General features: G+C 64.4%; 208 protein-coding genes, 3 tRNA genes and 1 pseudogene (2 of these 212 cut by a window edge). 104 read left to right on the top strand and 108 right to left on the bottom strand.

Annotated features, from left to right (window positions below):
• Window positions 1-377, bottom strand: partial view of a TRAP transporter small permease gene (locus tag AC1RRT_RS17190; protein ID WP_493015036.1) — the 5' portion only. It extends 154 nt beyond the left edge of the window; the window shows 377 of its 531 coding nt (coding positions 1-377); its start codon is at window positions 375-377; its stop codon lies beyond the left edge, outside the window.
• A gap of 58 nt (window positions 378-435) precedes the next feature.
• A complete protein-coding gene (locus AC1RRT_RS17185; RefSeq protein ID WP_493015035.1) occupies window positions 436-1,485 on the bottom strand; it encodes a TRAP transporter substrate-binding protein in 1,050 nt (349 codons plus the stop codon).
• Between the two features lie 212 nt (window positions 1,486-1,697).
• Here AC1RRT_RS17185 and AC1RRT_RS17180 point away from each other — a divergent pair, with 212 nt between their 5' ends.
• The gene (locus AC1RRT_RS17180) at window positions 1,698-2,837 is read left to right on the top strand and encodes a TRAP transporter substrate-binding protein (protein ID WP_493015034.1); all 1,140 of its coding nucleotides are present in this window, start codon (window positions 1,698-1,700) and stop codon (window positions 2,835-2,837) included.
• 7 nt (window positions 2,838-2,844) lie between these two features.
• Here the strand turns inward: AC1RRT_RS17180 and AC1RRT_RS17175 are convergent, their stop codons facing one another.
• Window positions 2,845-3,582 carry a DUF6969 family protein gene (locus AC1RRT_RS17175; protein ID WP_493015033.1) on the bottom strand — a complete coding sequence of 246 codons (738 nt, stop codon included), beginning with the start codon at window positions 3,580-3,582 and terminating at the stop codon, window positions 2,845-2,847.
• Window positions 3,583-3,750: 168 nt separating this feature from the next.
• Here AC1RRT_RS17175 and AC1RRT_RS17170 point away from each other — a divergent pair, with 168 nt between their 5' ends.
• The 10 genes from AC1RRT_RS17170 (at window position 3,751) to AC1RRT_RS17125 (ending at window position 11,680) form a co-directional block, all read left to right on the top strand.
• Window positions 3,751-4,134 (top strand): c-type cytochrome, encoded by a 384-nt coding sequence (locus AC1RRT_RS17170; RefSeq protein ID WP_493015032.1) that lies wholly within the window; start codon window positions 3,751-3,753, stop codon window positions 4,132-4,134.
• Window positions 4,135-4,264: 130 nt separating this feature from the next.
• The gene (locus tag AC1RRT_RS17165; RefSeq protein ID WP_493015031.1) at window positions 4,265-4,861 is read left to right on the top strand and encodes a gamma carbonic anhydrase family protein; all 597 of its coding nucleotides are present in this window, start codon (window positions 4,265-4,267) and stop codon (window positions 4,859-4,861) included.
• 108 nt (window positions 4,862-4,969) lie between these two features.
• Entirely contained in the window at window positions 4,970-5,587 is a 618-nt protein-coding gene (locus AC1RRT_RS17160) for an RNA polymerase sigma factor (RefSeq protein ID WP_493015030.1), read from the top strand.
• Window positions 5,588-5,590: 3 nt separating this feature from the next.
• The gene (locus AC1RRT_RS17155) at window positions 5,591-6,034 is read left to right on the top strand and encodes a hypothetical protein (protein ID WP_493015029.1); all 444 of its coding nucleotides are present in this window, start codon (window positions 5,591-5,593) and stop codon (window positions 6,032-6,034) included.
• Between the two features lie 6 nt (window positions 6,035-6,040).
• Window positions 6,041-6,598 carry a periplasmic heavy metal sensor gene (locus tag AC1RRT_RS17150; protein ID WP_493015028.1) on the top strand — a complete coding sequence of 186 codons (558 nt, stop codon included), beginning with the start codon at window positions 6,041-6,043 and terminating at the stop codon, window positions 6,596-6,598.
• Window positions 6,599-6,717: 119 nt separating this feature from the next.
• The gene (gene denD, locus AC1RRT_RS17145) at window positions 6,718-7,737 is read left to right on the top strand and encodes a D-erythronate dehydrogenase (protein ID WP_493015027.1); all 1,020 of its coding nucleotides are present in this window, start codon (window positions 6,718-6,720) and stop codon (window positions 7,735-7,737) included.
• 123 nt (window positions 7,738-7,860) lie between these two features.
• Window positions 7,861-9,048, top strand: a complete 1,188-nt coding sequence (gene argE, locus AC1RRT_RS17140; RefSeq protein WP_493015026.1) for an acetylornithine deacetylase — start codon at window positions 7,861-7,863, stop codon at window positions 9,046-9,048.
• 1,072 nt (window positions 9,049-10,120) lie between these two features.
• Window positions 10,121-10,540 carry a hypothetical protein gene (locus tag AC1RRT_RS17135; protein ID WP_493015025.1) on the top strand — a complete coding sequence of 140 codons (420 nt, stop codon included), beginning with the start codon at window positions 10,121-10,123 and terminating at the stop codon, window positions 10,538-10,540.
• A 196-nt stretch (window positions 10,541-10,736) separates the two neighbouring features.
• Window positions 10,737-11,177, top strand: a complete 441-nt coding sequence (locus AC1RRT_RS17130; RefSeq protein WP_493015024.1) for a PAS domain-containing protein — start codon at window positions 10,737-10,739, stop codon at window positions 11,175-11,177.
• Complete coding sequence (locus AC1RRT_RS17125) at window positions 11,174-11,680, top strand: PAS domain-containing protein (RefSeq protein ID WP_493015023.1); 507 nt, start codon at window positions 11,174-11,176, stop codon at window positions 11,678-11,680. The genes AC1RRT_RS17130 and AC1RRT_RS17125 overlap by 4 nt, the downstream gene beginning before the upstream one ends.
• On the opposite strand, the gene AC1RRT_RS17120 is transcribed toward AC1RRT_RS17125, so the two are convergent.
• From AC1RRT_RS17120 to AC1RRT_RS17100, 5 genes are all read right to left on the bottom strand, one after another.
• A complete protein-coding gene (locus tag AC1RRT_RS17120) occupies window positions 11,677-14,247 on the bottom strand; it encodes an ATP-binding protein (protein WP_493015022.1) in 2,571 nt (856 codons plus the stop codon). The two genes, AC1RRT_RS17125 and AC1RRT_RS17120, sit on opposite strands and share 4 nt — an antisense overlap.
• 93 nt (window positions 14,248-14,340) lie before the next feature.
• Window positions 14,341-15,687 (bottom strand): zinc-binding metallopeptidase family protein, encoded by a 1,347-nt coding sequence (locus AC1RRT_RS17115; RefSeq protein ID WP_493015021.1) that lies wholly within the window; start codon window positions 15,685-15,687, stop codon window positions 14,341-14,343.
• Window positions 15,688-15,901: 214 nt separating this feature from the next.
• Window positions 15,902-21,592, bottom strand: coding sequence for a cadherin-like domain-containing protein (locus AC1RRT_RS17110; RefSeq protein ID WP_493015020.1), 5,691 nt, complete (start codon window positions 21,590-21,592; stop codon window positions 15,902-15,904).
• Between the two features lie 181 nt (window positions 21,593-21,773).
• Window positions 21,774-23,138, bottom strand: coding sequence for an MATE family efflux transporter (locus tag AC1RRT_RS17105; RefSeq protein ID WP_493015019.1), 1,365 nt, complete (start codon window positions 23,136-23,138; stop codon window positions 21,774-21,776).
• A complete protein-coding gene (locus tag AC1RRT_RS17100; protein ID WP_493015018.1) occupies window positions 23,135-23,764 on the bottom strand; it encodes a TetR/AcrR family transcriptional regulator in 630 nt (209 codons plus the stop codon). Before AC1RRT_RS17100 ends, AC1RRT_RS17105 begins: the two co-directional genes overlap by 4 nt.
• Before the next feature lie 95 nt (window positions 23,765-23,859).
• Between AC1RRT_RS17100 and AC1RRT_RS17095 the strand changes: the two genes are divergently transcribed.
• The 3 genes from AC1RRT_RS17095 to AC1RRT_RS17085 all read left to right on the top strand — a co-directional run bounded on the left by AC1RRT_RS17095 (window position 23,860) and on the right by AC1RRT_RS17085 (window position 25,183).
• Window positions 23,860-24,138: an Rdx family protein gene (locus tag AC1RRT_RS17095; protein ID WP_493015017.1), complete on the top strand. Its 279-nt coding sequence runs from the start codon at window positions 23,860-23,862 to the stop codon at window positions 24,136-24,138.
• A gap of 207 nt (window positions 24,139-24,345) precedes the next feature.
• Complete coding sequence (locus AC1RRT_RS17090; protein WP_493015016.1) at window positions 24,346-24,792, top strand: hypothetical protein; 447 nt, start codon at window positions 24,346-24,348, stop codon at window positions 24,790-24,792.
• 7 nt (window positions 24,793-24,799) lie between these two features.
• Entirely contained in the window at window positions 24,800-25,183 is a 384-nt protein-coding gene (locus AC1RRT_RS17085) for a hypothetical protein (protein WP_493015015.1), read from the top strand.
• Between the two features lie 3 nt (window positions 25,184-25,186).
• Here AC1RRT_RS17085 and AC1RRT_RS17080 read toward each other — a convergent pair whose 3' ends face one another.
• On the bottom strand, window positions 25,187-26,581 hold the full coding sequence (locus AC1RRT_RS17080) for an MFS transporter (protein ID WP_493015014.1): 1,395 nt from the start codon (window positions 26,579-26,581) through the stop codon (window positions 25,187-25,189).
• A gap of 82 nt (window positions 26,582-26,663) precedes the next feature.
• On the opposite strand from AC1RRT_RS17080, the gene AC1RRT_RS17075 reads away from it, so the two are divergent.
• On the top strand, window positions 26,664-27,683 hold the full coding sequence (locus AC1RRT_RS17075) for a LysR substrate-binding domain-containing protein (RefSeq protein ID WP_493015013.1): 1,020 nt from the start codon (window positions 26,664-26,666) through the stop codon (window positions 27,681-27,683).
• Between the two features lie 206 nt (window positions 27,684-27,889).
• Window positions 27,890-29,710 (top strand): translational GTPase TypA, encoded by a 1,821-nt coding sequence (typA, locus tag AC1RRT_RS17070; RefSeq protein WP_493015012.1) that lies wholly within the window; start codon window positions 27,890-27,892, stop codon window positions 29,708-29,710.
• A gap of 71 nt (window positions 29,711-29,781) precedes the next feature.
• Here the strand turns inward: typA and AC1RRT_RS17065 are convergent, their stop codons facing one another.
• Window positions 29,782-30,657 carry a hypothetical protein gene (locus AC1RRT_RS17065; protein WP_493015011.1) on the bottom strand — a complete coding sequence of 292 codons (876 nt, stop codon included), beginning with the start codon at window positions 30,655-30,657 and terminating at the stop codon, window positions 29,782-29,784.
• Between the two features lie 630 nt (window positions 30,658-31,287).
• Between AC1RRT_RS17065 and AC1RRT_RS17060 the strand changes: the two genes are divergently transcribed.
• On the top strand, window positions 31,288-31,509 hold the full coding sequence (locus tag AC1RRT_RS17060; protein ID WP_493015010.1) for an acyl-CoA carboxylase biotin carboxyl carrier protein subunit: 222 nt from the start codon (window positions 31,288-31,290) through the stop codon (window positions 31,507-31,509).
• On the opposite strand, the gene AC1RRT_RS17055 is transcribed toward AC1RRT_RS17060, so the two are convergent.
• A complete protein-coding gene (locus AC1RRT_RS17055) occupies window positions 31,506-33,560 on the bottom strand; it encodes a bifunctional aldolase/short-chain dehydrogenase (RefSeq protein WP_493015009.1) in 2,055 nt (684 codons plus the stop codon). The two genes, AC1RRT_RS17060 and AC1RRT_RS17055, sit on opposite strands and share 4 nt — an antisense overlap.
• Before the next feature lie 19 nt (window positions 33,561-33,579).
• On the bottom strand, window positions 33,580-34,674 hold the full coding sequence (gene mtnA, locus AC1RRT_RS17050) for an S-methyl-5-thioribose-1-phosphate isomerase (protein WP_493015008.1): 1,095 nt from the start codon (window positions 34,672-34,674) through the stop codon (window positions 33,580-33,582).
• A 163-nt stretch (window positions 34,675-34,837) separates the two neighbouring features.
• Here mtnA and AC1RRT_RS17045 point away from each other — a divergent pair, with 163 nt between their 5' ends.
• Both AC1RRT_RS17045 and AC1RRT_RS17040 read left to right on the top strand, forming a co-directional pair.
• Window positions 34,838-35,995, top strand: coding sequence for an MFS transporter (locus AC1RRT_RS17045; protein ID WP_493015007.1), 1,158 nt, complete (start codon window positions 34,838-34,840; stop codon window positions 35,993-35,995).
• Window positions 35,992-36,963: an NADPH:quinone oxidoreductase family protein gene (locus tag AC1RRT_RS17040; RefSeq protein WP_493015006.1), complete on the top strand. Its 972-nt coding sequence runs from the start codon at window positions 35,992-35,994 to the stop codon at window positions 36,961-36,963. The genes AC1RRT_RS17045 and AC1RRT_RS17040 overlap by 4 nt, the downstream gene beginning before the upstream one ends.
• 30 nt (window positions 36,964-36,993) lie before the next feature.
• Here AC1RRT_RS17040 and AC1RRT_RS17035 read toward each other — a convergent pair.
• The 7 genes and pseudogenes from AC1RRT_RS17035 to AC1RRT_RS17005 all read right to left on the bottom strand — a co-directional run.
• Window positions 36,994-38,445, bottom strand: a pseudogene (locus AC1RRT_RS17035) (PAS domain-containing sensor histidine kinase); the annotation flags it as partial.
• A 516-nt stretch (window positions 38,446-38,961) separates the two neighbouring features.
• Window positions 38,962-40,092: a type III PLP-dependent enzyme gene (locus AC1RRT_RS17030; RefSeq protein WP_493015188.1), complete on the bottom strand. Its 1,131-nt coding sequence runs from the start codon at window positions 40,090-40,092 to the stop codon at window positions 38,962-38,964.
• Window positions 40,093-40,575: 483 nt separating this feature from the next.
• Window positions 40,576-41,241: a FecR domain-containing protein gene (locus AC1RRT_RS17025; RefSeq protein WP_493015005.1), complete on the bottom strand. Its 666-nt coding sequence runs from the start codon at window positions 41,239-41,241 to the stop codon at window positions 40,576-40,578.
• Window positions 41,242-41,356: 115 nt separating this feature from the next.
• Window positions 41,357-41,995 (bottom strand): uracil phosphoribosyltransferase, encoded by a 639-nt coding sequence (upp, locus tag AC1RRT_RS17020; protein ID WP_493015004.1) that lies wholly within the window; start codon window positions 41,993-41,995, stop codon window positions 41,357-41,359.
• A 25-nt stretch (window positions 41,996-42,020) separates the two neighbouring features.
• Window positions 42,021-43,256 carry a URC4/urg3 family protein gene (locus tag AC1RRT_RS17015; RefSeq protein ID WP_493015003.1) on the bottom strand — a complete coding sequence of 412 codons (1,236 nt, stop codon included), beginning with the start codon at window positions 43,254-43,256 and terminating at the stop codon, window positions 42,021-42,023.
• A 25-nt stretch (window positions 43,257-43,281) separates the two neighbouring features.
• The gene (locus AC1RRT_RS17010) at window positions 43,282-44,568 is read right to left on the bottom strand and encodes a GTP cyclohydrolase II (protein ID WP_493015002.1); all 1,287 of its coding nucleotides are present in this window, start codon (window positions 44,566-44,568) and stop codon (window positions 43,282-43,284) included.
• Window positions 44,565-46,112 (bottom strand): acyl-CoA carboxylase subunit beta, encoded by a 1,548-nt coding sequence (locus AC1RRT_RS17005; protein WP_493015001.1) that lies wholly within the window; start codon window positions 46,110-46,112, stop codon window positions 44,565-44,567. The genes AC1RRT_RS17010 and AC1RRT_RS17005 overlap by 4 nt, the downstream gene beginning before the upstream one ends.
• 223 nt (window positions 46,113-46,335) lie before the next feature.
• On the opposite strand from AC1RRT_RS17005, the gene AC1RRT_RS17000 reads away from it, so the two are divergent.
• Entirely contained in the window at window positions 46,336-46,788 is a 453-nt protein-coding gene (locus AC1RRT_RS17000; RefSeq protein ID WP_493015000.1) for a carboxymuconolactone decarboxylase family protein, read from the top strand.
• Between the two features lie 3 nt (window positions 46,789-46,791).
• Here the strand turns inward: AC1RRT_RS17000 and AC1RRT_RS16995 are convergent, their stop codons facing one another.
• The 8 genes from AC1RRT_RS16995 to AC1RRT_RS16960 form a co-directional block, all read right to left on the bottom strand.
• Window positions 46,792-47,214, bottom strand: coding sequence for a PaaI family thioesterase (locus AC1RRT_RS16995; protein ID WP_493014999.1), 423 nt, complete (start codon window positions 47,212-47,214; stop codon window positions 46,792-46,794).
• Complete coding sequence (locus tag AC1RRT_RS16990; RefSeq protein ID WP_493014998.1) at window positions 47,211-47,798, bottom strand: TetR/AcrR family transcriptional regulator; 588 nt, start codon at window positions 47,796-47,798, stop codon at window positions 47,211-47,213. Before AC1RRT_RS16990 ends, AC1RRT_RS16995 begins: the two co-directional genes overlap by 4 nt.
• Before the next feature lie 83 nt (window positions 47,799-47,881).
• Window positions 47,882-48,664 carry an SDR family oxidoreductase gene (locus tag AC1RRT_RS16985; protein ID WP_493014997.1) on the bottom strand — a complete coding sequence of 261 codons (783 nt, stop codon included), beginning with the start codon at window positions 48,662-48,664 and terminating at the stop codon, window positions 47,882-47,884.
• A gap of 53 nt (window positions 48,665-48,717) precedes the next feature.
• Window positions 48,718-49,950: a Zn-dependent hydrolase gene (locus AC1RRT_RS16980; RefSeq protein ID WP_493014996.1), complete on the bottom strand. Its 1,233-nt coding sequence runs from the start codon at window positions 49,948-49,950 to the stop codon at window positions 48,718-48,720.
• An 83-nt stretch (window positions 49,951-50,033) separates the two neighbouring features.
• A complete protein-coding gene (locus AC1RRT_RS16975; RefSeq protein WP_493014995.1) occupies window positions 50,034-50,813 on the bottom strand; it encodes an SDR family NAD(P)-dependent oxidoreductase in 780 nt (259 codons plus the stop codon).
• 3 nt (window positions 50,814-50,816) lie between these two features.
• Window positions 50,817-51,929 carry a CaiB/BaiF CoA transferase family protein gene (locus AC1RRT_RS16970; RefSeq protein WP_493014994.1) on the bottom strand — a complete coding sequence of 371 codons (1,113 nt, stop codon included), beginning with the start codon at window positions 51,927-51,929 and terminating at the stop codon, window positions 50,817-50,819.
• On the bottom strand, window positions 51,926-52,318 hold the full coding sequence (locus AC1RRT_RS16965) for a rhodanese-like domain-containing protein (protein WP_493014992.1): 393 nt from the start codon (window positions 52,316-52,318) through the stop codon (window positions 51,926-51,928). Before AC1RRT_RS16965 ends, AC1RRT_RS16970 begins: the two co-directional genes overlap by 4 nt.
• A gap of 30 nt (window positions 52,319-52,348) precedes the next feature.
• Window positions 52,349-53,488 carry a hypothetical protein gene (locus AC1RRT_RS16960; protein WP_493014991.1) on the bottom strand — a complete coding sequence of 380 codons (1,140 nt, stop codon included), beginning with the start codon at window positions 53,486-53,488 and terminating at the stop codon, window positions 52,349-52,351.
• 120 nt (window positions 53,489-53,608) lie between these two features.
• Between AC1RRT_RS16960 and AC1RRT_RS16955 the strand changes: the two genes are divergently transcribed.
• The gene (locus AC1RRT_RS16955; RefSeq protein WP_493014990.1) at window positions 53,609-54,481 is read left to right on the top strand and encodes a transglycosylase SLT domain-containing protein; all 873 of its coding nucleotides are present in this window, start codon (window positions 53,609-53,611) and stop codon (window positions 54,479-54,481) included.
• A gap of 58 nt (window positions 54,482-54,539) precedes the next feature.
• Here AC1RRT_RS16955 and AC1RRT_RS16950 read toward each other — a convergent pair whose 3' ends face one another.
• Complete coding sequence (locus AC1RRT_RS16950; protein ID WP_493014989.1) at window positions 54,540-55,220, bottom strand: GntR family transcriptional regulator; 681 nt, start codon at window positions 55,218-55,220, stop codon at window positions 54,540-54,542.
• Between the two features lie 77 nt (window positions 55,221-55,297).
• Between AC1RRT_RS16950 and AC1RRT_RS16945 the strand changes: the two genes are divergently transcribed.
• The 4 genes from AC1RRT_RS16945 to AC1RRT_RS16930 are packed head-to-tail and all read left to right on the top strand — an operon-like array spanning window position 55,298 to window position 60,246.
• Window positions 55,298-57,019 (top strand): IlvD/Edd family dehydratase, encoded by a 1,722-nt coding sequence (locus tag AC1RRT_RS16945; RefSeq protein ID WP_493014988.1) that lies wholly within the window; start codon window positions 55,298-55,300, stop codon window positions 57,017-57,019.
• Window positions 57,020-57,069: 50 nt separating this feature from the next.
• On the top strand, window positions 57,070-58,350 hold the full coding sequence (locus tag AC1RRT_RS16940) for an MFS transporter (protein WP_493014987.1): 1,281 nt from the start codon (window positions 57,070-57,072) through the stop codon (window positions 58,348-58,350).
• Window positions 58,343-59,233, top strand: coding sequence for an amidohydrolase family protein (locus AC1RRT_RS16935; protein WP_493014986.1), 891 nt, complete (start codon window positions 58,343-58,345; stop codon window positions 59,231-59,233). Before AC1RRT_RS16940 ends, AC1RRT_RS16935 begins: the two co-directional genes overlap by 8 nt.
• A gap of 38 nt (window positions 59,234-59,271) precedes the next feature.
• On the top strand, window positions 59,272-60,246 hold the full coding sequence (locus AC1RRT_RS16930; RefSeq protein WP_493014985.1) for a Bug family tripartite tricarboxylate transporter substrate binding protein: 975 nt from the start codon (window positions 59,272-59,274) through the stop codon (window positions 60,244-60,246).
• Between the two features lie 82 nt (window positions 60,247-60,328).
• On the opposite strand, the gene AC1RRT_RS16925 is transcribed toward AC1RRT_RS16930, so the two are convergent.
• From AC1RRT_RS16925 to AC1RRT_RS16915, 3 genes are all read right to left on the bottom strand, one after another.
• Entirely contained in the window at window positions 60,329-61,267 is a 939-nt protein-coding gene (locus AC1RRT_RS16925) for a 2-hydroxyacid dehydrogenase (protein WP_493014984.1), read from the bottom strand.
• A gap of 105 nt (window positions 61,268-61,372) precedes the next feature.
• Window positions 61,373-62,500: a helix-turn-helix transcriptional regulator gene (locus tag AC1RRT_RS16920; RefSeq protein ID WP_493014983.1), complete on the bottom strand. Its 1,128-nt coding sequence runs from the start codon at window positions 62,498-62,500 to the stop codon at window positions 61,373-61,375.
• Between the two features lie 337 nt (window positions 62,501-62,837).
• On the bottom strand, window positions 62,838-63,890 hold the full coding sequence (locus AC1RRT_RS16915; RefSeq protein ID WP_493014982.1) for a glycosyltransferase family 4 protein: 1,053 nt from the start codon (window positions 63,888-63,890) through the stop codon (window positions 62,838-62,840).
• A gap of 237 nt (window positions 63,891-64,127) precedes the next feature.
• Here AC1RRT_RS16915 and AC1RRT_RS16910 point away from each other — a divergent pair, with 237 nt between their 5' ends.
• From AC1RRT_RS16910 to AC1RRT_RS16895, 4 genes are read left to right on the top strand one after another with little or no spacing between them, the layout of a single operon-like run.
• Window positions 64,128-65,210: a polyamine ABC transporter substrate-binding protein gene (locus AC1RRT_RS16910; protein WP_493014981.1), complete on the top strand. Its 1,083-nt coding sequence runs from the start codon at window positions 64,128-64,130 to the stop codon at window positions 65,208-65,210.
• 4 nt (window positions 65,211-65,214) lie between these two features.
• On the top strand, window positions 65,215-66,279 hold the full coding sequence (locus AC1RRT_RS16905) for an ABC transporter ATP-binding protein (protein WP_493014980.1): 1,065 nt from the start codon (window positions 65,215-65,217) through the stop codon (window positions 66,277-66,279).
• Window positions 66,276-67,148 (top strand): ABC transporter permease, encoded by an 873-nt coding sequence (locus AC1RRT_RS16900; protein ID WP_493014979.1) that lies wholly within the window; start codon window positions 66,276-66,278, stop codon window positions 67,146-67,148. The genes AC1RRT_RS16905 and AC1RRT_RS16900 overlap by 4 nt, the downstream gene beginning before the upstream one ends.
• Window positions 67,148-67,933 (top strand): ABC transporter permease, encoded by a 786-nt coding sequence (locus AC1RRT_RS16895; RefSeq protein ID WP_493014978.1) that lies wholly within the window; start codon window positions 67,148-67,150, stop codon window positions 67,931-67,933. Before AC1RRT_RS16900 ends, AC1RRT_RS16895 begins: the two co-directional genes overlap by 1 nt.
• Here the strand turns inward: AC1RRT_RS16895 and cobD are convergent.
• On the bottom strand, window positions 67,923-68,972 hold the full coding sequence (cobD, locus tag AC1RRT_RS16890) for a threonine-phosphate decarboxylase CobD (protein WP_493014976.1): 1,050 nt from the start codon (window positions 68,970-68,972) through the stop codon (window positions 67,923-67,925). The genes AC1RRT_RS16895 and cobD overlap by 11 nt on opposite strands.
• Before the next feature lie 37 nt (window positions 68,973-69,009).
• Here cobD and cbiB point away from each other — a divergent pair, with 37 nt between their 5' ends.
• On the top strand, window positions 69,010-69,987 hold the full coding sequence (cbiB, locus tag AC1RRT_RS16885) for an adenosylcobinamide-phosphate synthase CbiB (RefSeq protein ID WP_493014975.1): 978 nt from the start codon (window positions 69,010-69,012) through the stop codon (window positions 69,985-69,987).
• On the opposite strand, the gene AC1RRT_RS16880 is transcribed toward cbiB, so the two are convergent.
• From AC1RRT_RS16880 to glmU, 6 genes are read right to left on the bottom strand one after another with little or no spacing between them, the layout of a single operon-like run.
• The gene (locus AC1RRT_RS16880; protein WP_493014974.1) at window positions 69,971-71,431 is read right to left on the bottom strand and encodes a cobyric acid synthase; all 1,461 of its coding nucleotides are present in this window, start codon (window positions 71,429-71,431) and stop codon (window positions 69,971-69,973) included. The genes cbiB and AC1RRT_RS16880 overlap by 17 nt on opposite strands.
• Window positions 71,432-71,438: 7 nt before the next feature.
• On the bottom strand, window positions 71,439-71,966 hold the full coding sequence (gene cobU / locus AC1RRT_RS16875; protein WP_493014973.1) for a bifunctional adenosylcobinamide kinase/adenosylcobinamide-phosphate guanylyltransferase: 528 nt from the start codon (window positions 71,964-71,966) through the stop codon (window positions 71,439-71,441).
• Window positions 71,966-73,321 (bottom strand): glutathione-disulfide reductase, encoded by a 1,356-nt coding sequence (gor, locus tag AC1RRT_RS16870; protein WP_493014972.1) that lies wholly within the window; start codon window positions 73,319-73,321, stop codon window positions 71,966-71,968. Before gor ends, cobU begins: the two co-directional genes overlap by 1 nt.
• Complete coding sequence (locus AC1RRT_RS16865; protein ID WP_493014971.1) at window positions 73,308-73,913, bottom strand: tyrosine phosphatase family protein; 606 nt, start codon at window positions 73,911-73,913, stop codon at window positions 73,308-73,310. Before AC1RRT_RS16865 ends, gor begins: the two co-directional genes overlap by 14 nt.
• 30 nt (window positions 73,914-73,943) lie before the next feature.
• Window positions 73,944-75,770, bottom strand: coding sequence for a glutamine--fructose-6-phosphate transaminase (isomerizing) (gene glmS / locus AC1RRT_RS16860; protein WP_493014970.1), 1,827 nt, complete (start codon window positions 75,768-75,770; stop codon window positions 73,944-73,946).
• A 10-nt stretch (window positions 75,771-75,780) separates the two neighbouring features.
• Window positions 75,781-77,130: a bifunctional UDP-N-acetylglucosamine diphosphorylase/glucosamine-1-phosphate N-acetyltransferase GlmU gene (gene glmU, locus AC1RRT_RS16855; RefSeq protein WP_493014969.1), complete on the bottom strand. Its 1,350-nt coding sequence runs from the start codon at window positions 77,128-77,130 to the stop codon at window positions 75,781-75,783.
• Window positions 77,131-77,277: 147 nt separating this feature from the next.
• On the opposite strand from glmU, the gene gph reads away from it, so the two are divergent.
• Window positions 77,278-77,946: a phosphoglycolate phosphatase gene (gph, locus tag AC1RRT_RS16850; RefSeq protein ID WP_493014968.1), complete on the top strand. Its 669-nt coding sequence runs from the start codon at window positions 77,278-77,280 to the stop codon at window positions 77,944-77,946.
• Between the two features lie 7 nt (window positions 77,947-77,953).
• Here gph and AC1RRT_RS16845 read toward each other — a convergent pair whose 3' ends face one another.
• Genes AC1RRT_RS16845 through maiA form a run of 3 tightly spaced genes read right to left on the bottom strand, consistent with a single transcriptional unit; the run spans window position 77,954 to window position 81,062 of the window.
• Window positions 77,954-79,327 carry a sensor histidine kinase gene (locus AC1RRT_RS16845; RefSeq protein WP_493014967.1) on the bottom strand — a complete coding sequence of 458 codons (1,374 nt, stop codon included), beginning with the start codon at window positions 79,325-79,327 and terminating at the stop codon, window positions 77,954-77,956.
• Window positions 79,328-79,360: 33 nt separating this feature from the next.
• Entirely contained in the window at window positions 79,361-80,431 is a 1,071-nt protein-coding gene (locus AC1RRT_RS16840) for a TAXI family TRAP transporter solute-binding subunit (RefSeq protein ID WP_493014966.1), read from the bottom strand.
• On the bottom strand, window positions 80,421-81,062 hold the full coding sequence (maiA, locus tag AC1RRT_RS16835) for a maleylacetoacetate isomerase (protein WP_493014965.1): 642 nt from the start codon (window positions 81,060-81,062) through the stop codon (window positions 80,421-80,423). Before maiA ends, AC1RRT_RS16840 begins: the two co-directional genes overlap by 11 nt.
• Before the next feature lie 228 nt (window positions 81,063-81,290).
• Between maiA and thiS the strand changes: the two genes are divergently transcribed.
• Both thiS and AC1RRT_RS16825 read left to right on the top strand, forming a co-directional pair.
• The gene (thiS, locus tag AC1RRT_RS16830) at window positions 81,291-82,274 is read left to right on the top strand and encodes a sulfur carrier protein ThiS (RefSeq protein ID WP_493014964.1); all 984 of its coding nucleotides are present in this window, start codon (window positions 81,291-81,293) and stop codon (window positions 82,272-82,274) included.
• 20 nt (window positions 82,275-82,294) lie between these two features.
• Window positions 82,295-82,930, top strand: coding sequence for a DedA family protein (locus tag AC1RRT_RS16825; protein ID WP_493014963.1), 636 nt, complete (start codon window positions 82,295-82,297; stop codon window positions 82,928-82,930).
• Between the two features lie 24 nt (window positions 82,931-82,954).
• On the opposite strand, the gene AC1RRT_RS16820 is transcribed toward AC1RRT_RS16825, so the two are convergent.
• A complete protein-coding gene (locus AC1RRT_RS16820; RefSeq protein WP_493014962.1) occupies window positions 82,955-83,410 on the bottom strand; it encodes a MarR family winged helix-turn-helix transcriptional regulator in 456 nt (151 codons plus the stop codon).
• A 97-nt stretch (window positions 83,411-83,507) separates the two neighbouring features.
• On the opposite strand from AC1RRT_RS16820, the gene hppD reads away from it, so the two are divergent.
• From hppD to AC1RRT_RS16805, 3 genes are read left to right on the top strand one after another with little or no spacing between them, the layout of a single operon-like run.
• Window positions 83,508-84,575 (top strand): 4-hydroxyphenylpyruvate dioxygenase, encoded by a 1,068-nt coding sequence (gene hppD, locus AC1RRT_RS16815; RefSeq protein ID WP_493014961.1) that lies wholly within the window; start codon window positions 83,508-83,510, stop codon window positions 84,573-84,575.
• Between the two features lie 42 nt (window positions 84,576-84,617).
• Window positions 84,618-85,769 carry a homogentisate 1,2-dioxygenase gene (locus tag AC1RRT_RS16810; protein WP_493014960.1) on the top strand — a complete coding sequence of 384 codons (1,152 nt, stop codon included), beginning with the start codon at window positions 84,618-84,620 and terminating at the stop codon, window positions 85,767-85,769.
• A 29-nt stretch (window positions 85,770-85,798) separates the two neighbouring features.
• On the top strand, window positions 85,799-86,788 hold the full coding sequence (locus AC1RRT_RS16805) for a fumarylacetoacetate hydrolase family protein (RefSeq protein WP_493014959.1): 990 nt from the start codon (window positions 85,799-85,801) through the stop codon (window positions 86,786-86,788).
• Here the strand turns inward: AC1RRT_RS16805 and AC1RRT_RS16800 are convergent.
• The 3 genes from AC1RRT_RS16800 to tpiA form a co-directional block, all read right to left on the bottom strand.
• Complete coding sequence (locus tag AC1RRT_RS16800; protein WP_493014958.1) at window positions 86,780-87,448, bottom strand: MBL fold metallo-hydrolase; 669 nt, start codon at window positions 87,446-87,448, stop codon at window positions 86,780-86,782. The genes AC1RRT_RS16805 and AC1RRT_RS16800 overlap by 9 nt on opposite strands.
• A 67-nt stretch (window positions 87,449-87,515) precedes the next feature.
• Window positions 87,516-88,535: a lysine-2,3-aminomutase-like protein gene (locus AC1RRT_RS16795; RefSeq protein ID WP_493014957.1), complete on the bottom strand. Its 1,020-nt coding sequence runs from the start codon at window positions 88,533-88,535 to the stop codon at window positions 87,516-87,518.
• Window positions 88,536-88,540: 5 nt separating this feature from the next.
• Window positions 88,541-89,296, bottom strand: a complete 756-nt coding sequence (gene tpiA, locus AC1RRT_RS16790; RefSeq protein ID WP_493014956.1) for a triose-phosphate isomerase — start codon at window positions 89,294-89,296, stop codon at window positions 88,541-88,543.
• Window positions 89,297-89,475: 179 nt separating this feature from the next.
• Between tpiA and AC1RRT_RS16785 the strand changes: the two genes are divergently transcribed.
• The 4 genes from AC1RRT_RS16785 (at window position 89,476) to AC1RRT_RS16770 (ending at window position 94,647) form a co-directional block, all read left to right on the top strand.
• Window positions 89,476-91,389 (top strand): SurA N-terminal domain-containing protein, encoded by a 1,914-nt coding sequence (locus AC1RRT_RS16785; protein WP_493014955.1) that lies wholly within the window; start codon window positions 89,476-89,478, stop codon window positions 91,387-91,389.
• 9 nt (window positions 91,390-91,398) lie between these two features.
• A complete protein-coding gene (gene trpE / locus AC1RRT_RS16780) occupies window positions 91,399-92,916 on the top strand; it encodes an anthranilate synthase component I (RefSeq protein ID WP_493014954.1) in 1,518 nt (505 codons plus the stop codon).
• 14 nt (window positions 92,917-92,930) lie between these two features.
• Window positions 92,931-93,650, top strand: coding sequence for a DNA-3-methyladenine glycosylase I (locus AC1RRT_RS16775; RefSeq protein WP_493014953.1), 720 nt, complete (start codon window positions 92,931-92,933; stop codon window positions 93,648-93,650).
• A 205-nt stretch (window positions 93,651-93,855) separates the two neighbouring features.
• Window positions 93,856-94,647 carry a class I SAM-dependent DNA methyltransferase gene (locus AC1RRT_RS16770; protein WP_493014952.1) on the top strand — a complete coding sequence of 264 codons (792 nt, stop codon included), beginning with the start codon at window positions 93,856-93,858 and terminating at the stop codon, window positions 94,645-94,647.
• Window positions 94,648-94,654: 7 nt separating this feature from the next.
• Here AC1RRT_RS16770 and AC1RRT_RS16765 read toward each other — a convergent pair whose 3' ends face one another.
• Window positions 94,655-96,073: a divergent polysaccharide deacetylase family protein gene (locus tag AC1RRT_RS16765; protein ID WP_493014951.1), complete on the bottom strand. Its 1,419-nt coding sequence runs from the start codon at window positions 96,071-96,073 to the stop codon at window positions 94,655-94,657.
• A gap of 136 nt (window positions 96,074-96,209) precedes the next feature.
• Here AC1RRT_RS16765 and AC1RRT_RS16760 point away from each other — a divergent pair, with 136 nt between their 5' ends.
• The gene (locus AC1RRT_RS16760) at window positions 96,210-96,725 is read left to right on the top strand and encodes an O-acetyl-ADP-ribose deacetylase (protein ID WP_493014950.1); all 516 of its coding nucleotides are present in this window, start codon (window positions 96,210-96,212) and stop codon (window positions 96,723-96,725) included.
• On the opposite strand, the gene AC1RRT_RS16755 is transcribed toward AC1RRT_RS16760, so the two are convergent.
• A complete protein-coding gene (locus AC1RRT_RS16755; protein ID WP_493014949.1) occupies window positions 96,695-99,031 on the bottom strand; it encodes a methyl-accepting chemotaxis protein in 2,337 nt (778 codons plus the stop codon). The genes AC1RRT_RS16760 and AC1RRT_RS16755 overlap by 31 nt on opposite strands.
• Before the next feature lie 320 nt (window positions 99,032-99,351).
• Between AC1RRT_RS16755 and lexA the strand changes: the two genes are divergently transcribed.
• Complete coding sequence (gene lexA / locus AC1RRT_RS16750) at window positions 99,352-100,104, top strand: transcriptional repressor LexA (RefSeq protein ID WP_492981009.1); 753 nt, start codon at window positions 99,352-99,354, stop codon at window positions 100,102-100,104.
• A 103-nt stretch (window positions 100,105-100,207) separates the two neighbouring features.
• On the opposite strand, the gene AC1RRT_RS16745 is transcribed toward lexA, so the two are convergent.
• On the bottom strand, window positions 100,208-102,418 hold the full coding sequence (locus tag AC1RRT_RS16745) for a ComEC/Rec2 family competence protein (protein WP_493014948.1): 2,211 nt from the start codon (window positions 102,416-102,418) through the stop codon (window positions 100,208-100,210).
• A 118-nt stretch (window positions 102,419-102,536) separates the two neighbouring features.
• On the opposite strand from AC1RRT_RS16745, the gene gltX reads away from it, so the two are divergent.
• Both gltX and AC1RRT_RS16735 read left to right on the top strand, forming a co-directional pair.
• Complete coding sequence (gene gltX, locus AC1RRT_RS16740) at window positions 102,537-103,940, top strand: glutamate--tRNA ligase (protein ID WP_493014947.1); 1,404 nt, start codon at window positions 102,537-102,539, stop codon at window positions 103,938-103,940.
• Window positions 103,937-104,485 carry an RBBP9/YdeN family alpha/beta hydrolase gene (locus AC1RRT_RS16735; RefSeq protein ID WP_493014946.1) on the top strand — a complete coding sequence of 183 codons (549 nt, stop codon included), beginning with the start codon at window positions 103,937-103,939 and terminating at the stop codon, window positions 104,483-104,485. Before gltX ends, AC1RRT_RS16735 begins: the two co-directional genes overlap by 4 nt.
• Window positions 104,486-104,500: 15 nt before the next feature.
• On the opposite strand, the gene AC1RRT_RS16730 is transcribed toward AC1RRT_RS16735, so the two are convergent.
• The 4 genes from AC1RRT_RS16730 to AC1RRT_RS16715 form a co-directional block, all read right to left on the bottom strand.
• Entirely contained in the window at window positions 104,501-105,382 is an 882-nt protein-coding gene (locus AC1RRT_RS16730; protein WP_493014945.1) for a hypothetical protein, read from the bottom strand.
• 160 nt (window positions 105,383-105,542) lie between these two features.
• On the bottom strand, window positions 105,543-105,971 hold the full coding sequence (locus tag AC1RRT_RS16725) for a hypothetical protein (RefSeq protein ID WP_493014944.1): 429 nt from the start codon (window positions 105,969-105,971) through the stop codon (window positions 105,543-105,545).
• Window positions 105,968-106,177, bottom strand: coding sequence for a hypothetical protein (locus AC1RRT_RS16720; protein WP_493014943.1), 210 nt, complete (start codon window positions 106,175-106,177; stop codon window positions 105,968-105,970). Before AC1RRT_RS16720 ends, AC1RRT_RS16725 begins: the two co-directional genes overlap by 4 nt.
• A 65-nt stretch (window positions 106,178-106,242) precedes the next feature.
• The gene (locus tag AC1RRT_RS16715; protein ID WP_493014942.1) at window positions 106,243-106,467 is read right to left on the bottom strand and encodes a sulfurtransferase TusA family protein; all 225 of its coding nucleotides are present in this window, start codon (window positions 106,465-106,467) and stop codon (window positions 106,243-106,245) included.
• Window positions 106,468-106,598: 131 nt separating this feature from the next.
• Here AC1RRT_RS16715 and AC1RRT_RS16710 point away from each other — a divergent pair, with 131 nt between their 5' ends.
• The 12 genes from AC1RRT_RS16710 to AC1RRT_RS16655 all read left to right on the top strand — a co-directional run bounded on the left by AC1RRT_RS16710 (window position 106,599) and on the right by AC1RRT_RS16655 (window position 115,933).
• Complete coding sequence (locus AC1RRT_RS16710; protein WP_493014941.1) at window positions 106,599-107,702, top strand: YeeE/YedE family protein; 1,104 nt, start codon at window positions 106,599-106,601, stop codon at window positions 107,700-107,702.
• Between the two features lie 16 nt (window positions 107,703-107,718).
• Window positions 107,719-108,462, top strand: a complete 744-nt coding sequence (locus AC1RRT_RS16705) for a cytochrome c biogenesis CcdA family protein (protein WP_493014940.1) — start codon at window positions 107,719-107,721, stop codon at window positions 108,460-108,462.
• Window positions 108,463-108,557: 95 nt separating this feature from the next.
• On the top strand, window positions 108,558-109,265 hold the full coding sequence (locus AC1RRT_RS16700) for an ABC transporter permease (protein WP_493014939.1): 708 nt from the start codon (window positions 108,558-108,560) through the stop codon (window positions 109,263-109,265).
• A gap of 4 nt (window positions 109,266-109,269) precedes the next feature.
• Window positions 109,270-110,007: an ATP-binding cassette domain-containing protein gene (locus tag AC1RRT_RS16695; RefSeq protein ID WP_493014938.1), complete on the top strand. Its 738-nt coding sequence runs from the start codon at window positions 109,270-109,272 to the stop codon at window positions 110,005-110,007.
• 22 nt (window positions 110,008-110,029) lie between these two features.
• Window positions 110,030-110,866, top strand: coding sequence for an ABC transporter substrate-binding protein (locus tag AC1RRT_RS16690; RefSeq protein WP_493014937.1), 837 nt, complete (start codon window positions 110,030-110,032; stop codon window positions 110,864-110,866).
• Between the two features lies 1 nt (window position 110,867).
• Complete coding sequence (locus AC1RRT_RS16685; RefSeq protein ID WP_493014936.1) at window positions 110,868-111,665, top strand: molybdate ABC transporter substrate-binding protein; 798 nt, start codon at window positions 110,868-110,870, stop codon at window positions 111,663-111,665.
• 15 nt (window positions 111,666-111,680) lie between these two features.
• Window positions 111,681-111,884, top strand: coding sequence for a TOBE domain-containing protein (locus tag AC1RRT_RS16680; RefSeq protein WP_493014935.1), 204 nt, complete (start codon window positions 111,681-111,683; stop codon window positions 111,882-111,884).
• Window positions 111,884-112,930, top strand: a complete 1,047-nt coding sequence (locus AC1RRT_RS16675) for an iron ABC transporter substrate-binding protein (RefSeq protein WP_493014934.1) — start codon at window positions 111,884-111,886, stop codon at window positions 112,928-112,930. The genes AC1RRT_RS16680 and AC1RRT_RS16675 overlap by 1 nt, the downstream gene beginning before the upstream one ends.
• Window positions 112,927-113,937 carry a FecCD family ABC transporter permease gene (locus AC1RRT_RS16670; protein ID WP_493014933.1) on the top strand — a complete coding sequence of 337 codons (1,011 nt, stop codon included), beginning with the start codon at window positions 112,927-112,929 and terminating at the stop codon, window positions 113,935-113,937. Before AC1RRT_RS16675 ends, AC1RRT_RS16670 begins: the two co-directional genes overlap by 4 nt.
• Window positions 113,937-114,725 (top strand): ABC transporter ATP-binding protein, encoded by a 789-nt coding sequence (locus tag AC1RRT_RS16665; protein ID WP_493014932.1) that lies wholly within the window; start codon window positions 113,937-113,939, stop codon window positions 114,723-114,725. The genes AC1RRT_RS16670 and AC1RRT_RS16665 overlap by 1 nt, the downstream gene beginning before the upstream one ends.
• A 28-nt stretch (window positions 114,726-114,753) precedes the next feature.
• Window positions 114,754-115,221: a nuclear transport factor 2 family protein gene (locus AC1RRT_RS16660; RefSeq protein WP_493014931.1), complete on the top strand. Its 468-nt coding sequence runs from the start codon at window positions 114,754-114,756 to the stop codon at window positions 115,219-115,221.
• 40 nt (window positions 115,222-115,261) lie between these two features.
• The gene (locus tag AC1RRT_RS16655) at window positions 115,262-115,933 is read left to right on the top strand and encodes an SOS response-associated peptidase (protein WP_493014930.1); all 672 of its coding nucleotides are present in this window, start codon (window positions 115,262-115,264) and stop codon (window positions 115,931-115,933) included.
• Here the strand turns inward: AC1RRT_RS16655 and AC1RRT_RS16650 are convergent.
• Window positions 115,930-116,682: an SDR family NAD(P)-dependent oxidoreductase gene (locus AC1RRT_RS16650; protein ID WP_493014929.1), complete on the bottom strand. Its 753-nt coding sequence runs from the start codon at window positions 116,680-116,682 to the stop codon at window positions 115,930-115,932. The genes AC1RRT_RS16655 and AC1RRT_RS16650 overlap by 4 nt on opposite strands.
• A 113-nt stretch (window positions 116,683-116,795) precedes the next feature.
• Here AC1RRT_RS16650 and AC1RRT_RS16645 point away from each other — a divergent pair, with 113 nt between their 5' ends.
• Together AC1RRT_RS16645 and eutC are read left to right on the top strand one after the other, a co-directional pair.
• Window positions 116,796-118,184, top strand: a complete 1,389-nt coding sequence (locus tag AC1RRT_RS16645; protein ID WP_493014928.1) for an ethanolamine ammonia-lyase subunit EutB — start codon at window positions 116,796-116,798, stop codon at window positions 118,182-118,184.
• On the top strand, window positions 118,181-118,921 hold the full coding sequence (eutC, locus tag AC1RRT_RS16640) for an ethanolamine ammonia-lyase subunit EutC (protein ID WP_493014927.1): 741 nt from the start codon (window positions 118,181-118,183) through the stop codon (window positions 118,919-118,921). The genes AC1RRT_RS16645 and eutC overlap by 4 nt, the downstream gene beginning before the upstream one ends.
• On the opposite strand, the gene AC1RRT_RS16635 is transcribed toward eutC, so the two are convergent.
• Window positions 118,911-120,338 carry an FMN-binding glutamate synthase family protein gene (locus AC1RRT_RS16635; RefSeq protein WP_493014926.1) on the bottom strand — a complete coding sequence of 476 codons (1,428 nt, stop codon included), beginning with the start codon at window positions 120,336-120,338 and terminating at the stop codon, window positions 118,911-118,913. The two genes, eutC and AC1RRT_RS16635, sit on opposite strands and share 11 nt — an antisense overlap.
• Before the next feature lie 123 nt (window positions 120,339-120,461).
• Window positions 120,462-121,853: a class II fumarate hydratase gene (locus AC1RRT_RS16630; protein ID WP_493014925.1), complete on the bottom strand. Its 1,392-nt coding sequence runs from the start codon at window positions 121,851-121,853 to the stop codon at window positions 120,462-120,464.
• A gap of 295 nt (window positions 121,854-122,148) precedes the next feature.
• Between AC1RRT_RS16630 and AC1RRT_RS16625 the strand changes: the two genes are divergently transcribed.
• Entirely contained in the window at window positions 122,149-123,198 is a 1,050-nt protein-coding gene (locus tag AC1RRT_RS16625) for a methyl-accepting chemotaxis protein (protein WP_493014924.1), read from the top strand.
• Here the strand turns inward: AC1RRT_RS16625 and AC1RRT_RS16620 are convergent.
• Window positions 123,179-124,267: an SAM-dependent methyltransferase gene (locus AC1RRT_RS16620; RefSeq protein ID WP_493014923.1), complete on the bottom strand. Its 1,089-nt coding sequence runs from the start codon at window positions 124,265-124,267 to the stop codon at window positions 123,179-123,181. The two genes, AC1RRT_RS16625 and AC1RRT_RS16620, sit on opposite strands and share 20 nt — an antisense overlap.
• A 249-nt stretch (window positions 124,268-124,516) precedes the next feature.
• Here AC1RRT_RS16620 and rpsF point away from each other — a divergent pair, with 249 nt between their 5' ends.
• The 7 genes from rpsF (at window position 124,517) to AC1RRT_RS16585 (ending at window position 131,610) form a co-directional block, all read left to right on the top strand.
• Window positions 124,517-125,017 (top strand): 30S ribosomal protein S6, encoded by a 501-nt coding sequence (gene rpsF, locus AC1RRT_RS16615; RefSeq protein WP_493014922.1) that lies wholly within the window; start codon window positions 124,517-124,519, stop codon window positions 125,015-125,017.
• Window positions 125,017-125,307 carry a 30S ribosomal protein S18 gene (rpsR, locus tag AC1RRT_RS16610; protein WP_492970908.1) on the top strand — a complete coding sequence of 97 codons (291 nt, stop codon included), beginning with the start codon at window positions 125,017-125,019 and terminating at the stop codon, window positions 125,305-125,307. The genes rpsF and rpsR overlap by 1 nt, the downstream gene beginning before the upstream one ends.
• Window positions 125,308-125,351: 44 nt before the next feature.
• Window positions 125,352-126,329, top strand: a complete 978-nt coding sequence (locus tag AC1RRT_RS16605) for a DUF2232 domain-containing protein (protein ID WP_493014921.1) — start codon at window positions 125,352-125,354, stop codon at window positions 126,327-126,329.
• Window positions 126,329-126,880 (top strand): 50S ribosomal protein L9, encoded by a 552-nt coding sequence (gene rplI, locus AC1RRT_RS16600; protein WP_493014920.1) that lies wholly within the window; start codon window positions 126,329-126,331, stop codon window positions 126,878-126,880. The genes AC1RRT_RS16605 and rplI overlap by 1 nt, the downstream gene beginning before the upstream one ends.
• A 350-nt stretch (window positions 126,881-127,230) precedes the next feature.
• Window positions 127,231-128,694: a replicative DNA helicase gene (locus AC1RRT_RS16595; protein ID WP_493014919.1), complete on the top strand. Its 1,464-nt coding sequence runs from the start codon at window positions 127,231-127,233 to the stop codon at window positions 128,692-128,694.
• 221 nt (window positions 128,695-128,915) lie between these two features.
• Window positions 128,916-131,135, top strand: coding sequence for a methyl-accepting chemotaxis protein (locus tag AC1RRT_RS16590; RefSeq protein WP_493014918.1), 2,220 nt, complete (start codon window positions 128,916-128,918; stop codon window positions 131,133-131,135).
• A 13-nt stretch (window positions 131,136-131,148) separates the two neighbouring features.
• Window positions 131,149-131,610, top strand: a complete 462-nt coding sequence (locus tag AC1RRT_RS16585; protein WP_493014917.1) for a chemotaxis protein CheW — start codon at window positions 131,149-131,151, stop codon at window positions 131,608-131,610.
• 172 nt (window positions 131,611-131,782) lie between these two features.
• On the opposite strand, the gene AC1RRT_RS16580 is transcribed toward AC1RRT_RS16585, so the two are convergent.
• Window positions 131,783-131,983 carry a hypothetical protein gene (locus AC1RRT_RS16580; protein ID WP_493014916.1) on the bottom strand — a complete coding sequence of 67 codons (201 nt, stop codon included), beginning with the start codon at window positions 131,981-131,983 and terminating at the stop codon, window positions 131,783-131,785.
• A 272-nt stretch (window positions 131,984-132,255) separates the two neighbouring features.
• Between AC1RRT_RS16580 and AC1RRT_RS16575 the strand changes: the two genes are divergently transcribed.
• The 6 genes from AC1RRT_RS16575 (at window position 132,256) to AC1RRT_RS16550 (ending at window position 139,110) form a co-directional block, all read left to right on the top strand.
• A complete protein-coding gene (locus AC1RRT_RS16575) occupies window positions 132,256-134,202 on the top strand; it encodes a methyl-accepting chemotaxis protein (protein ID WP_493014915.1) in 1,947 nt (648 codons plus the stop codon).
• Window positions 134,203-134,216: 14 nt separating this feature from the next.
• The gene (locus AC1RRT_RS16570) at window positions 134,217-134,690 is read left to right on the top strand and encodes a chemotaxis protein CheW (RefSeq protein ID WP_493014914.1); all 474 of its coding nucleotides are present in this window, start codon (window positions 134,217-134,219) and stop codon (window positions 134,688-134,690) included.
• 115 nt (window positions 134,691-134,805) lie between these two features.
• On the top strand, window positions 134,806-135,312 hold the full coding sequence (locus tag AC1RRT_RS16565) for a Spy/CpxP family protein refolding chaperone (RefSeq protein ID WP_493014913.1): 507 nt from the start codon (window positions 134,806-134,808) through the stop codon (window positions 135,310-135,312).
• 104 nt (window positions 135,313-135,416) lie between these two features.
• Window positions 135,417-135,854 (top strand): carboxymuconolactone decarboxylase family protein, encoded by a 438-nt coding sequence (locus AC1RRT_RS16560; protein ID WP_493014912.1) that lies wholly within the window; start codon window positions 135,417-135,419, stop codon window positions 135,852-135,854.
• 63 nt (window positions 135,855-135,917) lie between these two features.
• On the top strand, window positions 135,918-136,721 hold the full coding sequence (locus AC1RRT_RS16555) for a ZIP family metal transporter (protein WP_493014911.1): 804 nt from the start codon (window positions 135,918-135,920) through the stop codon (window positions 136,719-136,721).
• A 148-nt stretch (window positions 136,722-136,869) separates the two neighbouring features.
• Window positions 136,870-139,110 carry a methyl-accepting chemotaxis protein gene (locus AC1RRT_RS16550; protein WP_493014910.1) on the top strand — a complete coding sequence of 747 codons (2,241 nt, stop codon included), beginning with the start codon at window positions 136,870-136,872 and terminating at the stop codon, window positions 139,108-139,110.
• On the opposite strand, the gene AC1RRT_RS16545 is transcribed toward AC1RRT_RS16550, so the two are convergent.
• Window positions 139,097-140,065, bottom strand: a complete 969-nt coding sequence (locus AC1RRT_RS16545) for a DMT family transporter (RefSeq protein ID WP_493014909.1) — start codon at window positions 140,063-140,065, stop codon at window positions 139,097-139,099. The genes AC1RRT_RS16550 and AC1RRT_RS16545 overlap by 14 nt on opposite strands.
• Window positions 140,066-140,230: 165 nt before the next feature.
• Between AC1RRT_RS16545 and alr the strand changes: the two genes are divergently transcribed.
• The 11 genes from alr (at window position 140,231) to AC1RRT_RS16490 (ending at window position 150,647) form a co-directional block, all read left to right on the top strand.
• Window positions 140,231-141,373 carry an alanine racemase gene (gene alr, locus AC1RRT_RS16540; RefSeq protein WP_493014908.1) on the top strand — a complete coding sequence of 381 codons (1,143 nt, stop codon included), beginning with the start codon at window positions 140,231-140,233 and terminating at the stop codon, window positions 141,371-141,373.
• The gene (locus AC1RRT_RS16535; protein ID WP_493014907.1) at window positions 141,370-142,146 is read left to right on the top strand and encodes an MlaE family ABC transporter permease; all 777 of its coding nucleotides are present in this window, start codon (window positions 141,370-141,372) and stop codon (window positions 142,144-142,146) included. The genes alr and AC1RRT_RS16535 overlap by 4 nt, the downstream gene beginning before the upstream one ends.
• Window positions 142,143-142,919, top strand: a complete 777-nt coding sequence (locus tag AC1RRT_RS16530; protein WP_493014906.1) for an ABC transporter ATP-binding protein — start codon at window positions 142,143-142,145, stop codon at window positions 142,917-142,919. The genes AC1RRT_RS16535 and AC1RRT_RS16530 overlap by 4 nt, the downstream gene beginning before the upstream one ends.
• Window positions 142,920-144,374, top strand: a complete 1,455-nt coding sequence (radA, locus tag AC1RRT_RS16525; protein ID WP_493014905.1) for a DNA repair protein RadA — start codon at window positions 142,920-142,922, stop codon at window positions 144,372-144,374.
• A gap of 2 nt (window positions 144,375-144,376) precedes the next feature.
• Window positions 144,377-145,030, top strand: a complete 654-nt coding sequence (locus AC1RRT_RS16520) for a CvpA family protein (protein ID WP_493014904.1) — start codon at window positions 144,377-144,379, stop codon at window positions 145,028-145,030.
• Window positions 145,031-145,088: 58 nt separating this feature from the next.
• On the top strand, window positions 145,089-146,546 hold the full coding sequence (gene purF / locus AC1RRT_RS16515) for an amidophosphoribosyltransferase (RefSeq protein WP_493014903.1): 1,458 nt from the start codon (window positions 145,089-145,091) through the stop codon (window positions 146,544-146,546).
• A 34-nt stretch (window positions 146,547-146,580) separates the two neighbouring features.
• On the top strand, window positions 146,581-147,300 hold the full coding sequence (locus AC1RRT_RS16510; RefSeq protein WP_493014902.1) for an SDR family NAD(P)-dependent oxidoreductase: 720 nt from the start codon (window positions 146,581-146,583) through the stop codon (window positions 147,298-147,300).
• A 3-nt stretch (window positions 147,301-147,303) separates the two neighbouring features.
• Window positions 147,304-148,056 carry a hypothetical protein gene (locus AC1RRT_RS16505; protein WP_493014901.1) on the top strand — a complete coding sequence of 251 codons (753 nt, stop codon included), beginning with the start codon at window positions 147,304-147,306 and terminating at the stop codon, window positions 148,054-148,056.
• Between the two features lie 7 nt (window positions 148,057-148,063).
• On the top strand, window positions 148,064-148,951 hold the full coding sequence (locus AC1RRT_RS16500) for a DMT family transporter (protein WP_493014900.1): 888 nt from the start codon (window positions 148,064-148,066) through the stop codon (window positions 148,949-148,951).
• A gap of 89 nt (window positions 148,952-149,040) precedes the next feature.
• Window positions 149,041-149,349 carry a c-type cytochrome gene (locus AC1RRT_RS16495; protein WP_493014899.1) on the top strand — a complete coding sequence of 103 codons (309 nt, stop codon included), beginning with the start codon at window positions 149,041-149,043 and terminating at the stop codon, window positions 149,347-149,349.
• A gap of 11 nt (window positions 149,350-149,360) precedes the next feature.
• Window positions 149,361-150,647, top strand: coding sequence for an FCSD flavin-binding domain-containing protein (locus AC1RRT_RS16490; RefSeq protein ID WP_493014898.1), 1,287 nt, complete (start codon window positions 149,361-149,363; stop codon window positions 150,645-150,647).
• A 176-nt stretch (window positions 150,648-150,823) separates the two neighbouring features.
• Here the strand turns inward: AC1RRT_RS16490 and AC1RRT_RS16485 are convergent, their stop codons facing one another.
• Window positions 150,824-151,387 carry a hypothetical protein gene (locus AC1RRT_RS16485; RefSeq protein ID WP_493014897.1) on the bottom strand — a complete coding sequence of 188 codons (564 nt, stop codon included), beginning with the start codon at window positions 151,385-151,387 and terminating at the stop codon, window positions 150,824-150,826.
• The gene (locus tag AC1RRT_RS16480; protein ID WP_493014896.1) at window positions 151,380-151,934 is read right to left on the bottom strand and encodes a hypothetical protein; all 555 of its coding nucleotides are present in this window, start codon (window positions 151,932-151,934) and stop codon (window positions 151,380-151,382) included. Before AC1RRT_RS16480 ends, AC1RRT_RS16485 begins: the two co-directional genes overlap by 8 nt.
• A gap of 219 nt (window positions 151,935-152,153) precedes the next feature.
• Here AC1RRT_RS16480 and hemN point away from each other — a divergent pair, with 219 nt between their 5' ends.
• The 8 genes from hemN to AC1RRT_RS16440 all read left to right on the top strand — a co-directional run bounded on the left by hemN (window position 152,154) and on the right by AC1RRT_RS16440 (window position 159,482).
• Complete coding sequence (hemN, locus tag AC1RRT_RS16475; RefSeq protein ID WP_493014895.1) at window positions 152,154-153,539, top strand: oxygen-independent coproporphyrinogen III oxidase; 1,386 nt, start codon at window positions 152,154-152,156, stop codon at window positions 153,537-153,539.
• 78 nt (window positions 153,540-153,617) lie between these two features.
• Window positions 153,618-154,709 carry an alkene reductase gene (locus AC1RRT_RS16470; protein ID WP_493014894.1) on the top strand — a complete coding sequence of 364 codons (1,092 nt, stop codon included), beginning with the start codon at window positions 153,618-153,620 and terminating at the stop codon, window positions 154,707-154,709.
• A gap of 96 nt (window positions 154,710-154,805) precedes the next feature.
• On the top strand, window positions 154,806-155,879 hold the full coding sequence (locus tag AC1RRT_RS16465) for a type III polyketide synthase (RefSeq protein ID WP_493014893.1): 1,074 nt from the start codon (window positions 154,806-154,808) through the stop codon (window positions 155,877-155,879).
• Window positions 155,876-156,394 carry an isoprenylcysteine carboxyl methyltransferase family protein gene (locus AC1RRT_RS16460; RefSeq protein ID WP_493014892.1) on the top strand — a complete coding sequence of 173 codons (519 nt, stop codon included), beginning with the start codon at window positions 155,876-155,878 and terminating at the stop codon, window positions 156,392-156,394. Before AC1RRT_RS16465 ends, AC1RRT_RS16460 begins: the two co-directional genes overlap by 4 nt.
• Before the next feature lie 201 nt (window positions 156,395-156,595).
• Window positions 156,596-157,915, top strand: coding sequence for an MFS family transporter (locus AC1RRT_RS16455; protein WP_493014891.1), 1,320 nt, complete (start codon window positions 156,596-156,598; stop codon window positions 157,913-157,915).
• 86 nt (window positions 157,916-158,001) lie between these two features.
• The gene (locus tag AC1RRT_RS16450; protein ID WP_493014890.1) at window positions 158,002-158,829 is read left to right on the top strand and encodes a helix-turn-helix domain-containing protein; all 828 of its coding nucleotides are present in this window, start codon (window positions 158,002-158,004) and stop codon (window positions 158,827-158,829) included.
• A 36-nt stretch (window positions 158,830-158,865) separates the two neighbouring features.
• On the top strand, window positions 158,866-159,333 hold the full coding sequence (locus tag AC1RRT_RS16445; protein WP_493014889.1) for a nuclear transport factor 2 family protein: 468 nt from the start codon (window positions 158,866-158,868) through the stop codon (window positions 159,331-159,333).
• A 74-nt stretch (window positions 159,334-159,407) separates the two neighbouring features.
• A tRNA-Val gene (locus AC1RRT_RS16440) sits at window positions 159,408-159,482 on the top strand.
• A gap of 10 nt (window positions 159,483-159,492) precedes the next feature.
• On the opposite strand, the gene AC1RRT_RS16435 is transcribed toward AC1RRT_RS16440, so the two are convergent.
• From AC1RRT_RS16435 to AC1RRT_RS16405, 7 genes are all read right to left on the bottom strand, one after another.
• On the bottom strand, window positions 159,493-160,992 hold the full coding sequence (locus AC1RRT_RS16435) for a pyridoxal-phosphate dependent enzyme (protein ID WP_493014888.1): 1,500 nt from the start codon (window positions 160,990-160,992) through the stop codon (window positions 159,493-159,495).
• A gap of 169 nt (window positions 160,993-161,161) precedes the next feature.
• The gene (locus AC1RRT_RS16430) at window positions 161,162-162,106 is read right to left on the bottom strand and encodes a 2-hydroxyacid dehydrogenase (RefSeq protein ID WP_493014887.1); all 945 of its coding nucleotides are present in this window, start codon (window positions 162,104-162,106) and stop codon (window positions 161,162-161,164) included.
• Window positions 162,103-163,719: an ABC transporter ATP-binding protein gene (locus AC1RRT_RS16425; protein WP_493014886.1), complete on the bottom strand. Its 1,617-nt coding sequence runs from the start codon at window positions 163,717-163,719 to the stop codon at window positions 162,103-162,105. The genes AC1RRT_RS16430 and AC1RRT_RS16425 overlap by 4 nt, the downstream gene beginning before the upstream one ends.
• Before the next feature lie 2 nt (window positions 163,720-163,721).
• On the bottom strand, window positions 163,722-164,558 hold the full coding sequence (locus tag AC1RRT_RS16420) for an ABC transporter permease (protein WP_493014885.1): 837 nt from the start codon (window positions 164,556-164,558) through the stop codon (window positions 163,722-163,724).
• Window positions 164,555-165,526: an ABC transporter permease gene (locus AC1RRT_RS16415; RefSeq protein WP_493014884.1), complete on the bottom strand. Its 972-nt coding sequence runs from the start codon at window positions 165,524-165,526 to the stop codon at window positions 164,555-164,557. The genes AC1RRT_RS16420 and AC1RRT_RS16415 overlap by 4 nt, the downstream gene beginning before the upstream one ends.
• 78 nt (window positions 165,527-165,604) lie before the next feature.
• Window positions 165,605-167,149 (bottom strand): ABC transporter substrate-binding protein, encoded by a 1,545-nt coding sequence (locus AC1RRT_RS16410; protein ID WP_493014883.1) that lies wholly within the window; start codon window positions 167,147-167,149, stop codon window positions 165,605-165,607.
• Between the two features lie 63 nt (window positions 167,150-167,212).
• Window positions 167,213-167,989, bottom strand: coding sequence for a class II aldolase/adducin family protein (locus AC1RRT_RS16405; protein ID WP_493014882.1), 777 nt, complete (start codon window positions 167,987-167,989; stop codon window positions 167,213-167,215).
• A 119-nt stretch (window positions 167,990-168,108) separates the two neighbouring features.
• Between AC1RRT_RS16405 and AC1RRT_RS16400 the strand changes: the two genes are divergently transcribed.
• From AC1RRT_RS16400 to AC1RRT_RS16385, 4 genes are all read left to right on the top strand, one after another.
• Window positions 168,109-168,825: a GntR family transcriptional regulator gene (locus AC1RRT_RS16400; RefSeq protein WP_493014881.1), complete on the top strand. Its 717-nt coding sequence runs from the start codon at window positions 168,109-168,111 to the stop codon at window positions 168,823-168,825.
• Complete coding sequence (locus AC1RRT_RS16395; RefSeq protein ID WP_493014880.1) at window positions 168,822-169,850, top strand: histone deacetylase family protein; 1,029 nt, start codon at window positions 168,822-168,824, stop codon at window positions 169,848-169,850. The genes AC1RRT_RS16400 and AC1RRT_RS16395 overlap by 4 nt, the downstream gene beginning before the upstream one ends.
• Window positions 169,851-169,969: 119 nt before the next feature.
• Window positions 169,970-170,443, top strand: coding sequence for a nuclear transport factor 2 family protein (locus AC1RRT_RS16390; protein ID WP_493014879.1), 474 nt, complete (start codon window positions 169,970-169,972; stop codon window positions 170,441-170,443).
• Between the two features lie 68 nt (window positions 170,444-170,511).
• Entirely contained in the window at window positions 170,512-171,360 is an 849-nt protein-coding gene (locus AC1RRT_RS16385; protein WP_493014878.1) for an aldo/keto reductase, read from the top strand.
• Here the strand turns inward: AC1RRT_RS16385 and AC1RRT_RS16380 are convergent.
• A complete protein-coding gene (locus tag AC1RRT_RS16380; protein WP_493014877.1) occupies window positions 171,357-172,313 on the bottom strand; it encodes an MBL fold metallo-hydrolase in 957 nt (318 codons plus the stop codon). The genes AC1RRT_RS16385 and AC1RRT_RS16380 overlap by 4 nt on opposite strands.
• Window positions 172,314-172,380: 67 nt before the next feature.
• Window positions 172,381-173,604 (bottom strand): ABC transporter substrate-binding protein, encoded by a 1,224-nt coding sequence (locus AC1RRT_RS16375; RefSeq protein ID WP_493014876.1) that lies wholly within the window; start codon window positions 173,602-173,604, stop codon window positions 172,381-172,383.
• Window positions 173,605-173,768: 164 nt separating this feature from the next.
• Here AC1RRT_RS16375 and AC1RRT_RS16370 point away from each other — a divergent pair, with 164 nt between their 5' ends.
• The 3 genes from AC1RRT_RS16370 to AC1RRT_RS16360 are packed head-to-tail and all read left to right on the top strand — an operon-like array spanning window position 173,769 to window position 177,101.
• Window positions 173,769-174,527: an SDR family NAD(P)-dependent oxidoreductase gene (locus tag AC1RRT_RS16370; RefSeq protein WP_493014875.1), complete on the top strand. Its 759-nt coding sequence runs from the start codon at window positions 173,769-173,771 to the stop codon at window positions 174,525-174,527.
• A 10-nt stretch (window positions 174,528-174,537) separates the two neighbouring features.
• Window positions 174,538-176,235 (top strand): FAD-dependent oxidoreductase, encoded by a 1,698-nt coding sequence (locus tag AC1RRT_RS16365; RefSeq protein ID WP_493014874.1) that lies wholly within the window; start codon window positions 174,538-174,540, stop codon window positions 176,233-176,235.
• Between the two features lie 14 nt (window positions 176,236-176,249).
• Window positions 176,250-177,101, top strand: coding sequence for an IclR family transcriptional regulator (locus tag AC1RRT_RS16360; protein WP_493014873.1), 852 nt, complete (start codon window positions 176,250-176,252; stop codon window positions 177,099-177,101).
• Here AC1RRT_RS16360 and AC1RRT_RS16355 read toward each other — a convergent pair.
• From AC1RRT_RS16355 to lon, 4 genes are all read right to left on the bottom strand, one after another.
• Window positions 177,098-177,289, bottom strand: coding sequence for a DUF2783 domain-containing protein (locus AC1RRT_RS16355; protein ID WP_493014872.1), 192 nt, complete (start codon window positions 177,287-177,289; stop codon window positions 177,098-177,100). The genes AC1RRT_RS16360 and AC1RRT_RS16355 overlap by 4 nt on opposite strands.
• Window positions 177,286-178,878 carry an FAD-dependent oxidoreductase gene (locus tag AC1RRT_RS16350; RefSeq protein WP_493014871.1) on the bottom strand — a complete coding sequence of 531 codons (1,593 nt, stop codon included), beginning with the start codon at window positions 178,876-178,878 and terminating at the stop codon, window positions 177,286-177,288. The genes AC1RRT_RS16355 and AC1RRT_RS16350 overlap by 4 nt, the downstream gene beginning before the upstream one ends.
• Window positions 178,879-179,024: 146 nt before the next feature.
• Window positions 179,025-179,297: an HU family DNA-binding protein gene (locus tag AC1RRT_RS16345; RefSeq protein ID WP_492980875.1), complete on the bottom strand. Its 273-nt coding sequence runs from the start codon at window positions 179,295-179,297 to the stop codon at window positions 179,025-179,027.
• Window positions 179,298-179,326: 29 nt separating this feature from the next.
• Complete coding sequence (gene lon / locus AC1RRT_RS16340; protein ID WP_493014870.1) at window positions 179,327-181,741, bottom strand: endopeptidase La; 2,415 nt, start codon at window positions 181,739-181,741, stop codon at window positions 179,327-179,329.
• 135 nt (window positions 181,742-181,876) lie between these two features.
• Between lon and AC1RRT_RS16335 the strand changes: the two genes are divergently transcribed.
• Window positions 181,877-182,197, top strand: coding sequence for an antibiotic biosynthesis monooxygenase family protein (locus AC1RRT_RS16335; protein ID WP_493014869.1), 321 nt, complete (start codon window positions 181,877-181,879; stop codon window positions 182,195-182,197).
• 49 nt (window positions 182,198-182,246) lie between these two features.
• On the opposite strand, the gene clpX is transcribed toward AC1RRT_RS16335, so the two are convergent.
• The 6 genes from clpX to AC1RRT_RS16305 all read right to left on the bottom strand — a co-directional run bounded on the left by clpX (window position 182,247) and on the right by AC1RRT_RS16305 (window position 188,046).
• Window positions 182,247-183,509 (bottom strand): ATP-dependent Clp protease ATP-binding subunit ClpX, encoded by a 1,263-nt coding sequence (gene clpX, locus AC1RRT_RS16330; protein ID WP_493014868.1) that lies wholly within the window; start codon window positions 183,507-183,509, stop codon window positions 182,247-182,249.
• 261 nt (window positions 183,510-183,770) lie between these two features.
• Window positions 183,771-184,391 (bottom strand): ATP-dependent Clp endopeptidase proteolytic subunit ClpP, encoded by a 621-nt coding sequence (gene clpP, locus AC1RRT_RS16325; RefSeq protein WP_493015187.1) that lies wholly within the window; start codon window positions 184,389-184,391, stop codon window positions 183,771-183,773.
• Window positions 184,392-184,570: 179 nt separating this feature from the next.
• Window positions 184,571-185,893 (bottom strand): trigger factor, encoded by a 1,323-nt coding sequence (gene tig / locus AC1RRT_RS16320; RefSeq protein ID WP_493014867.1) that lies wholly within the window; start codon window positions 185,891-185,893, stop codon window positions 184,571-184,573.
• A gap of 54 nt (window positions 185,894-185,947) precedes the next feature.
• Window positions 185,948-186,032 (bottom strand) — tRNA-Leu (locus AC1RRT_RS16315).
• 180 nt (window positions 186,033-186,212) lie between these two features.
• The gene (locus AC1RRT_RS16310; RefSeq protein ID WP_493014866.1) at window positions 186,213-187,232 is read right to left on the bottom strand and encodes a calcium-binding protein; all 1,020 of its coding nucleotides are present in this window, start codon (window positions 187,230-187,232) and stop codon (window positions 186,213-186,215) included.
• 106 nt (window positions 187,233-187,338) lie between these two features.
• Window positions 187,339-188,046, bottom strand: a complete 708-nt coding sequence (locus tag AC1RRT_RS16305) for a hypothetical protein (RefSeq protein WP_493014864.1) — start codon at window positions 188,044-188,046, stop codon at window positions 187,339-187,341.
• Window positions 188,047-188,333: 287 nt separating this feature from the next.
• Here AC1RRT_RS16305 and AC1RRT_RS16300 point away from each other — a divergent pair, with 287 nt between their 5' ends.
• Window positions 188,334-189,602 carry a SulP family inorganic anion transporter gene (locus AC1RRT_RS16300; protein WP_493014863.1) on the top strand — a complete coding sequence of 423 codons (1,269 nt, stop codon included), beginning with the start codon at window positions 188,334-188,336 and terminating at the stop codon, window positions 189,600-189,602.
• On the opposite strand, the gene AC1RRT_RS16295 is transcribed toward AC1RRT_RS16300, so the two are convergent.
• From AC1RRT_RS16295 to AC1RRT_RS16280, 4 genes are read right to left on the bottom strand one after another with little or no spacing between them, the layout of a single operon-like run.
• Window positions 189,568-191,034, bottom strand: a complete 1,467-nt coding sequence (locus AC1RRT_RS16295; protein ID WP_493014862.1) for an NAD(P)H-hydrate dehydratase — start codon at window positions 191,032-191,034, stop codon at window positions 189,568-189,570. The two genes, AC1RRT_RS16300 and AC1RRT_RS16295, sit on opposite strands and share 35 nt — an antisense overlap.
• 12 nt (window positions 191,035-191,046) lie before the next feature.
• A complete protein-coding gene (locus tag AC1RRT_RS16290) occupies window positions 191,047-192,450 on the bottom strand; it encodes an amidase (protein ID WP_493014861.1) in 1,404 nt (467 codons plus the stop codon).
• Window positions 192,450-193,844, bottom strand: a complete 1,395-nt coding sequence (locus AC1RRT_RS16285) for a cytochrome P450 (RefSeq protein ID WP_493014860.1) — start codon at window positions 193,842-193,844, stop codon at window positions 192,450-192,452. The genes AC1RRT_RS16290 and AC1RRT_RS16285 overlap by 1 nt, the downstream gene beginning before the upstream one ends.
• 2 nt (window positions 193,845-193,846) lie before the next feature.
• Complete coding sequence (locus AC1RRT_RS16280; RefSeq protein WP_493014859.1) at window positions 193,847-194,617, bottom strand: SDR family oxidoreductase; 771 nt, start codon at window positions 194,615-194,617, stop codon at window positions 193,847-193,849.
• Window positions 194,618-194,724: 107 nt separating this feature from the next.
• Between AC1RRT_RS16280 and AC1RRT_RS16275 the strand changes: the two genes are divergently transcribed.
• Window positions 194,725-195,777 (top strand): alcohol dehydrogenase, encoded by a 1,053-nt coding sequence (locus AC1RRT_RS16275; protein WP_493014858.1) that lies wholly within the window; start codon window positions 194,725-194,727, stop codon window positions 195,775-195,777.
• On the opposite strand, the gene AC1RRT_RS16270 is transcribed toward AC1RRT_RS16275, so the two are convergent.
• Complete coding sequence (locus tag AC1RRT_RS16270; protein ID WP_493014857.1) at window positions 195,768-196,166, bottom strand: bleomycin resistance protein; 399 nt, start codon at window positions 196,164-196,166, stop codon at window positions 195,768-195,770. The two genes, AC1RRT_RS16275 and AC1RRT_RS16270, sit on opposite strands and share 10 nt — an antisense overlap.
• 49 nt (window positions 196,167-196,215) lie before the next feature.
• Window positions 196,216-197,310, bottom strand: coding sequence for an FIST signal transduction protein (locus AC1RRT_RS16265; protein ID WP_493014856.1), 1,095 nt, complete (start codon window positions 197,308-197,310; stop codon window positions 196,216-196,218).
• Window positions 197,311-197,409: 99 nt separating this feature from the next.
• Between AC1RRT_RS16265 and AC1RRT_RS16260 the strand changes: the two genes are divergently transcribed.
• The gene (locus AC1RRT_RS16260; RefSeq protein WP_493014855.1) at window positions 197,410-197,865 is read left to right on the top strand and encodes a DUF2147 domain-containing protein; all 456 of its coding nucleotides are present in this window, start codon (window positions 197,410-197,412) and stop codon (window positions 197,863-197,865) included.
• Here AC1RRT_RS16260 and AC1RRT_RS16255 read toward each other — a convergent pair.
• From AC1RRT_RS16255 to AC1RRT_RS16225, 7 genes are all read right to left on the bottom strand, one after another.
• Window positions 197,862-198,605 (bottom strand): aspartate/glutamate racemase family protein, encoded by a 744-nt coding sequence (locus tag AC1RRT_RS16255; protein ID WP_493014854.1) that lies wholly within the window; start codon window positions 198,603-198,605, stop codon window positions 197,862-197,864. The two genes, AC1RRT_RS16260 and AC1RRT_RS16255, sit on opposite strands and share 4 nt — an antisense overlap.
• The gene (locus AC1RRT_RS16250; RefSeq protein ID WP_493014853.1) at window positions 198,605-199,441 is read right to left on the bottom strand and encodes a GNAT family N-acetyltransferase; all 837 of its coding nucleotides are present in this window, start codon (window positions 199,439-199,441) and stop codon (window positions 198,605-198,607) included. Before AC1RRT_RS16250 ends, AC1RRT_RS16255 begins: the two co-directional genes overlap by 1 nt.
• Window positions 199,431-200,273 carry an ABC transporter permease gene (locus AC1RRT_RS16245; RefSeq protein ID WP_493014852.1) on the bottom strand — a complete coding sequence of 281 codons (843 nt, stop codon included), beginning with the start codon at window positions 200,271-200,273 and terminating at the stop codon, window positions 199,431-199,433. Before AC1RRT_RS16245 ends, AC1RRT_RS16250 begins: the two co-directional genes overlap by 11 nt.
• A gap of 2 nt (window positions 200,274-200,275) precedes the next feature.
• On the bottom strand, window positions 200,276-201,127 hold the full coding sequence (locus tag AC1RRT_RS16240; RefSeq protein WP_493014851.1) for an ABC transporter permease: 852 nt from the start codon (window positions 201,125-201,127) through the stop codon (window positions 200,276-200,278).
• Window positions 201,128-201,181: 54 nt separating this feature from the next.
• Window positions 201,182-202,486 carry an ABC transporter substrate-binding protein gene (locus AC1RRT_RS16235; RefSeq protein WP_493014850.1) on the bottom strand — a complete coding sequence of 435 codons (1,305 nt, stop codon included), beginning with the start codon at window positions 202,484-202,486 and terminating at the stop codon, window positions 201,182-201,184.
• Window positions 202,487-202,524: 38 nt separating this feature from the next.
• Window positions 202,525-203,535, bottom strand: a complete 1,011-nt coding sequence (locus AC1RRT_RS16230; protein WP_493014849.1) for an ABC transporter ATP-binding protein — start codon at window positions 203,533-203,535, stop codon at window positions 202,525-202,527.
• A gap of 275 nt (window positions 203,536-203,810) precedes the next feature.
• A tRNA-His gene (locus AC1RRT_RS16225) sits at window positions 203,811-203,887 on the bottom strand.
• 137 nt (window positions 203,888-204,024) lie between these two features.
• Here AC1RRT_RS16225 and AC1RRT_RS16220 point away from each other — a divergent pair.
• A complete protein-coding gene (locus AC1RRT_RS16220) occupies window positions 204,025-204,519 on the top strand; it encodes a hypothetical protein (RefSeq protein WP_493014848.1) in 495 nt (164 codons plus the stop codon).
• On the opposite strand, the gene AC1RRT_RS16215 is transcribed toward AC1RRT_RS16220, so the two are convergent.
• The 16 genes from AC1RRT_RS16215 to AC1RRT_RS16140 all read right to left on the bottom strand — a co-directional run bounded on the left by AC1RRT_RS16215 (window position 204,509) and on the right by AC1RRT_RS16140 (window position 223,649).
• Window positions 204,509-205,312: a hypothetical protein gene (locus AC1RRT_RS16215; RefSeq protein ID WP_493014847.1), complete on the bottom strand. Its 804-nt coding sequence runs from the start codon at window positions 205,310-205,312 to the stop codon at window positions 204,509-204,511. The two genes, AC1RRT_RS16220 and AC1RRT_RS16215, sit on opposite strands and share 11 nt — an antisense overlap.
• A gap of 2 nt (window positions 205,313-205,314) precedes the next feature.
• Window positions 205,315-207,021: a hydantoinase B/oxoprolinase family protein gene (locus tag AC1RRT_RS16210; protein ID WP_493014846.1), complete on the bottom strand. Its 1,707-nt coding sequence runs from the start codon at window positions 207,019-207,021 to the stop codon at window positions 205,315-205,317.
• Window positions 207,022-207,026: 5 nt separating this feature from the next.
• On the bottom strand, window positions 207,027-209,069 hold the full coding sequence (locus AC1RRT_RS16205) for a hydantoinase/oxoprolinase family protein (protein WP_493014845.1): 2,043 nt from the start codon (window positions 209,067-209,069) through the stop codon (window positions 207,027-207,029).
• Window positions 209,070-209,080: 11 nt separating this feature from the next.
• Window positions 209,081-209,782: an ABC transporter ATP-binding protein gene (locus tag AC1RRT_RS16200; RefSeq protein ID WP_493014844.1), complete on the bottom strand. Its 702-nt coding sequence runs from the start codon at window positions 209,780-209,782 to the stop codon at window positions 209,081-209,083.
• Window positions 209,782-210,546: an ABC transporter ATP-binding protein gene (locus AC1RRT_RS16195; RefSeq protein WP_493014843.1), complete on the bottom strand. Its 765-nt coding sequence runs from the start codon at window positions 210,544-210,546 to the stop codon at window positions 209,782-209,784. The genes AC1RRT_RS16200 and AC1RRT_RS16195 overlap by 1 nt, the downstream gene beginning before the upstream one ends.
• Window positions 210,543-212,423: an ABC transporter permease gene (locus AC1RRT_RS16190; RefSeq protein WP_493014842.1), complete on the bottom strand. Its 1,881-nt coding sequence runs from the start codon at window positions 212,421-212,423 to the stop codon at window positions 210,543-210,545. The genes AC1RRT_RS16195 and AC1RRT_RS16190 overlap by 4 nt, the downstream gene beginning before the upstream one ends.
• Before the next feature lie 117 nt (window positions 212,424-212,540).
• Window positions 212,541-213,752, bottom strand: coding sequence for an ABC transporter substrate-binding protein (locus AC1RRT_RS16185; RefSeq protein WP_493014841.1), 1,212 nt, complete (start codon window positions 213,750-213,752; stop codon window positions 212,541-212,543).
• A gap of 57 nt (window positions 213,753-213,809) precedes the next feature.
• On the bottom strand, window positions 213,810-214,394 hold the full coding sequence (locus AC1RRT_RS16180; RefSeq protein ID WP_493014840.1) for an amino acid synthesis family protein: 585 nt from the start codon (window positions 214,392-214,394) through the stop codon (window positions 213,810-213,812).
• Window positions 214,391-215,272 (bottom strand): UPF0280 family protein, encoded by an 882-nt coding sequence (locus AC1RRT_RS16175; protein ID WP_493014839.1) that lies wholly within the window; start codon window positions 215,270-215,272, stop codon window positions 214,391-214,393. Before AC1RRT_RS16175 ends, AC1RRT_RS16180 begins: the two co-directional genes overlap by 4 nt.
• Entirely contained in the window at window positions 215,269-216,756 is a 1,488-nt protein-coding gene (locus AC1RRT_RS16170; RefSeq protein WP_493014838.1) for a 6-hydroxynicotinate reductase, read from the bottom strand. Before AC1RRT_RS16170 ends, AC1RRT_RS16175 begins: the two co-directional genes overlap by 4 nt.
• A 9-nt stretch (window positions 216,757-216,765) precedes the next feature.
• On the bottom strand, window positions 216,766-219,492 hold the full coding sequence (locus AC1RRT_RS16165; RefSeq protein WP_493014837.1) for a molybdopterin-dependent oxidoreductase: 2,727 nt from the start codon (window positions 219,490-219,492) through the stop codon (window positions 216,766-216,768).
• A 3-nt stretch (window positions 219,493-219,495) separates the two neighbouring features.
• Window positions 219,496-220,341: an FAD binding domain-containing protein gene (locus tag AC1RRT_RS16160; RefSeq protein ID WP_493014836.1), complete on the bottom strand. Its 846-nt coding sequence runs from the start codon at window positions 220,339-220,341 to the stop codon at window positions 219,496-219,498.
• A 184-nt stretch (window positions 220,342-220,525) separates the two neighbouring features.
• The gene (locus tag AC1RRT_RS16155; RefSeq protein WP_493014835.1) at window positions 220,526-220,984 is read right to left on the bottom strand and encodes a MarR family winged helix-turn-helix transcriptional regulator; all 459 of its coding nucleotides are present in this window, start codon (window positions 220,982-220,984) and stop codon (window positions 220,526-220,528) included.
• 85 nt (window positions 220,985-221,069) lie between these two features.
• Window positions 221,070-221,630 carry a histidine phosphatase family protein gene (locus AC1RRT_RS16150; RefSeq protein ID WP_493014834.1) on the bottom strand — a complete coding sequence of 187 codons (561 nt, stop codon included), beginning with the start codon at window positions 221,628-221,630 and terminating at the stop codon, window positions 221,070-221,072.
• Window positions 221,631-221,638: 8 nt separating this feature from the next.
• The gene (locus AC1RRT_RS16145; protein WP_493014833.1) at window positions 221,639-222,463 is read right to left on the bottom strand and encodes an MBL fold metallo-hydrolase; all 825 of its coding nucleotides are present in this window, start codon (window positions 222,461-222,463) and stop codon (window positions 221,639-221,641) included.
• A 16-nt stretch (window positions 222,464-222,479) separates the two neighbouring features.
• Window positions 222,480-223,649, bottom strand: coding sequence for a M20 aminoacylase family protein (locus AC1RRT_RS16140; RefSeq protein WP_493014832.1), 1,170 nt, complete (start codon window positions 223,647-223,649; stop codon window positions 222,480-222,482).
• A 179-nt stretch (window positions 223,650-223,828) separates the two neighbouring features.
• Between AC1RRT_RS16140 and AC1RRT_RS16135 the strand changes: the two genes are divergently transcribed.
• Window positions 223,829-224,487, top strand: the beginning of a protein-coding gene (locus tag AC1RRT_RS16135) for a DEAD/DEAH box helicase (protein ID WP_493014831.1). It continues 967 nt past the right edge of the window; the window shows 659 of its 1,626 coding nt (coding positions 1-659); the start codon lies at window positions 223,829-223,831; the stop codon falls past the right edge of the window.

Genomic DNA, 224,487 nt, shown 5'->3' with positions numbered 1-224,487 from the left:
ATGGTCTGCGACCTGTCGCCCATCATCGCCACCGTGTTGGCCTGCCCGATGCCGTACCAGCCAATCGCCAGCATCAGCAGGCCGCCCAACAGAACGGCAAAGACACGCGCCAGCGCCCGGCCGCGCGGCGGCAGGAAATTCACCGCCACATCGACGGCGACATGGCTGTCGGTCATGAAGCCATAGGGGATGGTGAAGAAAGCGGCGGCGACGATCAGCATCTGGGTGATGTCGACGGTGCCGATGATGCCCTGCCCACCCATGTTGCGGATCACGATATCGAGGCAGGTGACCACACCGGCCAGCAGCGCGCAGCAGGCCCCGACCACGGCAAGCCAGGCGGTGGCGCGATCGGCCAGGCGATATAAAGCGAGCATAAACACGGTCCTGCAGAAACGAACCGCCCCGCACTGGGCGGGGCGGTTGAAAGTTTTCTTAGCGTTTGCCGCCTTCGTATTTGGCGACGCGCTGCTGCATCTCCTTGAAGATGTCGCGAGCATCCTTGACACCCTGCCCTTCCAGGTCGGTGAGCAGCTTTTCGGTGGTGGGCTTCAGCGCCTCGCGCCAACGGGTGCGCTCGGCCTCCGACAGCGAGGTCATCACGTTACCCTTCTTGCTGGCGGCTTCCAGGCCCGGCGCATCCCACTGGTTCCACCAGTCGCCGAAGCGCTCGGTCAGCGCGGTGCCGGTGGTGTCGTCGATGGCTTTCTTCACATCGGCCGGCAGGCTGTCGTATTTGCGCTTGTTGATGATGAAGTAGAAGCTCGCGGTGTAGGAGCGTGCATCGAGGTGATACTTCGTCACTTCAAAGAGGCGGAAGGAATTGATCGGGTCCCAGGGGAACACCGCACCATCAATCACGCCGCGCTGCAGGTTCTCGTAGACATCGCCCGGCGGCAGGCCGACCGGGGTCGCGCCCAGCTGCTGCAGCATGGCGTTGATCTGCGGGCTGGGCGACCGGATGCGCAGGCCCTTCAGGTCGTCCATGGTCTTGACCTGCTTGGCGCCGGTATGGATCAGGCCGGCATTATGGGCATGCAGGCCCAGCACCTTCACCGTGTCGGGGAACTCGGCCGCGAAATGCTTGGGGTACATATCCCACAGCGTGCGGCTGGCGGCATTCGCGGTCTCGACCAGGAAGGGGAATTCGATGATGCCCATGCGGTTGAAGCGGCCAGCCGGCACGCCGCGCAGGCCATGGGCGATGTCGACCACGCCGCTCACCGCCTGCTCCAGCTGGCGGGCCGGATTGCCGAACGCGCTGCCCGCCGGATAGACGGTCAGCTTGACCTTGCCGTTGGTGCGCTTGGCCAGCTCCTCGCCCCAGGGCACGAACCAGTCGCGGTGCATGCCGTGGCCGGGCGGCAGGAAATGGCTCAGCTTGAGCTCGATCTCCTGGGCACTGGCGGACGGCGCCGCCCCACCCCATATGACAGCGGTCAATGCTGCACTGCACAGCAACGTGATGACGCGAGACATTGCCATAGTGTCCTCCCGGGACAGGTCTTCGTTATCGTTTCTCTACCTTGCGGCAGGTTAGTTTCATGTGAAACTAAGGTCAAGCTGACGCCCGATCATCCGTGTATGCGTAGACGGCCGGCCCGGCAGACGCCTATTGTCACACACGATTACAAAGCCCGGCGCTGGTGGGCCCGAACAGGGCGGTGTGCGCAGGCAGGGGAAAAGGTAGTTCTGACATGGCACGCCTGGTCACGGTTGCCGGCCTGGCATTGGTACTTGGTATTCTGATCGGTATCGGCGCCGTTTCGTTGCAGCGGTCGGCCAATACCCCGGAAGCGCGTGCCATCAAGGATCCCGACACTGCCCTGAACGCCAGCGCCCAGGCCGTGACCGAAGCGCCCGGTCGTCCCGTCGTCATCAAGCTGGCCAGCGCCGCGCCGACCTCGGCGCCGCAGATCGGCACCATGGCCGTGGCGATGGTGGAAAAGCTGTCAACCGCATCCGACGGTAATATCGAAATGAAGGTGTTCGAGCCCAACATGCTGGCGCCGAATGCCGAGCTGTTCGCCAAGGTCTCGGACGGCAGCATCGACGCCGTCTGGTCCTCGCCCAATTTCTTCGCCGACCGCGACAGCGTCTTCTGGCTGTTCTCCACTGTGCCGTTTGGCCCGTCGGCCGGCGAGTATCTCGCCTGGCTGTCCTACGGCGGTGGCCAGGACCTGATGGACGAGAGCTTCGCCCGCTTCAACATCAAGCCGATCGTCTGCACCGTGCTGCCGCCGGAATCGGGCGGCTGGTTCCGCCGCGAGATCAACACCGTGGCCGACCTGAACGGCCTGCGCATGCGCTTCATGGGCATCGGTGCCAAGGTGATGCGCCGGCTCGGCGTCGACACAGTGGCGCTGAGCGGCGGCGACACCTTCTACGCCCTGCAGAGCGGCAGCATCGATGCGGCGGAATTCTCCCTGCCCTTCATCGACCTGCGCTACGGCTTCGAGAAGGCGGCGACGCATTACTACTTCCCCGGCTGGCACCAGCAGAGTTCGCTGATCACGCTGCTGATCAACATGAAAGTCTGGGACAGCCTGACGGATGCGCAGCGCGGCCTGATCACCAATGTCTGCGGCGACAATATCCGCGAGAGCCTGGCCGAGGGCGAAGTTCAGCAGGTGAAAGCCCTGCAGGAAATCCGCGCCCGGGGCGTCAACATCCACACCCTGCCCAAGCCGGTGATGGATGCGCTGAAAACCTCGTGGTTCCAGGTGGTGAAGGAAGAAAGCGCCGCCAATCCGGAATTCAAGAAGGTCTGGGAGAGCTATCACAGCTTCCGCAAGGCCTACACGGAATGGCGCAACCTGGGCTATCTGCCCAATTGATGCTGGTTTAGGCCGCTAAGGAGCGGCGCAGCTGGCGCACCCGGCGTTCCACCGAGATATCCAGCGAAGCGGTCACTTCCAGGCTGCGGTCTTCCAGCGCGTCGCCGCGCGGATTGGCGCGGCCGCGGGCTTCCACGGCGGCGTCGCGGCGGCGGATCAGCTCGACGATCTCGGGCTGGAACAGCTGCAGCAGGCCGTTGAGCCAGCGGTTCACCTCCTGCGAGGGCCAGGCATGGCGCAGCTCGAAGCGGCTCAGCATCGCGATCACCTCGCGCGCCGGGAACCAGGTCTCGTCCGTCACCCAGCGGTTGGTGGTGAACAGCCGGATCGGCTGGCCGTAATGATCCATGGCGACGCCGACGATATGGGCCAGCGCCTGCTCGCCGCGCGGCCAATGCTTGCCGATCGTTTCCTCGGGCGAGCAGCGGCCCACGCCCGCCTTCACATAGCGGGCCGGCTCGAACTGCTCGGCCTGCACATGCGGCCGCTGGAAGATATGGAAATGCCCGTGCTCGCGGTCGTCGTTGCGATGGGCATGGTAGTAATACTGCGCGCCGGTCGAGGGATCGAAGACATCGCCGACGGGATAATGCTGCTGCTCGAAGAAATCCTCTTCGCCGCGCAGGAGTTCGGCCACCAGGTTGCTGCGTTTGGCCGCCAGATCGCGCTGGACCAGCAACACATCGTTGCCCGCCGTCAGCATCGCCTGCAGCCGCGCCCGCTCCAGATTGGCCATCATGTTCATACAGCACTTCCCCTGCACTCAGGCGGGGCAGACTACGCAGCGGCGTCTTAAGCACCGGTAAATGCGACACCGCGTCACGCTTCCTTTCCCGAGTCGCTGTGCTACTTTTTTCGCTGTCGGATTATTTTCCTCCAGCGACTCGTACCCTTGATTGAAGGAGCCCCCCATATGTTGCGTCTTTTGCTCGGTATCGCCGCCCTCGGCCTGGTCGGCATTTCTTCCGCCCCCAGCGCTTCTTGGGCGGCCGGAAATCCGGAGGAGGGCAAGAAATCCTTCGCCAAGTGCCGTGCTTGTCACCAGCTGGAAGCCGGCAAGAATGCCGTCGGCCCCAGCCTCGCCGGCGTGTTCGGCCGCAAGTCGGGCAGCATGGACGGCTTCAAGTATTCCGATGCCATGAAGGCCAAGGCCGTGGTGTGGGACGAAAAGACCATCGCTGAATACATCGCCGATCCCAAGGGCTACATCCCCGGCAACAAGATGGTCTTCCCCGGCATCAAGAAGGAAAGCGAGGTCGCCGACCTGATCGCCTTCCTGAAAGACGCCACCAAGTAAGCGCGTCCATATGTGACGGTGACGGGCCTCCCCCATGTGATCCTGGCGGGAGGCCCTTTTCGTCTCCGGGGCACCTTTCTCCCCCTGTCCGCGTTGGATAAGCTGGCCCCAACCAGACGGAGGAAGAAAAATGCCCGCATACGGCCCCGACGTGGTCCTCAACAATCCGGCCTATATCCACGACACCGCGCAGATCTACGGCAAGGTGCGGCTGGAGGAAGGCGCCTCGGTCTGGATCAACGTCGCCATGCGGGCCGAGAATTACGAGATCGTGGTCGGCGCCCATACCAACATCCAGGATTTCTCGATGCTGCATGTGGGCAGCCAGACCGGCACCTATGTGGGCGCCCATGTCTCGATCACCCATCACTGCACCATCCATGGCTGCACGATTGGCGACAACTGCCTGATCGGCATCGGCTCGACCATCATGGACGGCTGCGTGATCGGCGATAACTGCATCATCGGCGGCCACACCTTCCTCAAGGAAGGCACCGTGATCCCCGCCAACTCCGTCGTGGTGGGCAGCCCCGGCAAGGTGATCAAGACCCAGAACAACTATGTGCGCTGCCGCCTGAATGCCTGGATGTATTACCGCAACGCGCTGGCCTACAAACAGCAGCAGTACCGCGACTGGGACGCCCCGGACATCGCCAAGGCGGTGGGCGCCGAGATCGCCCGCCTGACCGAGGAGCTGAAAGCCCTGGAAGCCGCCGGCCAGGCTTGATCTTCGGCCTGATGCCTGCCTGAAAACCGCCCTATTCCGGGCGCAGGAATCCGCCCATGCCCCCGTGTAACCCTCCAGACGATAACGGCATGAGCAGGACTGTTTCCCATGTTCGCTTCCCTCGCCCTGCCGCGCCTGGAAACCAGGCCGGCTGAGCCCATGAGCGATGTCGACGCCGCGCTGATGCAGCGGGTCGCCCGTGGCGACCACGCGGCCTATCGCCTGCTGGTCGACAAATACCTGCGCCATGCCGTCACCATGGCCTACCGCGTGCTGTTCGACCGCGCCGATGCCGAGGAGGTGGCGCAGGAAGCCTTCCTGCGCGTCTGGCAGCATGCCGGCCGCTGGCGCGCCGATGGCGGCGCCAGCTTCAAGACCTGGCTCAACCGCGTGGTGGTGAATCTCAGCATCGACCGCCGGCGCAAGCCGAAGATGGCGGTGCTGGACGACCAGCCCGAACCGATCGACGAACAGACCGCCTCGCCCTATGAAGCGCGGCTGGCGCACGAGACCGGCGACCGCGTCGCCACCGCGCTGCAGAAGCTGCCCGAGCGCCAGCGCGCCGCCATCCTGCTCTGCTTCTGGGAAGGCGAGAGCAACATCGATGCCGCCAAGGCGCTGGATATCAGCGTCGGCGCGCTCGAATCCCTTTTGATCCGCGCCAAGCGTAGCTTGCGCGACGACCTCGCGCCCAGCCTGGGCGGCAACGGTCGGGACAAGGAGTAAGTCATGGATATGGACCGTTTCACCGACCTGCTGGATGCCTGGGGCGCCGATCTCGACCGCTGGCCCAAGGCCGACCGCGAAGCCGCCGACCGGCTGCTGGAGTCTTCGACGCCGGCCCGCGCGCTGCTGCGCGAGGCCGCGCATTTCGATGCCCTGCTGCTGAACGCCGCGCTTCCCTCGGTCGAGCCGAGCGATGCGCTGCGCAGCCGCATCCTGGCGCAGATCGCCGCGCGCCCTGCCGTCAATGCCGGCTGGCGCAGCCAGATCGCCGAGGCGCTGGGCCTGCTGTTCCCCACCGGCCGCGCGGTGCCGCAGTTCGCCGCGCTGGCGCTGGCGCTGGCCATCGGCATCGGCGCGGGCTTCACCAATGTTGCGCTGCTGGATACGCAGAACGATATCGTCACGCTGCAACTGGCTGCGGCGACGCCGGTTTCGCTGGAGGATTGAGTCATCATGGCCGACACCGCCACTTCCCCTGCTGCGCCGAAATCCCGGATGAACCGCTGGCTCGCCGCCGGGCTGATCGTATCCGTCGCGGTCAACCTCGCGCTCATCGGCTTCGCCGGCACGCGCGTCTGGCAGCACCGCAGCATGAACCGCATGCCGGCCAGCCATGTCGAGGAACAGGTGGCGCGCCGCCTGCCCGACCATGCCGCCCAGGCCTTCCGCAAGGCGGTGGAGGAGACCCGCAAGCCGGGCCAGCCGCCCTTCCACCAGATGCGCCGCGAGCTGGCCGAGACCCTGGCCGCCGAGCCTTTCGACCGCGCGAAATTCGCCAGCCTGCTGGCCCAGCATCGCGACCGGCTGGACGATTTCCAGCAAAGCATGCAGGCCGGGCTGCTGGCCGCTGCCGACGCGATGACGCCGGCGGAGCGGCAGGAATATGCCGAGCGCCTGCTGCATATGGGTCCGCCGGGCCTGTCGCCGCGCCGCGCTGAACGACCCGACCGTCCTGATGGGCCGCGCCCCGACCGCCCGGATCGCCGGGACGGCCCGCCGCCCCTGCGTTGATCTGTCGCGCAGGGCTGCTGCACCGCACTCGCCGTACCATGGGCTGTACCACTGCCCTGCGCCTTGTCTGGCCGCGCCGAGGTGATTAGCGTGGGCGCTTCTTTCCGCAAGGAGCGTCCATGATCAATGTCGTCATCACCGGCGGCGCCGGTTTCATCGGACAGAAACTGGTCCAGGAACTGCTGCGCCGCGGCACGCTGGCCGGGCCGGATGGCAAGCCGCAGCCGATCGCGCATATCACCCTGTTCGACACCGTGAAGGCGGCCGGGCCCATCGATCCCAAGGTCACCATTCTGGCCGGCGATATCGGCGATGCCGCCGCGGTGAAAACCCTGATCGGCAGCAACACCAATTCCGTCTTCCATCTCGCCGCCATCGTCTCGGCCGGCGCCGAGGCCGATTTCGAGGGTGGCTATCGCGTCAACTTCGAAGGCACGAGGCATGTGCTGGAAGCCTGCCGCGCGCTCCCTAAGCCAGCCCGCGTGGTCTTTGCCTCTTCCGTGGCCGTCTATGGCGGCGACGACCTGCCGAAAATCGTGCTCGACAGCACGGCGCAGCGGCCGACCACCTCCTACGGCGTGCAGAAGCTGTCGGGCGAGCTGCTGGTCAACGACTACAGCCGCAAGGGCTTCCTCGATGGCCGCAGCATCCGGCTGCCCACCATCATGGTGCGCCCGGGCAAGCCGAACAAAGCCGCCAGCACCTGGGCCAGCTCGATCATCCGCGAACCGCTCTCGGGCGTCGATGCGATCTGCCCCGTGCGGCCGGACAGCCCGATGGCCTGCCTCTCTCCTCGCCGCGTGGTCGATGCCTTCATCCGCGCCCATGACCTGCCGGCGGAAAAATTCGGCAAGGACCGTGCGCTGCTGCTGAGCGGCATCCGCGTCACCGCCGGCGAGATGGCGGCCGCCGTGGAGCGCGCGACCCCGGCTCTGAAGGGCGCCAACCGCAAGGTCGGCACCATCCACTGGACGCCCGATGCGGCGATCCAGAAGATCGTCGACGGCTGGCCCGGCGCGACCAGCTCGCAGCGCGCCACCGACATGGGCTTCACCGTCGATGCCAGCATCGACGAGATCGTGGAGTCTTTCATCGCCGACGACCTCGACGCCCAAATCAAGAGTCTCCAGTCCAACTAGCGATTTTTGTGTCATGGCCGGGCTTGTCCCGGCCATCCACGCCTTACAAACTGAGCAATCAAAGACGTGGATGCCCGGCGCAAGGCCGGGCATGACACCGTTGGTAAAACAAAGGTACTCCCCATGACCTCCCCCAAGCCCAGTAAAAATGCCCTCGACATGATCACGCAGCTGGTCGAGATGCCGACCGTGAGCCGCGATTCCAACCTCGACCTGATCCACTGGGTGCGCGACCACCTGAAAGGCCTCGGCGTCGACAGCACGCTGGTGCATGACGAGACCGGCAAGAAGGCCAACCTCTATGCCACCATCGGCCCGCAGGACAAGCCGGGCATCGTGCTGTCGGGTCATACCGACGTGGTGCCGATCGATGGCCAGGAATGGGACACCGATCCCTTCAAGATCGTCGAGAAGGACGGCCGGCTGTATGGCCGCGGCACCTCGGACATGAAGAGCTTTGTCGCCATCGCGCTCTCCTATGCGCCGAAATTCCTGGCGCAGAAACTGGAAACCCCGATCCACTACGCCTTCACCTATGACGAGGAAGTCGGCTGCCTCGGCGCCAAGCGCCTGATCGAGACATTGAAGAAAATGCCGGTGCGGCCCAAGGCCTGCATCGTCGGCGAGCCGACCGAGATGCAGGTGATCGCCCAGCACAAGGGCAAGAAAAGCTGGCGCGTCGATGTGCGCGGCTTTGAATGCCATTCCTCGCTGACCCACCAGGGCGCCAATGCCGTGGAAGCCGCCGCCGAGCTGATCGCCTTCATCAAGGCGCTGGCCCGCAAGAAGCGCGACAACGGCCCGTTCGATTCTGAATTCGCCCCGCCCTACACCTCGCTGCATACCGGCGTGGTGAATGGCGGCACGGCGCTGAACATCGTGCCGAAGGACTGCTACTTCCTGTGGGAGATCCGCTACCTGCCGCAGGACGATGTTGACGCGCTGTTCGCCGAGGTGGTGGCCTATGCGAAAAACAAGCTGGAGCCCGAGCTGAAGGCGATCGATCCCAATGCCGGCTTCACCTTCAGCCAGGTGTCGGAATTCCCCGGCCTGTCGACCGACGACCGCGCCGGCGTGATCGAACTGGCCAAAGCGCTAACCGGTGCCAACCGCGTGCAGAAGGTGGCCTTCGGCACCGAGGCCGGGCTGTTCTCCGAGCTGGGCATTCCCACCATCGTCTGCGGGCCCGGCAATATCGAGCAGGCCCACAAGCCCAACGAGTTCATCGCGCTGGAGCAGGTCGCGCTCTGCGAGGCCTTCATGGACCGGCTGCTGGAGCGGGTGCGCACCGGCAACGGGATTCCGGCCTGACGCATCCGGCCCTGCTGAACTGACAGTTATCTCTTCACTCACAGGCGCCGCGCGGCTTTGGCTGCGCGGCGTTTCGTGTGTTTGGGCTTCGTTTGGCTTCGTTTCTAGCGCTGGTGAAATCGGCGCGGGTGGTTGCACAACCGGCGTTGCACATTTCTGCTGACGCCGCGCGCCACAGGCCGCACGCAGACGATCCGTGATCTCGGCCGCCGCCACGGCCTCCTTCTGCTTGATCTCGGCGCTCAGCCAGCCCAGCACATCGGCGGGCAGCGCCGCATCGCCCATGATGCCGCGCCGCAGGGTGGCCGAGACCAGCGCCGGGAACTGCGCGCGCGTCAGCTCGCGCTGCCGCTCCAGCGCCAGGCGGACATAGGTGGCAAACCGCGTGCTCTTGTGCAGATGCGACCAGATGCGCTGCTCAGGGATGTGAAGCGCATCGGCGATGAGCGGAATGCGTTCGCCCTCGGCGATCCGGCGCGCGACGCCGCGCCAGTCGATCAGTTGCGGGCGCTTGCGGGGCGGTTTGGAAACGCGCGCGGGCGGCGGGACCCAGGGCGTTTCGTCAGCCGTACCAAGGGTTTCATCCTTGAACGGGTCATAGGCTTCGCGGCGTGGCGACATGGCTTTTCTCCTGCTGGAAGGCACAGGAAAGACATGATACCGCAGGTTTGCAGGAATAAGAACAAAAAAAGAACATTTTGTTCCAATGGAAAAACAAATAAAATCAGTGATTTAAAGCACTCAACACCACCAACAGGACGGTCAGGGTTCTGATGCCATCGAGGAAAAGCCGAAGCCAGTGATAGAGAGGAGGCATTGCCGCACCTTGCTGTCGTTGAAAGCTGAACTGTATCGCCTGCGGCCAGGCTTGGCATTTGGCCGAATGGACGAATGCACCACATCGTCAGAAGCCGTCGCATCATTAGGCCATAAGGCCGATCTCACCGTTGATGCCCCTGCCCTCCCACGACCGTTTCTATACCAAAGCCCAATGCGGCAACTGTCGGAATCAGGCGTATAATCGCATCCGATACGGCAGACCATCTGCCCGCACGTCCCGCATGAGACGACCATGACGACACCCGAACCGCTCGCCCTCTTCGCCACCATCGTGCTGCTGTTCCCGATGGGCTACCTGCTGCTGGCCTGCCCGGCCTTCCTGCTGGTGCGGCTGTCGCATCCCGCCATCCCGCGCCTGATGCGCGCCATGTTCAGTGGCTATTTCCTGATGCTGATGGTCACCGGCGGCTTTGCCACCTTTGCCTATGCCGCCACCAACCACACGGTCTTCGCCGTCGCCATGTGCCTGCTGGCGGGCGCGGCCTTCATGGGGCGCCGCTGGTTCCTGCAGCGCATCGATGCCGAGATCGTCGCCCGCGATGCCGGCGACACGGGCGCGGTGCGGCGGATGCGCCTGATGCATGTGGGCGGCATGGCGGTCAATGCCCTGATCCTGGCCGTGTTCATCAACCGCATCACCACGATCTTCTAAGCCAGGCGGACCGAAGCCGGAGCTGCCGGCCACATCCGGCATCCACACACCTTTAACCCTACCCTTGCGAGAATAGTCCCGCATTCATACGGGACTATTCACTCTGTCAGACGCAGCGATCCACCCGAACCTCGCCGCCATCACCGCCGCGCTCGATGCGGCGGAGAGTTCGGTCATTGCCGATTTCCTGCGCTACATGCAGCGCATCCACCCGGCCGACCGCCTGCCGGGACGGCGCGACTTCGACCCCATGCATATCCCGGCGCTGCTGGGCCATGTGGTGCTGGCCGAGGTGCATCGCCGTCCCCTGCCCGAGCCGCCGCGCTTCTACATGCGCGTGGTGGGCGAAGTGATCCAGAATGCCGCACCAGTCTCGATGGCCAACCGCTATCTCGACGAGCTGGACGGCAAGCTGCTGGCGCCCGGCCCCGCTGGCGAGCGCAGCAATGTCATCGCCGATGTGCGTCGTCAGGTGGTGGAAAGCGGACGGGCCTATTACTGGCGCGGGCCGCCGCGCATGAAATTCCGCTTCGATTACGACGATCTCGAATACGTGCATTGTCCGCTGGCCGACGACGGCCGTAGAATAGACCGTATCCTTTCGGCCTTTTTCTACCGCGGCGGCGAGCAGGCTTGACGCATCCCAATCTGGCGGCCATCACGGCGGCGCTGGCGGCGACCAGGAGCTCTCTGATCGCCGACTTCCTGCGTTACCTGCAGCGCATCCATCCCGCCGATCGCCTGCCGGCGCGCGCCGCCTTCGATCCGATGATGCTGCGGCATATGCTGGAGCATCTGGTGCTGGTGGAGGTACGGCCGGGAGAGCATGGCGATCTGCGCTTCTTCGTGCGCGTCGCCGGCGAGCTGGTGCTGCGCGCCGCACCCGTACCGCTGATGAACCGCTATCTCGAAACCAGCGTCAATCTCGACAAAAGCAAGCCCGACGACAGCCAGGCCCGCATCCTCGATCCACGCCGGCGCGTGGTGCAGAGCGGCACGGCCGTGCACTGGCGCGGCCGGGTCAACATCCCCTTCCGCTTCAACTTCGCCGATGTGGAATTCGTGCATGCGCCGCTGGCCGAGGATGGCGTCACCGTCGACCGCATCCTCTCGGCCTTCGTCTATCACCTGGGCGATTAGGAAGCGGCGCCCGCCTGCAGTGGCCGGTCGCGCTGCTCCACCTCCGTCAGGGCGTCGTCAATGGCGCGCAGCAGCGCCTCTACGTTCAGCGGCTTGGTCAGGTAGCGGAAAAAACCGCTTTCCAGGCCGCGCTCCACGCTCTGCGGCATCGCATCGGCGCTGAGCGCCAACACCGGGGTGAGCACGGTTTCGGGCTGCAGACGAAGCTGCTGCAGCAGGGCGAAGCCGCTGACATCTGGCAGGTTGATGTCGAGGATGATCAAGTCGGGCCGGGTCTCGCTTGCCATGGCAAGGCCGGCCTGGCCGGTCGTCGCCTCCATCAACGTCACATCCTTCAGCGTGCCGATGATATGGCGCATCAGCGTGCGATTGCCCGGATTGTCCTCGACATAGAGGATCGAATAGCCGGTGCGCTGCGGCGTCGCCGCCATCGTCGCCGCAGGCGCGGCGACGATGGCCTCGGCCATCTCCATCTCGTCGGTGCTGACCGGCAGATCGATCCAGAAGCAGCTTCCCTCGCCCGGACTGCTGGTATAGCCGAGCGTGCCGTCCATCAGCTCGACCAGCTTGCGCGTCAGCGACAGACCGATGCCGGTGCCCTCCACCACCCCGCGTTCGGCGCCGAGCCGGTTGAAGGGCTGAAACAGTTCCCTCTGGCGCTCGAGCGGGATGCCGATCCCGGTGTCGTGCACGCTGATGCGCACATGACCGGCGTCGAGCAGCTCGCAGCCGATGGTCACGCGGCCGTTGGGCCGGTTGTACTTGATCGCATTGGTGCCCAGATTGATGATCGCCTGCGCCAGCCGCACCCTGTCCGCCCGGATTTCGGGCATGCCGAGCCCAGCTTCGCCCGCCGAAAGCGTGATGCCGTATTTGCGCGCATCCCCCTGCAGATTGGCGACCACCGATTTCAGCAGCGGTAGCAGCGCCACCGGCTCGGGCATGATGGTCAGCTTGCCGGCCTCGATCTTGCTGAGCTGCAGGATGTCGTCTATCAGGCCGAGCAGATGCTTGCCGCTGTCGAGGATGGCCTGGACGAATTCGGTCTGGCGCGGCGACAGCGTGCCGAAATGGTTGGTGGAGAGAAGCTGACCGAAGCCGAGGATGCCGTTCATCGGCGTGCGCAGCTCATGGCTCATCGAGGTTAGGAAATCGGACTTGGCCTGATTGGCCCGCTCGGCCTCGGCCCTGGCCTGCTCCATCGCCTCTTCCGCCTGCTTGCGCGCCGAAATGTCGCGCATGGTGCCGAGGATTTCCCGCGGCTCCCCAGTCGCCGAATCACGGATCAGCCGGAAGTTCACCTCGACCCAGACCCAATGACCATCCTTGTGACGGATGCGGTTGACCGAGACGCCGCGGTCCTGCCCACCCGCCATCTGCGCGCTCACCCCCTGCACTACTGGCGCATCCTCGGGATGAATCTGATCGAGGGGATGGATTTTTATCGCCTCTTCGGGCGTGTAGCCGATGATGTCGATGGAGGCCGGCGAGACATAGTGGCGAGTCAGGTCGAGGCCGAGCCGCACGATCATGTCGCGCGATCCGTCGGCAATCTCGCGATAGGCCTCGGCAGCTTGCTGCGCAGCGCGGTCCGCGGTCTGACGCAGGCCGATCTGGCGCGTGAGGTAGAGGCCTAGACCGCCCAGAATCACCGCCAGCAGGATCGAACCCAGGATGAAATTGCCGGCGCTGTCGTACCATTCGGCCAGAATATCGTTCTGCGCCAGCGCCACAGCGACCACCAGCGGATAGGACTCGATCCGGCGATAGCTGTTCAGCCGCACCACGCCGTCGGTGGAGGAACGGATTTCCACGCTGCCGACCGGACTCTTCGGCAGGTGGTCGCGGAAGATGCCGCCCTGGCGCAGGTCGCGACCGATATTGTCGGCGCTGAATGGTCGCCGCACCAGCAGGAAGCCATCGCCCGAAGCGAGTAGGATCGAGCCGTTCGGGCCGATATCAAAATTCTGGTAGAAGGCCTGGAAATAATCGGTCCTGACCGTGGCGACGATGACGCCGGCAAAGCTGCCGTCCAATGCATCGATCCGGCGCGTCACTGGAATGACGAAACCGCCGGTGGCGCGGCTCTGGATCACCTTGTCGAGAAAGGCGCCGGACACCGTCCGGTCGCGATGGACCTGGAAGTAGGTGCGGTCGGCGACGTTAATCGCACCGTCGGTCGCGGTGCTGACCACGACATCGCCGCGTGCATCGATATAGGACAGACCGGCGATCTGCGGCAGCACCGCCATCAGATCGTCGAAGGTCTTGCGTAGTTGGCCCACGCTGCTGGCATCACCCTTGTTGGCCAGGCGCCCGGCCAGGCCGAACAGCACGCCGTCGATGCCGCGAACCGTGTCCTCTGCATGCTGCGCGATCGAGCGGGCCAAATTGTCCGTATTTTGCCGGGCATAGGTGATGGTGGCGTTGCGGTCCTTCCATAGGACCAGGGTGTCGAGACCGACAAGCACCAGACAGACCAGAGCCGTGAAGGCGAAGGTCATGGCGCGCGGCGACAGCCGGATCGTCCGGCGCGCTGCCCGGCTGTCGGCCTTCTGGAGATCCATGCTCCAGCTCCCTCTCCACCGCATCCCAGCGATGCGGCCTGCCCCTGATTCTAAAGCCTCCGGGCAGGGCTGGTATAGCGAAGAAATGATAACCTAGCGGGCCGCGCCCTCGGCCAGTTGTGCCGCGACGGCGATCAGGACTGCGGTCTGCGGTGTCACCGGTTCGTCGGCGAGGCCTTCAGGCAGTGGCGCCAGCGCAGCGGTCGGCGACGCCTGCGGCTGGCGCGCCTGCAGCATCGGCGGCTGGCCGCCGATCTGCTGCTGACCCTGGATGGTGATCTGCGGCAGGCCCTCGCGCGCATGGCGGCAGAGCGCATGGATGAAGCCGAGCTTCTCGATGGCGCGCGGACTGAGCACGAAGGGATAAAGGTCGGGCTGGCCCATCGAACGGTTCAGGCTGTTCACCGCAAAGGTGATCGGCAGGAAGCCCTCGATGAGCTGGTCGATGCTCTCGGCCTGGTAGCTATCGAAATCGATGCGGGTGCCGATCTCCTCGCCGCGGCTGATGCGCGGCTTGACCCGCAGGCCGAAGGCGGCCGCGGTTTCCAGCGTGTCGACGATATGCATGTAATGCGCCCAGGTCTCGGCGAAATCCTCCCAGGGGTGCACGGCGGCATAGGCACTGACGAAACCGTCCTGCCAGCTCGCCGAGGGGCCATCAGCGTAATGGCGCTTCAGCGCCTCGGCGTAATCCTCGCGCTCGTCGCCGAACAGCGCGCGGAAGCCGCTCATGGCTTCCGAGTTGTCGCCGGCGCGGCGCACCAGGCGCTCCCAGTAGTAATGCCCGACCTCGTGGCGGAAATGCCCGAGCAGGGTGCGATAGGGTTCGTGCATGGCGACGCGGATCTTCTCGCGTTTGGCGTCGTCGGCCTCGATCAGGTTGATGGTGATCAGGCCGTTATCGTGGCCGGTGATGATGCGCGGCGCCGAGGGGTCGGGCGGATCGGGCAGGAAGTCGAAGGCCAGGCCTTCCTCCGGGTCCTCGTCGCGGGTCTCGTGCGGCAGGTCGAGCCGCTGGATGCCGTGGAACAGGCGATGCTTGGCGCTCTCGATGCGGCGCCAGTTGTTCAGATGCACCGGGTTGGAGAGATCGGGCACGGTGCGGTTATGGGCGCAGGCCGAACAATAGGCGTCGGGGTTGGGCGGCGCGCCTTTCGGCTCGGCCTCGACCAGCCAGTTGCAGGCATCGTGCTGCGCGTTGATGCAGAAGCGCCAGCGCTTTTCCGGCGCGGCCAGCGCGCGCCAGACGCCATTGGTGGCGCCGGGGTTGGCGGCATTGAGATCGGGTGGCGGGTCCTGCGCCGGCCGATGGTTGGCCGGCTCCAGCGCGCTGAGCACGCCGATATCCGGCAGGTAGCCGAGCCGGCGGCCACAGCTTTCGCAGGAGGTATTCTCGAAATAGACCGGCTGGCCGCAGCCGAGGCATTCAAACAGTTTCATGGTGCCGCACGCCCTCTTCCTAGGCCGGAAATCCGGCACAGGGAGAGGACGACGGGGCTGCGGGAAGGTTCCCCTCGCCTGTCGATATTGCAGTTACGTCACGGCTGGTTACGGGGCAGGCATCCGGTTCCGGCGAGTCGCCGGAACCGGAAGGCCGCATACGGCTTACGCCCAGCCCCCGCTTACGCCCAGGCCCACTTACGCCCAGCCCCACTTACGCCCAGGTGGTGGCGAAGACCGGTGCGAGGTCGTTGGCGACCTGGCTGTCGAGTGTGAACTGACCCGGCGCCGGCGCGCTGAAGCCCGCCATCGCCGTCACCAGCGCCTCGACATTGGCCGACGACAGGCTGTGGCTGCCATCGGCGGTCTCGATCACATCGACGCGGCGGCTGGCATCGGCATACCAGTCCTTCAGCAGCACGCTGCTGCTGCTCTCGCCGATCACGTCGACGCGCAGGTCGTTGCCGACATGGCTGAACCACAGCTGGTCATACGACACACCGCTGAGGAAGCGCAGGGTGTCGGTGGTGCTGGCCGCATCGGTGATGCCCGGCGGCATGCCCGGCGCGCTGCTCTGGTAGATGCTGTCGATGCCATCGCCGCGGCCGACGGCATAGATATCGTTGCCGTTCATGCCGACCATGATGTCGTCGCCGCCCATGCCGGTCAGGATGTTGTCGCCGGTGTTGCCGCCCACCTTGTTGGCGCCGGCATTGCCGGTGACATTGATGTTGGCGCTACCTTCCAGCACGATGCTCTCGATATTGGCATAGTTGGCCAGCGAGGCCGTGATGCTGGAGAACAGGAAGTCCTCGCCGCTGGTGCCGGTTTCCACCACCACATCACCCAGGCTGTCGATCACATAGCGGTCGCCACCCTCGCCGCCTTCCATGTAATCGTCGCCGGTGCCGCCGTTCAGGCTGTCATCGCCGGCGTCGCCATAGAGCGTATCGCTGCCGGCCTCGCCCTGCAGCACGTCCATGCCGTCGCCGCCGACCAGGATATCGTTGCCGTTGCCGGCGAAGATCATGTCGCCGCCACCATGGCCGAAGATAGTGTCGTCGCCGCCGGTGCCGGTGATCGTGTCGTTGCCCGACAGCGGCGCGGCGTAATGCGTCAGCAGATCGCCGCTCACCACGTCGATGGTGCCGGTGCTGGACCCGATCACCAGGTCCTGCTTGCCGTCGCCATCCATGTCGGCCACCGTCACCGCCGAGCCGATGCCCTGGCCGCTGGTGCCGCTGAACGACATGAAGCCGCCGTTGGCGGTGGGCGTCTGCGACAGGTCGATGCTGCGGGCTATGCCGCCCTGCTGACCCCAGATCACCCAGAGCTTGTTGGCGCCGCTGCTGCCGACCACGATATCGTCATAGCCATCGCCGTTCAGGTCGCCCAGCGCCATGCTGCTGATGCCGCCCGAGACGCCGGTGATGCGCATGCCGTTCAGGCCGTTCAAGGTGGCGATATCGACGCTGCCGCCGGCCGCATAGCTGCTGTTGCCATAGAGCACGAAGGCGCCGGTCGGCATGCTGGGATAGGTGCCTGCCCAGCCGACCATATCCTCGATGCCGTCGCCGTTGATATCACCGCCGCCGGCCATATGGCGGGTCAGCAGATCGCCGCCACCCACATTGAAGTTGTTGAGGATCAGGCCGCCGGTATTGCTGCTCAGGTCCGACGCCAGGCTACCCGCGGCATTGCCGAAGGTGATCTTGACCGGACCATACACCGCACTGCCATCATTGCGGGCACCGACAGCGGTGACGATATCGTCGAAGCCATCGTTGTTGATATCGACCGCGCCCATGACATAGGTGACATTGGCGGCGGAAGCCGAACCAATGCCGTTGATGCCGCTATAGGCGGTGGCGGCCGGGCTGCCGCTGATACCGCCCACGCCGCCGAGCCACATCGCCAGCGACGGCGTCGTGGCGCTCGCGCTGCCGTTATAGGCCGAGCTGTTATGCACGCTGAGGAACAGATCAGCGCGCCCGTCCCCGTTAAAGTCGGCGGTAATCGGCATGGCTGACCCGCCGGCATAGCCGATGCCAGAGTTCAGGCTCGTATCGTCGACAGCATCGACACCGGATCCGCCCAGCAACACGCCGAGGGTGGAAACACCGCCATAGCTGCCAATCGCATGCAGGGCGTCCTGGATTCCATCGGCGTTGACGTCTGCAAGACCGACGGCATAGCTGTAGCCGCCGAAGCGGATGACCTGGCTGCCCGTCCCCGAATAGAAGCCACCGCCATTGAGCGCGCTGGTCAGCGATCCGCTCTGGCCGAAGATCACGCCATGGTTGGCCGAGGTATGGTCGGGCGCTTCGGTGCGGACCAGGATATCGACCGCGCCATCGCTATTCACATTGCCCGCCTGCAGGTTCAGAACCGGATACAGGCCGGTCGTTATCCGGTTGCCGACGCTGCTAAGCTGCATCTCGTCGCCCAGCACGGCGACATGGACGGTCCCGACATCGAACTGGTTGCCGCCATCCCAGGCTGTATAGGTGAAGCTGGCCATGCCGGTGAAACCGGCCGTGGGCGTGAAGACGATAGTGCCGGTGCCGAAATCGTAATACGCGTCGCCATTCACGCCGCCATTGGGGAATCCGAACGACATCAGCGTGTCGCCATCGAGCTCGATGTCATTGGCGAACAGGGCCGCCAGGCTGGTATTCACCACCTCGCCCGGCCGGATATAGAAGTAATCGTCCACCGCGATGGGCACATCGTTCGTCGGCAGCACGTTCACGTTGACGGTCGCCGTCGTGGTGCCGCCCAGGCCGTCGCCAATCGTGTAGGTGAAGCTGGCCGGGCCGTTGTAATTGGCGGTCGGCGTGAAGATCACCGAGTTGAAATCGCCCAGCGCCACCGTGCCGTTGACCGCGCCCTGAACCGAAATCATGTTCAGGTAGTGGCCTTCCGGGTTGCTGTCGTTGCCCAGCAGCGTTTCGATGAAGATCATCTCCGAACCATCTTCATACAGCGTCACGCTGTCGTTGACCGCCACCGCCGCATCGGTCACCGGGGTGACGCTCAGGTTCACCGTCGCCGTGCTGGTGCCGCCGTTGCCGTCCGCAATCGTGTAGGTGAAGCTGGCCGCGCCGTTGTAATTGAGGCCGGGCGTGAACACCACGTTGCCCGAACCGTCGAGCGCCACGCTGCCGCCGACCGCGCCCTGCACCGACTGGATGGACAGCGTGTCACCCTCCAGGTCGGTGTCATTGGCCAGCAGGCTGCTGGCGGCGATGGTCACCGGCGTGTCTTCCGCCGTGGTGTAGCCGCTGTTGTTCACCGCCACCGGCGCATCATTCACCGGATTGACCGTCAGGGTCACGGTCGCCGTGCTGGTGCCACCATTGCCGTCCGCGATCGTATAGGTGAAGCCGGCCGCACCGCTGTAGTTGGCGGTCGGCGTGAACACCACGTTGCCCGAGCCGTCAATTGTCACGCTGCCGCCGGTCGCCGCCTGCACCGAGGCGATCGACAGTGTATCGCCATCGGGATCGCTGTCGTTGCCAAGCAGCTGCCCCGGAGTCAGGCTCAGCGCCGTGTCCTCATTGGTGCTGAAGCTGTTGGCCACCGCCACCGGCGCATCCTGCACCGGCGTCACGGTGAGATTGACCGCCGCCGTGCTGGTGCCGCCGTTACCGTCGCTGATCGTGTAGGTGAAACTGGCGACGCCGTTATAGTTGGCCGTCGGCGTGAAGATGACGTTGCCCGAACCGTCGATGGACACGCTGCCGCCGACCGCATCCTGCACCGAGGCAATCGACAGTGTGTCGCCGTCGATATCGCTGTCATTGCCCAGCAGGCTGGCCGGTGCGATGGTCAGCGCCGTGTCCTCGGCCGTGCTGAATCCGCTGTTGGCAACCGCCATCGGTGCGTCATTCACCGGCGTCACAGTCAGCGAAACCGTGGCGGTGCTGGTGCCGCCGTTGCCGTCACTGATCGTGTAGGTGAAACTGGCGGCGCCGTTGTAGTTGGCCGTTGGCGCGAAGACGACATTGCCCGAGCCGTCGATGGACACGCTGCCGCCGACCGCATCCTGTACCGAGGCGATCGACAGCGTGTCTCCGTCGATATCGCTGTCATTGCCCAGCAGGCTGGCCGGCGCGATGGTCAGCGCCGTGTCCTCGGCCGTGCTGAAACCGCTGTTGGCGACCGCCACCGGCGCGTCGTTCACGGGATTGACGGTGAGGCTGACGGTGGCCGTGCTGGTGCCGCCATTGCCGTCGGAAACAGTGTAGGTGAAGCTGGCCGCGCCGTTGTAGTTGGCTGCCGGGATGAAGACGACATTGCCGGAGCCATCGATGGACACGCTGCCGCCGACCGCGCCCTGCACCGACTGGATGCTGAGCGTGTTGCCGTCGATATCCGTGTCGTTGCCCAGCAGCTGTGCCGCCGTCAGGCTGAGCGCGGCATCTTCATTGGTGCTGAAGCTGTTGGCCACCGCCACCGGCGCGTCGTTCACCGGCGTCACGGTGAGGTTGACCGTGGCCGTGCTGGTGCCGCCATTCCCATCCGAAACGGTGTAGGTGAAGCTGGCAGCGCCGTTGTAGTTGGCGGTCGGGGTGAACACCACGTTGCCGTCCTGCAGCGCGACACTGCCGCCCGATGCGGTCTGGACCGACTGGATGGTGAGCGTATTGCCATCGGCGTCGAAGTCATTACCCAGCAGCTGCGCCGGCGCCAGGGTGAGGACGCCATCCTCGGCCATGGTGAAGCTGTCGTTGAGCGCCACGGGCGCGTCATTGGCCGGCGCGACGGTCAGGTTGACCGTGCCGGTGGTGAAACCGCCCTGGCCATCGGAGACGATGTACCTGAACGAGGCCGGACCGTTGTAGTCGGCCGTGGGCGTGAAGGTGACGTTGCCCTGCGCGTCCTTGGAGACCGTGCCGTTCACGGCGGTGCTGACCGCCAGGATCGACAGCGTGCCGCCCTCGATGTCGCTGTCATTGGAGAGCAGCTGCGATGCCGACAGCTGCAGCGGCGTATCCTCGGTCATCGAGAAGGATTCATTGACCACGATCGGCTTGTCATTCACCGCCGCCACATTCAGCACGACCGTGGCATTGGCGAAACCGCCCTGCCCGTCGGAGACCGTGTAGGTGAAGCTGGCCGCGCCGTTGTAGTTGGCGCTCGGGGTGAACACCACATTGCCCTGCGCGTTGAGGACAACAGTGCCGCCGACCGCGTTGGTGACGCCGGCAATCGAGAGCGGATTGCCGTCGACATCGCTGTCATTGCTGAGCAGCTGGCCCGGCGTCAGGGTGATCGCGGTGTCTTCTGTCGCATTGAAGCTGTTGGCCGCCGCCACCGGCGCGTCGTTCACCGGCGTGACCGTCAGGCTGACGGTGGCGCTGGAGAAGCCGCCATGGCCGTCGCTGATCGTGTAGGTGAAGCTGGCCGGGCCGTTGTAGTTGGTGGTCGGGGTGAAGGTGATGTTGCCCGCGCCATCCAGTACCGCGGTGCCGCCGACGGAATTGGCGACGCCGGTGATGCTGATCGCGTCGCCGTTGCTGTCGGTGTCGTTGCTGCGCAGCACCGACCCCGAAATGAACAGCGGGGTGTCCTCGCTGGTGGTGAAGCCGGTATCAGCCGTGGCAACCGGCGCGACGTTGCCGCCGCCGCCATTCACCGTCAGTGAAACGGTGGCGATGGATACCTCGCCCATGTCGTCCATAGCGACGTATTCGAACGAAGCTGCGCCGGTGTAATCCAGCGACGGCGTGAAGATGATATTGCCATTGACGTCGTAGCCGACGGTGCCGCCGATGGCGTTGCCGATATCCAGGATGCTGGTGCCGGCGGGGTCGTTGGCCAGCAGGCTGGCCGTGGTCAGGGTCAGCGGGGTGTCTTCCTGGGTCGAAAAGCCACTATCATTGTTTGCCGGACCTGACATCGCTTCCCCCTAAAGTAGCTATTTGTCGAATCAATAGTCGCAAAACTATATGACGACGCCACTACAGGTGTAACGATGGTATATGAAGGGTGGGAATAGGCCTTTCAGGTTGCAGTTTTATACAACCTGACGGATATCCCATTGATCTATCACGGACCCGTGAGATCAAAGCAGAGACTGCTCAGTCGCCCCAGCGCGTGCCCTTCACCAGCAGGCCGGTGGAAATGCCGTAGACCACCATCGCCGCGCCAGCCAAGGCGAACAGCGTCCAGACCTCGGCGCCACTGACCGTCAGCCACCAGCCGCCGAGCGCGACCATCACCAGGCGGATGGTGCCACCCAGCACCGGGCCGAGCACTTTGCCCGAACCTTGGCTGGCGAAGTATAGGCAGAGTCCGAAGCCGAAGAATGGGAAGCCGAAGCCGGCGGCGGTGAGATACTGCCGCGCGGTGGCGATCACCGCGTCATCCTGCGTGAACAATGTGGTCCAGGCATCGGGCACCACCACCACGATGGCGGCGATGATGGCGAGCGCTGCCGCTGCGATGCTGGCCGCCATCCAGGCGACATGACGCGCGCGCGTGATGTTCTTGGCGCCGATCGCCATGCCGACCATCGGCACGCTGGCGACGCCGACCGAAAACGAAATCGGCACTAGCAGGAATTCCAGCCGCGCGCCGATGCCATAGGCGGCCAGCGCCACGGTGCCGAAACGCGCAACAAGCCCGGTGAAGATCAGGATGGTCAGCACCGTCTGCAACGAGGACAGGCAGGCAAGCGCGCCGACTTTCAGGATATCCACATACAGCGCGCGGTCGGACTTGAAGCCCGCGAAGCTGAGGCGCAGGCGCGCGCGCCCTGAGCGCAGATACCAGAAGAGATACAGCGTGCCGAGCACGAAGGCGATCACCTGGCCGAGGCCGACGCCGATCATGCCGAAGCGCGGCACCGGGCCCAGGCCCAAGCCCAGCGTGCCGCCAATGACGATCTGCAGCGCCACGACAGCGAGCGTGACCGTGGAGGGCACGCCCATGCGGCCGGTGCCGCGCAGCACCGAGGCCAGCGTGTTGAACAGCCACACCCCCATCGCGCCCGCGAAAACCGTGTTGGAATAGAGGATGGCTTCGCTCAAGGCCAACCCGCGACCGCCGAGGAAGGCATAGATCATCGGGCCGAGCAGCCAGAAGAAGGCCGTGAAGACCAGGCCGCCACCGATGGCGATGATGATGGCATGAATGGCCAGCGTATTGGCGCGCGCCAGATCGGCGGCACCCAATGCACGGGCGATGGCAGACGAGACACCGCCGCCCATCGCGCCGGCCGACATCATCTGCATCAGCATGATCATCGGGAAGGCCAGCGCCATGGCGGCGAGCTGCTCGATGCCCAGCACGCCGACATAAGCCGTCTCGGCGATGGCGGCGAGCGCCGTCACCGTCATCGCCAGCGTATTGGGCAATGAGAGCCGGATCAGGGTTGGCAGGATCGGCGCAGACAGCAGGTTGTCGCGCGGTATGGCTATTTTGGGCGGGGCCGCCTGATTCATAGGGTGCTCATGTCATCGATGCGGGCCTTCAGGGCGGCACGCGAGTTTTTCAGAATGCGGTCGGAGAGCTGCGGGTCGCTGACCGCGCGGGCGATGGCGACCGCGCCGGCCATCTCGGCCATCAGCGAACTGGCGGCATCGATGGCATCGGCTTTGTCGGAGGTTTTGTCAGGCAGGTGTTTTGCAATGCGGCTGGCGATACCGCGCACGCCCTCGTCATAGGCCTGGCGCGCCTCGCCTTTCAGGCGCGGCATGTCGGAGATCAGCGCCGCCAGCGCACAGCCGCGGCCGGGATCGTCGCGATGGCTGCGCGAGATGTAGCTCTCGATCCAGCTCTTCAGCGCCGCGGCGCCGATGCTGCTGCCGATGCGCGCCACGTATTTGTCGCGGCCGCCAGCGAACATATGGCGGATGGCGTCGGCCACCAGCGCATCCTTGGATTTGAAATGCGCATAGAAGCCGCCATGGGTGAGACCGGCCTCGCGCATCACCGCGACCACGCTGACGCCATCGGGGCCATGGCGGCGGATGGCGTCGGCGGCGGCATCGAGAATGGCGCGCCGGGTGGCCTCGCCCTTGGTCAGGGCGGCGTCTGGAGCGGCAGCTTTGGTCTTGCGAGTCTTCATGGCGGCAGCAGAGCATAAAATATGATGATCGTCATCATATTTTATAGACGCCCTCTATCCTGCTAATATGGCTGGCCTTTTCCCGGAGCAGCCTCATGACGCCCAAGCCGCGCATCCGCATCACCTACTGCACGCAATGCCACTGGCTGCTGCGCGCCGCCTGGATGGCGCAGGAGCTGCTCTCCACCTTCGTGGATGATGTGGACGAGGTCGCGCTGAAGCCGGGCACCGGTGGCATTTTCGAGATTCATCTCAACGATGATCTGCTCTGGGAGCGCAAACGCGATGGCGGCTTCCCCGATGTGAAGACGCTAAAGCAGCTGGTGCGCGACCGCATCGATCCCGCGCGGGATCTCGGTCATACGGATCGGTGAGCCTCTACCCCGACGTGCAGGAATGATCCGGCAAAAGCTGCTGCGCGCCTGCGGCCAGATGGCAAAAATTTCCGGTTAACCGGGGTTAACCATACTCCGCAGACGGAAGATTCCGCAGTCTTCCGCCATACCCGCTGACATCATCCGGCCTGCAACCTCTGGCATGTGGCTTGCTTCCTCCGTGGGCAGACAACACGGAGGATCATCATGTCGACGATCAACGGAATCGGCTCCAGCCAGCTCACCCAACTGGATCGCCTCTTCGATCTGGAAGAGCTGAAGAAGGCGAAGAAGGCCGGCACCGCCAGCGCCAGCTTCCCCGCCGCGATCCAGGGCGCGCAGGCGCCGAGCGATCCGACCCGCGCCGCCGACTTCTTCTCCGGCGCCGCCAGCGGCGACACCAGCGGCAACGCCAGCACACAGAAGGCCGAGAAATCGGCCGAAGAGAAATTCTTCGACTTCTCCAAGCTCTCGGACACCGAAAAGGTCCGCATGAAGGAGCTGAAGGAAAAAGACCTGACCGAGGAGAAGCTGAACGAGATGGATGCGCAGGCGCGCGCCCGGATCGAGGAAGACATCCGCGAGAAGGTCGCCGAAACCATCATGAAGCAGACCGGCAAGAGCATCGGCGGCATCGCCGACCTGACGGTGTGAGGCAACGATGACCACGATCGGCACCAACTCCGTCAATCCCTATTACGGCGTCAACCAGGCCAACGGCGTGAAGCCGACCGATGCGGCGAAAGCGGCTGAGCAAGCGGCGACGCAGGAGGCTGCCGGTCTCGGCAAGTCTCCGGTCGCCAAGAAAGATGCCGCCCAGGATTTCCTCGACTACGCCAAGCTCTCGATCCCGGAGCGCATCCGCAAGAAGTATCTCGAGGACAACAACCTGAGCGAAGAGGACCTCGCCAGGCTGAGCTCCGAAGAGCGCAAGAAGATCGAGGATGAGATCAAGCTGGCGATCGAGGAAGCCGTCAAGAAGGGCATGCGCGAGGCCGGCACCCCCATCGACAGCATCGGCAGCATCGCCGACATTGTGGCCTGACCCTCAGACAAGCGTTCTCTTCAGCGTGAGCACGGCGGCCAGCGCGCCCAGACAGGCGCCGGCCGCCGACACCGCGAAGACCGGCGTAAAATCCGTACCGCCCAGCGAGACCGCGCCGAGCAGCGCGATACCGATGGCGAAGCCGGCCTGGCGCAAGGTTGTCGCCAGGGCCGAGGCCATGCCGGCGCGATCCGGCGGCGCGGTCGCCACCAACGCGCCCGACACCTGCGAATTGCTGATACCGGCGCCGCTCGCGCCGACCAGCATGGCCAGCAGCACCTGCCACAGCGGCGCAGCCTGCAGCGTGCAGACCACCAGCAGTGTCATGCCGAGGCCGATCAGCATCATGCCGCCGGTGAAATTGGCGCGCCATCCAACTTTTTGCGTGAGCCAGACACCGACCGGCGGCAGCACCAGCATCGGCGCGGTGGCAGCCAGCATGGCAAGGCCTGCTTCGTCCACGCTCAACGAGAACACCGTCTGCAGGTAGAGGGGCAGATAGACCAGCGTCGCCCAGTAGCTCAGCGACAGGCTGAGCAGCAGGCAGCCGATGCCGATCGGCTGCGCCTTGGCGAACAGCATGAGGTCGAGCATCGGCTTGGGCTGCCGGCGCTGCTGCAGCGCCAGCAGGACCGCGAACAGCATCCCGCCGAGCAGGCCCACCCAGCGCCACACCGCTGCGCCCCCCTGTTCATCACTGGCGTGCAGCAGCGCCTGCACCGGCAACGCAATCGCCAGCGTCAGCAGCAGCACGCCGACCATGTCGACCCGGCGGCCTTCGCTATCCTTCGATTCCTGGGCCATGCGTTGCAGGGCATAGTGGCTGGCGATGCAGATCGGCAGGTTGATCAGGAAGACCCAGCGCCAATCGAGCGCCGCCGTGATCAATCCGCCCAGCGTCGGGCCGAGCGCCATCGCCGCGCCGCCGGTGACGCCGATAATGCCGAAGGCGCGCGCGCGGCTCGCTGCATCCGACACCGGATAGGCCAGCGAGATGGAAGCCAGCCCGCCGGTGATGGTGAAGGCGGAGGCCGCGCCCTGCATGGCACGCGCGGCCCAGAGCGTCGGGCCGTCCCAAGCCAGGCCGCAGAGCAGCGAGGCCAGCGCGAAGGCGGTGTTGCCCATGAGAAGAATGCGGCGACGGCCGAAGCGGTCGCCGAGCGCGCCGGCGAAAAACAGCGTGCCGGCGAAGGCCAGGCTATAGGCGTCCATCACCCAGGCGGTGGCGGCGATGCCGAAGCCGAGATCGGCGCGGATGCTCGGCAGCGCCACGACCACGGCGGTGACATCGAACTGCGTGAGGCAGACCGCGAGCGAGAGCACCAGCGCCGGCAGCATGGGATGCCGGGCGAGACCGCCCGGGGAAGCGCCGGGTGCGGAAGAAAGTGTGTCTGTCATGGTGCCTGTCATGCCACGGCCACCCGCGCGAGGCCCAGCGACAACGCTTCACAGGATCATGAATCTAATTCATACTACGGCCATGCCCGCCCGCAAGACCGCCCCCCGCCCGCTGCCGCCCTTCGACTCCCTCGTCGCCTTTCAGGCCGTGTTGCGGCATGGCAGCATGACGGCGGCCGCCGCCGAACTCGGTGTCACGCAGAGCGCGGTGAGCCATCGCCTGCGCCGGCTGGAAAGCTTCATCGGCACGCCGCTGCTGCTGCGCCGCCGTGCCGGGCTGACGCCGACGCCGGCCGGCGCCGCACTGGCCGATGGCCTGAACGCCCTGTTCGACGGTATGGCCGGCCTGCGCGACCGCTGTCGTGCTGCCATGGCCCCTGCCCGTCTGCGCGTCGGCGTCGGCGCGGCGCTGGCGCATCACTGGCTGGTGCGTCGCCTGCCGGCTTTCGCCAAGAAGTATCCCGGCATCGATGTCGAGCTGGTGATCTACAACACCGTAGCGCAGGCCGAAGCGCGCAGCGGCGAGCTCGATATCCGCGTGCGCTGGGTGAAGCCCGAGGATGGCCGCAACTCCAGCACGCAACGCCTGCTGTTCCGTGAGCAGGTCTTCCCCGTCTGCGCGCCGTCCCTGCTCAAGACCGCGCCGCTGAAGACGCCGGCGCAGATCGCCACGCTCCCTCTCCTGCTGAAAAGTGCGGAAGGCGGACAAGGTGAGGAATGGGAATGGAGCACCTGGTTCAAGCGGCTCGGCATCGCAACACGCCCGAAGGCGGCGCTGCGCATGGAGGAATTGGGCACGGCGATCAGTGCGGCGCTGGAAGGCGCCGGCGTGGCGCTGGCACGCTCGCTGATCGTGCATGACGCGCTGGCCGAGGGCCGGCTGGTGCGCGTGCTCGGTCCGCGCTGGGACATGACCTCGGAAAAGGCGCATCTGGCAAGCTGGCCGGCGCGGCTCAGCAACGACACCCGCGTGCACGCCTTCGTCACCTGGCTGGCGGCGGAAGCGGAAAAGACGATTGCGCAGGTTGCAGCCAATCGGCCGGCGATTTCCCCACCCCCAGCCACCCCGGGCCGGCCCCGCCTCGTCCGGGCGTCCCGCTGAGCCGAATCGGGACCATTAACCCGTTGGTCCGGCTTCGTTATCCGCGGGCATGGCAGGGCTGCGTTTCCGTCATTGCGGCGCAACAAATCTATCCTTGTCACAATCCGTCCGGCCCCGTATAAACCCGGCAACTTTAAGCCCGAACCCAAAGGAATCGCGCCTGGCCACCTGCTCTCAGGATGGACCGGGCCTTTTGTGTAAGCCGCATGGATATCCGCAATATCGCCATCATCGCCCACGTCGACCATGGCAAGACCACCCTCGTCGACGCCCTGCTCCGCCAGTCCGGCTCGTTCCGCGAGAACCAGCAGGTCGCCGAGCGCGTCATGGACAGCAACGACCTGGAGCGTGAGCGCGGCATCACCATTCTCGCCAAGTGCACCTCAGTCGAGTGGCATGGCACCCGCGTCAATATCGTCGACACCCCCGGCCACGCCGACTTCGGCGGTGAAGTCGAGCGCATCCTGAGCATGGTCGACGGCGTCGTCCTGCTGGTCGATGCCGCCGAAGGCCCGCTGCCGCAGACCAAGTTCGTGCTGGGCAAGGCGCTCGGCCTGGGCATGCGCCCGATCGTCGTCATCAACAAGGTCGACCGCCAGGACGCCCGTCCGGTGGAAGTGCATTCCGAGGTCTTCGACCTGTTCGCCGCGCTGGACGCCAGCGAAGACCAGCTCGACTTCCCCTGCATGTTCGCCTCGGGCCGCAGCGGCTGGGCCGATGACAGCCTGGAAGGCCCGCGCAAGGACCTCGCCCCGCTGTTCGACCTCGTCGTCCGCCACGTGCCGGCGCCGACCGTCGAGCTGGACGCGCCCTTCAAGATGCTGGTCACCACGCTGGAAGCCGATAACTTCCTCGGCCGCATCCTCACCGGCCGCATCTACTCGGGCAAGCTGAAGGTCAACACCCCGATCCATTCGCTGCGCGCCGATGGCAGCGAGATCGAAGTCGGCCGCGTCACCAAGCTGCTGGCCTTCCGCGGCATCGAGCGCGTGCCGGTGGAAGAAGCCGACGCGGGCGACATCGTCGCCATCGCCGGCCTGACCACCACCACGGTGGCCGACACCATCTGCGAACCCGCCGTCACTGAGCCGGTGCCGGCCAACCCGATCGACCCGCCGACCCTGTCGATGACCTTCTCGGTCAACAACTCGCCGTTCGCCGGCAAGGAAGGCAGCAAGGTGCAGAGCCGCGTGATCCGCGACCGCCTGCTGCGCGAGGCAGAAGGCAACGTCGCCATCCATATCCGCGAGACCGAGGAGAAGGACGCCTTCCAGGTCGCCGGCCGTGGCGAACTGCAGCTCGGCGTGCTGGTCGAAGTGATGCGTCGCGAGGGCTTCGAGCTCTCGATCAGCCGTCCGCGCGTGATCTTCCAGAAGGACGAAGGCGGCAACCTGCTCGAACCGATCGAGGAAGTGCATGTCGACGTCGACGACGCCTATACCGGCGTGGTCGTGGAAAAGATGTCGCTGCGCAAGGCCGAGCTGCGCGACATGCGCCCGTCCGGCGGCGGCAAGACCCGCATCACCTTCCTGGCGCCGTCGCGCGGCCTGATCGGCTATCACGGCGAGTTCCTGACCGATACCCGCGGCACCGGCATCATGAACAAGCTGTTCCACAGCTATGGCCCGCATCGTGGCCCGATCCCGGGCCGCCGCAACGGCGTTCTGATCGCCAACGGCACTGGCGAAACCGTGGCCTATGCGCTGTGGTACATCGAGGAGCGCGGCACCCTGTTCGTCGATCCGGGCACGCCCGTCTATGAGGGCATGATCATCGGCGAGAACAGCCGCGACAACGACCTCGAAGTCAATCCGATGAAGGCCAAGCAGCTGACCAACATGCGCGCCTCGGGCAAGGATGAGGCCGTGCGCCTCACCCCGCCGCGCAAGATGTCGCTGGAGCAGGCGATCAGCTACATCGGCGATGACGAGCTGGTGGAAGTGACGCCCAAGTCGATCCGCATCCGCAAGAAGCTGCTGGATCCGAACGACCGCAAGCGCGCGTCGCGTGCCGCAGACGCCGCGTAAGCAGCGTCACATCGAATACGAAAAAGGCCGGGTCACCCCGGCCTTTTTTATTGCCTGCCATTCAGCATCGGTTACTGGATGCTGGCGCAGTAGCGCGTCGATGAGCGGATCTTGGCGCAGGCGGCATCGGCATCCTTGCGCTCGGCGAAGCCGACCAGCACCAGGCGCGCGAACGGCCCGCGCTGGGTGTCGGTCCATTCCACCAGCGGATCGAACTGGCCATAGAGCGCCGCATTGCCCTTCAGCAGCTCCTGCCATTCGTTGATCGCGGCAGACTCCGTGCGGTGCGAGGCCAGATGCGCCTTCCAGCTGCCGCCCATGGCGCCGGCCACCATCGCGGCATTCTCTTTCATGCTGCCGCTCAGCATCGGCGGCTCGGGCATGGCACCGGCGGCAGCGGCCATCTGCTGCTGATCGGCGGCTGCCGCCGGCTGATCAACGACCGACGCCGAAGGCGTGTAGCCGGCAGGCAGGGTCGGCGGCGGCACCACAACGGGTCCGGGCGCCGGCATAGCCGTCATGGCGGCGGGATTGGGGCCGGCGGCCGGCGCAGGCGCGGCGGCGACAGAAGGCTGCGTGGCCGCACGTGATGGCTGCGACGAGCGCTGCTGGGGTGCGCTGACCGTGGCGGGTGCAGTCTGCGTCGGAGTGACGGCGACCGGCGTCGAGCCCGCTGCACCACTCTGGGCGGCGGGCTGCTCGGGTTCCTTGTAGCCGACCGGCACGGTGTTGCCCTGGCCGCTGTTCTGAAGGGTGGCGGTGCGCTGGGCGGCCCAGCTGGCCTGCGAGATCGTGCCCGGCGGCGGCATCGGCGTCTCGGCGCGCGGCGGATCGGTCGGATACATGCCGAGCCCCCGCTGCACCTCGTAGGACGTGCGCTTGAAATCCTCGCAGCCGGCCAGCAGGCCGGCGGCAAGCATTATGGCCGTGACGCTACGGAAGGACATCGACTCACCTCTCATCGGCGCATTTTAGGCAGACGGGTATACCGGGTCCAAGGTAGAAGTATGGTTAAGACACGGAGGAATCATGCCCAGTATCGTCAACAGGGCGAATTGGGCCTCGAAGTACAGGCACTTAGGCATCCCCTCCAATCCCTGTTACCTCTTCTGTCACCAGCGCCTCTAGTCCAACCACCAATACTCAACGCCTCCACCCAACCAACCGGCATCGTCAACCACGGCAACCAACAGCGATCCCTTTGAATGCACCCAAATGTATTCAAAATGTCGGGCGCCCGGTTTGTGGTTTATGGGCGATGACTGTGGACCTTTCAAATCCTCTCGCCTGATCCCTTTCTCCGCACATCTACGGGAGCAGGCTTTCTCCATTGCCTGAGTTGCAATTCGCTCGGATGACTCAAGGGTTAGATTCTTCGACCACAAATATGCATCAAGCCGAAGCCATGCACAGAGTGCGACCAGAATCAAAGCGGACAGAATCAAAGCATTCCGTCGCGTCAACTTCTCTCGCATCAATCCTGCCTCAAGTAAAAAAACGACTGATTGCGCACCGTATGTGGCGGCCACTACACTTGAGGGATACCGTAGAGATCGAACTATTGACAGGGAAATTCGATGCCCAGTATCGCCATCAAGGCCGACGTCACCGGCAAGGTCTGGAAACTCGAAGCCGCAGCCGGCGCGCAGCTTGGCGCCGGCGACGTCGTCATGATCCTGGAATCGATGAAGATGGAGATCCCGGTCGAGGCCCCGAAAGCCGGCAAGCTGGCCTCCCTCACCGTCGCCGAGGGCGACAGCGTCAAGGAAGGCCAGGTACTGGCCACGCTGGAAGTTTAACGGAGCGCCGCCGCGATATTGCCGCCGTCGACCGTGGCGACCGCCGCCGTGGTCTTGGCGGCCACCGCCAGCTGCACGAAGGCCTGCGCCACGTCGGATGCCTTCACTTCACGCTGCAGCAGGTTACCCGACATATAGTCCTTCTCGCTGAGGCCACGCGCCTTCGAGCGCTTGGCCACCATCTCGTCGGTCAGCAGGCCTGAGCGGATGCGATCGGCATTGACGGCCGAGGAGCGGATTCCTGCAGCGCCGTAATCGAGCGCATACTGGCGCGACAGGAACAGCGTCGCGGCTTTCGGCAAACCATACGGGCCGAAATCGGGGCCGGGATTCACCGCCTGCTTGGAGGCGTTGAACAACAGGCAACCGCCGGTCTTCTGCTGCAGCATGATTTTCGTCGCCGCCTGCGCCACAGACTGGTGGCTGAAGAAGTTCAGCTCGAATGACTGGCGCAGCAGATCGTCGGAGACTTCGCCGATCTTGCCGCCCCAGGCATTGCCGGCATTCGACACCACGATGTCGACGCCGCCGAAATGCTGCACGACCTTGGCAAAGGCCGCCGCCACCGCCGCCGGCTTGGTGACATCGCAGGCGATGCCGATGCCGCCGACCTTCTTCGCCACTTCGGCCGCCTTGGCGCCGTCGAGATCGAAGACCGCCACTTCAGCACCTTCGGCCGCCATCGCCTTGGCGGTGGCGGCGCCGATGGCGCCTGCCCCGCCGGTGATCACCGCAACCTGGCGCGACAGCGGCTTCTCGCCGCCCTTGCCCAGCTTGGCCTGCTCCAGCGACCAGTATTCGACATCGAAGATGTCGCGTTCCCTGATGCTGATGAATGTCCCGATGGCTTCCGCCTTGGTGATGATCGAGACGGCCATCTGGGCGACGTCGCCGGCGATCACCGCATCCTTGCGGGTCTTGCCGACGCCGATCAGGCCCAGGCCGGGCACCAGCAGCGCGCGCGGCATCGGGTCGAGCATGATCTTCTTCGGCTGTGCCTTGGCGTTATGGCGCTCGAAATAGGCCTTGTACTTCTTGATATAGCCATCGACCGCCTTCTGCGCCTCGGCCTTGAAGGCGTCGAGCTTGCCGGCTTCCGGCGCCGGCAACACCAGCGGCCAGGGCTTGGTGCGGATCACATGGTCGGGCGTCACCGTGCCGGCCTGGCTGTAACGCATCACATCCTTGCCGCGTGCAAAGGCCTGGATCTCGGCGCTGTCGCGCAGATTGAAGACCCAGCGCGTCACCGCGCCATCGGCATCCGTAGGGATGCTCAGCAGGCCACGCAGGATCGGCAGCACGTCTTCCGCGGCCGCGATCTTCTTGGGCAGCGCCTTGCCTGGCGTGAAGACGGTCTTCCTGCCCTTGGCCAGATGGGCTTCTGCCTTCGATACGAATTCGATCATCAGGTCGTAGGCTTCCTTCGCCGTCTCGGCAAAGGTGAAGATGCCATGCTTGAGCAGGATCAGGCCCTGCGCCTGCGGGTTGGCTTTGAAAGCAGCGGCAGCCTTCTTGGCCAGGCCGAAGCCCGGCATCTCGTACTCCACCAGCGCGACGCGCTTTCCGTACAGCTTTTCGCAGATGGCGGCGCCGTCGGGCTGGTCGGTGATCGCCAGTACGGCCGAGGCGTGGGTGTGGTCGATGAACTTGTGCGGCAGGAAGGCATGGAACAGCGTCTCGACCGATGGGTTCGGCGAGGTCGAGTCCAGCAGGTTGCAGCGCTGGATGTTGACCATGTCCTCATCGGTCAGTGCCTTCAGCGCGATCAGCTCCTTCAGCGGTTCCAGCTTCACGGCCGGCAAGCCCGGCGGCTCGATCACCGCCATGTCCCAGCCCGAGCCCTTCACGCAGAGCACCTCGACCGGCTTGCCCAGCGGATCGGGCATCGCGGTCTTGACCGAGGTATTGCCGCCGCCATGCTGCACCAGGTCCGGCACGCCGCCGAGCAGGCGCGTGGTATAGGTGCGCAGCGCCAGATCCTTGTTCACGCCCTGCTTGGCATAATGGGCTATCGCGGCCTTGGCGTCGCGGTCAGACCAGAGATTCTTCATGGGACGGTTCCTAAGCTGATCAGGCGAATTCGGGATAGAGCTTGGTGAGGCCGGCTTCCGAGGCGGCGCAGGTGCCGCGTTCGGTGACCAGGCCGGTGACCAGACGCGCCGGCGTCACGTCGAAGCCGAAATTGGTGGCCTTGCTGCCCTCGGGTGTGATGGTGACCGGCACGATCTCGCCGCTGGCCGTGCGCCCGCTCATCACGGTGACCTCTTCCTGCGCGCGTTCCTCGATCGGGATTTCCTTCACGCCATCGCGGATAGTCCAGTCGATGGTGGAATGCGGCAGCGCCACGTAGAAGGGAACGCCGTTGTCATGGGCGGCCAAAGCCTTCAGGTAGGTGCCGATCTTGTTGCAGACATCGCCCTCGCGCGTCGTGCGGTCGGTGCCGACGATGCACATGTCGACCTGGCCATGCTGCATCAGATGGCCGCCGGCATTGTCGACGATCACGGTATGCGGCACGCCATGGCTGTTCAGCTCCCAGGCAGTGAGCGAGGCGCCCTGGTTGCGCGGCCGGGTCTCGTCGACCCAGACATGCACCGGGATGCCCTTGTCATGCGCCTTGTAGATCGGCGCAATCGCCGTGCCCCAGTCCACCGTCGCCAGCCAGCCGGCATTGCAATGGGTGAGGATGTTGATGGTGCGCTTGCGGCCGGCCTTCTCGTAAAGGCCCTCGATGATCTTCAGGCCGTGGTCGCCGATCGCCGAGCAGGTGGCGGCATCGTCATCGGCGATCTCGGCCGCGATTTTATACGCTATCGCGGCGCGCTGCTCGACCGGCTGGTTGTGCAGCGCGTTGCGCACGCGGTCCAGCGCCCATTTCAGGTTGATGGCGGTCGGGCGCGTCTCGTTGATGACGTGATAAGCCTTGTCGAGCATGACGTCAGAGGGATCGGCGCGCATGGCCAGCGCCAGGCCATAGGCGCCGGTGGCGCCGATCAGCGGCGCGCCGCGCACGATCATCGCCTTGATCGCATGCGCCGCCTCGTCCCAGGTCTTCAGCGTGGTGGTGACGAAGGCATGCGGCAGCTTCGTCTGGTCGATGATGCCCACCGACCAACCGTCCTCGTTGACCCAGATCGTGCGGTAGGCTACGCCCTTAACCTTCATGGTCCGTCCTTCGCAAAAAAGCCGGAAAAAAACGCTGCCGGAGGCCATCCCCGGCGCGGCAGCAAAAACCGCGCGGAAGGTAGCCGACAGGGCCCCGCGCGGCAATGCCGAAGGGCCTGCCTTAGCTGCGGTTTCCGCGCTTTTTCATAGGATTGTCGCGTAAATGCTGGTCGCGATTTTCTTCACCACGGTGGTTGATCTGATCGGCTTCGGCCTGATCCTGCCGCTGTTGCCGTTTTACGCGATCCATTACGGCGCCTCGCCCTTCACGGTGGCGCTGCTGGCCGTGGTGTTTTCCATCGCGCAGTTCGCCGCCTCGCCGGTGCTGGGCGGCCTGTCCGACCGCTATGGCCGCAAGCCGGTCTACATCCTCTGCACGGCGCTCAGCGCTCTGGGCTATATCTGGCTCGCTTTCGCCGACACGCTGACTGTGATCTTCCTCGCTCGCGTTCTCTCCGGGATCGGCAGCGGCAAGATTGGCATTGCCCAGGCAATCATCGCCGATGCGACACGACCTGAGCAGCGGGCGCGCGGCATGGGCATGATCGGTGCCGCCTTCGGGCTGGGCATGATCCTGGGGCCGGTGCTGGGCGGGCTGCTGATCGGCCCCGACGAGGCGAACCCGCGTTACGCCTGGCCGGCCTTTGCCGCCGCCGCCGCCTCCAGCATCGCGCTGATGCTGGCGCTGGTGACGCTGCGCGAGACCCATCAGCGCCCTGACGAGCCGGGGAAGCTGTTCCGCAACCCGCTGGCCGGCATCGGCGACCTGAACCGTCAGGCGCTGGGGCTGATCATGGTCAACTTCGCCATCAACTTCGTCTTTGCCCAGCTCGAAACCCTGTTCCCGCTATTCGCTGCCACGCGGCTTGGCTGGCATGCCTACGACGTGGGGCTGGCCTTCACCTTCATCGGCTGCATCGTGCTGACCATGCAGGGTGTGCTGATCGGGCCTCTCACGCGCTGGTTCGGCGAACCATGGGTGCTGAGCACTGGCCTGCTCGTGCTTGCGATTGGCACGGCGATGACCGCGGGTGTGTTCAGCATTCCGCTGATGGTGGTCCAGATTCTGTTTACCGCTGGTGGTTTCGCTACGGTCAACCCGAGCATCAATAGCCTGATCTCGCGCAACGCCGATGCCGGCCGCCAAGGTCTGACCATGGGCGTCAACCAGTCCGTAGCCGCACTCGGCCGCGTCGCGGGGCCGATCTTCGGCGGCCTGTTGTTCGACGAGGTGGGCATCACGCTGCCCTACCTGATCGGCGGCGCCATGCTGCTGCTGACGCTGGCCCTGGGCTGGCGCATCATCCACCGGAAGCCATGACCGCCGGCGACTATCGCGCCATGCTCTGCCGCCGCCTCGGCCCGCCCGAGGTGCTGGAGCTCGCGACGCTGCCGCGCACGGCGCTGAAGCCTGGGCAGGTGCGTGTGGCCGTCCATGCTGCCGGCGTGAACTTCCCCGACCTGCTGCAGGTGGCCGGCGACTACCAGCACAAGCCGCCGCTGCCCTTCGTGCCAGGCTTTGAGGCGTCCGGCGAGATCATCGAAGCGGCCCCGGATGTCAGCCCCTGGAAAACCGGCGATGCCGTGATCCTGCGCGGCCAGGGCTGCTATGCCGAAGAGATCGCGACCGACACGCACAGCCTGCTGCCCAAGCCGGCCGACTGGAGCTGGGACGAGGCCGCCGCCTTCCCCGTGGCCGCAGCCACCGCCTGGATCGCATTGCTGTGGCGCGGCCGGCTGATGGCCGGCGAGACGCTGCTGGTGCTGGGCGCCGGCGGCGGCACCGGGCTGACGGCCGTGACCCTGGGCGCGATGAGCGGCGCGCGGGTGATCGCCGTGGCCTCATCAGAGGAAAAGCGCGCGGCGTCGCAAGCCGCCGGTGCGGCGCTCTGCATCGATCCGGCCATTGAGGGCTGGGAGAAGAGCGTGCAGGCCGATGTGGTGTTCGATCCGGTCGGCGGCGAGATCTTCAGTACCGCCTGGCGCGCGCTGAAGACCGGTGGGCGCTGGCTGGTGATCGGCTTTGCCGGCGGCGGCATCCCCAAGCCGGCTGCCAACCGGCTGCTGCTGAAAGAGGCCGAACTGATCGGCGTGCGCGCCGGCGAACAGGCGCGGCGCGTGCCAGAGGCAGCACAAGCCCTGGAGGCCGGCTTAAAGGACTGGTTAATCGGCGGCGAGCTTGGACGCCCGCGGATCGGCGGCGTCTACCGGCTTGATGAAGCTGCTGCCGCCTTGCGCTGCCTGGGCGAGCGTAAAGCGATCGGTAAACTGGTCCTGCGACCCCGCTAAAGGCCCCGGACGGCTGCGCTCGGGCGGCAGGGTCACCAGCACCGTCGTGCCCTCGCCCACCCGGCTCGCGATATGCAGTTCGCCGCCATGCAGCTCGATCAGACTGCGACAGAGCGACAGGCCCAGCCCCGTACCCTCATGGCTGCGCGACAGCGCATTGGCCACCTGGCTGAACGGCTGCTGCACGCGTTCGATGTCTTCTTCCGCGATGCCGATGCCGGTATCGACCACCGCGATCTCCAGCCGGCCATCGGCCTGCAGCTCGCAACGGATGTCAACGCTGCCGCCCTGCGGCGTGAATTTCACTGCATTGCTGAACAGGTTGATCCAGACCTGGCGCAGACGGCGGGTATCGCCCCAGATCGCCGGCGAGGGATTGGGAATCTGCTTGCGGACCTGGATGCGGTTGTTGGCGGCGCGCTCGCGCACCAGCAGCAGGGCTGCCTCCAGGCTTTCATTGGCGTCCAGCCATTCCTCGTCCAGCGCCATCTTGCCGGACTCGACCTTGGCCATGTCGAGGATGTCGTTAATCAACGCCAGCAGATGCTCGCCGCTCTGCACGATATCGCGACAGTATTCGCGATACTTGGCATTGCCCAGCGGCCCCATCATCTCGTCCATCAGCACCTGGCTGAAGCCGAGGATGGCGTTGAGCGGCGTGCGCAGCTCGTGGCTCATATTGGCGAGGAAGTCGGACTTGGCGCGGCTGGCAGCCTCGGCCTCTTCCTTGGCCATCATCAACTGCTGCTCGTTGCGGCGCTGGGTGCTGACATCGCGGAACATGCCCTCGATCATCACCACATTGCCACCGTCATCGGTGACGCGGCGCAGCGTCTTGGAAATCCAGATGGTGGTGCCGTCGCGGCGGCGCATCTCGGAGCGGAAGTCGCGCGCCAGCCCGTGGCGTTCGAGATGCTTGAGCAGTTCCTTGCGGCGGTCGGCGTTCACATAGAGCTGGTCGCCCGAGCGCGTCACGGTGGCCAGCATCTCTTCCGGTGAAGAGAACCCGAATATTGCGGCACCCGCGCGATTGACCGAAAGCACGCGGCCCTCCGGCGTCACCTGGATGATGCCCTCATGCACGTTGTCAAAAATCTGGCGGTACTTGGCTTCGGCCTGGCGCAGGCGGATCTGCGCGCGCTTGCGCACGGTGATGTCGGTGAAGACCGAGACATAGCCGCCCGGCTTGTCGCCGGTGGCCGGCAGGCGGCGCCAGTCGAAGTTCAGCCAGGTGCCGTCGGTGAGGCGCACCTCCTGCTTGCGGTCGGCCCGCGTCGAGGCGTCGATATAGGCGTTGATCCAGGCCGAGGCTTCCTCGGCGCGGATGGTCAGCGTGCCGCGCGCCACCAGCAGCGCCAGGAAATCGCGCGCCGGCAGGCCGGGCTGCAGCATGGTTTCGGGCACACCGAACAGATCTGGCAGACGGCGGTTGAACTGGACCAGATTGGGACCGGCATCCCAGACAGCAAAGCCCTCGCCCATGGTGTCGAGAGCGGCGTGCAGCAGCGCGGCTTCGGCCTCAGCCGGCGCGGACGGCGTTTCGTCGGCAGCCTCGCGATGTCGCGCGAGCGCAGCCAGGAAGCGGTCCTCGCCGAAGGGTGGTTCCTTCACCGCATTCTCCTTGCCAGCCGCCCGTTGCTGGGTGATGCCGGCCAGCTGACTGCAACCGGCCCCAATTCCCTGTTTCGCGACCCATGCCGTGGAGTCGCATTATTATACGCGTTTTTCGGGCGGCAAATTTGTCACACAGGCGAGACGTGGCCGCAACAGGAAACGGGGTTTTCCCAATAACACATAGATGTTAGGCAAATTGGAGTTGGGTTGTATGCACCCGTCACCCGTCCCCCGGTTGCAGAAAACCGGGGCAGATCGGCAAAAGACCGCAGACGGCCCAAAAACTGAACCTAAAACCTGTTGGCGTCCCCCCAGCAAAAAGGCCGGCCGCTTGCGCGGCCGGCCCTTTCGGAACCCACTCGGTACGTTGGAACCGCTACGCTGTTAGATGCAGTAGCTCTTCAACGGCGGAAAGCCGTTGAAGCCAACCGACGAATAGGTCGTCGTGTAAGCACCGGTGGACAGGATCTGGATCTTGTCCCCCACTTCGAGAGCCAGCGGCATCTGGTATTCCGCCTTCTCGTACAGGATGTCCGCGCTGTCGCAGCTCGGACCGGCAAGCGACACACGGCCGGTCGGGCCGCCGTCATGCGGAGTCACGATGCGATACTTGATCGCCTCGTCCATCGTCTCGGCCAGGCCGGAGAACTTGCCGATGTCGAGGTACACCCAGCGGCGGTCGTCGTCGTAATCCTTCTCCGAGATCAGGACGACCTCGGCCTGGATCACGCCGGCATCGCCCACCAGGCCGCGGCCCGGCTCGATAATCATTTCCGGCAGGTTATTGCCGAAATGATCGGTCATGGCGTTGCTGATCGCCTGGGCATACGCCTCCAGCATCGGGATATCGGTGCGATACCGCGCCGGGAAACCGCCGCCGAGATTGACCATGCGCAGGTCGACATCGTGCTGCTGCAGGACGGTGAACATCTGCGAGACCTGGGCGACAGCCTTGTCCCACTGGTTCAGATCGGTCTGCTGCGAGCCGACATGGAAGGAGATGCCATAGGGGTCCAGACCCAGCTCACGTGCCTTGACCAGCAGGTCGGCAGCCATGCGCGGGGCGCAGCCGAATTTCTTCGACAGCGGCCATTCGGCGCCTTCGCATTCCATCAGCACGCGGCAGAAGACCTGGGACCCGGGCGCGAGCTCGGCCAGCTTCTCCAGCTCGCACAGCGAGTCGAAGGCATAGAGGCGCACGCCCTGCTCGAAGGCCCAGGCGATGTCGCGCTTCTTCTTGATGGTGTTGCCGAACGAGATGCGGTCCGGCGTCACGCCCTGCAGCATGCACTGCTCGATCTCGTTGGCCGAAGCCGTGTCGAAATTCGAGCCGAGCGTGCGCAGGCGGCGCAGAATCTCGGGGGCCGGGTTCGCCTTGATGGCGTAGTACACCTTGGCCAGCGGCAGCAGACGGCGCAGCTCGCGATAGTTCTGCTCGACGATATCGACATCGACGACCAGGAACGGCTCGGTGTCCCGCGCTTCGGCGAGAAACTTCTGCATCTTGGGGGTAATTTGACCCAACTCGATACGCTTCTGCGAATTGCGTCGCAGACGGGTATTGGTGCGGCCAGCGCTGGCTGCAAGCATCGAAACCTCCCTCTCGGACCGGCTTTAAACCGGCACAGCTTTCAAACTGTGCGACCAAAAAGGACGCGTTCGTCGTTGCATAACCTGCCAGGGGCCATCGGCACGTGCGGGTGCGTCGTTGAAAGCGGTATTTACAGCATCGCGCCCCCATTGCAATAGGAAATTGCCCGGTGGGGAAAATTTTTTGCCGGAGCCGTGTTCCCAGCGACACAGCTGCGCTCCGCCACTTCGCCGCCGAGCATGAAAAAAGCCGCATGGTGTGCGGCTTTTCTTCATCTGGAGAGTTGTCGGCGGGAGCGTGGCCAGACGCGGCGGCTGGAGATAAAAATTTCGTAAGCAGGTGTCACATTGCCCCCGCGCGGGCCGCTGCGGCGGCGTCAGCGCGCCGCAGCGAAAACGAGTCGAGCGTCAGAGCGCCCCGCTCTGGTCGTGCGCACCGCCGGCACGCTGGGCGAGCTGGCTGGTCAGTCCGATGAAATCCTGCAGCCGCTGCGGCGGCAGAACCGCCGGCTGGCTCGGGCCGGCCAGGCCGTTCAGGCGCGTCGCGGCGCCGATCTGCTCCAGCTTCACGCTATGGCCGCCGAAACCGGTGACCTCGGCGCGGCCGACGCTCAAGAGCGCGATTTCCGTGGCGTCAGGCCCGATCCGGCCGCCCACGGTGGCGGCCTTCACCGCCACGCTGCCGGCCGGCATGACAACGTACACATTGCCGGGATTGGCGGAGTCCAGCAGGAAGCTGCCGCGCTCCAGCCGCAGCACCACCCGGTCGGCAGCGAACTCGTCGACGCTGATGACGCTGTTGGGGCCGATGATGACGCTGGTGCGGTCGTCCAGGGTGAACTTCACGCCCGAGCCGGGGCCGCTGGCGATCCGGTTGCCCAGAACGATGGGAAGGCCGCGCCGGCTCTCCTGCCCCACCACGCGAGGCTGAGGACTGGTGACGGCGGCCGGCTGGACGCCGAAGCCGGCGACAGGCTGCTCGGCAGCCCAGGCGCTGGCGGCGACGCCAGCCACAGCGGCAGCGGCAAGGGTGAGCGAGACGCGCAGAACGCGATGAAGGAACATGGTGGCCATGACACGGCTCTCCTTTCACAGGAGGACGGGGGACAGGTTTTAAGATTGTCCCGAATATGGCGCGGACCCGGCCCGGTGGCTGTGACCGCCGATACGAAAGGGCGAACCAGGCGCCCTATTTCGTCCCATAGATGCGGTCGCCGGCATCGCCCAGACCCGGGCGGATATAGCCGTGATCGTCGAGCTGGCGGTCGATGGCGCAGGTGAAGACCGGCACGTCCGGGTGGTTGTCCTGCATGACCCGCAAGCCCTCGGGCACGGTGAGCAGGCAAACGAACTTGATCTGGCTGGCGCCGGCCTCCTTCAGGCGGGTGACGGCGGCAGCCGCCGAATGGCCCGTCGCCAGCATCGGATCGACCACGATCACCAGGCGCTCGCGCACATCCTCGGGGAGCTTCAGGTAGTATTCCACCGGCACCAGGGTCTCGGGGTCGCGGTAGAGGCCGACATGGCCGACGCGGGCCGAGGGCACCAGGTCCAGCATGCCGTCCAGGATGCCGTTGCCGGCGCGCAGGATGGAGACGAAGCAGAGCTTCTTGCCCGAGAGCAGCGGCGCCTTCATATGCTCCAGCGGGGTCTCGATATCCACCTTCTCCAGCGGCAGGTCGCGGGTCACCTCGTAGCAGAGCAGCAGGCTCAGCTCGCGCACCAGACGGCGGAATTCGGCCGTGGAGACCTCCTTGCGGCGCAGCAGGGTCAGCTTGTGCTGCACCAGCGGATGCTGGACCACGGTGGCATTGGGAAACGCGTTCATCGTCTACTCTCCCCCGAGCATGAAATCAGAAAACCGTGCCGTCGCTGGCCACGGTCAGCGGCGGGCCGCCATCCGGACGCTTCTCCCGGGCGATCTTGCGCCCGGCCGCCCAGGTGCCGCCCTCCAGAATACGGGCCAGCGGCATCTCGGCCGCCGTCTTGCCCAGACGGGCCCGGACCGGGTCGGCGATGCGGTCGAGCAGCGCCAAAGTCAGCGCACGCCATTCCACCACGGCCTCGTCCTCGACCGGGATCGGGTATCTCAGCAGCGCGTCATGGCGCACGCCCAGCACGCCCAGATCGATGAACAGGCCGCCGTTGCGGTATTCCGGCAGGCCGGTCAGGTCATCCAGATCGGTCACGGCGATCCCGGCATCCTCGAAGATTTCGACCAGGGAATACGTGAGCCACTGCGACAGCTTGTGGAACGGGATCAGCCCGGAGGTGAGATCGCCACTCATCAGGCCGCGATGGCGCCAGACATCGCCCAGATTGACGCCGTCGATGGTCATGCGCGACGGCCAGATCGGGCCCAGCCCTTCCAGCACGGCCGACAGGATGGCGGTGACCGGCAGCTTGCGGTCTTTCACGCGGGCTTTCAGATAATCGTAAAGCCCGCCGATGCGGGCCTGCGGGCCGAACAGGTCCGGCCGGCTTTTCAGCGCCTGCCCCAGATTGCGCAGCAGTGCCGCACGGCCCTCGACCCCGACCAGCGGGTTCCTGTCACTGACCTGAAAAGCATGGGCGATGGCATTGGGGGCGAGCGGTGACAGCCCGGCGGCATCGGCGCGCAGCGGCTGTGCCTTGTCGCCCGAGAACAGCCCAGCCTTGAAGGCGTGCAGGCTGGCAACCGCCAGACCTTCCGAGCGTGCCACCGGGCCATGGCCCTCTTCGGTGTAGCTCCAGCCCGGGCCCGAGCCGGCATCCAGCAGCACGCTGGTGACGCAGAGGTCGAAGCGGATACGCGCGATCTCGTCGGCATCCACGCCGTGCAGCGTGCCGGCAAGCTGGCGCCAGCGGTCGATGCCGTTGGCGGCGAAATGCCGCCAACGCGCATGATAGGGGATGGCCAGCGTGGGATAATTCTCGCGGATCACCTGCGCCACGTAATCGGCGGCAGGCTCCAGCCTGTCCAGATGCAGGCTGAAATTCGGCAGTGCCTCGCGTTCGGCCAGGTTGAACAGCGAATGGCAGCGCTCGCGGATCGCCTGGGGACTGCGCAGCCAGGCCACCGCCTGCGCCGGATCGTTCAGATTACTCACAAGACAACTCCTTACTCTTCCCAGCTTATTCTTCTAAGGCGCGGCCCTTGGCCTTCTTCAACTCATCGGCGTCCGGCACCTTGTCGGTGAAATAGCCGGCCGCCTTCTTGGCGTCCATCTCCACCCGCGCATCGGCGGGGATCAGTTCATCGGGGATCGGCACGCGCTCGACCACCTGGATACCGCTGCTGACGATGGGCTCGAACTTCATGTTGCTCATCGACACCAGCCGGTCGATGCGGCTGATGCCGAGCCAGTGCAGCACGTCCGGCATCAGCTCCTGAAAGCGCATGTCCTGCACGCCGGCCACACACTCCGTGCGCTGGAAATAGGTCTCGGCGCGGTCGCCCGATTCCTGGCGCTTGCGCGCGTTGTAGACCAGGAACTTGGTCACCTCGCCGAGTGCCCGGCCTTCCTTGCGGTTATAGACGATGACGCCGACGCCGCCCTGCTGGGCCTCTTCAATACAAACTTCGATGCCATGGGCAAGGTAGGGCCTGCATGTGCAAATATCCGAGCCGAACACATCCGAGCCGTTGCATTCGTCATGGATGCGGCAAGCGATCCTGGTTGCCGGCTTGCCCAGCTTGGATACATCGCCGAACAGATAGATGGTCATGCCGCCGATCGGCGGCAGGAAGACCTTGAGGTCGGGGCGCGTGACGAGTTCGGGGAACATGCCGCCGGTCTGCTCGAACAGGCCGCGCCGCAGTTCGGTCTCACTGATCTTGAAGCGCTTGGCCACGCCGGGCAGATACCAGACCGGCTCGACCGCCACCTTGGTCACCTTCACGTCGCCATTGGACGCGAGGATATTCCCGTCCGGCTTGATGCGGCCGGCGCGCACGGCGTCGTGCAGCTCGGGCATGTTGATATGCGCCTTGGTGACCGCGATGGTCGGGCGCACGTCCCAGCCGGCATTGATCTGCTCGGCGAAGACCTGACTGGTGATATGGCCCCAAGGATCGAGCGAGACGATCTTCTCCGGATCGGCCCATTGCGGGAAAGGACCCAGCGGCTCGGCCGGCGCAGTGTTGGTGAGATCAGGCTTGTGCTCGGCCTTGAGCTGGCCCGACGCCACGGCAAGCGCGCGATAGAGCGAATAGGCGCCGGAATGCGTGCCGATGGCATTCTTGCCGCCTGGATTCTTGAGCGTCGCCACCAGCGGGCCGCGCTGCTGCGGGTCGGCCGCGCCCCACTCCACCGGCAGCGGCTTGCCGCTGACCGTGGTGCTCGGGTGCGAGGTCAGCACGATGGACTTCGGCGCTGCTTTCTTCTCGTTCGGGATATTGGGAATGTCGGTGGTGCTCATGGTCTGTACCCGAAGCTTGAGGGTCCTGTCTTACGCAAGGGGGCAGCAAGGTTGGCGAATTCGCAAAGCAGCGGCCGCGTGTCGCGCGGATCGATGATCTCCTCGACCAGGAAAGCTTCCGCCGTGCGGAACGGCGAGCGCACCTGGTTCAGTCTCTCTTCGATCTGTTTCAGCAATGCGGCGGGATCATCCGCCTTTTCCAGATCGGCGCGATAGGCCGCCTCGATGCCGCCTTCCAGCGGCAGGCTGCCCCAGTCGCCGGACGGCCATGCATAACGGTAGCGCAGGCGCGTGTGATTGGAATGCCCCGCGCCGGCGACGCCGAAAGCCTTGCGCAGGATGATCGAGCACCAGGGCACGCTGGCCTGGTAGACGGCGGTGAGCGCGCGGGCACCATGGCGGATGGTGCCGCTCTGCTCGGCTTCCGGGCCGATCAGGAAGCCCGGGATGTCGACGAAATGCACCACCGGCAGATGGAAGGTCTCGGCCAGATCGACAAAGCGCGTGATCTTGTGCGCCGCATCAGCGGTCCAGCCGCCACCGTAATGATAGGGATCGCTGGCCAGGATGGCGACCGGCCAGCCGTCGAGGCGCGCCAGACCCGTCACCACCGAGCGGCCATACATCCGGCCCATCTCGAAGAAGCTGCCGTCATCGACGACGGAGTCCAGAATCTCGCGGATCTTGTAGACGCGGCGGCGATCGCGCGGCACGACCGAGAGCAGTTTCTCCTCACGGCGGTTCGCGTCGTCTTTCGGCGGGATACGCGCCGGCAGCTCGTAGACCGACTGCGGCAGATAAGACAGGAAGCGTCGCGCGGCTTCAAAAGCTTCGGCCTCGCTGGCGACCGCCAGATCGACCGCACCGGCGCGCGTGTGGATATCCACGCCGCCGAGCTCTTCCTTGGTCATGGTCACGCCGGTGCGCGCCACCACCGGCGGTCCGGCGATGAACATCTGCGAGATGCCCTCGACCATCACCGAGAAATGGCTGCTGACGGCGCGCGCCGCGCCGAGGCCTGCAACCGAGCCGAGGGCCAATGCCACGACCGGCACGGTGGAGAGGTTGCTGACCAGATGCTCCCAGCCCGGCATCAGCGGCACGTAAGTGCGGCCTTCCATCTCCAGCGACTTGACCGAACCGCCGCCGCCGGTGCCGTCCACCAGCCGGATCATCGGCAGGCGCAGTTCGTTGGCCATCTGCTCGGCATGGACCTGCTTCTGCCAGATTGAGGCATCGGCAGCGCCGCCGCGCACGGTGAAGTCGTCGCCACCGACCACGACCGGCCGGTTGTCGATACGGCCACGGCCGAAGACGAAATTCGTCGGGCTGAACTCCTGGAGATTGCCGTCCGCGTCATAGCGCGCGCGGCCGGCGATGGCGCCGACTTCGTGGAAGGTGCCGGGGTCGAGCAACTGGTCGATGCGTTCGCGCACCGTCAGCTTGCCACCGTCATGCTGGCGCTTGATCTTGTCGGCCCCACCCATCTGGCGGGCCATCTCTTCACGTCGCCGCAGTTCGGCGATCTCGGCTTCCCAGCTCATTATTCAGGCCTCTTGGCACTGGAAAGCGATGGAGTGTAACGCTGAGCCGGAGGGTGCACAACAACCTCGGCGAGGCCAAAAGGCCTGCCCCGACGGCAGGTTACGCCGGGATTGCCCCTAGCATTGATCCGGCCTGCGACAAAACCCTGTCCTGCCCTGTCACAAACGGCGGCCCTGCCCCGTCTATCGGATGTCTACATGACAATGACTGGAGAAAAGACAAATGACTCCCCGACTGAAAGACCACTTCAAGGCCGCCACCCCCGAGATCATGAAGAGCATGCTGGCGCTGTCCGGCGCCGTCGCCAATTGCGGCCTGGAGCACAGCCTGCTGGAACTGGTGAAGCTGCGCGCCTCGCAGATCAACGGCTGCGCCTTCTGCATCCACATGCACGCCACCGACGCCCGCAAGGCCGGCGAGACCGAGATGCGGCTGTACATGCTGAACGCCTGGCGCGAAAGCCCGCTCTACAGCGAGCGCGAGCGTGCGGCGCTGGCCTGGACCGAGGCGCTGACGCTGGTGGCCCAGACCGGCGCGTCGGATGAAGATTACGCGCTGGTGAAGGCGCAGTTCTCCGAGACAGAGCAGGTCAACCTGACCATGGCGATCGGCGTGATCAATACCTGGAACCGGCTGCAGGTCGGCTTCCGCGCCCAGCACCCGGTTGAGAAGTAAGACCTACACCCGCGCGATCGTGGCCAGCGCCGTGGCCACGATCCGCTCCTCGCCATCCTTGACGGCGAAGACATCGGCGCGGGTCACGGCCTGGCGCTTGCCAGCCTTGATCACCGTGCCGACGGCGGTCAGCTTCTCGCCAATCGCCGGCGCCAGCAGGTTGAGCTTGTATTCCGAGGTCACGACATCGCCGACGACGGACGCTGCCGCCCAGGCGCAGACCGTATCGGCCATGTAGCCAAGGATGGCGCCATGGACAAAGCCATGGTGCTGCTTCATCTCGGGCCGCACATCGATCTCCACCTTGACCCGCCCTGGCTCCAGATCGAGCACACGGGTGCCGACCCAGCTGGTGAAGGTGCTGAGCGAGATCACATGCTCCAGCCGGGCGCGGTCGAGCAGCAGGGTCGGCTTGTCGTCACTCATTTGAGACTCCGTTGCATGAGTTTGCCGATGCGGCGCAGCGGCTCGGCCGAATGCTGGGTGCGGGCCAGGATGATCGCGCCTTCCAGCGTGGCGACCGCCCAGAGCGCCAGATCGCTGGCCTCCTTCACCGACTTGCCGTCACGGCGCAACTGGTCGGCGAGCAGGTCGGCCCAGGCCTGGTAGCCGGCCTGACAGGCGAGCCGCAGCGGCTCGACGAAGGCCCCGGTCTCAACCGCGACGATGGTGAGTGGCGAGCCGTCCTTGAAACCTGACTCCTCCATCCAGCCAGCGATGCGGTCGACCAGCACGTGGATGGCGGCGGCGGCCGAGCCGCTCTGCGCGATCTCGGCCTTCAGGGTTTCGAGAAAGCAGTCCGACGCCCAGGTGACGGCGGCGGCGGCCAGCTGTTCCTTGCCTGCGGGGAAATAGTGATAGAGCGAACCTTTCGGCGCGCCGCTTTTCTCGACGATCTCGTTCAGGCCCACACCGGCATAGCCGCGCCGCGACATCAGCTTGGCCGTCATCACGACAAAGCGGTCGCGCGTGGTAATGGGCTTTTTAGCCGCCGAGAGGGTTTTGCTCATGCTGCAATTATATAGACTGGTCTAGTTGGCGCAAGATCAAAAAGAAAGGGGGCGCAATGCCCCCTCTCCCACCATAAACAGCGTTAGAAACTGCCCGGGTAGTTGCCGCCATCCAGCAGCACATTTTGACCCGTCATATACGAGGCCTGCATCGAGCACAGGAAGGCGCAGACCTGGCCGAACTCCTCTGCCGTGCCGAAACGGCCGGTGGGAATGGTGGCGGCCTGCTTGATCAGCTCTTCTTCCAGCTCGGCACCTTCCTTCTTGCTGGCAGCACCGATGGTGGTCTTCAGGCGATCGGTGAGGAAACGGCCCGGCAGCAGGTTGTTGATGGTGATGCCATCCTTGGCCACCTGCTTCGACATGCCGGCGATGAAGCCATGCAGGCCCGAGCGCGCGCCGTTGGACAGGCCGAGCACCGGGATCGGCGCCTTCACCGAGCTGGAGGTGATATTGACAATGCGGCCCCATTTGCGCGCCGCCATCTTGTCGACCACCGCCTTGGCCAGCAGGATCGGCGTGATCATGTTGGCGTCCAGGGCCTTGATCCAATGCTCGCGATCCCAGTCGCGGAAGCTGCCCGGCGGCGGACCGCCGGCGTTGTTGACCAGGATGTCGATCTCGCCGGCGGCCGCCAGCGCTTCGGCGCGGCCGGCATCGGTGGTGATGTCGCCGGCCACCGTCTTCACGGTGACGCCAGGCGCGGCTTCACGGATTTTCTTGGCCGCCGCTTCCAGCGTGTCGGCGCCGCGCGCGGTGATGGTTACGTTCACGCCCTCCTTGGCCAGCGCCAGCGCCGAACCAAAACCGAGGCCCTTGCTCGCCGCGCAGACCAGCGCGTTGCGGCCCTTGATACCGAAATCCATGTTTCACTCCCTATGTCATCAGACGGAATAGAACCGCCCTAGACATAGCGCGCTCAGGCGGCGTGTTCCAGCATCGCGCGCAGCAGCACGTTGCAGCCCGCCGCGAGATCCTCAGGCGTCGCCGTCTCGACCTCGTTATGACTGATGCCGTCGGCGCAGGGCACGAAGACCATGGCGGTCGGCGCCACGCGGTTGATGTAGCCGGCGTCATGCCCGGCGCCGGAAGTAATGTCGCGCCAGGCGTAGCCACAATCCTGCGCCGCCTTGCGCACCGCCGAGATGCAACCCTCGTCATAATGGGTGGCCGGAGAATGCCAGATCTCCTTGCATTCAACCTTGAGCCCGAGCGGCTCACAGACCTCGGCGCAGGCCGCATGTAGCGTCTCGGTCATCTTGGCCAGCACATCATCGAAGGGATGACGCAGGTCGACGCTGAAGAACACCTCACCCGGAATGGTGTTGCGCGAATTCGGCATCACCTTCACCAGACCCACGGTGGTGACCGCCGGCGCGTTATCCAGCGCGATCTGGTGCACGCGTTCGACGATGCGGGCGCATCCCAGCATGGCATCCTTGCGGCGCGGCATCGGCGTGGTGCCGGCATGGCTTTCGCTGCCGGTGATGGTGACCTCGAACCAGCGCATGCCCTGGATACCCTGCACCACGCCGATGGTCTTCACTTCTGCTTCCAGGATCGGGCCCTGTTCGATATGCGCCTCGAAGAAGGCCTTGAACTTGCGACCACCGACCGGGAGATCGCCGAAATAGCCGATGCGCTTCAGCTCATCACCGATGGTCTTGCCATCGAGGTCGGCGCGGCTCAGTCCATACTCTTCGGTGAACACGCCGGCGAAAACGCCAGAGGCCACCATGGCCGGCGCGAAGCGCGAGCCTTCCTCATTGGTCCAGACCGAGACTTCGACCGGCGCTTCGGTCTCGAACTTGTGGTCGTTGAGGGTACGGATCACTTCCAGGCCGGCCAGCACGCCATAGACGCCATCGAACTTGCCGCCAGTCGGCTGCGTGTCGAGATGGCTGCCGGTCACCACCGGCGGCAGGTCGTTATTCTTGCCGGGCCGGCGGGCGAAGATGTTACCCATGCGGTCGACACTGATGGTGCAGCCGGCCTCCTTGCACCAGCGGACGAAGAGATCACGTCCCTGCTTGTCGAGATCGGTCAGCGCAAGGCGCGCGCAGCCGCCCTTGGGCGTGCCGCCGATCTTGGCCATCTCCATCAGGCTGTCCCACAGACGGTCGCGGTTGACCCGGATATTGCTCTCGACCATGACGTCACTCCTTGCTGGCACTGAAAGAGCATAGAAAATGCAAGGAGCATGCCGCAACCGGCCGCTACTGCCTGTCGGGCCGTTTATTGGGCGGTCATGCCGCCATCCACCATCAGTTCGCTGCCGGTGGTGAAGCTCGCGTCATCGCTGGCGAGATAGAGAATGGCCTTCGCAACCTCCTCCACCGTGCCCATGCGGCCAATCGGATGCAGGCGTTCGAGAAACTTGCGGACCTTCTCGGGTTCGCCCATCTGCGCCATGTGTTCCCGCACCAGCGGGGTGTCAACATAGGCAGGGTGCACAGAATTTACGCGGATGTTCCAGCGGCCATAGGCTGCCTCCATGGCCAGCGCCTTGGTGAACAGCGTCACCGCACCCTTGGAGGCGCAATAGGCACTGACATCCGGCGCGCCGGTCTTGCCGAAGACGGAGGCGATATTGACGATGGAGCCGCCACCATCGGGCTTGTTCGCCGCCGGCTGCCGCATCAGCGGGATGGCGTGCTTGCAGCCGAGAAAGACGCCATCGGAATTCACCGCCTGCACGCGACGCCATTCCTCGAGCGTCATCTCGGTCACCTTACGGCTCAGCCCGATGCCGGCATTGTTGACCAGCATATCCAGCCGGCCTTCGTGATCGCCGATATCGGTGATCACCGTCTGCCACTCCGCCTCCAGCGTCACATCCAGCGGCCGGAAGCGGGCATGAGCGCCAAGCGCCGCCGCAGCGGCCATGCCGCCATCGGTATTGCGGTCCGTCAGGATGACGCGCGCGCCCTCGGCGATAAACAGCGCCGCCGTGGCCCTGCCGAAGCCCGAAGCCGCGCCGGTGATCAGCGCAACCTTATTCGCCAGACGCGCCATGCTTCACTCTCCCGTTTTCAGGCCCCAGTCCTTGAGCGCTGCAGCGCCACCCTCGCCGCGCGTGGGCGGCTTGCGGGCAATCTTGCCCGGCGTACGCGAGAAACGCGGCGCCGGCGCGGGCTGCAGCACGTCGTCAGGCGACACAAAGGTCTGTCGCGCCGCCATATGCCTGTGCTTCGGCGCCTCATCCAGGCTCAGCACCGGGGCGAAGCAGATGTCGCTACCTTCCATCAGGGCGCACCAGTCATCGCGCGTCTTCGTCCGGAAGGTCGCGGCGATGGCGGCGCGCAAGGATGACCAGCGCTTGCGGTCATGCTGCTTGGGGAGAACAGCCGGGTCGAGGCCAAGCATCTTGATGAGGTCGGCGTAGAACTTGCCCTCGATGGAACCGATAGCGACGAAGCCGCCATCGCTGCATTCATACGTGTCATACCAGGGCGCGCCGGTATCCAGCATGTTGACGCCGCGTACATCGCTCCACAGCCCCGCGCCCTTCATGCCGTAGAACATGGTCATCAGCGAGGCCGCGCCATCCACCATGGCGGCATCGACAACCTGCCCTTTGCCGGACTGCTGGCGCTCGAACAGCGCAGCGAGAATGCCCATGGCGAGATAGAGCGATCCGCCGCCGAAATCGCCGACCAGATTAAGCGGCGGCACCGGTCTGCCATCCTTGTGGCCAATGGCATGCAGCGCGCCGGTCAGCGCGATGTAGTTGATGTCATGGCCGGCGGCCATGGCCATCGGGCCGTCCTGGCCCCAGCCGGTCATGCGGCCATAGATCAGCCTCGCATTGCGCTGCTGCGCCACATCGGGGGCAAGCCCCAGACGCTCCATCACACCGGGGCGAAAACCCTCGATCACCACATCGGCCTTGCCCATCAGGTCGAGCATCAGCGCGATCGCCTTCGGATCTTTAAGGTCGAGCGCAAGCGAACGCTTGCCGCGTCCGAGCAGTTCGTATTTCGGCTCGATCGGCAGGCCGAGATCAACATCGCCGGTGCGGTCGATGCGCAACACATCGGCGCCGAGATCGGCCAGCAGCATGCCGCAGAAAGGCACCGGACCGATCGCCGGCATCTCGATGACCTTGAGTCCGGCGAGAGGCCCGCTCATTTCTTGGTCCACTCAGTCGTGGGCAGCCCGAGCTTCTTCCACTCGCTGAAGCCGCCATCAATATGGGCGAGCTTCTGGATACCCATGTCCTTGGCGGTCTTGGTGGCCAGCGCCGAACGCAGGCCACCGGCGCAATAGAAGATGAAGGTCTTGTCCTCGGCGAACAGCGTCTTGTGATACGGACTTTCCGGATCGATCCAGAATTCCAGCATGCCACGCGTCGCGTGATAGGAGCCCGGGATCAGGCCATCGCGCTCCAGCTCGCGCGGATCGCGAATGTCGACAAAGACGACATCGGGTTTGCCGAGCTGTGCGGCGGCCTGCTGCGGCGTCAGGGTGACGATCTCGGCCAGCGCTTCGTCGAGCATGGCCTTGTAGCCTTTGGGCATGGGTTCCTCCGTCTATGGAGGAACTATAGGTCAGCCGTCAGAGCGAGGCCATGCCCACTGCAGCCAGCTCAAGTGCAGTCTGGGCGGCGCCGGCCACAACACCGGCTGCCACTCCCAGCCGGCCGCCAGCACGGTATCGCGCACGGCGCGCAGCAGCGGATCGCCGGCCTCGAACAGCAAGGCATTGTTGCGCCAGCGCGCCGGCGGCGGTGGCGGCGCGCCCAGTTGTTCAGGCTCGGCCGTGCGGCCGACCAGTGGCAACGCTTTGACGACGCTGCGTTCGGTATCGATGACCAGGTCCAGCCCGGCGATCCAGTCGCGCCCGGCCAGGAGGCCGAGATCCTTCTGCAGCAGGTCGTCGCTGCGACCCGAGAGGATCAGGCCATCGGGCTTGCGCAGGGCATTCAGTTTCAACCTTCCGCCATCCAGGCCGATCAGGCGCAGGCGCAGCTCGCTAACCGGCACTGGCGCGCCCTCGCCCGGACGCATGGCGGTGCGCTCCAGCCATTCGCTGGCCAAGCCCAGATGCAGACCGATCCACAGGATGGCGATCACCATATGACCGGTGCGGCTGTGCAGCAGGCGCAGCGGACCGGGGAAACGGCGCGCCCGCAGCGCCGGCGTGGCCTGGCGCCGGCGTGACAGCGCGGCGCTATCGGGGCCGTAAAAAGCAAACAGCGTGTCACCGATCACCAGCCACTGGCCACGCAGATAGCCGCCGCTTTTCCCACCGCTTTTCTCAGTGGCGCCGGCGGTCTGGAATGACATGCCCGCATCGGCGTATTCAACACCGGCGGCGGCGAAACTGGCGAAACGCAGCTGGGCGGCACTGGTGGCGGCATCGTCGGTGCGGAAGCGGGCGGCGATGCAGGCGGTGCCATCATGGAAGCGCGCCAGCTCGGCGGCCTGCGCCTCGGGGAACAGCGGCCGCACGTCGCGGTATTCGCCCGCATGGCGGCCGAAGACAGCCCAGGAGTTCATGAAGCCGCCATAGCGGGTGGCCAGCGCAATGGTGTCGATACGCAGGCGCCGCGCCGCCCAGCGGTCGAACAGCGCATAAACCCCCGCCGGCAGCAGCAGGCCACTCAACAGAATCAGCAGCAGGACCAGCCAGGGGCCCTGGGCCGCCCAGTCCACGGTCATCATTGCTGCCGTCCAACGCTCCAGCATCGTTTCTGTTTGCCTGCAAATCTTAGTTGAATCAAGGGGATAGAATATCTCGGAGACATTAACGGAATCTTTGCCGAGGCCCGGTTAAAAGCGAAACTCGCTCTCACTATCTGTTGGTCCATGGCCCCCGTCACGCCGCTCCCGCCCTCTTCCGCTACTCCGCGCGCCGATCATTATCGCGTGGGGGGCCACAAGGTCAGCTACGAACTGCTCAACACCATGAAGCAGGCGAGCAACCGCACGGGCGTGGACTTCGCTTATCTGGTCGCGCAGGCCGGACAGGAAAGTGGTTTCAAGGCCGATGCCCAGGCCAAGACCAGCTCGGCCCGCGGCCTGTTCCAGTTCATCGAAAGCACCTGGCTCGAAACCGTGCGCGACCATGGCGCCAAGCATGGCCTGGCCGCCGAGGCGCAGAAAATTGTCACCGGCACCGACGGCAAGCCGCGCGTCAACGATACCGATGCCCGCCGTGACATCCTCTCCCTGCGCGATGACCCGCGCGTGGCCTCGGTGATGGCGGCGGAATACGCCCGCAGCAACCAGCAGGTGCTGTCGCGCGAATTCGGTGTCGATGTCAGCAAGGTCGATCTCTATCTCGGGCATTTCCTCGGCGCCAACGGCGCGACGAAATTCCTGGCCGGCCTGAAGAGCAACCCGGGGCAGAATGCAGCCGCCCTGTTGCCTGAGGCCGCCGCCGCCAATCAGGGCGTATTCTATACCGCCGAGGGCAAGGCCCGGTCGCTGGGCGATATCTACGCCAGCTTCACCCGCAAGCTGGAAAACAATGCCACCGGCCTCGACACCGTGCCGCTGGACGGCGCGCAGACGGTCGCGCGCGCCGGCGGCGGTTCAGGCGCCGTGCAGGCCCATCTGGATGAGCAGCGCCGCGTCATCGATCACGGCGTCAAAATGATGGCGATGGAACTGCTGCACAAGATCATGAACAACAAGACCCGCCTGATGACCGGCGGCAAGAGCGACACCGACCTCTAAGCGCTCAGGCGCAGACACCCCCCGGCTTTCGCCAGGGCTGTCCACTCTTCAATCCCGATCAGGCTTCAGAAAATCGCCGCCGCAGCGCCGCGATATAGGCATCGCGCGCCGGCCATAGATGCTCGTGGCACAAGCGCACCAGGGTTTCGCGGTCACCAAGCCGCAACGCTTCGATCATCGCCAGATGTTCATCGCGCGAGCGCAGCAGGAAGGCCGGATCGGCGGCGGTGAATGACCGCGCGCCGTGAACTTTCTGCGCAAATGTGCGGATCGCCTCCACCAGATGCGGATTGCCGCAACCGCCGAACAGCGCCTCATGAAACTGCATGTTGGCCCGGAAGGCGCCGCGTGGATTGTTTTCCGCCACGGCCTGGCTGTGATCATCCTGGATTTCGCTCAGCAGACGCAGCAGGTCGGGATCGACGGGCAACGGAATCTGCCGCGCCGCCAGGCTCTCCAGCTCGGCACGCACGGAATAGATCTGCTCGACCTCCACGGCCTGCAGCATCCGCACGACGGCGCCCTTGTTGGGGATGCGTTCGGCCAGGCCGATGCGCTCCAGCTCGAAGATCGCCTCGCGCACGATATGGCGCTTCACGCCGAACCGGGCGGCGAGGTCCTCCTCGACCAGCCGTTCGCGCGGCTGCAGCCAGCCCAGCACGATTTCTTCCTCTATCATGTCGGCCAGCGCCCGCTGCCTTTCGGGGGCAAGCTGCTTCGGTACGACCTGAAGGCTCATCTCAATCTCCGTCACCAGGATTGTTGACAATCTTGTTGGGACTGTCAATCCTGCCCGTCCAAGAGGGAATCCAGCAAATGTCCAAGTCCGATCCTACAGGAATGCGCCGCAATCTCGCCAATTACGGCGATGCCGGCTTCTCGGTTTTCCTGCGCAAGGCCTTCATCAAGGCCATGGGGTATACGGACGAAGCCCTGGACAAGCCGATCATCGGCATTGTCGACACCAACTCCGGCTACAACGCCTGTCATCGCAACGTCCCCGACCTGATCGAGGCGGCCTCGCGTGGCGTCATGCTGGCCGGCGGCATCCCGATCCCCTTCCCGGTGATCTCGATTCAGGAAAGCTTCGCCAACCCAACCAGCATGTATTTCCGCAACCTGATGGCCATGGACACCGAAGAGATGGTGCGCGGCCAGCCGATGGATGCCGTGATCCTGCTCGGCGGCTGCGACAAGACCGTGCCGGCGCTGCTGATGGGTGCCGCCAGCGCCAATGTGCCGGCCATCATGCTTGTGACAGGCCCGATGCTTGCCGGGTCATGGCGCGGGGAGAAGCTCGGCGCCTGCACCGATTGTCGCCGCTTCTGGGCGCGCTATCGCGGCGGCGAAGTGACCGACCAGCAGATCAACGAAGTCAATTCCGAACTCGCCCCCACGATCGGCACCTGCGGCGTGATGGGCACGGCCTCGACCATGGCGCTGACCGTGGAAGCGATGGGCATGATGCTGCCCGGCGGCGCAGCCGTTCCTGCCGTGCATGCCGAGCGCCGGCGTCTTGCTGAACAGACCGGCACACGGGCCGTGAAGATGGCCGAAGAGCGCCTGACTCCCGACAAGATCATGACCCCCGCCGCTTTCCGCAACGCGCTGCGCGTACTGCTGGCCGTCGGCGGCTCGACGAATGCCCTGATTCATCTGACCGCCATGGCCGGCCGCTGCGGCATCAAGGTCGATCTCGAAGGCTATGACAAGATGGGCAACGAGACGCCGGTGCTGGTCGATCTCAAGCCGACCGGCCAGCATTACATGGAAGACCTATACAAGGCGGGTGGGCTTACGCCGATATTGCGTGAACTGGGCGGCCTGATCGAGCGCGACTGCCTCACCGTCACCGGCAAGACCCTGGGCGAGAATATCGATGCCATGCCGCCAGGCTGGCCGCAGGACGTGGTGAAGACCATGCAGACGCCCGTTTACAAGAACGGCGCGATGGCGGTGCTGCGCGGCAATCTCGCCCCTGAAGGCGCGATCATCAAGCAGGCGGCAGCGACACAGACCCTGCTGCAGCATGAAGGCCGCGCCGTGGTGTTCGACAGCCTGCCCGACATGGCGGCGCGCCTCGACAGTCCCGATCTCGACGTGAAGGCCGATGACATCATCGTGCTGCGCCAGGCCGGCCCCAAGGGTGCGCCCGGCATGCCGGAAGCCGGCTATATCCCGATCCCGAAAAAACTGGCGCAGCAAGGCGTGAAAGACATGGTGCGCATTTCCGATGCGCGCATGAGCGGCACGGCCTACGGCACCATCGTGCTGCATATCTCGCCCGAGTCAGCCGCCGGCGGGCCGCTGGCGCTGGTGAAGACCGGCGACCGCATCCGGCTGGATACCGCGGGCCGTCGCATCGACCTGCTGGTGGATGACGCCGAGCTGGCCAAGCGCCGCGCCGCCCTGCCCCCGCTGCCAACCGGCGACGGCCGTCGCGGCTACGAACGCCTTTACTTCGATACCGTCACGCAGGCCGAGAAGGGTTGCGATTTCGACTTCTGCATTCCGGAGATCACCAAGAGCGTACCCTGACAACCGAATAAAAAAAGCCGACCGGAGGTCGGTATCTGGGAGAGGAAACAATGAGCGATACCAGAACGTCCGCAACGGATGACACCAGCCTGACCGCGTTCTTCAAGGACATGACGCCGCCGGAGCGGCGCACCTTCTGGGCCTGCTTCGTCGGCTGGACGCTCGACGCGATGGATTTCATGATCTACCCGCTGGTGATCGGCACGATCATCACGCTGTGGAGCGTGGACCGCGGCACGGCCGGTCTGGCGGTGACCGTGACCCTGCTGGCCTCCGCCGTCGGCGGCTGGCTGGTCGGCTATCTCTCGGACCGCATCGGCCGCGTGCGCGCCCTGCAGTTCACCATCCTGTGGTTCTCCTTCTTCACGCTGCTCTGCGCCTTTGCGCAGAACTACACGCAGCTCTTCATCTTCCGCGCCCTGCTCGGCCTGGGCTTCGGCGGTGAATGGGCCGCCGGCGCCGTGCTGATCGGCGAAACCATCCGCAGCCAGTTCCGCGGCCGCGCCGTCGGCACCGTGCAGTCGGGCTGGGCGCTGGGCTGGGGCCTTGCCGTCATTCTCCAGTTCGTCTGCTACAGCATGCTGCCGCCGGAAGAGGCCTGGCGGTATATGTTCGCTCTGGGCGCCATCCCGGCGGTGCTGATCTTCTTCCTGCGTCGCTATGTCGACGAGCCGGAAGTCTCTGCCAAGGCGCGCAGCATGGATGCCGCCAAGGGCGACCGTCCGGCGCTGTGGGAAATCTTCGCCCCCGGCATCCTGAAGACCACCATGTTCGCCGCCCTTCTCGGCACCGGCGCGCAGGGCGGCTATTACGCCGTCACCACCTGGCTGCCGACCTTCCTGCGCACCGAGCGCGGCCTGAATGTCGTCAGTTCCACCGGCTATCTGGGCGTTCTGATCACCGGCAGCTTCATCGGCTATGTCGCCGGCGCTTGGCTGGCGGACCGCATCGGGCGGCGGAAGCTGTTTATCACCTTCTCGATCCTCGCCTCGCTGCTGGTGGTCGCCTACACGCAGCTACCGATCACCAACGACGTGATGCTCATCCTGGGTTTCCCGCTCGGCTTCTGCGCCTCGGCCTACTTCTCGGGCATCGGCGCCTTCCTGACCGAACTGTTCCCGACCCGCCTGCGCGGCTCTGGCCAGGGCTTTGCCTACAATTTCGGTCGCGGCATCGGCGCCCTGTTCCCCACGCTGGTCGGCTATCTCTCCGCCACGATGCCGCTGTCCACGGCCATCGCCATTTTCGCGGTACTTGCCTACGGCCTGCTGTTCATTGCCGCCGTGGTGCTGCCTGAGACGCGCGGCAAGGAACTGCACGCGCATGGATGATCAGCCTGCCAGTCAGGGTCAGGTCCGGGATTGTCCCGGACCTGCGCCCGATCCGCATGGCCCGACCCGGTTCAGGATGCCGAAGGGCGCGGTGGATACCCATGCCCATGTGATCGGCGGCGGTCAATCGAAATACCCGCTGGTCGCTGATCGCAGCTATACCGCGCCGGAAGCGACCGAACAGCAGTATCTGGCCATGCTGGACGCCACCGGCAGCACCTATGGCGTACTGATCCAGGTCAGCGTGCATGGCTCCGACAACAGCATGATGATCGACACACTGCGCCGGAACCGCGCGCGCCTGCGCGGCGTGGCGGTCGTGGCGCCGTATCTCGATCCGAAAGATTATGCCGCGCTGAAAGCCGACAACGTGGTTGGCCTGCGGATCAACGCGCTGTTTGCCGGCGGGCCGGGCCTGCAGGCCCTGGAGCGCTATGACTCCATCTGCCAGGAGATGGGATGGCACCTCCAGCTCTTGCTGGACGCCCGCGATCTTCCTGGCGAGCTGGGCAAGCGGCTGTCCAAACTCAAGACGCCGCTGGTGATCGATCATATGGGGCATTTCCCGGCCGCCGAAGGCGTGCAGACGCCCGGCTTCCAGACCCTGCTGGGTCTTGTCGGTGACGGCGCCTGGGTCAAGCTCTCCGGTGCCTATCGCCTGTCCGACCATCCCTATCGCGAAACCGCCGCGCTGGCGCAAGCGCTTATGAAGGTCGCACCCGAACGCTGCGTCTGGGGATCCGACTGGCCGCATGTCGCCAACTGGGCGCATATGCCCAATGTCGGCGACCTGCTGGACCTTCTTGCCGACTGGGTGCCGGACGAAGCCGCACGCAACCGCGTGCTGGCCGACAATCCGCAGCGCCTTTACGGATTTTCGTAAACGCCCCCCAACACGAAGCAGGAGAGGAAACACACAAGATGTTACGTCACACGTTGAAAGCCGCCGTTGCGGCGGCTGCGCTGCTGGCGGCCGGGACTGCCGTCGCGCAGACCTATCCAGCCGGCCCGGTCACCATGATCATCCCCTATCCGCCCGGCGGCGCCACCGACATCATCGGCCGCATCATGGGCCAGGGCCTGAACGAAAAGCTCGGCGTGCCCGTGGTGATCGAAAACCGCGCTGGCGCGACCGGCAACATCGGCGCCTATGCGGTCGCCCGCGCCAAGCCGGATGGCTACACCATCCTGATGGGTGCGCTGACCAGCCACTCCATCAGCTCGGTCCTGACACCGGATGTCGCCAAGTACGACCTTGCCAAGGATTTCGCGCCGGTCTCCATCGTCGGCGTCGTGCCGCTGGTGCTGGTGGTCAGCGAAAAGGTTCCGGCAAAAACCGTGGCCGACCTGATCAAGCTGGCCAAGGACAAGCCCAACTCGGTGACCTATGCCTCGTCGGGCAATGGCTCGCCGCAGCATCTGGCAGGTGCGCTGTTCGCGCTGGCGACCAAGACCGATCTGGTCCACGTCCCCTACAAGGGCAGCGGCCCTGCGATGATCGACCTGATCAGCGGCGAAGTGATGATGATGCTTGAAACGGCCCCGGCGGCCACCGGCCATATCAAGTCCGGCAAGCTGCGCGCGCTGATGGCTGCATCCAAGGACCGCATCCCGACCCTGCCGGACGTGCCGACAGCGGCGGAAGCCGGTCTGGCCAGCGTGGACGTCAGCTCGATGTTCGGCATCGCAGCGCCGGCCGGCACGCCGCAGCCGGTGATCGATCGCCTGAACAAGGATATCAGGGACATCATCGCCACGCCGGCGGCGCGGCAGAAACTGGCCGAACAGGGGGTGGTACCGGCCGGCACGACCCCGGCGGAAGCTGCCAAGCGCATTGCCGACGAGCAGGCCAAGTGGGCGCGCGTCATCAAGGACGCCAACGTCAAGCCGGACTGACGCCGCACCGGCATTCAGGGTCGCATAAGCAAACAGCCCCGGCTTCCACCGGGGCTGTTTCATTTCCGATACACCCAGATATTTACACGACTCTGGCGATCACCGGCTTGCCGGCAAAATGCGCCGCCAGATTCTTCAGCACGAGATCGCCCATGGCCTGGCGGGTCTGGTGCGTGGCCGAACCGACATGCGGTGCCAGCGCCACGTTGTCGAGCTTCCACAGTTCCGACGGCACATTGGGTTCGTCGACAAAGACATCAAGACCTGCACCGGCCAGCTTGCCATCCACCAGCGCCTTCACCAGCGCGGGTTCGTCGACCACGCTGCCGCGCGCGATGTTGACGACATAGCCCTTGGTGCCCAGCGCATCGATCACGGCCTGATTGACCAGACCCTGCGTCTCCTTGCCGCCCGGGCAGGCGATCATCAGGATGTCGATGTCCTTCGCCATGGCGACGAGATTGTCATAGTACTTGTACGGGATGTCGGCCTTCTTGCGCGGACCATAATAGGCGATTTCCACGCCGAAGGCCTCGGCGCGCTTGGCAATCGCCTGGCCGATGCGGCCCAGGCCGAGCACGCCCATCAGCTTGCCTCCCAGCTTGTCGGTCAGCGGAAACTTGTCCTTCGGCCACCTGCCCTGACGCACGAACTGGTCGGCCTGCGGAATACGGCGCATCATCGCCAACGTCAGCGACAGCGCGGTATCGGCCACGCATTCGGTCAGTACGTCGGGGGTGTTGGCGACGATGATGCCGCGCTCTTTCGCGGCGCCGATGTCGATCGGATCATAGCCGACGCCGAAGCTGGAGATCACCTCCACCTTGGGCAGGGCTTCCATCAGGGCGCGATTCACGCCCGAGCTGGCTGAGGTGACGATACCGCGAACATTGGGCGCCACCTGCTTAAGCAGCGCATCGCGGTCCTTGGCTTCCCACAGCTTGTGCACGGTGTAGTCGCGATCCAGCACCTGCTGGACGGCCGGCATCATGGCGATGGTCTGGACAATCTCGACGGCCATTCAGGCTCCTCCCTCACTGATATATGAGTGGAAGCCTAACGAAGCCGCCCTGCCCGGTTCAAGGCGCTGGACCAATTAATCCGGTTGTCCCGCAGTCTTACGGCGTCAGAACTTGCCGTCGATCATGCGCACCAGGTCGAAATGCCGGCTGATGCCCAGCTTCCGGTACAGATTGCGGCGGTGCACCTTGATGGTGTTGATGCTGTTGCCCAGCAGGTCGGCGATCTGCTTGGGCGAGATGCCGGCGGCCAGATGGGTGGCGACGCGGATTTCCGCCGGGCTGAGGCCGAACTGGCTAGCCATGCTGTCGTCGATCTGACTGCTCGAGGTCTGGCGGCCCACGATCTGGATCGCCAGCTCGATCTCGTCGCCGGCGAAGAAATACTTGCGCACGGCCAGCGGCATGATGTGCAGGCGATAGGGCTGCGCACCGGTGCGGCGACGGATCGCCAGCGACACCGCCGGCTCGGCAACCTGCGACCGCCCATGCTGCAACAAGGTGTTGATCGCGCGCTTCAGGCGCTCGTCATCCTCGGCGAAATCCGCCACCAGCTCGGTGCCGGACAGCGACAGGCCGTCTTCCTCGGCGAGCAGCGCCGTGGCCTTGGCATTCATCGAATGCACTTTACCGTGGCGAGTGATCAGCACCATGCCGTCGCCGCTGCGGTCGGCGATCATGCGCGAGAAGTCGATATGACGGTCGCGCGCCACCATGGTGTTGCGCAAGCGCAGCATGGTGCGGAAATGCGGAACCATCCTCTCAAGCTGCTCGGCGGTCTCTTCTTCGAACTCGCCGGCACAGCCGCCGCGGTTCAGCACGAAATAGTTAAACTTGTCCGCAGATTTGGCGAAGATGCCGGTGACCAGATACTGGTGATCGGCGGGCTTGAGGAATTCGTTGATGAAGACGTCGCGCTCGCGGCGGTCGCGGTCGACCATCTGGGCCGAAGTCATGACGCGGCCGAAATTGTTTTCCAGCAGCATGATGGGGCGGAAGGGGCTGCGGGCGGCGTAATAGCCGGGCACCGTGCTGGCGGTTTCCTGCACGCTGACACCGCTCGAAATCCGCAGATTGTCGTGGCGTGACAGGCCATCCATGGTGGCGACAGTGGCCAGACTGGCATTGAAGGCCAGCGCCAGTTCGCTGAGGAACGGCTTCACCTGCTCGTCATCGACGGCGCTCAGATAGAGTCTCTCCAGCAGCACCGGAGAAATATCGGTAGTCGAATGCAATGTCAGCCCCCCTCAATCGCATCGGGGCATCCTTATAAGCCGAATGGAGTATTTTTGATAAGACGAATTTATACGAAAACCCGCGTGGAATGCGGCCTTCCCGTATGGGGCGAATACAACCCGATGTCTGCGTGAGGCGCTAAAGGCCCCAGATATCCGCTATCCCCGCGTTTTTCCACGATGCATACAGTGCCCGCTTCGCAGGCATAAGGCCAAGCTTCGTTAGTTCGATCCCGGCATTTGTCCGTTCACAACTTTGCGAGCAGACAGCACTGCAGCCCTGTCCTGCCCGGGCCGGGGCGAAACCCCTGCCGGCGAAGCGAATCAAACAAACGGTTCAGGCGGCGCGGGTTGCCGTGGCGGCAGTCGCCTGCTGCTCCGGCTGGGGCTTCTGCAGCGGTGCCAGGTTATTCAGGAACTGGTCGGTACAGGCATCCCAGGAATACTGCAGCGCCAGGGCACGGCAGGCCTCGGGCGACTTGCCCAGCGCGCCCCTGATCGCCACCGCCAGATCCTCGTCCAGGCAGCCGACTTCGGGATGCGGGCCGACAATGTCGATCGGCCCGGTGACCGGATAGGCCGCGACCGGCACACCCGAGGCCATCGCCTCCAGCAGCACCAAGCCGAAGGTGTCGGTCAGGCTGGGGAAGACGAAGACATCGGCAGCGGCGAAATAGCTGGCCAGATGGCCGTTCTCCAGATATCCGGCAAAGACCGCCTCGGGGTACTTCGTGCGATAGCCTTCCAGGTCGGGACCGATGCCCACCACCAGCTTGGTGCCGTCGAGCTTCAGCTTCAGGAAGGCCTCGATGTTCTTGTCGACCACGACGCGGCCGGCATAGAGGTAAATCGGGCGCGGCAGATCGAGAATGTCTTTCGAGCGCGGCTTGAAGCGTTCGACATCGACGCCGCGCGACCAGGTACGCAGGTTCTTGAAGCCATGCTCGGTCAGGCTCTTGGCCAGGCTGTCGGTCGCCACCATCACGCCAGCGCCGCCATTATGGAACCAGCGCATGAAGGCGTAGCTCCAGCTGAGCGGCAGGCCGCAGCGCTCATGGATGTATTCGGGAAACTTGGTGTGATAGGCGGTGGTGAAGATCAGCTTGTTGCGCATGCAGTATTTGCGCGCCGCCATGCCGAGCGGGCCTTCGGTGGCGATATGGATGGCGTCGGGGGTGAAAGCCTCGATCTGTTTGACCAGGCTGCGGTAGGGCAGGATCGCCAGCTCGATCTCCGGATAGGTCGGGCATGGGATGCGGCGGAACTTCTCCGGTCCGATCACTTCGACCACATGCCCGCGCTTTTCCAGAACCTCCCGGGTCTTGGTCAGGGTGCGCACCACGCCGTTGACCTGGGGGTGCCATGCATCGGAAACGATCAGAATGCGCATCTCGTGGTCTCTCTTTCCCTCGGGGCGGCGTCTTTTTGACTCGCCGATTCGCCTATTTCATCGCGATTCGATGACAGGGCGATGAAAGCCTGGGGATAAGTTGGAGACATCGATGACACATGGATGACAATCCACAGAGGGCGTTATGCGACGGCCCTGGCCTATCTCGCTCTGGCATTGCCGCTGCGCATACGGATTGTCATAATCCGGTCATCGAATATCGGGGGACTATCTGCCATGAACCTTGCACGTTTCGCCGCCCTGCTCGCTCTTCTGTCCGCGCCAGCGCTGGCCCAGGAGAAAGTGGTCAACGTCTATAACTGGTCGGACTATATCGATCAGAGCGTGCTGAAGGATTTCGAGGCCGAGACCGGAATCAAGGTGCGCTACGACGTCTACGACTCCAACGATACGCTGGAGTCCAGGCTGCTGGCCGGCAAGACCGGCTACGACATCGTGGTGCCGACGCAACACTACATGGCGCGCCAGGTGCAGGCGAAGCTGCTGCGCCCCCTCGACAAGGCCAAGATTCCGAACCTGAAGAATCTCGACCCGGCGCTGATGGAGCGTCTGGCGAAATACGACCCCGAAAACAAATACGCCGCCATCTATCTCTGGGGCACCAGCGGCATCGGCTTGAACCCCGACAAGATCAAGCAGCGCATGGCCAACCCGCCGGCCTATTCGCTGAAGATGCTATTCGACCCCGAGGTGGTGTCGAAATTCGCCGATTGCGGCGTGATGGTGCTGGATGCGCCCGACGAGCTGATGACCGCGGCGCTGAAGTATCTCGGCCTTGATCCCAACGCCAAGGATGCCGCCACGCTGGCCAAGGCGGAAGCCGTGCTGATGAAGGTGCGGCCGCATATCCGCAAGTTCCACTCCTCGCAATACATCAACGACCTGGCCAATGGCGATGCCTGCCTGGTCTACGGCTTCTCGGGCGACATCCTGCAGGCGCGCACCCGCGCCGAGGAAGCCAAGAAGGGCGTGAAGGTGCAGTACCTGCTGCCCAAGGAAGGCGCGCAGCAGTGGTTCGATGTCATGGCCATCCCCGCCGATGCGCCCAACCCCGACAACGCCCATGTCTTCATCAACTACATCCTGCAGCCCAAGGTGATCGCGAAGATCACCAATGCCGTGCAGTATCCCAATGCCGTGCCAGACTCGCTGAAGCTGGTCGACAAGGAAGCCATGGCCGACAAGGACGTCTTCCCGACCCAGGACATGATCAAGAGCCTGTATACCGTGACGCCTTTCAACCAAGCGGAACAGCGCGTGCTGACCCGGAGCTGGACCCGTATCAAGGGCGGCACCTGATCCGATGGCCCTGCTGCAGGTCGAGGGCGTCAGCAAACACTACGGACACGAGACGGCGGTCGATGCGCTGGACCTGACGGTCGAGCCCGGAGAGTCGCTGGTGCTGCTCGGGCCCAGCGGCTGCGGCAAGTCCACCCTGCTGCGCATGATCGCCGGACTGGAAACGCCCGACAGCGGCTGCATCCTGCTTGATGGTGCCGACATCACCGCCCTGCCGCCACACAGGCGGCCAGTCAACATGATGTTCCAGTCCTACGCCCTGTTCCCCCATCTCACCGTGGCCGACAACGTCGCTTTCGGCCTGCGCCGCGAGGGACTGCCGAAGGCCGAGATCGAGGCGCGCGTCCATGATGCGTTGGCGATGCTAGAGATTGCCGGTTTCGCCGCGCGCAAGCCGCATCAGCTCTCGGGTGGCCAGCAGCAGCGCGTGGCGCTCGCGCGCGCTCTTGTGAAACGCCCGCGCCTCCTGCTGCTGGACGAACCGCTGGGCGCGCTGGATAAGCGCCTGCGCCAGCAGACCCAGGCCGAGCTGCGCAAGCTGAACCGCCAGACCGGCATCGCCTTCGTCTTCGTCACCCACGACAACGACGAGGCAATGGCGCTGGCCGACCGCATCGCCGTCATGGACCATGGCCGCATCCGCCAGATTGACCATCCGCGCCGCATCTACGACCGGCCGGTCGACCGCTTCGTCGCCACGCTGATGTGCGAGACCAACCTGTTCGAGGCCGAGATCCTGTCGGCCGATGGTGCGGCGCGCAGCGGCAGCCTGGACCTGCATTTCCGCCCGGATGGCAAAACCGATGCCCGGCGCCTGCTGGCGCTGCGGCTCGAGCAGATCGAGATTTCGCGCAATGCCGTTCCCGCCGGCGCCAATATCGCCACGGGCATCATCACCGATATCGACTATATCGGCGACATGACCAGCATCGACGTAACGCTGGCCGATGGCCATGTGATCAAGGCTTCGCAGCTCAATGCCATTCACGAGCCGCTGCTGGAGCTGGGCCAGACCGTATGGCTGAGCTGGGATGCCGATGCGCTGGTGCCACTTCAGGATAAAATATGACGGCCCGCCGGCTGGCATTGCTCGCGCTGCCCGGCCTCTGGCTGCTGGCACTGGTGGCAATCCCTTTGCTGCTGGTGCTGAAGATCAGCTTTGCCGAACCTCAGCTGGCCCAGCCGCCCTACACGCCGCTGATCCAGGATGGCGCATGGATGGGTCAGCTTGGCAACTACGTCATGATCTGGGACGACGCGATCTATGCGCGTGCGCTGGGCAACAGCCTGCTTTATGCCGGCATCTCGACGCTGTGCTGCCTGATCCTCGGCCTCGCCGTCGCCCGCGCCGTCGACCGCGCGGCCCCGCGTTGGCAACCGCTGCTGCTCACCCTCATGGTGCTGCCCTTCTGGACCTCGCTCCTGATCCGCGTCTATGCCTGGATCGCGCTGCTGAAACCCGAAGGCCTGATCAATGCGGCCCTGCTGGCACTCGGCGTGATCGACCAGCCGCTGGTGATGGTGAATACCGGCTTCGGCATCGTCATCGGCATGACCTACAGCTACCTGCCGTTTGCCGTGCTGCCGATCTATGCCAGCCTCGCCGGCCAGCCGAAACAGGTTTCCGAGGCCGCCATCGATCTCGGTGCCTCGCCCCTGCAGGCCTTCTGGCTCGTCACCGTGCCGCTGACGCGGCCGGGCCTGATCGCGGCTGCACTTCTCGTGTTCATCCCCACCATGGGTGAATTCGTCATCCCCGACCTGCTGGGCGGTTCCAGCACCATCATGCTGGGCCAAACCATCTGGACGGAGTTCTTCTCCAACCGCGACTGGACCATGGCAAGCGCCCTGGCCGTGCTGCTCACCGCGTTGCTGCTGGCGCCAGCCATGTGGCTGCAGAAGGTGGAGCTGGCCGAAGTCGACCGGAGGATGCGCTGATGCGGCGCTTCACCGGCATCCACATCACGGCGCTGACGCTCGGGCTGGCGTTTCTCTACCTGCCGATCCTGCTGGTGATCGTGTTTTCCTTCAATGCATCGAAGCTGGTTACCGTCTGGGGCGGCTGGTCGCTGCACTGGTATGGCATGCTGTTCTCCAACTCTGCCTATCTGGAAGCGGCGCTGTTCAGTTTGCGCATCGGCGCGCTTTCGGCCACGCTGGCCACCGTGATCGGCACACTGGGCGCACTGACGCTGACACGTCTCGGGCGCTTCCCGGGCCGCGGCCTGTTCGGCGGCCTGATGCTGGCACCGATGGTGCTCCCCGAAGTCATTCTGGGCGTGAGTCTGCTGCTGCTGTTCGTGGCGCTGGATGTCGAGCGCGGGCTGCTGACTGTGACCATCGCCCATGCCACCTTCGGTGCGGCCTTCGTGCTGGTGGTCGTGCAGTCAAAACTGGTGACGCTCAACCCCGATCTGGAAGCTGCCGCCCGCGATCTCGGCGCCGGTCCGGTGCGGGCCTTCCTGCTGGTCACTGTGCCCGGACTTGCGCCGGCGCTGGCGGCGGGCTGGCTGCTGGCTTTCACGCTGTCGGTCGATGATGTGGTGATCTCGTCCTTCGTCAACGGCCCCGGTGCAACCACCCTGCCGATCAAGGTCTACAGCGCCGTGCGGTTGGGTATTTCGCCCGAGATCAACGCGATCTCCACCGTCATGATCGCACTGGTGACGGTTTTGGTGATCGGCGCGAGCCTGCTGCAGAAACGCGCGCTGGCTAAAGGCTAAAATCCTTCAGCACCAGATCGAGGCGGCGCCAGAATTCCGCTTCCGGGTTGGGTAGGCCGAAGCGCACCCAGTGCGGCTGGTAATCGAACAGGCGCACATGGATGCCCTGCCCGCGCAGCGCCAGCGCGAAGCCCGCCGCATCCTCCAGCTTCGCCAGGCGATACAGCGACGTGCCGCCCAGCACATGGATGCCGCGGTCGCGCATCATCTGGTCGAAACGCCGGGCACGGGTGCGCAGGTCATCGCGCGTCACCGTCATCCAGGTCGCATCCTGCAGGGCCGCCGTACCGATCTGTAAGGCCGGGCCGCTGACGGCCCAGGGACCGATGGCCGCCTGCAGCACGGCAAGCACGTCCGGGTCGCCCAATACAAAGCCGAGCCGGATGCCGGCCAGACCGAAGACCTTGCCGAATGACCGCAGGATCAACAGGTTCGGCAAGCCCGCCGATCCGGCCAGCGAGTTTTCCGGCATCACATCGGCAAAGGCTTCGTCCACGATCAACCAGCCGCCGCGCGCGCTGAGCTCGGCATGCCAGCGCAGCAGCATCGGTCCGCCGATGGCGCGGCCATCGGGATTGTTGGGATTGACCACCACCAGAATATCCGTGCCGCCCAGCGTACCCGGTACGCCATCAACTTCGGTGACCGCATGGCCGCACTGGCGCCACATATGCGCATGCTCGCCATAGGTCGGACCCAGCACCGTCACCCGCGCCTGCGCAAACAGGCGCGGCAGCCACTGGATTGCCGCCTGCGTGCCCGGCACCGCGGCGATGCCGGCGCCGGGCGGACAGCCGTATGCGACGCGCGCGGCTTCCAGCAAGCCGGCCAGCGCGGCAGCGGCGGGCAAACGTGTCCAGGCTTCGGTGGTGATGGCAGGCAGTGGCCAGGGAAACGGATTGATGCCGGTGCTGAGGTCGATCCAGTCGCCGACATAGGCATCCGGCATGGATTTGAGCGCGCTGAGGTCGCCGCCATGCACAGGTCCGGCAAGACTGGCATCGTCGGCTGGTTGACGGCTCGGCGGGACCTCGCCCATGGTGACCTCACTGGTTCAACGGTCCGGCGATCTTACGGTGCATCCTGCCGCAATCAACCTCTGGCTCCTGGTCCTGGCCTTCGGCATCGAAGCCGTGGCCGGCTGGCCGGCCATCCTGCATCGCACGATCCGTCATCCGGTGAGCTGGATCGGCGCCCTGATCGGCTGGCTCGAACAGCGCCTGAACAACCCACTCTGGCACCACGCCACGCGGCAGATAGCCGGGCTTGCCACATTGCTGATCGTGCTGCTGATCACCGGGCTGACGACCTGGCTCGTCAGCATGCTGCTGCGCAACCTGTCCTATGGCTGGATTATCGAGGCGCTGCTCTGCGCCAGCCTGATCGCCACGCGCAACCTGTATGACCATGTCGCTGCCGTGCTGCGCGGGCTGGAGATCGATGGGCTGGCCGGCGGACGGCTGGCGGTGGCGCGCATCGTCGGCCGTGATCCCGACAGCCTGGATGAGCACGGCATCAGCCGCGCGGCGCTGGAGAGCCTGGCCGAGAATTTTTCCGATGGCGTTATCGCGCCGGCCTTCTGGCTGCTGGTCGGAGGCCTGCCCGGCATCGCGCTCTACAAGGCGATCAACACCGCCGACAGCATGATCGGGCACAAGTCGGACCGCTATCGCCAGTTCGGCTGGGCCGCGGCACGGCTGGACGATCTGGTCAATCTGCCGGCCTCGCGGCTCAGCGCGCTGCTGCTGATCGCCGCCGCCGCGCTGCTGCCGCAGGCCGATGCCCGCAAGGCCTTCGCCGCTGTCGAACAGGATGCCGGCCAGCACAAGTCGCCCAATGCCGGCTGGCCCGAAGCCGCGATGGCCGGGGCGCTCGGCCTGAAGCTGGCCGGTCCGCGCCGTTACGGAGATCGCTGGGTCGAGGATCACTGGATGGGCAGCCGCGAAGGCCGTGCCGAGGCCACCGCCATGGATATCCGCCGTGGCCTGCGGCTGTATCTGGTTGCCGCCGGCCTGATGGTCGGCATGACGCTGGCGACTATCGCGCTGCTTTGATCAGACCATCGACATCGAGATGCGCCTCGATGCCATCGGCCAGTGCATCCAGCGCCTGCTCGACGCCAGCCTCGTAATTGCGCACCGTCATGCTGCGGCCGCTGAGCTGCGTGAGATATGCCGCGCGGAAAGCATCGCTGGCGAACAGGCCGTGCAGATAACAGCCGGCGATCCGGCCGTCATGGGTGACCGCGCCGTCATGACGGCCGTTCAACCGTAGCATCGGCCGTGTCGTATCCGGCCCCGCCGTGTTGCCGACATGCATCTCGTAGCCCTGCACAGTCTCGCCGGTGAAGCGCTCGAAGCCACGCGTCTCGACCAGGGTCTTGTCGCCGGTCAGCACGGTGTCGATCTCGAGCAGGCCGAGCCCTTCGATGGATTCCCGCGCGCCTTCGATGCCGGCGGGATCGCTGACGCTGCGGCCCAGCATCTGGTAACCACCGCAGATGCCCAACACCTTGCCGCCACGACGCAGGTGGCCCTGCAGGTCGATATCCCAACCCTGGGCGCGGAAGAACTTCAAATCAGCGATGGTGGCCTTCGAGCCGGGCAGGATCACCAGCGCTGCATCAGGTGGCAGCGGCTGGCCCGGCGTCACAAAGACCAGGCGCACGCCCGGCTCCTGCTTCAGGGGATCGAAGTCATCGAAATTGGCGATCTGCTTCAGCAGCGGCACGGCGATCACGATGTCACCCGCCCCGGCCTGCGCGTGATCTAGCACCACGGCATCCTCGGCCGGCAGCCGCGCCACCTCGGGCAGGAATGGCAGCACGCCGAAGCTCTGCCAGCCGGTGCGCTGGGTGATGATCTTCAGGCCGTCATCGAACAGGCTGACATCGCCACGGAACTTGTTGATCACGTAGCCCGACACCAGTGCCAGCTCTTCCGGCTCCAGCAGTGCCGCCGTGCCGACCAGCGAGGCGATGACGCCGCCGCGATTGATGTCGCCCACCAGCACCACCGGCACATCGGCGCGGGTGGCGAAACCCATATTGGCGATATCGTTGGCGCGCAGGTTCACCTCGGCCGGCGACCCGGCCCCTTCGACGATGACGAAATCGGCATCCCGGCGCAGCGTCTCAAAGCTTTCGGAGACGAAGGGCCAGAGCTCGGCCTTGCGATCGAGGAAACCCCAACCATCGCTCTGCGCATAGACCTTGCCCTGCACCACGATCTGCGCGGTGCGGTCGCCCTGGGGTTTGAGCAGCACGGGGTTCATATGCACGCTGGCCGGCACGCGGGCGGCGCGTGCCTGCAGCGCCTGAGCCCGGCCGATCTCGCCGCCATCAGCGGTGACGGCGGCGTTGTTCGACATGTTCTGCGGCTTGAACGGCAGCACGCGATGGCCGCGCTTCACCAGCGCCCGGATTACACCGGCACACAGCACCGACTTGCCGACATCCGAGCCGGTACCCTGAAACATCAGGCTGCGTGCGCGTTTCATGCGACGATCACTTGAGCACGAGCGGCAGGCCCGCAGCCATGAAAATCACGTGATCGGCCGCCGCGGCGACCGCCTGGTTGAGACGGCCCTGATGGTCGCGGAACTCGCGCGCCAGCCTGTTCTCCGGGACGATGCCCAGTCCCACCTCGTTGGAGACCAGCTGCACTGGGAAGCGCGCCGCCTTCAGCGCCCCGATCAACCGCTCGGTCTCCTCGGGGATATTGCGATTGGCATGCATCAGATTCGACAGCCACAACGTCAGGCAGTCGATCAGCACCACGCCGGTTTCCAGCGGCAGCGCCTGCAGCACCTCGGCCACCGCGACCGGTGCCTCGATATTGTGCCAGCGGTCGCCGCGCCGCGACTTGTGCTCGGCAATGCGCGCCTTCATTTCGTCGTCGAAGGCTTCGGCGGTGGCGATATAGACCAGCCGTCCCTCATGGGCCTCGGCCTGCTGCTCGGCCAGTCGAGACTTGCCCGAACGCGCGCCGCCAAGGACCAGCGTGATCCGGGCATCGGCGCGCACAGACTGCATCAGGCCTTCACCTTCTCGCGCATGGTGACGAATTCCTCGGCCGCCGTCGGATGGATGCCAACGGTGGCATCGAAATCAGCCTTCTTGGCACCGGCCTTGATGGCGATAGCGATACCCTGCATGATTTCGCCGGCATCGGCGCCGACCATATGCGCGCCGACCACGCGGTCGGACTTGGCATCGACCACCAGCTTCATCATCACGCGCTCCTCGCCACCCGACACGGTGGCGCGCAGCGGCCGGAAGCTGGTGCGGTAAACATCGATCTCGCCGTACGTCTTGCGGGCATCCGTTTCGCTCAACCCAACCGTGCCGACCGGTGGCTGGCTGAACACGGCCGCCGGCACGTCGGCATGGTCGGGCGAGCGCGGCTTGTTGCCGAACACGGTATCGGCAAAGCAATGGCCCTCGCGGATCGCCACTGGCGTCAGGTTGATGCGGTTGGTCACATCGCCCACGGCATAGATGTTCTCGACGCTGCTGCGCGAATACTCGTTCACCACCACCGCGCCTTCGGCATCGGTCTTCACGCCCGCTGCTTCCAGGCCGAGACCATCGGTGCTGGGCTTGCGGCCGGTGGCAGCCATCACGGCATCGACTTCCAGCGTGCTGCCATCGGTCAGATGCACCAGCAGCGCGCCGTTCTTCTTCTCTATTTTGGTCAAATCGGTTTTCACCCGCAAATCGATGCCGGTCTTCACCAGTTCGCCCGCCAGATGGTTGCGGATATCCTCATCGAAGCCGCGCAGGACCTGCTCGCCACGATACAGCACCGTCACCTTCGAGCCAAAGCCGTTAAAGATGCCGGCGAATTCGAGCGCGATATAGCCGCCGCCAACGATGACGATACGCTTGGGCTGCTCTTTCAGGTGGAAGGCCTCGTTCGAGCTGATCATCAGCTCGCCACCCGGGATCGCCGGCTTGACCGGATGGCCGCCGGTGGCGATCAGGATCTTGTCGGCCGTCACCGGCTTGTCGTTGATCAGGACGGTATGGGCGTCCTTGAGCGTCGCGCGACCGTCAAAGGTCTTGGCACCGGCATTCTCGAACAGCTTGCGATAGATGCCCTCTAGCCGGGCGATTTCCTTGTCCTTGTTGGCGATCATGGTCGCCCAGTTGAAGCTGGGTTCCGGCACCGTCCAGCCGAAGCCGGCGGCATCCTGGAAGGCATGGGCGTATTCCGAGCCGTAGACCAGCAGCTTCTTCGGCACGCAGCCGCGGATCACGCAGGTGCCGCCGTAGCGATATTCCTCGGCGACCGCGACCTTGGCGCCATAGCCGCCCGCAATGCGGCCGGCGCGTACGCCGCCCGAGCCGCCGCCTATGATGAAGAGGTCGAAATCATACTGGGTCATCCTGGTTCAGTCCTTCGGCAGCATACTCGGCAGGCAATTCATGCCCACGACCGACGCTGGAGATCAAGGTCCGAACCTCGGGATAACGATGGGCCACAGCAATGTGGTGCAGCCGGAGCGCTTCGACAAGCGTGCCGCCGAGGCCCAGCAGGCGATCAGCATGACCGATCATGATGCTGTTGGGCCAGGCCTTGGGGCGAATATCGCCCAGGGCGGCAAAGATATCGGCGACCCTGGCCGGATTACGCTGAGCCATGATGGTAACAGCCGAGGCGGTCGAGCGCGACACGCCGGCATAGCAATGCACCAGCAGATGCCTCACCGGCTGGGAGGCCAACCGCTCGCCTACCTCCAGAATCTTCACGACATCCGCTTCGGTGGGCGTGGTACGGGTCGGATCGTCCACCACCACGTCATAGAAGCGGAACTCGTCGCGCCGCGCCTCGGGGTGATGAATATAACCTTCCGGCGGCGGCGTGCCGGGATCGAGGATGCCGAGGATGTGACTGACGTCACCGGCGAATTCGTGCAGTTCGGCCACGCCGCAAATGCTGATACGGAACGGCATCAACCCACGTTCGACGGTGCTCATTCAGACAGTCTCCTTATTCGCCACTCTTCTTTACTCGACTGTGACGGATTTGGCGAGGTTGCGCGGCTGGTCCACATCGGTACCCTTCAGCACGGCGACGTGATAGGCCAGCAACTGGACCGGGATGGCATAGAGGATCGGAGCGACGAAAGGATCGACCTCGGGCAATTCGACGGTGGCGAAGGTGCGGTCGTCGATATGGGTGAAGCCCTTCTTGTCCGACATGAAGATGACCTTGCCGCCGCGCGCCATCACTTCCTGCATATTCGATATGGTCTTTTCAAACAGGCTGTCGCTGGGCGCGATCACAATCACCGGCACGACTTCGTCGATCAGGGCGATCGGGCCATGCTTCAGCTCGCCGGCGGCATAGCCCTCGGCGTGGATGTAAGAGATTTCCTTTAATTTAAGCGCGCCTTCCATGGCCAGCGGATAGCAGGCGCCGCGACCGATATAGAGCACGTCACGGGCATCCATGATCTTCTCGGCCAACGCCTGCAGGGCATCGTCGTGGTTGAGCACCTCGGCGGCACGGGCCGGCACTTCCATCAGTGCCGCCATCATGCGGTCGGCGTCGGCCTTGCCCAGCGCGTTGCGGGCCTGCGCCACGGCAAGGCTGAAGGCGGCCAGCGTGACCAGCTGACAGGTGAAGGCCTTGGTGGAGGCCACGCCGATTTCCGGCCCCGCTTTGGTCTGCAGCACGCCATCAGCTTCGCGCGCCATGCTGCTTTCCGGCACATTGACGATCACCAGGGTGCGGCCGCCATTCTGCTTCACGTAGCGCAAGGCGGCCAGCGTATCCGCGGTCTCGCCCGACTGCGAGATGAAGATCGCCAGGCCGTTCTTGTCGACCGGCGCCTCGCGATAGCGGAACTCGGACGCCACATCGACTTCGACGCCCACCTTGGCATAGCGCTCAAGCCAGTATTTCGCCACCAGGCCCGAATAATATGACGTGCCGCAGGCAACGATGGTAATGCGGGTGATCTTGGCAAGGTCGACACCCAGATCGGGCAGATGCACCAGGCGGTCGGTCGGGCTGACGACCGTATTGATGGTGTCGCCCATCACCGCCGGCTGCTCGTAGATTTCCTTCTGCATGTAGTGGCGGTAATTACCCTTGCCGATCATGGCGCCGCTGATCGCGGTCGGCTTCACCACACGTTCGACCTTCTTGTTGTCGGCATCGTAGAAGGTGGCACCGGAGCGTGTCAGCACCACGCTGTCGCCTTCTTCCAGATAGGCGATCTTGTCGGTGAGCGGGGCCAACGCCAGGGCATCGGAGCCCAGATACATCTCACCGCTGCCGAAACCGACAGCCAATGGCGCGCCACGGCGGGCGCCGATCAGCAGGTCTTCCTTGCCATTGAACAAAATACCGAGCGCGAAGGCGCCGCGAAGGCGCGCCAGCGCCGCCTGCACGGCAGCCACCGGTTCCTTGCCCTCGGACAGATACTGGTCGATCAGGTGCAGCGCCACTTCCGTGTCTGTCTGACTCGTGAAGGCATGTCCTTTGGCGATCAACTCCTCGGCCAGCTCACGGTAATTCTCGATGATGCCGTTATGAACCATGGCGACGCGGCTGGTCGCATGCGGATGAGCATTGGCCTCGTTCGGCGCTCCATGAGTGGCCCAGCGGGTATGGGCAATGCCGATGAAGCCCTGCAGCGGCTGCTGGTTCAGGCGATCTTCCAGCTTGGCGATCTTGCCTTCGGCGCGGCGGCGCTCGATGGCGCCATCCTTTACCAGCGTGGCGATGCCCGATGAATCATAGCCGCGATATTCCAGCCGCTTCAGGCCATCGATCAGAAGCGGCACAACGTTGCGCGTGCCTACGACTCCAACGATACCGCACATGACGAAACTCCTACTTCCTGTTCTTCAGGGCAGACTTGGCGGCGCGGAATTTCGCCGCCAGACCCGGTTTGTCTTCCTGCTTGCCGCGCGCGATGCTCAGCGCATCGGCCGGCACGTCCTTGGTGATCACGCTACCGGCGGCAATGATCGCGCCGTCGCCGATCTTCACCGGCGCCACCAGCGCCGAATTCGAGCCGATGAAAGCGCCCGCGCCGATATCGGTATGCGACTTGAAGAAACCGTCGTAATTGCAAGTGATGGTGCCCGCGCCGATATTGGCTTTAGCGCCCACACGGGCATCGCCGATATAGGTCAGGTGATTGACCTTGGCGCCGGCCTCGATGCTGGCATTCTTGATCTCGACGAAATTGCCGATATGGGCATCCTCGGCAATCTTCGCACCCGGACGCAGACGCGCAAACGGGCCGATGGTGGCGCCACGCGCGATGCTGGCGCCCTCGATATGGCTGTGGCTGCGGATGATCACGTCGTCGCCCACGCTGACCTTGGGGCCGAAGACCACGTAAGGCTCGATCACCACATCACGGCCCAGCACGGTGTCGCTGCGCAGGAACACCGTTTCGGGTGCGGTCATGGTGACGCCTTCGGCCATCGCCTTCGCACGCAGGCGCTGCTGCATGGCGGCTTCGGCGACGCTCAGCTCGGCACGGTTATTAATGCCCATCACCTCGACAGGATCTGCTTCGACCACGCCGCAAGTCCAGCCCGCCGCATTGGCATGTTCGACCACGTCGGTCAGCAGGAATTCGCCTTGGGCGTTCTTGTCGCTCAGCCGCGACAGCAGTGCCGGAAGGCGCTCGCCATCCAGCGCCATCAGGCCGGCATTGCATAGCGTGACGGCTTTCTCGGCCGCGCTCGCATTCTTGAACTCGACGATCTTTTCCAGCCCACCCTTGCCGTTGACGATCAGGCGGCCATAGGCGGCCGCGTCGTCCGGACGAAAGCCGACGATGACAGCGGCGTGGTTATCCTTGCTGCGACGCGCGGCCAGCAGGGCCTGCAACAGCGCCGGCGTCAGCAGGGGCGTGTCGCCGAAGATCACGATGACATCGCCTTCAAAGCCCTGCAGTGCCGGCTGCGCCGCGATGACGGCATCGCCGGTGCCGCGCGGCGGGTCCTGCACGGCCACGGTCGCGGGGGCAACAGCCTGGGCCACGGCATCCTGCCCCTTGCCAATCACCACCACCACGTGATCCGGCGTCAGGCTGGCGGCGGCATCCAGCACATGCAGCAGCATCGGCTGCCCGGCCACGGCATGCAGCACCTTGGGCAGTTTCGACTTCATCCGGGTGCCCTGGCCTGCGGCCAGCACAACCACGGCAACGGCCTGTTTCGCCATGCTCGCGTTCCGTATAAAAAGGGCTGTGATTCGCCCCGCTTTTTGCGTCGCGGACTGTCTCACAGCCAGATTAAAAACCGGAAATGAATTCCAATTTCGGTCTGTTTCAAGGTTTTACCAATTGTAACGTCGAACCGCAGCCCTTTCATGACCCGTAAAGCCATCCTTTTCGATCTCGACGGCACGCTGGTGGACACCGCGCCGGACCTCGCTGCCGCCACCGATTATGCTCTTGATCGCACCGGCCGGCCGATGATCGGGCTGGATGACGTGCGCAATATGGTCGGCGACGGCGCCCGCGCCATGCTGGAGAAGGGTTTCAAGGCGACCGGTGGCATGCCGACGCCGGATGCCTTTGAAACGGCATTCAAGGATTTCATGATCTATTATGGGCGCCATCTGGCCGATACGAGTCGGCCATTTCCCGGCGTCACCACCTGCCTGGCCCAGTTGGCCGAACAGGGCTATGCGCTGGCCGTCTGCACCAACAAGCCCGAAGCCTTAAGCCGCAACCTGCTCGACCAGCTCGGCCTGACCAGCTTCTTCGGTGCCATTGTTGGTGGCGACAGCCTGCTGGTGCGCAAACCCGATCCCGGCCATATCCACGGCACTCTTGATAAGCTGGGTGAAGGATTCGGCTGGTCCGCAATGGTCGGCGATTCGGCCAATGACGTGAATGCCGCCAAAGCCGCCGGCCTGCCCTGCGTGGTCGTCAGCTTCGGCTATACCCGCATCCCGCCAGCCGACCTGGGCGGCGATCGCCTGATCGATCATTTCTCGGACCTGCCGGCAGCCATAACGGCGCTCGGCGGCTGAAGGCCGGTCAGTCCTTCGTATTGGCCTGAAAGCCGTCCACGACGCGGAAGGGCGGCAGATGCACGCTGACCTTGGTTCCGCTGCCTGGAGTGCTCTGGATTTCCAGCCAGCCCTCATGCAGCCGCACCATGCGTTCGCTCAGCGGCAGGCCCAGGCCGGTGCCGGACTGCGCCCGGGTCAGCGCATTCTGAATCTGGCTGAAGGGCTGCATGGCGATCTTGATCTGGGCTGGGGTCATGCCGATGCCGGTATCGGTGACGATATAGGCAAAGCCCCCGCCCTCCGTCATCTCGGCCGACAATGTGATCAACCCTTCTTCGGTGAACTTGACCGCATTGGCCAGCAGGTTGATCAGCACCTGCAGCAGCGCCCGGCGATCGGCATGTAGCTGCACCAGCCCCTGCGGAGGCTCGACCTTGAGCTGGACATGCGCACGCTCAATCTTCTCGCGCACCAGGCGCGCGGCGGCAACCATGATCTCGTCGGCGTCGAAATCCTCTTCGGCCAATTCGTATTTTCCAGCCTCCACCTTCGACAGGTCGAGAATGTCGTTGATGATAGCCAGCAGATGCTCGCCGCTGGCATGAATGTCGCCCGCATATTCGCGATACCGCGGCACATTCACCTGACCCAGCATTTCGTTGCGGATGATCGACGAGAAACCGATGATGGCATTCAGCGGCGTGCGCAACTCATGGCTCATGTTGGCCAGGAATTCCGACTTGGCTCGGTTGGCCTCTTCGGCGGCGCGCTTTGCCGACAGCGCCGACAGCTCGGCCTGTTCCTTCAGTTCCACCACGCGCCGCTCGCGGAACAGCAGCAGCACCAGGCCGATCACCAGCACCACGGCAATGCCGGTCAGCACGCCGACGGCATCGGCGAAACGGTCGAGCCGGCGCTCCTGGCTCGTAAGCATCTCGCGCGCGGTGTTGCGCGACTGCTCCAGCAGCGAGATCAGTCGGTTCTCGGCCTCGCGGGCGCGCGACTGCATCAGCATGATCACCGCCGGCGATCCGGCCGGCTGGCCCGGAATGCCATCCTCATACCAGCGCGCGAGATCCTGCAGCGCCGGATTGGCGACGGCATACATGCCGGCCGCCCCCACCATATTGTCGAGATTGTAGTTGGCGCGCAGCAGGTCGGCGCGGGCGCGGGATGACAGCAGATAGATGGCGACACGCCGGCGTGCGACATCTTCCGGATCCTGACGCCAGGCTTCGATAGCCCAGGCAAGATTGCCGATTTCACGGATCATCGATTCCGCGTCGCGCTCCTGCTCCAACAGGGTCACCGGCAGGTCGCGCGCCACCGTGGTCAGCGTGTTCTGAACGTAGAAGGCGCTGCCAAGAACGCCAACCACGATCAGAACAATGACGACCATGGTATGGCGCCGGCCGAACACAAATCCCATCGATCAACCCGCCAGAAGGCCGCGCGCGCGGTAGAACCGCTCGGCTGCCGGGTGCATGGGAATGCTGCGGCCGGTGAGCGCAGCCTTGAAATCGATGTCGACGCCACGTGGATGGCCGGCCCTGAGAATCCTCTGGCCGCGCTCGCTCCACATCGCTTCCAGGAAAGCGTAGACCAGATCGTCGGGCAAATCGGCGCGCGCGATCAACTGCGCACCCACCATCAGGGTCGGGATCTCCGGCTGCCCGGCATAAACACCGGCCGGAATGCTGCCAAAGCTGAGGAAGGGGTTGCGCTGCATCACGCCGCGCACCTGATTGGGATCAAGCGGCAGCAGCGTGGCATTCTCGGCGGCCAGTGCATCGGCCACGATCTTCACTGGCCAGCCCACCACGATGAAGAAGGCATCCAGGTGGCCAGCCTGCATGCGCGGCACGGCCAGGTCGGGCTTCACATAGAGCGCGCGCAGATCCGTCTCGGCCAGATTGTAGGCCGACAGCAGGTTGCGCACATGGATCAGCGAACCCGAGCCCGGCTCATCCAGCGCCACAGTGCGGCCGCGCAGGTCGCCAATGCGGCTGATGCCTGCTTGCTTGCGCACCACCACATGCATGGCTTCTGGATAGAGATGCGCCACAAAGCGCAGGCGATCATGCGGCGACCGACCGGCATAGACCTCCCTGGACTCATAAGCCCAGGTGGCGACATCGGCCTGCACCAGCGCCATCTCGTTCTGGCCGGCCTGCAGCGCCGCCGCATTGGCTACCGAGCCATTGGATATCTGCGCCACGGCCACCAGGCCCGGCACGCCGCAGCGGCCATCCCTGATATCCGGCGCGGCGCAATCAGGGCCGGCCTGCATGTCGCTCGTGGCGCTGGCGATCAGGCTGCCGATCGGAAAATACGTGCCGCTCTGTCCGCCGGTGCCGATGCGCAGCAGGGTCTGCTGCGGCTGGGCCATGATCGGCGCGGCAAGACCCAGCATAAAGATCAGCGCCGCGACCACCCCTCCGGTGGGGCGGCTGATCAGCCGGCTGATCTGTCGCAGGCCTTGCCGCATATGGCTATTCAGCATCCGGCTGCTGGCCCGGCGACGCTTTCGCAAAGGCCTCCAGCGTCTGGCATTCGGCTTCGATACGCATGACCGTCGGGCAGCCGGAGAAATCGCATTTGAAGCGGCGGCCGTTGGCCACCTGCGGCACCAGACAGATATCGGCCATGGTCGGGGTGTCGCCATGGCAGAAGCGGCCGGTGGCCGAGCTGCCGGTCAGCAGCTTTTCCACGGCCTGCAGGCCCTCTTCCACCCAGTGCCGGTACCAGGCGTCTTTCTGCTCTTCGCTCACGCCCAGCTTGCCGGTCAGGTAGCGCAGCACGCGGGGGTTGTTGAGAGGATGAATCTCGCAGGCAATCGCCAGCGCCAGCGCCCGCACGCGCGCCCGGCCAGCCGGATCCTTGGGCAGCAGCCGCGGTTCAGGCTGGATTTCTTCGAGATACTCCATGATCGCCAGCGACTGGGTCATCAGGGTGCCGTCGTCGCCGACCAGGACAGGCAGCAGTTTCTGCGGATTGATGACGGCAAAGGCTTCGGAGAGCTGCTCCAGCTTGGCGAGATGCACAAAGGTCTGGTCGTAGGTCAGGCCCTTCAGATTCAGTGCGATCCGGACCCGATAGGCGGCCGAGGACCGGAAATACCCATACAGAAGCATATACCCCTCCCTGAGGACAGGGATTCTACCGCAGTCTTCTTATGTTACAAAGCCTTGTCGGGATTTTCGGGGTCTTCGTAAGGGTTGCCGCCCCGTCAGCCCCCGCTCTATTGTCGGCGCGCCCTCCGGTCCCCATCTGTCCGGTAGGCCAAGGGTGGCAACGAATAACGAATACAGGATGTCCGCCGGCCGCAATCCGGCCGGACCGGGCGGCAGGGTAGCCTCGAGATGCGTCTGACGATCAACGGCGAACTTCGCGATATGACCGCTGCGGCGACGGTGGCGGACCTGCTATCGACGCTGGAGCTGGACGGCCGCAAGATCGCCATCGAGCTGAACCGCGAGATCGTGCCACGCTCGGCCTATGGCGCCACCTCCCTGACCGACGGCGACAAGATCGAGATCGTGCATTTCATCGGTGGCGGCAACGCCCCGCTGGGTGCAGACGATTATTTCGAAGTGGCGGGCCGCCGTTTCCGCTCGCGGCTGCTGGTCGGCACCGGCAAGTACAAGGATTTCGAAGAGACCAGGCTGGCCATCGAGGCGTCCGGCGCCGAGATCGTCACCGTCGCGGTGCGTCGCGTCAACATCACCGACCGCAACCAGCCGATGCTGGTCGATTACGTCGACCCGAAGAAATACACCTATCTGCCCAACACCGCCGGCTGCTTCACCGCTGACGACGCCGTTCGCACGCTGCGTCTGGCGCGCGAGGCCGGCGACTGGAAACTGGTGAAGCTCGAAGTGCTGGGCGACAAGAAGACGCTCTATCCCGACATGGAAGCCACGCTGGAAGCGACGAAACTTCTGGTCAAGGACGGCTTCGACGTCATGGTCTACTGCGCCGACGATCCGATCGCGGCCAAGAAACTGGAAGACCTCGGCGCCTGTGCCATCATGCCGCTCGCCGCGCCCATCGGCTCCGGCCTTGGCGTGCAGAACCCGGTCAACATCCGCGTCATCATCGAGAACGCCAAGGTCCCCGTGCTGGTCGATGCCGGCGTCGGCACGGCCTCGGATGCCGCGATTGCCATGGAGCTGGGCTGCGACGGCGTGCTGATGAACACTGCGATTGCCGAGGCGAAGGATCCCATCCGCATGGCCCGTGCCATGAAGCTGGCCATCGAGGCAGGCCGCCTGGCCTATCAGGCCGGCCGCATGCCAAAGAAACTCTATGCCGATCCCTCTTCGCCGCTCGCCGGCCTGATCTGACCGTGCGAGGCTGAGCAACCGTGCCCGAAATCGACATCTACCATCTGATCGAACAGTATCGCGAGTGGTTCTACGTCATCACCTTTGTCTGGACCTTCCTGGAAGGCGAGACATTCGTGATCTTCGCGGGCGCGGCCTCCAGTCAGGGCCTGCTGCATGTCTACTGGCTGATCGCAGCCGCCTGGCTCGGCAGCTTCTCCGGCGACCAGCTCTATTTCTGGGTCGGCCGCAAATACGGCCATCGCCTGCTCAAGCGTTTTCCCAAGCTGCAGGGCGGCGTCAACGTCGCCCTCGATATGCTGCACAAGTATCACATCGGCTTCATCCTGAGCTTCCGCTTCATTTACGGCGTGCGTAACTTCTCCTCGCTGGCGATGGGCATGAGCATGATCAGCTGGCCGCGTTTTGCCGCGCTGAACTTCATCGCCGCCGGCCTGTGGGCCAATGCCTTCACCTGGGCCGGCTATCTGCTGGGTGTGGCCTTCGAGGCCGTGCTCGGCAACATCGCCAAGGATTTCGGCCTGATCATGCTGGGCATCTTTGCCACTGTCGGCATCGTGCTGTTCTTCGTGCACCGTCGCGGCAAGAAGAACTTCGAAGCCAAGGTCGCGGCCCAGCAGCAAAAGCAGGTCGCGCCCCCGGCCGAATCGGAATAGGCGCTCAAAGCCGGGGAAGCCGGCTCAACCTGCTTCGTCCACCTTGTCCATCTTGGCGTTCAGCTTGTCGATGATGCGGTCAAGCTGCGCTGTCTCGTCGGCCGTCAGCGCGGTCAGCAGATCGCGTTCGAAGCCCAGCGCCAGCGGTGCGATCTCGGCATAGACCTGCGCCCCCTTCGCCGACAGCGTCAGCCGCGACTTGCGCTTGTCGCCGTCGTCGCGCACGCGCTCCAGCAGGCCCTTCTCCTCCAGCGCCGACACCGCCCGGCTGACCGTCACCTTGTCCATGGCCGAGCGTTCGACCACGTCATTGGCGGTCAGGCCCGGATAACGGCCAAGGTTCGCCACCACGCGCCACTCGGGGATGCTGATGCCGAATCGTGCAGCGTAATGGCGCGACAGCGCCCCGCTGATGCGGTTGGTCACCACCGAGAGCCGGTAGGGCAGAAAACGTTCCAGCGCGAGCGGCGATTTGGGCATCGGTCCAGGATCTCTTTTGGGGTCTCTGACCTTGAATTTAGTTTCAATTGTAACTAATGTCAGGGCCAACCGCAATTCAGACTTTGGGAGTTAGCCCATGGCCGACCTCTTCGACAACCCGATGAACACCGACGGCTTCGAATTCATCGAATATGCCGCTCCTGAACCCGAGAAGCTGGCTGCCCTATTCGAGCGCATGGGCTTCCAGGCCGTGGCGAAGCACCGGTCCAAGAACGTGACCCTCTATCGCCAGGGCGACGTCAACTTCATCTTGAATGCCGAGCCGTCGAGCTTCGCCCAGAGCTTCGCCCGCATCCATGGCCCCTCCATCTGCGCCATGGCCTTCCGCGTCAAGGATGCGCCCAAGGCCTACAAGCGCGCTGTCGAGCTTGGCGCCTGGGGCGTCGAGGCCCATGCCGGCCCGATGGAACTGAACATCCCCGCCATCAAGGGCATCGGCGACAGCCTGATCTATCTGGTCGACCGCTATGGCGAGCGCGGCACCATCTATGACGTCGATTTCGTGCCCCTGCCCGGTGTTGAACGCAACCCGAAAGGTGTCGGCCTGACCTACGTGGATCACCTGACCCATAACGTGCATCGCGGCCGCATGGGTGAATGGGCCGGTTTCTACGAGCGTCTCTTCAATTTCCGCGAGATCAAGTATTTCGACATCGAGGGCAAGCTGACCGGCCTCAAGTCGAAGGCGATGACAAGCCCCTGCGGCAAGATCCGCATCCCGATCAACGAAAGCTCCGACGACAAGTCGCAGATCGCCGAATACCTGAACGCCTACCACGGCGAAGGCATCCAGCATGTGGCGATGGGCACCGACGACATCTACAGCACCGTCAGCGCGCTGCGCGGCCGCGATGTGCCGTTCCAGTCGACGAATGATACCTATTTCGACCAGATCAATGACCGCCTGCCCGGCCATAACGAGGATGTAGCCCGCCTGAAGGAGCTGCAGATCCTGATCGACGGCGCGCCGACCAAGGGTCAGGGCCTGCTGCTGCAGATCTTCACTGACAATGTGATCGGGCCGATCTTCTACGAGATCATCCAGCGCAAGGGCAACGACGGCTTCGGCGAAGGCAACTTCAAGGCGCTGTTCGAGTCCATCGAGCTCGACCAGATTCGCCGCGGCGTGCTGAAGGCCAATTAAGAAAACCAAGTCCCCAAAAGACCAAATCTAGGAGGAAACATCATGGGCAAGACCTGGATTCCGATGAGCCACACCGAGGGCGAAGCCGCGAAACAGGCCCATGTGGCACTGCCCGAAGGCACCTATGAGCGCGAGATGGGCAAGGAGGGCTTTTTCGGCCCGGCAGCCCATCTCTATCACCAGAACCCGCCGACCGGCTGGATCGACTGGGAAGGCCCGCTCAAGCCCCGCGCCTTCGACACGGCGAAATTCGCCGATAGCGTCGACTGCCCCTGGAAAGCAAAAACGCTGCTCAGCAATGCCCATGTGAAATACCGCCACATGTTGCTGACGGCGCCGATGCAGCATCTGGTGCGCAACGGCGATGGCGACGAATTGCTGTTCGTGCATGACGGCGAAGGCGAGCTGTTCTGCGATTTCGGCCACCTCACCTATTCCGAAGGCGACTACATCATGCTGCCACGCGGCACCATGTGGCGCCTGGAGCCGAAGAGCCCGAGCAAGATTATGCTGATCGAAGCCACCAACGACAGCTACCGTCTGCCCGACAAGGGCATCGTGGGTCCGCATGCGATCTTCGATCCCGCCGTGCTGCAGATCCCGAAGCTGGACGATGCATTCAAGGCGCAACAACAGGTGAAAAAGCAGTGGCGCGTGGTGATCAAGCGCCGCGAGCAGCTTTCCACCGTTACCTACCCCTACAATCCACTCGATGTGGTGGGCTGGAAGGGCGACCTGACCGTGGTCAAGCTGAACTGGCGCGACATTCGCCCGCTGATGAGCCACCGCTATCACCTGCCGCCCAGCGCCCATACGACCTTCCTGGCCAGCCGCTTCGTGATCTGCACCTTCGTGCCGCGCCCGATCGAGAGCGACCCGGAAGCGCTGAAGGTGCCGTTCTTCCACAACAACGATGACTATGACGAAGTGATCTTCTATCACCGGGGCAGCTTCTTCAGTCGCGACAACATCCATCCCGGCATGATCAGCTTGCACCCCTGCGGCTTCCCGCATGGCCCGCATCCCAAGGCTTTTGCCGCCGGTGCCAAGGCGGCGAAAAAAGAGACCGACGAGGTTGCGGTGATGATCGATACCCGCGATGCGCTGGATGTCGGCCAAGCCGCCGAGAGCGTCGAATTCAAAGGCTATGTGGCGACCTGGAATCCGGACGGGTTCAAGCAGGCCGCCGAATAACAACAATCCAAGTCTAGGGAGTTATTGCGATGAAACTCGCCTCGCTGCGGCATGGCCGCGACGGCCGCCTCACCGTTGTCAGCCGCGACCTGAAATCCATGCTGCCGGTCGATCAGATCTGCCCCACCTTGCAGATGGCGCTCGACAGCTGGAGCACGATGGAGCTCAAGCTGAAAGCCGTTTATGACGCGCTGAACAAGGGCGAATCCAAGGGTATCGCTTATGACCCCGAGAAACTGCATTCGCCGCTGCCGCGTGCCTATCAGTGGTGCGACGGCTCGGCCTACCTCAATCACGTTGAACTGGTGCGCAAGGCGCGCAACGCCGTGATGCCGCCGGAATTCCTGCATGACCCACTGATGTATCAGGGCGGCTCGGACGATTTCCTGCCACCCACCGCCGATATCGAAGTGGCCGACGAGGCCTATGGCATCGATTTCGAGGGCGAGGTCGCCGCCATCACCGGCGACGTACCGATGGGTGCGTCATCGACCGAGGCCGCGAAACATATCCGCCTGCTGATGCTGGTGAACGACGTCTCCTTGCGCAACCTGATCCCCGGCGAGCTTGCCAAGGGCTTCGGCTTCTTCCATGGCAAGCCCTCCACCGCCTTCGCCCCGGTCGCCGTCACGCCCGACGAGCTCGGCGCCGACTGGAAAGACAACAAGGTGCATCGCCCGCTGGTCAGCACGCTGAACGGCAAGCAGTTCGGCGCGCCCGAGGCCGGCGCTGACATGCAGTTCAGCTTGGCTGATCTGATCGCCCATGCCGCAAAAACGCGCCGCCTGCGCGCCGGCTGCATCGTCGGCAGCGGCACGGTGTCGAACCGGGATGCCTCGAAGGGCTTCTCCTGCCTGGCTGAAATCCGCATGATCGAAACGATTGCCGACGGCAAGCCGAAGACGCCATTCATGAAATTCGGCGACCGCATCCGTATGGAGATGACGGATTCTAAGGGCCAGTCGATCTTCGGCGTAATCGATCAGACGGTGGTGCAATACACCGGGCCGTCAGCCTAGCCCCAGCGCACGATCCGAGACGTACGGGTTCGCCGCCCGCTCCTGCCCGAAGGTGGAGAGCGGGCCGTGGCCGGGCACGAAGGTGATGTCGTTACCCAGCGTGAACAGCCGCTCGCGGATCGAGCGGATCAGGTCGGCATGATTGCCCTTCGGGAAATCTGTCCGACCGATGGAACCCTGGAAGATGACATCGCCCACCAGCGCCGCCTTCGATGGCGCATGATAAAATACCACATGGCCCGGCGTGTGGCCGGGGCAGTGGATCACGTCCAGCACCAGGTTGCCTACATTGACGGTGTCACCATGCTGAAGCCAGCGGTTCGGCGTGAAGCTGCGGCTCGGCGGAAAGCCATACTGCTGTGCCGCCGCCGGCATGCCGTCGATCCAGAACTTGTCATCCTCATGCGGCCCCTCGATGGGCAGCTTGAGTTGCTCGGCGATGTCCATCACCGCGCCGGCATGATCCAGGTGACCATGGGTAACCAACAGCTTTTCCAGTGTCACGCCCTGGCGCTGCGCCGCCGCCAGCAGCATCTCGGGTTCGCCGCCGGCATCGACCAGCGCGCCGCGCATGGTCTCGGGGCACCAGATCAGCGAACAGTTCTGCTGGAACGGTGTGACGGGATTGATCTCGACATGGAGAACGGGCTGCTGGGTCATGCCACCGGCTTAAATGGCCCGGCTGGACTTGGCAAGAATCAGCTGTGCTGTCAGCGCAGACAGCGACTCAGTCCAGCGCCGGGTCATCATACCCATGCGCGCAGCCCCAGGGATCGGTGATCGTCCAGCCCCCGTCTTCAGCCGGTTCGGCATAGACCGGGCCGACCGGTACTTTGCCGTGACCGCCGGGGATGTCGAGGATGTAGGTCGGCTGCGCCAGCCCCGAGACATGACCACGCAGGCGGCGCATCAGCTGCTGGCCTTCCGCCAGGCTGATACGGAAATGGCTGGTGCCGCGCGCCAGGTCGCCGTGATGCAGGTAATGCGGCTTGATGCGGTTGGCGACCATGGTCTTGAACAGGTCGGTCAGCGCCGCCGGGCTGTCGTTCACGCCCTTGAGCAGCACCGACTGCCCCAGCACCGGCACGCCGGCCTCGACCAGCCGCCGGATCGCGGCTTTCGCTTCGGGCACGAATTCGCGCGCATGGTTGGCATGCAGCAGCAGCCACACGGCTTTCTCGCTGCCCTTGAGCGCATCAACCATGGCGTCGTTGATCTTCGCCGGATCGACCACCGGCACGCGGGAGTGAATGCGGATCACGCCCAGATGTGGGATTGCGTTCAGCCTGGTGATCACCTCTTTCAGCCGGCGCGGAGACACGATCAGCGGATCGCCGCCGGTCAGGATCACCTCCCAGATGGCGGGATGCTCGGCGATATACTGGATGGCAGCATCGAGCTGGTCGCCGCTCAAACCTTTCGAACCCGGTCCCACCATCTCGCGGCGGAAGCAGAAGCGGCAATAGACCGGACAGACATTGACCAGCTTGAGCAGCACGCGGTCGGGATAGCGATGCACGATGCCCGGCACCGGGCTATGCGCATCGTCGCCGATCGGATCGGCGCGCTCATGCTCATGAATCTCCAGCTCCGCCGCGTCCGGCAGGAACTGGCGGGCAATCGGGTCTTTCGGATCAGACGGGTCGATCTGCGCCTGCAGATGCGGCGTCACGGACACGGCAAACATCTCGGCGACTTTCTTGAGCGCCGCGATAGTGCCGTCCTTATCCCGCTCCGCCGCGCCCATGGCGATTACTTGAAGCCCTTGGCTTCGATGATCGGCCAGAAGTCGTTGGCCTTGAGGCTGGCGCCGCCGACCAGCGCACCGTCAACATCGGGCACGGCCATCAGGCTTTTCGCGTTGTCAGGCTTCACCGAGCCGCCATACAGGATGCGGAAGCCATCACCATCGTCAAAACGCGCCTTCAGGTCCTGGCGGATTGCCGCATGCACCTCGGCCACCTGGGCCTCGGTCGGCGTGCGGCCGGTGCCGATGGCCCAGACGGGTTCATAGGCGACGACCGTGTTGGCGGCGGTGGCGTCATCGGGCACCGAGGCGCGCACCTGGGCGGATACCACCTTGAGCGTTTCACCTGAGTCGCGCTGGGCCAGCGTCTCGCCGACACAGACGATCGCCACCAGCCCGGCGCGATGGCCTGCCTGCGCCTTGGCGCGAACCACGGCATCGCTCTCGGCATGATCGGCGCGACGCTCGGAATGGCCGGCCAGCACATAGGTCGCGCCGGCATCCTTCAGCATCTCAGCCGCGATGTCGCCGGTATGGGCGCCCGAGGCCTTGGCATGGCAATCCTGCCCGCCCGTGTTGATGCCGGTGCCTTTCAGGGTCTGGCTCAGTGCGGCGACCAGGGTCGCCGGCGGGCACAGGCCCAGTTCGGCCTGCGGGGCCTGGGCCTTCACCTTGGCGGCCAAAGCGGTCGCCTCGGACAGGCTGGCGGCCAGGCCGTTCATTTTCCAGTTGCCGACGATCAGGGGGCGACGCGCCGCCATGCCAAAACCTCGCTTGCTGCATCACTAAAATCGGGGGTTTCGTAGCAAGTTCCGCCCGGAAAGGCAAAGCTGGACGCCTTGCCCCCCCTCCGGGCCGGCTTTAGTATGCGCGCCCACCCGTCCGGCCGCCAGTCAGGCTGGCGGGAGCCTTTGTTTCGCTTCACTTTTTCAGGTGTTTCATGCTGCAGCAGATGCGGTCCGGCGCGGCCTCGTGGATTGCCAAGTTCCTGATGGTCCTTCTCATCCTCAGCTTCGGCGTCTGGGGCATTGCCGATTATGTCCGCGGCTTCGGCGGCGGCGGCGATGTGGCCAAGGTCGGTTCGACCGCCATCGGGCAGGGCGAATTCGCCGAGGCCTTCCGCCGCGAGGTGACCAACCTGCGCCGCCGCTTCGGCAACGCCTTCTCGGCCGAGCAAGCCCGCCAGCTCGGTCTGGATGAAAGCGTGCTGAACCGCCTGATCGAGGACAAGCTCTATGTCCAGGCGGCGCGCAATATCGGCATCCAGGTCAGCGACCAGCAGGTGCGCGACACCATCATGAATGCGCAGGCCTTCAAGGGCATGGCCGGCCAGTTCGATCGTCTGGCCTTTGAAAGCTATCTGCGCAACGAGGGCTATTCCGAAGCCATGCTGGTGGCGATGCTGCGCGATGACATCGCGCGCACCCAGTTGATCGGCAGCCTGTTCGGCAGCATCACCGCGGCGCCCAAGCCAATGGCCGATGCCGTGCTGGCCTACCGCCTGGAGCGCCGTTTGGCGGAATTCGTGGTGGTGGATGCCGCCAAGCTGCCGGCGCCGCCTGCCCCCGGCGCCGAGCAGATCGATGAATACTACAAGGCCAATCCGGGCGCCTATACCGCACCGGAGCGCCGCAGCGTGGCCTGGATCCAGCTCAGCGCCGATGGCCGCGTCGCGCAGACCGAGGTCAGCGACGACGAGTTGCATGCCGAATACGACGCCAACAGCGCCGCCTATACCGTGGCCGAGAAGCGCGGCGTCGAGCAGGTGGTGTTCAGCACCGAAGCCGAAGCCAAGGCCGCCGCCGAAGCCATCGCCAAGGGCGAAGGCTTCCTCGCCATGGCTCAGCGCACCCAGAAGCTCAAGGCCGATGACGTCAAGCTGGGCGTGGTGACGCGCAACGAACTGCCCGCCGCCATCTCTAACGCCGCCTTTGCCCTGCCCAAGGACAAGGTGAGTGAGCCGGTGATCTCGCCGTTTGGCTTCCACCTGCTGCGCGTGACCGAGATACAGCCTGGCAGCACCCGCAGCTTCGATGAAGCCAAGGCCGAACTGCGCCAGCAGGTCGCCCTGCGTAAGGCACTCAATGGCATGGTGAAGCTGCGCCAGCAGATCGACGACCAGATCGCTGGCGGCGCCACGCTGGACGAGATTGCCAAGGCGCAGTCGCTGCCCGTGCAGCAGGCCGCCAATATCGACGGTCAGGGCCAGGATGCCGCCGGCAAGCTGGTTGCCAATCTACCCAAGCTGCCGGCCTTCTTCACCGACGCCTTCGACCTCGGCCCGGAAGCCGAGCCGCATATCGTCGACACCGATACCGGCCTGATCGTGCTGAAGGTGACCGAGATCAAGCCGGCCGCGCTCAAGCCGATTGATGAAGTGAAGAGCGATGTCGTCGCGGCCCTGCAGCAGCGTGCCCGCGCCGATGCGGCGGCCGAACGCGCCAAGCAGATCGCCGAGCGCGTGCGCGCCGGCGGCGACCTGGCCAAGGAAGCCGCCGCGCTGAACACCGCCGTGCAGCTCAGCACGCCGATGACCCGCGGCCAGAACAGCGAGCGCAACTTCTCGCCGGTGATCACCGGCGGCCTGTTCAGCGCCAAGCCGGGCGAGGTCGTCACCGGCCCGGCGGCATCGCCTGGCCCCAGCGGCGGCGCCAACGCCATCGTCGCCCGCCTCAGCCGCATCGAACCGGCCGATGCCGCCGCCATCGCACAGCAGCGCGACCAGACGACGCAGCAGTTGGCCGGCGGCGTGGCACAGGATCTGGTGCAGCAGTATCGCCAGGCCCTGCAGAAGGATATCGGCGTCACCGTGAATGCGGCAGCCCGCGCCAGCGCCATCAGCGCCGGCCAGTAAGCTCCCGCCATGAAGATCACGCCCGACTATGCCAGCTTCGCGCAGCGCTACATGGCGGGCGAGGCACAGGTGCTGTCGACCCAGCTCGTCGCCGATCTGGAGACCCCGGTCTCGGCCTTCCTGAAGCTGGCCGACCGGCCATGGTCTTGCCTGCTGGAATCGATCGAGGGCGGCGCGGTGCGCGGCCGCTATTCGATCATCGGGCTGAAGCCCGACCTGCTGTGGCGCTGCAAGGGCCGCAAGGCGGAGATCAACCGCAGGGCGCGCTTCGATACCGAGAGCTTCGAGCCCTGTCAGGAAGACACGCTCACATCGCTGCGCGCCCTGTTGGCTGAAAGCCGTATCGACCTGCCGGTGAACCTGCCGCCGATGGCGGCCGGCATCGTCGGTTTCATGGGCTATGACATGGTGCGCCTGGTCGAGCCGAAGGTGCCCGACGCCAATCCCGACACGCTCGGCCTGCCCGACGGCCTGATGATGCGTCCCACGGTGATGGCGATCTTCGATTCCGTGCTCGACATGATCACGCTGGTCACGCCGGTGCGGCCGCAGAACGGCATGGATGCGCGTGCCGCCTATGCCATGGCCAGTGAGCGACTGTCCGATATCGTCGCCGATCTCGACCGCCCGCTGGGCAGCGTGCGCGATCAGATCGCCGATCTGGATGCCCTGCCCGAGCCACAGTCGAACATGTCGCCCGAGGACTACATGGCGATGGTGCTGAAGGCGAAGGACTACATCGCCGCCGGCGACATCTTCCAGGTCGTGGTGGGCCAGCGCTTCAGCCTGCCGTTCCGCCTGCCGCCGTTCGCGCTGTACCGCGCGCTCCGTCGCACCAACCCCTCGCCCTTCATGTTCTACCTCAATCTCGGCGGTCCATGCCTGGTCGGCTCGTCGCCTGAGATTCTGGTGCGCCTGCGCGACGATACCGTCACCGTCCGCCCGATCGCCGGCACCCGCAAGCGCGGCGCCACGCCGGCCGAGGACCAGGCCCTGGCCGATGACCTGCTGAGCGATCCGAAGGAACTGGCCGAGCATCTGATGCTGCTCGACCTCGGCCGCAACGATGTGGGCCGCGTGGCGCAGATCGGCACTGTGAAGGTGACCGAGCGCAACCTGATCGAACGCTACAGCCATGTCATGCATATCGTTTCGAATGTCGAGGGCAAGATCCGCCCCGAATTCGATGCGCTGGATGCCATGTTCGCCGGTTTCCCGGCCGGCACCGTCTCCGGCGCGCCGAAGGTGCGCGCCATGGAGATCATCGACGAGCTCGAGCCTGTGCGCCGCAGCTTCTATGCCGGCGGCGTCGGCTACTTCTCAGCCAATGGCACCATGGACACCTGCATCACGCTGCGTACCGCGCTGGTGAAGGACGGCACCATGTATGTGCAGGCTGGCGCCGGCATCGTCGCCGACAGCGACCCGATGTCGGAACATGTCGAATGCGTGAACAAGGCCAAAGCCCTGATCCGCGCCGCCGAGGAAGCCGAGCGCTACGCCAGCCGCACCGGCCGCGGACAGTAACGGAGACGGCACGGATGGCGACCTCGTTCAAGACCATCCGGGCCCGTGCCGAAAAGCGCAAAGGCGCCGCCACCCTTAAGAAGCTGCTGCCCAATATCCCCGATCAGAAGCAGTTGCTGAAACTGAAAGACGACCGCGCGCTGGCCGAGATGGCCAAGCGTGTCTTCTCCGCCGGTTTCGTGTGGAGCGTGATCGAGAACAAATGGGATGGTTTCGAGGCCGCCTTCCAGGGCTTCGAGCCGCGCAAACTGGCCCACAAGCCCGACGAGTTCTGGGAAAAGCTGGCCAGCGACAAGCGCATCGTGCGCAACCCGCAGAAAATCCGCAGCGTGCGCGACAATGCGCATTTCATCCTGGATGTCGTCGCCGAATACGGCAGCTTCGGCAAGCTGCTGGCCACATGGCCGATGGATGACCAGGTCGGCCTGCTGGATTTCCTGGCCAAGCGCGGGGCGCGGCTGGGTGGAAACACGGGCCAGTACCTGATCCGTTTCCTTGGCCGCGACAGCTTCATCACCTCGCGCGATGTAATTTTCTGCCTGCGCGAGGCCGGCGTACCGCTGACTGAGAAGGCCAGCGGCAAGCGCGACCTGCAGAACATCCAGGCGCAATTCAATGTCTGGGCCAAGGAAAGCGGCTTGCCGCTCACCCATATTTCGCGGATTTGCGCCATGGCAGTCGGCGAGAACTATGATGCGGCCACACTGCTGAAAAACATGGGCAGCGAAGACTGATCCGTAAGCTGCTCGTATGGTTATCAGGGTGTAAACACCTGATGAAATAAATCGAACTAATTCGGTAGCCAAGCGTCACCCCCCGGGGTTAGCTGCCGATATGCAACACGATCAGACGCTCGACTCATTAAGCTGGGAGCAACGCGGTATTCAGGCCCGCGAGGCCGGCCGGCATGCAGAAGCAGAAGCCTGCTTCAGTCGGGCCGTGGCTGATCAGCACGCCCGCCCGATGTCATGGCTCGGTCTGGCGCTCACGCAACTCGATCTCAACCGCAGTGACGATGCCATCGTCAGCCTGCGTCAGGCGCAGGCACTGTCGCCCAATTCCGGCGTCGTGCGCCACCTGCTCGACTCTCTCGTCGGCCATAACCCGCAGCACGCGCCCGACACTTATGTGACCTGGCTGTTCAACACCTATGCCGGCCGGTTCGACAATCATCTGGCCCGGCTGGGCTATCAGGGTCCCGAGATGCTGCGCCAGCTTGCCGAGCGCGCCGACTGGGCCCTTGATGCCAGCCGCACCATTCTCGATGTCGGCTGCGGCACCGGCTTGAGCGGCATTCCCTTCCGTCCCTACGCGACGCAGTTGCATGGTATCGATCTCGCGCCGCGCATGCTGGAACAAGCGCAGCGCCGCGGCATCTACGACCAGCTGCAGCATGCCGAAGCCCATGCCGCCCTCCGGGCTGCCCCGGCCGCCAGCTACGATGTCGTGCTGGCCGCCGATACGCTGATCTATATCGGTGAAGTGACCGACCTGTTCCGTCTGACCGCCCTGGCGCTGAAGCCCGGCGGCAGCTTCCTGTTCACCGTGGAAACTGGCAACAGCGAATTCATGCTGACCAAGACCGGCCGCTATAACCACGGCGAAGAGTATCTGCGCCGCTGCGGCGCCGGTTACCTGCATTATGCGGATCATATCGATGCGGTCATTCGCATCGAAGAGGGCAAGTTCACGCCCGGCTGCGCCTACCGCTTCATCAAAACCATCAACTGAAAAAAAATCAGCGTTCCTGCTGCTGTCGACGCAACAGGACGGTGCTTACCGGCACCAGGCTGAAGCCGCGCTCTTTCGCGGTGGCGATCCAATTCTCCATCGCCGTCAGCGTCGCGCTATGCGGATGACCGATGGCAATGACATCGCCCCGCGCCTTCGCAATGCGTTCCATGGCGGCCAGTTCATGGCCGATGCCAGGCGAACGCTCGTCGTCCAGGAACAGGTCACGTTCCGTTGCGTCGAGGCCGCGTTTGCGCGCCAGCGCCGGGCCGGCGGAATTCGGGCCTGAGAGGCTGTCGAGCCAGAAGACCTGACGGCGGCTGATTTCGTTCATCACCAGATTCATGCCTGCGGCATTGGCGGTGAAGCGGCTGCCCATATGGTTGTTCACGCCGACATAGTCGCTGAAGCGATCAAGATGCCAGGACAGGCGGCGCTGCAGCTCGGCCTCATCCAGGCCGACATAGAGCGCGTTCGGACCTGGATTGTTGCGCTTGGCGTCCAGCGGCTCCATCGGCAGATGCAGCATCACCTCATGACCGGCGGCCCGGGCGGCGGCGCTCTGCTCCGACAGTTCGTTGGCGTAGCTCATGAATGACAGCGTCACCGGCCCCTTCAGGGCGATGGCGCGCTGGGTGCCGCGGCGATCGAGCCCGGCATCATCGATCAGGAAGGCAACGAAAGGCGGCTTGGCCATGGCCGGCGGTGCCACGGCGCGGGTGCGCCAAGCCTGGCCGTCACCGGCAGCGCGCGGCGTGACCGATGGCGGCGCGACCGGCGCGGCGGTCAACTGCACCGGCTTGTCCTTGGCGATCGCCTTGTCGGCACCCTTCTCCGGGGCCGGCTTGGCAGCCGTCGGAGCACTCGTCGCGACGGGTGCGGCAGCCACCGTCTCGATTTTTGGCTCAGGCTTTACGGCTTCGGGCTTTGCAACCCCGGCAGGTTCGGCTGCCTCAACAACAGAGGCGACCGGCCCTGCGGCAACAACCGGTTCCGGTGCGGGCAGTGGCATGGGCGGAATGACAGGCTGCAGGGTGGCCTGCTGTGCCAGTTCGGAAATCGGACGCCAACCACCACCCTGTTCGGTGCGGATCTGCGCCGGCGTGTTCGACGCAATGCTGACCGGCGCCTGGTCCGGCTGGGGCTGCAGCGACGCAACGACGACCGGCTGCGGCCGCGGTGCGCTGCCAACGGCCATGCCCATCACCACGCCACCGCCCAGCAGGGCTGCGGCGGCCGTCATCAGCGGCCAGTTGATCGCCAGAAAACTACGGCTTTTATCTTTGGGAGCAGCAATGGGGGCCGGCGCGGGAATCTGCTGACCCGGCACGCTGCGGGCCTGCATGGCGCCATAGGCACCGGCGGCGGACTGCGCGGTAGCGGCGCGGCGCGTCTTCAGTTTGAGGGCGGCGGCAGGATCGCTCATCTGACCCGGGTAAAGGATTACGGCGGACACAGCAAGGGCGGTGTGCAACGCGTTGTCGCCATTGTGATTTCATCATGGTTAGAGAAGCGTAAAGAGGCCCCTGCCGTCCGACTCGCGGAGACGTTAAACTGTGATTATGTCCGATCGAATCGAAGTGATTTCCGGCGACATCACCCGGCTCGCCGTCGATGCCATTGTGAATGCGGCCAATGAAAGCCTGCGCGGCGGTGGCGGCGTGGACGGTGCGATTCACCGCGCGGCCGGGCCGGGCCTGCTGGAGGAATGTCGCGCCATCGGCGGCTGCCCCACCGGCGAGGCGCGCATCACAGCCGGCTACAATCTGCCGGCACGCCATGTCATCCACACCGTCGGACCGGTCTGGCATGGCGGCAGCCGCAACGAAGCTGAGCTGCTGGCGCGCTGCTATCGCAACAGTCTGGCGCTCGCCGCCGATTACGATCTGCAGGCCATCGCCTTTCCGGCAATCTCCACCGGCGTCTACGGCTATCCGATGGACAAGGCGACTATTATCGCGGTGCGCGAGGTACGCGCCTGGCTGGAAAGCAGGCCGAAACCGACCCGGGCGATCTTCTGCTGCTTCTCGACCGATGCGGCGGCGGTCTATTCCGCCGCCTTGTCAGTCTCGCCCTGATCCTCCGACTCTTCCGCCGCCGCCGCGGGCTCAAGGCGGAAGAAGGTGATCGAGGTGGCGAGCTCGCGCGCCTGATCAGCCAGCGACTGTGCCGAGGCTGTGGTCTCCTCGACAAGCGCGCCGTTGCGTTGGGTCATCTCGTCCATCTGCGTGACGGAGTCATTGATCTCGTCAAGGCCTGATGCCTGCTCCTGGCTGGCGATCGAGATTTCCTCGATGATGCCGGCAACGCGCTTCACCGCATCGACGATCCCCGTCAGGCTGCCGCCGGCCTCGTTGACCAGCGCCGCACCGGTTTTCACCTGGCTGTTCGATGCGGCGATCAGCGTCTTGATCTCCTTGCTCGCATCGGCCGAGCGTCCAGCCAGCGCGCGCACTTCCTGCGCCACAACAGCAAAGCCCTTGCCTGATTCGCCCGCTCTCGCCGCCTCAACGCTGGCATTCAGCGCCAGCAGGTTGGTCTGGAAGGCGATCTCATCGATCAGCGAGACGATATCGACGATCTTGCGTGCACTCTCCTCGATCTCGCCCATGGCGCTGACCGCGCGGCCAACAACAGTGCCGCCACGATCCGCCGTATCGCGCGCGGTGGCGGCCAACTGGCTCGCCTGCCGCGCATTATCGGCATTGTGCCGCACGGTGGCGGTGATCTGCTCCATCGACGCCGCCGTGCGCTGCAGGCTCGCAGCCTGCTGCTCGGTGCGCTGGGCCAGATCGTTGCTGCCAACCGAAATCTCAGCCGAGGCGTCGCGCACATTGCCCGCCGTCTGCGACAGCTTCCCGACGATCTCGGCCAGGCGGCCAGCCAGCGTGTTGGCGTCATTGGCCAGCTGCTCGAAGGTGCCCTGATGGCCACCCGCGATGCGATGCGTCAGATCGCCTTCCGCCAGCGCGCCCAGCATGCTGCCCAGATCGCGCAGCGCCTTGTCGACGGTAGAAAGCAGTTCGTTCATGCCGGTGCCCAGGCGACGCATGACGCCCTGCAGGGCCTCGGCATCGATACGACGGCTCAGATCGCCAGCGGTCGCCGAGGACACGATCTGGCCGATCGCCTCTTCCAGCAGCTGCTCCTGCGCCTTGCGTTCGGCCTCGAAGGCCTCGCGGCCGGTCTCGACCTCGCGTTGCAGCCGCTCGTTTTCCTGGCCGTTGGTCTTCAGCACCTCGACGGCGCGCGCCATCTCGCCAATCTCGTCCGACCGCCCTGTTTCCTTCAGCTCGACCGACCAGTCGCGCTCAGCCAACCGGCGCGTCACTTCGGTCATGCGCACGATCGGCGCCGCGATCTGCGGCCCGGTGAACAGCAGGCCAATCAGCAACGCGCAGCCCAGGCCGATGGCGGTGATCACCACCAGCACGACCTGCGCCGTCGTCGCTTGGCCCTCGGCCGTGGCCGAGGCGGCATCGGCCGCCGCCGTGGCGGCCGCCACCAGTTCCTGCACCTTGGCGCTCAGCTGCGTCGCGGCGTCGCGCGACTGAGTCAGCGCCAGGCCCGCCGTATTCACGGTGCGGATTTCGCCGCGCCGGATCTGGAAGATGCTTTCCGAACCCTGGCCATAGCCCAGCAGCTTGGTCGTGGTGTTCTGGAGTTCGATCACATCGAAGCGCTTGCTGGCCCAGTCGAGTTCTTCGAGCGCACGGCTGTTCAGCTTGACGAATTCGGCAAACAGCTTGTCGAGCTCGGCATTATTCGGGGCCTGCGCGGCCACCGCCATCACGGCGACCAGCTGGTTCACCGCGTTACCGGCGGCGATCAGCGCATTGGCAGCATCGGCGGCTTCCGACTTCGCATTCGGCTGGCGCAGTTCATAGATCGCGCGGTCCAGCGCCGGCTGCATCAGCGCCTGGAAGGTGATGTTGTCCGCACTCATCCTGGATTGCACGTCTTCGCGCTGCTTGATGTAGCCCAGACGCGCATTCACCGAACGGTTGATCTGCGCCACCATGGTGTTGAGGACGTCGACCGAGCGGCCGATCTCGGTAATCCGCTCCGACTGGTCTTCCGGCGCGGCCGCCTTCACCGTCTCCACCGCCTGCTTCAGCTTTTCCTGCTTGGCCCTCAGCGAAGCCAATGCACTCTCCCGCTCGGCATCAGTATTCGCATTGGCCAGCACCGGCGCGCCGGCGGCCAGGTCGGCGCTGGTGCCCGACAACTCCAGCGCAGTGATCACGGCGGGCAGGTTGGTGCTGGTGATGCCCGCGTAACTGCTTTCGACGCGATTGAAGAACAGGCCGCCGATCGCGTTCGACAGCAAGGTCAACATGGCAAGTACGCCGATGGCGAGATTCAACTTCTGACGGATACCCATAACCCCTCCCCCGCAGACCCCGTTCTGGTGCCTGACTTTGCGGCCGTCTTCGGCCTTCTAGTTACAGACCATATTTCCCGTTGGGACCATCGCCGTAAAGGGTGAGAAAGAGCGGGTGCACTGCCTACGGATCACTCAACCTGTGGGAGGCCTTATTCGTTCCCACCCCTAGATGTAGGAGACAGCCTGTGGAAAAATACTTGACCCGAATACAGAACCTCATTAGAACATTTCGTGGGTTTCATGTTCGTTCTGGTCTGCCGCCGGCTGTCCCCACTGATCCGGCTGGTTGCCCGGGACCTTAATCGAGGAGGCTAACCATGCTGACCCGGAAACAGCACGACCTGCTGCTCTTTATTCACGACAAGCTGGAAAATTCCGGCGTATCCCCGTCCTTCGAGGAAATGAAGGAGGCCATGAAGCTGAAGTCCAAGTCCGGCATCCACCGTCTGGTGACCGGCCTGGAGGAACGCGGCTTCATCCGTCGCCTGGCCCACCGCGCCCGCGCCTTGGAAGTGCTGCGCCTGCCCGACTCGGCCGTGCCGGTCCGCGGCGGCGGCGTCGGCGCCACCGCGTCGGCCCGCAGCGCCGCCCCGCGCAACCGCCTGATGCCGCGCGCCATCGAAGGCGGCGCCGGCAACGGCCCGATGCCGGGCACGCCGGTCAACGTCAATCCCTACAACGCCCGCGACATCGTCACCCTGCCGCTCTATGGCCGGATCGCTGCCGGTACGCCGATCGAGGCGCTGCGCGATCTCAGCACGCAGATCGATGTGCCGATCGGCCTGCTGGGCAATGGCGAGCATTACGCGCTGGAAGTCGCCGGTGACTCGATGGTCGATGCCGGCATCATGGATGGCGACACCGTCATCATCCAGCGCAGCGACAATGCCGAAAACGGCACCGTGGTCGTCGCACTGGTCGACGATCAGGAAGTGACGCTGAAGCGCCTGCGCCGCAAGGGCAACTCGGTCGCGCTGGAAGCCGCCAACCCGGCCTACGAGACCCGCATCTTCGGCCCCGATCGGGTCAAGGTGCAGGGCCGCCTGGTCGGCCTGCTGCGCCGCTACTGAGGTTCAGCTCTTCAAATGCAAAACGGGGCGCTTCAGGCGCCCCGTTTTTATTGGCGAAGCCGCAGACGACGGATCGCAAGAGCGTCGTCATGACGACACCCTTTCACTCACCCCGCTCCGGCGCATGGCCCTTGGGCACCACCCAGGGCCGGCGGCCGCGTATCTGAGCCACCGTCTCAGCGCGGATGACCCGGCTTTCTTCATCCAGGAACAGGGCATGGGTGCCGCCGCGCCACAGGTCGTTGCGGTCGATCACGACTTTCGCGGCCGGGCAGCGGTAGCGGATCGGCATCTGGGTCGCGATCACCACATCGGCATGGCGGCAGTCTTCCGTGATCGCCTTGGGCTGACGCGGCAGAGCGACCAGAAAACCGGCATGGCGCCAGGAGCAGCCCTCGGGATCGCAACGCAAAGCCCCATCCGCACCGGATCGGCCCTCGGTGTCATTGCGCCGCAATGTTGGCCAGGGATAGAGCGGCGGTGCCCCCAGCCGTTCCCACCAGGTTTCGGCAGCAAAGCCGCGCGGCGGCGTTGATGTGAGGTAATAGCGGCTGTCTGCGGCGCGGGCCGCGATCAACCGGCCGTCACCGCTGACCAGCATGTCGGGCGGCGTGGTGGCCCAGGGCGACAGCGTGCCTATCATCAGCCCGAGAATGCCGAACCAGCGCCAGCGCTGCTGCCACAGGCAGAGCCACAACCCGCCGCAGGCGATCGCGGCCAGCCCCCAGAGCGGCATCGCCGGCACGACACCAACTGCATCGGGCCATCCGGCGACCCAGCGCGCCAGCAGGATCAGCAGATCGATGCACCAGACCATCGGCGTCAGCGCCAAGGCCTCGAGTCCGAACGGCATCAACAGGAAGGCCAGCACGATCAGCGGCATGATCAGGAAGTCGACCAGCGGCGCCGACAGCAGATTAGCGATCAGCGCGTAATCAGCCACGCGGTTGAAATGATAGGCGGCAAAGAAGGACGAGCCCAGACCGGCGACAAAACTCGCCGCCATGGTGCCGAGCAGCCAGAGCAGCGCGATCTGCACCGGACCGGCATTCTGTCGCCAGCGCGTCAGCTTCGGCGACAGGAATTCGAAGGCAGCCACCAGTGCTGTCACCGCTGCGAATGACATCTGGAACCCTGGGTCAAGCAGGCTGTCCGGCCAGAGCATCAGCAGCAGCAGTGCTGCCCAGGCAACAGCACGCAGTGTGATGGCGCGGCGGTCCAGCATGACGGCGATTAATGCCAGCGCGATCATCACCAGCGCGCGTAACGTGGGCAATGCCGCGCCCGATAGCAGGGTATAGGCGGCCGCACCCAGCAACGCCGCCACAGCCGCCCATTTCTTGATCTGATACTGCAACGCCAGCCGCGGACTGAGCGCCAGTATGGCACGCAGCAGGAAGAACAGCAGGCCGGCGACAAGTGTTAGATGCAAGCCCGAGATCGAGAGGATATGCGCAAGGCCGGAATCGCGGAACGCCGCATCGACATCGTCTGGGATCGGGCCGCGCACGCCGGTCATCAGCGCCGCGGCAATTGCGCCGCCCGCCCCTTCGGTCTGCGCTGCGATCCGCCGTGTCCAGTCCTGGCGTAGCGCACTCAGCGACAGCAACGCCGCATCGCGCCAGCCATCGGGCTCGGTCGCCGGCAGGGCTTCCGGCGTGCTGATCGCATAGCCGACCGCGCCGATCTGGCGGAACCAGGCATAACGCGCGAAGTCAAAGGCACCGGGCATGGCGGGTTCGGGCGGCGGCAGCAGCATGACGCGCAGGCGGATGCGGTCGCCCGGCCACAGCACGCCGCCATCGCGGTTGAGCGTGATGCGCACGCGCTGCGGCGTTTCCGGCTCACTCAAGCCGCCGAAGGCCAGATGATCCAGCAGCAGGCGATGGCCGGCATCGCGCGGCTCAACCTCCAGGATGCGGCCCTCCAGCCAGATGGCGCCGCTCATCCGCTGCAGCACCGGTGCTGCCACCGAAGCGCTGCGCTCGGCGGCCAACCACAGGCCGGCGACGACCGCCAGCATCACAATCAACGGCAACCGCCAGAGCGCATGGCGGGCGAACAGCAGCAGCGCCAAAGCCAGCGCCGCCACACCGAGGCGCAACGGCAGCAACGACGGTTCGACCGGCAGCAGGAAATACATGGCTATGCCACCGCCCAGCAACGCCGGCAGCCAAAGAAACCAGCGCTCGCGCTCGGCCAGCAGGGTGGCTACGGCATCGAAATCACGGACGGATGCCCAGCCCGCCGCAATGCCGCCGGCAAGGCTTGAGAGTAGTCGCTGCCAGGAAAGCGGTTGCGCCAGGCGGGCCATGGCGGAAAACTCTGCATGGCAGCCCTGCAGCCGCCAATCCGTGCAAATCGGGAACGCGACTTGCCCGCCTGCACCCGTATGCTAAAACCCTGCTTCCCTTGCTTGCCCGGATTGCCCAATGACCAAAGTCGTCACCCGTTTCGCCCCCTCGCCGACCGGCTACCTGCATATCGGAGGCGCCCGCACGGCGCTGTTCAACTGGCTGTTCTCGCGCCATCACGACGGCACCTTCTTGCTGCGCATCGAGGATACCGACCGCGAGCGGTCGACCGAGGATGCCGTGCAGAAGATCTTCCAGGGCCTGCGGTGGCTGGGACTGGACTGGGATGGCGAGCCGGTGATGCAGTTCGCGCGCATGAATCGTCATGCCGAGGTGGCGCATAAGCTGCTGGCCGAGGGCAAGGCTTATCACTGCTACTGCTCGCCCGAAGAGCTGGAAGAGATGCGCAACAAGGCCAAGGCCGAAGGCCGGCCGATCCGCTATGACGGCCGCTGGCGCGATCGTGATCCCAAGGACGCCCCGGCTGGGGTAAAACCGGTGGTGCGTTTCAAGGCGCCGCGCGAGGGCGCGACCATCATCAAGGATCATGTGCAGGGCGACGTGACCTTCCAGAACGAGCAGCTGGACGACCTGATCATCCTGCGTTCTGACGGCACGCCGACCTACAATCTCTCGGTCGTCGTCGACGATCACGATATGGGTGTGACGCATATCATCCGCGGCGACGATCACCTGACCAATGCTGCGCGCCAGAGCCAGCTTTATATGGCCGCCGGCTTCACTGTACCGGACTTCGCGCATATTCCGCTGATCCATGGCGCGGACGGCGCCAAGCTGTCCAAGCGCCATGGCGCACTGGGCACCGAAGCCTATGCCGACATGGGCTACCTGCCAGCGGCGATGCGCAATTACCTGCTGCGCCTGGGCTGGAGCCATGGCGATGACGAGATCATCTCGACCCAGCAGGCCATCGAATGGTTCGGCCTCGATCATGTCGGCCGCTCGCCGGCGCGGTTCGATTTCGTCAAGCTGAACAACCTGAACGGCCACTACATTCGCCATACTGCGGATGACGAGCTGCTGCAGGCCGCGCTGCCCTTCATCGAGAAGAAGATCGGCCGCGCGCCGAACCAGGCCGAAGCCGCGCAGATCAAGGCGATCCTGCCGTCGGTCAAGGAACGCGCCAAGGACCTGAATGAAATCACCGAGGCGTTGCAGTTCCTGTTTGTTGCACGCCCGATCCAGCCCGATGAAGCGGCGAAGAAGCATCTCGACGATGCCGCCAAGGCGCGGCTGAAAACGATGATCGACGTGCTGAAGGATGTGGCCGACTGGACCGCCGCCAGCACCGAGGCCGCGATCCGCGCCTTGAGTGAAACACAGCAGGTCAAGCTGGGTCAGCTGGCGCAGCCGCTGCGCGCGGCACTGACCGGCCGCAGCGTATCGCCGCCGATCTTCGACGTGCTGGCCGTGCTGGGTCGCGACGAGACTCTGGCGCGCCTGGCAGACGCTGCGGCATGACGCGGGCGCGGCCAACAGTTCTGATCGTGCCCGGCCTGGGCAATTCCGGGCCGGAGCACTGGCAGACGCACTGGCAGCAGCGCCATCCCGATTACATCCGCGTCGAACAGGCCGACTGGGACCATCCCGACTTCACCGACTGGCTGGCGCGCCTTGATGCGGCGATTGCCGCCTGCGCCAAGCCGCCGGTGCTGGTGGCACACAGCCTCGCCTGCGCACTCGTCGGCCACTGGGTGACACGGCATGCTGGAGAGCTGCATGGCGCATTGATGGTGGCGCCGGCCGATGTCGATTCCGAAAGTCATACGCCGCCGGAAACCCGCGGCTTCCGCCCGATGCCGCTGGCGCGTTTCGCCTGCCCCGCCATCGTGGTGGCCAGCAGCAACGATCCCTATGTGGATTTGCACCGGGCGCAGCATTTCGCCGCGCGCTGGCAGGCGCGCTTTGTCGATGCCGGCCCACTGGGGCATATCAATTCGGCCTCGAACCTGAAGGACTGGCCGATGGGCTTCGACTTGCTGGAAGAGTTGCTCGACGCCGGCTGAGCGCGGCGGGGAAAATCAGAGCTGGCGGCGCTGCTCGGCCTGACGCGACATGCGCGCCTGATCCATCATGAACTGCTGCAGCTTCTCGATCGCCTGACGCGGCATCGGATCCTGGCCACTGAGCATCAGCGTCAGCGCCACGCGCGTGACGCCGATACGCTGGGCCAGCTGGTCAAGCGAGATGGCGGCCACTTTGCAGGCCTGCGACACGGCAACCACGGAACCCCGCTCGACGAAGAAGCGGCCCCACTGTTCCTTGACGTTGAGCTTGGCCGGCAGCAGCGGACCTGCATCGAATGTAGACCGCGGCAGTGGCACGGTATCGGGTGACACCAGCGATGGCGCGGACGGGGCGCTGGGCGTCGCCGACAGGCGCGGCGGCGGCGGTGCAGGCTGGAATTCGTCGAGGCGCGGCGCGTTCTCGATGCTCTGCTCCAGCAGCTTGCGCACGGCTTCGACCAGATCGTGGCTCAGCGGCGCAAGATCATGCTCCTCGCCGAAGCGGTCGTAATATTGCGCAATCTCGCTCAGGCGATTCAGGCGACGCATCAGGAATTCGCGCGCACCGATCGGCAGGCGGCGGCCCGCGCGCGTAATGTTGATCAGGTAAATGCGCGTGGTGTCGAGTTCGAGGATCGTGATCTTCCAGCGGATCTTCGAGAGATGCTTCTGCAGCGGACGCCGCTTGGTCTCATCGAATTCCGGGATACGGCCGTCGACCAAGTCGACGAAGACGTAGAAGTGCTCCATCTTTTCGACGAAGCGCTTGTAGTCGCCGAAGGTGCCGTTGAGATTGCCTTCGTTCTGACAAAAGGCGAGCAGCTCGCGGCTCTGGTTTTCCACCACGCCGACCAGCTTCAGGGTTTCCTGAACAACCGGTTTGAGAGCCTGATCCACTACGTCCTATTCCGTCAGAAAGATCCGATACTTAAGCTGCGCCAATTTTTGCAGAAATGCAGGATTCCGGCAAGCACGGCACAACTGTAAGTTTGCCTATGATTTATGACCAAACCATGAAGCCGGCGAAGCGGACTAAGCGGTTCAGATTGCTCGCAGTTCAGGCCGGCAGGTCATGCGGGGCGCAATACAGCCCGCTGCTGCGCAGCGACCTGCAGTAGCCGAGCGCGCCCGGCTGGTCGGCGAAACCGCCCACCAGCAACCGGACCACCTTGCCGCGCTGACCGCCCAGATCGACCTCGACATAGCGCCGTGGCGCATCCTTCAGGCCAGGGAAACGACCGACCAGCCGTGGCCAGGCTGCTTCAGCCTCAGCCAGTGTCTTGTAGCTGGCGACATGACCAGCGAACCGCAGCACTGGCGCGGGGGCCGGCGCAGGCGGCGCCTCGACCACCGGCGGCGGCAGAATCACCGGCTCAAGCACAGGGGCCGGCGCCTCAGGCACCGTCGACGCACAGGCAGCCAGCAGGACAAACAGCGAGATGGCCGCGAAACGGCCCGGCAGCAGCAGGAGGGCGCTGCGACTCACTTCTCGACCAGCTTGAAGAGATTGCGGTCCAGCAGGGCGCTGACCGACACGGTCTTGGTGCTGCTGGCATCACGCTCGTTGATCAGCTGCACATGCTGGGCCTCTTCGCCCGGGAACTGAATCAGGCGCGCAACACGCCAGACAAAGCCCTGCTGCTGCACGAAACGCTGGCCGGGAACGATATCCGCGGCGGTAAACTTGGCCATCTGAAACACCTTGAATCGATTGCGGACACGCTAGCGCATTTCCCCGCTTTGCGCCAAGCGGCAGGCTATGCGGCCTGTCTGATCTGGAAAATGAAGACGCCGTCGCGCTCTTCCGCGGACAGGAGCGCGAAGCCGGCTGCCTCGCATAACGCTGTCATGTCGCGGGTGACATTGGGATCAGTGGCCTCCACGGTGAGGATTTCACCCTTGGGGATGGCCTTCATCGCCTTGCGGGTCCGCAACACCGGCAGCGGGCAGTTCAGGCCTTTCACATCCAGGACCTGGGTCATGGCGGCTCCCTCAAAATCCCACACTTCATATCTGGGCAAGACATAATACTTCACATGTAGAATGTAAATCCTATACTCCCCAGCATCCCGCTATAAATGCTGGGAAATCCGCCCGGAGAGCCTGCGGCCCGATGACCGACCTGCCCTTGCCCATTCTCGTCAACCTGTCAGGCCTGCTGCTGGGGCTGGTCTTCGGCGCCGTGGTCCAGCGCAGCAACTTCTGCACCATGGGTGCGATCAGCGACTATGTGCTGATGGGCAACGCCGATCGCCTGCGCAGTTGGGGCCTCGCCATCGCCGTCGCCATCCTGGGCAGCCAGTTGCTGCAGCTCCATGGCCTGCTCGACTTCCGGCGCTCGATCTATACCGGCACGTCCTTAAGCTGGTTCGGCGCCCTGCTCGGTGGCCTGATGTTCGGCTTCGGCATGGTGCAGGCCGGCGGCTGCGGCAACCGCACACTCTCACGGCTGGGCGCCGGCAACCTGAAATCCCTGCTGGTCGTGCTGATGATCGGCCTGGCGGGCTACATCACCCTGCGCGGCCTGCTCGCGCCTATGCGTGTCTGGCTGGAGCGCGGCACCAGTCTTGATCTGAAAGCGCAGGGCTTCGGCAGCCAGACGCTTCCTGATCTGATCGGCAGCGGCTTCGGCCTCGACGTGCAGGTGGTGCGCTGGGTACTGGCGCTGTTGCTACCAGCGCTGCTGCTGCTCTGGGTGTTTCGCGATGCGCGCTTCCGCCGCGAAACCACGCTGATCCTGGCCGGCGTGACCGTCGGCCTGATCATCATCGGCGGCTGGGCCGCAACCGGCATCCTGGGCGCGGAAGGCTTCGAGCCGGTGCAGCTTGCCTCCATGAGCTTCGTCGGCCCGATCGGATCGGCACTGCAGTATCTGATGACCTTCACCGGCGCGAAGCTAGATTTCGCCGTCAGCAGCGTCGGCGGCGTCATTCTTGGCGCTTTCATCATGGCGAAGATCGACGGACACTTCCGGCTCGAGGGCTTCACCAGCTTGCCCGATCTGCTGTCGCATCTGTTCGGCGGCGTGCTGATGGGCGTCGGCGGCGTGCTGGCGCTGGGCTGCACGATCGGCCAAGGCCTTACCGGACTCAGTACGCTGGCGCTGGGCAGCTTTGTCGCAGTCGCGGGCATCGCGATTGGCGGTGTGCTGGGCATCCGCTATCTTGAGGAAGGCAGCCTGCCGGGCGCCCTGCGCGCGCTGTTCGCACGCAGCTGACAGGTTTGCGCAATTCATGAACGGTCTCGACATTTCCTATGCGGCGGCGGCCGGCGCCGGGCTGATCAGCTTCCTCAGCCCTTGCGTGCTGCCGCTGGTGCCCGCTTATCTCTGCTTCGTCGCCGGCACCACGCTGGAAGAACTGGTTGAAGCCAATGGCGCCAGCCGCGCCCTGAAGCGCCGCATGATCCTTTCCGCCCTCGCCTTCGTGATCGGGTTTTCCACCGTTTTCATCGTCATGGGCGCGTCCGCCTCTGCGTTGAACCGCCTGCTGGTGCAGCATATCGACACCATATCCAAGATCGCGGGCGCCGTGATCGTGCTGTTCGGCCTGCATTACATGGGCCTGCTGAAACTGCCGGTCCTGTATCGCGACGCCCGCATTCACACCGACCGGCAGCCGGCAAGCCTGGTGGGCGCCTATATCATCGGCCTGGCCTTCGCCTTCGGCTGGACACCTTGCGTCGGTCCCATCCTGGCGACGATCCTGACCGTTGCCGCCAGCCGCGAGGATATGGGCTACGGCATCGCCCTGCTGGCGACCTACGCGCTGGGCCTGGGCATCCCCTTCATATTGGCTGCGCTGGCCGTGGAACCCTTCATGAGATTCATGCAGAAATTTCGCCGCCACATGCGCAAGGTGGAAATCGCTGCGGGCGCCCTGCTGGTCATCACCGGGATTCTCATATTCACCAGCAGCCTGGGGCAATTCAGCTACTGGCTGCTGGAAACCTTCCCCTGGCTGGCCAAGTTCGGCTGATTTTGGCAACAAAGATTTTTGTAGCCAGAACTCGTAATGAATATCAGCGCTTAATACCTTTGCACCGCCTCGCCTGACTGCGGTATTTGGTCGGTGTGAACACGATTTCCGACGCCTTCCTACTGTCCCTGCAGATGATGCTGCATCTCGAACCCGAGCTGCTGCGGATCGTCGGCCTGTCCCTGCGCGTCAGCCTGACTGCCGTGGTGATCGGCAGTGTCATCGGCCTGCCTTTCGGCGCCCTGCTGGCACTCAGCCGTTTCCCCGGGCGCAATATCTGCATCGTGGTGCTGAATGCCTGCATGGGACTGCCGCCCGTGGTGGTCGGCCTGATCGTCTATCTGCTGCTCTCGCGCTCGGGTCCGCTCGGACCGCTGGGCTGGCTGTTCACCCCGGCCGGCATGGTGATGGCGCAGGTGGTGCTGATCACGCCGATCGTGGCGGCCCTGTCGCGCCAGACCGTCGCCGATCTGTGGAGCGAATATGAAGAGCAGTTGCGTTCGCTCGGACTCACGCCGCTGAAGGCCATTGCCACCCTGCTGTGGGACGGGCGCTTCTCACTCAGCACCGCCGTGCTGGCCGGCTTCGGCCGCGCCATCGCCGAGGTCGGCGCCATCATTATCGTCGGCGGCAACATCGCCGGCTACACCCGCACCATGACCACGGCGATTTCGCTGGAGACCAGTCGCGGCGATCTGGCGCTGGCCATGGCGCTCGGTATCGTGCTGCTCGCCATCGCCATCGGCATCAACGCCACCGCCACCACGCTCGGCAACGTTGCGCGGCAGCGGCAGGGCGCGTGAGGCGATGACCATGCATGCCCGCGCCTCGCTACTGCCACTGCATCTCGACACCGTCGGCTATAGTGTCAACGGCCGCACGCTGATCAGCGACCTGACGCTGGATTTCGAATCCGGTGCGCCGACCCTGGTGCTCGGCCCCAATGGCGCCGGCAAGAGCCTGCTGCTGCGGCTGTGTCACGGCCTGATCCGGCCGACCACCGGTCGTGTGGTCTGGCAGGGCGCGGCGCAGACACCGGAGCAACTGCGCTTCGGTCAGGCCATGGTATTCCAGAAGCCGGTGCTGCTGCGTCGCTCGGTGCTGGCGAACGTTGTCTTTCCGCTCAAGCTGCGCGGCATTGAGGCGGCCGCACGGACCGCAAAGGCAATGGCCGCGCTGGACCGCGTCGGCCTTGCCGCCTTTGCCGAACGTCCGGCTCGCGTGCTGTCGGGTGGTGAACAGCAGCGCCTGGCGCTGGCACGTGCCTGGGCGCTGGAACCGCAAATCCTGTTCCTCGACGAGCCCGCTGCCGCGCTCGATCCACATGCCGCGCGGCAGGTGGAAGGCATTATCGACAGCATCGCGCGCAGCGGCACCAAGATCGTGATGACAACGCATGATCTGGGACAGGCCCGCCGTCTGGCCGGCGACGTCATCTTCCTGCATCAGGGCCGCGTCACCGAACGCACGCCGGCGATGCGCTTTTTCGACACCCCGCAGAGCGAGGCCGCGCAGGCTTTCCTCCGCGGTGATCTCACCTGGTAAGCATTCAACGGAGGAAACCAAAATGAACCGTCGTCATTTTCTCGGCCTGATCGCGGGCGCCGCCCTCGCACTGAGCGCCCAGCCCATACTGGCGCAGGACAAGTTCATCGTCGTGGCCAGCACGACATCCACTGAACAGTCCGGCCTGTTCGGCCATATCCTGCCACTCTTCACCAAGAAGACCGGCATCCAGGTGCGCGTGGTCGCACAGGGCACCGGCCAGGCGCTGAAGACCGCCGAGCAGGGCAATGCCGATGTGGTCTTCGTGCATGATCCAGTCGCCGAGCAGAAGTTCGTCGAGACTGGCTGGGGCGTCGATCGCCGCCTGGTGATGTACAACGACTTCGTCATCGTCGGCCCGAAGGGCGATCCCGCCAAGATCGCCGGAACCAGGGATGTCGTCGCCGCCTACAAGAAGATCGCTGCCGCCAAGGCGCCGTTCGCCTCGCGCGGCGACAGTTCGGGGACTCATGCCGCAGAGCTGCGCCTGTGGAAGGAAGCCGATATCGACGTGAAGACCGCCGGTGCCGGCTGGTATCGCGAAACCGGCTCGGGCATGGGCCCGACGCTCAACACCGCCAGCGGCATGAACGCCTATGCCTTCACCGATCGCGGCACCTGGCTCAGCTTCAAGAACCGCGGCGAGTTGAGCATTGCCGTGCAGGGCGACGTCAAGCTGTTCAACCAGTATGGCGTCATGCTGGTCAATCCGGCCAAGCACGCCCATGTGAAGGTGCCGGAAGGCAAAGCTTTCGTCGACTGGATCACCTCGAAGGAAGGCCAGGACGCCGTCGCCTCTTACAAGATTGAAGGTGAGCAGCTGTTCTTCCCGAACTACAAGCCCGGCGCGAACAGCTGATATGCGCCGGCTGGCTCTTGTCTGTGCGGCTGTCGTCGGCATGAGCAGCGGGACCGTCGCGGCGCAGGAACCGGTCCGCCTGTATGCGGCCGGTTCCCTGCGCGCGGCGATGACCGAGATCGCGACCGCCTTCAAGGCCGAAACCGGCCTGACGGTGACTGGCACGTACGGGGCGTCGGGCCTGCTGCGCGAGCGTATCGAAAAGGGCGAACCGGCCGAGGTCTTCGCCTCCGCCAATATGGAGCATCCGCAGATGCTGGCGCAGAGCGGCAGGCTCGGCCCGGTATCGATGTTCACCCGCAACGAGATGTGCGCGCTGGTGCATCCGGCGCAGACCGTGACGCCCGAGACACTCCTGGCCCGCATGCTGGATGCCGGCATCCGGCTCGGGACATCTACGCCGAAAGCCGACCCCTCCGGCGATTATGCCTGGGAGGTTTTCCGCCGCGCCGATGCTGTGCAGCCCGGCAGCTACGCCAAGCTCGACGCCAAGGCCATGCAACTGACCGGCGGACCGAACTCGCCGCCACCACCACTGGGGCGCAATGTCTACGGCATGCTGGTCGATCAGGGCCAGGCCGACATCTTCCTGACATACTGCACCAACGCTGTACTGGCTCGGCAGGAAACCCCAGCGCTGAAGCAGGTCACCCTGCCGCCCAACCTGCAGGTCGGCGCCGATTACGGCATGGGCGTGGCCGTGAATGCCCGGCCCGGGGTCAAGCGCTTCGCCGATTTCGTGCTTTCGCCCAAGGGACAGGCTATCCTGACAGCGCAGGGCTTTTCGCCCATCCGCTAACCGGGAGCCAAGTCCATGAAGCTGAGTGCACGCAACATCCTCAAGGGCAAGGTCAAGCAGATCACCAAAGGCAAGACCACGGCCACCGTGAAGATCGCGGTTGGCGATGCCCTAGTCACCGCGTCCATCACCATGGAAGCGCTGGACGAGCTGAAGCTGAAAAAGGGTGAGACAGCCTACGCCATCATCAAGGCTTCGGACGTCATCGTCGGCAAGTGATGCGGTTCAGCCGGCGGGCATTCCTCGGCACGACGCTCGCCCTGCCCTTTGCGGTGCGAGCACAGGCACAGGGCCGCAGCATCACTGACGATGCCGGCCGCCGCATCGCCCTGCCCGCGCAGGTCAGTCGCGTCTATGCGGCCGGGCCGCCGGCTTCGCTGCTGCTATTCGCGCTGGCACCGGAAAAGCTGCTCGGCTGGACCACGCATTGGCGCGATCACGAGCGGCCCTTCGTGGCGCAACGCTATGCCGACCTGCCGACACTCGGCCGTCTCACCGGGCGCGGCAACACCGCCAATGTCGAGACCGTGCTGGCGGCGAAACCTGACCTGATCTTCGATTACGGCACCGTCAATCCGACCTTCACATCACTGGCCGACCGCGTGCAGGAGCAGACCCGCCTGCCCTATATCCTGCTCGATGGCCGCTTCGATGGCATGACCGCCGGCATCGAGAAGCTGGGCGAGGCCGTCGGTGAACCGCAGCGCGCCGCCGACCTCGCTGGCTGGGTGCACGCACAGCTCGACCTTGTTACTGCACGCCTTAGCCAAGTTCCGCAGAACCGCCGGCCGCGCGTCTATTATGGTCGTGGCCCACGCGGACTGGATACAGGCCTCGCCGGGTCGATCAACACCGAAATCATAGAGCGCGCCGGCGCGGTGAATGTCGCTGCCGAACTGGGCCAGGGCGGGCTGGTGCAAGTTTCGCTGGAGCAGGTGTTGGCCTGGAAACCCGATGTGATCGTCACCATCGATCCCGGCTTCTACGCCAGCCTGCGCGAGGCTTCGCCCTGGCAGGGACTGCAGGCCGTGCGCGATGGCCGTGTCTATCTCGCCCCCAATGCGCCGTTTGGCTGGATCGACTTTCCGCCGGCGCTCAATCGCCTGCTTGGCCTGCGCTGGCTCTGCGCCATTCTCTATCCGGCACATTTTCCAGAAGACCTGCGTGGCTTCACCGCCGATGCTTATCAGCGCCTGTATCACCAGACGCCCAGCGACGTGCAGGTCACCGCGTTGCTGCAGTCGATGAACGGCCTGCCGCGATGAGCCGCACACTCTGGGCTTTTGTCGCCGCCATCGCGCTCCTTATTCTGATGGCGCTGCTCGCACTGACGGCAGGGCGCTTCCCGCTGCCCGTCGGCGATGCGGCGCTGGCTATCCTGCGCGGCATCGCCGGGCAGCCGCACGGCCTGGATGCAAGTGCCGAAAGCGTACTCTTCGGCATCCGAGTGCCGCGCGTCACGGCTGCGATTGCCGCCGGAGCAGCGCTGTCGGCGGCCGGTGCAGCCTATCAGCAGCTGTTCCGCAATCCGCTGGTCTCACCCGATATCCTCGGCGTGTCGTCCGGTGCGGCGCTCGGCGCCGTTTTCGGCATCTTCCTCGGTCTCGATGTGCTGAGTATCCAGTTGCTGGCCTTTGCTGTCGGCCTGGGCACGGTCGCCACCGTCTATGCCATCGCGGTCGCCGTGCGCGGCCATGACCCGGTGTTGACGCTGGTGCTGGCTGGCGTGCTGATCGGCACACTGGGCGGTGCCGGCGTCGGCCTGATGAAATACCTGGCCGATCCCTACAACCAGTTGCCCGCCATCACCTTCTGGCTGCTCGGCAGCCTCGCCGCCGTCGCACCGGCCGATGTCTACAGCACGCTGCCGGTGGTGTTGATCGGTCTGCTGCCGCTATGGCTGTTGCGTTGGCAGCTCGATGTGCTGTCGCTGGGCGACGAGGAAGCACGTAGTCTCGGCGTGCACCCCACCCGCGTGCGCCTGGCCGTCATTGCCGGCGCCACCCTGATCACCTCGGCGGTGGTGGCGATCAGCGGCGTGATCGGCTGGATCGGCCTGCTGGTGCCGCATCTGGCGCGCCTGCTGGTCGGCCCGCGCTTCGCCCTGCTGCTGCCGGCATCACTGCTGCTGGGTGCGGCCTACATGCTGGCCATCGATACCTTGGCACGCACGGCGGCGCGCATCGAGATTCCGCTCGGCATCCTCACCGCCGTGATCGGCACGCCGGTCTTCCTGTGGATCCTGGTCCGCACGCGCCGGAGCTGGCAGTGATGCTGGAAGCTCGCGAGCTATCGATTGGTTTTCCTGGCCGCATGCTGGCGCAGGGCCTGTCGCTGACCCTGCAGCCGGGTGAAGTACTCTGCCTGCTCGGCCCCAATGGCGTCGGCAAGACCACCCTGTTCCGCAGCCTGCTCGGACTGCACAGGTCGCTCGCTGGGCAGGTACTGATTGATGGTACCGATCTCGCCACCCTGTCGCCTGCGGAGTCCGCCCGCCGCATCGCCTATGTGCCACAGGCGCAGACCGGCTATTTCCCCTTCACCGTCTTCGATGTGGTTTTGATGGGGCGCAGTGCGCATCTGAAGCCCTTCTCCGCCCCCACTGTTGCAGACCGTGCGGCGGCAGAGGCCGCGCTGCAACGGCTGGGCATCGCCCATCTCTCGGACAGCATCTACACGCGTATCTCGGGCGGTGAGCGGCAGCTCACCCTGATCGCCCGTGCGCTGGCGGCCGAGACGCGCCTGCTGGTGCTGGACGAACCCACCGCCAGCCTCGATTTCGGCAACCAGCTGCGCATGCTGGACGAGATCGCCAAGCTGGCGCAAGGCGGCATCGGTGTGCTGCTGTCTACCCACGATCCCGATCAGGCCCTGCTCTGCGCCGACCGCGTGGCGATGTTGCAGCGTGACGGAACCCTCATCATCGGCCGACCGGATGCCGTGATCACGCCAGATGCCTTGCAGAATCTCTATGGCGTCACGGTTGAGATCGCCGAACTCGCGCTCTCCGACGGTCGCCGCCGCCGTGTCTGCTTGCCGCTGGGCGCACAGTCGCGCTAGCATCGGGAAAAGACCGGAGGAAACAAAGATGGACACGCAGACCATGCTGCGCCGTTTTGCGCAGGCCGTGCAGGATCGCAAAGGCGCCGACTTCGCCGCGCTGTTCACCGAGGATGCCGTCTATCACGATGTCTTCTATGGCGCCTTCAAGGGCCGGCAGAAGATCGCCGAACTGGTGGATGACTGGTTCTACCGCACGGCCGAGGATTTCCGCTGGCACCTGCATGATCCGGTCGGCGATGGCCGGACGCTCTATGCGCGCTACACCTTTTCCTACAAGTCTCTCCTGCCCGAGGCGCAGGGCCGCCGCGTGATGTTCGAGGGCGTGGCGATCTTCACGCTGAAGAATGGCCTGATCGCCGATTACCGCGAAGTGGCCAATGCCGGGCCTGCCCTGCTTGATCTGGGCTTCGCGCCCGAGCGGGTGGCCAAAATCCTGATCCGGGCCGGGGCGGAGTTGAAAGGCCGCGACGAAGCCAAGGCTCACTTCGCATAGGGACTCGCCCGACTCGGCCCCGATCGGCTATGCAGGCTGCATGTGCGGCCGTTTCAGCCAGACCAAACCTCTCGACGATCTCGCCTCGTTTTTCGAGCTCTACGATGCTGGCGCGCGTCCCAACCTGCAGCCCCGCTGGAATATCGCGCCGACGCAGATGAGCGCCGTGGTGCGCGGCACACCAGCCGGCCGCGAGCTGGCCATGCTGCGTTGGGGCTTCGCCGGGCCGAACAATGCCCCGCTGATCAACGCCCGCAGCGAGACTGCCGCACAGAAGCCAACATTCTCCGAGGCCTTCGCCCAACGCCGCTGCCTGGTGCCGGTCGACGGCTTCTATGAATGGCAGGCCATCGAAGGCCAGAAGACCAAGCAACCCTGGCGCATCGGCCTGAAGGGCGGCAGCGTCTTCGCTTTTGCCGGCCTGTGGCAACCCGAGCCGGCCTTCGGCAATGCCGACTGCTTCACCATCCTGACGACGGCGGCGAATGACTATCTCGCCCCCCTGCATGAGCGCATGCCGGTGATCCTGCCGCGCGAGCAATTCGGCCTCTGGCTCGATCCGGCCACGCCGCGCGGTATCCTGCAGCGCCTGATGCAGAGCTATCCGGCCGAGGCCATGGCGCGTTATCGCGTCACGCCGGTGGTGAATGGCGTGAAGGTCGATGGACCGGAATGCTTCGCGCCGCTGAATGCCGCGCTCAAGGTCGCTTAAGACAGCATCTGCCCGCCGTCGACCACGACCGCCTGCCCGGTGATCCAGCTCGCCGCATCCGAACAGAGAAATACCGACAGGTTTGCAACTTCCTCAGCCGTGCCGAAGCGGCCGAAGGGAATGCTGCCGAGGATCGCGTTGTAGAGTTTCGGATTGCCCTGCTTGGCCTGGTCCCAGACACCGCCGGGAAACTCGATCGAGCCCGGCGCCACGCAGTTCACCCGGATGTTGCTCTTCGCCAGGCTCGCCGCCTGCGTCATGGTGAGCTGGATCAGCGCAGCCTTGATCGCGCCATAGGGCGGTGTGCGCACGCTGGGGGCCAGGCCGGCGATGGACGACACATGCAGGATGCTGCCGCCGCCGCTTTGCTGGATATGAGGAATGGCGGTCTGCGTGGCGCGCACGCTGCCCATCAGATCGACATTGATCGAGGCGGCCCAGCCCTCTTCGTCATCGGTGCGGCCGAAGCCCGAGGCATTGTTGACCAGAATGTCGATGCCGCCGAGCGCTTTCGCCGCCGCGTCCACATAGGCCTTCACGGCGTTACCCTGGCCGAGATCGCAGGAAGCAGCATGGATGGTCGCGCCGGTCTGCTTCAGTGCGGCTTCGGCCTCTTTCACACCGCCCTCACCGCGTGCGCAGATCGACACCGCGCAGCCTTCCCGGGCAAAGGCCATGGCGATGGCGCGACCGATGCCGCGGCTGCCACCCGCCACCACGACGCGCTTGCTCTTGAGTCCCAGCTCCATGACATGTCCTCCAATTTGTTTTGACCAGCTTTGCGCAGGCAGAAGGGTCATGCAACCGGCCGACGGCTCTGGTATGCTTCTTGCTGAACCATCGGAACCAATCCGAGGTCCAGATGACGCAGTATGCAGCCAGCCTGAACGGCACCCGCCATGTCTTCGCCGACCTGAAGACCTTGCTGGCCTGCGCCTCACCGTTGCGTTCGGGCGACCAGCTTGCCGGCATCGCAGCAAGCAGCGACGAGCAGCGCGTGGCCGCCAAGATGGCGCTGGCCGACCTGCCGCTGAAACACTTCCTGAGTGAAGCCCTCGTCCCCTATGAGCAGGACGAGGTCACGCGACTGATCGTCGACAGTCACAACGCCACTGCCTTCGCGACGGTCGCGCATATGACGGTGGGTGAATTCCGCGACTGGCTGCTCAGTTATCAAGCCGATGGGGCAACATTGGCGAAGCTTTCACCAGGCCTGACACCAGAGATGGTTGCCGCCGTCTCCAAGCTGATGCGCAACCAGGACCTGATCGCGGTGGCCGCCAAATGCCGCGTGATCACAGGTTTCCGCACCACGCTGGGCCTGCCCGGCCGGCTCGGCAGCCGGCTGCAGCCCAATCATCCGACCGACGATGCCGAAGGCATCGCCGCCGCCATGCTGGACGGCCTGCTGTTCGGCATCGGCGATGCGGTGATCGGCATCAACCCTGCCACCGACAGCGTGCCGGATGGCATCCGCCTGCTGGAGATGCTGGATACGATCCGCCAGCGTTTCGATATCCCGATGCAGAGCTGCGTGCTGGCCCATGTGACCACCACCCTGCAGATGATGGCGCGTGGCGCGCCGGTCGATCTGGTCTTTCAATCCATCGCCGGGACAGAAGCCGCCAATCGCGGCTTCGGCGTCGACCTTGCCGTGCTGAAGGAAGCGCAGGACGCTGCCCTTGCCCTGAAGCGCGGCACAGTTGGACAGAATGTCATGTATTTCGAGACTGGCCAGGGCAGCGCGCTCTCGGCCAATGCCCACCACGGAGTGGATCAACAGACATTGGAGGTTCGCGCCTATGCCGTAGCTCGCGCCTTCAGGCCGCTGCTGGTCAATACGGTGGTCGGCTTCATCGGCCCGGAATACCTCTACGACGCCAAGCAGATCATCCGCGCCGGCCTGGAGGATCACTGTTGCGGCAAGCTGCTCGGCCTGCCGATGGGCGTCGATGTCTGCTACACCAACCACGCCGAGGCCGACCAGGATGACATGGACAGCCTGATGACCCTGCTGGGCACGGCGGGCGTCAACTTCCTGATCGCGGTGCCGGGCGCCGATGACGTGATGCTGAATTACCAGAGCCTGTCCTTCCACGATGTGCTCGGCCTGCGTCATCTGCTGAAACTGCGGCCGGCGCCGGAATTCGAGGCCTGGCTCGGCCGCATGGGCATGCTGGACGATAACGGCCGCCTGCCGCCACCAGATGGCAGCACGCTGCAGCGTCTGCTGGCCGGCATAGCGCCATGAATGACGTGACCCGCGATATCTGGGCGCGCTGGCGTGGAGTCACGCAAGCCCGCATCGGTCTGGGGCGCAGCGGCGATGCGCTACCCACCGTGCCGCTACTGGAATTCCAGGCCGCCCATAGTCGCGCACGCGACGCCGTGCATGGCATGGCCGATTTCGCGGCGCTGGCCGGTGCGTTGGCACCGCACCCCTCCATCATGCTGCGCAGCCAGGCGACGGATCGCGCCACCTATCTGCGTCGTCCCGATCTCGGTCGCCGGCTCGATCCCGATTGCATCGATGCGCTGGCGGCCGCTTCCGCCGACTGGGATGTGGCCTTCGTGATTGCCGACGGCCTGTCGTCGCGTGCAGTGGAGGCGCAGGCCGCACCGCTGCTGCGGCGCTGCCTGGAAAAACTGTCGGGCTGGCGCATAGCGCCGGTCTCCCTGGTCGAACAGGGCCGCGTCGCCATCGGCGACGAGATCGGCGCAACCCTGAATGCCGCTGCCGTCGCCGTGCTGATCGGCGAGCGCCCCGGGCTCTCGGTCGCCGACAGCCTGGGGGTCTATCTCACCTGGGCGCCGCGCATGGGCCGGGTTGATTCAGAGCGCAACTGCATTTCCAACATCCATGCGGCCGGCATGAAAACCGAGCAGGCCGCAGACCTTCTGATCTGGCTGCTGACCGAAGCGCGCCGCCGCAAGCTCAGCGGCATCGACCTGAAGGTCGATCCGGCGGCAGTGCTGCCTAAAGAATGATGTCGCCGCCGTTGACGCGGACATGCTGCGCCTTCAGGTCGCGCACCGACTTGCAACCGCAGGCATGGGCGATCGCCTCGACATCATGCTGCACCGCTTTGGCGTAATTGGCGACGCGCACCGCCTTGCGGGCGGGATCGAGGCCACGCATGAACCGCGGATCGTTCGAGGTGACGCCGGTCGGGCAATGACCGGTGTTGCACTTCATCGCCTGGATGCAGCCCAGCGAGAACATGAAGCCGCGTGCCGAAACCACATAATCGGCACCCATGCAGATCGCCCAGGCCACCTTGTCGGGCGTCAGCAACTTGCCCGAGGCAACCAGGCGGATTCGATTACGCAGCTCATAGGCGCGCAGTTTCTGGGCCACATAAGGCAGCGCCTGAGTGATCGACTGCCCAACGTAATCGGCCAGCGGCGCCGGGGCCGCGCCGGTGCCGCCTTCGGCGCCATCGATCTGGATGAAGTCGGGCGCATCATCGGGATGTGACTGCAGGTGATCGAAGAATTCGTCGATGAAGTCAAAGCTGCCCACCGCCATCTTGATGCCGACCGGCTTGTCGGTGATCTTGCGCACGCGATTGATCAGCGCCACCAGCGACGGAATATCGGTGATGTCACGGTGACGACTAGGCGAGATCGATGCCTTGCCGGATTCGATGCCACGGATCTCGGCGATCTCGTCGGTGACCTTCGAGCCGGGCAGGATGCCGCCGCGACCGGGCTTGGCGCCCTGGCTCAGCTTGATGCAGAACATCTTCACCTGCGGCAGCGCGGCGATCTTGCGCAGGCGCGTCTCGTCCAGGCTGCCATCGCTATCGCGCACGCCGTATTTCGCCGTGCCGATCTGGAAGCAGATGTCGCAGCCGCCCTTCAGATGATAGGGCGACAGGCCGCCCTCGCCCGTATCCATCCAGATGCCGGCCAGCGCAGCACCTTCCGACAACGCGGTGACGGCGGCCGAGGACAGCGCGCCGTATGACATGCCTGAGATGTTGAAAAAGCTTTTCGGCTTGTAGGGATTGCCAACGATACCCTTGCCGATCCACTTGCCGGTGAAGGTCTCGGCCTCATCGTCGTTGATCGGAAAAGCCGAATGCAGAAAATAGACATGGCCCGGCTGCTGGGAGTCGACCTCGGAGCCGAAGGCGACGTAGTTCGACACGCCCTTGGCCGAGCGATAGACCCAGGCGCGCGTCAGGCGATTGAAGGGGCGTTCTTCCCAGTCGGCGGTGAACCAGTATTGGCGAAAATACTCGCCCAGATTCTCCATGATGTAGCGGAAGCGGCCATAGATCGGGAAATTGCGACGGATGGCATGGTCGCGCTGGATCCAGCGGTCATAGATATAGTACCAGCCAACGGTGCCCAGGCCGAGCAGCGCCAACGCGGCCAGGATATACAGCGCCACAATCATCGTCGTCTCCCACCCTCCGGACCGCCGTCACGACGGGACCGCTTAAGTCCAGTCTAGCACAATCGGTGATGGTGGAACCGGATTAACATTCGATAACAGGCTGTTGCACCGCATCCGGCGGAGTCAGGGCCGGGGTCCCAGCATGGCGCGCGGGTCGGCCAGCCGGTCGTATTCAGCCTCGCTCAGATAGCCCAGCGCCACGGCCGCCAGCTTGGGGCTGATGCCTTCGGCAAAGGCCTTGTTGACGATCTGCGCCACCTTGTCATAGCCCAGATGCGGGTTCAGCGCGGTGGCCAGCATGATCGAATGCTCGACGTTGCGCTTCAGCGTGGCCTCATTCGGCTCGATGCCCGCCACCAGATCGCGGCCAAACACCCCCGCCGCATCGGCCAGCAGGTCAATACTGGTCAGGATGTTGAAGACGATCACCGGCTTGGCGACGTTGAGTTCGAAATGGCCGGCGGCGGCGGCATGCGTCACGGTGACATGGTTGCCCATCACCTGGTAGCAGACCTGCAGCAGCGCCTCGGCCAGGGTCGGATTGCGCTTGCCCGGCATGATCGAGGAGGTCAGGCCGTCATGCGGCAGCACCAGCTCGGCCAGACCGGCGCGCGGGCCGGCGCCGAGGAAGCGGATGTCGTTGGCGATCTTGGCCAGCGATACCGCAACCGTGTTCAGCATGCCGCTGGCTTCCACCAGCGCGTCATGCGCGCCCATGCCCTCGAACTTGTTGGGGTTGGTGACGAAAGGCAGTTTGGTCAGGTCGGCCAGTTCCTTGGCGAAGGCGACATCGAAGCCGACTTTCGCATTCAGCCCGGTGCCGACCGCCGTGCCGCCCTGCGCCACCGGATAGAGCCGCTTCAGCGTATCGTCGATGCGCTGGACGCCCAGCTCCATCTGGCGCGCCATGGCGCCGAATTCCTGGCCCAGCGTCATCGGCGTCGCATCCTGCAGATGGGTGCGCGCGATCTTGATCACGTCGCTCCAGGCATCCGCCTTCTTGGCCAGCTCCGTCTGCAGGCTCTGTAGTGCCGGGATCAGCCGCGCCTTCAGTTCCAGCACGGTGACGATATGCATCACAGTGGGGAAACTGTCGTTCGAGGACTGGCCGCGATTGACATGGTCGTTCGGATGCACCGGCTTCTTGGTGCCCAGCGGCTGGCCCAGCAGTTCGTTGGCGCGATTGGCGATCACCTCGTTGGCGTTCATGTTGGTCGCCGTGCCCGAGCCGATCTGCCAGACCGGCAGCGGGAAGTGATCGTCGAACTTGCCGTCCCAGACTTCCTTGGCCGCCTGCTGGATCGCATCGACCAGATCCTTGGGCAGTTCATCCAGTTTGGCATTGGCACGCGCGGCGGCCAGCTTCTGCAGGCCGATGGCCCGGGTCAGCGCCGGCGGCAGCTTCTCGCGGCCGATCTGGAACAGGGTCAGGGCGCGCTGGGTCTGTGCCCCCCAGTAACGGTCGGCGGGAACCTCGACGGTTCCGAAGGCATCACGTTCCTGGCGCGTCGACATGGCGGAAATCCTTTCTTTCTGTATCGGCTAGATAGGGCAACGGCAGGCCTCTTATAAGCTGCCTATGGATTGGACAGTGACGCTATGCAGACTGCTTAATAATGCGCCACTTTTATGACGGACCATGGTGCGGACCATTACGTAATGAACCCGATAGTTACTTCCGGAGGCAACCTAACGTTTCAGGGCTATCCTTAAGGAGGAGATGGGCTACGCTGATAAACAGTTTGTGATTCCGGCACGCATCCTGCAACGCTGAGGGGGCCTCGCCACCACCTTGAGTTCATAAAAAACAATGACTGCACAGACTCACCATCTGCAGGTGCATCAGCTAATTGATGGCATCGAACGCGACGTTCAGGAATTCGGCGCCAAGAACGAAAGCATCGCCTTCCAGACCACGCTGCTCTCCCTGAACGCATCCATCGAGGCGGCGCGCGCCGGCGAGGTGGGCCGCAGCTTCGCCGTCGTGGCCCAGGAAGTGAAGGCGCTGGCCAACCAGGCGTCCGATAATTCCAAGCGCTTCCGCGAAGTGGTGCTGAAACGCGTCGCCGATTCAAAACGCGCCGCCGAGGAAATCGTCGACCAGATCGTCAAGGATCTGGAAGGCCCGCGCTTGAGCGACATGGCGCAGACCATGGTGCAGCTGATCGTGCGCAACCTGTATGAGCGCACCTGCGACTGCCGCTGGTGGGCCACCGATGACTCAGTGTGGCAGGCCCTGGCCGAACCCTCGGATGAGCTGTTCGCCCGCGCCAGCGAGCGCCTGGGCATGATCAACCGCTTCTACACCGTCTATCTCAATCTGGTGCTGGCCGATGAAAAAGGCCAGGTCGTCGCCAGCTCCAACCCCAAGCAGTTCCCGCGCGCCGCCAAGGCCAGCGTCGCCCAGACCCGCTGGTTCAAGGAAGCAATGAACTCGACATCGGGCGACGACTATGTCGTCGACGAGATCACCCAGAGCGGCAGCCACGACAACAAGGCGGTCGCCATCTATGCGGCCGCCGTGCGCAGCGGCGGCCAGATCCACGGCGCGCCGCTCGGCGTGCTGGGCGTGATCTTCGACTGGGACAAGCAGGGCAAGAGCATCGTCAAGGACGAGCCCAGCCTGTCGCCGGAGGAATGGCAGCGCACCCGCGTGCTGCTGCTGGACAGCAAGCGCCGCATCATCGCGTCGTCCGACAACCAGGGCCTCTATCAGCCCTTCGCGCTGGAAACCGGCGACAAGCAGCGCGGCTATTACTATCAGCCCGACGGCACGCTGATCGCCTTTGCCCGCACCATCGGCTACGAAACCTACGATGGCATGGGCTGGTATGGCGTGATCAGCCAGAAGCCGCGCTGAACGCAGGATTCTGCCACAGCCAGGTCAGCTCGTGCTTGTTGTGATGCAGGTGCAGCACATGGCTGCCCGGGATCGCGGCGAAGGCACGCGCCGTCTCGTGGTCGGTCTCGCCCTGGAATTTCAGCGTGCAGATCGCATTACGGACATGCCCTGAGGCGAGCCAGCGCTCGGCCAGCTTGAGCAGTCGCGCCGGATAGCAGATCACATCCGAACAGAGCCAGTCGACGCGGTCGAAACGCGACGGCTCCAGCGCGAAGGCGCTGCCCTGTTCCCACCGCACAGTCTTCATCGCGGCGACATTGGGCGCCAGCGGCGCCTTGTCGATGGCCGTCACCGTCGTACCAAGCGAACCCAGCACCCAGGTCCAGCCGCCGGGCGAAGAGCCGAGATCGAGGCAGATGTCGCCGGCTTTCGGCAACCCGCCGTCGAACAGGGCGGCATGGCGCGTCAGCCCTTCCCAGAGTTTTAAGTACGCACGACTGGGCGGTCCTTCGCGGTCCTCGATGAAATCGAACACGCCATTGGGTCGCGCGCTGGAACATTTTGCGGCGAACAGCATGCGGTCGGGCGCGGTAAGCGTGAACGAGCCGAGCGGCGCTGCATGCAGCGGCTGGCCGAAGACCAGCGGCTTGGCCGAGACATGCGGCAACTTTTCCACGATCAGTTTCACGCGGCCCGAATGCAGCGGGGCATAGGCCGCCCAGTTGCGCTGGATCGCCTTCAACTGCCCGGCCGCATCGCCGATGGAAGCGACCGCCACATCCTGCACGTCGTGCCAGATATTGGCCGCCCAGGCTGCATGGCCTTCGCCCTCGGCCAGGAACAGCCGGCCGTGTTCAGACGTGCTGCGGGTGCCCAGCTCCTCGCGAAGCTGGTCCTCAAACCCTTCGGCGGCCAGGTATCCGGTGACAGTCATGTCCGGGGAGTGCCGGATCGGGCGGCCAAGATCAAGCACCGGCCAGTCCGAACGGCCTGTAACCGCGCTCTGATCGTCGAATTCAGGCCTGTAGCCGTCGAAACTGATGCTGTAGCCGTCGAATTTCGTCGAATTCGATGCTGTAGCCGTCAAATCCCCCTCGTTTGAATACAATTTTATGCATATCGGCCTCGATTAATGAGAACATATAAAGTACAAATGCCCGGTTTCAACCCCCTCCTGGCATGGGGATAACCTGCCTTGCCAGCGGGGGGAAAATCGCTATAGTCCGCGCCCTTACTACATAGCTCCTTGCTGGTCCCGTATCGGGTCCGGCTAAGGCCCGATCCGTCGACACGTGGTGTGTCGCCGCCGGGTCGCAACCCAGAAGGAGAGCTGCCGATGGCGTTCTACGAGAACGTTTTCATCGCGCGTCAGGATCTCTCGACCACCCAGGTCGAGACGATGGCCGCGCAATTCACCGACATCATCAAGGCCCAGGGCGGCGAGGTCACCAAGACCGAGCAGTGGGGCGTTCGCAATCTCTCCTATCGCATCAAGAAGAATAAGAAGGGCCACTACGTCCTTCTGAACATCTCTGCGACCGGTGCCGCGATTGCCGAACTGGAGCGCAACATGCGCATCCACGAAGATCTGCTGCGCTACCTCACGGTGCGCGTCGAGAAGCTGGAAGAAGGCCCGTCGGCCGTTCTCCAGAACAAGGATCGCGGCGAGCGCGGCGACCGTCCGGAGCGTGGCTTCGGCGATCGTGGCTTCGGTGGCGGCGGTCGTGGCTTCGGCGGTGACCGCGATCGCGGTGACCGTGGTGACCGCGGCGAACGTCGTCCGCGTTTCGAGCGTGAAGAGTCGGCTCCGGCCGCTGCTGCTGGGGAGAACGCCTAATGTCGAGCACTGGTACCTCATCCGAGCGCGGTGGCAAGCCGGCCGCCGGTGGCCGTGGCGGCCCTGCCCGCCGTCCGTTCTTCCGCCGTCGCAAGACCTGCCCGTTCTCGGGCGCGAACGCGCCGAAGATCGACTACAAGGACGTGAAGCTGCTCTCGCGCTTCATTTCCGAGCGCGGCAAGATCGTGCCGTCGCGCATCACCGCAGTCTCTGCCAAGAAGCAGCGCGAACTGGCCCAGGCCATCAAGCGCGCGCGCAACCTGGCTCTGCTGCCGTTCGTCATCAAGTAAGGACCCAGCCAGTTTCCGCATAGGAAACCGGAAGACCTGCAACCATGACCACGACACGCAGCATGATCATCGGAAGCCTCGCCGGCGTAGCGAGCGCAGTGCTGGTACTGACCGCCGCAAGCGGTCCGTTCGGCCTGATGCTCAGCTATCTGGTGCCGCTGCCGCTGTTCTTCGCCGGCCTCACCCATGGCCTGCCGGCCATCGGTATCGCTGGTGCGTTGGGCGCACTCGTCAGTGCGTATAACGGGCTGTATGCCGCCGGCGCCTATCTCGTCATCTTCGCGGTTCCGGCCGTGCTGCTGACGCGTCAGGCGCTGCTGGCCCGGCCGGCCGAAGAGGCCGCGACGGGTGCCGAGGTTCGCGACGGGCTGGAATGGTATCCGGCCGGTCGACTGGTTGTCTGCCTCACCCTGTGGGTGCTCGCCCTGTTTGGCGTGGCGCTGCTGCTGACCGTGGACCGCGAAGGCGGATTGCCGGCCGTGCTGCAGCCCAAGGTCGACCAGGTGCTGCGCCTCATGGACCTGCAGCGCGATAGCAAGATGGCTATCGACTACGAGAAAGCCGCCGCGAGCCTTGCTCACGTGCTGCCCTCGGCTCTGGGTCTGGGCTGGCTCACCATGATGACGGTCAACGGCACCCTGGCCCAGGCGCTGGCGGTGATGGTCCGGCAAAATCGCCGGCCCACGCCGAAGTATACGGCGCTGGTCCTGCCGCGCGTTCTTGCGGTGGCCTTCGGTGTTGCGGTTGTCGCCGGCCTGGTATTGCCCGGCGATCTGTCTTTCGTCGGCGCCACGGCGGCGACGGTTCTCGCCTTCCCCTTCTTCCTGCAGGGGCTGGCGGTGGTGCACGGGCTGGCGGCGAAAGTCGCCCTGCCGGGTCTGGTTCTGGCCGTCTTCTATGCGGCTTTGGTGTTGGTTAGCGCGCTGGTCGGTGTACTGGTCGTTATCCTGGGTTTCATCGAACAATGGGCGGGTTTCCGCCGGCGTCTCGCCGGGGCCGGAGCCAGCCAGGAGAAAAACTAATGGAAGTCATTCTGCTCGAACGCGTCGAAAAGCTCGGCCAGATGGGCGAAGTGGTGAAGGTGAAGGACGGCTACGCCCGTAACTTCCTGCTGCCTCGCAAGAAGGCCATGCGTGCCACCACCGCCAACAAGGCGGTCTTTGAAAAGCAGCGCGCCCAGCTGGAAGCGCAGAACCTGGCCAAGAAGGGCGAGGCCGAGAAGGTCGCCGCCAAGATGGTCGGCCTCAGCGTTGCCCTGCTGCGCCAGGCTGGCGACAGCGGCCAGCTGTTCGGCTCGGTCAGCGCCCGCGACATCGCGGACGCCGTCACCGCCGCCGGCTTCACGCTGGGTCGCAACCAGGTCAACCTGGTCACCCCGATCAAGACCGTCGGCGTCACCAGCGTCAGCGTCGTCCTGCATCCGGAAGTCACCGTCGAAGTGAAGGTGAACGTTGCCCGCTCCGAGGCTGAAGCCGAGAAGCAGGTCAGCGTCGAGAACCTGCTCGACGAAGGCGTCTCGATCGAAGACGAAGAGGCCGAGGGCGAAGCTGAGGCGGAAGCCCAGAACGCCTGATCAGCGTTACGATTATCTGCGTAAAAACGAATCGGCCCGGCAGGAAACTGCCGGGCCGTTTTGATTCGCACAAACGAACTACGCCTGTGGATTACTTAGTTTTGCGCCAAGAATTGTGTGTGGAAATATCGACTTAGGCAAAGCGGTTACCCACAGCTAAAATGAGGTGGATAATCAGCTGTCAATCTCATTTCGAACTAGTACTGCGCAGGCCATTCGCCGTTAATGCGCCCCTCGCCAGCATGGCGACGCAGAACCGTCACAGTCCTTATCTCGGGAAATATCCCAGACAGGACAGGATGCGGTCGATGAACTGAACGGCAGAACTCAGGTTTGGGAAGAATTCCGGTATGGCAGTCGTTACCCCCTTCTCCGCTCCGCTGGCTGGCAACGATCCGGCCGGCACGGAACCGGCCTTCCGGACCCAACCGCACAATCTGGATGCCGAGCAGGAGTTGCTGGGCGCGATCCTGGTCAACAACGAAGCCGCCATGAAGGTGTCGGGCTTTCTGGCGCCCGACCATTTCTTCCACGAAGCCCATCGCAAGATCTATGAATCGACGCTGACGCTGATCGAGCGCGGCGAGATCGCCAACCCGGTCACGCTGAAAGCCTATTTCGAGCGCGATGAAGTGCTGGCCAAGGTGGGCGGCACCGCGTATCTCGCCCGTCTGGCCGCGGCCGCCACCACCGTCATCAATGCCGAGGATTACGCCAAGGTGATCCATGACCTGGCGCTGCGCCGCCAGTTGATCAGCATCGGCGAGGAGATGGTGAACCGCGCCTACGACCCGCAGGTCGAGGAGGCCGCGACCCATCAGATCGAGGAAACCGAACAGCGGCTGTTCAAGCTGGCCGATGAAGGCAGCTCCGAAGGTGGCTTCGTCTCGTTCAAGGAATCGATCGGGGAATCGATCCGCGCCATCGACGCCGCCTGGAAGAAGGGCGGCCTGTCGGGCGTCACCACCGGCCTGCGCGATATGGACAAGATGCTGGGCGGCATGCACCCATCCGATCTGGTCATCCTCGCCGGCCGTCCGTCGATGGGTAAAACCTCGCTGGCCACCAATATCGCCTTCAACGCGGCCAAGGCCGGCGTGCCGGTGGCCTTCTTCAGCCTCGAAATGTCGTCCGACCAGCTGGCCACCCGTATCCTGGCGGAAGAAACCGAAATCCCGTCCGAGAAGCTGCGGCGCGGCGACATCACCGATGACGAGTTCACCCGCAAGATCGTGCCCGCCTCCAAGGATCTGGCGCAGTTGCCGTTCTTTGTCGACGACACCGGCGCGATCTCGATCTCGCTGCTGCGCAGCCGCGCCCGTCGGCTCAAGCGCACCAACAACATCGGCATGATCATCGTCGACTACCTACAGCTGGTGCGCGGTAGCAACTCACGCCGCAACGACAACCGCGTGCAGGAAATCTCGGAAGTGACCCAGGCGCTCAAAGCCTTGGCCAAGGACCTGAACGTCCCCGTCATCGCCCTGTCCCAGCTCTCCCGCGCGGTGGAAAGCCGCGACGACAAGCGGCCGCAGCTGTCTGACTTGCGTGAATCAGGCGCCATCGAGCAGGACGCCGACGTGGTGATGTTCGTGTATCGCGAAGAGTATTACGAGATGCGCAAGCAGCCCACCGAGGGCACGCCCGAGCATATCGAGTGGCAAGACCGCATGGGCCGCATCGCCAATCTGGCGGAAGTGATCATCGGCAAGCAGCGTCACGGCCCCATCGGCCGCGTGGTGCTGCATTTCGAAAGCGCCTTCACCAAGTTCAGCGACCATATCCAGAGCGATCACCTGCCCGAGGCGTATTAACGCGCCAACATTGAATTGAGAATAACTCTCGAATCCCGGTTATTCCGTAGGCTGTTACTTAACATACGATAACGTCGGCGACCTCGCCTGCTGGTAGCAAACCTGTCAGCGAATGGTGACTTCGCAATCGCAGCGTGCGAAGGCAAATATCCCCTCGTCAAATTCGGATTCCACCCCGCCGCATGATGCGGCGGCCGCAATCCGGTCTATGCGAGGGTATCATGCGGTTTATCAACAATATGAAGATCGGTGTCCGCATCGGCCTGGTCTTGCTAATATCAGCGATCGGCCTCGGCTCCGTCGGCTGGCTCGGTGTCAGAGACATTCTCACATACGACCGGAAAGTCGACGAACTGACCCTTGCGGCCGAGCGCGCGCTCTATGCCGAAAAACTCAATGCGGGCGTGCTGGCAGTGGTGATGGAATCGCGCGGCATCTACATGTCGAAAGACACCGAAGCGGCCAAGCCTTTCGTCAAAAACCTGCTTGCCAATCTGGCCGAGATAGAAAAGCTGATCCCGCTCTATGAGAAGGCCCAGCCGAGCGACCAGCTGCAGGACTTCCAGGCCCGCAAGCAAACCCTGCATGATTTCATCACATTTCGTCGCGAGACCGCCCGTCTCGGTACCGAAGTGAGCATCGCCGCCGCCAACGAGCAGGGCAACAACGACGTCAACCGCAAAAACCGCGCCGCAGTCAACACGATGCTGCGCGAGGCGTCCACTCGCAATGACCAGGCAGTCGACACGATCACAGCCAACCTGCACGCGTTCGGCGATCGTGAAATCCCGATGCTGATCGGCCTGTCCACCGGTATTGCGCTTCTCTCGATCACTTTGGGCCTGGCCATCTCTCTCCTTACCGTCACCCGCCCGATCAATCGCATGGTCACCAGCTTCCGTGCACTCGCCGATGGCGACATGAAAGCGGAAATCACGGGCGCCGATCAACGTGACGAGATCGGCGACATGGCCCGGGCAGCCAATGCGCTGAAACAGAATATGGTCATGGCGGCCCGGCTTCAGAACGCCCTGACCAATGCCTCCACCAGTGTCATGGTGGCGGATAATGAAAACCGTATCGTCTTCTGCAACCAGGCGGTCACCGCCCTGCTGAAGAATGCCGAAGCCGACATCCGCCGCGACCTGCCCGATTTCACCGTCGACAAGCTGGTGGGCGCCAATATCGACATCTTCCACAAGAACCCCAAGCACCAGCAGATGATGCTGAGCGCCCTGAAGGCCACCCATCGCGCCAGCATCAAGGTTGGCGGCCGCAACTTCGACCTGATCGCCAATCCGGCCTTCAACGATCGTGGCGACCGTGTCGGCACCTCGGTGGAATGGACCGACATCACCGAACAGCTCAAGATCGAGCATGACGTAGCCGATGCCGTGCAGGCCGCCGGCGCCGGCGACTTCTCGCGCCGCCTGGTGCTGGATGGCCGTCAGGGCTTCATCCGCACCCTCTCGGAATCAGTCAATGGCCTGTTCGACACCACCGGCAAGGCGCTGGAAAGCGTGGCCGCCGTGGTCGCCAACCTGGCGCGCGGCGATCTGACCCGCAAGGTGGACGAGGATTTCAGCGGCCTGTTCGGCAAGCTGAAGGATGATGTCAACGGCACCATCGACAAGCTGCGCGAGGTTTCGGGCAGCCTGAACGAAAGCGCCGAACTGGTGAAGACGGCATCGGCGGAAATCTCGGAAGGCAGCCAGGATCTGGCCCAGCGCACCGAAAGCCAAGCCGCCAGCATTGAAGAGACCGCCGCCTCCATGCATGAGATCACCGCCACGGTGAAGCAGAATGCCGATAACGCCCAGATGGCCAGCCAGCTAGCCGGCGTCGCCCGCGACGCCGCCGATAAAGGTGGCTCGGTCATGAAGGACGTGGTCACCGCCATGGGGCAGATCGAAGGCAGCGCCCAGAAGATCAGCGACATCATCTCGCTGATCGACGAGATCGCCTTCCAGACCAACCTGCTGGCGCTGAACGCCTCGGTGGAAGCCGCCCGCGCCGGTGAAGCCGGCAAGGGCTTCGCCGTCGTGGCGCAGGAGGTGCGCAGCCTTGCCCAGCGCGCCGCCGATGCCTCGAAGGACATCAAGGGTCTGATCAGCACGTCCAACGGCCAGGTCCGCGAAGGCGGCAAGCTGGTCACCATAGCCGGCGAAAGCCTGACCGAGATCGTCGGGTCGGTGAAGAAAGTCTCCGACATCGTCGCCGAGATCGCGGCCGCCAGTCGCGAACAGGCGACGGGTCTGGAGCAGATCAACACCGCCGTCGGCAGCATGGATGAGATGACCCAGCGCAACGGCGCCCTGGTCGAGGAAACCTCGGCCTCGGCTCAGTCACTGTCGCAGCAGGCCACCGATCTGGCCCGCCTGGTCAGCTTCTTCCGCACCCAGGGCAACACCACGCAGGCCCTGGCCCAGGCCGCCGAATAAAGGAGACATGACCATGGATACCATTAGTGATCGTCTTGACGCCCTGCTGATCAATGTCGGCGACCAGACCTACGCCCTGCCGCTGCTCCAGATTCAGGAGATCCGCGGCTGGACCCCAGCCTCGCCGTTGCCTGACACCGATCCCGCCTGCCTGGGCGTGATCAACCTGCGCGGCAATGTGCTGCCGATCTTCGACGCCCGCCCGATCCTGGGCAAGCCCGGCGGTTCGCCGAAGCCGCAGGACGTGATCGTCGTCGCCGTACTGGACGGCAAGCCGCTCGGCCTGGTGGTCGACAGCGTGTCGGATATCATCGAGATCGATGCCAACCATATCAGCCGCGCCGATACCGGCGAGAGCTGGTCATCCGAACTGGTCGAGGGCGTGGCCACCGTGGGCGAACGTCTGGTGCCGCTGTTGGCGCTCGATCGCCTGACCGGAACACGACTACCGGAAACTGTGGCGCAAGCGGCCTAGTCCGTCTGCAGAGGAAGCCTCGGCATGGAGAGTGCTTTCTCGACACCGCAGGCAGCGCCACGCGAACTTGCCGCGTGGCGCTGCATTGCGCACGACCGTATGCATATTCAGCAGACATAAAAGCAGCCAAAGCCATCCAGGAACTTGAGGGCACCATCCTCCCCATGAGAATTCAGAGCCAACCAAACGCCGCATCGCCTTCCGGGCGCACAAACAGTTGATGCTGGATTTCGCCAAATACCGTCACGAGATCAGCCGCATTGGCCCGCGCCAACCGCGGGTCACTGGCCGCGACCTCGGCAAGAAAAGCGCTGATCACGGAATCGAATACCCAGATCCTTGAAGGCGGCAAGCTCGTCAGCTTCTTCCGCATCGGCACCACTGCGCCGCGACTGGTCCGGGTGGCCTGACAGAATACCCGATGTGTTAAACAGAAGGCTCAGGGTTGGTCTGAGCCGGACTTCCACCCGCAGGACGGGATGATCCGGGAGGTGGGCGCCTTGAGGCCTAACTTTCTGGTAAAGCGGCCATTATCAAGCCTTTCCGTTATTGGAAAGTAACTGAGGCGCTATTGCACAGGAATGTATGTCGGACTGGCAAAGCCCCGCTGACAGGGGCTCATCATATCCAGCCCCTTGAGGACCGATGTCCCGCCTGCTGACGAACACCAAGATTCTCACCCGCATCTTCTTTGTCCTGATCCTGCTCTCCGCCTCCACACTGGGTGTCGGCATCATGGCCCGCTACATCGTAGATGTGTCGGACAAGGTGACTGACCAGATGGCCAACACCTCCGCCCGCGCCATGCAGGGCATGCGGATCGACTCCCTCATTCAGGCAACGCTTGCCGATACCCGTTCGGTCTACTCTGCGCGCGATGCGGACGAGCTGAAGCGCGCCAGCGCCAACACGCTGCGCAACATCGACAAGATCGGCGTCGAGATGAAAAAGTGGGAAGATATGGTTCCCGTCGACCGCAGAAGTGCCTTTGCCGACCTGCGCAACCAGGTTGAGGCCTTCCTGGCCCTGCGCCGCCGCATCATCGAGGTTGCAAACAAGGAAGGCTCCGCCGCCTCCCAGGCCTTTGGCCAGACACCCGATAATATCAAAATCCGCGACGCCGTGATGGAGCGCATCCAGACCTCTGTCGTCAATAACGAAAAGGCCGTCAATGCGATGAATGCCGAGGTCAGCGCGCTGTATGCCGACCAGCGCTGGCTGCTGATCGTGGTTGTCGCCGGCTCGATCGTCGGCTCACTGCTGATCGCCGGTTTCGTCGCCATCGGCACCATCACCCGCCCGATCCGCCGCATGACCGACACCATGGGCACGCTGGCCAACGGTAACACCGCCGTCGATGTCGAGGGCGCGACCCGCAAGGACGAAATCGGCGCCATGGCCAAGGCCGTGCAGGTGTTCAAGGACAGCATGATCGCCCGCGAGAAGGCCGAGGCCGATATCGCGTCGCAGCGCACCGCGACAGAAGAGCAGCGCGCCGCCCGCGAGACCCGCGAGCGCAAGGCGATCGAGGAAATCTCGGCGCTCTGCGACAAGGCCGCCGCCGGCGACCTGGATACCAGGCTCAATGAAACCGACAAGGAAGGTTTCCTGCTCACCATCAGCCAGCGCCTCAACGGCCTGACCGGCATGCTGCAGCAAGTCACCAGCGAGATCGCCACCGTCACCGCCGGCATGGCCCAGGGCGACCTGACCAACGACATCCGCGGCAACTACCATGGCGTCTTCGGCAAGCTGAAGACCGGCATCAACGACATGGCCGGCAAGCTGCGCGAGATCGCCGGCGAGCTGAACCACAGCGCCGCCGCCGTGAAGGAAGCCGCCGCCGAGATATCCACCGGCAGCCTCGACCTGGCCAGCCGCACCGAAAGCCAGGCGGCCAGCATCGAGGAGACGGCCGCCTCCATGCATGAGATCACCGCCACCGTGAAGCAGAATGCCGACAATGCGGCGGCTGCCAACCAGCTCGCCACCGTGGCGCGCGACGCCGCCGACAAAGGCGGCGCGGTGATGGAGAATGTCGTGACCGCGATGGGGCAAATCGAGGGCAGCGCCCAGAAGATCAGTGATATCGTGTCGCTGATCGACGAGATCGCCTTCCAGACCAACCTGCTGGCACTGAATGCCTCGGTGGAAGCCGCGCGGGCCGGCGAAGCCGGCAAGGGCTTCGCCGTCGTGGCGCAGGAAGTGCGCAGCCTCGCCCAGCGCGCCGCCGATGCCTCGAAGGACATCAAGGCGCTGATCACCGCCTCGAATGGCCAGGTCCGCGAAGGCGGAAAGCTGGTCGGCCAGGCCGGTGAAAGCCTGACCGACATCGTCGGCGCGGTGAAGAAGGTGTCGGACATCGTCGCCGAGATCGCGGCGGCCAGCCGCGAGCAGGCCACCGGCCTCGAGCAGGTCAACACCGCCGTTGGCAGCATGGACGAGATGACCCAGCGCAACGGCGCCCTGGTCGAAGAAACGTCGGCCTCGGCTCAGTCACTGTCGCAGCAGGCCACCCAGCTTGCCCAGCTCGTCAGCTTCTTCCGGATCAAAGGCACCGGCGCACGGGCCCTGGCCCAGGCCGCCGAATAAAAGGAGACATGACCATGGATACCATTAACGATCGTCTTGACGCCCTGCTGATCAATGTCGGTGATCAGACCTACGCCCTGCCGCTGCTCCAGATTCAGGAGATCCGCGGCTGGTCGCCGGTGTCGCCGTTGCCTGACACCGATCCCGCCTGCCTGGGCGTGATCAACCTGCGCGGCAATGTGCTGCCGGTTTTTGACGCCCGCCCGATCCTGGGCAAGCCGGCCAATCCGCCGAAGCCGCAGGACGTGATCGTCGTCGCCGTGCTTGACGGCAAGCCGCTCGGCCTGGTGGTCGACAGCGTGTCCGACATCATCGAGATCGATCCGCAGAATCTCAGCCGCGCTGACGAGGCCGAAACCTGGGCTTCCGGCCTGCTGGACGGCATCGCCACGGTGGGCGAGCGCCTGGTGCCGCTGCTGGCGCTCAACCGCCTGGCCGGCTCGCGCATGCCGGCCGAGCCGCCGAAGGCCTTGGCCACTGCCGCATAACCGGGAAAAATAACGCGCCTGCATCCTGGGCGCAGGATTTGGCGGGACATGACGTGTTGATGGGGGACGGCGGCGAAAAACCTGCCGTCCCCTTTTTCAACCCCAGGAGTCTGTCATGTCGATCCGCAATGCCCTTCTCGCCGCCAGTGTCATCGCCGCCGGCTTCGGCGGTGGCCTCGCCGTCGCCCAGCCTGCTCCCCAGCCGGGCCAGCCCCTTGGCCACCCGCCAGCCGCGCATGCACAGCGCGCCGAGCGCCCCGCGCCCGGCAAGTTCATCGAAGGCCGCATCGCCTTCCTCAAGACCGAGCTGAAGCTGACAGCCGCCCAGCAGCCGCTGTTCGACAAGCTGGCCGATGAGATGCGCGCCGAAGCCAAGGTGATGCAGGAGCGCCATGCGGAGCGCCAGCAGGCCAGCGCCACGGCGCCGGCTCCCGTCTCGGCGCTGGAGAAGATCGAAAAGCGCCAGGCGATGATGAAGGAGATGACGGCCGCGCAGGACCGCTATCTCGCTGCCTTCCGCCCGTTCTACCAGTCGCTGTCGGCTGAGCAGAAGAAGACCGCCGATGAACTCTTCGCCCAGCCCATGGGTCCGGGCCACCATCGCGGTCCCCGCAGCCACTGAAGGCTTGTGACGCCAATCACGGAAACGGGGCCCGCAAGGGCCCCGTTCTCTGTCACAGGCATGTGGCCTGCCCCGTCTACGCTGGTGTCAAAAGGAGAAACACCATGACCCAGCGCCTCGACTACCGCCAGCTCAACCCCGAAGCCATCACGGGCCTGTTCGCCGGCCATGCCCACCTGACCAAGGCTTTGCCGCGTCCCTTCCTGGACCTGCTGTGGATCCGCATCTCGCAGATCAACGGCTGCGCCTATTGCGTCGACCAACATACCAAGGACGCACTGCGGCACGGCGCCACCGACCGCAAGCTGCATCATGTGGCGATCTGGTGGGAGTCGCCCCTGTTCGACGACAAGGAACGCGCCGCCCTGGCCTATGCGGAGGCCGTCACCCGGCTGGAACATCAGCGTGTCGCCGATGATGCCTATGAGCCGCTCAAGGCCCTGTTCGATGAGCGCACAATCGTCGACCTGACCGTGGCCATCGCCAGCATGAATGCCTGGAACCGGCTGGCCATTGCCATGAAGAAGGGTGCGCCTGACTGACCCCTGGCCTGACGCTGGCCTAAAGCCTGTCTAAACCCGCGAGGCCCGTGCTACATCTGATGCATGGACCTCGCGCTTCCCCCTCCCGACCTCTCACCCTTCATGCTGGGCGTGCTGGCCAGTGTCGTGGCGGGTTTCGGCGCGACCACCGTGGGCGCTCTGCCGGTCTTTGTGCTGCGCGTACTGAAGGACAGCACCCAGAACCTGATGCTGGCTTTTGCCGCCGGCGTGATGCTCGCCGCCACCTTCTTCTCCCTGCTGGTGCCCGCGCTGGAACAGGCCGGCCAGTCGATGAAGCCCAGCCCGGCGGCGCTCAGCGTCATTCTCGCACTGCTGATCGGTGCGATCACCATGCATGTTGCCCACCGCTTCGCCCCGCACGAGCATTTCGGCCCCAAGGGTCGCGAAAATGCCGACGCCTCGCGGCTCTCGCGCGTCTGGCTGTTTGTCATCGCCATCGCGTTGCATAATTTTCCCGAAGGCCTGGCCGTCGGCATCGGTGCCGCCAGCGGCGATCCCACCAGCGGACTGGGCGTCACGCTGGGCATCGGCCTGCAAAATCTGCCAGAAGGCCTGGCCGTGGCCATTGCACTGCGCGGCGAAGGCTATACGCGCGAACGATCCTTCCTGATCGCGGCGCTGACAGGGCTGCTGGAACCGCTGGGCGGCATTGTCGGCGCCGGCGCACTGACCTTGACGGCCGGACTGCTGCCCTGGGCGCTCGCCTTTGCCGCCGGTGCGATGCTGTTCATCATCTCGTCGGAAGTCATCCCCGAAACCCACCGTCATGGTGTCGAACGTGGGGCCACCACGGCGCTGTTCGGCGGCTTCGTGGTCATGCTCTATCTCGACGTCGCGCTCGGATAAGCATACAGCCCCCCATGCTTCCTGCCGGTTGCGCATAAGGCCGGTTCCCAAGTCCCGGCCGGACGGGCTAGAATACCGATCGTTGCAATACAAATGATAACGCGCGCACCCGTCCACCATGGGCAGAGGTGCGTCATCGGGAGGCAACATGGCGACGCAGAGCGCACAAAGCTTGAGTCTGAACAATCTAAGCATTGGCGGCCGGATCAACCTTGGCTTCGGCCTGGTGATCGTGATGCTGCTGGTGGTCGCCGGCGCCGGCATCATGGGCGTCAACAACGCGCGCTCGCTGTTCAACGAATTCGATATCACCTCCGGTGCCACCCGCGCGGTGCTGCGGGCCGAACGCGACATCATCGATCTCAGCCGCAATGTGCTGCTCTATATGGATCGTGACAGCACCAAGGGGCTGGAAGATGCGCGCAGCCTGATCAAATCGATCCCGCAGACCCTGCACGAAGCCGATGCGGATGCCGACGCCAACGAAAAGCGCGCCATGGCCGAGATCAACGACCTGACGCAGAAATACGGCGCCGTGTTGGAAGCCGCGGTCGCTGCGCGTGCCGAATATAATGGGATTTTCCAGAAAGATGTCGTTCCCGCCAGCACGGTGATCCGCCAGATCCTGCCGCAGACCATGGGCCAGGCCGTCGACGTCAAGGATTATGAGACCGCCTACCTGTCGGCGCGTGTGCAGGAAGTGCTCAACGCCATCGGCGCCGCCGCCTACCAGTATCTCTACCGCCCGCGCCCCGATCTGCTGGAGCGCACCAAGCAACTCACCGCCGAACTCAACACGGTCAGCAATACGCTGGCCGAGCGGCTGATCGACAAGCGGCAGATGTCGGCCGGCGAGGAACTGAAGGAAGCCACCGCCGCCTATGCCGAAGGCCTGCTCAAGGTGATGGCCATCATCGGCCGCATCGGCAGCGAGCTGAACGGTGCGATGCAGCAGAATGCTTCAGGCTCGCTGGAGCGGGTCGAAAAGCTGGCCGACAGCCGCAGTGCCGAACTGGACAGCGACGGGAACGCCATGCATGCCAGTCTGCGGGCTACACTGATCTTCATCGCGATCCTGGCGCCGATCGCACTGGTGGTGGCGCTGGCCTTCGCCGTGCTGATCGGCCGCTCGATCCGCGCCCCCATCCTCGGCCTGACCGAGACCATGGGTGCACTGGCCCAGGGCGACTACAGCGCCACAGTGGATGGCCTGGAGCGACAGGACGAGCTGGGCCGCATGGCTCAGGCCGTGCAGGTCTTCAAGAAGAACGGTGAGGAAAACGAGCGTCTGCGCGGGCAGGTCGAGGCTGAACGCCAGCAGCGCGACCGCGACCGTGCCGAGCAGGAAGCCGAACTCGACCGTTCGGTCGGCATGGTGGTGCAGGCCGCCGTCAACGGCAACCTGTCCAAACGCATCGACACCGCCAGCCTGCAAGGCGTGATGCGCAAGCTGGGCGATGGCATCAACAACCTGGTCTCCAGCGTCAACACCGCAATCGAAGAAGTTGGTCAGGTGCTGGCCGGCATGGCTGGCGGCGATCTGACCAGGCGCGTGAGCGGCCAGTATTATGGCGTGTTCGGCGAGCTGAAAGACAACACCAATGCCACCAGCGAGAAGCTGGCAGGCACGGTGCGCGGCATCGCCGAGTCTGCCAAGGCGGTGAGCGAAGCGAGTTCGGAAATCTCGACCGGCAGCCAGGATCTGGCACAGCGCACGGAAAGCCAGGCCGCGTCGATTGAAGAGACTGCAGCCTCGATGCATGAAATCACCGCAACGGTGAAACAGAATGCAGACAATGCCGAAGCCGCCAATCAGCTGGCGGTCTCGGCCCGCGATGCCGCCGACAAGGGCGGCAAGGTGATGCAGGATGTGGTCGGTGCCATGACCGGCATCGAGGGCAGCGCGCAGAAGATCGTCGAGATCGTCAGCCTGATAGATGAGATCGCCTTCCAGACCAACCTGCTGGCATTGAATGCCTCGGTCGAAGCAGCGCGCGCCGGCGAGGCCGGCAAGGGCTTTGCCGTGGTGGCGCAGGAGGTGCGCGCGCTGGCCGGACGCTCGGCCAATGCATCCAAGGACATCAAATCCCTGATCTCGGAATCGAATACGCAGGTGAAGACCGGTGCGACGCTGGTCAACCAGGCCGGCACGGCGCTGGGCGACATCGTCACCTCGGTGAAGAAGGTGTCCGACATCGTGGCCGAGATCGCCTCGGCGTCACGCGAGCAGGCCACCGGGCTGGACCAGATCAACACGGCGGTTGCCAGCATGGACGAGATGACCCAGCGCAACGGCGCCCTGGTGGAAGAGACCTCAGCCTCGGCCCAGGCGCTATCCGGTCAGGCGCGCGAACTCACCGCGCTCGTCGGCTTCTTCAAGGTGACGTGACGGGCGGCGCGCGCTTGCCCCGCCATTCCGCCAGCAGGATGCCGCCGAGCACCAGCACCAGCGCGATGACGTGATACAGCGCCATTTCCTCGCCCAGAATCAGCACGGCGAGGCTGGCGCCAAAGATCGGCATCAGGTTGGTGAACAGCCCTGACCGCCCCGGCCCGATCAGCTCCACCGCGCGGATGAAGAAAATCTGCGACAGCAGCGACGGGAAGATCGCCACATAGATCAGCAGCATCCAGCCCTTCCAGGTCGGCCAGAAGAATTCGCCGGCCGCGATCTCCACGCCCAGCAGCACAACGGAAGACAGCAGCGCCGCCGGCGTGAGGGCTGCAAAGAAGACCAGACTGGGCACCAGGGGACGGTTGCGCAGCAGCACGGAGTAGACTGCATAGAATACCGTGGCGGTGAGGATCAGCAGATCGCCCTGGTTGAGCCGCAGGTCGAGCAGATGGGTCAGGTCGCCCTTGACGCCGGTCAGGATCACGCCGGCCATCGAGACTGCCATGCCGAGCCACTGCAGCGCGCGCACAGGCTGGCCGAAGATCACCAGCGCGAAAATGAAAATCAGCGCCGGCATCGCGCCGTTGATGATGTTGATATTGATCGCCGTGGTGCTGTGCGCCGACCAGTAGAGCAGCGTGTTGTAGGCAGTGTAGCCCATGGTGCCCATCAGGGCGAGATAGCCGATGCGGGGCTTCAGCATCGGCCAGTATTCGCGCAGGCCCTGGCGGCGCAGGCTGAGCATGAGGCCGGCCACGATGCTCCAGCGCAGGCAGGTGAGCGTGGCGGGCGATATCTCGGGGACCGCCAGGCGGCTGACCACGGAATGGCCGCCCCACATCATCATGGTGAGGACCAGCAGCAGATAGGCATTCGAGAACAGGCGCGCGCCGAGGCCGGCCCAGAAGCCGGAGGGGCGGGATTCAGCATCGGGAGACGGGGCAGACATCGGGACCTCAGGACTACTCAAGCGGCGCAATCAGTCTTGTCGTGACGGCCCTCTTCCGTGACCAGTCCCCCGTTGCAGGCACTCTGCCCGGCCCGGCCGGTCAAGACAAGCAAGGGCGTCGATTTAAGCCTGTCCCTTTACGCGCGGCTGGGCTAAACACCGGCCATGACCATGCCCCCGGGTGACCAGGCGATTCTCACCATCGATCTCGACGCGCTGGTCGCCAACTGGCGCCGGCTCGGCGGTCTGGCGCGGCAGGCGCAATGTGCCGCCGTGGTGAAGGCCGATGCCTATGGCCTGGGCGCCGGCGTGGTTGGGCCCGCGCTGTATCGCGCCGGCTGCCGCCGCTTTTTCGTCGCCCATTCGGAGGAAGCGCTGAAGCTCTCCGCTGTGCTGCCCGACGATGCGACCATCCATATCCTGCACGGGCCGGGGGCCGGAATCGAACGCGATCTGGCCCAGGCCGGTCTCAGCCCGGTGCTCTCCACCCCGCAGCAGATCGCCGCCTGGCGCGACACGGCCAAGGCGCTCGGTCGCCGCCTGCCCGCCGCGCTTCATATCGACACCGGCATGAACCGGCTGGGCCTGACCGACGCGGAAGCCGATGCGGTCGCCGCCGATCCGGGCACCCATCTGGCCGGCCTCGCGCTGGATTTCGTGATGAGCCATCTGGCCTGTGCGGATGAGCCTGATCATCCGCTGAATGCCCGGCAGGCCGACCGTTTCGCCGCCTGGCGCCAGCGCTTTCCCAACCTGAAGGGCAGCCTGGCCAATTCGGCCGGCATCTTCCTCGGCGCGCCATGGCATCACGATATTCTCAGACCGGGAATCGCCCTCTATGGGGCCAACCCTCTGGACCCCTCGGCCGGGCCCCGGCGCCAGGCCACGCGGATGGCGGAAGTGGTTCATCTGCAAGGGAAAATCCTGCAGGTCCGTTCCGTTGACAGCAAGGGGACCGTTGGCTACGGTGCCGGCTATATCGTTGAAAAACCGAGCCGAATTGCCACCGTGGCGGTCGGCTATGCCGATGGGTTCTCGCGCGCTTTGTCCGGTCGGGGCAGCGCCGTCATAAAGGGTCGCCAAGGCCATGTTCGAGTACCTATCGCGGGGCGGGTCTCCATGGATCTGATCACGCTCGACGTCTCCGCGCTGCCGGAGGACGACTGCCGCCCCGGCACGCCGGTCAGCCTGATCGGCGGCGGCATCGACATCGACGAGCAGGCCATCACCGGCAGCACCATTGCGTACGAACTGCTGACGCAACTCGGCCATCGCTATCATCGAATCTATACTGGCGGCGCACGATGAACCCGCTTGCCATCGTTGGCCGTGTCTTCCTCGACTTCCTCGGCGCCATCGGTCGCGTCGCGCTCTTCACCTTCGAAGGCGTGCGCCACATCTTCCTGCCGCCCTTCTACCTGCGCCTGCTGATCAAGCAGATGATGACCATCGGCTACTTCTCACTGCCGGTCGTCGGTCTGACCGCGCTGTTCACCGGTATGGTGCTGGCGCTGCAGATTTTCATCGGCGCCGGCCGCTTCAATGCCGAAAGCGCGGTGGCCAGCATTGTCGTGCTGGGCATCACCCGCGAACTGGGCCCCGTGCTGGGCGGCCTGATGGTCGCCGGTCGCGTGGCATCCGCCATGGCCGCGGAAATCGGAACCATGCGCGTGACCGAGCAGATCGACGCGCTCACCACGCTGTCGACCAACCCGTTCAAGTATCTGGTGGCGCCGCGCCTGCTGGCCGCCACGTTGTCGCTGCCGGTTCTGGTGGGCGTGGCCGATATCATCGGCGTGATGGGCGGCTACCTGATCGCCACCCACAAGCTGGGCTTCAACGCCGGCACCTATATGAAGAACACCATCGACTTCCTGCAGACTCTGGACGTCGTGTCGGGTCTGGTGAAGGCGGCAGTGTTCGGCTTCGTCATCGCGCTGATGGGCTGCTACCACGGTTTCCAATCCAAGGGCGGCGCCCAGGGCGTGGGTAAGGCGACCACCGATGCGGTGGTTTCGGCCTCGATCCTGATCCTGGTTTCCAACTATTTCGTCACCGAACTCTTCTTTGCCGGCAAATGAGCGACCAACCCAAAATCGCCCTGCGCAACGTCTACAAGAAGTTCGGCCGTAAGGTCGTGCTGGACGGCCTGTCGCTTGAAGTGCCGCGCGGCAAGTCGCTGGTGGTGATCGGCGGTTCGGGCACCGGCAAGTCGGTGATGCTGAAATGCGTACTGGGCCTGATCCGGCCCGACAGCGGGGAAATCCTGATCGACGGCCAGGATTCGATGAAGTTCAACGCATCGGAACGCGAAGAATCCCTGCGCAAGTTCGGCATGCTGTTCCAGGGTTCGGCGCTGTTCGACAGCCTGAAGGTCTGGGAAAACGTCGCTTTTGGCCTGATCCAGGGCCGCCGCATGGACCGCGACAAGGCCAAGGAGATCGCGCTCGACAAAATGGGGCAGGTCGGCCTCGGGCCAGAGGTTGGCGAACTGTCGCCGTCCGAACTCTCGGGCGGCATGCAGAAGCGCGTGGCGCTGGCCCGCGCCATCGCCGCCGAACCCGAGATCATCTTCTTCGACGAGCCGACCACAGGCCTCGATCCGATCATGGCCGATGTGATCAACGATCTGATCAAGTCCTGCGTGCAGAAGCTGGGCGCCACCACGCTGAGCATCACCCATGACATGGCCAGCGCGCGCAAGATCGCCGACTATGTGGCGATGATCTACAAGGGCAAGATCATCTGGCATGGCCCCGCTGCAGACGTCGATCATTCCGGCAACGAATATGTCGATCAGTTCATTCATGGTCGGGCGGAAGGCCCGATCAAGATGGAAGTGCTGAAGCCCTAAATGGCCAAGGTTGTCGACTCCTTCGTCTGCCAGTCCTGCGGCGCTGTCTACCGCAAATGGCAGGGCCGCTGCGACGCCTGCGAAGAGTGGAACACGATCGTCCAGGAAGCCCCGAAAGTCGCGGTCCCCAAGGGCCTGTCGGCCGGCAAAGGCAAGGCGATCGACTTCGCTTCCTTAAGCGCACAGCCCGACAAGGTGACGCGCACCGTCAGTGGCATCAATGAATTCGACCGCGTGCTGGGCGGCGGTCTGGTGCCGGGCTCGGCCATCCTGATCGGCGGCGATCCCGGCATCGGCAAGTCCACCATTCTTTTGCAGGCGGTTGCGCAACTGGCGCGCAACGGCACGACGGCCCTGTATGTGTCGGGCGAAGAAGCCGTGGCGCAGATCGGCCTGCGCGCGCAGCGTCTGGGGCTTGCCGACGCGCCGGTGCTGCTCTCCTCGGCAAACAGCTTGCGCGACATTCTCGCCGGCATCGATGCGGCGATGGCGCAGGCCAAGGGCAAACCGCTGGTGATCGTGATTGACTCGATCCAGACCATCTTCGCCGACAACATTGAAAGCGCCCCAGGCACCGTGAATCAGGTGCGTGCCTGCGCCCATGAGCTGATCCGCGTCGCCAAGCAGTCGAATGCCTCGGTCTTCCTCGTCGGCCATGTCACCAAGGACGGCCAGATCGCCGGCCCGCGCGTGGTCGAGCATATGGTCGACACCGTGCTGTATTTCGAAGGCGAGCGCGGCCACCAGTTCCGCATCCTGCGCGCCGTGAAGAACCGCTTCGGCGCCACCGACGAGATCGGCGTGTTCAGCATGACCGATGCCGGGCTGGCGGAAGTCGCCAACCCCTCGGCCCTCTTCCTCGGCCGCTCGGAGGCCGGCAAGGGCGATCCGGTCGCCGGCTCGGCCATCTTCGCCGGCATGGAAGGCACGCGGCCGTTATTGGTGGAAATCCAGGCCCTGGTGGCGCCCTCGCCGCTTGCGACACCGCGCCGCACCGTCGTCGGCTGGGATTCCGGCCGCCTGTCGATGGTGCTGGCGGTGCTGGATGCAAGATGTGGCTTGCGCTACTCGGGCTGCGACGTCTATCTCAACGTCGCCGGCGGCCTGAGAGTCGTCGAACCGGCCGCCGACCTGGCCGTGGCCGCCGCCCTGCTTTCAGCGCTGGCCGACAGCCCGGCGCCGGAACGCACGGTCTTCTTCGGCGAGGTCAGCTTGGCCGGCGAGGTCCGGCCGGTCAGCCAGTCCGAGTCGCGGCTGAAAGAAGCGGCCAAGCTGGGTTTCGAGCATGCGGTGATGCCCGCAGGCGGGAAAACGAAGGTCAAGGCTATCGGGACGAGCGAACTGATGCGCCTGAACGAACTGGTCGAACTCTTCCCAGGTGCCCGCGCCGCCGCCAAGCGCGCCAATGCCGGCCGTGGCGGTGACCGTTCCAACTGGACCGGTGAGGAGGACTGAGCATGTCGTCCCTGCCGATCAATCTCGCCGACCTGATCGTCATCGCGGTTCTGCTGCTGTCGGCCCTGCTGGCGCTGTTCCGCGGCTTCGTGAAGGAAGTACTCTCGATTCTCGGCTGGGTGGCTGCCGTGGCAGCGACTTATTTCTTCTTCCCCATTGCCAATGAATTCGCGTCTACCTATATCGAAACACGAATTTTCGCGATGATTACCGCCGGATTGGCGATCTTTATTCCCACGCTGATCCTCTGTTCCCTGCTCACCCACTGGATCTCGGAGCAGGTCCGTGCCTCGGCAGTGTCCGCCGTGGACCGCAGTCTGGGCTTCCTGTTCGGCCTGGCGCGCGGCGCTTTGATCGTGGTGGTGGCCTGGTGGGCCGTCGACCGGCTGATGCCGGAGCAGACTCGGCCGGCCTGGCTGAAGGACGCCAAAACCCACGATTTGGCCAAACAGGGCTACGAATGGGGTGCCGAACTGGTGCTGCGCCAGCTCGATCCCAGCCGGGCTCCGAAAAAAGGTCCGGTCGGGCCCGTTTCAACCCCGATTCCGACCCACACAACACCGGGCAGCGGCGCTGACTCGCGCGGCCAAACCGGCTATAAGACCGAGGAACGCCAGGGCATCGAAAGTCTGATCCAGAAGCAGGACAAGCCTTGAGCCGCCCAGTGAGTCACCGGGGGCAGGGCTGGCCTGTCGGGCGATGGAGCCGTTAAGTATGCAAACGAACCCCTTCGATGACGACAAGCTGCATGAAGAGTGCGGCATTTTCGGCATTTACGGCACGCCTGACGCCGCCGCCAACACGGTGCTCGGACTGCATGCCCTGCAGCATCGCGGCCAGGAGGCAGCGGGCATCGTCACCTTCAACGAAGGCCGCTTCAACAGCCATCGCGCGCTCGGCCATGTGGCGCCGAACTTCTCCTCGGAGAAAGTGATCCGCGAACTGCCGGGCGACAGCGCCATCGGCCATGTGCGCTACTCCACCTCGGGCGGCACGCTGCTGCGCAACGTGCAGCCGATCTATGCCGACCTGGAGCTGGGCGGCATCGCGCTCGCCCATAACGGCAACCTGACCAACGCCCGCCATATCCGCGACGACCTGGTGGCCAAGGGCAGTATCTTCCAGTCCACCATGGATACGGAAGTGATCACCCATCTGGTGGCGCTCAGCCGCAAGAGCGCCGTGGTGGACCGCATCGTCGATGCGCTGAAGCAGGTCGAGGGCGCCTATGCGCTGGTCTGCCTCACGCCGAAGAAGCTGATCGGCGTGCGCGACCCCTGGGGCGTGCGCCCGCTGGTGCTGGGCAACCTGAAGGGCGCGCCGATCCTGGCGTCTGAAACCTGCGCCCTCGACATCATGGGCGCCGACTTCGTGCGCGACGTGGAACCGGGCGAGCTGATCGTGATCGATGCCGAGGGCATCCACAGCTATCACCCCTTCCCCAATGTGAAGCGCCGCTTCTGCATCTTTGAATATATTTATTTCGCCCGTCCGGACTCGCAGGTCGAAGGCCTGAGCGTCTACGAGACCCGCAAGCGCATCGGCGCCGAACTCGCCCGCGAGAACCATGTGGATGCCGATGTGGTGATCCCGGTGCCCGATTCCGGCGTGCCAGCCGCCATCGGCTATGCCGCCGAGAGCGGCATCCCGTTCGAGCTGGGCATCATCCGCAATCATTACGTCGGCCGCACGTTCATCGAGCCGACCGACCAGATCCGCCATCTGGGCGTGAAGTTGAAGCACAATGCCAACCGCGCCTATATCCAGGGCAAGCGCGTCATCCTGGTGGATGACTCGATCGTGCGCGGCACCACCTCGACCAAGATCGTCGAGATGGTGCGCGATGCCGGCGCCAAGGAAGTGCATATGCGCATCGCATCGCCGCCGACCACGCATAGCTGCTTCTACGGCGTCGATACACCGGAACGCAGCAAGCTGTTGGCCGCAACGCATACGATTGAAGAGATGACCAAGTTCATCAAGGCCGATAGCCTGGCCTTCCTGAACATGGATGGCCTCTATCGCGCCATGGGCCGCCCGGTGCGCGATGCCGCCAATCCGGCCTTCTGCGACGCCTGCTTCTCCGGCGATTATCCGATCGGCCTGACCGACGAGATCAACCGCACCGTTCGCAGCCCGCGCCAGCTCACCCTGCTGGCCGAAACCGGCTAGTTCATCCAAGCCTTAAGATAAGAAGAGACCTGTTATGCGTCTGAAGGACCGCATCGCGCTGATCACCGGCGCCAGCCGCGGCATCGGTGCCGCCATCGCCAAGCGTTATGCAGCCGAAGGCGCGCATGTCATCTGCGTCGCCCGCACTTCGGGCGCGCTGGAAGAGCTGGACGACGAGATCAAGGCCGCCGGCGGCACCGCCACGCTGGTGCCGCTCGACCTGGAAAAGACCGAAATGATCGACGGCCTGGCCGCGCCGCTGCTCGAGCGCTTCGGCCGCCTCGACATCCTGGTCGGCAATGCTGGCATCTTCGGCCGCATGACGCCGATGCACCAGTATCCGCCGAACCTGTGGGAACAGGTGTTCAGGCTGAACGTGCATGCCAACCAGCGCCTGCTGCGCGCCGTGCATCCGCTGCTGTTCGCTTCGCCCGCCGGCCGTGCGATTTTCGTCACCTCCAGCGTGGCCCGCGACATCCGCGGCTACTGGGGCGCCTATGCCGCCTCCAAGGCCGCGCTCGACAATCTGGTGCTGACCTATTCGAAGGAAGTGCTGGAGAGCAACATCAAGGTGAACCTGGTCAACCCGGGCGGCACGCAGTCGAAAATGCGCGCCGAAGCCTTCCCCGGCGAAGACCCGAAGACCCTGCCCAAGCCGGAAGACATCATGGAAGTCTTCGTGGCGCTGGCCGAAGCCAAGAGCCGTCAGCACGGCGAATGGATTTCCGCCCGCGATTTCTGCGGCATCAAGTAAGCGATGCCGATCGACCGCCATGCCGATGCGATTGCCAGCCTGCTGGCGGCGCGGCGCGGCGGCCCGCTGCTGTCGCCGGGCTATGAACTGGACCATCTGGACGAGGTTTATGCCATCCAGTCCGGCGTCATGGCCGCGCTGGGTGCAGCCGTCGGTGGCTGGAAGGTTGGCCGCGCCGGTGCCGACCAACCCCTGATCTGCGCCCCGATCCGCGCCGACCTGATCCGTCCCGCCCCCGATACACGCCAGCCCGCGGAAACGCGGCTGCGCGGCCTGGAACTCGAGATCGCCTTCCGCATCGACGGACCGCTGCCCGCAACGGACACACCCGATTTCATGACGCGGCTTGCCGCTGTCGTGACACCGATGCCGGCCTTCGAGGTGGTCGACACGCGCCTGCGCGATCCGCAGGCCACAAGCGCACACTGGAGGCTCGCCGATTTCCAGCTCAATGCCGGGCTGATTTATGGCACACCGCTGACCGGATCATGGGCGCCAGAGGATTTCGCGCAGCCGACCGTGCGGCTGACCGCCGACGGCGCGGATGTGGTCAGCGGCCCAGCCACGCTGAATACCGGCACGCCGTTTGGCATGCTGGCCGATCTGGTGCGCGAATGCGGCCATTGCGGCGGCGTGCAGCCGGGGCAGATCGTCACCACCGGGTCCTTCACCGGCCTGCGCTTCTTCCCTGCCGGCACGACACTCACCGGCGTGATTACCGGCATGGCGCCGATCAGCATGACCTTTGCGGCCTAACGAAACCATGAAACTTGCAAAGGCACCCTCCACCGGCATGGCGCTGGTGGCCTTCGGCGCCATCGGCTTCGGCCTGATGCCACTGTTCGCCCGCGCCGCCTATGCCGACGGCCTGCCGCCGCTGTCGCTGCTGAGCTGGCGTTTCGGCATCGCCTTCCTCTGCCTTCTGCCCTTCCTGCCGCGCATGCTGGCCGCAGGACGCGCCATGCTGATCGCGACGGTGGCCGGCGCCGGCTACATGAGCACGATGTTCTTTTACTTCCTGGCGCTGCAGCACCTGACTGTGGCGCTGACCGTGCTGATCCTCTTCACCTATCCGCTGTTCACCATCCTGCTGGGGTGGCTGTTCTTCCGCGAGCGGCTGACCTGGCCCACGGCCAGCGCCGCAGGCCTGGTGCTGGTGGCGGCGATCCTGATCCTTGCGCCGGCCGGTCTCGACGGGAACCAGAACCTGATGGCTGTCGGCATGGCTTTCATCCCGCCGTTCGCCTACGCCGTCTTCATGCATGTGGCGGCCAGACCGCTCAGCACGATGGCCATTCCGGTGCGGCTAGGCGGCGTGTTTCTCGGCGGCCTGCTGGCCATGCTGGCGCTCGGCCTGATCATGGACGGGCGCATCGCGATGCCGGGTTCAACCGCCGGCTGGGGCGCGACCGTCAGCCTCGCCATCGTCAGCACCGTGGGCGCGCTTGGCCTGCTGCTCTACGGTGCGCCAATGGCTGGAGCCGAGCGCACGGCGATCGCCGGGGCCAGCGAACTGGTGACCGCGCTGGTGGTCGGCGCGCTGGCGTTTGGCGAAGTGCTGGAGCCCACCATGCTGGCCGGCGCCGCGCTGATCGTCGGCGCCATCCTGCTCGCCGCCCGCGCGGAACGGCCCGCAGATGAAGAACACTAAAATTTGTATAATCTGCCGATACCCAATTTAATTTGATCAACCGGCAAAGCCAGGCCTAGTCTCCTCCCGCAGGTTCAAGGAGGAAGACCATGCGTGCCCCCATCATGCTTCTGGCTGCAGCCGTAATGCTGCTGGCCACACCGGCGCTGGCGCAGCAGCGCATCGCCACTCTCGATGATACGGCGCTCGCCGCGCAGGCCTGCAACGTCTGCCATGGCAACGCCTCCTACATCTCTCCCACCATGCCGCCGATCCGCGGCGCGGATGCCGGCACGCTGTATACGGCACTGACCGAGCTGAAGGCCGACAAGCGGCCCTCCACCATCATGGGGCGCATCGCGCGCGGCTATTCTGATGAGCAGCTCAAGGCGCTCGCCGATTACCTGTCGAAGAACTGAGGGAGATGACCATGACCATGAGCAAGCTCTCTCGCCGCGACATCCTGTCTGGCATCGCATCAGGCGCCGCCGTCCTCGGCCTGCCCCATATCGCCAATGCGCAGAACGCAGCCGGCCGTGTCGTCGTGATCGGCGGCGGCTTCGGCGGCGCCACCGCCGCACGCTACATCAAGCTGTTTTCGCCCGACACCGATGTCGTGCTGGTCGAACGCGATGCCAGCTACATCACCTGCCCCTTCTCGAATTACGTGCTGGGCGGCATCCGTGATCTCAATAGCATCACCCATCGGCGCGATCCGTTGCGCCAACGTTATGGCGTGCGGTTGGTGCGTGGCGAAGCCACCAGTGTCGACACCAACGCGCGCAGCGTGAAGCTCAAAGACGGCGCCAGCCTGCCCTATGACCGGCTGGTGGTCGCGCCGGGTATCGAACTGAATTACGGCGGCGTTGCCGGCTACAGCGAGCAGGCCGCCAACAGCGTGATGCCGCATGCCTGGAAGGCCGGGCCGCAAACCCTGTTGCTGCGCAAGCAACTGGAGGCGATGCCCGATGGCGGCACCGTGATCGTCGCGCCGCCGGCCAATCCCTTCCGCTGCCCGCCCGGTCCCTATGAACGCGTCAGCATGATCGCCTGGTATCTGAAGACGACCAAGCCGAAGTCGAAGATTCTGGTTCTGGATGCGAAGGACGCCTTCTCCAAGCAGGGCCTGTTCATGGCCGGATGGGAAAGCGAATATCCCGGCATGGTGACCTGGGTCGCCGGCAAGGATGGCGGTAAGGTCGAAAGCGTCGATCCGAAAGCGATGACGGTGACGACAGGCTTCGGTACCGAGAAAGCCGCTGTCATCAATGTGATCCCACCGCAGACCGCCGGCCGCATCGCGCTCGATGCCGGCCTTGCGGAAGCCAATGGCTGGTGCGCCATCGATCCCGCCAATTTCGCCTCGCGCAAGACAGCGAATGTCTATGTGCTGGGCGATGCCTCGATTGCCGGCGCGATGCCGAAATCCGGCACTGCGGCCAACAGCCAGGCAAAAGTGGTGGCTGCCAATGTGGTGGCAAGCTTGCGCGGCACCACGCCACCGGCGACGGTGTTCCACAACACCTGCTACAGTCTGGTGACGCCGGATTACGGCATCTCGGTCACCGGCACCTATCGCCCCGGCCCGCAGGGCGTGACAGAGGTGGCCAATTCGGGCGGCGTGTCGCCGGCTCGCGCCGATGCCGCGGTGCGCCGCGCGGAAGCCGACTATACGCGCGGCTGGTATGCCGGAATCATCGCCGATACGTTCGGTTGAGTGCCGGCGGCCTCAGCAACCGCGGCAAAGAAACCCAAAAGAAAACCCCGGAGTCACGAGGACTCCGGGGTCTCAGTTTGGAACAACGAGGGTCATCCCTCGACGCTGACGGGATTGTTATTCCACAGCCGCGTCCAGGCTCGCTGTGATCACCATCACAGGGGCGCTAGGCGTGATCAGCTCGCCTCCGCGAAGATGGTCTCGCCATGCCGTTTCACAAAAGTGACCCGGAAACCATCGGCTTCGGGCAGATGCCGCTCGAGCTGGCGCTTGGCTGCCGTCTGGGTTGCAGCCTGCACCAGATAGAGGCGGCCGTTCAGCCACTGGCGCGCCGGATGATCCGGGCTGCTTTCCTTCTGTGCCTCCCCTTCATGCAGCACCAGGAACTCCCACACGGTGCCGCCGGGATCGAAATTCTCGGTCGGCGTGACGCTGTAGACAAAGGGCAAGGGTTCAACCGCCTGCCGCTGCTTCACCGATGCGAGATCGCGCTCGGCCTCGGTCAGCTTGCGCTCGGTCTCGCCGACCTTCTGGATCGCCTCCGAGGTGCGGATGCTGGCCGTCTCGGTGATATCCTGCAGATGATCAAGCTGGGTCTGGGTCTGGCGCGCACGGCTGGCGATGTCGTTCCAGGCATCGCGGGCGCGTTCCAGCGCCAGATGGCCGACCAGCAGGATCAGGGCAAGGTTCGCGCCCAGAACCAGCGCATAGACCAGCGTCATCAGGTCGAGATTAAACATCGGACTTCTTCAGCCGCCCCTTGAAGCGCTGGATGCCCAGCACCGAAGCATCCTTGCTGAACCGCTGACGGCAGAGCTGCTGCGCGGTTTCGCCATCCACGCCCCAGATCACCAGCCGGCCGGTGCGATAGCCCTCGCTGTTGGTCGGCTGCGTGCCCAGGCCGCGGAACATCTCATGCGCCCGGTGCAACAGCAGCTTCACAAACCAGCCGGTGCTGCCGGCCAGCGGCTTGCCGATCTCGAACACCGTGTTGTTGTGTGGATCCTGCAGCGCAGCTTCGGCATAGCGCAGGCTCTGCAATTCGCGCGCGATGCCGAGATATTTCCCTTCGACCGCCTGCAGCGCCCGGGTCTGCTCGTCCAGCCGTGCCGCCTGCTCCTGGTAGCCGCGGCGCGCCGTTTCGATCTGAGCATTCAGGCGATCAAGATCAAAGCGCTTCATCGCCATGTTGCGCGCCAGCGCCGCCAACGCATCGCCGCCGATGCCCACAGCCAACAGCAGGATCATTCCGGGGATGGTGACGATGGCGATATCGGTCAGGGACACAGCGAAGCTCGGCAGGAACGACTCGAGGTTATTTTACCCCTCTGTTCTAGTAGCAGTTGCTTTCTACCCAGCCCTTAAAATAATTCTGATCAATTCTCACTTTAATTGTGTTCTGATATTCTTCAATAATTACAATTGCTTGTTATGTATTTAGCCTGAAACACCCCGCCCTTGCGCCAGGTCAATTCTCCCGCCTGCGGGTCGTGATGAACTGTGGCCATGACCGAATATGCGATTCTCCCGTCGAGGATGCCGGCAGCCGAGCTGGCCAGCCAGTTTGGCCCGGTGCCGCGCTACACCTCCTATCCCACCGCACCGCATTTCCAGCCGGCCGGGAACGACGGCCTCTGGCGGGAATGGCTGGCGGCGCTGCCCGAGGGCAGTGCCTATGCCCTCTATGTGCACGTGCCCTTCTGCCGCGAGATGTGCTGGTACTGCGGCTGCCATACCCAGGTGCTGAAAGGCGATCAGGCCCTGGACCGCTTTCTGGTGCCGCTGCTGGCCGAGATTGACCAGACGCTGGCCCTGCTGCCCGCCCGGCCACGCCTGAGCGCCCTGCATTTCGGCGGCGGCACGCCAAGCATCCTGGGCAGCAGCGGGCTGCAACGGATAGCCGAACGGCTGTATCGCCATTTCACCGTATTGCCGGATGCAGAAATCGCCATCGAGCTTGATCCGCGCCGGTTCGATGCAGACCTGTTGCCCGGCCTGCGCGCCCTCGGCATCAACCGCGCCAGCCTGGGCGTCCAGAGCCTGGACGAACGCGTGCAGTCGGCGATCAACCGCCACCAGCCGCTCGACATGGTCGCCCGCACAGCCGACGCCCTGCGCGCGGCCGGCATCGGGTCCATCAATCTCGACCTGATCTATGGCCTGCCATTCCAGACCGTGGATAACGTCGTCGACACGGTGCAGCGCAGCCTGACGCTGCAGCCGGACCGCATCGCCCTGTTCGGCTATGCGCATGTCCCATGGATGAAACCGCACCAGGCCCGCATCGATACCGATGCACTGCCCGATACGGCGGCGCGTTTCGCCCAGGAGGCTGCCGCGGCCCAGGTGCTTGTCGACGCCGGCTATCGCCGGATCGGCCTCGACCATTTCGCGCGGCCGCAGGACCAGCTTGCGCAGCAGGCCGCAACCGGACGGCTGCATCGCAATTTCCAGGGCTATACCACCGAGGCTGGCGACATCCTGCTGGGTTTCGGTCCGTCCGCCATCAGCACGCTGCCGCAAGGTTATGCGCAGACCATTCCGTCCGTCGCAGCATGGCGCGAGGCTGTGCAGGCATCGGCGCTGCCGATCGCACGCATGCGTGCCGTGACGGCGGAAGATCGCCTGCGCCGCGCCGTGATCGAACAGCTGATGTGCCATATGAAGGTCAACCTGGCCATCCTGGCTCTGCAGCACGGCATGACGCCTGCCGTGTTCGACGCAGACCTGCAGCGGTTGGCGGTGCTGCAGGCTCATGGCGCGGTCGAACGCCGGGGCTACTGCCTGCACATCCCCGAACCCGGCCGGCCGCTGGTCCGACAGGTCTGCGCAGCCTTCGACCGGTATCTCCAGACCGGCGACGCCGCGACATCGCGTCACGCCGCCGCATAAAGTTGCCATAACCGCACTTGCCTTTTGCGGTTCCAGGCCCTTCTTATTGATACCTCCCCGACCTTCCCGGATCCTTCCATGACCTCCCTATTCGATCCCGTCCGCCTTGGCCCGCTCACCCTCGCCAACCGCATCGCCATGGCGCCATTGACGCGCAACCGCGCCACGCCCGGCAGCAACGTCCCCACCGCGCTCATGGCCGAATATTACGCCCAGCGCGCCGATGCCGGGCTGATCATCGCCGAGGCAACCCAAGTGGTGCCCGAGGGCCAGGGCTATCAGGACACGCCCGGCATCCACTCGGCCGAACAGATCGCCGGCTGGAAGCGCGTGACCGATGCCGTGCATGCCAAGGGTGGCCGCATCTTCCTGCAGCTCTGGCATGTCGGCCGCATCAGCCATGTGTCGCTGCAGCCCAATGGCCAGGCTCCGGTGGCGCCTTCGGCCATCCGCGCCAAAGGCAAGACCTTCGTCGGCGGCACCTTCACGGATGTTTCCGAGCCGCGCGCCCTGCGGCTGGATGAACTGCCCGGCATCATCGACGGCTATCGCAAGGGCGCCGCCAATGCCATCGCCGCCGGCTTCGACGGCGTCGAGCTGCATGGCGCCAATGGCTATCTGCTCGACCAGTTCCTGCGCAACGGCAGTAACCAGCGCACGGACATATACGGCGGCAGCATCGAGAACCGCGCCCGCCTGCTGCTGGAAGCCACGGCAGCCGTGGTGCAAGAGATCGGTGCTGAACGCACCGGCATCCGCATTTCGCCGGTGACGCCGGCCAACGATGCCAGCGACAGCGATCCGCAGCCGCTGTTCAACCATGTGGTCGAACAGCTCGACCGCCTCAATCTCGTCTACGTGCATGTGATCGAGGGTTCGACCGGCGCGGATCGCGATTTCGGCGCCGGCTTCGACTACGGCGCGCTGCGCAGCCGCTTCCGTAACACCTGGATCACCAATAACGGCTATACGCCGGAAATGGCCGAGGAGGCGATCGCCAATGGCCGCGCCGACATGGTGGCCTTCGGCCGGCCGTTCATCAGCAACCCCGATCTGGTCACGCGCCTGCGCCGCAAGGCGCCGCTCGCGCCGCTGAACCGTGCTACACTCTATGGCGGCGGCGCCGAGGGTTACACTGACTATCCGCCGCTGGATGTAGCTGCGGAGTAAACGCAACGGGCGTTCCGATCACCGAAGCTTGAGATGCCGGGCCGCTGCGCCCGGCTCCCTGCCCCGCTAGGGTGTGCAGCCAACCACGGAGGCGTCATGAGCGGCAGCGCGTATCGGCACCCCACTCCGCATCTGGTCTCGCTGGCCACCGCGGTGCCGGCCTTCGATCTGCCGCAGGATGAGGTGGCGCGCCGCGCCAGAGAACTCTTCGCCCCGAGCATGAGCGATTTCAGCCGGCTGACGCCGATCTATCGCAATGCCGAGATCGAGCATCGCCATTCCTGCGTACCGATCGACTGGTACACCGCGCCGCACGACTTCACCGAACGCAACACCCTGTTCCTGGAAAACGCCACGGCGCTGCTGACCGAGGCGGCACGCAACGCGCTGGATTCCGCCAGCCTGAACGCCACCGATATCGACATGGTGATCAGCATCAGCTCCACCGGCATCGCCACGCCGAGCCTGGAAGCAAGGCTGTGGCAACAGTTGGGCCTGCGCAGCGATGTACAGCGCCTGCCTGTCTTCGGCCTGGGCTGCGCCGGTGGCGTGCTCGGCCTGTCGCGCGCGGCCTCTATGGCCAAGGCGCAGCCGCAATCGCATATTCTGCTGCTGGCAGTCGAGCTGTGCGGCCTCACCTTCCGTTTCCAGGACCGCTCGAAAAGCAACATCGTCGCCACCGCGCTGTTCGGCGATGGCGCGGCGGCCACCGTGGTGAGCTGTCGTGAAGAATACGCCGGCAAGCCGGCACTGGGCGCGGCTGCCGAGCATATCTGGCCCGACAGCCTGGGCGTGATGGGCTGGGACGTGCTGGAAGACGGGCTGAAGGTGATTTTCTCCGGCAACATCCCGGATCTGGTGCGTAACGACCTGCGCCCCATCGTCGACCGTTTCTTCGCGGCGCAAGGCATCACGCCCGAACAGATCGCCGGCTACATCTGCCATCCCGGCGGCGCCAAGGTGCTGGATGCGCTGGAGGCCTGCTTCGACCTGCAGGCTGGCGGCATGCGCCATGCGCGTGACGTGCTGCGCCAGCATGGCAATATGTCGTCGGTCACCGTACTGTTCGTGCTGCAGGCCATGATGGAGTCCGGATCCCGCGGCCGCCATCTGATGACTTCGCTCGGTCCCGGCTTCACGGCCGCCTTGCAGATGATCGACCTGCCATGATGCAGGCGGTCGTCACGCCTCTCTACGTCATTGTGGCACTGGTTGCTCTGCAGCGCCTGGCCGAACTGGTTTGGGCCGCGCGCAACACGCGGCGTTTGTTGGCACGCGGCGCAATCGAGATCGGGCGGAAGCACTATCCGCTATTCGTGCTGCTGCATGGTTCGTGGCTTGCTGCCATCGCCGTCACTGTGCCGGGCGACACCACGCCATCCTGGCCCCTGATCGGCGTCTTTGCGGTGCTGCAGTTGCTGCGCATCTGGGTGGTGGCGACGCTCGGTCCCTACTGGACTACCCGCATCATCACGCTGCCCGAAGCGCCGCTGGTGCGCAGCGGGCCGTTCCGTTTCCTCAGGCATCCAAACTATGCCGTGGTGGTGGCCGAGATCGCCGTGCTACCGCTGGCCTTCGGGGCCTGGCAGATCGCGCTCATCTGGAGCATCGCCAATGTGCTGTTGCTGCGGCACCGGATTCGCGTCGAGGAAACCGCCCTGCAGCCACGCCGCAGCGCCGCATAAGCGTCCCGTAAAAACCCTGCTGAATCACGCATGCCATCCATGCAGGCGATGCATGGATACGGGCATGATTCTGTGATCCCCGACACCGATCCCTATATCCGCGCGAGCGCAGGCTGGCATTGCGGTTTTTCACGGCCTATGCCGCAACTTCGCATTTTCTGCGGCGTTGATACGCCTGCACGCCATCCCTACGGAGCCGTCATGACCACCATCGCCTTTGCCGACAAACCCGCCGCCGCCCATGATACGCGCCGCCGCGTCATGGCGATCGTCGCCGGCTCCTCGGGCAATCTGGTCGAGTGGTATGACTTCTACGTCTACTCCTTCTGCGCACTGTATTTCGCGCCAGCCTTCTTCCCCAAGGGCGATACCACCACACAGCTGCTGAACGCCGCCGGCGTCTTCGCCGCCGGCTTCCTGATGCGCCCGATCGGCGGCTGGTTCTTTGGCCGCTTCGCCGACCGCCAGGGCCGCCGCGCCGCCATGGTGCTGTCGGTGCTGATGATGTGCGGTGGCTCGCTGATCATCGCCGTGCTGCCGACCTATGACCATATCGGCGCATCGGCCGCCGTGCTGCTGGTGCTCGCGCGCCTGCTGCAAGGCTTGTCGGTCGGCGGCGAATACGGCACCAGCGCAACCTATATGAGCGAGGTCGCCGTGGCCAAGCATCGCGGCTTCTTCTCGTCCTTCCAGTATGTGACGCTGATCGGCGGTCAGCTGATGGCCGTTCTGGTGCTCGTCATCATGCAGCAGTTCCTAAGCCATGAAGAACTGATGGCCTGGGGCTGGCGCGTGCCATTCTTCCTCGGCGCGGTGCTGGCCATCGTGGCGCTGCTGCTGCGCCGCTCGCTGCCCGAAACCATCTCGGCCGAGAAGCGGCAGCAGAAGGAGGCCGGAACCATCGCGGGGCTGAAGAAGCACTACAAGGCATTCCTGCAGGTGCTGGGACTGACCGCGGGCGGTTCGCTCGCCTTCTACACCTATACGACCTACATGCAGAAATACCTAGTCAACACGGCGGGCATGAATGCCAAGACCGCCAGCCTGGTGATGACCTGCGTGCTGTTCGTCTACATGCTGCTGCAGCCGCTGTTCGGCACGCTGGCCGACCGCATCGGCCGCCGGCCGGCCTTGTTCGCCTTTGCCGGCCTCACCGCCATCGCCACCGTGCCGCTGCTCACCGCGATCGGCACCGTCACCAGCCCCTACGCGGCCTTCGGCTTGATCCTGACCGCGCTGGCGATCAACAGCTTCTACACATCGATCAGCGGCCTGGTGAAAGCCGAGCTTTTCCCCACTGAAGTGCGCGCGCTGGGCGTCGGCCTGTCCTATGCGATCGGCAATGCGGCTTTCGGCGGCTCGGCCGAATATGTCGCGTTGTGGTTCAAGCAGCAGGGCATGGAAGAGGTCTTCTATTACTATGTCAGTGGCATGGCTGTGCTGGCCCTGCTGGCCGTGTTCTGGATGCCCGACAGCCGCCACCACAACCATCTGGGCCATGACGACCATCCGGTCGAGTGAGTTAAGCCCCTCAAAAGTCAGGCTTTCCTGACGCTTACATCAGAGGTAATTGTTTAGCCTACCCGGGCGGGCCTAGCATGCGGGTCATGAATATCATGACTCCACCCTTCCAGGAGCTGCTGCGGCACTGGCGCTCGACCCGACGCCTGAGCCAGCTTGCGCTCGCCACCGAGGCTGGCATCTCGGCGCGCCATCTCTGTTTCCTCGAAACCGGCCGCTCGCTGCCAAGCCGCGAGATGGTGCGTCTGCTGGCCCAGGTGCTCGACATCCCCTTCGCCGAGCAGAATGCTCTGCTGATGGCCGCCGGCTATGCGCCGATCTACAGCGCGCGCAGCCTGGATGCACCTGAATTCACGCCGATCAACCGGGCGCTGACCGTGATGCTGGAACACCAAGAGCCCTATCCGGCCCTGGTGCTGGATGAGGGCTGGAACATCCGCATGCGCAATGCGGCCAGCACACGCATCTTCGGTGGCATGCGGGCGCGCTACTCCATGCCGGAGCCACTGCTGGCCAATGTCATGCATGTGCTTTGCCACCCCGGCGGCATGCGGCCGTTCATGCGCAACTGGGAAGACTTTGTCGGCGCCTTCATGCAGGTCCTGCATCGGGACGCAACGCAGGGGCTGAATCAGGCCGCCGCCAGCCTACGTGACAGCCTGATGCAGTATCCCGACATGCCGGCCTCTTTCCGCGCAGCGGACCCAGCCCGCCTCGACGCACCGATGCTGAGCATGGAACTGTCGATCGGCAGGCATGACCTGTCTTTCTTCGTGGCTCTGACCACCTTTGCGATGCCGCGCGATGTGACGCTGCAGCAGATCAAGATCGAGAGCTTCTTCCCGGCCGACGAGGCCACGGCTGCCATCGCGAAAGACCTGGCGGACGACCCCGAATTCCAGCTTCTGCCCTGACCAGACCAAACCTGGCGAGTAACAAGGAACGAAAAGATGGCTGACACTGCGCTGTCCGTCCTGCGGGACCTGAACGCGAAATTCATCAACAATTTCGTCATGAGTGACGTCGATGCACATGACGTGATCATTCACGACCGCTTCGTTTGCATCATGCCGAATGGCGAACGATTCTCCCGCAAGCAATACATGACGTATTGGGCCATCGCCTTCAATCCCAACACCATCCCCTACTACGATTACCGGGATGAGCGGATTTCCATTTTCGGCAATGTCGCCCTCGTCTGCTCCACCACCAAAGCGGTCAGAATCAAGGACGGCGTCGAGACCACGGGAATGACCTTCTACACCGATACCTACCTACGGGAGGATGGCATCTGGCAATGTATCCAGGCCCAGCTCACCGCCGTGCAGCCGGAGCATTATCCAGCCGACGACACCATCGTGAAGGTCTATATCCGGGGCAGGCTGCAGAAACAGCCCTGCCCCGTGGCAGCCGAATAACCGCCTCGAAACGGCCCCAAAAACTGGCATTGCCCGGTATGATCTGCTAAGAACCCCGCGTCCAGACTGGACGCGGGCGGTTAGCTCAGCGGTAGAGCGCCTCGTTTACACCGAGGTGGCCGGCGGTTCGATCCCGTCACCGCCCACCATTTCCTTCCTTCAGCGAGAGCGTGTCTGCAGCCATGCAGGCAGGAAGGAATACGGGTCGAGACCGACCGGCTCCCGGAACGTCATGTTGGCGCGGCGCAGGCCTTGCTGCAGCTTTCCGGCCTTGTAGGCATCGAAAAGATCGGTGCTGCCGCCGATGAATTCTCCACCCACGAAAATCTGCGGGATCGTCTTGAAGCCGGTTCTCGCATTAAGCGCCACCCGCACATCCCCGCCCCAGTTATCCTTCTGATAGGCCACTGAGTCGATATCGATGGAGCGATAGGGAATCCCCAGGTGGGAAAACATCTTGCGGGCCGACCAGCAGAATTCGCACCATTCGAGCGCGAACATCACCACCGGTTCTTCCGGATTGCTCACCACCTGGGTCACAAAATCGGCGGCCTCGCGACGCACCGGCGGCGGCTCCGCCGGCGCTGTTGCGGCTGGCGGCGACGCGGATGGAACATCAAAACGGAAATTCGGCGTCGACCGGGCGATCTCGGTTTCCTCTTCCGTCATGTCGGCCGGGACATCGGCAAACAATGGCGTGCTGAGATAGCGCTCACCCGTATCGGGCAGCATGCACAGGATCGTGCTGCCTGGCGCCGCCTGCCGGCAGACCTCCAGTGCGCCGGCCAGCGTGGCTCCGCCACTGATGCCGGTGAAGATGCCTTCCTGCGCCGCCAGTGCCTGCGCCATCTTCAGGGCCTGCGCGCCATTGATCGGCATGATCTGGCTGATCAGTTTGGCGGCCATCACGTCACCCACCAGTTTGGGGATGAAATCCGGACTCCAGCCCTGCATCAGATGCGGCCGGAACGCCGGATGCGCACCGGCCGGCAGGCCATCCGCAGTCCATGACTGGGCCACGCCACTGCCCAGCATCTGGGAATTGTCCGGCTCGCAGACGACGATCTTCGTTTCAGGCCGCTCCTGCCACAGCACGCGCGCCACACCTTTCAGCGTGCCGCCGGTACCGACGCCCGTCACCCAGTAATCAAGATTATCACCGGCGAACGCATCGAGAATTTCAAGCGCCGTGGTGCGCGAATGGACATCGGCATTCACTTCGGTCTCGAACTGCCGCGGCAGGAACCAGCCGTGCGCAGCCGCCAGTTCCTTGGCCTTGGCCAGCATGCCGCTGCCGCGTTCCGATGCCGGGGTCAGCACCACCTTGGCGCCGAGGAAGCGCATCAGCTTGCGACGCTCGACACTGAAATTCTCGGCCATGACGATCACCAGCGGATAACCACGCTGGGCACAGACCATGGCAAGCCCGATACCGGTATTGCCGCTGGTCGCCTCGATCACCGTCTGGCCGGGCGACAGCTTGCCGGTCCGCTCCGCCTCCTCGATCACACCAAGGGCAAGACGGTCCTTGACCGATCCCATTGGATTGAAGGCTTCCAATTTCGCGTAAAGCCGCACATGGGCCGGCGCCAGCTTTGATATCCGCACGATCGGCGTGCGGCCAATGGTTTCGGTGATATTGGAATACTTCGCAGACATGATGCTTCGGCCGCCCTGACGGTTGATACCGCGCCGGTGTGCGGCATCGGCATGGGAGGCGCCGTTGTAGCTATCGTGGGAAATGCTGTCTGGTTCATAAACTGTACTTCACAAACCGAACCAGATGGTTTTACCCGATCCGCCCTTCATCCCATCTGACGGGCTGGGATCAGTAGCCGCGCTGGCGGTCGACCGCATGGGGCGGCCGGCGACCGGCCTGCACCGCCTCGGCCGTCCGGATCAGGGTTTCGGCCATCGCCTCGATACTGACATCGCAAGCGTCATGCGGGGTCATCACGATCCCGGGGTGATGCCAGAAGACATGGTCCTTCGGCAGCGGCTCGGCGGCGAAGACATCCAGCGAAGCGCCTGACAGCTGGCCCGATTCCAGCGCCGCCAGCAGATCGGCCTCGACCAGATGCTCGCCGCGCCCGACCTGGATCAGATATCCGCCCGGCCGCATGGCGGCAAACAGGTCGCCATTGAGAAGGCCGCGGGTCTCCGGCGTCAGCGGCAGCAGGTTCACCAGCACTTCCGTCTCACCCAGCATCGCCTTCAGGCCGTCAGCGCCGTGGAATCCGCGCAGGCCCGGCGGCATCGGCTTCTGCGACCGGCTCCAGGCCAGGACTGGAAAACCAAGCCCCGAGAGAGTCTCGCCTACGCATTGTCCGATCTGGCCATAGCCCAGCAGGCCGACCGATACCGATTGCGGCCGGCGCTGGTCGAGCCGCTTCCAGACCTGGGCCTGCTGCTGCGCCCGGTAGGTGGCGAAGCGGCGCTGGTGCCAGATCACATGCCAGGCGACAAAGCCCGCCATCATCTGCGCCTGCGCGGAATCGACCACGCGCACCACATCCACATGCGGTGGCAGGCTGGGACAGGCCAGCACATTGTCGGCGCCGGCGCCGATGGTGCAGACCGCCTTCAGGTTGGGATAATGCGCGAAGGCATCGGGATGCGGATGCCAGGCCAGCGCGATGCGCACATCGCCGGCGGCCTGCGTCGTCACCGGATGATCGATGGCTTCGATCCGGTCGGCAATCTGCGCCAGCGCCTTGCCGTAATAGGCGCGCAGGTCGAGCTTTCGGCTGATGACGGCGCAACGCATGCTCATGCGGCATCCGGTGTCATCTTGCGCCCGGGCACCGCGGCCAGCAATTCACGCGTATAGGGATGTTCGGGCGCAGCAAACAGCGCCGCGGCCGGCTTCAGTTCGACAATGCTGCCGCGCTGCATCACCGCGATACGGTCGCAGATCTGCGCAGCCACCCGCAGGTCGTGGGTGATGAACAGCATCGACAGGCCGAGGCGGCTCTTGAGGTCTTCCAGCAGTTTCAGCACCTGCGCCTGCACCGAGACATCCAGCGCCGAGACGGCCTCGTCGGCCACCAGGATTTCGGGGTCGAGAGCCAGTGCACGCGCAATGCCGATGCGCTGACGCTGGCCGCCGGAGAATTCATGCGGAAAGCGCTCGATGGCGCCGGCATCCAGCCCCACCATCTGCAGCAGTTCGCCGGCGCGCCGCATCGCCGTATCGGGCGCGACGCCATGAGCGATCGGGCCATCGGCGATGATGCGGCCGACCTTGCGGCGCGGATTGAGCGAGGCAAAGGGGTCCTGGAACACCATCTGGATACGGCGGCGCTGGCTGCGCAGCGCCTTGCCGCCCATCAGGGTAAGATCGGTGCCGCCCAGGCGCACGCTGCCGCCATCGGGCCGGATGAGCTGCATCACCAGACGCGCCACGGAAGATTTTCCCGAACCGGACTCGCCCACCAGGCCGAGCGTCTCGCCCTGCCGGATGCTGAAGCTGACATTCTTCGCTGCCTCGACCCGGCGCGCCGGACGGAACCAGCCGCTGGCCGTGACATAGGTCTTGCTGAGACCGATCACATCGACGGCCTTGGGACGATCGTCCATCGGCTGACGTGGCGGCGGCTGCATGGTGGGCACGGCAGCCAGCAGCGCCTGGGTATAGGGCTGCTGCGGGTTTTGCAGCACATCCTGCGCGCGGCCCTGCTCGACCATCCGGCCATGCTGCAACACCACCACGCGGTCGGCGATCTCGGCCACCACGCCGAAATCGTGGGTGATGAACATCACCGCCATGTTGCGGCGAGTCTGCAGGTCGCGCACCAGTTTCAGGATCTGCGCCTGCGTGGTGACGTCCAATGCCGTGGTCGGTTCGTCGGCGACCAGCACCGAGGGTTCCAGCGCCAGCGCCATGGCGATCATGGCACGCTGGCGCTGGCCGCCCGAGAGCTGGTGCGGATAGGCGCGCACGATGCGCTCGGGATCGGGCAACCCCACTTCCTGCGCAAGCGCAATTGCGCGCTGGCGGCGCTCGGCTGGCGTCAGCAGGTCATGGGCCTCAAACATCTCGGCCATCTGGTCGCCGATCCGCATCAGCGGATTGAGCGCCGTCATCGGTTCCTGGAAGATCATGGCGATGCGTCGGCCGCGCAGGCCGAGCCAGCCTTCCTCGTCGAGGCCGAGCAGGTTCTGCCCTTCGAACTGGATTTCGCCACCCTGCGGCTTCACGGCTTTTGGCAGCAGACCCAGCAGGGCATGGGCGCACATCGACTTGCCTGAACCGGACTCGCCCACCACGCAGAGGATCTTGCCGGCCTCCAGATCGAAGGAGACATCGTCGACGGCGAAGCCTCGGTCACCGCCCAGGGGCAGTGCCAGCTTCAGATTGCGGATCGAAACCACGGGCGCGCTCATGATCAGCGCTCCTTGGACAGGCGCGGGTTGAGCGCGTCGTTCAGCCCCTCGCCGATCAGATTGAGCGCCAGCACGGTGAGCAGGATGGCGATGCCGGGGAAGACGGTGATCCACCAGGCCTGGCGGATGACGGTGCGCCCGGCGCCGACCATATAACCCCAGGACATCAGGTTGGGATCACCCAGCCCGAGGAAGGACAACGACGACTCCAGCAGGATGGCGGTGGCGATCATCAGCGAGGCCAGCACGATGATCGGCGACAGGGTGTTGGGGAGGATTTCACGCCAGATGATCCAGCCGTTGCTGTGACCGGTGACGATGGCGGCCTGCACATATTCACGGCTGCGCAATGACAACACCTCGCCGCGCACCAGGCGAGCCACTGGCGGCCAACTGACGATGGCGATGGCGGCGACGATGGAAACGATCGAGGGCTGCATGATCGCCACCAGCACGATGGCGAGCGCGAAACTGGGAATGGTCTGGAAGAATTCGGTGAAGCGCATCAGCGCATCGTCGACCCGGCCACCGGCATAGCCGGCGATGGCGCCAAGCGGCACGCCGATCGCCAGCGCCACCAGCGTCGAGACCAGACCGACCATCAGCGAGACGCGAGCGCCATGGATCAGCCCGGCGGTGACGTCACGGCCCAGCGCATCGGTGCCGAACATGAAACCGTCCACCACCATGGGTGCCAGGAACGGCCGCTGCGCCATGCGCCAGGGTGAGTTGGGAAAGACCAGCGGGCCGATGATGGCGACGACCAGCACGGCGGTCAGGATGATCAGCCCGATCAGGCTAGCCGGATTGCGCAACAGGGCTTTGACGATCTTTTTCATGAGCCCATCACGATACGGGGATCGACCAGACGATAGATCAGGTCGGTGACCAGATTGAAGACCAGCACCATGGCCGAGGAGACGATGAAGACGCCGAGCAGAAGATTGTAATCGCGCTGCAGCAGGGCGTCGTACATCAGGCGGCCGATACCCGGCCAGGCAAAGACGGTTTCGGTCAGCACCGCGCCGCCGACCAGCGTGCCGGCCTGCAGGCCCGCCAAGGTGACCACCGGCAGCATGGCATTGCGCAGCACATGACGCCGTTGGATCACGCCGTCGCGCAGGCCCTTGGCGCGTGCGGTCTTGACGAAATCCAGCCGCGAGACCTCCAGCATGGAGGCGCGGGTCATGCGGGTATAGGTCGCCATGAAGAAGGAACCGAGTGTGATCGCCGGCAGCACCAGATGAGCAGCGACATCCAGCACATGGCGCAGGCCGGTATAGCCGGCGCCCACCGTCTCGTAGCCAAAGCTGGGCAGCCATTCGAGATGCACCGAGAACAACAGCACCAGCATCAGCGCCACCCAGAACAGCGGGGTGGCGTAGAAGACCAGCGATAGCGTGGTGATGACCGTATCGCCCCAGCGGCCGGCGCGGCGCGCCGCCATGCCGCCAAGCAATACACCCAGTCCCAGCGAGATGACGAAGGCGCTGCCGGTCAGCAGCAGGGTCGCCGGCAGGCGGTCGAGGATCAGCTTGGACACTGGCATCTGCTGGCGGAAGGAAAAGCCGAGATCGAAACTGGCGATATCCTTCACATAGAGGAAGAGCTGTTCATGCATCGGCCGGTCGAGGCCGAACTTCTCGCGCAGCTGGGCAACGAAAAGCTCGTCGGTGGCGCCAGCCTCACCCGCCATCACCACGGCGGGATCGCCGGGTGCGGCACGGATCAGGAAGAAGTTGAGGACGATGATCGCCAGCAGGACGATCACGGCCTTCACCAGGCGTTGGGCAATGAATGACAGCATGCTTACTCAGGGATCGACGGGGCGGCCGGACATGAAGGCCCTGCGGCGACCGGAGCCGCCGCAGGGATGGGACCTGATTTACTTGTCGATCCAGGCGTCGCGGAAGCCATCGTTCACACCGATGCCGGTGGTGACGAGGTCCTTGACCTTGCATTTGGTGATGGTCGGGAATTCCAGTTCGAGCTGCCAGGCTACCGGCACGTCCTCGATCAGGATCTTGGTGACCTGGTTGTAGAGTTCCTGACGCTTGGAGTCGGGATAGGCGACCGCGGCTTCGGCGAACAGGCGGTCGACTTCCGGATTGGAATAGCCTTCCACATTGTTGAACGGCGAGCCCTTGGCGATGTTGGACGTGATGTAGTTACGGCCAACACCCAGCGCCGGATCGCCATACTGGTAGAGATAGCTGAAGCCGATATCGAAATCCCACTCGCCGAGCTTCTGGTTGTAACCCGGCACGTCGGTGGCGATCACCTCAAGATTGATGCCGACATCCTGCAGGTTCTGGCGCACGGCCTCACCCCAACGGGTCCAGGTCTCGCCATAGGGCAGCGGCATGAAACGCACCTTCTCACCCTTGTAGCCGGCTTCCTTCAGCAGCGCCTTGGCCTTGGCCGGATCGTATTTGTACTTGGCCAGGCTCTTGTCGAAGAAGCGGGTGGAGGACGAGATCGGGCCGACGGCCACTTCGCCCAGGCCGTTCCACACGACATTCTTGGCAAAGTCGCGATCCATCGCATACATCACGGCCTGACGGAACAGCTTGTTCGAGGTCGGGCCCTGGCGGTTGTTCAACCACATCCAGGCGAGCGGGCCGAAATACTCCCAGCCCTTGCCGGTGACGCACACGTCTTTCATCTTGCTCAGACGCGGCACGTCGAAATTCTCGACCGAACCGCCGGGCAGGATGTCGACCTTGCCGGTCTCGAAGGCGACCGAGCGCGCGGCGGCGTCCGGAATGATGTGCCAGTAGATCTCGTCCAGATACGGCTTGCCCTTCACATGGTAGTTCGGGTTCTTCACCAGCTTGATGAAGCTGCCCTTTTGCCATTCTTTGAACATGAAGGGGCCAGTGCCGATCGGCGTGTTGTTGGCCGGCGCGGTCTTCCAGTCGATGCCGTCATAGATATGCTTGGGCACCATCGGCATCGAGCCAACTTCGAAAATGCCGATGAACGGCCCGAAGGCCTGCTTCAACTTGAAGACGACGGTGAAGTCATCTGGCGCCGATACACTGTCCACCTGGGCCAGATTGGCGCGGGCGCGCGGATTGGTCTGCTTGATGAAGTCCACGGTGAACAGCACGTCGGCCGCGGTGAACGGCTTGCCGTCATGCCAGGAGGCATTTTTCACCAGCTTGAAGGTATAGGTCTTGCCTTCGTCGGTGATGGCCCAGCTTTCAGCCAGGCCCGGCAGCGGCTCCAGTTTGGGGCTGTAGCGCAGCAGGCCTTCATAGATATTGCCGGCCACCATCTGGACCGGACCGTTCTGCAGCATAGCCAGCATCAGGCCCGGCGGCTCCGGCTGGATGATGGCATTGGCGACACCGCCAGCTTTAGGCGTCTGCGCTGCCGCACCCATGGCCATGCCCGTGGCAAGGCCGGCGGCAACAAGAAGACTCATCAAGTTCGATTTCTGCACAGCAATCCCCCTCTGTGACGCCGGATTGGCGCGGTCTTGACCAGTTCAGGTGCGGTAGTCGGGATCCGTACGCTCCAACATCCGCTTGAAAGCCTCCCATTCAATATCCGGGCCATTTCCGGCCTCTATTCTGTCGTAGCCGCGGGCATACTGGCCCGCCGTCTTTTCAGGGATGCCGGCGGGCGCCGGCTGCACCGGCACGCCCGCCGACTGGATGGCGAGCTGGGCGCGGCAGGACCGCTCAAGGTTGAACATCAGCTTGAAGGCCTCGGAGACCGAGCGGCCGCAGGTCAGCAGGCCGTGATTGCGCAGGATAAACACCGACTTGTCGCCCAGGTCGGCGATCAGGCGCTGGCGTTCGTCAAGATCGAGCGCGATGCCTTCGTAATCGTGATAGGCGATGCGGCCATGGAACTGCATCGACCACTGGTTCAGCGGCAGCAGGCCGTCCTTCTGGCAGGACACGGCGACGCCGGCCACCGTATGGGTGTGCAGGACGCAGACCACATCGGGCCGCGCCGAGTGAATGGCGCTGTGGATGGTGAAACCGGCCGGATTGATCTCCAGCCCCAGCGGATCCTCGATCACCTTGCCGTCGATATCGACGGTGACGAGGTTGGAGGCTTTGACCTCCTCGAACCGCATGCCATAGGGATTGATCAGGAAACGGTCATGGCCGCCAGGCAGCCGCGCCGAGATATGGGTGTAGATGCTGTCGTCCAGACCGTGGCGGTGGATCAGGCGATAGGCAGCGGCAAGATCGGCCTTTGTCTGCCAGGTGAGGTCATTGGTATTCGACAGGGCACGTACCGACGCCGTCATCGCTTCGCCTCCGGAAAAACAGGCGGTCATACTGTCATGCGTCTGAAACGAGCTGCAACGGAAAAGTGTCGACAGTCGACAATTTGTAAGATAGACAATCTGATCAAGGACATAACCGAATGCGACTCGCAACAAAGCCGGTCGGCCTGCCCGCCATCGTCAGCCAGGATCTGGTCACCCAGATTGCCCGGTCGCTGTCTGATGCCATCATTTCGGGCCAACTGATCTCCGGCGCGAAGGTGGCCGAAGCCGCCGTCGCGCGCGAGCTGGGCGTCAGTCGCGCGCCGGTGCGGGAAGCGGCGCGTCTGCTGGAACAGCAGGGTCTGCTAGTCGCCATTCCCGGTCGCGGCTTTTTCGTCCGCACCCACGCGCCTGACGAGATCGACGATCTTTATGATCTGCGCATCTGCATCGAGAAACATGCTGCCGTGCAGGCCGCCGCACGCCTGACGCCGGAACGCCGCGCGGCACTGCGCCGCCAGCTCGATGTGCTGTATGAAACCGCCGCAACCAACGATCCGGCACGCCAGGTGGAAGAGGATTACCGCTTTCACCGGCTGATCTGCGAAATGTCGGGTAATCGCCGTCTGCTGCGGCTGTTCGATGATCTCGCGTCGGAACTGCGCATCGTGATCGGCCTGATCGGTCGCCTCTATGACGATCCGCATCGCATCGCTGAAACCCACGAGCCGCTGCTGGCCGCCATCGAAAGCGGCGATGTGGCGCGGATTCAGGCAGCTTTCGAATATCACCTCACCGATCCATGGCAGGGCGTCGGCAAGCTTGTGCGCGCCCTGTCGGCCAATCAGCCCAGCCCGTCGGAGAAAGCCCCGTGAAAGCCGTCTACAGCGATGCGCATCAGAGTCACGACCCGCAGTTCTTCCTGGTGCGCGGCGTCATCCGCAAAACCACCGAGCAGCCTGAGCGCGCCACGCGACTTCTCAACGGCCTGAACAGCGGCAAGCACACGATCGTTCCCGCGCAAAGCTTTGGCGGCGGCCCGCGCGCCCGCGTGCACAGCGCCGATTACCTGGCCTTCCTTGAGCATGGCTTCGCCGAATGGCAGGCGCTGGGCGATACCGGCCCGGAAATGATCCCCAACATCCATCCCCATCGCGGCGAAGGCGTCAGCTATCCCACCAGCATCGTCGGCAAGCTCGGCTGGCACACCGCCGACACCGCCGCCCCCATCGGCGCCGGCACCTTTGCGGCCGCCTGTGCCGCCGCCGATGCCGCCACCACGGCAGCGCAGATGGTGCTGGATGGCGAAGACACGATCTATGCGCTCTGCCGGCCGCCGGGGCATCATGCCTATCGCGACATGGCCGGCGGCTTCTGCTTCCTCAACAACAGCGCCATCGCCGCAGCGCATCTGCGCCAGAAGCACGAACGCGTCGCCATCCTGGATGTCGACGTGCATCACGGCAACGGCACGCAGGGCATCTTCTACGACCGTGCCGATGTGCTGACCGTATCGATCCACGCCGATCCGACGCGCTATTACCCATTCTTCGTCGGTTATGCGCATGAGCGCGGCACCGGCGCCGGTACCGGCGCCAATCTCAACATTCCGCTGCCACTCGGCACCGGCGATGCGCCTTACATGAAGGCGCTGGAGCAGGCCGCCGCGACGATCAAGGCTTTCGCGCCTGGCGCCCTGGTGGTCGCGCTGGGCTTGGATGCCTCAGAGGAAGATCCGCTGCAGGGGCTGAAAATCACCACCAACGGCTTCAGGCAGATCGGCGCGGCGCTGGCGCGGCTCGGGCTGCCAACCGTTCTGGTGCAGGAAGGCGGCTATCTCTCTGATATCCTTGGCACCAATCTGGCCGCTGTGCTGGCGGGCTACGAAGGCGCGCGCTGACCCATCCCGGGTGCAAGACACTCGGATGCTCTTCTGAAAACAGAACGCTTACCTCACATGTAATTGCCGCCATCACCGTGGCCTGCGATGTGTTGCCCCCTTCATCCCGGGGAAACCACATGAGCAATGATGCCCTGTCTGTCCTGCAGACCCTGAACGCACGCTTCATCCATAACTTCGTCACCAACGACGTGGCTTCGCATGATGCGATTCTCCACGAGCGCTTCGAGTGCCTGACGCAGAGTGGTCTGCGCATGAACCGCCAGGACTACCTGAAATCCTGGGCGACCGGATTCGATCCGGATGTGATCCTCTACTGGGATTATCGCAACGAGAAGATTTCCATCTTCGGCAACGTTGCCTTCGTTTATTCCGTCAACAAGTCGATCCGCATGCGCGACGGCGCCGAAGTGACCGGCATGAGCTACTATGTCGATACCTATCTTCTGGAGCATGGCGTGTGGAAATGCGTGCTGGCGCATATGACCACCATGCAGCCGCAGAACTATCCGGCCGATGACACCATCGTGAAAAAATACATCCGCGGCAAGATGGTGCCCAATCACATCGACGGACGCGGCTCTTCGCTTTAAGCTCCCTCTTCCCTTTAGGCGGGGTCGTCGATAGCCTGTCGTTACACGTCTCTTTCTGAGAGCATGTTATGACGACAGCATCCATCCCCACTGTCACGCTGCCTTCCGGTGAACGCGTGCCGGCGCTTGGCCAGGGCACCTGGAACATGGCCGAGCAGCCGAAGCTGCGCAGCGCGGAGATCAATGCCCTGAAGCTCGGCCTCGACCTTGGCATGACGCTGATCGATACCGCCGAGATGTATGCCGATGGCGGCGCCGAGAGCCTGACCGGCGAGGCCATCAAAGGCCGACGCGACGAGGTCTTCCTGGTCAGCAAGGTTCTGCCCAGCAACGCCAGCCGGCGCGGTACGGTGCAGGCCTGTGAGCGCAGCCTGAAACGGCTGGGCACTGATCGCATCGACCTCTACCTGCTGCACTGGCGCGGATCGCATCCGCTGGCCGATACCGTCGCCGCCTTCGAGGAGCTGAAAACCGTCGGCAAGATCCGCTATTGGGGCGTCAGCAACCTCGACACGCGGGACATGCAGGAGCTGCACAGGCTGCCACAGGGCAAGACCTGCGCCACCAACCAGGTGCTCTACAACCTCACGCGGCGCGGCATCGAATACGACCTGCTGCCCGCCAGCCAGAAACAGGGCATGCCGGTGATGGCCTATTCACCCATCGAGCAGGGCCGACTGCTGAAGAACAAGACCCTGTTGGGGGTCGCCGCGCATCATCAGGCGACCACGGCGCAGGTGGCGCTGGCCTGGCTGCTAAGGCAGGAAGGTGTCATCGCCATCCCGAAGGCTACAGCCGAGCAGCATGTGCGCGATAACCGCGCCGCCCTCGACGTAACGCTGACGGCCGGAGACCTCGCCGCGCTGGACAAGGCCTTCCCGAAACCGACGGGTCCGCAGTCGCTCGAGATGCTTTAGGCGTTCAGACTCGCCCACATCTGGATGTCGCGCTCAGCCGTCCAGATGCGCGGATGATCCAGACCCAGCGCCTCGTCATAGGCGCGCGCCACGTTGAAGGGCTGGCAATGCTCGAAAATGGCGAAGTTGCCAAAGCGCGGCCGCATCGCATCGTTGCAGCGGTCGAAAGCCTCCTTGAGCGGCAATCCCTTCGCGGCTGATTCCGAAACCGAGCCATAGAGCGTGGTAAGGAAGTCTCGGGTCAGCTGCAGGCCGCCTCCCACTTCCTTGGGGTTGCTCAGCGCGTCGCCGCGGCCGGGCACCAGCGCCTTGGCATTGAACTCGCCGATCTTGTCGAGCGTGCGCGGCCAGTCCTTGAAATGGGCGTCGCCGCAATAGCAGGCCGAGTGATATTCTACCAAATCGCCCGAGAACAGCACGCCGGCATCGGGCACCCAGGCCACCGTATCGCCGGCGGTATGGCCACGACCCAGATGCATGATCTCGACGCGGCGCTTGCCCATGTAGAGGGTGAATTTCTGCGGGAAGGTCATGGTCGGCCAGGTCAGGCCCGGGATGCTTTCGGCGGCCTGGAACAGGCGCGGGAAGCGGCCGTATTCGGAATCCCAGTCTTCCTTGCCGCGCTCGACGATCAGGCTGCGCGTGGCTTCGGAGGCCAGCACCTGTTCGGGCTTGTAAGCGGACGCGCCCAGCACGCGCACGGCATGGTAATGCGTCAACAGCACATACTTGATCGGCTTGTCCGTCACCTTGCGGATATATTCGATCACCTGCCCCGCCATCTTGGGCGTCGCCTGGGTGTCGATCACCATCACGCCATCATCGCCGATGATCACGCCGGTATTGGGATCGCCCTGGGCAGTGAAGGCATACAACCCCTCGCCCAGCTGCGTGAAGGACACGACCTTGTCTTCGGTATCGGCGGTGGAGGCGAATGCTGGCTTTGACGACATGGGCTGGTCTCCCTGAAATATTGGCGGGCCGCCTTTTTGGACGGCCCGCCGGGGCATTTAAGCGTACTCAGCTCTTCTTGAGCAACGGGCATTCCGACTCGGCGACCGGGCGATAGGCGTCCTCGCCCTTCACCGTGCGCACGATTTCCAGGTAATCCCACGGCTTCTTGGACTCAGCAGGCGCCTTCACCCGGGCCAGGTACATGTCGCGGATCACGCGGCCGTCCTCGCGCAGCTTGGCATTCTTGGTGAAAACGTCGTTGATCGGCAGCTCGCGCATCTTGGCCATGGCCTTGGCCGGATCGTCGCTGCCGGTTTCCTTGATCGACTTCAGGTAATGCAACACCGATCCGTAGACGCCGGCATGGATCATCGACGGCATCACATTCGTGCGCTTGAAGAACTTATCCGACCAGGCGCGGCTTTCCGCATTCATGTCCCAGTAGGAGGCCGTGGTCATCAGCACGCCTTGGGCGTTCTGCAGGCCGGCGGCATGGATGTCGGTGTCGAACATCAGCAGCGAGACGATGCGCTGGTCCTTGCCGCGACCGACGCCGAACTCGGCCGCCTGCTTCAGCGCATTCACCGCATCCTGGCCAGCATTGGCGAAGCCGATGACATTCGACTTGGAGGCCTGGGCCTGCAGCAGGAAGGAGGAATAGTCATTGGTGCCGGTCGGATGCAGCACCCGGCCAATCACATTGCCGCCCGACCGTTGAATGAAGGTCGTGGCATCCTTTTCCAGCGCATGGCCGAAGGCATAGTCAGCCGTCATGAAATACCAGCTCTTGCCGCCTTCCTGCACCATGGCGCTGGCCGTCACCTTGGCGAGCGCATAGGTGTCATAGGCGAAATGCACCGTGTTGGGGCTGCACAGCTTATTGGTGATGTCGCTGGAGCCCGGGCCGGACAGCAGCGCGATCTTGTTCTTTTCACGCGCCAGATTGTGCACGGCAATGCCGATGGCGGAGTTGGGCACGTCGGCAATCGCATCGACCTTGCCGATGTCATACCACTCGCGCGCGATCTGCAGGCCCACATCGGGCTTCATCTGGTGATCGGCCGCGATGATCTCGATCTTCTTGCCGGCGACCGTGCCGCCGAAGTCCTCGGCGGCCATCTTCGCGGCTTCCACCGAACCGGGGCCGCTGTTGTCGCGCCCCCAGCTCGACAGGTCGGTCAGTACGCCAATCTTCACGACATCGTCGGAAATCTGCGCCTGCGCGGGCAGAGCCAGAACGGCGCCGGCCAGCAGGGCCAGGCACGCCACGGAAGACGTGGTCCTTGTCATCGTTTCCTCCCGGGCGGGTTACGCCCTTATGCCGACTTTGCGCCGGCTGTTTCCCTAACCCCAAAGCAATGCGATTGCCTCGTGAGCCGGTTCATAGTATGAAATAACGAACTAATTCGCAATAAGCGAATTACGGGATGGAAACGTACAAGCCGGAGGCCGAAATGGGCCAGTTATTTCAAGGCGATATCGCTGTCGTCACCGGGGCGGCCCAGGGCAATGGGCGGGCTATCGCGCTCGGGCTGGCCCGGGAGGGCGCTGCGGTGGCGCTGGGCGACGTCAACGCCGCCGGGGCAGCCGCCGTAGCCGACGAGATCCGGCGCGCTGGCGGCAAAGCCTGCGCCACCGGGCTGGATGTCGCCGATGCCGGGCAATGCGCTGCCTTCGCCGCCGCAGCCCAGGCTGAACTGGGCGCGCCCTGCTCCGTGCTGGTGAACAACGCCGGCATCATCCGCCGCGTCGCCATCGACGATCCGGATTACGACCGGCACTGGGAGCAGACGCTGGCGGTGAACGCCACCGGCATGAAAAACATGATCCGCGCGCTGCTGCCCCAGCTCCGCCAGACCAAGGGCCGCGTGGTCAATCTCGGCTCGATCAACAGCTTCGCCACTGGCCCACGCAGCAGCACCTACACCGCCAGCAAGGGTGCGGTGCTGCAGCTCACCCGCGCCCTGGCCGCCGAGCTGGCACCGGACGGCATCCGCATCAACGGCATCGCACCCGGCGTGATCGAGACGCCAATGACCGAAACCACGCGTAATGATGCCGCCGCCATCGGCCGTTTCATGGCCCATACGCCGATGGGCCGCACCGGCAAGCCGGAAGAACTGGTGGGGCCGGTGCTATTCCTGGCCTCAAGCATGTCGAGTTACGTCACCGGCGCGATGCTGCCGGTCGATGGCGGCTTCCTGACCGTCTGAGGAGTAGATGATGAAAACCCATAGCTGCGATCTTCTGGTGGTGGGCTCGGGCGCCGGCGGCATGGCGGCGGCGATCACGGCGAAACTGCATGGCCTGGATGTTCTGGTGGTCGAGAAAGAGTCCGTCTATGGCGGCACGACCGCGCGTTCGGGCGGCTGGCTGTGGATTCCGGCCAACCCGCTGGCGGCGCGCGAAGGCTTCCAGGACAGCAAGGCGCAGGGCCGCACCTATCTGCAGGCCGAGGCCGGCAACCATTTCGATGCCGCTCGCGTCGATGCCTTTCTGGACAACGGCCCGGCAATGGTCGATTTCTTCGAACAGAAAACCGACGTGCAGTTCGTGCTGGGGCCGCAATTCTCCGACTATCACCCCGACCAGCCGGGTGCGCTGACCGGCGGCCGCTCGATCTGCGCCGCGCCCTATGATGGACGTGAGCTGGGCGACAACATCAAGGCACTGCGTCCGCCACTGCAGGAAATCACCTTTGTCGGCATGATGATCGGTTCGGGCAAGGAGCTGCTGCATTTCTTCAACGTCACCCGCAGTATCGTCTCGGCCGCCTATGTGGCGAAACTGCTGGTGAAATACCTGCGCGACCTCGCGCTGCACGGCCGCGCCATGCGCCTGACCAACGGCAATGCGCTGGCCGGTCGGCTGGCGAAATCCGCCTTCGATCTCGGCATCCCGCTCTGGCTTAATGCGCCAGCCGGCGAACTGCTACGCGATGGCGACGCTGTCACCGGCGCGATCGTCAACACGCAGGATGGCCCGGTGCAGGTCAATGCTGCTAAAGGCGTGGTGCTGGCCACGGGCGGCTTCCCGCATGACATTGCGCGCCGCGCAAAACTCTATCCGCATGCGCCGACCGGCACGGAACACTGGTCGCCGGCATCCGAAAGCAACACGGGCGATGGCATCAAACTCGCCCAGCCGTTTGGCGCCACCACCGCCGATGAATTGCCCAATGCCGCCGCCTGGGTGCCGGTCAGCCGCGTGCCGCGCTCCGACGGCAGCATCGGCCCCTTCCCGCATTTCATCGATCGCGCCAAGCCCGGTGTCATTGCCGTGACGCGCGCCGGCACGCGCTTCGTGAACGAGGGAAACTGCTATCACGATTTCTGCCAGGCGCTGGTCAAGGCGACGAAAGGCCAAAGCGGCGAGGTCTGCGCCTGGCTGATCACCGATCACCCGACGCTGCGCCGATACGGCTTGGGCCATGTGAAGCCCTTCCCGGTGCCGCTGTCGCATCAGTTGGCCAACGGTTACCTCAAACGCGGCCGCACCCTGGCCGAGCTGGCGCGAGCCTGCGGCATCGACGCAGCGGCGTTTGAAAAGACCGTCGCCGACTACAATACCCATGCCGCCAAAGGCGAGGACCCGCAATTCCACAAGGGCAGCACGGCCTACAATCGCTATCTCGGCGATCCGACCGTGACGCCCAATCCCTGCCTCGCGCCGATCAGCACCGGACCGTTCTATGCGGTTCAGGTCGTGATTGGCGATCTGGGCAGCTTCGCCGGACTCAAGACCGATGCGCAGGCCCGCGTGCTGGACGGCGATGGCCGGCCGGTGACCGGGCTTTACGCCGCCGGCAACGACATGGCCAGCATCATGGGGGGCAACTATCCCGGCGGCGGCATCACGCTGGGGCCGGCCATGACCTTCGGCTACATCGCCGGGCGGCATGCCGCCGGCATCGCCGGGTGATACTATCGGGCGTCATGCCTGATTCGCCCTCACCCTCCACTGTCGTGCCGCTCTATAGCGGCGACGACGATGCGCCCAATGATGCTCGTGGGCGCATCGCCGGCCGCGGCGTGCAGTCGGTGGAGATCGGCGGGCGCATCCTCGGCCTGCTGGCCCAGACCGAACAGCCGATGATGCTGCGTGACATCGCGGCCCGCACCGAGATCACCCCGGGCCAGGCTCATGCCTATGTCACCAGCTTCCGCAAGCTCGAGCTGGTCGAGCAGGACGCTGCGGGCCGCTACCGCCTTGGACCCTTCGCTTTGCATCTGGGGCTTGCCCGCTTGCGCGGCAGTGATCCGTATCGTTTGGCGGCAGAGGCCGTGCCGGCGCTGGCCGAAAGCCTGAACCTGATGGTAGCGATCACCGTCTGGGGCACCCATGGCCCGGCCATCGTGCTGGTGCAGGAAGCGTCCAACTACATCCACGCCAATGTGCGGCCCGGCGGTATGTTCACCGTCACCGGCACGGCCACCGGCAAGATCTTCGCCGCCTGGCTGCCGGTGCAGCTGGTGCAGCCGGTGATCGATGCCGAACTGTTGGCCATGCAGCGCGGCTGGAGCGATGTCGGCGCCATTTCGGGCGAAACGCTGTGGCAGGAAGTGGCGCGCATGCGCAAGGCCGGCATGGCCGCCACCACCGACCTGCCGGTGCCGGGCATCAGCGCGCTCTCCGCGCCGGTGTTCAATCACAGCGGCCATCTGCAGCTGGCCGTCACCGTGATCGGCCCGACCCGCAATATCGATGTCACGCTGGACGGACCGCATGCGCAGGCGCTGCGGCAATTCACCGGCCAGATCTCGGCCCAGCTCGGCTACAAGCCCTAAAGGCCGGCGCGCGCTTTCTCCAGCGCCTCTTTCAGCACATCCAGATCGCCGATGTGGTTGGCCAGCAGCAGGATCAACCGCGCATTGGCCAGCTCGCTCTGCTCAGGGCTCAGGCCGCGATGCATATCGATGAGGGCCGCGTAGAATTCATCGGGTTCGGCAATCGCGGGATCGGTGTTCAGTGTCATGCTTGACCTGTGGCGCGGTTCAGGGCGGCCTGCACGGCCCGGAGATCGTAGCGGCGCCAGCGGGCGCAGACATGCTGGTCGGGCCGTAGCAGATAGACCGTGCCTGCCTGCGCATCGAAGCGCTTCGCCAGCAGGCCCTCGGCGTCCATCTCGGGCGTGATACGCAGCACCGGCACCGGACTATCGAGGATGGCGTCACCCTCGAACTGCAGCAGCAGGAAGTCGCGGCTCAAGAGATCGAGGAACCAGCCGTCGCTGCCATCGATCCGCAGCGGCGCATCGACGGCCGGGGCGCCCGGCACCATCGGGCCGGCGAAACGGTCGGCATCGGGCGTGTTGAGTGGCGAGTGTATCAGCACCGCCGGCATCGACAGCCGGCCGCTGTTCACCAGCCGTCGCGCGAAGGGATAATCTTTCGCCAGTTGCAGCGTGGCATCGCGGAACACCCGGCTGATGGCGCTGGTGGGCGAGATGAAATCGGTGGCCCGCGTCGAATGCAGGATATTCTCGTCGGCGGCGAACTCGCGCTCGGCCGCATATGTATCCAGCAGCGCATCCGGCGCCTGCCCGGCCAGCACCAGCGCCAGCTTCCAGGCGAGATTGTCGGCATCCTGGATGCCGCTGTTGGCGCCGCGCGCACCGAAGGGGGAAACGCCATGGGCGCTGTCGCCGGCGAACAGCACACCGCCATGGCGGAAATGCTCCATGCGTGAACAGGCGAAGGTATAGACGCTGACCCATTCCAGGGTGAAATCCACGCCCTCGCCCAGCAAGGCCTTGATGCGCGGGATGACGCGGTCAGGCTGCTTCTCGGCCTCCGGATCGGCATCGCGGCCGAGCTGAAAGTCGATGCGCCAGACGTCATCGGGCTGCTTGTGCAACAGCACGGATTGATTGCGATGGAACGGTGGGTCGAACCAGAACCAGCGTTCGGTCGGGAAGGCCACCGTCATCTTCACATCGGCGATCAGGAAGCGGTCGTTGAACACCCGGCCTTTGCTTTCCAGCCCGAGCTGGCCGCGCACGGCGCTGCGCGCGCCATCGCAGGCGACCACATACCGCGCATGCAGACGATAGCGCCCCTCCGGCGTGTCGATCTCGAGCGCGGTATGGTCCCCAGCCGGCGTGACGCCGACCACCTTGTTGAGCCAGCGGATGTCCAGGCCCGGCAGCGCGGCGGCATGATCAGTCAGGAAGCCTTCGACGTAATACTGCTGAAGATTGATGAAGGCCGGGCGGCGATGGCCGCTCTCGGGCAGCAGGTTGAAGCTGTAGGCAAGATCATCGCGGAAATAGACCTTGCCCAGATTCCACGATACGCCCTTGTCGACCAGACGCTGGCCGCAGCCGAGCCGGTCAAAGATTTCCAGCGAGCGCTTGGCGAAGCAGATGGCGCGCGAGCCGGTGGAAAGCCGGTTGCTGTCGTCCAGCAGCACGACCGAAACCCCACGCTGCGCCAGGTCGATGGCCAGAGTCAGCCCGACCGGGCCGGCACCCACCACGACGACGGGATGCGTCACCGGCGCAGCAGCGCCCTGATCGGGCGACCGCCGGTAATCCAGAATCAGATTCTGATAATCCACGCCCATCGGCAATTTCCGTCCCTGCCCGGATTATTTCCGGTTCAGGCGATACTGCCCAGCCATCAGGCAAAAGCAAAGGGCCACGCCTCCCGGAAGAGACGCGGCCCAATGGTGATTGCAGTGATGGTGGGGTCAGAAAGAAACCACCGGCCTCAGCCGACCGCTTCCTTCAGGGTCTTGCCCGCACGGAACTTGGGCTGCTTGGTCGGTGGCAGGTCGATCCGCTCGCCCGTTCGCGGGTTGCGGCCCGGGCTGGCGGCCCGGGTCCCCACGAAGAAGCTGCCAAAGCCCACGATCCGGACCTCATCGCCGCGGCGGAGCGCCTCGGTGATGAGCTCAAAGACCGATTCCACAGCCCGTTCGGCCTGTTCCTTGCTGAGGCCGGCACTATCCCGCACCTGGGCCATCAGGTCCTGTTTGTTCACGCTGGCGTCCTCCGAACCGCTTCAGAAGGTCAATGCTTGACCATGCCCTCACGATCGCCTTCCGCTTCCGGCTCGACGACCGCAGGTTTGTTCAGATCGTCAACGTCGTTCCACTCAATTGGTTTCAATTCCGCCACTAAAGCGTGCTTGAGAACCTCCTCGCAGGTCGCCACCGGGACGATCTCGAGGCCCTTTTTGACGTTGTCCGGGATCTCGACCAGGTCCTTTTCGTTCTCCTTGGGGATCAAAACCTTCTTGATCCCGCCCCGATGGGCGGCCAGGAGCTTCTCCTTGAGGCCGCCGATGGGCAGAACGCGGCCGCGCAGGGTGACTTCGCCGGTCATGGCGACGTCCTTGCGGACCGGGATACCCGTCAGCACAGAGACGATCGAGGTGACCATGGCCACACCGGCCGAGGGGCCGTCCTTCGGGGTCGCACCCTCCGGCACGTGGACGTGGATATCGCGCTTGTCGAAGATCGGCGGCTTGATGCCGAAGGCCACCGCGCGGGCGCGGACGAAGGAGCGTGCGGCTTGCACAGATTCCTGCATCACCTCACCCAGCTTGCCGGTGATGGTCATGCGCCCCTTGCCGGGCAGCATCACCGCTTCGATGGTCAGCAGCTCGCCGCCCACTTCGGTCCAGGCCAGACCGGTGACGGTGCCGACCAGATCCTCAAGCTCAGCCTCGCCGTAGCGATGGCGACGCACGCCAGCATACTTGTCGAGGTTCTTCGGCGTGACCTTCACCGACTTAACACCCTTCGACAGGATCTCCTTCACCGCCTTGCGGGCCAGATTGGCCAGCTCGCGTTCCAGCGAACGCACGCCAGCCTCACGGGTGTAATAGCGGACCAGGTCTCGCAGGGCCTCATCGGTGATCGACCATTCGCCCTTCTTCAGGCCGGCGGCTTCGATCTGCTTGTCGATCAGGTGGCGCTTTGCGATCTCCAGCTTCTCATCCTCGGTGTAGCCGGGGATGCGGATGATCTCCATGCGGTCGAGCAGCGGCTGCGGCATGCGCAGGCTGTTGGCCGTGCAGATGAACATCACGTCGGAGAGATCGTAATCGACCTCGAGATAGTGATCGCTGAAGGTGCTGTTCTGCTCGGGGTCGAGCACTTCCAGCAGCGCCGAGGACGGATCGCCGCGGAAGTCCTGGCCCATCTTGTCGATCTCGTCGAGCAGGAAGAGCGGATTGTTGGTCTTCGCCTTCTTCATCGACTGGACGACCTTGCCAGGCATCGAGCCGATATAGGTGCGGCGATGGCCACGGATTTCGGCTTCGTCACGCACGCCGCCGAGCGACACACGCACGAAGTTGCGGCCGGTCGACTTGGCGATCGACTTGCCCAGCGAGGTCTTACCAACGCCCGGCGGGCCAACGAGGCACAGGATCGGGCCCTTCAGCTTGCCCGAGCGCTGCTGCACGGCGAGATACTCAAGGATACGCTCCTTGACCTTCTCCAGACCGTAATGGTCATCGTTCAGCACCTTTTCGGCGTTCTTGATGTCTTTCTTGACCTTGCTGCGCTTGCTCCACGGGATCGACAGCAGCCAATCGAGATAGTTGCGGATGACGGTCGCTTCGGCCGACATCGGGCTCATCGACCGCAGCTTCTTCACCTCGGCGACAGCCTTTTCACGGGCTTCCTTGCTGAGGCGGGTCTTCTTGATGCGCAGTTCGATCTCGGCCACCTCGTCACGGCCGTCCTCGCCCTCGCCCAGCTCCTTCTGGATCGCCTTGAGCTGTTCGTTCAGATAATACTCGCGCTGGGTCTTCTCCATCTGGCGCTTCACGCGCGAGCGGATCTTTTTCTCGACCTGCAGCACGCCGATCTCGCCTTCCATCATGGCGTATACGCGCTCGAGGCGTTCCACCACGTTGGAGATTTCCAGCAGCTCCTGCTTGTCGCTGATCTTGATGGTCAGATGCGAGGCGACCGTATCGGCCAGCTTGGAGGCATCGTCGATCTGATTCAGCGAGACCAGAACCTCGGGCGGGATCTTCCGGTTCAGCTTCACATACTGTTCGAACTGGTTGATCACCGAACGCGACAGCGCCTCGATCTCGCGGCCTTCGCCGGAGTCATCGCTGACCACCTCGGCCTGGACCTGGAAGAAGTCGGGGTTCTCGTTGAACTTGGTGATCTTGGCGCGCTGGCTGCCCTCGACCAGCACCTTCACAGTGCCGTCGGGCAGACGCAGCAACTGCAGCACCGAGGCGATGGTGCCGACGCTGTGAATGTCTTCCGGATTGGGGTTGTCCTGGCCGGCATTCTTCTGGGCGACGAGCAGGATCTGCTTGTCATCCTTCATGACATCCTCGAGCGCCCGCACCGACTTCTCACGGCCGACAAAAAGCGGCACGATCATGTGGGGGAACACGACGATGTCCCGCAGCGGCAGGACGGGGAAAACTTGGGCGCGGGGCGATGTAAACATTGGCATCATTCCTGGAGGTCGGCTGGGAGCCCGAAAGAGGCGCTCTCTACGGCCGCCTGATAGCAATTAAGATGGGAATTCCGGCAAGGTCCGTCAAGCCATGGTCCCTGCAACAAAAGGCATAAAGGCGTATCGATGACACAACCCGAGTCGCAACCTGAAGGCATTCTAGAACTTGCACTGCTGGATGTGCGAACCAACCAGACCGAGGCTTTCAAGTCCGCACTCAGCGAGGCTTTGCCGCTGATCCGGCGACAGCCCGGCTGCCGTCATGCTGAAATAAGGCCCTGTGTGGAAAACTCCCACAGATTCCTGCTGCTTGTGACCTGGGACACGCTGGATGCCCATGAAGGCGGTTTCCGCAAGTCGGAGGATTACCGGCGCTGGCGCGCCCTACTGCATGGATTCTACGAGCCTTTTCCCGTCGTGGAACATTACGGGCCGACACTCGGCTGAGGACGGCCCGCAACTTATCAACAGGGTTAATGCCGAGACAGGTCAGGCGTCAGGCGCTGACGTCTTCCTGCTTGCGGTCGGCGTAGATCAGCAGCGGCTTGGCCCGGCCCTCGACCACGTCGGGGGCAATCACCACTTCCTCGACGCCGTTCATGTTCGGCAGATCGAACATGGGATCGAGCAGGATGGCTTCCAGGATCGAGCGTAGGCCACGGGCGCCAGTCTTGCGGGCGATCGCCTTGCGCGCCACCGCGCCGACGGCTTCGTCGGAGAAGGTGAGCTTGACGTCTTCCATCTCGAACAGGCGCTGATACTGCTTGATCAGGGCGTTCTTCGGCTTGGTCAGGATGTCGACCAGCGCCGGCTCGTCCAGATCATTCAGGGTGGCGATCACCGGCAGGCGGCCGATGAATTCCGGGATCAGGCCGAACTTGAGCAGATCGTCGGGCTCGACCTCGGCCAGGATTTCACCGGAGCGACGCTCGTCCGGGCCGCGCACTTCGGCACCAAAGCCGATGGAGGTGCCCTTGCCGCGGCCGGCGATGATCTTTTCCAGGCCGGCAAAAGCGCCGCCGCAGATGAACAGGATATTGGTGGTGTCGACCTGCAGGAATTCCTGCTGCGGGTGCTTGCGGCCGCCCTGCGGCGGCACGGAGGCGACCGTGCCTTCCATGATCTTCAGCAGCGCCTGCTGCACGCCCTCGCCCGACACATCGCGGGTGATCGACGGGTTGTCGGACTTGCGGCTGATCTTGTCGACCTCGTCGATATAGACGATGCCGCGCTGCGCGCGTTCGACATTGTAGTCGGCCGACTGCAGCAGCTTCAGGATGATGTTTTCCACGTCCTCGCCCACGTAACCGGCTTCGGTCAGCGTGGTGGCGTCCGCCATGGTGAAGGGGACTTCCAGGATGCGGGCCAGCGTCTGGGCCAGCAGCGTCTTGCCGCAGCCAGTGGGCCCGACCAGCAGGATGTTGGACTTGGCCAGCTCGACGTCGTTGTTCTTGCCGCCGTGGCCGATGCGCTTGTAGTGGTTGTGGACCGCGACCGACAGGACCTTCTTGGCGTGATTCTGGCCGATCACGTAATCGTCCAGCACGCGGCAGATTTCCTGGGGGCTCGGGACGCCGTCCCGGGTCTTCACCAGGGCCGACTTATGCTCTTCACGGATGATATCCATGCAGAGCTCGACGCACTCGTCGCAGATGAACACCGTCGGACCGGCGATCAGCTTGCGCACCTCGTGCTGGCTCTTGCCGCAGAACGAGCAGTACAACGTGTTCTTGGAATCACCGCCGCTCAATTTCGTCATACTCGCTCCAGTGAGCGGGCCGGCGCCGGGCGACGCAGGCCCCTATTCCATCGAATCAACATCATAAGGAACGACCGCCCGTCACACAACGGAGATAGGGCCGGTTTGGCTCCACAGAAACCCCGGAAAAGAGGCACGTTACGATGATTTAACGCCTGCTGACGCGGCGGCAAGCCGGGCTGCCGGCCAAGCATTTGAGATAACGGCGAAAACCGGCGCCTCCGGGCGCCGGGAACTACCGTATCCCGCAGATCCCGCGGCTTACTTCTTGGTCGCGGGTTCAGGGCGACGATCCACCACTTCGTCCACCAGACCGAAGGCCTTCGCCTCGGCCGGAGTCATGAAGCGGTCTCGCTCCATGGCGGTTTCAATCTTGTCCACGTCCTGGCCGGTATGCCGGGCGTAGATGCCGTTCAGGCGAGTGCGCAGGTTGAGGATTTCCTGGGCATGGATTTCGATGTCCGAGGCCTGGCCCTGGAAGCCGCCCGACGGCTGGTGGATCATCACCCGCGCGTTGGGCAGGCAGAAACGCATGCCCTTCTCGCCGGCGGCCAGCAGCAGCGAGCCCATCGAGGCAGCCTGGCCGATGCAGAGTGTCGAAATCTTCGGCCGGACATACTGCATGGTGTCGTAGATCGCCATGCCGGAGGTCACCAGGCCGCCGGGGCTGTTGATGTAGAGCGAGATTTCCTTGTTCGGATTCTCGGCTTCCAGGAACAGCAGCTGGGCGGTCACCAGCGAGGCCACGGCATCATTCACCGGGCCGACCATGAAGATGATTCGCTCTTTCAGCAGCCTGGAATAGATGTCGTAGGACCGCTCACCCCGGTTGGTCTGCTCGACCACCATCGGAACCAGCATGTTCATGTAGGTATCGACCATCTTTTCCATGACGCGCCCTGCAACGGAGAAATTTGTTCCCTTAATGTGGCGCAGACGGGGCCATCCTTCAATGGCTGGCCCCCCAGGGCGGCGATCACAGGACAACGAAAAGCGCTCCGGAAACAGAAAACGCCGGGCAAGCCCGGCGTTTTCCTCAGTCCGACAATGGGATCGGGCGATCAGGCGACCGCCTCGACCTCCTTCTGCAGCTCTTCCTTGGTGACCGGCTTGTCGGTCACGGTGGCCATCTCGAGGATGAAATCGACCACCTTGTCCTCGAAGATCGGGGCGCGCAGGCTGTTGGCGGCCTCCGGGTTCTTCTGGAAGTATTCCATCACCTGACGCTCCTGGCCCGGGAACCGGCGGGCCTGCTCGATCATGGCGCGGGTGACTTCTTCCGGCTTCACTTCAATATTGTTGGCGCGACCGACTTCCGACAGCAGCAGGCCGAGGCGGATGCGACGCTCGGCGATCTTGCGATACTCGCCCTTCAGCTCGTCCTCGGTCTTCTTCTCTTCGGCCAGCTCGGCTTCGAGACGGGCCTTGTCGGCGCTGATCTCGCCCCAGATCTGCTGGAACTCCATGTCGACCATGCCGTCCGGCACCTCGAAGCTGTTCTGCTCGGCCAGCTGATCCAGCAGGCCGCGCTTCAGCTTCATGCGCGACAGGCTCTTGTATTCCTGGCCCAGGTCGCGCTTCACGTTGTCCTTCAGCTCCTGCAGCGACTGCAGGCCGAAGCGCTTGGCCATCTCGTCATCCAGCACGACCGCCTGGCCGCCGCGGACTTCCTTCATGGTGCAGGCGAATTCCGCCGGCTTGCCGGCGAGTTCGGCATTGCCGTAATTCTCCGGGAAGGTGACGGTGACGGTCTTGGCGTCGCCGGCCTTCAGGCCGATCAGCTGCTCTTCAAAGCCCGGGATGAAGGTCTTGGAACCCAGCACCAGCGGATAATCGGTGGCGGTGCCGCCATCGAACTTCACGCCATCGACGCTGCCCGAGAAATCGATCACGACCTGGTCGCCGTCAGCCGAGGCGCGCTCGACCTTTTCATAGGTCTTCTGCTGCTCCGACAGGCGCTTCAGGAACTCGTCCACCTCGGACTCGGCCGGCTCGACGACCAGACGTTCCAGCTTGATGCTCTTGTAGTCACCAGCCGGGATTTCCGGCAGCACTTCGATGGCGATGGTGCACTCGAAATCCTTGCCCTCTTCGAAGGACTGGATATCGACCTTGGGCTGCAGCGCCGGACGCAGGTTCTTCTCTTCCAGCGTCTTCTGCAGGGCGTTGTTCACCGACTCTTCCATCGCCTCGCCCAGCAGGGCGCGACCATACTGCTTCTTCACCAGCGCGGCGGGCGCCTTGCCCGGACGGAAGCCCGGCATGTTGACCTGGCCGCGAATGGTTTCCAGCTTCTGGTTGACGGTGCTTTCCAGCGCGGCGGCGTTGATAACCACCTTGTATTCGCGCTTCAGGCCGGAGGCGCTGATTTCCGTGATCTGCATGACCGAATTACCTGTCTCTATCTTAAGAATATCGTGGTGCCAGCGGCGGGGAGCTGGTGCGGGCGGAGGGACTTGAACCCACACGCCTTGCGGCACAGGAACCTAAATCCTGCGTGTCTACCAGTTCCACCACGCCCGCGACCCGCACCGGGGCCGGCGCGAAGGCGCAGTCTATAGCACGGTCAAAACGGCCGCGCGAGGCTTTTGGGCGGTTTTCCGCAAGCGCCGGGATAGGGCGGAAATACCTGAGAAACCAGCGTTTTCCCAAAAGAAAAGCCCGGCCTCACGGCCGGGCTTCCCGAAGGCGATGTGAGACGGCTCAGACTGCCGCCGCAAGAACCACAGACTGGGCGTCCAGGTCGCTGAACAGACCGCTGCCCTCGCCCATACCCTGGGGCGCATAGCTGGCCATGGCATGCAGAAGACCCGTGATCGGCGCCGACCGGCCCTCGCTGGTGGCGATCCACTCGATCCGACTGCCGGCGGCGGCGAACTGGCCGGTGACCACGACGGCCAGACCGCTGGAATGCGTGATCCAGAGATCGTCGCCGATCCGACTCTGGACCAGGTCGGCAATCGAGATGCCGATGAAATCCAGGGTGTCATTGGCGTCATTGCCGATCTCATTCACGATCGCGCTGCCGGCGCCGGCCCGGAAGTGGTAGCTGTCGTTGCCAGTGCCGCCATACAGGGTATCGTTGCCGCCCTGGCCGAAGATGGCATCGTCGCCATCCTGCCCCCGGATGATGTTGTCACCGGTGCTGCCATACAGGCTGTCGCTCTGGAGCGAGCCGGTGACATTCTCGATGCCAATATAGGTATCGCCGGTCGCATCACCGCCGAAGCCGAAGCCGGCACCTAGATCGATGAAGACAGCGGCGGAACCTGCATAGTCGATGGTGTCGTTGCCAGAACCGCCGTTCAGAACGTCGCCGCCGGCGCCGCCGAGCAAGAGATCGTCGCCGCCGTTGCCGATAAGCGTGTCATTGCCGCTGCCGCCATAGAGACGGTTGGCGACATCGTTGCCGGTCAGCGTGTCGGCGTGGTTGCTGCCGAACAGGGTTTCGATGCCGGTATAACGGTCACCCTGCGCATAGCCACCCGAGCCGAAGCCGGTGCTGAGATTGGCATTCACGCCAGCGGTGGAATTCTGGTAGCTGACGCTGTCGAATTCCGTGGCCGTACCGGTGCCGACAAAATTCTCGGCGGCGGCCGTCGCAGTGTAGTTGCTGGCGATGAAAGCGTGGACGTCCGGGCTGTAATCCTGCCCGTCGTAAGCGGTTTCGCCCGCCCGCTTCGTGTTGCGGGTCCGGTTGGTGGCAGTATCGATATTTTGCATGGGTTCTCACATGTTGATTGGCTTTCTGCCTTGCTGTTGTAGCAAGCCAACCGACTTGTGAAACTTATCCAGCAGGATTACCGCTGCAGGGTTAGTGCATGCGATGTTACGCCGACTTCACCGGCTTCTTCGCCGTGCGCTGGTCGCACCGCTGCACCGCTTCGCGCTCAGCGAACCATTCCGCGTTGTAGCCGCAGTCCTTGAAGTCGTCATAGAACGGCCCGCCGATCGTGTAATGCAGGATCGCCGGATCTTTTGCCGGCGGATCGTAATCGACCAGATGGTTCCAGCGATGCGGCAGATCGCCGATCAGGTCGTCATTCTCCAGCCACTTGAACTGATGCAGCTGCAGGCCGGTCGCCGTGTTGACGTAATCAGGGGTCAGCGCCGTGCAGCGGGCGCAGTTGAACAGCATGACGCTGGACCAGTTCTTCTTCTCGTATTTGGTCTGCACCTTGTCGAGGAACTTCACATCCTCGGCCGGCACGTGGTTGTGCTTGACCACCTGCACGGCATAGCGCTCGTCGCGCAAAGCCCAGAGCTTGGCAATATCGTCGACGACGGCCATGTCGTCGTCCATGAAGATCGCCCAGCCCTCGAAACCGGCCAGATAGGGCGTCAGGAAGCGGGAGAAGGAGAAATCGGTCGACTGCATGGCATCATGCGGCCGCTTGTAGATGCCCTGCAGCTGGTTCAGCGCCAGATGGGTGATCGCCACCGGAGCCGAGCTGTGGCGAATGATGCTGTGAGCGGCCACGCTGGAGGCCACCGGAGCGGCTCTGCTGTAACCGATAAAAACGCGGATCATCGACATGGCTTCTCCACCGCGCGGGCCTTCTGACACCGCGTCTGAACTATAGCGGACCCTATCCGCCGACATCCCAAGGATGTCTTAAAACTCCCAGGGCCACCTTGATCCGGATCACTCGCAACGCTTCATTTTGGTTCATTTCTTTCTTTAGTTGTTTTTAATATTGCAATTACTCGTATACAGACGTGATAAACTCCCTTTCCGGGTCATGACTACGGTATTATAATACCGCACCCGACTCAAAGGCATGGTCATTGCAGATCGTGCGCCACAGCAGATCGTGCAGAGGCATGTTTGTACCGAAACTGATCACCTGCCTGCGCGAGGGCTATGGCCTCGCCAGCCTGCGCAAGGATGCGGTCAGCGGCCTGACGGTCGCCATCGTGGCGCTGCCGCTGGCGATGGCGATCGCCATCGCCTCGGGCACCACGCCCGACAAGGGGCTTTTCACCGCCGTCGTCGCCGGTTTCCTGATCTCGGCCCTGGGTGGCAGCCGCCACCAGATCGGCGGACCGACGGCCGCCTTCATCATCGTGGTCTACGGCGTGATCGAAAAGCATGGCTATGACGGCCTGCTGATCGCGACACTGATGGCTGGCGCCATGCTGGTGCTGCTGGGCGCGTTGCGGCTTGGCAGCCTGATCCGCTTCATCCCGCATCCGGTCATTACGGGTTTTACAGCCGGCATCGCGCTGACCATCCTGTCGACCCAGATCAAGGACTTCTTCGGGCTGGAGATGGCGAAGCTGCCGGCCGCCTTCCTCGACAAATGGCATGACTACGCGCAGGCCGCACCCAGCATCCACGGCCCCAGCACCGCCATCGCATTGCTGACCCTGGGCATCATCATCGGCTTGCGCCGTTGGAAGCCTACCTGGCCCGGCCTGCTGATCGCCATCGTGATTGCCACGCTGCTGGCGTTGCTGCTGCCGCTGTCCGTCGAGACGATTGCTGGCCGCTTCGGCGCACTACCCCATCACCTGCCCCTGCCGAAGTTGCCCGACGGTATCACCGTCGAGCGCCTGATCGACCTGCTACCCAGCGCCATAACCATCGCATTGCTCGCCGGCATCGAGAGCCTGCTGAGCTGCGTGATCGCCGATGCGCTGAGCGGCACACGGCACCGCTCGAATATCGAGCTGATCGGCCAGGGCATCGCCAATGTCGCCAGCGCGCTGTTCGGCGGCCTGCCGGCGACCGGCGCGCTGGCGCGCACCGCGACCAACATCCGGGCCGGTGCGCTGACTCCGATATCGGGCATGCTGCATGCCCTGTTCCTGCTGCTGTTCATGTGGCTGCTGGCGTCGCTCGCCGGCATGGTGCCGCTGGCGGCGCTGGCCGGCGTGCTGGTGATCGTAGCCTGGAACATGAGCGAGCATGAGAAGCTGCGGCATTTCTTCGCCATGCCGCGCGGCGATCAGCTTGTTCTGGCCGTCACTTTTATCCTGACCGTGCTGATCGACATCACCGTGGCGCTGCTGGCCGGCGTGGCGCTGGCCGTGCTGTTGCAGTTGCTGGCGAAAATTATGCGCCGCGCAAACCCGCCAAAGGTTTCCTGACCGCATCGGGCAGGTCATCGGCGATCAGGCCCGCGCCGACTTCAGTTGCCGCCGCGCCATGCAGCCAGACGGCGGCGCAAGCGGCATCGAAGACATTCATACCCTGCGCAAGCAGGCCGGCGCAGAAACCGGCCAGCACATCCCCTGCACCTGCGGTGGCAAGGTCCGGCGGCGCATTGGCATTGATCGCCGCACGACCATCGGGATCAGCGATCACCGTATCGGCGCCTTTCAGCACGATCACCGCGCCGCTTCTGTCCGCCGCCGCACGGGCGCGGTCCAGCCTGGGGCGTTTCACCAGGTCAGGGAACAGGCGCGCGAACTCGCCGTCATGCGGCGTCAGGATCGCAGTCCCGCTTTTCATCGCCTTGAACAGAATCTTCGGATCATCGGCAAAGGCGCCGAGCGCATCGGCATCCAGCACGACTTTGCGCCTGGTCGCCAGTGCATCCAGCACGGCGCTGCGTGTGGCATCCGACATACCGTTGCCGGGGCCGAGCAGCAGCGCGTTGCGCCGTTCATCCTGCAAAGCCGCGCGCCAGTCGGGAATGCCTTCGCAGGGTAATCGCATCAGCGCATCCGGTCGGCCGCCTTGCAGCAATGCCTCACGCGGCTGCGCCAGTGTCACCAGCCCCGCGCCGATGCGCAAAGCCGCATGACCAGCCAGACGCGCTGCGCCAGCCAGACGGCCACCGCGGATCAACACATGGCCACGCGCGAATTTATGGCCGTCGATGCGCGGCACCGGCAGAGCTGCCCGCCACAGCGCCGGATCGTTCTGCCATTGCTGGGGCCGGATCGCCTCCAGCACTGTAGCGGGAATGCCGATCTCTGCGACATGCACCATGCCGCAAAGCAGGCGGCCGGGCAGCAGTAGATGGCCGGGCTTCATCCGGAAGAAGGTGACCGTATGCGCGGCCCGAATGGCAACGCCGCGCACCTGACCGTCATCGCCATGCAGCCCGCTGGGCAGATCGACCGCAACAACCGGTTTGCCCGAGGCATTCACGGCTTCGATCAACGCCTTCGTCGCGCCATCCAGATCACGGCTGAGTCCCGCGCCGAACAGCGCGTCAACAATCACGCTGGTATTGGTGGCCAGACCCGGGATGGCCTGCAGCACCGGGCCGGTCCAGCGCTCTGCCGTCGTTGCGGCATCGCCCTTCAGGTCGGCGCGTTCGCCCAGCAGGCCGAGCGTAACCTCGCGCCCTGCATCCTGCAGCAGGCGCGCCGCCACGAAACCATCGCCGCCATTGTTGCCGGGGCCACACAGCACCAGCACACGGCCGGCGGGATACTGCCGCTGCACCACGCGGGCGACCGCCGCACCGGCCGCTTCCATCAGGGTCAGGCTGGATACACCCCCCGCGACGGCGAGCCGGTCGGCCTTGCCCATCTGCGTGACGCTCAGAAGAACAGTGTTGTCGCTCATGCCCAATCCATATCAGGCAATCGGCGGACGTCTGGTGTGCCAGTCGGTGGCGGCCTCGTAGGCGGCCGCGCCGCGCAGCACCAGATCGTCGCGATGCATCGGGCCGACCAGCTGCAGGCCGATCGGCAGGCCGAGTTTCGAGAAGCCGCAGGGGATCGAGATTGCCGGCTGCTGCGTCAGGTTGAAGGGATAGGTGAATGGCGTCCAGGCCGTCCAGTAGGCATCGCCCATGCTTTCGGGCGCGAGCCGGCCGGCGGTGAAAGGCAGCACGGCGAGGCTGGGCGTCAGCAGCAGGTCATACTCCTCGTGGAACTGCTTCATCTGCACCCCGAGCTTGCCGCGCGCATTCATGGCGGCGAGATATTGCGGCATGGTGATGGCCGCGCCGCGCTCATAGGTTTTCGCGAGACCCGGATCGATCAACGCGAATTTCTCCTTTGGCAGAGCCGACAGCGCATTGAAGGCGCCGGTGAACCAGTGCGCATGAAATATCTCGACCGGATCGTCGAAGCCCGGATCGGTTTCCTCGACGATGGCGCCAAGACTGACAAACAGGTCAGCCGCCTTCTCCACCGCCGCTGCGATCTCTGGGTCGACCCTGGCGAAGCCGAGCGCCGGGCTGTAGGCGATTTTCAGGCCCTTCAAGCCCATGTTGAGGTTGGCGGTGTAATCCACATCCTGCCAGGGCAACGCGAACCAGTCGCGCGCATCGGGGCGCGCCATCTCGCGCAGCATCAGCGCCGCATCGCGCACGGTCTTGGTCATCGGGCCCAGATGCGCCACCGTGCCGAAGGGGCTGAGCGGCGCGGCAGGGACGCGGCCGAAACTGGGCTTGAGGCCGACGATGCCGGTGAAACCGGCGGGGATACGGATCGAGCCGCCGCCATCGGTGCCGACCGCGAGCGCGCCCAGGCCGGCCGCCACCTGCGCCGATGCGCCGCCCGACGACCCGCCCGGCGTGGTGTTCACATCCCATGGATTGCGAGTGATGCCGGTGCGCGGCGAATCCGTCACGCCCTTCCAGCCGAACTCCGGCGATGTGGTCTTGCCCAGGATGACGCAGCCGGCTTCGCGCAGGCGCGCTGTCACCGGGGCGTCTTCGTTCCAGTCCTGCTTTTCATCCACGGTCTTCGAGCCGCGCAGCGTCGGCCAGCCTTTGGTGAGAATGATGTCCTTGATCGAGGCCGGCACGCCGTCGATGGGGCTGAGCGGCGTGCCGGCGCGCCAGCGCGCCTCCGAAGCCTTGGCGTCGCGCAACGCGGCATCCGCATCGATCAGGTTATAGGCGTTGATCTTTGGATTGATAGCAGCGGCACGCATCAGCACCGCCTGCGTCACTTCCACCGGTGACAGCCGACCGTCGCGATAGGCGTCCACCAGATCGCTGGCGGGAAGATAGCAAAGATCGGCACTCATCATCGGTGTCCTGTTGCTCTGGGGTCGACAATCATCGGCAGGTCGGGCGACGGCCGCAGCGTGATGCGGGCGACCGGCATCACCTCTGCGCCCGGCTGCAAGCGCACCCGCAGCCTTTGCGCCAGCGTCGCCAGGATCAGCACTGCCTCGATCATGGCAAAGCCCTGCCCGATGCAGATCCGGGGCCCGGCGCCAAACGGCAGATAAGTATAGCGCTGGCGCTGCGCGCTGCGGTCGGGCGAAAAGTTCTCGGGATCGAAAGCGTCCGGGTTCTGCCAATAGAGCCTGTGCCGGTGCATCAGCCAGGGCGACACCACCACGATGGTGCCCGGCACAATCGCCAGGTCACCGAAGCGGTCCGCCGCGATCGCCTGCCGCGCGGTGGTATGCGCGGGCGGATAGAGGCGCATCGCCTCCTCGATCACCATGCGCGTATAGACCAGCTTGTCGTAATCGGCAGCCGTCGCCGCGCGCCCACCCAGCACGGCATCGAGCTCGGCCAGCAGCTTCGTCTCAACCGCCGGCGCCTGACTCAGCAGATACCAGGTCCAGGCCAACGCGGTGGCGGTGGTTTCATGGCCGGCGAGGAAGAACGTCGCCATCTGGTCGCGCACCTCGCGGTCATCCAGCCGTGTCGCGTCGTCATCCTCAGCGGCGAGCAGCAGCCCGAGCAGATCCTGCCCCAGATCGCCGCCGGCCGCGGCGGCATCGCGGCGGCGGCGGATCAGGTCGCGAATGATGCGGTCCATATCCGCCAGGGCGCGCTCGCCCTGCGCGGCATCGGGGCGCGGCACCCAGCGCGGCAGGCCGAGCAGATCGGGGATATTGGGCCGCACGCTGGCCTGATAGCGGTCCATCGCCGCGCCCACCGCCGAGACATCGGTGGCCGGATCGGCACCGAACATGGTCTGCGCGATGATATCGAGCGTCAGCAGCATCATCTGCTCGGCCATGTCGACAACTGTGCCCGCCGGCCGCTGCAGCAGCCGGTCGGCCAGCGCCTGCGACTGCGCTGTCATGATATCGGCAAAACCGGCCAGCCGGCGCGGCTGGAAGATCGGCGCCATCATGCGGCGCTGGCGCTTCCAATCGGCACCCTCGCTGGTCAGCAGCCCCTTGCCCAGGCCCGGCTCCAGCATGCGCTTGCCCACCGGATCGCGCGCGTAATTCTCGGCGTTGTCGAGCATGACATGGCGGATCAGGCCGGGATGGTTGGCCAGCACCATCGGCTTGAACAGGATGCGGTAGGACAGGATGTCGCGTTCGAAAGCCTGCTGCGTATAGGTGCTGACCGCGTTGTTGCGGAAATTACGGATGAAGGTCAGCAGCGGCAGCCGCGCCGGATGGCGCGGGGGATGCACCGGAATGAAGGGCGTGGTTCCGGCGGCGGCCATGATCAGATCGTGGTGGTCATGCCGCCATCGACGGCGAGCAGGTGCCCGTTGACGTAGGATGCAGCGGGCGATGCAAGAAACAGCGCGGCGCCGGCCAGTTCCTCGGGCTTGCCCCAGCGCCGCAGCGGCGTACGGTCATTGACGAATTTCACGAACTCGGCGTTCTTCATCAGCTCAAGGTTCAGTTCGGTCTCAAAGTAACCTGGCGCGATGGCGTTGCAGGTGACGCCCGAGGGGCCGAGTTCGGCGGCGAAGGATTTGGTCAGGCCGAGGATGCCGTGCTTGGCGGCGCTGTAGGCCGGGATGCTGGCGCGCCCCTTGATCGAGAGCACCGAGCCGATATTGATGATGCGGCCATAGCCGCGCTTCGCCATGGCAAGGCCGGCCGTGCGCGACAGGGCAAAGGCTGCGGTCAGATCGACCTCCAGCACCTGACGCCAGTCATCCAGGGTGAAATCGCCCAGCGGCTTGCGAATGTTGATGCCGGCATTGTTGACCAGGATGTCGAGCTTGCCATGGGTCTTCTCGATGGCGGCAATCGCCGCCGCGCCGGCCGGGATATCGGCGACATCGAAGGCGGCGACATCGACCAGGCCATGAGGCCGCACGGTTTCCGCAGCGGCCAGAAGCGTTTCCATATGGCGGCCATTCAGGATCACCATCGCGCCCGCCTCGGCGAACAGCTTGGCGAATTCGAGACCGAAGCCCCGGGATGCACCGGTGATCAGGGCGACCTGCCCGGTGAGATCGAACAGACGTTGCAGCATGGCCATGGCTGTCTTTTCCCATGAAGGTTCAGTCTGCGAAGTTTACCGGTTTGAACGCTGGACACCAGCCTGCCGGGCTTCCTACCATTCATCCAAACATCAGGAGGACGCCCATGCTGCGCTGCTACCAGGTGGCCGAGTTCGGCAAACCCCTCGCCCTGGCTGAAAAGCCCCTGCCCCAGCCGACGGGCAAGCAGGTTCTGGTCAAGGTCGAGCGCTGCGGCGTCTGCCACAGCGACCTGCATATCTGGGACGGCTATTTCGATCTGGGCAACGGCAAGCGCGTGGTCGCCGCCGCCAACGGCGCGGCCCTGCCGATGACACTGGGCCATGAGATCGTCGGCACCGTGGTGGCGGCGGGACCCGAAGCCGGACTGAAGCCCGGCGACCGCAAGCTGGTATTCCCCTGGATCGGCTGCGGCACCTGCCCGCCCTGCCAGGACGGCAACGAACATCTCTGCGCCGGCGCGGCCAAGGCGATCGGCATTTTCATCGACGGCGGCTATGCCAGCCATGTGCTTGTGCCGGATGCGCAATACCTGCTGGATATCGGCAGTCTGGAACCGGGCCTGGCCGCGACCTATGCCTGCTCCGGCCTCACGGCCTATTCGGCGCTGAAAAAGATCGGGCCTTTGTCGGATGGCCATACGCTGCTGATCGTCGGCGCCGGCGGCGTCGGACTGAATGCCGTGGCGATGGCCAAGGCCGTGACCGGCCAGGCGCCGGTGGTGGCCGATCTTGATCCGGCAAAAAGGGAAGCCGCGCTGAAGCTGGGCGCCAAGGACGTCATCGATCCGCGCGCCGATGGCGCCCTGAAGGCATTGCTGAAAGCCACCGGCGGTGTGATGGGCGCCATCGATTTCGCCGGCTCAGGCCCGAGCTTCGAGTTCGCATACAACGCCTTGAGAAAAGGCGGCCATCTGGTCACCGTCGGCCTGCTTGGCGGCGCGGCCACGCTGTCGATCGGCATTCATGTGATGAAGGGGCTGCGGGTCAGCGGCAGTTATGTCGGCAGCCTGCAGGAGATGCGCGAACTGCTGGCGCTGGCGCAGACGACCAAACTGCCGGCCCTGCCGATTGCCGTGGCGCCTTTAAGCGATGCAACGGCCTCGCTGGAAAAGCTGAAGGCCGGTCAGGTGATCGGCCGCATTGTGCTTCAGCCCTGACGCTCGCCGATATTTTCCGCCAGCATGATCAGATAACCATCTGGGTCCTGGACGAAGACCTCGCGCTGCCCCGCCTCACGGTCACCGACGCGACGCCAGACCTCGCGCGGACCGCTGTGCAGCGGCCACGGCATTGCGGACAAGCCAGCCAGCACCGGATCGAGGCGGTCGAGATAGACCTGGAACATCACGCCGCGCCCATAGGGTGGTTCCAGCAGACCGGTTTCCCAGTTGCCGCTACGCTGGCAGAGCATGATCTGTGCGCCATCGGGATGTTCGAGATAGGCGAACTGCTGCTCCAGCCGCTGATAGGCAATGCCGAAGCCAAGACCATCGCACCAGAAGCGCAGGCTGGCGGAAAAGTCCCTGACCAGAATTTCCGGGACCATCCTAGCCCAGCCGCTACGCGGCGGTCCTTCGGGTATTACAGCCACGGCGTCAGAGGAAGAGCGCGAGCACGCCGGTATAGCCGTAGAGCCGGGCCTGGGCGATCTCACCGCCGCAATACATGCCGACCAGCGGCAGATCGGGGAAGACGGTGCGGATGCGCGTCAGTTCGCTCGGATTCTGCACGAACTGGTCCTGGCAGCGCGCCATGCAGGAATACCACAGCGCGCCACGCGGCACGCGGTCGCCGCAGCGGCGCTTGAGGTCGGTGAGCATGCGGTCCATGTCGCGCCCGGCAGAGTCGATGTCGCGGCGGCAGAAGAAGATCTGGTCGCCCTCCTCCACCATCGCGCCGATGGCAAGGCCGCCGGCCTGCGGATCGATGCCGATGATGTTGCGCACCAGATAGTCCGGACGATCGGCGCCGCTGATCGGCAGGCCGACCATCAGGCCGCTGGAGAGCTTGCGCAGGTCGGTCAGCGACTGCACCGCGAAACTGTCGCGCAGCACGTCATAGGCCGGCTTGGAATCGAGTTCGAGAACCACGTTGCCATCGGCGGCCGTGATCTGGTGCACGTCGCCGATCTGCGTGCAGCCCTGGGTCAGTCCGGTGAGCACCGGCTGCGCATCGGAGAACACGAGCCCCGACATGCCGCCTTCGATGGCGCCACCGGCCCATTGCGGACGCGGGCCGCGCGCCGCGATCAGCCCGCCGATCAGATAGGCGCCGCAAGCTTCGGCGAAATCCTCGATCAACTCGGGCAGCGCCGGCACCTGCGGATCGGCATGCACGATGCCGAGCCAGCCCTGCGGCCGTTCGGTCGGGCGCTTGAACAGCGTGGCGCTGCCTTCCGGCACCACGCCGATCAGGCAGGCGACGACCGGCTCGTCGCAGTATTCGGTATCGCCGGCGGCGATGCTGTAGCCGCAGGCGGCGATCATGGCGGAAATGCCGGTGGCTTCACTGAGGCGCTTGAGAATCTGCGGCAGGCGATCGGCCATGCGGTCGCTGACATAGACAAAGCCGACATTGGCGGCGTCCGACAGCGGCATCAGCTGCAGCAGGCAGCCATCGACGGCCATGCGCCAGTCTTCAGCGGCGCCGATGCCCAGACGGAATTGCGAGCCCGTGGTCTGTTCGCTCATGCCCAGCCTCCTGTCATGACGGTCAGAGTATAGTAGTCTGCCGGGGACCGGAATGGGTCAAACCGCCGGATGTGCAATTGTTCCGATGGGGTAACTGTCATGCTTCACAGCCTTCGCCTCGCTGCCCTGCTTATCACGGTCCTGACGCCCGTCTTCGCAGGTGCGGCCGACCTGACCAGTCCGGCGGGGCGTTGGAAGACCATCGATGACGAAAGCGGCCAGGCGCGCAGCATCGTCGAGATCATCGATACCGGCAGCGAGCTGCAGGGCCGCATCCTGCAGATCTTCTACCAGCCGGGCGACAAGATCGATCCGACTTGCGAACTGTGCGAAGGCGAGATGAGGGACAAGCCGGTGATCGGCATGACCTTCCTCTGGGGCCTGAAACGCGATGGCAGTGACTGGACCGGCGGCGGCGTACTCGATCCGAAGAATGGCAAGATCTACAACGCCAAGGTCAGCCTGACCGAAGGCGGCACCAGGCTGCGCATGCGCGGCTATATCGGCATGCCTTTGCTCGGCCGCACGCAGGTCTGGCTCCGCGAGCCAGACTAAATCCCGGAGAGATGTTTCGCCAGCGCCGGCGACAGCCCGGTGCTGGGCACGGGCGGCGGCAGCGCGAAGCTTCCCGCCGTCGCCTTGTCGAAGCCCGAAGCCGCAACGGCCTCGGCCATGCGCATGACGGCAATCGTGCTGTCGATCACCGGCACCGGCACGCGGTCGCGGATACGCGGCACCAGACCGGCCAGACCGGCGCCGCCGAGAATGACGTGATCGGCACCGTCTTTCGCCGCCGCGATGCAGGCCTCGGCCAACAGCGTCATCGCCGCATCGGGATCGCGCGCGATATCGCCGCCGGTGGGTGCGACGGTCTGGATCGAGGCCAGCCGTTCGGTCATCCCCCTGCTGGCGACAAACTCTTTCAGCATCGGCCCCCAGCGCTCACCGCCGGTGACGATGCCGAAGCGCTTGCCCAGGCTGGCGGCGAGCTGGATCGAGGCATCGGCCATGCCGATGACCGGCAGCGGACAGAGTTCGCGCAGGCCATCCAATCCCGGATCGCCGAAGCAAGCCAGAACCACCGCATCGAAGCTGCCATCATCCGCCTGAGCCCAGGCATCGAGCGCCGCATGGGCGGCGATGGCGTAGGAACTGCGGGTCGCCACGTAAGCGGCGCCAAAGCGTCCGGTGACACCGACCAGTTCCGTGGTCGGGGCGACGACCGTACGCGCCACATCCAGAACCTTGTCGGTCATGGCGGCGGTGGTGTTGGGGTTGATCAGCAGCAGTTTCATCAGCCAAGCTCGAATGTGGTGATGCCATACAGGCCGCCCATGTCGACCACAGGCGCCGGCCCTTTATACATGCGCGCGGTTTCGAAAGCAGGGGTGAGGCCAGCGGCCTCGGCCAGTTTCACCGCTGCGGGGTTGGTTTCGGGCACATCGAGAAAGACGGGCCCGACGCAGCCCGCGCAGAGTGCCGTGAACAGGCCTTCGGCAATCGCCGAAGTCTCGGCATAGAGCGGCCCGATCTTGTGGCCCTCGCGGCAGGGCCGGATGGTGCCAAGGCCGGTGAGCCGCCCGTCGGTGACGCTGACGAGGCTGCGATGGCCCGGCGCGGACAGCCAGCCCGAGAGAAAGCCGTCGCGCGCGGCCGGAAAAAACCGGCGATCATAGGCGGTCAGTTGATCGAAGCCGAGGCTGGCCGGATCGATGAAGCGCTGTGGCGCACCCGGCTTCGGCAGACCGCCATACCGGATATTGCGATGCGCCAGCGTGAAACCGGATTTGCGATAATTGCCCTGCTGCGCCAGAACGCCATCGAGGCCAACCACGCGATCACCCAGATGCGCAAGGCCGGCGTTCCACACCGCCATGCCTTTGCCCTTGCCGCGCCAGGCCGGCGCGGCAATGTAGAAACCGAGGAAGCCGTATGCGGCGCCATAGCGCACCACGGCGATGCAGGCGACCGGCTCGCCACCCTGCAGACCGACCAGGAAGCCTCCAGGGTCAGCGGCATGGAACAGGCCGGCATCGGCCAGGCCGGGATTCCAGCCTTCCTGCGCCGCCCAGTCGACCGCCATGTCGAGCTGGGTGCGGCTCATCACCCGGATGGAGAAGTCAGACGCCATGGCCCGCGTCGGAGCCATGACGGGCGCGACGGCGGCGCAGGATCGTCACCGTGCCGAGCGCCAGAATGATGATGAGGAAGGAAAAGCCGCTGGTCACCGTGCCAAGTGCGTAGAGGACCGGCGTGGTGACATTGGTGGTCATGGCATAGATTTCCAGCGGCAGCGTATTGTCGGTGCCCGCGGTCATCAGGCTGCGGGCGAATTCATCATAGGACAGCGTCAGGCCGAAGAGCGCAATGCCGATCAGGCTGGGCAGGATGATCGGGATCACCACATGGCGGATCACCTGCCAGGGCGTGGCGCCCAGGTCGCGCGCCGCTTCCTCGTAGGATTTGTTGAAGCGATTGAAGATCGCAAACATGATCAGCAGGCCGAATGGTAGCGTCCAGGTCAGATGCGCGGCAAGGCCGGAGGTGAACCATTTGGTGTCCCAGCCGAGGATGCGGAACTGCAGGCCGATACCGAGGCTGACCAGGATGGACGGCACAATCAGGCTGGCGATGGCCAGGTAGAAGACAAGGCCTGATCCGCGGAAGCGATGACGGAAGGCCAGGCCGCCAGCCAGCGCGATCACCACGGTCAGCAGCATGACGATCACGCCCAGCGCAAACGAGCGTGCGAAGCTGCCGGCGAAATCGCCGACCATCTGTTTTTCGGTGAGATTGCGGAACCAGTTCACCGACACGCCGCGCATCGGGAAGGTCAGGCCGCCCTCCGGCCCCTGGAAGGACAGGATGAAGATGGTCGACATCGGGCCATAGAGGAACAGCACGAAGAGGACGAAGAAGGCGCCCAGGATATAAAAGCTCTTGCCGCGCTTGCGATCCTGCATGGCTACAGCTCCTTGCGGATATCGACGATCCGCATCATGGCGGCCACCATCAGCAGCACGACGACCAGCAGGATCACCGCGTTGGCCGCCGCCGCCGGATACTGCAGCAGGGAAATCGCATTGGCCATCATCAGGCCGACCGAGGCACTCTGGCCGCCGCTCATGAAGCGCACGGTGACGAAATCCCCCATCACCAGGGTAACAACGAAGATAGACCCGATGGCAATGCCCGGCTTGCACAGCGGCAGGATCACATTGAGCAGCACCTGCCAGCCGCTGGCGCCGGCGTCATAGGCGGCCTCGAGCAGCGAACGGTCGATCCGCATCATCGAATTGAAGATCGGCACGATCATGAACAGGGTGTAGAGATGCACGAAGGCCAGCACCACGGCGAAATCGGAGAACAGCAGGAACTCCAGCGGCTCGTTCACAATGCCGGCGCCGATCAGGGCGGAATTGAGCAGCCCGTTGCGGCCAAGGAAGGGAATCCAGGAGATCATCCGGATGATGTTGGAGGTCAGGAACGGCACTGTGCAGATCAGGAAGCAGGCCGTCTGCCAGGTATCGCTGCGCACATGAAAGGCGAGGAAATAGGCGATGGTGAAGCCGATCGCCAGGGTCGCCACCCAGACGATGGCGGCATAGCGCAACGTGTTGAGATAGGTGCGCAGCGTGACCGGACTGCCCAGAAGTTCGGCGTAATTGGTCAGCACGAAATCGGGGATGATGCGCGCGAAGTCGTAGTCCCAGAAGCTGACCACCGCGATGGTCAGAATCGGCACGACCAGGAAGGCACCGAAGACGAAAGCCAGCGGCGCGACCTGTAGATAGGGAATGTAGTTGATGCGCTTCATGGAAGCGCCGCGCAGGCCGGGATTTCTTCCGGCCTGCGCGGCGTGCCCTTCAGATCAGGCGGCGATGAACTCGTTCCATTTCTGAACCATGTAGCGGTCCTCGTCCATCACGGCATTCCAGCAGGCGACCTTGCCCATGCGGTCCTCGAAGGCGCCGCCGTCGCGCACCGCGCCAGCCTTTTCCAGAACCTTGCCTTCCGGACTCAGGATATCGGTCTTGGCCGGCTTGCCTTCCATCCAGAAGGCCCATTCATCCGCGCTCATATGCTGCTTGGCGGTATCCAGCACGGCGGAGTAATAGCCCTGGCGGTTCAGGTAGGCACCGACCCAGCCCGAGAGATACCAATTGATGTATTCATAGGCTGCATCCAGCTCCAGACCGCTCAGATGCTTGGCGATGCCTAGACCGCCGCCCCAGGCACGATAGCCTTCGGCCAACGGCTGATAGACGCAGGGAATGCCTTTCGACTTCACGGCGGTGACGGCCGGCGACCACATCGACTGGATGATCACCTCGCCCGAGGCCATCAGGTTGACCGACTCATCGAAGGTCTTCCAGAAAGCGCGGAACTGGCCGGCCTTCTTGGCGGCGGTCATGATCGAGATCGTCTTGTCGATCTCGGCCTTGGTCATGTTGCCCTTGTCGCCGTATTTGATCTCACCCATCGACTCACAGATCATCGCCGCATCCATGATACCGATAGACGGGATATTCAGGATCGACGCCTTGCCCTTGAACTTCGGGTCCATGATGTCTTTCCAGTTGGCGATCGGACGCCCCACCAGATCCGGGCGGATGCCCAGCGTGTCGGCGTTGTAGATCGTCGGGATCATGGTCATCCACTGGGTCTGCGACTTGGCGAACTTGGTGGAATCCTTGCCCTCGACGAAACCGACGCTGTGCGGCGCGGTGCCCTGCGCGATCACGCTGTCGGGCTTGAGCTTGCCGTTCAGGAACAGCGGCACGATCTTGTCGACATTCTTGATCTTGCTGGTATCCATCGGCTGCATCACACCGGCCGGGAACACCTTCTTGCAGATCCAGTATTCGATATCGGCGATATCGAAGGACTTGGGCTGGGTCACTGCGCGCTGCGCCACGGCATCGGAGTCCAGCGCCGTCATCTGGAGCGTGATGCCGGTATCAGCCTTGCACTTCTCGGCGATGGCATTGAGGTTGGACACGCCGGTGCCGAACTGGCGCAGCGTGACGTTCTTGATGTTCTGCGCCCAGATGGTGGGGAAACCGGTGATGGCGCCGCTACCGGCCGCCAGACCGATGCCGGCCGCCGCGCTTTTCAGAACCGTGCGGCGGTTCATGCCGCGCTTGCCTACGACGCCCTTATCATTCTTGGCCATATCGTCCTCCTCTGTTGTCATGCGGCCCCTGCCGCGAACTACTCTTGCAATACGTGAACCTTCTCCAGCGCCCAGGAGACCGCGACGCGGTCGCCCAGGGCGACCGGCGCGGCGAAGAACCGGCTTTCATCGACGGCGACCGAGAATTCGCCCTGGTCGACGCTGAAACCGGCCGCCGCTTCCGGGCTGATGCCGACATGGACCAGGCTGCCGAGATATTCGACGGCCCGCACCGTGCCGCCGAAGCCCGCCTCGCCCTGTCCCGGCGGCGCCAACGCGGCATGGTCGGCGCGCACCGAGATGCGGCGGTCGCCATCGGAGAGAATGTTATGGCCGCCGATGAAGCGGGCGACGAAGGGGGTGCGCGGACGGTTGAACACCTCGCGCGCGCTGGCGGCCTGTTCGATGCGGCCCTTGTTCATCACCACCACCAGATCAGCCAGCGCCATGGCTTCTTCCTGGCTGTGCGTGACATGGATGAAGCTGATGCCCAGCTCCTTCTGCAGCCGCTTGAGTTCTTCGCGCATGCGGGCGCGCAGGAAGGGATCGAGCGCCGACAGCGGTTCATCCAGCAGCAGGGCGGAAGGGCCGGTGATCAGGGCGCGCGCCAGGGCGATACGCTGCTGCTGCCCGCCCGATAGCTGCGCCGGCAGCCGGGCGGCATAGTCCTGCATATCGACCAGCCGCAGCAGCTCCATGGCTTTCGCCCGGCGCTCGGCCTTCTTCACGCCTTTCATCTTCAGGCTGAAGGCCACGTTGTCGACGCAGTCGAGATGGGGAAACAGCGCGTAGTTCTGGAACATCATCGCCGTGCCGCGCTGGGCCGGCGTCAGGTCGTTGATGACAGTGTTGCCCAGCAGGATGTCACCACTGCTGATATCCTCGTGGCCAGCGATCATGCGCAGCGTGCTGCTCTTGCCGCAGCCACTGGGGCCGAGCAGACAGCAATATGTGCCAGCGGGAATCTTGAGGCTGATCGAGTCGACAGCGACGGCGCTCCCATAGCGCTTCAGCACGGCTGCCAGTTCTATATCGCCCTTGTTCGCCATGACGTTGTCCGCAGCGGGTTCAGCGCGCGGATACGATGCAAGGCAGATGCCAGCGGCCAGGACCTAAGCTTTTGCCGCCAGCACCCCGACTGTATGCAATCCATGTATCCAGCCGCCCGCCAAAAGGCCGGCCAGCTGCTCAATATTTCGCCTTCGTGGGTGTTTTCGCTTCAGTTCCGGGACGGCAGGCCGGAGCGACCTGCACCAGAAGCCCGGACGCGGCCATGAAAAAGGCCGGCCTGACAGTTAAGTCATTGACCGGCCTTTAGAATTTATGGGGCGAGGAACGGGACTTGAACCCGCGACCCCCAGAGCCACAATCTGGTGCTCTAACCAACTGAGCTACCCCCGCCACAGGTACGCGCTTCATAAACCGGGCCTATTACCCGGGTCAAGCGTCCTCGGGCCGCCCCTCGCCCGGTTCTCCATAACTTTTGCCGGTAATTCAGCACCTTGTGGGGATTTTCGCTCTCCGCTAAGACAATTGGCATGTCTAGCTTCCTGCTGATCATCGCTGCCTTCCTGGTCGGGATCCCGGGCGCTGTCTTTATCGTGCTGCATCTGATTGGTCAGCATAAGAGGCAGATCATGGCCTATGAGTGGAGCTCAGCCGAAGTGATCCGGCGCGGCCAGCGCCTGGACGAACTGGAGAAGTTCACCAAGACCGCCCAGAGCAAGATCGCCGAGCTGAGCAAGCAGAAGATCGAACTGGAGGCGCAGGTCGCCAAAATGGAAAAGCTGGCCAGCGAAGCCGTGGCCAAGGAAGCCAACACCAAGACCTTCAGCGTCGGCATCTTCAACCAGGAAGTCCGCCGCGCCCATATGATGGGCGAAAAGCATCGTCAGCTCGACGACAAGTGGGGCGACATCAACTATCTGGAACTGCAGGCGTCCAACGAAGACGAAGTGCGCCGCACCATGATGCGCAAATTCCCGCCCGAGCGCGGTTTCGTCATCGAGTCCGTGCAGGAGGTCAGGAAGTAACGCCGGCCCCGCCAAGCTGCGTAGCCTGTACCGTCATTTCCAGCCCAGCTTCGTTATCGATCTCGCCGCGTGGCGCCACCGGCCAGATCCAGCTTTTGTCCGCATCCGGCAGCGTCACCCCCAGCACCGCGCTCTCGCTCAGCACCGTCTCGCCGGCCCGGCTGCGCCAGACCCGCTTGGCATCGGCGACGAGGCCGACCGGACAGCCGAAGGCGGCAAGCCCGGCCAGATGCGCCCGGATGATGTCGCGACCGAAGCTGTCGGCGCCCGTATTGGTGATGCCCTGCTTGCGCACGTGATCCATCGGCAGCAGCGGCAACTGCGACAGGATGTTGAGCGACAGCACGCAGTCGGGCGGCACCGGATCGAGTTCCTGCATCGCATCAGCGGGGGCAATCGGCAGCGGCATGCCGCGCCGCCATTCCGCCAGCGCCTCGACCACGCCGGTCACATCGGCCAGCCGCAACTCCACATTGGCAAAGCGCTTCGCCGCGCGCCGCGCGCCGCCCAACAGCGCGATATCGAAGACCACGACACGGCGGAATAGCGCGGAAAGCTCGGCCAGCGGCAGATCGGCGAGCGTGCCCGCCCCCAGCAGCCAGACAGTGTCATGGCGCTTGCAGCCTTGCGCCACCTGCAGGGCGAAGGCACGCGTATTGGCCTCGTGCTCGGCCCAGGCTTTCGCACACCGACGCCGCCGCGACCACAGACTTACGGCTGCCTTGGCATAGCCGAGCTGCCGTGCTGGCGGTTCAGCGGCAACACCTGCCCAGACCGCCAGTTCGGCCAGCATGATTATTCAGCAGCGGATTTGACGGGACCGCGGAAGCGCTCGGCGATCTGTTGCGGCGTATAATAGCCGCGCTCGATATCGCGGGCGATCTCGGCCGGATCGCGCTTGGACGGATCGCCATAGCCGCCGCCGCCCGGCGTGGAGACATGCACGCGGTCGCCGGTCTTGATCTCGATATCCTGATCCTTGGACAGATGCGGCGGCACATAGGCGCCCTTGGCCGTCTCGATCCTCACGGTATTGAAGCCGCCATCCTCGCCGCCCAGCACGCCGCGCGGGCCGGTGCGGCCGTGATCCATCACCATCGAGGCGCGCGCTTCGCCACGGCGCAGACGAATGGTGTAGTTGACGCCGAAGCCGCCGCGATGTTCGCCGGCACCGCCCGAACCCTCATGCAGCGAGTATTCCTCGAACAAAACGGGGTAATACTGCTCCATCACCTCGATCGGCGTGGTCTTGGAAATGCCGATGGTGGAGCAGCCATTGCTGATGCCATCGCCGCCATGCCAGCCGCCATAGCCGCCACCGGAGATCACATACATCACATAACTGCGATCACGCTTGGGGTCGTAACCACCCAAAGCAAGATTGCCCGAGGTGCCGGCGGGCGCGGCAAACAACCGATCCGGCATCGCCTTGACCAGCGCGTTGAACACGGCCTCGGCGATGCGCTGGCTGACTTCGGCCGCGCAACCGGAAACCGGGCGCGGGTATTTGGCATAGAGGAAGGTGTCGTGCGGGTCCTTCACCTTCAGCGGCTCAAACGTGCCGGCATTGATCGGCACATCGGGGAAGATGTGCTTCACGGCCAGGTAGATCGAGGAATAGGTGGTGGCGATGACGCTGTTCATCGGGCCGCGACAGGGCGGGCTGGAGCCCGTCATGTCGAAATGCATTTCCTCGCCGGTCTTGGTGACCTTCATCTTGATCAGCAACGGCTCGTCGATCACGCCATCGGAATCGACCACGCCCTCGCCCTCATAGACGCCGTCGGGGATGGTGCGGATACGGGCACGCATCTGCTGGCTGGCGCGCTGCTTCAGTTCCTCGATGGCTTGAGCCACCACATCGGCGCCGTAGCGGTCGAGCAAAGCGGTCAAGCGCTTCTCGCCGATGGTCAGGGCCGCTGCCTGCGCCTTGATGTCGCCGATGCGCTGGTCGGCGATGCGAATGTTGCTGAGGATGATGGAAAGGATTTCCTCGTCCAGCTTGCCTTCCTTGTAGAGCTTGACCGGGGGTAGACGCAGGCCCTCCTGCTCCACTTCGGTGGCATTGGCCGAGAAACCGCCCGGCACCATGCCGCCGATATCGGGCCAGTGGCCGGTATTGGCCAGCCAGGAGAACAGCTTGCCTTTGTAAAAGAAGGGCTTCACGAAGCGCACATCCATTAGATGGGTGCCGCCAAGATAGGGATCGTTGACGATATAGATATCACCCGGCTTGGGCGCCAGCATAGGAATATTGCGGGCGCGCTCAATCACCGCCTGGGTGGAGAACTGCATGGTGCCGACGAAAACCGGCAGGCCAAGCTCGCCCTGCGCAATCAACTCGCCGGTCTCACCATGATAGATACCGTCGGAGCGGTCGAGCGCTTCGGAGATCACCGGCGAGAAGGCGGCACGGCAGAAGGCCAGGTCCATCTCATTGCAGACCTGCTGCAGGCCATTCTGGATGACGACGAGGGTAACTGGATCAATCGGTTTTGCCATTGTCCCTACTCCGCACTGATGGCGACGATCAGGTTGCCAAGCCTGTCGACACTGACCTGATTGCCCGGCTCGATGACCACGGTGGTGTCGAGCTGCTCCAGGATCGCCGGGCCGGCGAAGCTGGCACCACGCGGCAACCGTTCACGGTCATAGACCGGCGTCTCCTGCCAGCCGCCATGATCATACCATACCTGACGGCTGCCTTTCCTGGCGCCAGCGACATCCTTGGCCGGCTCGGCGGCCAGCAGACGATCCAGCGACAATTGCGCCCGGCGGCCAATCACGGCGGTATGAAGATTGACCAGCACGGCGCGAATTTCCGGCAGCTCGACCTCGAAACGCTGCCAATAGGCTTCGTCGAAGGCCTTCTGCAGGGCGTCGCGGGTGATCTTTTTATCGGGCACGGCCACGGTCAGCAGATGGCTCTGACCCTGGAACTGCATATCGGCGGTGTGCAGAACCTGGATTTCCTCGACCGGCACGCCGTCGCGTTCGATGGTCGCACGCCCCTCGACCACCTGCGCCTCCAGCACTTCGGCCACCAGGCCCTCTTCCAGCACCGACAGCGGCTTGTTCACCGTGCGCACATAGTCATGGCGCAGATCGGCCACCACGCAGCCCAGCGCATTGGTGATGCCCGGCCGCGCTGGGATCAGCAGTTTCGGAATCCCCAACTCGCGCGCCAACGCGGCGGCATGCAGCGGCCCGGCGCCACCAAAGGCGAAGAGCGCGAAATCGCGCGGATCATGACCACGGCTGAGACTGACCATGCGGATCGCGCCGGCCATCTTGTCATTGGCAATGCGCAGGATGGCAGCCGCGGCATCATCGGTGCCGATACCGAGCGGCTTGCCCACATCGCGCTGGATCGCGTCCTTCACATCCTGCAGCGACACCTTGCTGTCGACTGCAAGCAGCCCGTCGGGATTGAGGCGGCCGAGCGCCAGATTGGCGTCGGTGATCGTCGGCCGCGTGCCGCCTCGGCCGTAACAGATCGGACCCGGGCGCGCGCCAGCACTTTCCGGCCCCACCTGCAGCATGCCAGCCTCGTTAATGAAGGCGATCGAGCCGCCGCCCGCGCCGATGGTATGCACATCGACCATCGGCACATGGATCGGCATGGCGTATTCGAGTTCCAGTTCCGACGACACCTGCGGCACGCCATCCTGGATCAGGCCCACATCCGAGGACGTGCCGCCCATGTCATAGGTGATCACGTTCGGCAAGCCGGCGGCGCGCGCGGTATAGGCCGCCGCCATCACGCCGGATGCCGGCCCCGACATCACGGTGTTCACGGCGGTCTCGGCCACGATGCCGGCGGCAATCGTGCCGCCATTGCCCTGCATTACGAGCAGATCGCGGCTGAATCCCTTGCCCTTCAGTTCGCCATTCAGGCGCTCGATATAGCGGTGCAGCACCGGCTGCACGGATGCATTCACGCAAGCCGTCGTACCGCGTTCGTATTCGCGGTATTCCGACAGTAGTTGATGCCCGGCGGTGAGGTAGCTGTTGGGCCAGACCTCGGCGCAGATCTCGAGCGCGCGCTTCTCGTGGCTCTGGTTGATGTAGCTATGCAGGAAATGGATCACCAGCGCTTCGCAACCGGCCTCCTTCAGCTGGATCGCGGCGACGCGCACGGCCTGCTCATCGAGAGGGATAACCACGTCACCATCGGCATCCATGCGCTCGGGCACTTCGAGGCGCCACTGGCGCGGCACCAGCGGCTCGAAGCTGCCGGTCAAGCCATAGGGCTGCGGACGGGTGCGGCGGCCGAGCTCGAGGCTGTCGCGAAAGCCCTTGGTGGTGATCAGGCCGATCCTGGCCACCTTGCGCTCGAGCAGCGCATTGGTGGTCGTGGTCGTACCATGTACGATGGTGTCGGTCTGCGGCAGGGCGATGCCGCCCTTCTCCAAGGCAGCCAGAACGCCGAAGGCCTGGTTGTCGAGTGTGGTCGGGACTTTCGCCAGCGCGACCAAACCCTTCTCCGGTTCGATGCCGATCAGATCGGTGAAAGTCCCGCCGACATCGATTCCGACAATCCAGCCCATGCTTACGCTCCTCAAACCGACAGATACTGTTCGCGCACCGCCGCATCGGCAGCGAGTTCGGCCATGGTGCCCGAATAGCGGATACGACCCTTCTCGATGATGTAGGCGCGGTCGGCCACCATCTGGGCGAAATGCAAGTTCTGCTCGGACAGCAGCACGCAAAGCCCTTCCGCCTTCAACTGAAGAATCGTGCGCGCCATCTGCTCGACGATCACCGGCGCCAGACCTTCCGACGGCTCATCCAGCAGGATCAGGCGCGGATTGCCCATCAGGGTGCGCGCGATGGTCAGCATCTGCTGCTCGCCACCCGACATGCGGCCACCGGGACGGTCCTTCATGCGGCCAAGATTGGGAAACAGTTCGAACAGACGCTCGGGCGTCCAGGTCGGCGCACCGTCGCGCGGCTTCTGCCGGCCGACCTCCAGATTCTCCATCACGGAGAGATCGGTGAAGATGCGACGATCTTCCGGCACATAGCCGAGCCCCAGCCGGGCGATGCGATGCGGCGACAGGCGATCGATGCGCACACCATCGAAGCTGATCTCGCCGCTCTGCGCCGCAACCAGACCGATGACCGATTTCATCGTGGTCGACTTGCCGGCGCCGTTGCGGCCCAGCAGTACGACCACCTCGCCCGGATGGGCGTTCAGCGCCAGGTCGGCCAGGATATGGGCGCGGCCGTAATAGGTGTGAAGGCCTTGAACGTTCAGCATCAGTGCGCCTCCCCGAAGACGGCACCCGAACCAAGATAGACCGCCTGCACCTCCGGATTGGCGCGCACCTGCTCCGGGCTGCCTTCGGCGATCAGGATGCCACGATTAAGCACGATGATGCGGTCGGCCTGTGCGAAGACCACGTCCATGTCATGCTCGGTGAACAGCACGGCGATATCGTCCTGCCGCGCCAGCTTCGCCGTCAGTTCCATCAGGGCGATACGCTCGTTCGGCGCCATGCCGGCGGTCGGCTCATCCATCAGCAGCAACTTGGGCTGGTTCGCCAGTGCGATGGCCAGCTCGACGCGCTTGAGATCGCCATAGGCCAGGATGCCGCAGGGCCGTTCGCTCTGGTCGGCCATGCCGACACGGGCCAGCAGCGCCATCGCCTCGTCGCGATACAGCATGTTGGCCGGCCGCCAGAAGGACATCAGCCCGTTATGGAAGGACAGCAGCGCCATTTGGATATTCTCGCGCACGGTCATGGAGTTGAACGTGGCCGTAATCTGGAAGGTGCGACCGACGCCCATGCGCCAGATATCGCGCGGCTTGAGGCCTGCAAGATCATGGCCGCTCAGCGTCACCGTGCCGCTGTCGGGCCGCAACTGGCCGTTCAACATATTGAAGCAGGTGCTCTTGCCGGCGCCATTGGGGCCGATCAGTGCCAGCAGTTCGCCGGCCGCAACCGAGAAACTGACATCCTGCACGGCCTTCACGCCGCCAAAGGCCTTGTTGAGGCCGGCCACGCCCAGAACAGCGGTCATGGCGCAACCTCCTGCCGGTCGCGGCGCCGCTGCATGATCCAGCCGCCGGCCTGCTTGAGGAAGCCGGCGATGCCCTGCGGGAAGACCAGCACGATGACCAGGATGGTGAGTCCGAGGATGGCGCGCCAGTATTCGGTATTGCGCGCGATCGAATCCTGCAGCCAGGTGAAGACCGCCGCGCCCGCCACCGGGCCGGTCAGGGTCTGCACGCCGCCCAGCAGCACCATCACCAGGCCATCGACCGAGCGCGGCACGGCCAGCGTCTCGGGCGAGATGCTGCCCTTCGAGAAGGCGAACAGTCCGCCGGCCAGACCGGCAAAGGCCCCGGCGAGCGTGAAGCCGAACCACTGGAAACGGCGCACATTGATGCCGATGGCATCAGCGCGCAGCGGCGAGTCACGGCCGGCACGCAGCACATAGCCAAACGGCGCATGCACCACGCGCCAAAGGAAGATGATGCTGGCGACGCAGATGGTCAGCGCCACGTAGTAGAAAGCCGTTCGGTTCTTCAGCCAGTCGCTGGGCCACAGGCCGATCAGGCCGTTGGAGCCGCCAGTGAAGGCGTCCCACTGATAGATCACCGACCAGGCGATCTGCGCGAAGGCGAGCGTCAGCATGGCGAGATAGACGCCCGAGAGCCGCACGCAGAACCAGCCGAACAGCAGCGCGCCGAAACCGCCGGCCAGCGGCGCGCCGAGCAACGCCAGTTCCATCGGCAGCTTGAGCTTGAGGAAAGCCAGCGCCGCGCCGTAGCAGCCCAACCCGAAATACGCGGCATGGCCGAAGCTGACCATGCCTGACGGCCCCATCAGGAAATGCAGGGTCGCAGCGAAGAGCGCGAATACGGCGATGTCGATCAGCAGCACCAGGGTGTAGCTGTCGCCGCCCAGCGGCATCAGGCCAAGCAGCACGACCACGCCGAGCACTGCCATCCAGAAGGTCTGATTCAATGGATAGAGCGGTGGCTCGACCATGAAGGCGCCACGCTGGGCACCCTGCTGCTTGCCAAGCAGGCCCCAGGGCCGCACCACCAGCACGACGGCCATGATGACAAACTCGACCACCAGGGTGAACTTGCTGAAAGAGAAAACCGTGCCGAAGATCGTCACGTCACCCATGCCGATGCAGAAGGCCTTGGCCTGTGCGATCAACAATGCCGCGAGGAAAGCGCCGCTGATGGATCCCATGCCGCCGACCACGACGACCACGAAGGCATCGGAGATCACTGTGATGTCGAGCATCAGCTGGGCCGGCTCACGCGGCGTCTGGATCGCGCCGCCCAGACCGGCCAGGAAAGCGCCGAGGAAGAATACGCTGGTGAACAGCCAGCTCTGGTTGACGCCGAGCGCACCGACCATTTCGCGATCCTGCGTGGCGGCGCGCACCAGCGTGCCCCAGCGCGTGCGGTTCATCAGCAGCCAAAGCAGCCCCAGCACCAGCGGGCCAATGACGATCAGTAGCAGGTCGTATTCGGGGAAGCGCTTGCCCATGATCTCGACGGCGCCGCGCAGGCCGGGCGCGCGCGGACCGAGCAGATCTTCGGCTCCCCAGACATACAGCGCGACATCCTTGATGATCAGCACCAGCGCAAAAGTGGCCAGCAACTGGAACAGTTCGGGCGCCTTGTAGATGCGGCGCAGCACGAGCACCTCGATGACGATGCCGATAACGCCGACGGCGACGGCGCTGAGCAGCACGCCGGCCCAGAAATTCGGGATCGAGCCGCGGCCAAAGACATTGATCAGGCTCCAGGACAGGTAGACGCCCAGCATGTAGAGCGAGCCATGCGCGAAATTCACGATGCGGCTGACGCCGAAGATGATCGATAAGCCGGCGGCGACCAGGAACAGCGACGACGTGCCGGCAAGGCCGTTCATGAATTGGATGACAATATTGGCGAGCAAAGCCGGGCCCCGGATCAGGCTGGAGGAAAGGAACTCCCGCCGGCCAAAGCCGGCGGGAGACAGGCGTCAGATCAGGCTTATTCGGCCGCCTTATTCAGCAGGACGCATCTTGGCGACATCGGCATCCGAGGGCAGGAACTTCGCGCCATCGGCGTAGTACCAGTCGGTCATGATGCCCTTGCCGTTCTTCAGGCCCAACTTGCCGACATAGGCGCCCATGGTCGACTGATGATCCTGGGTGCGATAGGTGATGTCGCCCAGCGGGGTCGAATGACTTAACCCCTTCATCGCCGCCACCAGCTTTTCCATATCGAGCGTGCCGGCCTTCTTGATCACGGCGGCAGCGCTCAGCACGGTGGAGTAGCCGACGATCGAGCCCAAGCGCGGATAATCCTTGAACTTGGCCTGATAGGCGGCCAGGAACTTCTTGTGCTCGGGTGTGGCGATGTCCTGCCAGGGATAGCCGGTCACGTACCAGCCCACCGGCACTTCATCTTCCAGCGGATCGAGATATTCCGGCTCGCCGGCCAGCAGGTTGAAGCCTTCCTTGCCCTTGAACAGGCCGCGCGTGTTGCCTTCACGCACGAACTTGGTCAGATCGGCGCCGAACAGCGAGGAGAAGATCGCATCCGGCTTGGCGGCGGCGATGGCATCAGCCACCGCACCCGCTTCGATGCGGCCCAGCGGCACGGCCTGCTCAGTGACGAACTCGATATCAGGCTGCTTTTCCAGCATCAGCTTCTTGAACGCCGCTGTGGCTGACTGGCCGTATTCGTAGTTCGGGTAGACAATCGCCCAGCGCTTTTTCTTCACCTTCAGGGCATCAGGCACCAGCATGGCCGTCTGCATGTAGGTCGAGGCGCGCAGGCGGAAGGTGTACTTGTTGCCCTGGTCCCAGACGATCTTGTCGGTCAGCGGCTCGGCGCCGATGAACAGCGTCTTCTTCTCCTTGGCGAAGCTGGCAACCGCCAGGCCGATGTTGGAGGGGAAGGTGCCGATCAGGAAAGACACCTTCTCGCGGGTCAGCAGTTCCTCGGCCAGACGCACGGCATCGGCGGGGTTGGCGCCGTCATCACGGATGACGATTTCCATCTTCTTGCCGAGCAACCCGCCCGAGGCGTTGATCTCCTCGACGGCCAGTTCCATACCCTTCTTGTAGGGCTCGAGGAAGGCGGCGAAGACCTTGTAGGAATTGATCTCGCCGATCTTGATGGTGTCCTGCGCCTGCGCGCCCCCGGCCACCAGGCCATACGCAGCGATACCGAATGCTGCACTCCACTTCAACCAGGTCCTGCGGTTCATGTAAGCCCCTCCTGTGTGTGTATTGTGGAAACCTCAAACGCGTAAGCTAATCCCGTTTTATCGCTGACCGTCCTCGCCCTTGATTTCGTGCACCTGCAGACCGCCGACGCGCGCATGCACGCGGCCGCCGGTGCTCATGGCGAGGATGAAGGCGATCTCGTTGTCGCGCGGGCCATCGGCGACGCCCCATTCGATGGCGTCGAAATGGCTGCGCACATAAGCCGCATTGACGTGATGCAGCGGAATGTCGATCCGCGCGCCCGGCCCGCCCACTTTCGTCGTGGACGGCACGATGGCCTTGGCATTGCCCAGGATCTCGCGCATCGAATAGCCGCCGGGCACATGCCACAGCGCGCCATGCTCCAGCTCGCCACCGGCGCCGATCAACGCGCCCTTGCCATAGGCTTCGATGGCCTTGGGGTCATTGCCCAGCGCCGCCACCAGACGCCTGGTCAGATCGAGACCAAGCGGCTTCAGCGCATCCATCATCGGCGTGATGTCGGCTTCATAGCGGCCAGCATAAGGATTCTTCACCAGCGCCCCGATCACGCCACGACGCGGGGGCTTGCCCGCCTTGGGGCCGCCGTCATGGAATATCTCGTCCGTGATACAGACGATCTTGCGAACCTCGACCAGACTCATCCCTGCCCCATTACTTTCTGCTGCACCAGCAGGTTTTCACCGCCGACAATCCTGCTCTCGCCCTGCAGCGACAAAAATGCGGCCTGAATCAGGCCGCTGCGCCATAAATCCTGCGCGCGTGCGACACCAGCCGACAAGGCCCGCTCAACCGCAATAATTGGCAGTGTACCTACGGATACCGTCACCGGCAGCGCGCCGAGATCGCTATCATCCCGCAATGAGTGTGCGGGCTGCCGCTGAATCGCGTCATGCTCCACGGTCACCGCATTGGCAATAATGGTTGCCGCCGCATCGGCCATGGCGGCGTTTTCCGCCAGCACTGTGACCGCATCGGCGATGCCCAGCGAGAATGAGCGACCACGCCAGCCCGATGTGGCGATGCCGCGCGCCGGCTGGACTGAGTCGAGCGTGGCGATCGCGTCGAGATGCGGCAGGTCCGGATTGCAGACCACGGCGGCACGCAGGCTTTCGCCGGCCGAGAGATGGAAGGCGATGTCGCCGCCGTTGTTCACATAGGCGCGCGCAAGATCGTTATCGCGCAGCATCGCGGCCAGAACCTCGTCGGCCACCGAACCGGCCACTGCCGCCATCGGTGTAATAAAGACAGTGCGATACGGCCAGCAGGCAGATGCCATGCGACGCGCCACCGGACCACGGAACAGCGGATGCGCCGCCCCCAACGGCTGCCTCAGGTCGACAAGCTCGCTCACCAATACGGCGAGGATATCCTGGAAGCGCGTCACGGCCTGATCGTAGGCGCGTGCGACAGAGCCCCGTTCGCCAAAGGCCCCGATGATCAGATCGATCGGGCCATGCTGCAGATGCAGGCGGCGACTCTGTCCGTCGAGCCATGTGGCGGTGGGCCCTGCGCCGCTCATGGCTGCTCCTCCGCTGTGGGCCGCGTGATCGGCCAGGGATTGTCCGCACGTTGCGCTAGCCGGTTCAGGCGCCCGCCCTGCAGCACGTCGGAAAGCTGAACGACGTAATCCATATGGCCGCCGAGCGCGGCGTAATCGGCTTGGCTCATGGTGAATTCAATCGGTGCGACCAGTGCCGGAGTCGGCACATAGCCGAAGGAATTGTCGGGCATGCGCGCCACATCGACCATGTAGGTGATGCCGCCGCCGGGCCAGACATAGACCGGCGCGCCGCCGGACGTGACGCGGGTCAGGCGATCCTTCACCGAGATGGTGAGCCGCACGGGATTCTCGGTGACGCCGGCGCGCAGGCTACCGCCCGCGCCAGCCATGAACAGCACGGTGCAAAGCGAAGGCTCGCAATTCTCGGCGATGCGGTCGACCACGGTGCGCACCGGAGCCGGCATCTCGGCCGGCTGCGGCTTCAACTGATCATCCAGCACGAACCAGGCGCTGTGCTCTCCGGTGGTCGAGACCATCAGCAGCTTCATGCCGGGCCAGGCCGTCTTGGCGTCGATGGCTTCGATGATCTCCAGCGGATCGGACACATTGGTGCCGCCCCAGCCCAGACCGGGTTCGGCCACCTGGAAATAGCGGCCAGGCGTTGACTTGCGACCGCGTACGCGGATGCCGGCCAGCGGCATGTCGAGGAAGCGGCCGGCCTGATGCTCGCTCAGCACGCCGGTGATGTGGTCATCCACCACGATCACCTCGTCGGCATGGCCGAGCCACTGCTTGGCGAAGATGCCGATGGTAGCCGAGCCGCAGCCGACGCGCATGCGCGCTTCAGGCGTGCCGTTCACGATCGGCGGCTTGTTGGCCTGGATGGTGACTTCCGCGCCGCCATCGATCTGCACCGTGACCGCCTGCTTGTTGCACAGCGCCAGCATGGCGTCGCAGGTAGTATTGCCTTCCTTCTTGCTGCCGCCGGTCAGGTGATGCACGCCGCCCAGTGAGAGCATCTGCGAGCCATATTCCGCCGTGGTGACATGGCCAATGGCCTCGCCGTTCACGCGCACGGCCGCCTGTTCTGGGCCGAGATGGCGATCGGTGTCGATCTTTACCTTCACGCCGCAATAGCTGAAGATTCCTTCAGTGACCACCGTGACCATGTCGACACCGTCATGCTGCGACGACACGATGAAAGGCGCGGGCTTGTAATCGGGATAGGTCGTGCCGGCGCCGATGCCGGTGACAAATACCGGTGCAGGCGCGGCGACGCTGCCGTTCCAGCCTTCCGACCCGGAGAGGAACGGTACCACCGCGCCTTCGCTGGCGGCGCGTTCGGTGACAACCAGCGGATCAACGCGGGTCAGTATCCCTTCGACATTGGCATAGCGATCGCAGGCACCGGCCTTGCCGGGCCGGATGCGGCAGAGCACAGGGCAGGCATCGCAACGGACGACGTCGTCTTTCGGGGCGGTTTCGGCGACGGCGTGGCTCATGCTGTCCCCCTACTCCGCGGCCTGAGGCAGAGCTTTGAGCGCCGCATGCAGGCGATGCGGCAGTACCGGCACGGATGTGACCCGTACACCGGTGGCATGGCGGATCGCGCCGAGAATGGCCGGCGCAGTCGGCACCAGACCCGGCTCGCCCACGCCCTTGGCCCCGAAGGGACCGAGCGGTTCGGCATCCTCGATCATGATCACGTCGATCTCCGGGATGTCGCCCACCGTGGGAATCAGATAGTCGTGCAGATTCTCGGTGCGGCCGGGCAGATATTCTTCCATCAGCGCGAGACCAAGCCCCTGCGCGATGCCGCCATGGATCTGGCCTTCCACCTGTGTCGGGTTCACCGCCTTGCCCACGTCATGGGCGGCGATGATCTTCTTCACCTTCACGGTGCCGAGTTCGGTGTCGACTTCGACCAGCGCCATCTGCGCGGCGAAACCGTATGTGGCGTAAGGCACGCCCTGGCCGTCATCATCCAGCATGGTGGTGGGTGGATCGAAGCGGCCCTCACCCATCAGCACATCGGCATTGTCGTTCAGTCGCGCCTGCGTGGCGAGATCGATGCGGCGCACCGTGCCGCCATCTTCCACGGTCAGGGTCGGGCCATCGAGTTTCAGCATGGCGTTTCCGCCGGCATTGGCCAGGCGCAGGATCTGGCTGCGCAAATCCTGCGCCGCCAGCTGCGCCGCCTTGCCCGAGACAAAGGTCTGCCGCGACGCCGATGTCTTGCCGGCGTCCAGCGTCTTATCGGTATCGCCCATGACATAGTCGATGCGATCCATGGAAACACCGAGCGCATCGGCCACGATCTGCACGAAGATGGTGTTCGAGCCCTGCCCGATATCGACGGCGCCGTTGTAGAAGAACACGCGGCCGTCGGCGCGCAAGCTGACCTGCATGGTCGAAGGGTTGGAGATCGAGGTATTGCCCAGGCCATACCACATGCAGCCGATGCCGATGCCGCGCTGCACGGTCCTGCGGCGGGCATTGAAGGCCTCGACGTCCTTGGTCAGGACCTGCCACTGCGGGCGCAGCGCCGCGATGCACTCGGCCAGGCCGGCGGAATGCTCCAGCTTCTGGCTGGTGGCGGTGAGGTCGCCGGCGCGGATGGCATTGATGTAGCGCATCTCCAGACGATCAATACCCAGCTTGGCAGCCAGATCGTCCATCAGCGTTTCATGCGCAATCGCCGCCTGCGGCACGCCGAAGCCGCGAAAAGCGCCCGACGGCGGCGCGTTGGTGAACAGTGCACGGCTACGGTTCTTCACATGCGGCACATGATACGGCCCGGTCGCATGCACCGGCACGCGGTTCGCCACCGTCGGGCCCCAGCTGGCATAGGCGCCGGTATCGAAATCGGCATGGGTTTCGACCGCGGTCAGACGGCCGTCCTTGGCTGCGGCGAATTTAGCGGTGATGCGGGCCGGATGCCGCTTGGTGCTGGAGGCCATGCTTTCGGGCCGCGTGTAGACACAGGCCACCGGCTTATCCAGATGCCAGGCGGCCAGCGCGATCAGCGGCTGCACGGCCACATCCAGCTTGCCGCCGAACCCGCCGCCGCAGGCAGTGGGCACGATGCGCACACGGTCGGGCGGCAGTTGCATCACGCCGGCCACTTCGTCGCGATCCATGTAGGGTGCCTGGGTCGAAGCGTGGATCTCGATGCGATCGCCCACGCGCACCGCCCAGCCGGCCTCAGGCTCGATATAGGCATGCTCGACAAAGCTGGTCTGGAACAGACCTTCGGCAGTGGCCGCGGCTTCGGCAAAACCCTTGGCCACATCACCCTTGGTGACATTGCCGCGGATCAGCACGTTTTCAGGCTTGTCGGCCTGCACCAGCTTGGCGCCAGGCGCGGCTGCCGCGATCACGCCGCTGACCGGGTCTTCCGGTGTGTACGTGATCGGCAGGTCTTCGGGGCGCACGGCTTCCACCGCCTCGCGTGGGCCGACCAGGGCCACGACGCTTTCGCCCTTGTAGCGCACCAGGCCATCGGCCAGCACCGGCTGGTCCTTGGCATCAAAAATGGCGAAGCCGTTGCGCGGCACATCGGCGGCCGTGAAGACGCGCACCAGGCCGTACTTACGGATCGCCTCGGCGAAATCCCCCAGCGTAAACGTCGCGCGCGCATGCGGGCTGCGGATCACCCGCAGCCACAATGCTTCATGCGGGATATAATCGGCCCCGTATTTCTCGCTGCCGATCACCTTGGCCACGCCATCGACCTTCAGACTGCGGGCCCCGACCGCCTGGCCGACGACAGGCACATCCGGCAGGTCGGGCGTGCGCGTGGCATCCAGTACGGCCTCGACGATCTTGCGATAGCCGGTGCAGCGACAGAGAACGCCACCAATGGCGTCCATCACCTGCTCCTCGCTCGGCTTGGACACTTCGGCCAACAGGTCAGTGGCAGCCATCAGCATGCCCGGCGTGCAGATGCCGCACTGGGCCGCGCCATGCTTGAGAAACGCCGTCTGCAGCCGCGACAGCGCACCATGAGCTTCCAGGCCCTCGACCGTGACGACAGACAGCCCGGCCGCCTGCCCCACTGGCGTCAGGCAGGCGCAGACCTGCTTGCCGTTCATCATCACCGTGCAGGCGCCGCAATCACCGGCATTGCAACCGATCTTGGTCCCGGTCAGCCCCAGATCGTCGCGCAGCACATCGGACAGGCGCTTGGCGGGCGAGCCGTGGAAACTGTGCGGTTTGCCGTTGACGACCAGACGCATCGTTCAGCTTCCCTTCTTGCCGAGCATGGTCAACGCGCGCTGCACCAGCACCATCGCGGCCTCGCGCCGGTAGTCGGCGCTGGCGCGGATGTCGTCGAGCGGCGACAGACCATCGAAATGCTGCGGTTTCACCCGGTTTGCCAGGGCCGTGTTCAGCCGGCGACCGGTGAGTTCGGATTCCAGCGCGACCAGGCGCTGCGCCACCGCCGAGCAGGCGCCGACCGCCACGCTGGCACTGGACACGATGTTGTTCTCGATCTCCAGCATCACGGCAACCATGGCGATCGAAATGACGAGGTATTCACGCGCGCCCAGCTTGAGGAAGAGGCTCTGCGCCTCCTTTTTCGGCTTCGGGATCAGCACGGCGGACAGCAGTTCGCCGGGCTTGAGCACGGTGCGGCGATTGCCAGTGATGAACTCGCCCAAACCCACGTCGCGGCGGCCTTTCGCATTGCGCAATTCGACGCGCGCGCGCATGGCCAGCAGCGGCGGCACGCTGTCGGCGGCCGGCGAGGCATTGCAGAGATTGCCCGCGATCGTCCCGGAATTCTGGATCTGCACGCCGCCGATCTCGCCCGCCGCCTGGCGCAGCGCATCGAACAGCGGCGGCAGGCTGAGGGCGGCAGTCAGCTGGCCCCAGGTGACGGTGGCACCCAGGCGCCAGTGATCATCGGTTTCGCTGATGCCCTGAAGTTCGGGAATGGCGGTGACATCGAGAATGTCATCATCCAGCGCGCGGCCAACGCGGGCGGGGTAGTAATCTGTGCCACCGGCCAGAATCACCGGCGTTGCAGCGCTCAGGTGATCGAGCGCTTCGGCCAGATTCGTCGGACGCAGATATGACGCCATCGGTTTTGGGGCCTCCGCCGGCATACGAACGCCACGCCCACCCCCGCAGGCCAATATCGTTCGTACGCATATGATGCTGCGTCGCTGCCTCAAAAGAGTCAACGTCAAAATATATGCAGCGACTGCTCAAGGATGCGGCAGCGCAGCAAAGCCATTGCTGCGCGCAAAAAACCGTTGGATGCGATCAGGTGAGACGCTTGATAAGCGCCACGAATTGCTGCTGTTCCGCCGGAGTCAGCGGATCGAGCGTGGCCTTGCTCACCTTCGGACCGTTGGCGAGCAGGCGCGCCACCAGCTCGCGGCCATGGTTCGTGAGGCTAAGACAGCGGCGGCGTTTGTCGTTCTTGTCGGGGCGATGGGAGATCAGCTTGCGGCCGGTCAGGCGACGGATCACACCCTGGATGGTGGCCGGATCCATTGCGGTCAGGCGGCCGAGGTGGTTCTGCGACAGCTCGCCCATCTCGTAGAGCTTCACCAGTGCCGCGTATTGCGTGGTGGTGACCTGGCTGTCGCCAATCATGGCCAGGAACAGGGCGGTGTGGCGCTGATGCGCACGCCGGATCAGCTGTCCGACCTGCTCTTCCAGCACATAGCCGTCAGGCATCGCCGTCGGTTCAGTCTTGATCTCCGGTTTCACATTCATGCCGGGATATCCTCACAGGCCCGTCGCCAGCTTAGCCAGATGGTTCGCCCCGGCCAAGGACAACCGTCCCTGCATACGCAGGCTATCAGAAGACTTTCGTCGTGGCCTCGACGCCGCGCGTGATCAGCGCCAGGCCGCGCGAACTGGTTTCCACAATTGTACAGGAACAATAGTCGGGCTGCATGACGACCATGCGTTCGTCGTTCAGCGCCGCGCCCAGGGCTGCATTGATCACCATGAAATGGGTGAAGACGATCGTGTCGCTGCGGCAGGACTTCATCATGCCGATCAGGCCTTCGCGCCAGGCGCGGATGATCGATGGCTGCGCCGGATATTTCTGCTGGGCGATCTGCTGCAGCCAGGGGCCGCGCGCCGCCAGACCTTTTTCGGCGATCTCGTTGGGTGTGGGAATCTCGCTGAAGGCCGCGCTCACCTCGGGCACCACGCCCCAGCGGTTGGCCAGCGGCATCGCGGTTTCGCGCGCACGCTCCATCGGCGAGGTGTAGATCGGCATCGGCCCCAGGGTCTCCAGGGTCAACGCGAGATCGACCGCCGCCTCCTTGCCCTCTTCCGAGAGGCTGGGATCGGGATCTTCATCAAATCGGGCCGCCGCCTTGGCATGCCGCACCAGATACAGACGCGCCATACTCCCCCCTACAGCAAATTAACGCGCATGTTTTCACGCGCCACTATTGCGCCGGACCATAGCTGCCGGGCTTCGGCTTCCAGCGTTTCCATGAACTGGTCCTCATGATCGGGATCATGATGGAAAATCGCAAGGGCCTTGACCCCGGCGGCGCGGCTCAATCGCACGCCTTCCTGCCAGGTCGAATGGCCCCAGCCCACATGGCTTTCATATTCCTCGTCGGTATAGGTGCTGTCGTAGATCAGCAGGTCGGTGCCCTCGATCAGGCCGAGGATATTCTGGTCCGGCTTGCCCGGCGTGTGCTCGGTATCGGTGACATAGCACAGGGATTTGCCGCCATATTCGAACCGGTAGCCGGTGGCGCCGTCTGGATGGTTCAGCGCCGTCGTCCGCACGCGAATACTGTCTCCCAGATTGAAGCTGTCGCCGGCACGGAAATCCCGGCTTTCGATCTTGGCGCCCATCTTGTCGAGCGGCACCGGGAAGAAAGGCTGCGCCATCTGCGACTGCAAAGCGTGACCGATCCCGCCCTTGTCGGACAGATGCCCGGCATGGATGGTGAAGTGGCGGTCATCCTTGAAGGCCGGCGAGAAGAACGGGAAGCCGTTGATGTGATCCCAGTGCGTATGGGACAGGAAGATGTCGCCCTGGGTCACGTTCCGGCGCAGCAGCCAGTGGCCAAGATTGCGGATGCCGGTGCCCGCGTCGAGGATGATCGTGCGGCTGCCGATCTTCAGCTCGACGCAAGACGTATTGCCGCCGAACACCATGTGTCGCGGAGACGGCGTCGCAATGCTGCCGCGCACGCCCCAGAACTTCACCTTGAAGCCCATCTCCGCGGTCCTTCGCTTAAGCGGCCGGCAGGATCGACTCGACCAGGCGCGACCAGTAGCTGGCGCCGATCGGCAGAACCTCGTCGTTGAAGTCGTAGCGCGGGTTGTGGACCATGCAGCTGCTTTCGCCGGCACCGTTGCCGATCCAGACATAGGAACCGGGCTTTTCGCGCAGCATCCAGGCGAAGTCTTCCGCACCCATGCTGGGATTGACGTTACGCAGCACATTCTCGCCGCCCACCACGGCGGCGGCCGCGTTGGCGGCCAGCTCAGTTTCCTCGGCGGTGTTGATGGTCGGCGGATAGCGGCGCTGATAGTCCAGCTTGGCGGTCGCACCATGGCTGGCGGCAATGCCGGTGACGATCTGGTTCATGCGCGCCTCGATCAGGTCCTGCACTTCAGGCAGGAAGGCGCGCGTGGTGCCGGCGATCATCACCTCTTCCGGAATCACGTTGGTGGTATGGCCGCCCTGGATCTGGCAGCAGCTGACAACTGCGCACTGCAGCGGATCGACGTTGCGCGCCACGATATTCTGCAGCGCCAACACCATCTCGGCGGCGATCACCACCGGATCGACGCCACGATGCGGATAGGCGCCATGCGCGCCGACACCCTTGATCTTGATCCAGAACATGTCGGCCGAGGCCATCATCGGGCCGGTGCGCACAGCGAACTTGCCGACATCGATGCCGGGCATGTTGTGCATGCCGAAGACGGACTCACAGGGGAACTTGGTGAAGAGTCCCTCGTCCACCATCACCTTGCCGCCGGCGACATTCTCCTCGGCCGGCTGGAAGATGAAATGCACGGTGCCGTCGAATTTCTTCGACTTGGCCAGATACTGCGCCGCGCCCAGCAGCATGATGGTATGGCCGTCATGGCCGCAACCATGCATCTTGCCCTCATGCTTGGACTTGTGGCCAAAGTCGTTCATCTCGATCAGATCGAGCGCATCCATGTCGGCGCGCAAGCCGATGGCGCGGTTGCCCTTGCCAGCCTTGAGCGTGCCGACCACGCCGGTCTTGGCCAAGCCGCGATGCACCGGCATACCGAAGGACTCCAGCGTCTTGGCGACGAATTCCGACGTGCGATGCTCCTCGAAGGCGGTTTCGGGATGCATATGCAGGTCGCGCCGCCAGTCGGTGAGCTGAGCCTTGTTGGCGACGATTTCGTCGATGAGCTTCATAGGGGTCTCCGCCAAAGAAATCTGCTGGGGTAAATTTGTCTGGTTGGGGACGATAACCGATTGATTTTGCTGTTTCTAGCCGCTCACATTGGGATTGACTCAAGGGGGCCGCTATGGTCTTGTCCGCCCGCGGACGGTGCGCATTTGCGCTGCTGCCGTCAATATAAATACGGAAATCCATGGAATTCGCCGATCTAGGCTTGAGCGAGCCTGTTCTGAAGGCTGTCGCCGAAGCTGGTTACACCACCCCGACCCCGATCCAGGCCCAGGCCATCCCGATCGTGCTGATGGGTCGCGACGTTCTCGGCACAGCCCAGACCGGCACCGGCAAAACGGCCGGCTTCACCCTGCCGCTGATCGACATTCTGGCCGGCGGCCGCGCCCGAGCCCGCATGCCACGCGCCCTGATCCTGGAGCCGACCCGCGAACTGGCCGACCAGGTCGCGCAGAGCTTCGACAAATACGGCAAGAACTCGCCGCTTTCGATGGCGCTGCTGATCGGTGGCGTGAACTATACCGAGCAGGAAAAACTGCTGGATCGTGGCGTCGACGTGCTGATCGCCACGCCGGGCCGCCTGATCGACCATTTCGAGCGCGGCAAGGTCATGCTGACCGGTGTGCAGATCTTCGTGATCGACGAAGCCGACCGCATGCTGGACATGGGCTTCATGCCCGATATCGAGCGGATCGGCAAAATGCTGCCCCCGCTGCGCCAGACGCTGTTCTTCTCGGCCACCATGGCGGCCGACATGCGCAAGCTGGCCGACAAGTTCCTCAGCAACCCGAAGGAAATCGAGGTTGCGCGCCAGGCGACGACGGCTGAGTCGATCGCCCAGTT

The organism is Ferrovibrio sp. GW821-FHT12B10 (genome assembly GCF_058807515.1).
The sequence above is the reverse complement of the archived record's forward strand: the minus strand, read 5'-3'. Positions and strand labels throughout refer to the sequence as shown.

What these genes read in the sequence shown, in the direction of transcription:
- AC1RRT_RS17185 (WP_493015035.1), bottom strand. Translation starts at nt 1,485, where the DNA reads ATGGCAATGTCTCGCGTCATCACGTTGCTGTGCAGTGCAGCATTGACC.
- AC1RRT_RS17180 (WP_493015034.1), top strand. Translation starts at nt 1,698, where the DNA reads ATGGCACGCCTGGTCACGGTTGCCGGCCTGGCATTGGTACTTGGTATT.
- AC1RRT_RS17175 (WP_493015033.1), bottom strand. Translation starts at nt 3,582, where the DNA reads ATGAACATGATGGCCAATCTGGAGCGGGCGCGGCTGCAGGCGATGCTG.
- AC1RRT_RS17170 (WP_493015032.1), top strand. Translation starts at nt 3,751, where the DNA reads ATGTTGCGTCTTTTGCTCGGTATCGCCGCCCTCGGCCTGGTCGGCATT.
- AC1RRT_RS17165 (WP_493015031.1), top strand. Translation starts at nt 4,265, where the DNA reads ATGCCCGCATACGGCCCCGACGTGGTCCTCAACAATCCGGCCTATATC.
- AC1RRT_RS17160 (WP_493015030.1), top strand. Translation starts at nt 4,970, where the DNA reads ATGTTCGCTTCCCTCGCCCTGCCGCGCCTGGAAACCAGGCCGGCTGAG.
- AC1RRT_RS17155 (WP_493015029.1), top strand. Translation starts at nt 5,591, where the DNA reads ATGGATATGGACCGTTTCACCGACCTGCTGGATGCCTGGGGCGCCGAT.
- AC1RRT_RS17150 (WP_493015028.1), top strand. Translation starts at nt 6,041, where the DNA reads ATGGCCGACACCGCCACTTCCCCTGCTGCGCCGAAATCCCGGATGAAC.
- denD (WP_493015027.1), top strand. Translation starts at nt 6,718, where the DNA reads ATGATCAATGTCGTCATCACCGGCGGCGCCGGTTTCATCGGACAGAAA.
- argE (WP_493015026.1), top strand. Translation starts at nt 7,861, where the DNA reads ATGACCTCCCCCAAGCCCAGTAAAAATGCCCTCGACATGATCACGCAG.
- AC1RRT_RS17135 (WP_493015025.1), top strand. Translation starts at nt 10,121, where the DNA reads ATGACGACACCCGAACCGCTCGCCCTCTTCGCCACCATCGTGCTGCTG.
- AC1RRT_RS17130 (WP_493015024.1), top strand. Translation starts at nt 10,737, where the DNA reads ATGCAGCGCATCCACCCGGCCGACCGCCTGCCGGGACGGCGCGACTTC.
- AC1RRT_RS17120 (WP_493015022.1), bottom strand. Translation starts at nt 14,247, where the DNA reads ATGGATCTCCAGAAGGCCGACAGCCGGGCAGCGCGCCGGACGATCCGG.
- AC1RRT_RS17115 (WP_493015021.1), bottom strand. Translation starts at nt 15,687, where the DNA reads ATGAAACTGTTTGAATGCCTCGGCTGCGGCCAGCCGGTCTATTTCGAG.
- AC1RRT_RS17110 (WP_493015020.1), bottom strand. Translation starts at nt 21,592, where the DNA reads ATGTCAGGTCCGGCAAACAATGATAGTGGCTTTTCGACCCAGGAAGAC.
- AC1RRT_RS17105 (WP_493015019.1), bottom strand. Translation starts at nt 23,138, where the DNA reads ATGAATCAGGCGGCCCCGCCCAAAATAGCCATACCGCGCGACAACCTG.
- AC1RRT_RS17100 (WP_493015018.1), bottom strand. Translation starts at nt 23,764, where the DNA reads ATGAAGACTCGCAAGACCAAAGCTGCCGCTCCAGACGCCGCCCTGACC.
- AC1RRT_RS17095 (WP_493015017.1), top strand. Translation starts at nt 23,860, where the DNA reads ATGACGCCCAAGCCGCGCATCCGCATCACCTACTGCACGCAATGCCAC.
- AC1RRT_RS17090 (WP_493015016.1), top strand. Translation starts at nt 24,346, where the DNA reads ATGTCGACGATCAACGGAATCGGCTCCAGCCAGCTCACCCAACTGGAT.
- AC1RRT_RS17085 (WP_493015015.1), top strand. Translation starts at nt 24,800, where the DNA reads ATGACCACGATCGGCACCAACTCCGTCAATCCCTATTACGGCGTCAAC.
- AC1RRT_RS17080 (WP_493015014.1), bottom strand. Translation starts at nt 26,581, where the DNA reads ATGACAGACACACTTTCTTCCGCACCCGGCGCTTCCCCGGGCGGTCTC.
- AC1RRT_RS17075 (WP_493015013.1), top strand. Translation starts at nt 26,664, where the DNA reads ATGCCCGCCCGCAAGACCGCCCCCCGCCCGCTGCCGCCCTTCGACTCC.
- typA (WP_493015012.1), top strand. Translation starts at nt 27,890, where the DNA reads ATGGATATCCGCAATATCGCCATCATCGCCCACGTCGACCATGGCAAG.
- AC1RRT_RS17065 (WP_493015011.1), bottom strand. Translation starts at nt 30,657, where the DNA reads ATGTCCTTCCGTAGCGTCACGGCCATAATGCTTGCCGCCGGCCTGCTG.
- AC1RRT_RS17060 (WP_493015010.1), top strand. Translation starts at nt 31,288, where the DNA reads ATGCCCAGTATCGCCATCAAGGCCGACGTCACCGGCAAGGTCTGGAAA.
- AC1RRT_RS17055 (WP_493015009.1), bottom strand. Translation starts at nt 33,560, where the DNA reads ATGAAGAATCTCTGGTCTGACCGCGACGCCAAGGCCGCGATAGCCCAT.
- mtnA (WP_493015008.1), bottom strand. Translation starts at nt 34,674, where the DNA reads ATGAAGGTTAAGGGCGTAGCCTACCGCACGATCTGGGTCAACGAGGAC.
- AC1RRT_RS17045 (WP_493015007.1), top strand. Translation starts at nt 34,838, where the DNA reads ATGCTGGTCGCGATTTTCTTCACCACGGTGGTTGATCTGATCGGCTTC.
- AC1RRT_RS17040 (WP_493015006.1), top strand. Translation starts at nt 35,992, where the DNA reads ATGACCGCCGGCGACTATCGCGCCATGCTCTGCCGCCGCCTCGGCCCG.
- AC1RRT_RS17025 (WP_493015005.1), bottom strand. Translation starts at nt 41,241, where the DNA reads ATGGCCACCATGTTCCTTCATCGCGTTCTGCGCGTCTCGCTCACCCTT.
- upp (WP_493015004.1), bottom strand. Translation starts at nt 41,995, where the DNA reads ATGAACGCGTTTCCCAATGCCACCGTGGTCCAGCATCCGCTGGTGCAG.
- AC1RRT_RS17010 (WP_493015002.1), bottom strand. Translation starts at nt 44,568, where the DNA reads ATGAGCACCACCGACATTCCCAATATCCCGAACGAGAAGAAAGCAGCG.
- AC1RRT_RS17005 (WP_493015001.1), bottom strand. Translation starts at nt 46,112, where the DNA reads ATGAGCTGGGAAGCCGAGATCGCCGAACTGCGGCGACGTGAAGAGATG.
- AC1RRT_RS17000 (WP_493015000.1), top strand. Translation starts at nt 46,336, where the DNA reads ATGACTCCCCGACTGAAAGACCACTTCAAGGCCGCCACCCCCGAGATC.
- AC1RRT_RS16995 (WP_493014999.1), bottom strand. Translation starts at nt 47,214, where the DNA reads ATGAGTGACGACAAGCCGACCCTGCTGCTCGACCGCGCCCGGCTGGAG.
- AC1RRT_RS16990 (WP_493014998.1), bottom strand. Translation starts at nt 47,798, where the DNA reads ATGAGCAAAACCCTCTCGGCGGCTAAAAAGCCCATTACCACGCGCGAC.
- AC1RRT_RS16985 (WP_493014997.1), bottom strand. Translation starts at nt 48,664, where the DNA reads ATGGATTTCGGTATCAAGGGCCGCAACGCGCTGGTCTGCGCGGCGAGC.
- AC1RRT_RS16980 (WP_493014996.1), bottom strand. Translation starts at nt 49,950, where the DNA reads ATGGTCGAGAGCAATATCCGGGTCAACCGCGACCGTCTGTGGGACAGC.
- AC1RRT_RS16975 (WP_493014995.1), bottom strand. Translation starts at nt 50,813, where the DNA reads ATGGCGCGTCTGGCGAATAAGGTTGCGCTGATCACCGGCGCGGCTTCG.
- AC1RRT_RS16970 (WP_493014994.1), bottom strand. Translation starts at nt 51,929, where the DNA reads ATGAGCGGGCCTCTCGCCGGACTCAAGGTCATCGAGATGCCGGCGATC.
- AC1RRT_RS16965 (WP_493014992.1), bottom strand. Translation starts at nt 52,318, where the DNA reads ATGCCCAAAGGCTACAAGGCCATGCTCGACGAAGCGCTGGCCGAGATC.
- AC1RRT_RS16960 (WP_493014991.1), bottom strand. Translation starts at nt 53,488, where the DNA reads ATGCTGGAGCGTTGGACGGCAGCAATGATGACCGTGGACTGGGCGGCC.
- AC1RRT_RS16955 (WP_493014990.1), top strand. Translation starts at nt 53,609, where the DNA reads ATGGCCCCCGTCACGCCGCTCCCGCCCTCTTCCGCTACTCCGCGCGCC.
- AC1RRT_RS16950 (WP_493014989.1), bottom strand. Translation starts at nt 55,220, where the DNA reads ATGAGCCTTCAGGTCGTACCGAAGCAGCTTGCCCCCGAAAGGCAGCGG.
- AC1RRT_RS16945 (WP_493014988.1), top strand. Translation starts at nt 55,298, where the DNA reads ATGTCCAAGTCCGATCCTACAGGAATGCGCCGCAATCTCGCCAATTAC.
- AC1RRT_RS16940 (WP_493014987.1), top strand. Translation starts at nt 57,070, where the DNA reads ATGAGCGATACCAGAACGTCCGCAACGGATGACACCAGCCTGACCGCG.
- AC1RRT_RS16935 (WP_493014986.1), top strand. Translation starts at nt 58,343, where the DNA reads ATGGATGATCAGCCTGCCAGTCAGGGTCAGGTCCGGGATTGTCCCGGA.
- AC1RRT_RS16930 (WP_493014985.1), top strand. Translation starts at nt 59,272, where the DNA reads ATGTTACGTCACACGTTGAAAGCCGCCGTTGCGGCGGCTGCGCTGCTG.
- AC1RRT_RS16925 (WP_493014984.1), bottom strand. Translation starts at nt 61,267, where the DNA reads ATGGCCGTCGAGATTGTCCAGACCATCGCCATGATGCCGGCCGTCCAG.
- AC1RRT_RS16915 (WP_493014982.1), bottom strand. Translation starts at nt 63,890, where the DNA reads ATGCGCATTCTGATCGTTTCCGATGCATGGCACCCCCAGGTCAACGGC.
- AC1RRT_RS16910 (WP_493014981.1), top strand. Translation starts at nt 64,128, where the DNA reads ATGAACCTTGCACGTTTCGCCGCCCTGCTCGCTCTTCTGTCCGCGCCA.
- AC1RRT_RS16905 (WP_493014980.1), top strand. Translation starts at nt 65,215, where the DNA reads ATGGCCCTGCTGCAGGTCGAGGGCGTCAGCAAACACTACGGACACGAG.
- AC1RRT_RS16900 (WP_493014979.1), top strand. Translation starts at nt 66,276, where the DNA reads ATGACGGCCCGCCGGCTGGCATTGCTCGCGCTGCCCGGCCTCTGGCTG.
- AC1RRT_RS16895 (WP_493014978.1), top strand. Translation starts at nt 67,148, where the DNA reads ATGCGGCGCTTCACCGGCATCCACATCACGGCGCTGACGCTCGGGCTG.
- cobD (WP_493014976.1), bottom strand. Translation starts at nt 68,972, where the DNA reads ATGGGCGAGGTCCCGCCGAGCCGTCAACCAGCCGACGATGCCAGTCTT.
- AC1RRT_RS16880 (WP_493014974.1), bottom strand. Translation starts at nt 71,431, where the DNA reads ATGAAACGCGCACGCAGCCTGATGTTTCAGGGTACCGGCTCGGATGTC.
- cobU (WP_493014973.1), bottom strand. Translation starts at nt 71,966, where the DNA reads ATGCAGTCTGTGCGCGCCGATGCCCGGATCACGCTGGTCCTTGGCGGC.
- gor (WP_493014972.1), bottom strand. Translation starts at nt 73,321, where the DNA reads ATGACCCAGTATGATTTCGACCTCTTCATCATAGGCGGCGGCTCGGGC.
- AC1RRT_RS16865 (WP_493014971.1), bottom strand. Translation starts at nt 73,913, where the DNA reads ATGAGCACCGTCGAACGTGGGTTGATGCCGTTCCGTATCAGCATTTGC.
- glmS (WP_493014970.1), bottom strand. Translation starts at nt 75,770, where the DNA reads ATGTGCGGTATCGTTGGAGTCGTAGGCACGCGCAACGTTGTGCCGCTT.
- glmU (WP_493014969.1), bottom strand. Translation starts at nt 77,130, where the DNA reads ATGGCGAAACAGGCCGTTGCCGTGGTTGTGCTGGCCGCAGGCCAGGGC.
- gph (WP_493014968.1), top strand. Translation starts at nt 77,278, where the DNA reads ATGACCCGTAAAGCCATCCTTTTCGATCTCGACGGCACGCTGGTGGAC.
- AC1RRT_RS16845 (WP_493014967.1), bottom strand. Translation starts at nt 79,327, where the DNA reads ATGGTCGTCATTGTTCTGATCGTGGTTGGCGTTCTTGGCAGCGCCTTC.
- AC1RRT_RS16840 (WP_493014966.1), bottom strand. Translation starts at nt 80,431, where the DNA reads ATGCTGAATAGCCATATGCGGCAAGGCCTGCGACAGATCAGCCGGCTG.
- maiA (WP_493014965.1), bottom strand. Translation starts at nt 81,062, where the DNA reads ATGCTTCTGTATGGGTATTTCCGGTCCTCGGCCGCCTATCGGGTCCGG.
- thiS (WP_493014964.1), top strand. Translation starts at nt 81,291, where the DNA reads ATGCGTCTGACGATCAACGGCGAACTTCGCGATATGACCGCTGCGGCG.
- AC1RRT_RS16820 (WP_493014962.1), bottom strand. Translation starts at nt 83,410, where the DNA reads ATGCCCAAATCGCCGCTCGCGCTGGAACGTTTTCTGCCCTACCGGCTC.
- hppD (WP_493014961.1), top strand. Translation starts at nt 83,508, where the DNA reads ATGGCCGACCTCTTCGACAACCCGATGAACACCGACGGCTTCGAATTC.
- AC1RRT_RS16810 (WP_493014960.1), top strand. Translation starts at nt 84,618, where the DNA reads ATGGGCAAGACCTGGATTCCGATGAGCCACACCGAGGGCGAAGCCGCG.
- AC1RRT_RS16805 (WP_493014959.1), top strand. Translation starts at nt 85,799, where the DNA reads ATGAAACTCGCCTCGCTGCGGCATGGCCGCGACGGCCGCCTCACCGTT.
- AC1RRT_RS16800 (WP_493014958.1), bottom strand. Translation starts at nt 87,448, where the DNA reads ATGACCCAGCAGCCCGTTCTCCATGTCGAGATCAATCCCGTCACACCG.
- AC1RRT_RS16795 (WP_493014957.1), bottom strand. Translation starts at nt 88,535, where the DNA reads ATGGGCGCGGCGGAGCGGGATAAGGACGGCACTATCGCGGCGCTCAAG.
- tpiA (WP_493014956.1), bottom strand. Translation starts at nt 89,296, where the DNA reads ATGGCGGCGCGTCGCCCCCTGATCGTCGGCAACTGGAAAATGAACGGC.
- AC1RRT_RS16785 (WP_493014955.1), top strand. Translation starts at nt 89,476, where the DNA reads ATGCTGCAGCAGATGCGGTCCGGCGCGGCCTCGTGGATTGCCAAGTTC.
- trpE (WP_493014954.1), top strand. Translation starts at nt 91,399, where the DNA reads ATGAAGATCACGCCCGACTATGCCAGCTTCGCGCAGCGCTACATGGCG.
- AC1RRT_RS16775 (WP_493014953.1), top strand. Translation starts at nt 92,931, where the DNA reads ATGGCGACCTCGTTCAAGACCATCCGGGCCCGTGCCGAAAAGCGCAAA.
- AC1RRT_RS16765 (WP_493014951.1), bottom strand. Translation starts at nt 96,073, where the DNA reads ATGAGCGATCCTGCCGCCGCCCTCAAACTGAAGACGCGCCGCGCCGCT.
- AC1RRT_RS16760 (WP_493014950.1), top strand. Translation starts at nt 96,210, where the DNA reads ATGTCCGATCGAATCGAAGTGATTTCCGGCGACATCACCCGGCTCGCC.
- AC1RRT_RS16755 (WP_493014949.1), bottom strand. Translation starts at nt 99,031, where the DNA reads ATGGGTATCCGTCAGAAGTTGAATCTCGCCATCGGCGTACTTGCCATG.
- lexA (WP_492981009.1), top strand. Translation starts at nt 99,352, where the DNA reads ATGCTGACCCGGAAACAGCACGACCTGCTGCTCTTTATTCACGACAAG.
- AC1RRT_RS16745 (WP_493014948.1), bottom strand. Translation starts at nt 102,418, where the DNA reads ATGGCCCGCCTGGCGCAACCGCTTTCCTGGCAGCGACTACTCTCAAGC.
- gltX (WP_493014947.1), top strand. Translation starts at nt 102,537, where the DNA reads ATGACCAAAGTCGTCACCCGTTTCGCCCCCTCGCCGACCGGCTACCTG.
- AC1RRT_RS16735 (WP_493014946.1), top strand. Translation starts at nt 103,937, where the DNA reads ATGACGCGGGCGCGGCCAACAGTTCTGATCGTGCCCGGCCTGGGCAAT.
- AC1RRT_RS16720 (WP_493014943.1), bottom strand. Translation starts at nt 106,177, where the DNA reads ATGGCCAAGTTTACCGCCGCGGATATCGTTCCCGGCCAGCGTTTCGTG.
- AC1RRT_RS16715 (WP_493014942.1), bottom strand. Translation starts at nt 106,467, where the DNA reads ATGACCCAGGTCCTGGATGTGAAAGGCCTGAACTGCCCGCTGCCGGTG.
- AC1RRT_RS16710 (WP_493014941.1), top strand. Translation starts at nt 106,599, where the DNA reads ATGACCGACCTGCCCTTGCCCATTCTCGTCAACCTGTCAGGCCTGCTG.
- AC1RRT_RS16705 (WP_493014940.1), top strand. Translation starts at nt 107,719, where the DNA reads ATGAACGGTCTCGACATTTCCTATGCGGCGGCGGCCGGCGCCGGGCTG.
- AC1RRT_RS16695 (WP_493014938.1), top strand. Translation starts at nt 109,270, where the DNA reads ATGACCATGCATGCCCGCGCCTCGCTACTGCCACTGCATCTCGACACC.
- AC1RRT_RS16690 (WP_493014937.1), top strand. Translation starts at nt 110,030, where the DNA reads ATGAACCGTCGTCATTTTCTCGGCCTGATCGCGGGCGCCGCCCTCGCA.
- AC1RRT_RS16685 (WP_493014936.1), top strand. Translation starts at nt 110,868, where the DNA reads ATGCGCCGGCTGGCTCTTGTCTGTGCGGCTGTCGTCGGCATGAGCAGC.
- AC1RRT_RS16680 (WP_493014935.1), top strand. Translation starts at nt 111,681, where the DNA reads ATGAAGCTGAGTGCACGCAACATCCTCAAGGGCAAGGTCAAGCAGATC.
- AC1RRT_RS16675 (WP_493014934.1), top strand. Translation starts at nt 111,884, where the DNA reads ATGCGGTTCAGCCGGCGGGCATTCCTCGGCACGACGCTCGCCCTGCCC.
- AC1RRT_RS16670 (WP_493014933.1), top strand. Translation starts at nt 112,927, where the DNA reads ATGAGCCGCACACTCTGGGCTTTTGTCGCCGCCATCGCGCTCCTTATT.
- AC1RRT_RS16665 (WP_493014932.1), top strand. Translation starts at nt 113,937, where the DNA reads ATGCTGGAAGCTCGCGAGCTATCGATTGGTTTTCCTGGCCGCATGCTG.
- AC1RRT_RS16660 (WP_493014931.1), top strand. Translation starts at nt 114,754, where the DNA reads ATGGACACGCAGACCATGCTGCGCCGTTTTGCGCAGGCCGTGCAGGAT.
- AC1RRT_RS16655 (WP_493014930.1), top strand. Translation starts at nt 115,262, where the DNA reads ATGTGCGGCCGTTTCAGCCAGACCAAACCTCTCGACGATCTCGCCTCG.
- AC1RRT_RS16650 (WP_493014929.1), bottom strand. Translation starts at nt 116,682, where the DNA reads ATGGAGCTGGGACTCAAGAGCAAGCGCGTCGTGGTGGCGGGTGGCAGC.
- AC1RRT_RS16645 (WP_493014928.1), top strand. Translation starts at nt 116,796, where the DNA reads ATGACGCAGTATGCAGCCAGCCTGAACGGCACCCGCCATGTCTTCGCC.
- eutC (WP_493014927.1), top strand. Translation starts at nt 118,181, where the DNA reads ATGAATGACGTGACCCGCGATATCTGGGCGCGCTGGCGTGGAGTCACG.
- AC1RRT_RS16635 (WP_493014926.1), bottom strand. Translation starts at nt 120,338, where the DNA reads ATGATTGTGGCGCTGTATATCCTGGCCGCGTTGGCGCTGCTCGGCCTG.
- AC1RRT_RS16630 (WP_493014925.1), bottom strand. Translation starts at nt 121,853, where the DNA reads ATGTCGACGCGCCAGGAACGTGATGCCTTCGGAACCGTCGAGGTTCCC.
- AC1RRT_RS16625 (WP_493014924.1), top strand. Translation starts at nt 122,149, where the DNA reads ATGACTGCACAGACTCACCATCTGCAGGTGCATCAGCTAATTGATGGC.
- rpsF (WP_493014922.1), top strand. Translation starts at nt 124,517, where the DNA reads ATGGCGTTCTACGAGAACGTTTTCATCGCGCGTCAGGATCTCTCGACC.
- rpsR (WP_492970908.1), top strand. Translation starts at nt 125,017, where the DNA reads ATGTCGAGCACTGGTACCTCATCCGAGCGCGGTGGCAAGCCGGCCGCC.
- AC1RRT_RS16605 (WP_493014921.1), top strand. Translation starts at nt 125,352, where the DNA reads ATGACCACGACACGCAGCATGATCATCGGAAGCCTCGCCGGCGTAGCG.
- rplI (WP_493014920.1), top strand. Translation starts at nt 126,329, where the DNA reads ATGGAAGTCATTCTGCTCGAACGCGTCGAAAAGCTCGGCCAGATGGGC.
- AC1RRT_RS16595 (WP_493014919.1), top strand. Translation starts at nt 127,231, where the DNA reads ATGGCAGTCGTTACCCCCTTCTCCGCTCCGCTGGCTGGCAACGATCCG.
- AC1RRT_RS16590 (WP_493014918.1), top strand. Translation starts at nt 128,916, where the DNA reads ATGCGGTTTATCAACAATATGAAGATCGGTGTCCGCATCGGCCTGGTC.
- AC1RRT_RS16585 (WP_493014917.1), top strand. Translation starts at nt 131,149, where the DNA reads ATGGATACCATTAGTGATCGTCTTGACGCCCTGCTGATCAATGTCGGC.
- AC1RRT_RS16580 (WP_493014916.1), bottom strand. Translation starts at nt 131,983, where the DNA reads ATGCGGAAGAAGCTGACGAGCTTGCCGCCTTCAAGGATCTGGGTATTC.
- AC1RRT_RS16575 (WP_493014915.1), top strand. Translation starts at nt 132,256, where the DNA reads ATGTCCCGCCTGCTGACGAACACCAAGATTCTCACCCGCATCTTCTTT.
- AC1RRT_RS16570 (WP_493014914.1), top strand. Translation starts at nt 134,217, where the DNA reads ATGGATACCATTAACGATCGTCTTGACGCCCTGCTGATCAATGTCGGT.
- AC1RRT_RS16565 (WP_493014913.1), top strand. Translation starts at nt 134,806, where the DNA reads ATGTCGATCCGCAATGCCCTTCTCGCCGCCAGTGTCATCGCCGCCGGC.
- AC1RRT_RS16560 (WP_493014912.1), top strand. Translation starts at nt 135,417, where the DNA reads ATGACCCAGCGCCTCGACTACCGCCAGCTCAACCCCGAAGCCATCACG.
- AC1RRT_RS16555 (WP_493014911.1), top strand. Translation starts at nt 135,918, where the DNA reads ATGGACCTCGCGCTTCCCCCTCCCGACCTCTCACCCTTCATGCTGGGC.
- AC1RRT_RS16550 (WP_493014910.1), top strand. Translation starts at nt 136,870, where the DNA reads ATGGCGACGCAGAGCGCACAAAGCTTGAGTCTGAACAATCTAAGCATT.
- AC1RRT_RS16545 (WP_493014909.1), bottom strand. Translation starts at nt 140,065, where the DNA reads ATGTCTGCCCCGTCTCCCGATGCTGAATCCCGCCCCTCCGGCTTCTGG.
- alr (WP_493014908.1), top strand. Translation starts at nt 140,231, where the DNA reads ATGACCATGCCCCCGGGTGACCAGGCGATTCTCACCATCGATCTCGAC.
- AC1RRT_RS16535 (WP_493014907.1), top strand. Translation starts at nt 141,370, where the DNA reads ATGAACCCGCTTGCCATCGTTGGCCGTGTCTTCCTCGACTTCCTCGGC.
- AC1RRT_RS16530 (WP_493014906.1), top strand. Translation starts at nt 142,143, where the DNA reads ATGAGCGACCAACCCAAAATCGCCCTGCGCAACGTCTACAAGAAGTTC.
- radA (WP_493014905.1), top strand. Translation starts at nt 142,920, where the DNA reads ATGGCCAAGGTTGTCGACTCCTTCGTCTGCCAGTCCTGCGGCGCTGTC.
- AC1RRT_RS16520 (WP_493014904.1), top strand. Translation starts at nt 144,377, where the DNA reads ATGTCGTCCCTGCCGATCAATCTCGCCGACCTGATCGTCATCGCGGTT.
- purF (WP_493014903.1), top strand. Translation starts at nt 145,089, where the DNA reads ATGCAAACGAACCCCTTCGATGACGACAAGCTGCATGAAGAGTGCGGC.
- AC1RRT_RS16510 (WP_493014902.1), top strand. Translation starts at nt 146,581, where the DNA reads ATGCGTCTGAAGGACCGCATCGCGCTGATCACCGGCGCCAGCCGCGGC.
- AC1RRT_RS16505 (WP_493014901.1), top strand. Translation starts at nt 147,304, where the DNA reads ATGCCGATCGACCGCCATGCCGATGCGATTGCCAGCCTGCTGGCGGCG.
- AC1RRT_RS16500 (WP_493014900.1), top strand. Translation starts at nt 148,064, where the DNA reads ATGAAACTTGCAAAGGCACCCTCCACCGGCATGGCGCTGGTGGCCTTC.
- AC1RRT_RS16495 (WP_493014899.1), top strand. Translation starts at nt 149,041, where the DNA reads ATGCGTGCCCCCATCATGCTTCTGGCTGCAGCCGTAATGCTGCTGGCC.
- AC1RRT_RS16490 (WP_493014898.1), top strand. Translation starts at nt 149,361, where the DNA reads ATGACCATGAGCAAGCTCTCTCGCCGCGACATCCTGTCTGGCATCGCA.
- AC1RRT_RS16485 (WP_493014897.1), bottom strand. Translation starts at nt 151,387, where the DNA reads ATGTTTAATCTCGACCTGATGACGCTGGTCTATGCGCTGGTTCTGGGC.
- hemN (WP_493014895.1), top strand. Translation starts at nt 152,154, where the DNA reads ATGACCGAATATGCGATTCTCCCGTCGAGGATGCCGGCAGCCGAGCTG.
- AC1RRT_RS16470 (WP_493014894.1), top strand. Translation starts at nt 153,618, where the DNA reads ATGACCTCCCTATTCGATCCCGTCCGCCTTGGCCCGCTCACCCTCGCC.
- AC1RRT_RS16465 (WP_493014893.1), top strand. Translation starts at nt 154,806, where the DNA reads ATGAGCGGCAGCGCGTATCGGCACCCCACTCCGCATCTGGTCTCGCTG.
- AC1RRT_RS16460 (WP_493014892.1), top strand. Translation starts at nt 155,876, where the DNA reads ATGATGCAGGCGGTCGTCACGCCTCTCTACGTCATTGTGGCACTGGTT.
- AC1RRT_RS16455 (WP_493014891.1), top strand. Translation starts at nt 156,596, where the DNA reads ATGACCACCATCGCCTTTGCCGACAAACCCGCCGCCGCCCATGATACG.
- AC1RRT_RS16450 (WP_493014890.1), top strand. Translation starts at nt 158,002, where the DNA reads ATGAATATCATGACTCCACCCTTCCAGGAGCTGCTGCGGCACTGGCGC.
- AC1RRT_RS16445 (WP_493014889.1), top strand. Translation starts at nt 158,866, where the DNA reads ATGGCTGACACTGCGCTGTCCGTCCTGCGGGACCTGAACGCGAAATTC.
- AC1RRT_RS16435 (WP_493014888.1), bottom strand. Translation starts at nt 160,992, where the DNA reads ATGTCTGCGAAGTATTCCAATATCACCGAAACCATTGGCCGCACGCCG.
- AC1RRT_RS16430 (WP_493014887.1), bottom strand. Translation starts at nt 162,106, where the DNA reads ATGAGCATGCGTTGCGCCGTCATCAGCCGAAAGCTCGACCTGCGCGCC.
- AC1RRT_RS16425 (WP_493014886.1), bottom strand. Translation starts at nt 163,719, where the DNA reads ATGAGCGCGCCCGTGGTTTCGATCCGCAATCTGAAGCTGGCACTGCCC.
- AC1RRT_RS16420 (WP_493014885.1), bottom strand. Translation starts at nt 164,558, where the DNA reads ATGAAAAAGATCGTCAAAGCCCTGTTGCGCAATCCGGCTAGCCTGATC.
- AC1RRT_RS16415 (WP_493014884.1), bottom strand. Translation starts at nt 165,526, where the DNA reads ATGCTGTCATTCATTGCCCAACGCCTGGTGAAGGCCGTGATCGTCCTG.
- AC1RRT_RS16410 (WP_493014883.1), bottom strand. Translation starts at nt 167,149, where the DNA reads ATGAGTCTTCTTGTTGCCGCCGGCCTTGCCACGGGCATGGCCATGGGT.
- AC1RRT_RS16405 (WP_493014882.1), bottom strand. Translation starts at nt 167,989, where the DNA reads ATGACGGCGTCGGTACGTGCCCTGTCGAATACCAATGACCTCACCTGG.
- AC1RRT_RS16400 (WP_493014881.1), top strand. Translation starts at nt 168,109, where the DNA reads ATGCGACTCGCAACAAAGCCGGTCGGCCTGCCCGCCATCGTCAGCCAG.
- AC1RRT_RS16390 (WP_493014879.1), top strand. Translation starts at nt 169,970, where the DNA reads ATGAGCAATGATGCCCTGTCTGTCCTGCAGACCCTGAACGCACGCTTC.
- AC1RRT_RS16385 (WP_493014878.1), top strand. Translation starts at nt 170,512, where the DNA reads ATGACGACAGCATCCATCCCCACTGTCACGCTGCCTTCCGGTGAACGC.
- AC1RRT_RS16380 (WP_493014877.1), bottom strand. Translation starts at nt 172,313, where the DNA reads ATGTCGTCAAAGCCAGCATTCGCCTCCACCGCCGATACCGAAGACAAG.
- AC1RRT_RS16375 (WP_493014876.1), bottom strand. Translation starts at nt 173,604, where the DNA reads ATGACAAGGACCACGTCTTCCGTGGCGTGCCTGGCCCTGCTGGCCGGC.
- AC1RRT_RS16370 (WP_493014875.1), top strand. Translation starts at nt 173,769, where the DNA reads ATGGGCCAGTTATTTCAAGGCGATATCGCTGTCGTCACCGGGGCGGCC.
- AC1RRT_RS16365 (WP_493014874.1), top strand. Translation starts at nt 174,538, where the DNA reads ATGAAAACCCATAGCTGCGATCTTCTGGTGGTGGGCTCGGGCGCCGGC.
- AC1RRT_RS16360 (WP_493014873.1), top strand. Translation starts at nt 176,250, where the DNA reads ATGCCTGATTCGCCCTCACCCTCCACTGTCGTGCCGCTCTATAGCGGC.
- AC1RRT_RS16355 (WP_493014872.1), bottom strand. Translation starts at nt 177,289, where the DNA reads ATGACACTGAACACCGATCCCGCGATTGCCGAACCCGATGAATTCTAC.
- AC1RRT_RS16350 (WP_493014871.1), bottom strand. Translation starts at nt 178,878, where the DNA reads ATGGGCGTGGATTATCAGAATCTGATTCTGGATTACCGGCGGTCGCCC.
- lon (WP_493014870.1), bottom strand. Translation starts at nt 181,741, where the DNA reads ATGTTTACATCGCCCCGCGCCCAAGTTTTCCCCGTCCTGCCGCTGCGG.
- AC1RRT_RS16335 (WP_493014869.1), top strand. Translation starts at nt 181,877, where the DNA reads ATGACACAACCCGAGTCGCAACCTGAAGGCATTCTAGAACTTGCACTG.
- clpX (WP_493014868.1), bottom strand. Translation starts at nt 183,509, where the DNA reads ATGACGAAATTGAGCGGCGGTGATTCCAAGAACACGTTGTACTGCTCG.
- clpP (WP_493015187.1), bottom strand. Translation starts at nt 184,391, where the DNA reads ATGGTCGATACCTACATGAACATGCTGGTTCCGATGGTGGTCGAGCAG.
- tig (WP_493014867.1), bottom strand. Translation starts at nt 185,893, where the DNA reads ATGCAGATCACGGAAATCAGCGCCTCCGGCCTGAAGCGCGAATACAAG.
- AC1RRT_RS16310 (WP_493014866.1), bottom strand. Translation starts at nt 187,232, where the DNA reads ATGCAAAATATCGATACTGCCACCAACCGGACCCGCAACACGAAGCGG.
- AC1RRT_RS16305 (WP_493014864.1), bottom strand. Translation starts at nt 188,046, where the DNA reads ATGTCGATGATCCGCGTTTTTATCGGTTACAGCAGAGCCGCTCCGGTG.
- AC1RRT_RS16300 (WP_493014863.1), top strand. Translation starts at nt 188,334, where the DNA reads ATGTTTGTACCGAAACTGATCACCTGCCTGCGCGAGGGCTATGGCCTC.
- AC1RRT_RS16295 (WP_493014862.1), bottom strand. Translation starts at nt 191,034, where the DNA reads ATGAGCGACAACACTGTTCTTCTGAGCGTCACGCAGATGGGCAAGGCC.
- AC1RRT_RS16290 (WP_493014861.1), bottom strand. Translation starts at nt 192,450, where the DNA reads ATGAGTGCCGATCTTTGCTATCTTCCCGCCAGCGATCTGGTGGACGCC.
- AC1RRT_RS16285 (WP_493014860.1), bottom strand. Translation starts at nt 193,844, where the DNA reads ATGGCCGCCGCCGGAACCACGCCCTTCATTCCGGTGCATCCCCCGCGC.
- AC1RRT_RS16280 (WP_493014859.1), bottom strand. Translation starts at nt 194,617, where the DNA reads ATGGCCATGCTGCAACGTCTGTTCGATCTCACCGGGCAGGTCGCCCTG.
- AC1RRT_RS16275 (WP_493014858.1), top strand. Translation starts at nt 194,725, where the DNA reads ATGCTGCGCTGCTACCAGGTGGCCGAGTTCGGCAAACCCCTCGCCCTG.
- AC1RRT_RS16270 (WP_493014857.1), bottom strand. Translation starts at nt 196,166, where the DNA reads ATGGTCCCGGAAATTCTGGTCAGGGACTTTTCCGCCAGCCTGCGCTTC.
- AC1RRT_RS16265 (WP_493014856.1), bottom strand. Translation starts at nt 197,310, where the DNA reads ATGAGCGAACAGACCACGGGCTCGCAATTCCGTCTGGGCATCGGCGCC.
- AC1RRT_RS16260 (WP_493014855.1), top strand. Translation starts at nt 197,410, where the DNA reads ATGCTTCACAGCCTTCGCCTCGCTGCCCTGCTTATCACGGTCCTGACG.
- AC1RRT_RS16255 (WP_493014854.1), bottom strand. Translation starts at nt 198,605, where the DNA reads ATGAAACTGCTGCTGATCAACCCCAACACCACCGCCGCCATGACCGAC.
- AC1RRT_RS16250 (WP_493014853.1), bottom strand. Translation starts at nt 199,441, where the DNA reads ATGGCGTCTGACTTCTCCATCCGGGTGATGAGCCGCACCCAGCTCGAC.
- AC1RRT_RS16245 (WP_493014852.1), bottom strand. Translation starts at nt 200,273, where the DNA reads ATGCAGGATCGCAAGCGCGGCAAGAGCTTTTATATCCTGGGCGCCTTC.
- AC1RRT_RS16240 (WP_493014851.1), bottom strand. Translation starts at nt 201,127, where the DNA reads ATGAAGCGCATCAACTACATTCCCTATCTACAGGTCGCGCCGCTGGCT.
- AC1RRT_RS16235 (WP_493014850.1), bottom strand. Translation starts at nt 202,486, where the DNA reads ATGGCCAAGAATGATAAGGGCGTCGTAGGCAAGCGCGGCATGAACCGC.
- AC1RRT_RS16230 (WP_493014849.1), bottom strand. Translation starts at nt 203,535, where the DNA reads ATGGCGAACAAGGGCGATATAGAACTGGCAGCCGTGCTGAAGCGCTAT.
- AC1RRT_RS16220 (WP_493014848.1), top strand. Translation starts at nt 204,025, where the DNA reads ATGTCTAGCTTCCTGCTGATCATCGCTGCCTTCCTGGTCGGGATCCCG.
- AC1RRT_RS16215 (WP_493014847.1), bottom strand. Translation starts at nt 205,312, where the DNA reads ATGCTGGCCGAACTGGCGGTCTGGGCAGGTGTTGCCGCTGAACCGCCA.
- AC1RRT_RS16210 (WP_493014846.1), bottom strand. Translation starts at nt 207,021, where the DNA reads ATGGCAAAACCGATTGATCCAGTTACCCTCGTCGTCATCCAGAATGGC.
- AC1RRT_RS16205 (WP_493014845.1), bottom strand. Translation starts at nt 209,069, where the DNA reads ATGGGCTGGATTGTCGGAATCGATGTCGGCGGGACTTTCACCGATCTG.
- AC1RRT_RS16200 (WP_493014844.1), bottom strand. Translation starts at nt 209,782, where the DNA reads ATGCTGAACGTTCAAGGCCTTCACACCTATTACGGCCGCGCCCATATC.
- AC1RRT_RS16195 (WP_493014843.1), bottom strand. Translation starts at nt 210,546, where the DNA reads ATGACCGCTGTTCTGGGCGTGGCCGGCCTCAACAAGGCCTTTGGCGGC.
- AC1RRT_RS16190 (WP_493014842.1), bottom strand. Translation starts at nt 212,423, where the DNA reads ATGAACGGCCTTGCCGGCACGTCGTCGCTGTTCCTGGTCGCCGCCGGC.
- AC1RRT_RS16185 (WP_493014841.1), bottom strand. Translation starts at nt 213,752, where the DNA reads ATGAACCGCAGGACCTGGTTGAAGTGGAGTGCAGCATTCGGTATCGCT.
- AC1RRT_RS16180 (WP_493014840.1), bottom strand. Translation starts at nt 214,394, where the DNA reads ATGAGTCTGGTCGAGGTTCGCAAGATCGTCTGTATCACGGACGAGATA.
- AC1RRT_RS16175 (WP_493014839.1), bottom strand. Translation starts at nt 215,272, where the DNA reads ATGAGCGGCGCAGGGCCCACCGCCACATGGCTCGACGGACAGAGTCGC.
- AC1RRT_RS16170 (WP_493014838.1), bottom strand. Translation starts at nt 216,756, where the DNA reads ATGAGCCACGCCGTCGCCGAAACCGCCCCGAAAGACGACGTCGTCCGT.
- AC1RRT_RS16165 (WP_493014837.1), bottom strand. Translation starts at nt 219,492, where the DNA reads ATGCGTCTGGTCGTCAACGGCAAACCGCACAGTTTCCACGGCTCGCCC.
- AC1RRT_RS16160 (WP_493014836.1), bottom strand. Translation starts at nt 220,341, where the DNA reads ATGGCGTCATATCTGCGTCCGACGAATCTGGCCGAAGCGCTCGATCAC.
- AC1RRT_RS16155 (WP_493014835.1), bottom strand. Translation starts at nt 220,984, where the DNA reads ATGAATGTGAAACCGGAGATCAAGACTGAACCGACGGCGATGCCTGAC.
- AC1RRT_RS16150 (WP_493014834.1), bottom strand. Translation starts at nt 221,630, where the DNA reads ATGGCGCGTCTGTATCTGGTGCGGCATGCCAAGGCGGCGGCCCGATTT.
- AC1RRT_RS16145 (WP_493014833.1), bottom strand. Translation starts at nt 222,463, where the DNA reads ATGGGCTTCAAGGTGAAGTTCTGGGGCGTGCGCGGCAGCATTGCGACG.
- AC1RRT_RS16140 (WP_493014832.1), bottom strand. Translation starts at nt 223,649, where the DNA reads ATGAAGCTCATCGACGAAATCGTCGCCAACAAGGCTCAGCTCACCGAC.